The sequence below is a fragment of the Coprococcus sp. BIOML-A2 genome (assembly GCF_009875795.1).
Taxonomy (GTDB): domain Bacteria; phylum Bacillota; class Clostridia; order Lachnospirales; family Lachnospiraceae; genus Coprococcus; species Coprococcus aceti.
This window is the reverse complement of the sequence record NZ_WWSI01000002.1, coordinates 283975-514660: the sequence shown is the minus strand read 5'-3', so window position 1 is coordinate 514660 and position 230686 is coordinate 283975. Positions and strand designations below refer to the sequence as shown.

The window sequence follows — 230686 nt, the reverse complement described above, 5'->3', positions numbered from 1 at the left end:
ACGATATTTTTTCTCTGTATAGATTTCCTCGAAGATAACTGTAGAAGCCTCTCCGATGATTTCCCCCATCTCTACTGACTCATTGTTGATGGCATTATTGATTTCCTGCTCCTCATTTGTCAGGAAGATGTATATTTCACCATTCTTCTGTACAAGTGTCTCTTTAATCAGTTTCTTTAATGATTCTTCAATCTTAGAACGGACTTCAATCCTGTCATCATCAATATTGGAAATCATAAGTGTGGTAAGATTATCTACATTGGCCTTGATTTCCTTGACATATTTAATCATAAAGAGAACTTTCAAAAGCTCTACATCGAACTCATCAAGCTTACTATTATTCTCTGCATCTGAGATTACCTGACTGTGCTGGTGGTCAATAAACTTATGTAATGGATCATAGAAGAAACTAAACGGAACCAACACGCCATCTTCTTTATCCATCACTCTGATTGCCGACTCCTGAAACAGTGCAAGCATAGAACGTGACTGATCAGACAGATGCTTTCCACTAGCGCCATGTGTTCTGACGGCAGTAAGTACCTGTCCCAAAAGATTGAACTGATATGGTATGAATGGATAGCAGTCTGCAAAATCCGCCTTATCTGCATACAGCTTCTTATCTGCTGTATCCGCTGTAAATGTTATAAGATTCTTGATAATTGATTCTTTTTGCTCATAGAGAAGTCTGAGCGTCTGTGTTGCTGTATCATTTTTGGCAAGCACACGCTTACGGATTACTTCGTCAACATTGGATGCTGAAAGAGAAAGTCTCGTATCAAAACGTCCCTGAATCTTAGAGAAGTCATTTCCCTTTGTCTTTGTAATAGAATCAATATCCTCCTGGCTCGTTACGATAACCCATGCCTTACCTTTGCAGGCTGTTCCAAGGTCTTCCACAATTGTCTGGAGATTGAGCATAAGCTGTGTATCATCTGCAATATACTGACCGATTTCATCAACTAAGAAGATAACATGATGATTCGGTCCTTTCTTCGCACAATACTCCTGCACAAGTGATACAAACTTCTCGATACTGAGGTCATAGTTACCCTTTGCATTCTTGCACCAGTTACGGGCTGCCTCCTCACTCATGAAATTCATCTCGACTAATGTCTTTACTACTTTATCCTGAATAACTGCAAATGCCTGTCTCTTTTTCTCCCAAGGTGCACCTACATTTGCCTCGAAATTCTCTTTGAACTCTTCAAATCTGCCTTCGTTATCCAACTGACGTTCAAATTCTGCAAGATAAGGTATTGAACCACAATATCCCTGCATCTCATTGAACACCTTCATAAACACTTCAACGATAGCCTCCTTGCCGGAGCCTACCTTTGCAGAACCTTTTGAATCAATATTGAAAAGCATGACATCTGACTCAATTATTCCAGCCTTTGTCATCTCTGCAATAAGCATCGGATCTTCTATTTTTTTACCATCTGTAAAATACTCAATGGCTCTTTTACCTTCTACTGTGCTGTTTTTTAATAAATAAGACAATATTTTTAAGAAGTGAGATTTACCACTTCCAAAGAATCCGGAAATCCAGACACCCATCTTATCTGTATATCCATCTACACCCTTTTCATAATTGTTGAAGAAATCCCTGAAATGCTTCAGAAGCTCCTTAGTCACTACATATTCATCTAACTCCTGATATACATTCTCTTCATCCGACTGACCTACTTTAATAACGCCTTTGATGTCACGGTCAATCTGCTTTTCAAACATATTCTTTATCTGCATTGTTTTCCTCCCCTACACTAAACGAAATGCTCTGTAATAATTGCGTGAGTCCATAGTTCCAAATAGTTTTAAATCCTGCCCACTGTACTCTCCTGGATAGAAGAGCACAACTGGAACAGTATCAAGCACCTGATGCAGGTTATTCAAGATGTTGTGGCTTGCGATTATCGGATGGCACTTGCCTACTCCGGTAAGAAATACCACACTATCCGTCAAATCTTCCTGCAATATTTTCGAAACGATAAGATTCAATTCATTTGTTTCGTCCAGTCCCAAAGTTTCTACCAGGCTGTCTGCCATATCAAAGAATCCATTCTCCTTTTCCAAATCAAAGAATGCTTCCAGATACCCTTCTTCCTGCAATATCTGAATCATCAGATGAAACAGGTCAAACTCAACTATTCTGAAATCCTTGTTCCCGTTATTTATTCTATCCTTAAGATACGCTATATGATTTCTCACATACAGCTCTTCTCTTGGATCATAATCGAAAATATAATACCCGACTTCGTTGCCCAATCCTTTGTTTTCTCTGAAAGACTTCTCAGATATTTTTTCTTCTATCTGATTTAGCCTATCATCCAAACTTAACTTTGCCATGCTCAGACTCCTTTCACAGCTTTCATGTATTCTCCCAGTCCATTTGCAGTCAGCAATTCCTCTGTACGATAGTCAATGTGAATTGGCTTGATTGTTCTTGGTTTTGCACTACTTTCAAGCAATCCCGCCTCAAACATCATTCTAGTAAAGCACTGTTTCAGTTTCCGTACTGCTGTATCCGTCCATCCAGCTACCACATCACTCTGCAACGCTTTATCTGAAAAGAATACATTCAGATCCCGGTCTGTAATTTCTTTCTCTCCCAATCGAATCTTTTCATCATATACTTCATGAAGGAAGTCAAAAAATAATCTGCTATCCAATAATATCGCAATTAAATTTATAATCTTTGCTGTCTCTACATCACAAGTTATAAACACCTGTAATACCGCTTCAGGTAAGGCTGCAACTCGTCTATATGTACCATTTAATACTTCATACGCCCTATATTCAGCCTTTACTTGGTATATATTTTCCTGCCACGCAATTTTTTTTATATCTGATTTGCTATATCCATTCAAAATATATCCTGCGGTCTTCCTTGACTCCTGTAACCAGAATAATTTTGATGTAAGTCCTGCACTATATACTACATCTGCCATTTTGTTCTCCCAGCCAATTATTCTTTATTCTCTTTTACAAACTCACATATATCACTAATATCACAATCTAAGTATGTAGCTATCTTAAGGAGTACACTCATGGATACTTCCTCATCCTTACGCATTTTCGTCAAAGTATTTGGAGCTATCTCTATAGCCTTGCGAAGGTCAGCTTTGCTCATTTTTCTGTCTACCAATAACTTCCATAACTTGTTATAACTAACTTTCATCTCACACCTCGCGGATATATATATATAATATCTTCATGCTAAACATGGTTTAAAACCCATGGTAAAATTATATTATAATTTGTAGAATTCCACAACAAATACATCGCAATTTCTTGCGAACTTTATTCATGTTTATTTTTATGGAATGTCGTATTATTATATAATTATCGAGATACGAAATCTGAAAAACGAGGTGATAGAAATGCCCGAGAAAGCAATTGTTCACAAAGTTCCAGAAGAAATCAGAAAGCACAGTATAGAAACTTTAAAAATACGAAAACCCACGCTGGATTAATATCATATTTGTCATTGAGAACTAGAGCAGTTTAGTAACTAACCCCCACACAATGTTTAGTCACTAAACTGTTTTGATCCGCTAGTCTCCATAGAACTCTTTTATCCACACATCCCCTGCTGTCATCCTAGGGGATAATTAAATCAGTCATCAAGATACAACTCCATTGATTTATAAGCATTAAGTGTATTCGTATCAGCATCATTGAAAGAGCTTGAATACGTCTGTAAGCTGCCAGATGGATCTATAGCACAATTCGTGAGCGATATGTATGCTTCATAAAACACAGAAAGTGCATCATATGCCTCCTTATATTCGTCAGGTGGATTTTTTAGTTCCTTCATCAATCCGCCTACGGTATCTTGATTGTCCTTTATACTACTTATCTTCCTGCTGAAACTTTCATCCGAATACAAATTTCCTAATGCATCATTAAAATCAGATACAAAATATCCATCCGGTTTGGTATACTTATCTGTTTCATCATCTTGTTTCTCATAAATGGAGTTATACCAGACCTGTTTAATCAAGTTTGCACTTGATTCTGCATCGCCTGCACCAGACAACATGGTAAAAGTTGCAAGTTCTAGATTATCTGAGTATTTTTCAACTCTTTGTGCATATTCCTTGGTTTCTTTTTTCTTCTGATACTCTGTTATCGCAACTGCTGTTACACTGCCTATTATCAGTAAGGCTACTATAATTCCAATGACAGTCTTGAGCTTCTTAGTCACTTTTACCCCTGTTACCTCTACCTTTTGCGGCTTTTCATCTGCTTCCTGCCCTAGTGTATCATCTACCGGGCAGCCACAATTCGGACACTCTGTCACCCCCTCTTCGAGTTCAGCACCGCATTCCATGCAATGCTTCTTCTCTTCTGGTATCAATATTGCACCGCAATGCACACACTTTCTTGCTTTTTCTGATACCTGTTCTCCACAATTCGGACATACAATCATTGCCATAAAATTGTTCTCCCTTCTTACACACCTGATACCTGCAGGTGGTACTGCATAATTATTCTTTTTGCTACCATTGCATTTAGATCTTTATTAACTGCAACCGTATAAATACCGTTCGAATACATAAAATGTGAGCCTTTGCATCTTTGATATTCATATCCATTATTACGAAGTATCTTTTTCATTTCTCTTGCATCTACCATGAATATAACCTACCTTTTCCCTGCATTCTCATGATATTCTGCGATATCATCTGCCCAGGCATCATCAAGTTCTACACTACATGTTCTGCTTTTTGTAACGCCTCTCACTGCTCTGCCAACAGCCTCGTAATTGAGTGCTACTCCATCATGGTCATTCTCATATGTTACAGACCTGTTTCTTTCAATACCGATTTTTTCAGCTTCTTTGCCGGCATCAATATTAGCTCCGAGGAATAAGAACTCCCATCCACACTCTTTCTTTGCTTCAATCATTCGCTTAATATCATTGTAATTGAACTCTGTACTGGAATTTTCTAATCCATCTGTGGTAATTACAAACAATACTTTTCCGGCACGATGTTTCTCCGGCAAATGTTTCTGCACATGAATCAATTTTGACAAACATATTGTCTTTATAGTTCTTCCGTTCTTTTCCCATAAGCATCCGGAAGCTATTTACAAACATATCGTTAGAAGCTGTCATGCCCTCCGCAAATCCCTCGATTCTTGCCAAAGTCTCATTTGTCTCTGAAATACCACCTCTAATCTTGTCCCGGATATTTTCAAGTTTTTGCTTCACTCCCCAAAACTCTGTAACCTTACTTAAGACCTCTTTGCCTCTGCTTTTTATTTCATTCACTATCTCCGTAGCTTTATTCTTCATGCCTGTCCTATTTACTTGTCAATGGTACGTATCAAAGAGGTTTTCTCACTCCTTCATCTACGTAGCCGATGACAAGTGGCATCTCGCACCCCGAAAGCAAAAAAATAAGCCGGTGTATTGCAACATACATCAGCTTATTTTAATGAATTCAATCCCAATCTGTTTCACATAGTAATATTTTTTTAAATTTTTAAATTTTAAGAACGATTTTTTGACCCCATTTGCCCCCAATTCGCTCCGAAATCAGCCTAAATTATCAACTATATAGTGCTGTTCCCCAATTTTATATCTTATGTATTTTCCAACTAATTCCGTTTTAAAACCACCATCTTCATTTTGAAAAAACACCAATTAATCGCCACAAAGTCATTAAATTATAGAAAATCACATCATTTTGCATACATTTATCATTGATATGTAGCACCTTTTGCTTAAAACACATTTTTCTGTATAGGAGATCATCCAATATCTTAATCGTGACACGGGGACACTCCTCGTTACAAAAGGAACGTCCCCTATACTAACAACTGACCATATTCTATTATATAATATAAACTTATTTTTTAATTCAGCCAAATCTATAAAGTGTTTTCTTATATTTTTAAACTGCAATTATTTATTTTACTCTGAAATACAACATAAAATATACTACCAATCTCCATCTCCCTCTTCATAATCATCCTCTATAGCATCGTCCACACCATCAGCGTAATCCGAATCTCTGTTATATCTGTCATCATCATAATCCCCCTCCATGTACACGTCATCATATCCATCATCGTATGACTTGTATAGATTGCCAGATGTATTATTTTTATATGAATTGTTATCCTTCCAAGCTCTGGTAGTCGGTTCTTCCCTTGTAGTAGCACTGGTAGTTGCTCTCTCAGTTGTCTTTGTCGTAACTTCAGTCGTACTTTCTGTCGTAGCTCTTGTGGTGCTGCTATATGAATTCTTATACGATGAGTTTTCATATGGTTTATGTAAAATACAGTAAGCACTTCCTGATGACCGCTCATTATTGCATCCTGATTTAACGCACTTTGATTTGCTTGCATCCACTGAACTGCCGATGATATACAAGATACCTATTATAATCACAACAATTAAGATCTTTCCGCCAACTGAATTGTTCTTCATACAATCCACCTCTCTCTTTTATAATAGCCATCCAGGTATCTTTTTATTTACCGGCTAGTCCATCATCCGTCACTTCGCATATCGCACTGTCATCAAGTATAAATACTATCTTCGCCTTAGCCTTTTTGCCTATCTTATCATACAGTCTTCCGGCACTCATTGATTTTCCCTTGACTGTATATGAACTGTTTGCCACATAACCAACCTTGCCGAGGCCTTTGATTTTCACCTGTATTGCTTCCTGATCATATTCATTATCAGGTTCCTTAACAAGTTTCACCTTCATGCCCTTTTTCATATACTCATTTCCATAGTAGTGATTACATCCTGCAATCGTAAAATATTTCTTACTCATAACTTATGTCTCCTTTCAGATTTGGTAATTTATCACTTAACTGATTTCATTTCCCTGCTTCTGAACACAGATTATCATAAGCCATGTACGGAAATTCTCCCACCGCGCACTTTTGGGACGTTCCTTCTGTCTTGAAGAGTGTCCATCTGTCACAAGGAGTGTCACCTGTCTTAATCGTGACACGGGGACACTCCTCGTTACAAAAGGAACGTCCCCACTCCTACTCCTAAAACAAAGAGCTGCGCTTCTTTAATGAAACGCAGCTCTTATGCTTATATTTTTATTATAAAGACGAAATGCACTGTGAATATGCCCCAATATTTAGTCAACAACACATTCCACAACAGCACAAGGCGGAATATTCAGCTTTAAAACATTATCCTTGATGACTGCCGTATGCTCGGTAATGCTCACCCTGTCGGGACAGTCGAAGTCGTTATAGCTGTGCGCCTCGTTTGTAAGTATCCTGCACGAAACCGATGATGCTTTAAATCCGAAAATGCTGCATTCAACAGCAGCCTCTTCAGTAAGCGAACAGTTTGCGGCGGTAACGGTCATACTCTTTTCGTTCACCGATGCGGAAACCGAGATCATCGGAGCATTTTTGCCTTCCGACATATTTTCGTTCTGCGTATAGCAGTAAACTGCCTCGTTGTTTTGGTGTGTTTTAAAAAGGTCGAAAACGTGATATGTAGGCGTTTTTATCATCTTATCGTCCTCTGTAAGAATGACCGATTGGAGAACATTCACCGCCTGTGCAAGGTTTGCCATTACAACACGGTCGCTGTGTCTGTTAAAAACATTCAGCTCTATTGCAGCAACGATAGCATCACGCATAGTATTCTGCTGATATAAAAATCCCGGGTTCGTACCCTCTTCTACCTTATGCCAACAGCCCCACTCGCCTATTACAAGTCCTATTTTCTTTTCGGGATCATAGCGATTCATTATCTCCGAATGTCTTGTGATAAGCTCATCGGAAAAGTTCGCTGCAGCGATAGTTTTATAATAAAGCTCATCGTCAAAATCGGTGGCTGATTCCATTTCGGGCCATACGGGCATCGTATAATAATGCAGGTCGATAGCATCAACATTATTGCTGTCAAGATTTTTCATCATGACTTCTGTCCAGTTATAGTCGGCAGAGCTTGGACCGCAGGCTATTCTGTAAAGTCTGTTTCCCGAATAATTGTGGCAAAACGTCTGATACCTTTTATAAACGTCGGCGTAATATTCGGGACGCATATTTCCTCCGCAGCCCCAGTTTTCATTGCCGACACCGAGGTATTCGAGTTTCCACGGCTCGGCTCTGCCGTTCTTCTTTCTCTGCTCTGTGAGAGGCGATTCCGCATCTGAGGTCATATATTCTATCCATTCGGACATTTCACGAACACTGCCGCTGCCAACATTGACGTTTATATAAGGCTTGCAGCCAACAAGCTCACAGAAGCGCATAAATTCGTGTGTACCGAAAGAATTATCCTCCGTAACTCCGCCCCAGTTCGTGTTCACGATCTTTCGGCGCAAGGCTTTTTCACCGATACCGTCCTGCCAGTGATATTCTTCCGCAAAGCAGCCGCCAGGCCAGCGGAAAACGGGAGCTTTTATATTTCTGAACGCCTCGATGATATCATTCCTTATTCCGTCTGTATTCGGAATAGGTGAATTTTCACCCACATATATACCGTTGTAGATACATCTTCCGAGATGCTCGGAAAAATGTCCGTATATCTCGGGAGAGATATGTCCGAGCCTGTCGTCTGCATTTATTACTATTGATATTTTTTTCATATTATACCTCCGCTGCATACTGAATTATTATATTATCAGTGTAAGTCTTTGACTTTGGTATTGCAATGACTTATAATGTTATTATACTAACCATTCGTACTTTGAGGTGATGATATGATAAATATAAACACAGTCTGTCAGAACGTAAGACACAAAGGGAATTTTGAAATATGCAGACCGGATGGTTCGGGAGATGATCTTCTTGTTATCTTCAAGACCTCCGCTGTTCTGATACAAAACGGTGAAGAAATAACCGTTTCTCCCGACAGCCTCATTTTATACAGCAAGGGAACAATGCAGCATTACAAAACTCTGTGCGGAAGTTATGTTAATCACTTTGTCCATTTTGATACGGACGATACCGAGCTTATGAATGGGATAAAAACTGACACGCTTATCACCTCGGCGGATATTCCTGCAATTGAAGAGCTGCTTACGATATTATGCCGTGAAAATGTAGCCGATTCGACCAACAGGAAACAGTACGAAAATATGCTTATGCAGATGATACTTATGAAAATATCCGAAAGCAGCATAAATCCTGACAGCGATAAAAGCCGCATTTCCGCTCTTGAAATGCTCCGCACCGATATTTACAGCAATGCAGGGAGCTACAGCAATATATATCAGCTTGCTGAAAAAATGAATCTGAGTCCGTCATATCTTCAGGCAATATACAAACGGAAATTCGGGATAAGCTGCTATGAAGATATTTTATCCGCAAAGATCAAGACAGGACAATATTATCTTTCGACCACCGATATGACCGTTAAGGAAATATCCGACCTCTGCGGATACGGAAATGAGATATGCTTTATGAAGATATTCAAAAAAAGAACAGGGATCACACCAAGTGAGTACAGGAAAATTTCCAAGAATGATAATTTGAAAAGCAACTTTATATGGTAAGGAATAAACTTTTATGATGAATTTTTTTGAACATTGCGCGGATATTGCTTCGGTTGGCATAATTGTTGACTTTACGGAAGATACGGAAACATATATCGTCGGCTCTCCTGCAGATATTAAGACTTGGGCGTACAGCGGCTGTCCCCGAAAAGCTCCGACAGGAATTATGTGGCACAGCAACAAACTTGGCAATCTCGTCAAGGATATAATCATCCGGCAATGCAACATTTGCAAATTCATCAAGCATGAATGTCACATGAATCGGTAATCTGCCACCGCAATTGAAATCTGCCTGATAATATAACTCCTGGAATATCTGTGTATATAACATTCCGATAATGAAGTTATATTATTTATCACTATCTGGAATTACACAGAACAGAGCTGTCTTTGTTTCACCATCCCCATTTACTCCTATCCCTATTTCAGGCAGATTAAGATCATCCTTTGAAAGCAGCCTGAGTACCTGTTTATTTTCAAGAAATGCCAGTCTGGAATTTGCACTGATAATAATAGAACTAACGGTATCTCCGGCACCTCTCATACATTTGTTATACTGCTTTACCGCCGGATGATTAGCTCCAAGAGGATTGTTCTCCTGTAAAAACTTCATTCTTGTATCCAGTTTTGACGACTTACCCTGCTTTCTCCCAGAACGGATCAGATGGGGTGGCACCTTTAGGTGTCGTGTTGGCAATCAGGCAACATCTGCTTCCTGCAAAGCCATTGCTTCTCTTGCAATCAGAGCCTTTACAAGCTCCTCCTGCGTATGCTTTGCGTTCTCTGCGGGCATTGCGTTGACAACGAAAATGGTGCCGCCGATTCTCTCTACAAAGCCGGTTTTCATATCCTCCACGGTCATCACCTCCCTCCGTAAAAATAGGGGCGTCCGTTTCCGAACGCCCCGTTACCAGCCGAAAAAGGATTATTCCTTTTCATAGATTGCCTTGAGTGCTGCGTAAAGATTTCTGCCCTCGTCCTCCGTGAGCGTGATACCCTTCCCGCAGCGCTCGTGGTTCGGATGCTACTCTCGGATGTCCAGCTTGGCGGCATTGCCGTTCCCAATCATTTCTGCCCCGACGATGTTTGGATTGTTCTTTTCGGGCGGCTGCTCTGTCCTCCCGTTCCTTGCGCTCCTACGCTTCCTTGATACCGAAAAGCTCCTTGACCTTCTTCACAAAGACCTCCACCAGCTTTGGAAAGTGTTCCAGTGCCTGCAAAAACGGCTGGCCTTTTTCTTTGAGCCGGTCATACCGTTCCTGCAATCGTTCCACGGCAGAGGACGCATTGAAATACTGTCTTTGATAGTATGAAACGCTGCTTGCAGCTCCTTTCGCATTTCCTGCAAAGCTCGTTGTATTTCTTCCTGCCACGCTCATCAAGAAAGAACGCCAATTCTTCCTTGAGGTATTTCGGCATACGGGGCATAGCGAGCACCTCCTTTTCACTGCCGATTTGCTCCCGAAACGCAGAAATGCCCAAAACCTCTCCGAACTGTCATTTTTCTGGGCGATTTTGGGCGTTTTCTTTCGATATGAGCGGCTTTGTTTTAGCGGCGGTATCCTTTACCGCCAACCATTCAAAAGCCGCTGTTTGTCGCTTCCGGGTAACAAAAAAGCGCCGTATCGCTACGACGCTTTTGTCTTGCTCGGAAGATGGAGCAAGGGAACGCTATTCAATTATCTGTTGTACTTTTTCTTTCTTCTGACAACCGTTGTGCCAATGGCTGCACCGCCGCTGACAAACAGCAAGGCAATCCACAAAGCAAGGTTGCTTGTATCGCCGGTCTGCGGAGATTTGGAATCGTCCTTCAGCTTCGCCGTTACGGTGTCGGCTTTTTTGATTTCCTTTGTACCGTCCTTGTCGCTGTAATATTTACCACAGCCTTCGCAGTACCAGTACTCGATATTGCCCTCGGTGGTCTTGGTCGCCGCAGTTGCCGGGAAGTGCTTTAAGTTGGTGTGGTTCTTCGCATCAAGCTCACCGTATTCCGCACCGCAGACTTCGCACTTTGCCTTGTCCTTGCAGGTCGCTTTCCCGCCGGTGTGCTCAGTCAGCTTCTTGCCGCAATAATCACACTTGTGGTCTTTGTTATCGTCTGCACACTCGCTGATTATATAATCGCAGATATCACATTTGTGGTCTTTGTTTGCATCGATGCAATTCTCCGTTTGCGTGCCTGCAGAGCATCCGTCAACGGTGCAGGTGCGGGTATGGGCGCCGTCTTCGTTGGACGTCCAAGCGCCCCAGTTGTGGTCCAGCGCATTGCCGGAGAAGAAGGTCGCCTCATCCGCCGTACCCTCGGAGCTCAGACCGCAGACTGCGCAGGACTTGTAATAGATTGCCTTTTCGGTACAGGTTGCAGCAGACTTCAAATACTGCGCCTCTGCTTTTTCGGCAGTGAAGCTGTGTGCCGCCATCTCGCCGTATTCGCCGCCGCAGACCGTGCAGACAGCCTTGGCAGTGCAGGTCGCCGTGCCGCCATGGCAATTCTCGGTTTCCGTATGGCTGGTGTCACGCTTACAGATTCGGGTGTGGGTCTCTTCATCGCTGTTCTGCGTCCAATCGCCCCAGTTGTGGTCCAGTGCATTGCCGGAGAGGAAGGTCGCCTCATCCGCCGTGCCCTCGGAACTCAGACCGCAGACTGCGCAGGACTTGTAGTAGACCGCCTTTTCGGTACAGGTTGCAGCAGACTTCAAATACTGCGCCTCTGCTTTTTCGGCAGTGAAGCTGTGTGCCGCCATCTCGCCGTATTCGCCGCCGCAGACCGTGCAGACAGCCTTGGCGGTGCAGGTCGCCGTGCCGCCGTGGCAATTCTCGGTTTCCGTATGGCTGGTGTCACGCTTACAGATTCGGGTGTGGGTCTTTTCATCGCTGTTCTGCGTCCAAGCGCCCCAGTCGTGCCCAAGCGGTTCGGAAGATCCGCCGCAATCCGTGCATGTCCTTCCGCTTGTGCAAGTCGCCGTTCCGCTCCACATGTGTGACTCCCAGTAATCCCATGTATTATCACACACCGTGCATGTAAGAGCGGTTCGGTGCAATTTATCATTTGCGTATTGATAAGTCACCCTTACCGTTTGTATCTGGCCGCATTTACGACAAAGCGCAATATTCGCCGCATATGCCGTCATAGGCATAACAGCCAGCATCACGCACAGTATGAGCACAACGCTCAAAATTTTCTTATTCATATAGTCTCCTCTCCTTTGCTGTCCTTTGACAGCTTAAAGTCATATTTCATTTCCAACATGGCGAACAGCTTATACATTACCTCGGTGGCGATTGCCTTGATATCCAGTGATTGAATAAAGGCAAGCACCTTTGCCTGCTCTGCCTCCGGTACCCGATACACCCGCATAGCCGCCGTCAAAAAGCGGCTGAGCTTGCGTTCCAACGGAAAATGAATATCACATTTTCTCGCCATATAGCTGCGCATCAGTCCCGCCGTGCCGATTTCCATCTCGTAAAAGTCGCTCTCGGTATCATCGGGAAATTTTTCACCAAAAATCTGTTTCAGCTCTGCTGTGGTATGCAGGTAAATATATTCCGATGTTTCGGGCAGGGAGTAGGCTTCGATGTAGATTTCCCGCAGGTTCTCGTTCAACTCGGTCAGTGTCAGTTGAATCGCCGTTTCCACCGCATAAGCGTAAACCGGCGGCAGCTTGCTGTCTGCAATGCTTCTTGCCACGCCGAACTGTCCGCCGAACATCGTTTCGGTCAATTCCAGCAAAATTCTGTCCTTGGTAGGAAACAAATTCAAATAGCTTCCTCTTGCAACACCTGCTTCATCCACAATCTGACTGACAGAGGTGTTTTTATACCCCTGCTCCAAAAAGAGACGGACGCACACGGTCAGTATTTTCCTCTTTGTTTCACTGCTGTCTCTCCGCAAATATATCACCTCTATTTGAGCATCCTAGTACGCATACTAATAATATCATAACAAGTGCAAAAAGGCAAGTGGAATTTGAAACTTTACCTCCGTAAATTGTGACATTTCCGCAAACGCTGGCTTCTTCCATTACTCACGGAACTTTATGACTTATTGAATACTGCCTGAAAAGGAAAAGCCGCCATCTGTTGTTCATCCTCTGCACCCACAGCATTTGATTTTCCGCTTTGAGGGCTTCCGTTACGCCCTCTTTTTCGGAAAGCTGCTTTACCAGCCGAGAAAATATTGCTTCTCCGGCTTTCTGCACGGATTGCTTGCGGTGATAATAGAAGTTCTTTTCCAATTGTGCAAAGCACTTGACATTTCATTAAGGGATTTTTTTGATGATGATAATAAGGTTCTAATCAATGATCCACTGTCAACCAGAATATGTAGACTCAACTCTGTACAAAGAGAGGCATTACTCGCCTTTCTAAATACTATAGATTAAGAAATTACAACGAAAAACACAGCACCATATAGATAACTCCCACTCATCTACATAGTGCTGTGTTTTAATTTTATATTTAATATCTTCTGCCTAGCGCCGTTTAAAAAAACACCATCTGCATTTTGAAAAAACACCAATTAATCGCCACAAAGTCATAAAATTACAAAAAATCACATCATATTACATACATTTATGTCTTTATTGATATGTAACGCATTTGGCTTAAATTCTCAGGTTTTATGCGGTCTCACCAGCTCCTACTCCCACTTATAAGGTGTGAGCTGATAAACGTAATAATTGAGCCAATTCGCATACAAAGTATTCGCGTGGCATCTCCACTTCTTCACTGGTTTCTTTTCCGGGTCGTTGTCTGGATAATAGTTCACCGGAATCTGTGGATTCAGGCCCTTGCCGAGGTCTCTGTGGTACTCCTGGTCAAGGGTCAGCACGTCGTACTCAGGGTGTCCTGTGACAAATATGTTTTTGCCGCCGTCACCGATTATGAGGTACGGGCCAGCCACATCTGACTCGGCTACGATCTCAAGGTGATCATTGTTTACAATGTCCTCCTTGGACACACCGGTATATCTTGAGTGTGGCACATAGAATACATCGTCGAAACCGCGGACTAGCGGTGTTCTCTTGTGGAAGGTGTGATGTTCGTATATGCCTGACAGTTTCTGCGGAAGGTCGAACTTCTGCACACCGTATCTGTAGTAGAGTCCCGCCTGGGCGCCCCAGCAAATGTGCATGGTCGATGTGACATTTGTCTCGGACCAATCCATGATCTCGCGGAGTTCATCCCAGTAGTCAACATTCTCAAATTCCATCTTTTCAACAGGTGCTCCGGTTATGATGAAACCGTCCCATTTGCGGTTCTTTACGCTGTCAAAATCCTCGTAGAATCTGTCAAGGTGTCCCTTTGTCACGTTCTTGGACTCGTAGGACATGGTTCTAAGAAGCGTGATGTTCACCTGAAGTGGGGTGTTTGACAGGCTTCGCATGAGCTGCAGCTCTGTATCCTCCTTCAGCGGCATGAGGTTGAGTATCAGGATGTCAAGGGGTCTTATGTCCTGGCTGTGCGCCCTTCCTGTTCCCATGACAAATATGTTCTCGTCCTCCAATGTTTTCTTAACCGGCAGATCATCATCTATTCTTATCGGCATCTCTATTCATTCCTTTCCATTTACTACAGTTACTCCTACTGTCCAATCAATTCTAAGAAATCCTCCTCAGATATGATAGGCACATCAAGGCTTTTTGCCTTCTTGTTCTTGGATGATGTAGAATTCACATCGTTATTTATAAGATATGAGGTCTTGGCAGATACAGAACCTGTAACCTGACCTCCTCTGCTCTCTATCAGTCCCTTGAGCTGATTTCTGTTGTCAAAATGGGTGAGCGAACCGGTTATGACGAACACCTTGCCCGCCAGATCCTGCTCCGTATCAGAAACCTCATCCACAAACGTAAGCTCAGCCATCAACCTATCTATGATAGCACAATTCTTCTCATTTTCAAAGTATCTGACTATATCCTCTGCTATAACCTGACCGATTCCGTCTATCTCAACGTATGCTGACACATCTGCCTTCTTCATGGCATCCATATCATTTGCAAAATGCTTTGCCATGAGCTTGGCTGTCGCCTCTCCGACATTTGCAATGCCGAGACCATTGACAAGACGCCACATGTTCGTCTGTCTGGATGCGTCCACCGCAGCCACAAGCTTGTTGTACGACTTCTCGCCAAATCCCTCAAGTTCAACTATATGTTCTCTGTGAGCCGCAAGCTTATACAGATCAGGAAGCTCCTCGAGGATCTTCTCATCTATGAACTTCTCTATGGTCGCCTCTGAGAGTCCATCTATATTCAACGCATTTCTGGACACATAGTGTGAAAATGACTTAAGTTTCTTCGCAGGGCAGAACTGGTTTGTGCAGTACAGAGTCTCAACTCCTGACACTGCACCGCCTTCCTCCCTCACTATCTCAGTCTCTCCTCCGCATGCAGGACACGCAGCCGGTATGACCACGTTACCACTCATGGTTAGATTCCTTGCAATCTGCGGAATGATCATATTCGCCTTGTACACTGCAATCTCATCACCTTCGCCAAGCGCCAATGACTTAAGTATGCTGACGTTGTGTATGCTGGCACGGCTGACTGTTGTTCCCTCAAGCTCCACCGGGTCAAATACAGCAACCGGGTTGATGAGTCCAGTTCTTGATGGACTCCACTCCACATAGCGGAGGTGGGTTATCGCTTCCTCGTCCGCCCATTTGAACGCCATGGCATTTCTCGGGAACTTGGCTGTGGTTCCCAGGCTTCTTCCGTATGCCAGATCATCCAGCATGAGTACCAGACCATCCGATGGGAAGTCATTCTCCGTTATCTTCTCTGAAAATTCCCTCACCTTATCAGGAAGTGCCGCCGAGTCTGTCAGGTAGTGTTCTACCACGGTAAATCCCTGCTGCTCCAACCAGTCAAGCTGATATTTGAATGAATTGTGGAAGTCCACATCCTCACCGTCCACTAAATTAAAAGCGAAGAAATGTACATTTCTCTCTTTTGTTATCTTGTTATCGAGCTGTCTCACTGAGCCGCTGCACAGATTTCGCGGGTTCTTGTACTTAGATTCCGCATCCGTTATCTTCTCATTTATCGCATTGAAATCCGAGTATTTGATGACCGCCTCGCCTCTGATCGTCAGCTTGCCCTTGTACGGGATGTGATGAGGTACATTTGCAAATACCTTCGCATTGTTCGTGATGACCTCACCTATCTCACCATTTCCACGGGTAACCGCTTTTATCATCTCTCCGTTCTCATATGTGAGAACAACTGTGAGTCCGTCCATCTTCCAGGATATTACGCCCTTCTGACCGCCAAGCCATGACGCAAGAGCACCTACATCCTTTGTCTTGTCAAGAGAAAGCATTGGATGCTCGTGAGCCTCCTTCGGCAGCTCACTGACGACCTCATATCCTACCTTGACCGTCGGGCTGTTGCTCATGACCATCCCGGTCTCTTTCTCCAGGGCACTCAGCTCATCGTACAGAGCATCATATTCCAGATTGCTCATGATCTCTGTATCTTCCATATAATATTTCTTTGCAGCATCGTTGAGCTGCTTTACAAGTTCTTTAATTCTGGTTATCTTGCCATTATCGTTATTGCCGCTGATGTCATTATTTTCTTTAATATTTTCACTGGTATTTCTACTAATATCTTCCATACACACCCCACAAAAAATCCTATATACACTCTCTACTACATCCCCACTATCCGTCTCAGCTCTGCCTCTTCCTCGCGGCTGAGCTCCCTTAACTCTCCAGGTCTCATATTTCCAAGCTTCACGTTGCAGACCCTGACTCTCTTCAGGTTCACTACCCTGTAGCCCAATGCATCACACATTCGTCTGATCTGCCTGTTGAGGCCCTGTGTCAGCACTATCATGAATGACCTGTCATCTATCTTTCGCACCTTACATTTCTTTGTCACTGTATCAAGTATAGGCACTCCATCCGACATCTTCCTGATGAAGTCCTCTGTTATCTCACGGTTCACCCGCACTCTGTATTCCTTCTCGTGGTTGTTCACCGACTTCTGGATGGCATTTGACAGGTCACCATCATTTGTCAGAAGAAGCAGACCCTGGGAGTCCTTGTCCAGCCTTCCCACGTACTGAAGTCTGATCGGATAATCTATGTGATCAAATATATTGTCTGGATCAACCTTACTCGCTGTACAGGTAAGTCCTATCGGCTTATTATATGCCAGGATCACTGTCCTATCCTTCTGCTGAACCTTCCTGCCCATGAATGTCACCACATCCCCGGGCATGACCTTCTGACCCATGACTGCAGTCTCTCCGTTGATCGTAACCTTTCCATTCTCTATATGTGTATCCGCAGCGCGCCTTGAGCACACGCCCGCCTCACTGAGATATTTGTTAAGTCTTATTCCATCCGCCATAATCTTTCCTCTGTTATTATTTTCCTATATTGTTAATACATATCTCACATTCTAATTTCTGGTCAGCATACACCATGTATCAGCCAGACCAAGGCCAGTAAATTCTAACCAATATGCAGAACCATCATACCATTTATTTTTCATTTTGTGAACCATTCATCACACCATTTATAACCCACAGCAAAGATTCAGTTAAATTAATTTTGTAAAAGTCCTTGATTTTTTTTATCAATTAATGTATATTTAAACAAACGCAAAGGTGTGTTTCTTCGGAAACGCACCTTTTTTTATTTTAGGAAAAGGAAGTGCATATTATGGATAACATCGACAGAAAAATCATTCATCTTTTACAGGGCAACGCCAGAACGCCACTCAAGTATCTGGCCAGCAAAGTCTTCCTTTCTTCGCCGGCAGTTTCAGCAAGAATAGAGAGACTTGAGAAAGCAGGAATACTGACCGGATATCACGCAAGCATCAACCATGAGGCTCTCGGATATCACATCACAGCATTTATACACATGGCTCTTGATCCAAAACAGAAGCCAACCTTCTATCCATTTGTTGAAGCATGTCCAAATGTACTTGAATGCAACTGTGTGACCGGTGCGCACTCCATGCTCATGAAGGTTTGCTTTCCTAATACCATGGATCTCGACTCATTTATCGGACAGCTCCAGAGATTTGGCAGCACAGAGACACAGATAGTATTTTCCACACCGGTTCCTATCAGAGGGGTTTTGATCGACACAGATGATGTGAACTCTTCCGAGGCAATATAAGTCTCATACAGTGATAATATAAAACGCAGGCATAAAGCCTGCGTTTTCTTTAATTATACATATTCTGGAACTTTCTAAATGTCTCATCCGTTCTAAGCAGATAATCATTGTTTTCTTTTACATGTTCATATATCGCCTGTATATCACCAGATGAGTTGATGGTGTTGATATACGAGCTCTCCTTGTCAGACAAAGCCGAATTGTTGATCTTGTAGCTTCCATCTGACTGTTTCGTCACATATAACGACCTTATATCGAGCGGTTCCGAGTTGACATCCTTTATCATCAGATTGGATAATTCGTACACGATATACGAATCTGCGGTATATCCGTTGGCTATATAACAGGTGGTCTTGTTGTACGCTGTTATATACTCCGCTGCTATCTCAATGCTCTTCATGTCGTCAAATTCCGACGGATCTGTGACCAGTCTCTGAAGTGTCGTCTGATCTGCCTTTGTTCTCGCCAAAAGATAATTGTTCACTAGCTGATTTATCTCATCGATCGTACACAGCCTGTAATTTGCTCCGTCTGGTATCTCCAGTCTCACCGTGTTATCTCTTCCGGTTATGTTCTCTGTGAACAGCTTATCGTTTATAAAAAATACATACACATAGACTCCGACAAGTATCAGAAATACCGCCCACAGCAAGGCAAGAACGCCACCAGAGATCCCGCCATGTCTGGATCTTCTTCGGCCTTTCCGCGTCTTTGCCTTCTCTTCGGCAAAATAATCGTCATCGCCATACAGCTCTTCATCATCGAACATATCTCCGGTATCCGGTGCATCATCCATATCCTCAGGATCTTCTATGACATAATCCTCATACGGCCTTTTCTGTCTCGCCGGGGTCTCCTCAACCTCTGAAGCTCCGCCGGGCTCTGAGTTATCAGCCAGCTCCGAATCTTCACTGTCATCTAAGTCATCATCTAATCCCGAGTCTCCACTGTCATCCGATTCATCGTCTGACTCCGGATCTTCACCGTCATCTAAGTCATCATCTGTCTCTGAATCTCCACCGATCTCTGATTTCCCATCCAACTCCGGCTCTTCATTTTCTATATTCTGTTCTTCCGCTTCCAAATTCTTTTTCTTCTTCATCACTGCATATCATCCTTTTACGAAATAAATATCAGAGTATAAAAAAGCGTACCAGGGCGGAGTCGAACCGCCCGTCATGGCTCCGGAGGCCATTGCCGTATCCGATTGGCTACTGGTACACAGTTGGTATGATACTACAAAAAACTCACTTTGGCAAATAAAAAAACGTCCCCGCACTTATATGCGGGAACGCTTTGAATTCTCTTGTGTCACTAAATAATTACATAGTTACCGAAACGAATTTTACTATAAATAAGAGTGCAATAATCGTCACTACGATATCCTGCTTCTTATACTTGCCTGTGAACAGTGTGATAAGAACATATGTGATAGCGCCAAGACCGATACCATTTGAAATAGAGTATGTCAGTGGCATCATAAGGAATGTCACGAATGCAGGAACTGCTGAGCGCATATCCTCCATATCAACCTTTGCAAAGTTCTTAGCCATAAGTACACCTACGAAGATAAGTGCTGGTGCTGTTGCACATGATGGAATGATGTTGGCAACAGGGCTGAGGAACAGACATACTGCAAAGCAGATTGCTGTAACCAAACTTGTAAGACCTGTTCTACCACCTGCAGCGATACCTGAAGCTGACTCTACAAATGTTGTACATGTTGATGTACCGAGAATAGCTCCTGATACAGTACCTATAGAGTCACACATCATACACTCGTCAAGCTTCATTGGGTCACCCTTCTCGTCAAGCATATTAGCCTGGGAAGCTGCACCATAGAGAGTTCCGATGGTATCAAACATATCTACCAGACAGAAGCTGACAACAAGCATGATTGCTGAGAACACACCGCCGATATACTCAGCAGAGAATGCATCCTTCCATGCCTGTCCCTGGAACACTCCGAGGAATCCGACTGAACCGAAATCCTTGAATGACTGTCCGATCGATGAGAAATCAAAGTTAGGTGCCTGAAGCATCATAACATAATATAATACTGTAGATGCAAGGATACCTATGATAATGTTACCCTTTACATTAAGCTTTGCAAGGATCGCAATTATTATAAATCCTACAAATGCTACTATAGGAGGTGCGATCTGTGCAATAGCCTCCTTTGTGCTGCCAGCGCTTGTGATCACACCGTGAAAATCAAAGAACTGAACAAATGTATATGGGTTGTCCTGGATAAGTGTTGCATTCTTCAGTCCGATAAGAGCTATGAACAGACCGATACCTGCCGGAATTGACTTCTTAAGGCACTCAGGCATTGCAACTGCAATGTACTTTCTGAGTCCTGTCACTGAAAGAATCAGGAATACGAGACCTGATATCAATACTATTACCAGACCTGCCTGATAACCTCTGATAACACTCACACCTGCAAATGCTGCACCAGCTACGAAGATAGTACAGAAGAATGAGTTAAGTCCCATTCCGCAGGCCTGTGCAAATGGCATGTCCGCGAGGAACGCCATGAGAAGTGTTCCCACTATTGCAACAAGAATAGATGCGATGAATACAGCATTCCATACTGTACCAAGCTCACCAGCCATGTCTGGAACTGCCCCTGCCAGCCAGCCATTGCTGCCTTCTCCTGCAACCTGATTTGGATTGACCAGAACGATGTATGCCATGGCGAAGAATGTTGTAAGTCCTGCCATGATCTCGGTCTTGATTGTAGACCCACGCTCTGAGATTTTGAAGAATTTGTCCATGATTACTCTCCTTTTCTCGTTTTAGTATAATATAAACAAATACTTATCCATTCTATATCACTTAATGATACTTTTTCAACTACTTTCAAATAATTTCTTAATGTTCCTTACAAAAATTAAATAACATATAAACAAATAATAAAATAGTCCGGCCGGGTATTCCCCAATCGGACTATCGTATATATGTATTACTCTGTACTATTTTACTTTTTTGACAACAAGACCTCTCACTACTTTATATCTTGAACCTGATATCTTAACTATACCGGTAACTTCTGTGGCGATCTTGCCCTTCTTCACATAGTAGTTCTTGTGATTCTTAGGACTCTTTACTATTCCCGTCTTGCCTGACTGGAATACACCCTTGTAGATATAGCATTTAGCACCTGTTGTGGTACTCTTGAAGAAGCCTGTATAACCTGACTGGATTATACCTTTCTTTACATAGTAATACTTCTTATTCTTAGTGCTTCTGACAAGGGCTGTCTTGCTCTCTGCAAATTTGCCCTTTATTATGAGACACTGCTGTCCCTTTGAATTTCTGTAGAAACCTGTGTATGCTGTATAAATCTTGCCATTCTTTACAAGATATGTTTTTCCCGTCTTAGGGCTCCTTACAAGTCCCTTGTATCCTGTCTTTACCACGCCATTTACAACATAGTAGTTGACTCCGGCACTCCTGACAAATCCTGTGTAATTCTCCTGAACCACGCCCTTCTTATAGAAGTAGGTCTTTCCATTCTCCTTCACAAGACCATTCTTGCTTGTATCAATAGAAGGAGTTGGGTCTGGTGTTGGATCTGGATCCGGTGTTGGTATTGGATCTGGTGTTGGATCCGGGTCCGGTGTCGGATCTGGGTCTGGTGTTGGATCTGGGTCCGGTGTTGGATCTGGATCCGGTGTTGGATCTGGATTTGGATCTGGTGTCGGTGTGATATCCGCATCCTTGTAGAGATATGCGTCATCCCATGTTCCCCATGCCTTACCTGATGCGGTTGCTCTCATTCCGACAACAACCTCTGTTGTCTCTTCCACTGTAAATCTAATCTCAGGATGCTGCCAGATTTTCCAGCCCTGTGGGACTGCAGGTGCGGATGCGAGTTCTGTATCTCCAGCTTTTGCATACACCTCATACACATCGTTATCTCCATTTGCACCGCCCTGAAGATATGCGCTGAACACATACTCTCCCGGCTCAAGTGTGATGGTCTGATATACATCATATGCAAAATCTGATGAATTGTAGTAGTGACCACAATATGCACCGTTTCTAAAATCTTCCTTTGTCTTGATTGCAAATCCCTTGCTTGTATCAGCGATGGTCCATCCCTCGTTTCCTGACTCAAATCCAGGATTTACAAGGATGTTCTCCTTTAATATTGTTACATTGCACTGAACCTCGACAGTCTCATCATTTACTGTCACAGTTCCCTTTACAGTACATGTTCCTGCACCGTAGTTCTTTACCTTCTCAAGCGCTCCATCCTCCCAGGTGATGTCTGCGCTCTCTGAATTGCCATCATTGTAAGCTACTGTTGCTGCAGTCGGCAGAGCTACATTTGCAATATCTGTTATCTCGATCTCAACATCATCAACTGTTATTGAGACTACCTCTCTCTTTGTCTTTGTTCCTGTGTGAACATAGGCAAATGTCTTGAGTGACTCAAGTGGGTGTCCTGTGAAGTCAAACAGTGCCTGGTTGTCAACTGCTGAACCACCGTACCACTTTCCTGCATCAGCTGCGTCATACTCTCCTGCGTATGATGAAGCCCAGCCTGAACCGTACTTCTCCCATGCCTCCTTGTTGGCTGCAAGGACGTCTGCTGCATTCTCTGCAGATGAATCATACACATTTACAGGAAGCCATGCAGGCTCCCAGTAGAATACACCGATTCCTGAAGAACCTGTATTCTTTACTGCTTTTATAACGGAGCTTATCTCATTGGCCTGTCCCTGAACTGATAAATCATAAGTTGTAGAATCATCTTTACCTTTTCTGACAGTATTTTCATGTCCATCACCATCATCCAGTGTATATGCCCATGATGTCTCTGCCACCATGACAAGCTTGCCATATGTGTCTGCCACATTCTTGAGAACCGATGTGAGATTGTCTGTTGAGCCATGCCATACAGGATAGTATGATGATGCAAATACATCGTAGTCTACATTGTATGTATTAAGTCTCTTTGCAAAATTTGCGTAATTGCCACTTCTCTCAGGATTGGTGAAATGGATGGCAACAAGGATATTCTTGTCGATGGCTCTCACTGCCTCACTTCCGGCGCTGAAGATCTTTGCCATGTTTTCCCAGTTCTTTGAAGTCTCACCACATATTCCGTTGGTCGTCTCGTTACCGATCTGAACCATGCCGACATCAACGCCAGCATCGAGCAGAGTCTTAAGGCTCTCTGATGTGTATGACTTAACTGCAGCTACCTTCTCGTCAAGAGTGAAGTCAGCCCAAGCCTTAGGCACCTGCTGTTTGCCAGGATCAGCCCAGAAATCCGAATAATGGAAATCCACAAGAAGCTTTATTCCGGCTGCTGTTGCATACTGTCCGATCTTCTTGGCTGTCTCCAAATCATTGTTACCGCCGCCGTAACCGTTTTTGTCTGCATCATATGGATCATTCCATACACGGACACGCACATAATTTATTCCACATGAAGCAAGGAACTTGAAGTATCCGATATCATCCAGCTCGTTGCCATCGAAATCATAATACTTAACTCCACTGTTCTTCAGTGACACATAGGATGATACGTCTACGCCCTCGATAAATGACTGCTTCTCTCCGTTCAGATCTGTGTATGTGAGATCACGCACGCGGTCCACATATATTCCAGCCTCCACAGGCTCAACTACATCTTCCTCGTCTGTAAGCTTGCAGAGCTTTACATTGTCTATCTTGCCCCAATATCCCTTGGCAAGACTGCCCTTGAATGAAATGCTGACATCAGTTGTATCCTCAAGAACGAACTCTTCTGTCTCATTTGTCGCCCATGCATCCCAGCCGGTCGTGGCTCCAACAGCCTGTGACTTATCAGCGACAGATACTGTGAGTCCTGTATCCTGTGCATCGCCCTCGACATCATACTCTAGCTTGTATGTTCCTGCAGGAACAGCCTCTACAGTCTGTGTGATGCTGACATCAGCCGCATCTGAAGCCCAGATATTCAGATAATATGTGGCGTTTACATTACTTCCACCATTTTTTACAACAAGCTCAGCTCCCGATTCACTCTCTATAGTCCAGTTACTGCTGTCACCTGTTTCAAAATCGCCATTTGCAACCTTGAGTGTGTCCACCCAGCTCTCCGCAGCCTTCGCTGTTATCAGTGAAGCTCCAGATCCAAAGATCTGCCCTACCATAAGCGCTCCTGCAAGAACTGCACAGCCAATCTGCTTTACAATTCTCTTTCTTCTCATATATGCCCTCCTAATAAGTATTATTACGCAGACGCATCCCAATGCGCTCCGCGCGGCGTCTGCATTATCACAAGGATTCCTCCTTGCAATAATAATGTTGATCAACAGTTGCGCAACCGTTTGTCCTCATACTGATATATTAACATATTTGAGTTCTGGTTACCATGTCGCTTGTAGACAATGTTTTTAACAATTATTTGTATATTTTGTATATGTCAAGGCGCAACTTAAGCGCAATTTGTGTGCAATTTTTGTGCGCAACAGGATAATATTATGTTATGCATTTTCAAATATGCACAATAAATCCCAACGCTTACACAAAGAAAACGCCCTGTCCATGATATGTTATGTAAACTTCATATCATGAACAGAGCGTTTTAACGTATACACACTGTATTATTCTATAATGTAACTTGGAATGTGATGTATCCATCCCCGTCACATCTTGCTATTATCCTGCCCTTGTGAGACTCAACTATCGATTTGGCGAGAGAAAGTCCTATTCCCGAACCTCCGGTCTCCGAATTTCTTGAGCTGTCAGGTCTATAGAATCTCTCAAACAATATATCCTGAGAGCCCTCTTCCATGCCATCTGTGAGGTTTTTGAGAACAAACTTCACCTTTCTGCCATCACGCTTCAAGGATATACTTATATCCGCTGATTCAACAGCATACTTCATGGCGTTATCCACCAGTATGCTTATGAGCTGCCTGATGGAATTCTCATCTCCGACATACTTTATTCCATCTTCGATATCCGCGCTGATCTTCTTGCCTCGAACCTCCGACAGAGACGAGAAATGATCTATCACCTCATACGCCACATCAGACAGATCAAACTTTGCCTTCTCCTTCGGTTCAGGATTCTCATCCAGTCTGGAGAGAGCCACCATCTGATTTGTGAGCGCTGTCAGTCTCTTGACCTGATCCCTGGTGTTCTTCGTCCATTCACTCTCACCGTTCACCATCTCTATGACCTCGGTATTTGCATCTATGATGGTTAGGGGTGTCTTGATCTCATGGCTTGCATCGGTGATAAACCGCTTCTGCTTGGCATAACTCTCAGCCACCGGCTTGAATATCTTCTTTGACCAGAACAGCACCAGCATGAACACCGCAAGGAATCCAAGAAGTGACACTCCTACACTGTATACCAATGTATTTCTGAACGACTCCAGCTCCTGACGGCAGTCGACAAATATTATCCTGGTTCCATCCTCACAGTCCGCTACCCTGTATCTGTATATATCCGTAAATCCACTGTCTGAACCGTCCCCAAGTATCTTCAAAGCATACGACTCGGCTTCCGATTCATCAACAGCAGCTATATTGTCAAGGCTGTAGGACTCAACAGCCCCATCACTTACGACCACGGAGAAATATCTTGTCTGAAATGGTGTCTCCGGTGAGAACTTATCATTGCTCTTGCCATCAGGCTTATCAGGTGGCTGGGAATCCGCATTGGTCTTAACCTTCTCTTTCAGAAAATCCCTGCGGTCAAACTGTCCATTATTATCCACCAGTTCACTTAAGGTATCATCCGCCCTTGAAACCATGCGGGCATAATTTGCTATGTTGAGAATGCTCATTATGACAAACAGCACTCCAAATGTGGATGCCATTGCCGCAAATATAAATCTTTTTCTCAGATTCTTTATCATGTTCTATCCTCTTCCTTATACTCAAGTGTGTATCCCTGATTCCTTACTGCCTTAATGGACACCCCTGAGCCTATCTGACTGAGTTTCTTCCTGAGATACGAGATATTGACCCACACAACACTGATCTCCGTATCCGTGTCATAGCCCCATATCTTCTCCATCATAAGCTCTGCTGATATTATCGCATTCTGATTTGCCATCAGCAGTTCCATGATCTGATATTCCTTGTTCTGCAGCTTTACGCTTCCACCAGATGAACTGAGCTCATAATTCAGGCTGTTTAACGTGCAGTCGCCATACTTCATCTCCGTGCTGACCGCCTCACTCTTTCTTCTGGTTATCGCGCGTATCCTTGCCAGGAGTTCCTTTGTCTCAAATGGCTTTGCAAGATAATCGTCCGCCCCCAGATCAAGGCCATTGATCTTGTCATCAGTCTCAGCCTTGGCCGTGAGCATAATGACCGGAACATCGCAGCCCTCAGCCCTGATCTTTGACAGCACGGTAAAGCCATCCATCTTTGGCATCATGACATCAAGTATGACTCCGTCATACACCCCTGCCATAATGTAATCATAGGCATCCTGTCCGTTATACACAGCGTCCACTGAGTAATTGTTGTGCTTCAATATAACCTGAAGCGCGCTTGAAAGCGCTTTCTCATCCTCCGCAAGAAGCAATCTCATAATCTTATCTCCGTCTCATATTATTATGGTCTCCACCAGATATGACGCAAACCATCTATAATTCGTATTTTACCCCTCAAGCTTAAATAAAGCTTAAACCTTCATGACATCAACAATTGTCTGGACAAGTCTGTCTGTATCTATAGGCTTGGCAAGATGGGCATTCATACCCGCTTCCCTGCCTCCACACCGTCAAGCATAAGGTCGACCAAAAGCCCGGATGCCGATTCTATGTGTCCCTGCTCGTTACTCAGCTCGTTTGCGATCATCTGAACCGCAATTACATAGATTATATTTTATACAGTGCTGGATATCAACAGAAACAGACAATAAAAAAGCCCCACGGCCAGCTCAAAAGCCAACCGCAAGGCAATTATTCATATATTCAGATACGGGATATGATTAAACGTTCATCTGCTTAGCAACCTCGGCTGCGAAGTCCTCGTTCTTCTTCTCCATTCCCTCTCCAACCTCGAAACGAACGAAGCTGGCGATCTTGAGATCCTTGTTAACTGACTCAAGGTACTTGGCAACTGTCTGCTTGCCATCCTCAGCCTTAACGTATACCTGATCAAGAAGGCTGATCTCCTTAACCTGCTTTGAGATACGTCCCTCAACAAGGCCATTGAAGATCTTATCTGCAACGATAACATCCTTATCAGCGATAGCAAGCTCTGCAAGCTGTGCCTTTGCCTCCTTTGAAAGGAAGTTGAATAAGAAGTTCATGTTGCTCTTCTTCTCTTCGTAGATAGCTACATCCTCTGCGCTCCATACGCCGTCAACAGCCTTTGCGATAAGCTTGTTAAGGATTGGCTTTGGAAGTGTATCAGGTGCATTAAGTGCACTGTCAACTGTGATCTCCTTAAGCTTAGCCATAGCGTCTGCTGAGATATCAGCTCTGCTGATGTACTGTGGGTTCATAGCTGCGATCTGCATAGCTACGTTCTTGAGTGCTTCCTTAGCAGCGTCATCGCTTGCGCCGTTACCAGCTACGATAACACCGATTCTTCCATTGCCGTGTAAGTAGTCAACTACTACATCGCCTGAAAGCTTCTGGAATCTACGGAATGATAACTTCTCTCCGATTGTTGCTGTCTTGTCAACAAGGGCTTCCTTAAGACCATTCTCTCCGAGAAGTGCCTCAACATCCTCGCCATCCTTGCCACCAACAAGTGATGAAGCAAGTGCCTGATCAGCGATCTGCTGAACAAATGTCTGGAATATCTCGTTCTTAGCAACGAAGTCTGTCTCTGAGTTAACCTCTACAACAACACCTGTTGTACCATTAACTGCTGCACGGCAGATACCCTCTGCTGCGATTCTGCTTGCCTTCTTCTCAGCCTTAACTGCACCGCTCTTACGAAGTACATCTACTGCTGCTTCCATATTACCATCAGTCTCTGCAAGTGCCTTCTTGCAATCCATCATACCGGCACCTGTGAGCTCTCTTAACTCTTTAACCTGAGCTGCTGTGATTGCCATCTTATTTTACCTCCAAATTTGAATATTGACATATCATAATAATGGTTATGTCGTTTTATTAAAGCTTTTTCAGCCTGTATATGTCCCTTTAAAAGTCACGGGATAATACTTTTTATATTACCCCGTTACCTTTTATAATCATTTATTAATTATAATCAATGATGATCAATATCAACTACAGATTACTCCTCTGCAGCCTCCTCAGCCTCTGCCTCATCTACTGAATCAGCATCAACACCCTGCTGAGCCTCGATAACAGCGTCTGCCATCTTTGAAACGATAAGCTTTACAGCTCTGATAGCGTCGTCGTTACCAGGGATTACATAATCAAGCTCCTCTGGATCACAGTTTGTATCAGCGATACCAACAAGCTTAATTCCAAGTGACTGAGCCTCCTGGATACATATTCTCTCCTTCTTAGGATCAACAACGAAGATCATGTCTGGGATTCTCTTCATGTTCTTGATACCGCCAAGATTCTTCTCGAGCTTCTCCATCTCCTTCTTGATCTGGATAACTTCCTTCTTAGGAAGAACGTCAAATGTACCGTCCTGCTCCATCTCCTCGTACTTCTTAAGAGTAGCGATTCTTGTCTGGATTGTCTTGAAGTTTGTAAGCATACCTCCAAGCCATCTCTCATTTACATAGTACATACCGCAACGCTCTGCCTCGCTCTTGATTGAGTCCTGAGCCTGCTTCTTTGTACCAACGAAAAGGATTGTTCCACCGTTTGCAACACAATCACCGATTGCATTGTAAGCATCGTCAACCATTCCTACTGACTTCTGAAGATCGATGATGTAGATACCATTACGCTCTGTGTAGATGTATGGCTTCATCTTAGGGTTCCATCTTCTTGTCTGGTGTCCGAAATGTACACCTGCCTCTAATAACTGCTTCATTGAAATAACGCTCATTTTTTCTACCTCCATGGTTAAAATCTTCTGCCGGCATCAACTCTTTGGACCACCCGAGCACAGGCACCACGCCAACTATCAACCAGCATGTATATTTGTTATGCGCACTCACGCAATCGACATTGTAACACAAAAAAAAAGTGCATTCAAGCACTTTTTTCTGAAAATATATGTTTTATAAGAAGTATTCTGTCTGCCGGTCCGTGTTCTATTTTGCTCTTGTCCTGATGCTGTTTATTATATATGAAACACTGGCTACAACAAACAGAAGATAACCGACCGCAAGCTCACCCCAGAATGAACTCATAGTATCTGCAGCATCCAGCACATCATACATACTCTTATAACAGTCAAAGAAGCTCACATCATATCCATAATCACTAAATTCCTGATATAATTCCATGCTGACACTCAGTCTCTCTGAAATGTATATCATTCCTATACACAACACTACGCAGATTATTATGCCCTTCAGGTCAAGTTTCTTTCCAAACTTGTTGTACCCCATCATGGCACATATGACCATAACCGCTCCTGATATGCCTGCGATATAACCAAGCTTATACACAACAAGCCAGAGCACAACTCCGACCAGTGATCCAAGAAACGCTCCTACCAGTCCTGCCAGAACATTTGATCCGGAACTCTTTGCTTTTTTCCCCTGTGGATTCATAGTCTCCTGATCGTAGCCCTGGCCATATGGCTGACTCTGTCCATACATCTGGTTCTGTCCATACATCTGGTTCTGGCCATACTGTGGATTCTGACCATACATCTGGTTCTGGCCATACTGATGATTCTGACCGTACTGCTGTCCCGGATAATAGTTGTCCGTCTGTGAGGCAGCTCCACTATCCGGTTCAGCCGGATTGTTATACCGGTACATAGGACTGGTCTCACTGTGAGTTATTCCAAATTCATTCGGTACATACTGCAAGGCTGCCGGATTTGGCGCAAACGGATCCATACTACTACTACCACTACCCGCACTGAAACGCTGTCCCGGATATCCCATCTCCTCATTATTCATATTGTCTCCCATAATTGATTACTCCTCCCTTTTCTCGTATCTTTACTGATTACCTAATAGGATCCACACTATTCCGCCGTTTGTCTCATTTCCGGTAAATGTGTATGTTCCAGGTACAAGACTCTCAGAATATCCCGATCTGAGAAGCCAGTCGTAATACTCATCTGCATCCCTGATGCCTATCTGTCCAAGCAACTGGCATATCTCGTATGCTGATGTGCCGGCTCCAAATGTGATCTCTCCGCCGCCATTGTCATACTTGATGGCACTCGCTTTCACAGCCTCTGTCGCCGCCTCGGTAGTCTTATTTGTGCTGCTTCCTGAACCGGTCTGTGAATTCTTATCCTCTGTATAGCCGTTGTCCTTGGCAGATGGAACTCTCTCTGTCTTATCAGAAAGGCCTCCGTTGTTATCTGTTGTGCCGGTTCCATTTGACTTGTCGGAGCTTCCGGTCGTACCACTGTTGCTTCCACTGCCGCTCTCTGCATCGCTCTTGCCATTTTCTGACTTGCCTGTCTCTGTTGTAGTCTTATCGGCATTGGCATTCTTTTCCGTGGTTACTTTCTCTGTCGTTGTCTTTTCTGTCGTCTTATCCTCGGTCTTCTTCTCTGTTGTCGTCTCTGTGGAAGAATCCTCTGTGCTCTTATCCTGCTGCTGACTTACGACCGCCGTCTTGCCCTGACCTGAATCAGTTTTTCCGGCATTTCCAAAATTAAACGCAACAGTCATGGTAAGTGCTCCTATCACCAGCCCTGTACCAAGGCCTCTGAAATAACTTTTTTTATACATAGCTTACCTCCCGGACTGATTACTGTTTGTCAGCCTCATTGATCTTGTCTATCATAACCTTAGCCTCTCCAACTCCTATTCCAAGTTTGTTTGCGATCTCCATGATGCTGAGTCCCTTCTTGTGCAGATCTGCAACCTGTGACTCTACATCTGTGCCTTCATCCCATATATCAACAACCTTGTTCTGAGCGGCTTTCTTCTTTTTTCTCTTCTTTGAACGATTGTTTCTAGATCTGGCAGCATTGTTATTCTCAGCGATCGCTGCGGCTGCCTTCTCAGGATTTTCAGCCTCTACCACTGTAAATGCACTGTCTGTTACCGGTGCATCCTCCACACTGACTGCTTTCTCGGCAGCCTCTGCATCTGCAGCAGCCTCAGTGCTGCTCTCTGACTCGGTATTCTCTTTCTGCGCTTCACCCTCGGATGTCTCCGACTTATCATTGTCAGCGATACCGTCTGTCTTTACGTCATCTTCTGCTTCTGCTTCAGCATCAGCTTTAGTCTCAGCTCCATCTGCTGTCTCTGTCTTATCTGCTGCCTGAGAATCATTTTCTGACTGAGCTTTCTCTGCATCCGGCTCAGTCTTCTCTGATCCGTTATCTGCCTCCGCAGGCTCTGACTCGGAAGTATCTACAGTCTCAGGCTCATCGTATGTCACAGGCTCTTTCTCGCTGGTATCATCCGGATCATATGCCTCGTATGCATCCTTAAGGCTCTGGTTGATGTAATCTATCATCTGCTTCTTGGCCTTCTCTGACAACTGTTTCTCACAAGCCTCAAGCTCTGTCTGCATCTTCTTCTTTGCAGCCTCTATACCCTCCTCGTATGCCTTGACTGCATCATCTATCTTCTTCTGGGTATCAGCCTGGGCTGTCTCATTTGCCTTGACTGTGCCGGCTCTGAACTCATCCAGCTCCTTCCTTGTGCTGTCCATGAGCTCACTCATTTCCTTCTTTGAACTCTCTCTCATCTCAGCAAGCTCTTTTTTCGATGACTCCCTGACTTCATCAAGGCCCTTTTTCATGTCTGATTTCACAGCTTCGCCCTGTTTCTTCAGCTCATTCTTCTTCTTCTCTACAAGGCTGTCACAATACTCATCAAGCTTCTTCTCCAGATTCTCCCTGCTCTCATCCATCACAGAATTCTCTGTATTCTCTTTTGGACCGTCAGTGAGGAAAAAGCTTACTATCACTATCGCTACACCTACTATCAATGTCACTATTGCCGGTATCATATATTTCTCTCCTTTTCGATGTATTTATAATTCTGTTCTCAGGCATTCTTCAGTTCATCAAACACCACATCATTCAGCACTTTTATGTACGTGCCCTTCATTCCCGATGATCTCGCCTCGATAACACCTGCGCTCTCAAACTTTCTGAGTGCGTTCACTATAACCGATCTTGTTATGCCTACCCTGTCTGCGACCTTGCTTGCCACCAGTATTCCCTCTTCGCCGTCAAGCTCGGAAAAAATGTGTTTGATCGCCTGCAGCTCTGAAAACGACAGAGTGTTGATTGCTGATCTCACTATGGCCAGCTTGCGGTTCTCCTCAGCATTCTCCTCATTGAGCGCCCGCATCATCTCAAGTCCCACAACGGTGGTTCCATATTCGCCAAGAATGATGTCATCTATATCGTACTCAGTCTGAAGTCTGTACAGAAACAGAGTTCCAAGTCTCTCTCCTGCTATATCAATAGGAAGGAGCAGACCATGATACTTGTCTATATCCTTTCCATCAAATCCAAGTGTCGTCAGATTAACATTCTCCTTAGTGGACAGGACGAGAAGAAGACGCTCGTTGAGCATGTTGTCTATGAGACTTCCTACCTTACCCTCAATGAGCTCATGGATCTCCGGAATATCCTCTCTGTTCTTGAGTCCGAGTATCTTGCCCTTCTTGCTTATTACCATCACGTTTGAAGCAAGAATGTCGCTGAGCACATCACAAATGTCATTAAAAACAACCTTATGTGAATTGTTATTGTGCAATAACTTGTTGATTTTTCGTGTTTTATCTAACAATTGTACACTCATAAGTTATCCTCCATTTTTTTATGTAACAAAAAGTATCTTTTGCTCGAAATATTATGACTATTTGTGATTCTACCACAACAAGATTGACATAACAACCATATTTTATGTAAAGTTGTCCTAAAAACAAAGATTTAAGAAAGTGTTGATTTTACTGGATTTTTCAGCCACAACATATAGTGGTCAGTCTTTTTTTCGACACAATTTTAATAATTATGACAACCATACACTTCTTTTAATTTTTCTACAATTCAACAAAAAAACAGACAAATTCACTAATTGTCTCCAATTAGGAATCTGTCTGTCACATATCTTATATCTTAATTATTTATCAGCAGTCTCCGCCGCCTTGTTGTTGCAGGTATAACCACACTCCTGATCTGAGCATACCAGCTTATTGCCCTTTACTATCATGTACTTTCCACACTCAGGACATTTCTCATTGCTTGGCATTGCCCATGACATGAAATCACACTCAGGTGCATTGATACATCCATAGTATCTTCTGCCCTTTCTCGTCGTCTTGATGACCACGTCTCCGCCACACTTAGGACAGGTAACACCTATCTTCTCGTAGAACGGCTTTGTAAATCTGCACTCAGGGAATCCAGGACACGCCAGGAATTTGCCGTGAGGACCATACTTGATGACCATGTTTCGTCCGCACACGTCACACACTTCCTCGGACACCTCATCCTCTATCTTGATGGACTCAAGTTCTGCCTCCGCCTTCTTCACCGCCTCGTCGAGATCCGGATAGAAATTGCGGACAACCACTTTCCAGTCCACGGTTCCCTCTCCTATCTTATCGAGAAGAGACTCCATGTTAGCCGTGAAATTCACATCTATGATAACCGGGAACGCCTGCTCCATGCTCTGGTTAACCGCATCACCTATGGCTGTCACATATAACTTCTTCTGTTCCTTCGTTATATATCTTCTCGCAAGTATGGTCGATATGGTTGGAGCATAGGTACTTGGTCTTCCAATTCCAAGCTCCTCCAATGTCTTGACAAGCAATGCCTCTGTATATCTTGCAGGCGGCTGTGTAAAATGCTGTTTCTCCTCAAGGCCGTCAAGCTCCAGCACATCGCCCTCAGTAAGATTGTTGATTCCCGCAACTGTCTCTCCTCTGTCATTGTCCAGATTGTATACAGCAAGGAATCCGTCAAATGCTATCTTTGATGCGGATGTCTGGAATGTCGCATCGCCGCAGCTTACCTTTACACTCTTGACAGAATATACCGCCCCCGCCATCTGGCTTGCAAGGAAACGATTATATATGAGCTGATACAGTCTGAACTGATCCCTTGAGAGCTGTTCCTTTACCATGACCGGTGACAGAGTCACATCTGTAGGTCTGATAGCCTCATGAGCATCCTGTATCTTCTTGTCTGTCTTGGCGCGTCCATTTGAATCGCCAATATATATATCACCGAAATTGTCCGTTATATATTTGTCAGCAGCAGCAACTGCTTCCTCTGATATTCTAGTGGAATCTGTTCTCAGGTATGTTATGAGACCTATCGTTCCACGGCCCTTGATATCAACTCCCTCATAGAGCTGCTGTGCGATCCTCATCGTCTTGGATGTCGCAAAATTGAGCTTCGATGAAGCCTCCTGCTGCAGCGTACTTGTTGTAAATGGCAGCGGTGCCTTCTTGTTTCTCTCACTCTCTTTTATGGACTTTACAACGTACTCTCCATCTTGAAGACCGCTGAGTATCTCATCGAGTGCCGCTCTGCCTGATATCTCTTCCTTATTCTTACCATCTCCCGTAAACTTGAACGTGATAGGCTTCTTGAGCTTGCCGCCGGTAAGATTCGCGTCCAGTGTCCAGTATTCCTGCGGGATAAAATCATTTATCTCCTTCTCCCTGTCACACACGAGCTTGAGTGCAACAGACTGTACACGTCCGGCAGAAAGACCTCTCTTGATCTTTGCCCAGAGAACCGGGCTGATCTTGTAACCAACAAGTCTGTCGAGCACTCGTCTCGCCTGCTGGGCATCCACAAGGTTCATGTCTATGTCCCTTGCCTGCTTTATAGAATTCTTTACCGCATTCTTTGTAATCTCATTGAACGTAATTCTCTTGTAATCCTTATTCTCCAGCTTAAGTGCTTTCATCAAATGATAGGATATAGCCTCTCCCTCACGGTCCGGGTCAGTTGCGAGATAGATCTTGTCGGCCTTCTTAACCGCTTTTCTCAGAGCGGCAAGAATATCACCTTTACCCCTTATAGTGATATATTTGGGCTCGAAATCATTATCAACGTCTATTCCCATCTGACTCTTTGGCAGATCTCTCACATGGCCATTCGAAGCAATCACCTCATAGTTCGATCCAAGAAACTTTTTTATTGTCTTAGCTTTAGCTGGAGACTCAACAATAACAAGATTTTTTGCCATAGCTATCTGTCCTTTCTGTAGGTTTCCTGTAATTCTTATCATCCCAGAGCATCTTCCGGCAGTGTTCATTTTCATGGTCAGGCTCTGACATAATAATTTCTTACCAACTGTTTTATCAATCTTTTCTGTTCTAATTCATACAATATCTGAGTCACCTCAGACACTGAAATCCCAGTCTCGAAGCATATATCATCTATATGCCTTGATTCCAAACGTACACAACTATACACTTTTTTCTCTGCAGGCGCAAGTAAATTTTTGTTAAATGCCTTTGATTCAGCTCGGTTTATGCCCATTTCATCAAGTATACCCTCCACCTGTGTGACACACACCGCCCCCATTCTGATAAGTCCGTTACAGCCTCTGCTGCCCGAATCCGTGATCCTCCCGGGAACAGCATACACTTCCCGCCCCTGCTCCAGCGCCTGGTCCGCAGTGATCAGAGAACCGCTTTTTTCCCTCGCCTCAACGATGAGCACACCGGACGAAAGTCCACTGATTATCCTGTTCCTGTACGGAAATCTGAAAGCATCCGGTCTTATGTCAAGCCCACATTCCGACAGCACTACTCCGCCGCCATTTCTTATGTCGTGATATATATCATAGTTCTCCCTCGGATACGGAACATTTATACCACTTCCGAGCACAGCCACAGTCTTTCCTCCGGCCTTCATGGCAGCTCTGTGCGCAGCGCCATCTATTCCCAGTGCCATTCCACTGACTATAGTAACCCCTGATGCTGCAAGCTCCCCCGACAGCCTGTCGGCAGCTTCCCTTCCGTACACAGAGGCCTTTCTTGCCCCTACCACCGCAACCGCAGGGTCCAGATCCGCCAGCACATCCACATCCCCTGCTGCAAACAGAAGCATTGGGGGATCCGGTATATCATACAGCTTCCCGGGATACAGCTTATGTCCCGGATAAATATATGTAATGTCATTTCTTCGAAGCTCCTCTGCATATGCCGCAACTTTCCCGGCATCCCTGTGTTCAAGGAATCCGTCAGCCTGAGCCTGTGTGAGTTCATCCCGAAGCTGTTCCTCAGAAGTGTTCCACAGTCCTCTTATACCTCCGTATTTCATGGCAACGTTCATCTTCACAGTGTGAGTCATTCTGCTTATCATCCCAAACCAGAGATAAAGTAATTCCTCCGTCATGTCACACACCTCCCTGAATGTCCGCATTTCTGAAGAACACCGCTTCTCTCAGGTGTTTTATCCCGACCTCAGGATCTCCATCGAGATCCGCAATAGTCCTGGCTATCTTGAGTACCCTGTATGCTCCTCTCGCAGTCATATCCATATCGGCAAAACAGTCCTCCATGAAATTCTTTGCCTCGCCGTCAAGCACTACATATTTACTGCATAATGCCGAATCCATCTGGGAATTGAACCGTATATTTTCACCGCTGAACCTTTCACTCTGTATCCTCTGGGTCCTCAGCACACTCTCCCTCATTTCTGCTGAATTCTTCCCTGTCCGGCCACCAAATAACTGTCTGCAGTCCACCTTCCTAACATCCACATTTATATCTATCCTGTCAAGCAGAGGCTTGCTTATCCTGGCATTATAATTCCTGATCTGCCTGACCGTGCATGTACACCTGTTCATATCCGGGTACTGTCCGCAGGGGCATGGATTTCTCGCCGCAACCAGCATGAAGTCCGCAGGAAATCTGTATATTCCACCAAGCCTTGATATACTGACCTCACCGTCCTCAAGGGGCTGTCTCATGACCTCGAGCACGTTCCGGTTAAACTCCGGCAGCTCATCGAGAAACAGCACACCACCGTGTGCAAGACTTATCTCTCCTGGTCTCGGATTATGCCCGCCGCCGGACAGGGCATGCAGGGATATCGTATGATGAGGTGCCCGGAATGGACGGCGGTTTATTATATGACAGGATTCATCCAGAAGCCCCGCCACACTGTACACCTTCGTTATCTCTATACTCTCCTCAAGGCTGAGTCTCGGAAGTATCGTCGGGATACGTCTGGCTATCATGGATTTTCCTGCCCCGGCGGGGCCTGTCATGAGTATGTTGTGCATTCCCGCCGCGGCTATCTCCACTCCACGTTTAAGGGATTCATGCCCCATTACCTCAGAGAAATCCACTTCTGCTTCATCCCCTGACATATCCAGCATGGCTTCTACATCAACATATTCAGGCTCTATGGTCTGTATACCACTCAAGTGATCGACCAGCTCTCCTATACTTGTGACCGGTATAACAGTCATCCCACGTATAATGGCGGCCTCCCTGGAATTTCCCGCCGGCACTATACAGCTCCTCACTCCTTCGCTGTACGCAGAGTGAACTATGGACAGCACACCGCTCACCGTATTCACATGTCCGTCAAGCCCCAGCTCTCCAAGGATAAGTATGTTCTTTATATTGTCTGTTGGAATAACGCCCATGGACGCCAGCATACCCGCTGCGATGGGCAGATCGAAGGCAGTGCCTTCCTTTCTGATATCCGCCGGAAAGAGATTGATCGTTATTCTCTTCGGAGGAATGTTGAAACCGGAATTGCGCAGTGCAGTCCGGACCCGTTCTCCTGCTTCCTTCACGCAGGATGACAGGTATCCGACCATATTCATAACGGGAAGCCCATCGTGTATATCCGTCTCCACTGATATGAGCGTCCCGTCGATTCCCTGTACAAGTCCACTTAATACTTTACTATACATAAGCAAGTGCTCCTTCCTGCTCTGCCGAGCAGCCTCTCCACCGGAGCACATATTACACTAAAAAGGATATCCCATAATCAAACACAAGTCAAACTCCATTTTGTATACCTGTTTGGAATATCATATCCTTGACTTTTTCCTTTTTCTGCTGCCCTTAACCAGCTTCACCGAAGCCACCTTAAGTAGCACAAATGATGCTGCGAGATTCACACACACTGAGATCACGGCCATATGATCCACCACGAAATTCGTGTATTTACCGTATCCCGTCATGGTTTCCACCACAGATTCATCCCCGAGCAATCTGATGAAATTTTCTGCTATCCACATGGCAGGATTGACTGCATAGCACACTGCCTTTCCCATCATATAAGTAGCATAACTGCTTCTTGAACCGTCCGACATATACATCATGGATTCAAAAACTTTTCCTATCGCATATGATAAAAACACAACAACCGCTATAGTCACTATGGTTGATATGGCCGCCGACACAGAAGTTCTCTTCACGCAGGAGTAAAATATTCCGATACTACCAACGTATATATCTATAAAGAGAACCATTCCAAGATATTTGAACAGTTCGTCCCAGCCCATTCCTCCAACTATGAATGCAACCGCCATAAACGGAAGAGTTGCTATGACATACATTGCCGTGGTGGCAACTGCCGACAGGAGCTTTCCTGCAACTATCGATATAGGTCTTACCGGAGTCGTCAGCATGATCTCAAGCGTCTGTCTCTCCCTCTCACCGGATATCGAGGTGGATGTGATTATCGGAACTATGAGTCCTATTATGCACAGCTCACACACCGCAAGCACAGGAAACATCTGTGCAATATTTGAATAATATACCTGATATGCCGAGCCTCTGCTCGTCATGAAGAGCATTCCGACAACCAGCGCAAACAGGCAGTTGATGACTGTTATCGTCACGACCATTCTGGCACTTCTCGCATTTACCAGAATATCCTTCTTCAATATGGGATTAATAATTGTTCTTCGCGCCACGATTCTCACCTCCCGTAATCTTAAGGAACAGGGATTCCAGATCTTCCTTCTCCCTGAAAAACTGATGAACGTGCACACCGTTGTCCACAAGACTTCTGAGAAGCTCGGCGTCAGACTCCCTCGTGCCTGAATAATAGACAAGAATTTCTCCATCTTGTATACTTATGCGATCCACATTGAATCTTTCCTTCACAATGACAGATATCCTGTTGGCTGAGGCCTCCGCATCAAGTCCCAACATATATCCCTTTATCCTTACAGGAGGCATGTTCTTATCACCATTTACAATCTCATCCACGCTTCCGCTGGCCACTATCTTTCCGTTGTCTATGACACCTATACTCGTACACATCTCTGAAAGCTCCGGCAGAATATGCGAGCTTATCACGATGGTCTTGCCCATCTCCTTCAGATCACGCAGTATATTCTTCATATCATGTCTTGACCTTGGATCCAGACCCGAACTCGGCTCATCAAGCACCAGAAGCTCGGGATCATGTATGAGCGCTCTTGCTACACAGAGTCTCTGCTTCATACCTCTTGAAAGGCTGTCGACGAACTCGTCCTTTTTATCCTGAAGGGCGACAAGCTCCAGATATTTATCTGCGACCTTCTCCACTTCCCGCTTGCTCATACCGTACATGGAGCCATAAAAATCCATGTACTCCATGACCTTCAGATTGTCGTACACACCGAAAAAGTCAGGAACATATCCTATCTTCCGTTTCACATCCGCAGGTCTGCCAAGTGCGTCTACACCGTCTATGGTGACCTTTCCCGATGTGGCTTTAAGGAGTCCGCACATGATCCTCATGGTTGTCGTCTTACCGGCACCATTTGGTCCGACAAATCCGAATATCTCGCCCTTATCAATATGAAGATTCATATGATCGAGCGCAACAAACTTTCCATATCTCTTGGTGAGTTCTTCTATATCAACCATTACCGGACACCTCCCCTCGCACTGATATGTGGAAGGTAACTGTCCACATAATAATCTCCCTGCTGAGGAGATATAAATCTCATAGCCAAGCATCCGTCCGACATATATTTGTCAAGTTCCTGCCCCTTTATGATCGTTTGTCCATCGGCAAATACCGTGTCATATTCACCGGTCTCTCTGTTGAGCATCTGCACTACGACCTTGTTCTTGCCGCTTCCCGCCTGGGTCTTATCGTATATCAGTTCCGTTATATCATCATTCTTGCCAAATCTGATGTTAACGTCCACGGTTTCAGAATACATCAACAGATCGTCATCACCATAATCTGATCCGCCGATTCCATTCTCATCCCTGTCATAAATGCTGTAATAATAAACTCCATCCACATCCTCATATTTAAGGGTATCTATGTCGTATACCATATAGCTGCCATAATTTTCCGTATCGGCATCACTCATCATATCCGGATCCCGCTGTATGGTTCCCCACACAGCCACAACGCCGTCATCTGCAGCGAGTCTACTGTACTGGGCAAGTCGGAGCTGCATGTAATAATTTCTGGACCATTCCGCCGACGATTCATCATCTCCGAAATAATCCTCACCATACTTCTTCGTGTAATATGATCTCATTCCGTCAAGTATGGAGCCGCCGTCAAATTTGTGGGTATTCTTCCTGCTTATCCGTATGGTATCTCCCGCTCTCAGGACATCAGCAACGTAATAATATCCCTCGGACATGACCACAAGATTCTCCACATCGTACGAGGTGTCATTTGTCAATGTTCCCTCAAAGCCATCTGTATATAATGTCAAATTCTTCCGAATCCTTCCAATATCGTTGCTTCCAGCAAAGCTTGCATTAGCTGATATAGTGCCAAATGAACGATTGCTGTAATAATTCAGTGTAACGCCATCTTTTCCATCATTTTTTACCGCATTGAGATTGTCATAAAAGCTGGATTCCATGGAATCATCCATCTCGATGTTGGAATATTTGCTGTTGATGTCTATCTTGTATTGGCCTGATCTGCCGCCTATTATATATGAATATGCATCCTCCCGCTTGGTATCACCGCTTATATCCGCAGCCACAAATGTAAGTCCGATAGGCTTTGTAACTCTGTACTTGAGGCTTACCATATATATGGCACCTGTACCGATAATTGCACATACCGGGATAACTCCCCATATGAGCTCCTTCTTTTTGAGCCTGCTGAGGACGATGTACGCCACAGGACCACACACAATGATATATATGATCAGCACGAGCATAATGACAACAGGTGACGGGGTGCTTCTCTTGTTGGCTGCATTTGCCACATCATATCCATAATATGTGCCTCCATAATACCAGCCTCCATCAATCCAGTTATGTGTCATATCCGTAAAGCCCGCCTCCAGAGCAGCCTGCGCCTGGGCAGTCTTATCCTTCTCATTCGTCTGTGCAAGCGAATACGGGAGCACCACGATCCTGCCATATCCCATATTCAGATAGTACCCATCTGAGCCGTCCAGCTCATATACCTTCTGTGTGTCATTCACAGCGGAGACAAAATCGCCGTCAAAGCTGCTGAGTTCATTTTCATCTGACGACTTGGCCAGTATCATAGCTCCACCACTGTACACCCATTGTTTTATGGCAGCACTCTGCTTCTCTGACAATCCCGACAGATCATAATCATCCACCAACATGTACTCTATAGCCTCCAGTCCCTCCTCGGACTCAGGAATGTCTGAGGGTGATATTGCAACAGTCTCTACCTTTGCATTATCATACACATTGTCCATGGAGACATCCTCTATATAAGACATGGCATCCTGTCTGTCACTCATCACGCCCACCGCAACTACCATATCATTGCCCTCTATACTCAGTGAATCCCGCTCTGAGTACACCAGCTCTCCGTCACTGTCCTTGATCTCAACCTTTGCTATACCGGAGCCCATATTATCGACACAGAATTCCAGCTCTGTATTTTCTCCTGCCTTTAATTCCACATCTCTGGCATATGTCATATTCTTCGTGCCAAAGCCTTCGGAATAGCTCGTCTGTACAGACACATTTCCCGCAAAATCTGTGTCGCACACAATATCCAGCCTGATAACACTGCCTCTGTCATTTACCGCATATCCATTGAGTCCATACTTTAGCTGTATATCAAAATCAGGGTTATTTTCAATTATCCTCTGTTCAACCCGTCCATATGCACTATCTGTGTTCGTTTCCGCCATAGCTGGACAGATCATACCTCCAAGCAGCATAAGTGCAACCGCACCGCCACACGCAAGTTTCGCCGATCTGATCATAAGTCTTTCCTTCCAATTTGACTTTATTTTTTACACTAAACTTATAATAAATTCTGCCGGTAAATAACGCAACTTACACTTTCGTAAGGACACGTCAAAGCTCTTCCGGCATTCCCCGTCCGCGCAAAAAAAGCTCCCCGGATACATCAAATATCATGTATTCAGGGAGCTGCTCAACTCTTAACTGAAATATACTACCTCTTCATCAGGTGCACTTGTGAGTGTGACCTTCTCTGCTGTGAGAACAGGTCCTTCACCTTCAAAATCTGGGTAATACTCGTAGCCTATCTTGGCTGTGACATCAACCCACTGTCTGTCCACAAGATTCTTAGCACCCTGATAATAGCACTTGAATCCGACAAACTGGATATCCTCAACACAACATGTCATGGCGAATCTTCCAGGAACAAATGCATTGCTGCCGTACTGCTTTGGTCTAAATACCATGGCCTTGAAGTGGATCTTCTTGCCGTCGTATCTCTCTTTCATGTCAGATGCATCCACATACCAGATACCGAAATCGTCATCCGGCAGTTCTATCACATCTGCGCTCACATCGTATGGCAGATCCTCAGGTTCATTTGTCTCAGGTGCAATGGAGCCATCTTTCATCTCAAAGATGATCTGTGCTCTTCTGTTCACCGCCTTGATGGATCTTCTCCACTCAGGGATCTTGGAATTCTCATCACATCTGTTGAAGATGACCATGTCTGCACTGTTGAACTGCTCAACCATGGTTGCCTTCATGTTCTGTGAGTACACATCGTATGTCTCCGCATTCACAAATGAGATAACCTGGACAACCGTCCATCCCTTTGGAACCCTTATCTCAAATATCTTATCGAGCTTCCACATACCATTGTACTCGATCATGACCTGTTCCGGATTGTATTTGTCCTGAAGGTCAAGGAGATGGTCTGTGGTGAGCTGATCTTCCTCTATGAACTCTGTATATATATTAGCCTTCTTCAGAGCCTCAAGATCATACTCCTCCTCTCCGTCCTCACAGACGAGAAGAAGTGTCTTGGCTCCACCTGTAAAGCCTCTGTCCATCAGGGTCTCCTTGGCAAATGTTGTCTTACCGCTCTCAAGGAATCCCATGAACACATATACAGGTATCTCTTTATTCTGACGTCCCATCATATTAACTCCTTATCATAGAACAACCTGCTTAAACCTCGAACAGTTCTGCAAGGTCGTCCTCCTTAAGCTTGCTTCCTATTACGCAAAGCTTACCAGTGATGTCAGCCTTGCCCTTTCTGACCTCAAACTCGCCTGGTACAAGATCAAAGTACAGCCACTCACCTGCATCGCTAGGTACGATACCCTTTGCTCTGAGGATAACACCGTACTTCTCTGTGTCAGCCAGAGTGTTAAGGATCTCTCTGAGTTTGTCCTCATTGTACTTGTGTGGTGTCTCCTTGCCCCAGCTTGTAAATACCTCATCTGCATGATGATGGTGGTGATCATGGTCATGGCAGCCACATGTACACTCATCGCCATGGTCGTGATCATGATGATGATCGTGGTCATCGTGGTCGTGGTGATGCTCGTGCTCGTCGTGATCGTGGTGATGCTCGTGCTCATCGTGGTCGTGATGATGCTCATGGTCGTCATCATGGTCGTGATGATGGTCATGGTCGTGACAGCCACATGTGCACTCATCGCCGTGGTCGTGGTCATGATCATGTCCCTTCTTAGCCTCATCCATCATTGTCTCCTCAAGAGACTTGTAGTTCTGCATAGCCTCTCTGATGGCTGCTCCATCGATCTCATCCCATGGAGTTGTAATGATGGTTGCATGATCGTTCTTCTCTCTGATCATGGCTACAGCCTTCTCTATCTTGTCCTGTGTAGTAGTCTGTGTTCTGCTCAGGATGATAGTGTTAGCACTCTCGATCTGGTTGTTGAAGAACTCGCCAAAGTTCTTCATATAAATCTTAACCTTTGACACATCGGCAACTGTTGTGTAGCTGTCGAGCTCTACATCAAGATCTCCTGATACATCCTTTACTGCCTTGATAACGTCAGACAGCTTGCCAACTCCTGATGGCTCAATGATGATCCTGTCAGGTGTGTAATCTGTGATAACCTGCTTAAGTGCAGTACCGAAATCTCCGACCAGTGAACAACAGATACAACCTGAGTTCATCTCTGTGATCTGAACGCCGGCATCCTTCAGGAAACCGCCATCGATTCCTATCTCACCAAACTCGTTCTCTATAAGAACCAGCTTCTCTCCCTTAAATGCCTGCTCAATAAGTTTCTTGATCAACGTTGTCTTGCCAGCTCCAAGGAAGCCTGAGATAATATCAATCTTTGTCATATCAATCACTCCTTAAACAAATTTATATTAAGACCATGTATACTAAATACACGGTCTTTGATATCTACATCCACATGATTATACTCGATTGCTTTTATTTTTGCAAGAAATCAGACATCATATGTGGATTATTGAGTATTTATTTCATGTGTACATCCATCTGATTAAATGGAATCTCTATGTCATTCTCGTCAAATGCCTTTTTCAGCTTCCACATGGCATCCCACTTGGCATCAAAGAACTTCTCTATCGTCGCATAGAACTTCACATACATATTGATCCCACTGTCTGCAAATTCATCTATATAGAACAGAATCTGCTCATCCGGAAGATAACCATCCACATCCTTAATGGTCTCAATGGTAACCCTCTTGACCTTCTCCATATCAGAATCATACGCAACAGAAAATGGTATATCCACCCTCCTCATATCATGCTCTGTCACATTCACAAGGGATGTGTTGGATATGTTGCCATTCGGTATGACGACTGATTTGTTGTCGAAAGTTATCAGCCTTGTATAGAATATGTCTATGGACACGACTGTTCCTTCGCAGTGGGTATTGTTCTCCACAATATAGTCACCGACCCTGAATGGTTTTAATATGAGAATCAACAAGCCGCCCGCAAGATTCGACAGACTTCCCTGAAGTGCAAGTCCGAGGGTAACCCCCGCTGTGCCTAGTATAGTTATAAATGAAGTGATCTGAAATCCCACAATGCTCGCCGCAGTGAGCACGATCAACACATTCAGAACAATCTTGACCGCAGATATGAAAAAACCAGCAACGCTTGGATCCAGCTTTGACCTCTCAAAACTCTTCCTGAGTATCCTGAGCAGCAACTTCACCAGCTTGAAGCAGACGACCATGAATATGACAGCCACAACTATACTGCCAAGCTTGGACATACACCAGTCTGTAAGCTTCTGGATATACTGCCCTACGATACTTACCTGATCCGTGGCCTCCTTCACCGCATCCCCGACCACACTCTCTGTGGTCGCAGTATCAGCCGCCATGTTATACAGATCACCAATCAATAGCATAAATGTCTATTCCTCCTATTTTACATGGGCAAACACTGCAAATGACAGTGCAGGAGCACACACTTCTATCACGCCATCCGCAGCAGTCTTATATCCTTTGTTATTGTTGCCCTCGCCTCCGTATTTCAGGTTATCACTTGAGAAGATCTCTCTGTACTTTCCATCCGTCTCAACCGGAAGCTTATATCCTGTCACATTTTTAAGTCCGAAGTTGCAGACAATATACACATCATCTGCGACATCCAAACCATGTCTTACAAATGATATTACCTGTCCCTTCTCCTGTATATCAAGTGCACTGCCGGCAAGGTCCCTGCCATCACCGCACAGAGCATTCTTTGTATCGTATAATTTGTTGAGTTCCTTTATATATTTCTGAAAATAGCTGTTTGCATCGAACTCAAGAACCGACCAGTCGATCTGGGTTCTTCCGTCAAACCCGGCAAATCCGCCTAATTCCTGTCCCATAAACGTCAGCTTTCTTCCCGGTAGTGACATGGTGAGACCAAACAGAAGTCTGAGATCAGCATACTTGTCCTCATAGCCACCCGACATCTTGGATGCGTAACTTCCACGCTCATATGCAACCTCATCATGGCTGAGCGCCCATACGGTATCATCCTTCTCGTCAAATGGTATACCACATGTATAATCCATAAAGCTTCCTCTGTTCACTGGAGGTATCATCATGAAATCTGTCACTCTGGACACAGCTTCATTATTCCACCTGAGATCTGTCATGACAGCATCGCCTGCAGTGCCGAGGGTTGTTCTCAATGCTCTGATAAGTTCCTCGTCCTCCAGCCTTACTCCGTCCAGATGATATGTGTCTATCCAATATGCGATGCAATCCACATCCCTCACAGATACCATATCCATGATAACGCCTATTCCCTTGCTGTGGAAATGGTCGACCATAGCCATGAACTCCGTAGGTGTTCCAAATCTCGATGTCGGAGCGAACATTCCCACGGTATCATAACCCCAGCCATTGTCATCTCTATATTCCATAAGTGGCATAAACTGTATGTAGTTGTATCCCATATTCTTCACGTACATGGCAGCCTCTTTGCCAAATTCGAGATAGTTAAGAGGATATCCATCTGAGTTTCTCTTCCATGTCGGCATGTGGACCTCATATATATTTACCGGGGCAGATACACTGCCTCTCTTCTTCATATATGAAGAGTCTGACCAGCTATACTCAAGCTTTGCAAGTACCGACGCATTTCCCGGTGCCACCTCATAAACCTCAGCGTAAGGGTCTGCAAATATATCTGTATTTCCATCTCTGTATAATGCCTCGAATTTGTATCTGGTATTCATGAGATCGCCCGGAATGAACAGCTCAAACATATCAGTGTAGTCAATCCTTCTCATAGGATTCACGCGTCCATCCCATCCGTTGAAATCTCCGACCACACTGACCCTGGTTGCCCCCGGCATATTCATGCAGAACGATACACCCTGTACACCATCGAGCGTGATCTGTCTTGCTCCAAACAGATCCTTTACATGGAAATCCGACAATATTCCATCGTCTCCATTTACCACCTTCATGACATTGACCGGATCCACGCTGTATCCGAATGAATACGGATCATAGAATTCAGCCGCCTGCTCGCCTTCTGTTATGAGCTTATATGCAAATGCCCCGCTATCCTCGATCTTCACTGTAAAAAATCCCTGTGAACCTATCTCGGTCATAGGATATTTAAATATCGGCTCGCCCGTTTCTTCATTTATCCTGAGAACAAACGCAGCCGTAGCCCTCGGAAGGTATGCATTTACATAGCAGTCATTAAGACACTGGTGCATACCAAGAATATGATGAGGGTTGCCATGCGTACCCCTTGTTATCGCTGCAACCTCATCTGATTTCAATACAAATATCTCCATAAAACCCCTTCTCCTAATGTTAGTCTATCTTGTGTATAAATATTCCGCTTCTGAGCTTTGGCTCAAACCACGTTGACTTTGGAGGCATGAGAAGTCCCGCATCTGCAATGTCGAACAGTTCAGTGATGGATGTCGGATACATCGAGAATGCAACCGCCATTCCTCCATCCACCAGACGCTCAAGCTCTGCAAGTCCTCTGATTCCACCTACGAACATGATCCTCTGATCAGTTCTCGGATCCTGTATTCCAAGTATCGGTGCAAGCACATTGTCCTGAAGTACCGATACGTCAAGTCTGCCCACGACATCATCCGGAACAATACCTTCTCTAACATCCAGTCTGTACCAGCTTCCATCCATGTACATTCCCACCTGTCCTTTGACCTGTGGTTCCACCGGAACATCACTGGCTGTCACATCAAATACCTTTGAAACCTCATCCATGAATTCCTGCTTGTCATGTCCGTTGAGATCCTTTACCACTCTGTTGTACGGCATGATCATAAGCTGGTCATGAGGAAAAAGTACAGAGAGGAAATAATTGAATTCCTCATCCCCGGTATATCCCGGATTCTTCTCTCTCATATGGATTCCCGCCTTGACGGCCGATGCCGCCCTGTGGTGTCCATCCGCTATATAGATATCGTCCACTCCTTCAAATGCAGCTCTGATGGTGTCTATATCTTCCTGGCCATCTATTATCCATACGTTGTGAGTGATTCCGTCAGGTGATGTGAAGCCGTACAACTTATCACCCTTCTTCACTCTGTAGATGATCTCGTCAACCTTATCTATCGCTCTGTACGCAAGGAATATAGGTCCCGTCTGCGCTCCGCATGCCTCGACATGCTTTATTCTGTCTATCTCCTTGTCCTCTCTGGTATTCTCATGCTTCTTGATGACTCCATTCATATAGTCATCTATAGAAGAACATGCCACGAGTCCTGTCTGATGCCGGCCATCCATGATAAGCTCATAAATATAATAGACTGGTCTGCGCTCCATGATATATGTTCCATCATCTATCATGCCCTGAAGCAGCTGACCAGCCTTATCATATACACATGGAGCATATGTATCCACATCTGGTCCAAAGGATGTCTCTGCTCTGTCCACTTTCAAAAATGATAATGGTTCGCGCTTGACCTCTATCTCTGCTTCCTGACGGTTATACACATCGTATGGCAAGGCAGCTACTCTGCCTGCAACATCTGGTCTCGGTCTATAGGCTCTAAAACTTCTGATTGTTGCCATATTCTCTACTCCTGTCATAAATATTTTATTGTATGTGCCAATTAACCTCTTACAGCCTTGACAACCTTCTTGATCGAATCCTCATATTCCTCCTCTGATGAGTTCTCGAATATGAAGAGATCCTTGATGTTTGTAGGCGGATTGAAGTTCTGGCTGTTGATGTACTCATCCCAGTGCTCAAGCTTCCATGTATCCCTGTCTGAAGCTCTCTTGATCATTCTCTCATGACATACATCTTTTCTTGTATTTACCCAGATAACGAAGAGCTCTGCATCTTTCTCTGCAAGCTTAGCGCGAAGATTGTCAAGATACTCATCATCTCTGATCTCCTCTGTAAACGGAGCATTGATGAGAACTGTATCATTGTAATCCAATGCCTCAAATGCAAGATCCAGCACACAGTAATACTCGTAATCTCTGATCTCCTTCTGGAAGAAGTCTGATGAACGGTTGTACTCCTGTCCGGCAACTACAAATATCTGCTTTGAAAGTACGATAAGTGTATCCTTGTCAAGGTATACACAATTGTGAAGTGCCTTTGCAACCTGCTTTGAAATAAATGTCTTTCCACATGCTGGTGGTGATGTAACTAAAATAAGCTTCTTCATATCTATAAATGCCTCCATGTAAATGAAATCAATTTTTCTAATAGTTTATCACAATTGCTATTTGCTTACAACATTTTTTAACGTTAAATAAAAATAAAGAACAGCAAAGAACAATATACGTAAAAAACCGTCAGACCTGTTTTGCAGGCCTGACGGTTAAGATCATATCTCCCAACTGTATGTTGTTATATTTTTATTTTACTCTGATTGTACACTTTGCATACTTACCACTGCCATCCTTAGCCTTACATGTAATTACCGCACGCCCCTTCTTCTTACCTACTACTGTTCCTCTTGTTGTTACAGTAGCTATCTTCTTATTTGAGGAAACCCAGGTAACTGCCTTGTTGTTTGCAGTTGCAGGACCTACTGTTGCCCTGAGTGTTATCTTTCCCTTTCTCTTTATGGTTGCTGTCTTCTTGTTTAACTTGATCGAAGAAACCATAATAACTGAATTGATTGTACACTTGGCAGTAATATTGCTTCCGTCCTTTGATTTACATGTGATAACTGCCGAACCCTTTCCAACAGCCTTGACAACTCCTGTTGACGAAACTGTTGCAACCTTGGTGTTCGATGATGACCATGTAACCGCCTTATTGTTTGCCGCTGCAGGACCTACAGTTGCCTTGAGTGTGAATGTCGCACCCTTCTTGATAGTCTTGTTTGTTGCATTGAGCTTGATGGATGTTACAGGCTGTGAAACCGTAACAGTACACTTTGCAAGCTTGCCGCTTCCATCCTTAGCCTTACATGTGATAACTGCTGTTCCCTTTGATACTGCTGTGATAGTACCATTGTTTACAGTTGCTACCTTGCTGTTAGAAGTTGTCCACTCAACATTTCTGTTATTTGCGTTAGCAGGAGCTACAGTCGATGTTATTCTGCCCTGTTTACCCACAAACAGATTCAGTTTTGTCTGATTAAGTTTTATTCCTGTAACCGGCTGGTTAACTGTAAGTCTGAGAGCTGCCTTGGCCTTTCTTCCTTCAATGCCTTCGACAGCCTCGCATGTGATTGTCGCTGTACCTCGGGATTTTGCTGTTACCTCTCCATTCTGATCTACAGATGCTACTGCTTCACTCGAGCTTGTCCACTTCAGCTCTGTTTTTGAAGCATTCTCCGGATTGAGAGTCACATTCGGGGTAAACTTATCACCTACATTCACAGTCTTAGTGCTCTCACCCAATACTATTGATGATATCTGCTGGACTACTGTAACTTCACATGTTTTTGATACTCCACTGCCATCTCTAGCTGTACATGTTATGTTTGTTGTTCCGGCTTTAACACCTGTTATTGTTCCGTTTGATACTGTTGCAACACCCGGATCACTTGACTGCCATATAACATTTCTGTCATTTGCATCTTCTGGAAGTACGGTCTGCTTAACAGTTCCTCGTTCACCCACATACAGAGTGAGCTTATCCTTGTCAAGTGTTATAGCACTTACATACTTCTTTACTGTAAGAGTGAATGATGTTGTTTTCTCACTTCCATCAACTGCTGTAGCTGTGATAACTGTGGTTCCTCTGTCGAGGGCTGTTATCAAACCATCCTTGTCAATGCTTGCAACACTCTCGTCTGATGATGCCCAGATGACTTCCTGATTCGATGCAGTTGCAGGGGATGCAGTGCTTGTTACCTGCAGTGTATCACCAGCATATATTGTTGTCTTGTCTCTGTTTATTCTAAGGCTTGTAACTCTCTGCTTTACTGTAATGTTGCAATCCACATACTCATCATCTGAAATTGAAAATCTGATAACAGCAGTTCCTGCTGATCTGGCAGTAACTGTAGCCTTTGTCTTATCTGTTGAACTATATGACACCGAAGCAACGTTTGTATCTGACGATGTCCACTTCAAATTCTTGTAAATACTTGCATCATCCGCATCGATAGCAGCCTCAAGTGATACTGTTCTGCTTTCCGTATCTGCTCCGAGCAGCAATTCTGCACTGTTCATATTGAGAGTCAAACCTTTTACAGGCGGCTGTACAGTCACATGACACTTGCCGTACACCTGCTCAGTATCAACAGATGTACATATGATATCAGCTTCTCCCGGATTGACTGCCTTCACATTTCCCTCGGCATCGACCGTAGCAATGCTCTCATTTGATGATGACCATACAACGCTCTGCTCCACTGCAGTATTTGGAGAAACCGTAGCAACGAGATTACTGCTTCCACCTGCAATGATCGTCATTCTAGACTGTGAAAGTGTCACGCTGTTTACTCTCTGTTCAACATTTACCTGAATTACTGTCTCTACATCAGGATTATCAGTTGATGTAAAATGAAGGAATGCGATTCCTGCACCTCTTGTTGTTATAGTCTTACTTGATGTATTAAACGACAAAACCTTATTGTTTTCTTTGCCATACGCATCAGTCACCTTACAAGTGAATCCTGATATCTCTTTGGACGCAAGACCATCCTCGGTAACACACTTTACATCCAGCTTCTTAGAGCCATTTCTTGGATATGTTCCACAGTCCATGTTGATGACTGCGCCATTCTCGTATGTTATCTGGTTGCCTGCATCATCCTTCTCGTTCTGATCTACAAGATAAAGTCCGGTAACAGGCTTGTGACACTCCATATTCACATATCCTATAGCACGATCATTCAGCAGAATGTTAATCTGAGCTGTTCCCGCCGAAACACAGGTCAGTTCTCCTGTCTCCCTGTCTATCTGTGCAACTCTTTCATTTGACGAACTCCATGTTATGTTCTTGTGTGGATTCTTTTCGTCATCCGTAGCTGTAAGTGTAGTCGTATCACCAACTCTGAAGCTGAGTGTAGAACTGTCTGACTTTACAACATTTCCATCAGTTGTATACCATACTGTGACCTTGAGCGGGTTAAGAATGTTGAGTGTGAACTTGACCTTCCCCATTCCTGCTCCTGTATAGTAATTGTATGTAATCTTCTCCGCATCCGGCTCCGCTGTAAATATATATCCATCAAGCTGTCCTCCAGTCACGGATGACGCCTCATTGCTGGCATCTATGCCCTGTATTCCTGCGTATCCTGTAGTATTCCTGTTTCGTTTATGAATTTCAACCCCATTATCATCCGTTAAAGGCTTGCCGTTGTTATCTACAGCAACAGGAAGTTCATAGTCATACCACGCCTTATGCAAACCATAGACTTTTGAAAAATCGCTAAAATCATAATCATAGTTCGTAGTATCAAGTGTTATATCCCTGCTATTCCCACTGCAACTGAACACACCATCATCGCCATAAAGTTTAGGACACACTGATATATCTATGGCCACAAGATTGTTGTTGTCAATCTCAAGTTCTTTAAGGTCAGGATGACCATCAAGCTTTATACCCTGGATATTATTGTCTGAAATATAAAGCTTCTCCAATAAACTGTTTGATGCTATATCAAGCTCTGCAAGAGAATTTGATGATGCGTCAAGATTAACCAGATTGGTGAGAGTAGATACATCAAGCTTATTTATGCCAGTATCCTTGACATAAAGCTCTCTAAGTGCTGTATTCGCAGTAAAATCCACCGCACCCAGAACATTGCTGCTGACATCAAGGTAGCTAAGACTTGTGTTCTTTGACACATCTATTGATGTAAGTCTCGTGTTAGAACAATCAAGTGTTGTAAGCGCCGGGGTATTGTCTATGTTCAGCTCAGCCACATAGCTATTTGAACAATCAAGCGAACCAAGGACTATATCACCGGATACGTCAAGCTTGGTAATTGACGAACGAACAACAACTCCACTGTCGCTCTTTGCTCCAGCACAATAAAGATTCTTAAGCTTCTCATGACCTGACACATCAAGGACAGGCAGTGAACGCATGCTGTCACAATAAAGTGTTGTAAGCTCCATGTTTGAGCCAAGATCAAGTGTTGATATGGTGGTTCCACTTACGCCAAGCACCTTAAGCCCCTTCATATTGCTGACATCTATCGATGAAAGGTTTGTTGAATTGGCATTGAGCAGTACAAGATTATTGTAATCAGCCAGAGATGTAAGGCTTGTGATCTTGTTTCCACTTATATCAAGATATGTAAGTTTCTCTGCACTTACCGGCAATGTCAGACTGTCTATTCTGTTACTTGAGACATCTATATATTCAAGATTCTCAAGATTCTCTATATCAAGATTCCTTATAGACTGCTCATTACAATCCAGCTTTGACAGATTGGTGAACAATTCTACGCCATTCAAACTTGATATAGCAGGAGAACACTTCGAAACATCTATAGATGTTACATTCGAGATCTCCGCATCTGACAGATAACCATTACTGTCTGTATCGAAATTACTCGACACATAGCTTCTAAACGACGAATCCGTAAACGTGTCAGCTATGGATACGCCATCATCCGCTGCATAAACCGGGCCAACACTGGCCAATCATCGCTGCACTCACAGCCGCTGCCAGCCATCTCTTCCCTTTTCTCATAAAATACCTCCCTTAGTAATTCATGGTTTATTTACAATTAATCTAATTTTAGTATACCTGTTTGTGCAATGTCAACATAATGTTATCAATAATACTGCATAATATAACGCCATGCAAAACAAAAAAATTGCCGGAACATGTTCAATTCATAGCAGCAACATTATCCCGGCAAATCTTTATGATATTGTTAGCACAGACACTTCAAATATCCATATAATTTATTACTTCTTTGTGATATATCCCTTAGCCTTCAGAAGCTCTGCGCAGAGAACTGCACCACCTGCAGCACCTCTTACAGTGTTGTGTGAAAGGCCAACGAACTTCCAGTCATATACTGAATCCTCACGGAGACGTCCAACGCTGATACCCATACCATTCTCGAAGTCAACGTCCAGAGCAACCTGTGGTCTGTTGTCCTCCTCAAGGTACTGGATAAACTGCTTTGGTGCACTTGGAAGACCAAGCTCCTGAGGCGCGCCCTTGAAGCTTGTCATAGCCTCGATAAGCTGCTCCTTTGTAGGGTTCTTTCTGAACTTTACGAATACAGTTGCTGTATGTCCGTTGAGAACTGGGACTCTGATACACTGGCTTGTGATAGTGATTCCCTCTGCAGGAACGATCACACCATTCTCCTTGTCTACCTTACCCCAGATTCTGAGTGGCTCCTTCTCTGACTTCTCTTCCTCACCACCGATATATGGGATGATGTTGCCAAGCATCTCAGGCCAATCCTTGAATGTCTTACCTGCTCCTGAGATTGCCTGATATGTGCTTACGATAACCTCGTATGGCTCAAATGGCATCCATGCTGTAAGTACAGGTGCGTAACTCTGGATTGAGCAGTTAGGCTTAACTGCAACAAATCCTCTCTCTGTTCCAAGTCTCTTCTTCTGAAACTCGATAACCTCTGCATGGTCTGCATTGATCTCTGGAACCATCATAGGAACATCAGGAGTCCATCTGTGAGCTGAGTTGTTTGAAACTACAGGAGTCTCTGTCTTGGCATAAGCCTCCTCTATAGCCTTGATCTCATCCTTTGTCATATCTACTGCTGAGAATACAAAATCAACTGTGGCAGCAACCTTCTCTACCTCATTGACATTGTATACTACAAGCTTCTTAACTGCCTCTGGCATCGGTGTATCCATCTTCCATCTGTCACCAACTGCCTCTTCGTATGTCTTGCCTGCGCTTCTTGGGCTGGCTGCAACTGTAACGACCTCGAACCAAGGATGGTTCTCAAGAAGTGAGATAAATCTCTGACCTACCATACCTGTTGCGCCAAGGATACCTACCTTTAACTTGTCACTCATTTTTCTTCTCTCCTATTTATCTTTTATTACTTTATGACTCTTACCTTAACAACTCCCTCGATTGCTGAGAGTTCTGCGATGTCGTCTGCTGTTGGCTCTACACCGATATCAAGGATAGAATATGCGTAATCGCCCTTTGCCTTGCTGATCATTCCTGATACATTGCCGCCCTTCTTGGAGAATACTCCTGTGAACTGGGTGAGCATGTTAGGGATGTTCTTGTGGCAGATAGTAACTCTGGCTACATCACTGCACTGTCCCATGTTTACGTTTGGATAGTTTACAGAGTTCTTGATGTTTCCATCGTTGATGTATGCCTTGATCTCCTTACAAGCCATAACTGCACAATTGTCCTCTGACTCTGCTGTTGAAGCTCCAAGATGTGGGAATGCTACCACGTTCTTGTAACCTGCTATAGCTGGGTTAGGGAAGTCTGTCATATACTTTGCAACCTTGCCTGAGTCGAGTGCCGCCTTCATATCCTCATCGTTGACCAGTACGTCTCTTGCGAAGTTGAGGATCTTCACGCCGTCCTTCATCAGTGCAAATGCATCTGCATTGATCATTCCCTTTGTGCTGTCAAGAGCTGGAACATGAACTGTTATATAATCACAGTCTCTGTAGATATCCTCTACATTTGTGATGTGCTTTACATCCTTTGAAAGTCCCCATGCTGCATCTACTGACACATATGGATCATATCCGTATACCTGCATGCCGAGCTTAAGCGCAACATTTGCAACCTTTGCTCCAATGGCACCAAGTCCGATTACACCGAGCTTCTTGCCAAGGATCTCATTGCCTGCGTAGTTCTTCTTCTGCTTCTCCACCATCTTGGCGATATCTGCCTCAGCGGCATTGTCCTTGACCCAGTTGTAACCGCCAACGAGATCTCTTGAAGCCATGAGGAGCGCTGCTACTACAAGCTCCTTAACACCATTTGCATTTGCTCCTGGTGTGTTAAATACTACGATACCCTTCTCAGCGCACTTATCAAGTGGAATGTTGTTGACACCTGCACCTGCACGGGCTACTGCCAGAAGGTTGTCTGACAGCTCAAGATCATGCATGGATGCACTTCTGACCAGAACTGCATCTGCATCTGCGAAATTGTCTGTTACTTCATATGTATCAGGTAAAAGCTCCATACCGCACTTGGCGATAGGGTTTAAGCAATTAATCTTTACTGACATGTCTTTTTCTCCCTTTTCTGTTACAATATATTACTTGTTCTCTGCCTCGAACTTCTTCATGAACTCTACAAGCTTCTCAACACCCTCGATAGGCATTGCGTTGTAGATAGATGCTCTCATACCACCTACTGTTCTGTGACCCTTGAGGTTGACAAATCCAACCTCTGTAGCCTCCTTGACGAACTTTGCATCAAGGTCTGCGTCACCAGTTACAAATGGTACGTTCATGAGTGAACGGTCTTCCTTTACTACAGTTCCCTTGAAGAGCTCTGAGCTGTCGAGGAAATCATAGAGGATCTTGGCCTTTTTCTCGTTGTGAGCCTTCATAGCCTCAAGGCCGCCCATCTCCTTAACCCACTTGAATACCTTGCCACAGATATAGATGCCGTAGCATGGAGGTGTGTTGTAGAGTGAGTCTGCATCTGCCTGAGTCTTGTACTTGAGCATGGTTGGTGTAAATGGCATTACGTCATCTCTGATAAGATCCTCACGGATGATAGCCACTACTACGCCTGCAGGACCAACGTTCTTCTGAACTCCGAAGTAGATCATACCGTAATCCTCAACATTTACAGGCTGTGAGAGAATGTCTGATGACATATCTGCAACAAGTATCTTGCCCTTTGTGTTAGGAAGTGTGTGGTATGTTGTTCCATATATAGTGTTGTTATGACAAATGTATACATAATCAGCATCGTCATCTATTGGAAGATCTGAACAATCTGGGATATATGAGAAAGTCTTGTCTGCTGATGATGCAACTGCAACTGCCTTTCCATATTTCTTTGCTTCTTCGTATGCTTTCTTTGCCCACTGACCTGTGATGATGTAGTCAGCTACGCCATTCTTCATGAGATTCATTGGAATTGCTGCGAACTGCTGAGAAGCTCCTCCCTGAAGGAAAAGCACCTTGTAGTTGTCAGGTATGTTCATGAGATCTCTGAGATCCTTCTCTGCCTCTTTGATGATATTGTCGAAGGCTTTAGATCGATGGCTCATCTCCATTACGCTCATGCCTGTTCCCTTGTAATCAAGCATTTCTTCTGCTGCCTCTTTTAATACCACCTCAGGAAGAACTGAAGGGCCTGCTGAAAAGTTGTACACTCTTGCCATTTTTGTTATCTCTCCTTCTTTTTAGTTGTGACAATGATTTCGTTTTAATGTATGTAAGCCTGTGTTTCGCTGCCTATATCGTTCTGCGGAGCGCTCCCGCTCGTCTCCTCCTGCAGCGGTACTAAGGTGCCGCCTACAGCGCCACCTAAGGACCGGCGGAGGAGAATGTCCTTCGAACGATATAGGCAGCGAAACACAGGCTAATTTACTTTATTTACGAAATCATCTGTTTATGACCTAATAAAATGTGTGCGAGATATTTTACTTAATAAAAATGTCCTTCGTTCCCATTTATATGAAAATTCTGACTTATCTTTGTTCTTTTGGTGTATCTCGCTTGCGATTAACAAGTTATTTTTACTAAATTCTTATATTATCAAGTAAAACAACTTTATTATCGCTTATATCCCTGTACTATAGCACTCTTTTCGCCTGTCGGCAAGTAGGGATTATATATATAAGCACCATATCTATGTTTTGTACGCGCACAAATATGGTGCCTTTCCGAGCTTATATTGACATATATTACATATCGTCTTCTGAGAAACAGGTGTCGATGGCTGCTCCCGGAGCTACCATTGGCCATACCTTGTCGTCTCCCGCTATTGTTACATCTATTACCACAGGTCTGCCTGCTGTCAGGGCTGTCTTCATTGCTGCCTCGAACTCATCAAGTGTGTTGGCTCTGATTCCCATGGCACCAAGTCCCTCTGCTACCTTGACGAAATCTACCGAATCGTCAAGCACAGTGTTGGAATATCTGTGGTCATAGAACAGTGTCTGCCACTGTCTTACCATTCCAAGTACGTGGTTGTTCAGGACTACCTGGATGATAGGCACGTTGTATCTCGCAGCTGTTGCTATCTCGTTCAGATTCATTCTGAAGCATCCGTCACCGGCTATGTTGATGACTGTCTTATCAGGTCTGCCGTACTTTGCTCCGATAGCTGCACCAACACCGTAACCCATGGTTCCAAGTCCGCCTGATGACAGGAATGTCCTAGGCTCCTTGAATGTATAGTTCTGGGCTGCCCACATCTGATGCTGTCCGACATCTGTTGTGATGATCGCATCACCCTCTGTAAGCTCGTAGATTTTCTTGATAGCTGCAGGTCCGTTCAGTGTGTCAAAGCTGTACACGTCAGGATTCTGCTTCTTGAGGTCTTCGATCTCAGACATCCATGTCTTGTTGGACTGGGCGGCAAGCTTGCTGTTGAGGAGCTTCAGGACCTCCTTTGCGTCGCCGACTATGCTGGCATTTGTAGGGATGTTCTTGTCTATCTCAGCTGCATCTATATCTATATGTATGATCTTTGCATTTGGCGCGAACTTGGATGCATTTCCGATAACTCGGTCTGAGAATCTGGCACCAACAACGATCACAAGATCTGCCCTTGACACACCGAGGTTGGACACCTTTGTTCCGTGCATACCGATCATGCCTGTATATCTCTCGCTTCTTCCGTCAAATGCGCCCTTGCCCATAAGTGTATCGCACACTGGTGCATCCACCTTATCTGCAAATTCTGCAAGCTCTGCTGATGCGTCAGAGATGATACATCCGCCACCTGCCATGATAAATGGTCTTCTTGAAACCTTGATCATCTCAAGGACTTTGTTCACATCCTCCTCGCGGATGGTGTCTGTCTTTCTCTCGATGACCTCCGGTGTCTCTGGTATATACTCTGTCTCCGCTGCGGTTACATCCTTTGTTATATCCACAAGTACCGGGCCAGGTCTGCCGCTCTTTGCGATCTTGAACGCACGTCTGATGGTCGGTGCAAGATCATCTATGTGCTTCACGATAAAGCTGTGCTTGGTGATAGGCATAACAACACCTGCAATGTCTACCTCCTGGAAGCTGTCCTTACCGAGCATATTTACACCTACATTTGCTGTTATTGCCACAACAGGAATGGAATCCATGTATGCTGTAGCTATACCTGTTACAAGGTTGGTGGCACCCGGACCTGATGTGGCCATACATACGCCGACCTTGCCTGTAGCTCTGGCATATCCATCTGCCGCATGGGCAGCCCCCTGCTCATGTGATGTGAGCACATGGTTGATCTCATCCTGGTGCTTGTAGAGGGCATCATATACGTTGAGGATAGTTCCTCCCGGATAACCGAACACGGTGTCAACGCCCTGTTCTTTAAGGCACTCTATAACAATTTCAGAACCTGATATCTTTGACATCTTACTTTCTCCTTTTCCCTTAATTGTGATCAATTAATTCTTTGGCACCTCAAGAACAGCACCTCTGTTGCCTGATGTAACCATAGCTGCGTATCTTGCAAGATAGCCTGTTGTAACCTTTGGCTGTCTTGGCTTCCATGCAGCCTTTCTCTTTGCAAGCTCCTCGTCTGAGACATCGAGCTTGATGCTGAGGTTGTTGATATCGATCTCGATCATATCGCCTTCCTCAACAAGAGCGATAGGTCCGCCCACAGCAGCTTCAGGTGATACATGTCCGATGGACGCTCCACGGCTTGCTCCTGAGAATCTTCCGTCTGTGATAAGGGCAACTGATGAACCAAGTCCCATACCAGCGATGGCTGATGTAGGGTTGAGCATCTCTCTCATACCAGGGCCTCCCTTTGGTCCCTCGTATCTGATGACTACCACGTCACCCTCTACGATCTTGCCGCCCTTGATAGCTGCGATTGCGTCCTCCTCACAGTCAAATACCCTTGCAGGGCCCTTGTGAGCCAGCATCTCAGGCACAACTGCTGAACGCTTTACTACAGAGCCGTCTGGTGCAAGGTTACCCTTGAGTACAGCCAGACCACCTGTAACTGTATATGGATTGTCCATAGGTCTGATGACCTCAGGATTCTTGTTTACACTATTGGCAACAGCCTCTCCTATTGTCTTGCCTGTAACTGTCATGCAGTCCTTGTTGATGAGTCCTGCATCTGCAAGCTGCTTGATAACCGCATACACACCACCGGCCTCATTGAGATCCTCCATGTATGTGTGGCCTGCAGGAGCAAGGTGACACAGGTTAGGTGTCTTTGCGCTGATCTCATTTGCAAATGAGATATCAAAGTCGAAACCGATCTCATGTGCGATGGCTGGAAGGTGGAGCATAGAGTTGGTTGAACATCCAAGTGCCATATCAACTGTAAGAGCGTTGATGATTGACTCCTTTGTGATGATGTCTCTAGGCTTGATACCCTTTCTGTACATATCCATAACTGCCATTCCTGCATGCTTTGCAAGCTTAAGTCTCTCTGAATATACTGCAGGGATTGTTCCATTTCCAGGAAGTCCCATCCCAAGAGCCTCTGTCAGACAGTTCATAGAGTTTGCTGTGTACATACCTGAACATGATCCGCATGTAGGACATGTCTTGCACTCATACTCGTATACATCCTCCTCAGTCATGGTTCCGGCTGCGTATGAACCTACAGCCTCGAACATGCTTGAAAGACTTGTCTTATTTCCCTTTACGTGTCCGGCAAGCATAGGGCCGCCAGATACAAATACTGTTGGGACATTTACTCTGGCTGCTGCCATGAGAAGTCCTGGAACGTTCTTGTCACAGTTAGGGATCATGACGAGCGCGTCAAACTGATGTGCTATAGCCATAGCCTCTGTTGAGTCTGCGATCAGATCTCTTGTAACCAGTGAATACTTCATTCCGATGTGTCCCATTGCTATACCATCACACACAGCGATCGCCGGGAACATAACAGGTGTACCACCCGCCATGGCAACTCCCATCTTTACTGCCTGTGCTATCTTGTCCAGGTTCATGTGACCTGGAACTATCTCATTGTATGAACATACAATACCTACTAAAGGTCTCTCCATCTCTTCCTTTGTCATGCCCAGTGCGTTGAACAGAGATCTGTGTGGTGCCTGCTGCATTCCAACCCTAACATTATCACTCTTCATCTTATTCTCCTCCAATAATGGTCCTTTCTATATTCTCTCGCAGATAAGATCACCCATCTCGGAACAGCTTACGAGCTGTGTTCCCTCTGAGTGGATATCTATTGTTCTGTATCCGTCCTTGAGAACCGTCTTTACAGCGTTCTCAACTGCATCTGCCTCTTTGTCAAGGTCAAATGTGTATCTGAGCATCATTGCCGCAGACAGGATGGTTGCTATCGGATTCGCCTTGTTCTGGCCTGCTATGTCAGGTGCCGATCCGCCTGATGGCTCATACATACCGAACTTTGTCTCGTTAAGTGATGCAGATGAAAGCATTCCTATAGAACCTGAGATCATGGACGCCTCGTCTGAGAGGATGTCTCCGAACATGTTCTCTGTAAGAACCACATCGAACTGTGCAGGATCCTTCACAAGCTGCATTGCGCAGTTGTCTACGAGCATGTGCTCAAGCTCAACTTCTGGATAATCCTTTGCCACTTCCTCAACGACCTTTCTCCAGAGTCTTGATGAGTCAAGGACATTGGCCTTGTCTACGGATGTGACTTTCTTTCTTCTCTTCATAGCTATGTCAAATGCCTTGATGGCTATTCTTCTGATCTCGTTCTCATTGTATGTGAGGGTATCAACGGCTGTCATAACTCCGTCAACCTCCTCTGTGTGTCTCTCGCCGAAGTAGAGACCACCGGTGAGCTCTCTCATCATCATCATATCAAATCCGCGCTCTGCGATCTCAGCCTTTAGTGGACATGCCTCCTTCAGCTCATCATAGAGATTGGCTGGACGAAGGTTTGCGAAGAGGCCAAGCTCTTTTCTGATCTTCAGAAGTCCTGCCTCCGGGCGGAGATTTGGAGGGAGCTTGTACCATGGTGATGTGGATGTATTTCCTCCGATCGAACCGAGGAGAACAGCATCCTTTGACTTTGCAACTGCCACAGCCTCGTCTGTGAGAGGCACACCAGTTGCGTCTATTGAACATCCGCCCATGAGAATCTGCTCATAGTCAAATGTATGTCCGAACTTCTCTCCTACTGTGTCAAGTACCTTCATAGCCTCTGTAACTACCTCAGGGCCGATACCGTCACCTTTTATTACGGCTAAATTACACTGCATTTTTGTCTCCTTCCTGTTTTGCCTTTCATGATATATCTTCACTCTGGCCAAACATGCTCATACTCTATTTATTTTTATTATTGATATAGTTGATGAGTCCCTCGCTCTTGATGATCTCCTGCATGAATGGAGGGAATGCCTGTCCCTTAAATTCTGTTCCCTGGGTTCTGTCATAGATCATACCGCTGTCGAAATCGATCTCCACGTCATCGCCTGCCTGGATAGCCTCTGCTGCCTCAGGGCACTCGATGATCGGAAGTCCAATATTGATGGCATTCCTATAGAAGATTCTGGCAAATGTCTCTGCGATTACGCAGCTTATTCCTGAAGCCTTGATGGCTATAGGTGCATGCTCTCTTGAAGATCCACAGCCGAAGTTCTTTCTTGCCACCATGATATCGCCCGGCTTTACGCGCTTTACGAAATCCTTATCTATATCTTCCATACAGCTCTTTGCGAGCTCTGCAGGGTCTGATGAATTCAGGTATCTTGCAGGGATGATTACATCTGTATCTACGTTGTCACCGTATTTGTGTACTGTTCCATGTGCTTTCATAGTCTATCTCCTTTATCTCTTTTATAATCCAAGTTCGTCAGGACTGCTGATCTTACCTGTGATAGCTGAAGCTGCTGCAACAGCAGGACTGGCAAGATACACCTCTGAGTCTACATGACCCATACGTCCTACGAAGTTACGATTGGTTGTTGATACAGCTCTCTCTCCTGCTGCCATAACGCCCATATGTCCTCCAAGACATGGTCCGCATGTAGGAGTTGAAACCACTGCTCCGGCCTTGACAAATATAGTCATGAGGCCTTCCTCAATACACTGAAGGTAGATATCCTGTGTTCCAGGGATGACGATAACTCTGACACCGTCAGCAACCTTTCTTCCCTTGATGATATCTGCCGCAATTCTCATATCTGATATACGTCCATTTGTACATGAACCGATGACTACCTGATCGATCTTGATATCTCCGACCTCATCGATAGTCTTTGTATTCTCTGGGAGATGAGGGAAAGCAACTGTCGGCTTAAGCTGTGACAGGTCGATGGTGTACTCTGCATCGTATACAGCGTCCTCGTCTGCCTCATACTTTGTATATGACTTTGTGCTGTGCTCCTTCATGTACTCCTCTGTAAGCTCATCGACAGGGAAGATACCATTCTTGGCACCTGCCTCGATGGCCATGTTCGCAATTGTAAATCTATCGTCCATTGTGAGGTTCTTGATTCCCTCTCCAACAAACTCCATAGACTTATAAAGCGCACCGTCAACACCGATCATACCGATGATGTGAAGGATGACGTCCTTACCACTGATCCACTTTGCCTTCTCTCCAACGATGTTGAACTTGATGGCTGATGGAACCTTGAACCAGGCCTTGCCTGTCACCATTCCTGCTGCCATATCTGTACTTCCGACACCTGTTGAGAATGCACCGAGTGCTCCGTATGTACATGTATGTGAGTCTGCTCCGATACATGTCTCACCAGCCACGATAAGTCCTTTCTCCGGAAGGAGCGCATGCTCGATACCCATTGCTCCGACATCGAAATAGTTCTCGATCTCATTTGCCGCTGAGAACTGTCTTACACACTTACAGTGCTCTGCACTCTTGATATCCTTGTTAGGTGTGAAGTGATCCATGACAAGTGCTATCTTCTTCTTGTCAAATACTTCCTTCTTGTTGAACTTCTCCATCTCGTGAATTGCGACCGGAGTTGTTACGTCATTTCCTAATACTAAATCCAAATCTGCCTCGATAAGCTGTCCTGCTTCAACTGATGGCAGTCCTGCATGAGCAGCTAAAATCTTCTGAGTCATGGTCATACCCATATTTATAGTCCTCCTATCATTTGTTTCTAAATACAAATTCTTACTCTTGATAATATCACTCATCTAGGTATAATTACAATATATAAAAAGAATAGTTATTATAACCTGGAGGAATATCATGATAAGTAATCTGAACAATTACGTTATTTTTCATACAGTTGCCAAAGCCGGCAACATCAGCAAGGCCGCAAATCAGCTCTACATCAGTCAGCCCGCGATAAGCAAGGCTATTTCCAAACTTGAAGAAGAACTCGTCACTGCGCTTTTTAACAGAAGTTCCAGAGGGGTAACTCTGACTGAAGAGGGACAGGTTCTCTATGAATATGTTGAGAGGGCATTTGACTCTCTGAATATGGGTGAGGAAAATCTGAAGAATTACAAGGAGCTTGGAATCGGTCACATAAGAATCGGCGTGAGCACATCCCTGTGCAAGCACATACTCCTGGACTATCTGAAGGACTTCATCAGGGAGAATCCAAACATCAAGTTCAGCATAGACTGCCACTCAACCGTGAACACCATCAAGCTTCTCAGAAACGAAAATATAGATATAGGCCTGATTTGCAACACAGAGCTTCCAAAGGGGATAGTCTACTCTCCTGTCAAGGAGATACATGACGTATTTGTGGCAAGCCCTGAATATCTGGATAATTTCTACGAGCGCGCAAATGGCAGAGATCAATACAGCTTTACCGATGAGCTTTCAGGCAATATCAAGGGTAACATTATACCGCTGCTAAACTCAGGCTTAGCCTCTGCCACACACGGCGATGCAACAGATCAAGGTGCGGATAAAAAAAGCAGAGATAACGGACATTCATCCGGCGTCTCTGCTTCTACCACTATTCATAACTCAAGCAACTCAGGTATGTCCAATATATCAACAGTCGACATCCTTGAAGGCTCCAACCTCATGGTTCTGGAGGAGGCAAATGTAACCCGTACCCACGTGGACGAGTATCTCCGCTCACAGGGCATAAGCTGCAGCCAGGTACTTGAGATCAACAACATGGATCTTCTCATCGACTTCGCCGCCATCGGCATGGGCGTTGCCAGCGTGGTACGTGAATTCGCACATGAACAGCTCTCATCCGGTGTTATAACCGAACTTCCGCTTGACACTCCTATTCCGAGCAGGAGTGTCGGCTTCGCTTACTCAGGAATGAAGAATCAGAGCACGGCTATGAAGAAATTTATGGAGTGGGTAGGGGTGTGATTACATGCTTCTGTTTACTGTCCCACCTCAGCATAAATAGCATGATGCATATTCCAAACAGCGAAACCAGTGCGCCAGCCATAAGCCCAGGTGTTCTGTATGCAATTTCTATATCGTGACTGCCCGCATATATCCGGACACCCATATTGCCTCTACCAAGGCGAATTTTTTCTGCCGGCTCTCCATCCACATATATCTTAAACCCATCATTATATGGATATGCGATATACAGGATACCTGGATTTTTCACATCCACACTTCCATAGAAAGTATTTTTTACAAATCCTGTACACTCAAGCGGACTATCAAGTATCTTCTCTTCTGCTTTCTCAAATTCATCTGCATTGTAATTGTATACCTTTACAAATCGCTCTCCGACACTTCCTGTTTTAGAGCTGGTCGCACCTCCTATAGTTATCCTGACATGTTGTCCTTTCTTTACGAGGCCGACATGTGACAGCTGTTCTGTAACATATGACCCATTCGATACCCTGAGATCTCCGTCCACGATCATCTCCACATAGTGATCGCGGCTGTCCTTACTGTAGACATACATATCCATATCAGATTCAGCATCAAACTCATACCGGGTCATCGGCACAAATGCATTTGACGTTCTGTATATGCAATAACCCACTGATTCCTTAAGTGTGTCCTGATTGAGATAAGAAGTACTCCAATCCGATATATCAATCTCTGTAAATACATCTGACGACAGACCACAGCCACTCTTCATAAAATCATTCTGATTTTCAAGAGGTGTCCTGTCTGCTTTCCAGTCTACGATACCATCATCCAACATAAATCCCATCATCTCAGGAGTTTCTGCTTCATACAGATTGTATACGTCATTCTCAGCAACAAGGTTATATCCTGCGTAAGTACCATTCTCCGGACTCAGCACATATCTGACATTGTACATGAGCGCTGTAAGCGGTGTAGTTCCCGAATATATATATTCAACATTGTCAAAGTGGGCAAGTCCCATACTGGAAAACGCTCTGATCGTATTTCCATTTGCCATGGATGAATACCAGTTTGTCTGAGAATATGGCGCATAATTCTCATAAACCATAGCGCTCTTTCTGGTGCCATTTTCTGTATCCAGGGAATTGTATACTGATTCCCACTGATCTAGTCTTACAGCATCTGTCAGAAGACAGTCCTCCGTCTTGCCCGGCATTACATATAATGCATTTCCCATAATCTCAGCTATCCAGCAGCCACAGATAATGCACACAGCCACTCCCGGCTTTATGCTTCCTCTTCTGCAAAGCACGCACAGAATGGCTGCAAATGCCAGCATAAGCATAAATATAACATAGCCAAGCGGGGTACTCATCTCTCTGCTGTCAATAAGACTTGCCACAAATATTACGCCTGCCACCACAGTACTTACAGCAATATACCTCAGTCTCAGCTTACCAAGATTCATGAGAATTCGATATGCTGCAGCAATTAATATAAACGTTAATATAAATGCAAACCTGTTTCCAAGTCCATGTGTGATCGTCATGCCATGGAACACGTAATTGAGCGGAAGATAGTTCAGGGCAAGCACTAACAGGGCCATGGCTATACAGTATTTCACCCTCGTCTTCCAGTCGCACACATCAGACAGAATAAAAATGCAGGCAGCAAATATAACAATACTTCCACAATAACTGTTATTGCTGAACATAGATACACATTCCAGATCCTTCAGCGGATAGAATGAAGATATATACGCTCCAAACTGTCCCCACATCTGTGTTCCTTCAAGCCCCATATCAGTCACCGAAGACGCCGCTCTCATGACCACCAGTCCGGCAGGAACCAGAACCACTCCTGCGAGCAGAGCAGACAGCACCGAGCAGCCGGCAAACGAAAGTCCTCTGCGTAGGAAATCTTTGACACTTTCCCGTTTTTCCAGCAAGAAATATATCACGGCAAACACACATATATAGAATGAGAAATAGAAATTGCATATGATCGACACTGCCAAAGACAGCGTGTATAACATCCATCCTTTTCCATCTGATAGATGCTCTATGCCAAGTGCCACTATCGGAAGCAGAATAAGCCCATCAAGCCACATAATATTATGTCCATATGCAAGGACATACCCGGACAGTCCATATGCCATACTGCATGCCAGCTCTATGAACGTTGCAACTGTCTGGCTGTACCCATTCTCTGTATTTTTCTTATTGGTATGTCTGAAAAAGTAAAGCGCCGTGACCGGCAGGCAGGCGGATTTTATGATGATAAGCAATACCATGGAAAGTTCCAGCCTGCTCTCTCCCAACATCAGAACGATGATATTGAACGGGCTCAGGCAGTAATACAGTAACTCCTGTACAGCATCGATTCCCATTCCCATCGACCAGATAAAGCTTCCTTTGCTACCTCCCGAAATCCATTCAAATAACATATGAAACATATTCTTATACTGCACATATGCATCATACGTCAGAAAACTTTTATCTCCAAACGGGTATGCTTTCTGCAGGAGCAAAATTACTGTATATACCAGAACTGTAACTAAGAATACAGCAGCATACATAATCCCGCTCTTTTTATGTTTGTTTACTTCTCCTTGCTTTATACCCATATCAATCCCCACTTAATTTATTGCGCTATCTGTTCTATGCAGCCTGTACCTTCTTTTTCCTGCTGCGTCTAAGATTCACCATGTATAAGACAGCTATGAGCCATCCTGCTGCAGATAATATAAGACCAAGCTTGAATCCATATGTTACATACCTGAATTCTATTGTATGTGTTCCAGCAGTCAGCTCCAGACCCACAAGTGCACCATTTGCCAGTGTTGTTATATCAGTCTTCTTTCCATCAACATACGCTGTAAAGCCTCTGTAATAAGGAATTGATGTATACAATATACCATCCTCATTTGCTGTCACCGTACCCTTTACATATGTAGATGTCACTGTGTCAAGTGAAAGCGTCCTATCCTTAATTGATTCCTTGCATTCCTGCATCCTGTCATCATGATATTCATAGAAATCTATACACGTTACTCCCTTTTTTAGGACTGTGGACAGATTGACTGCCTGTATCTCGACCTTCTGCCCACTCTTCAGCTCACCGAGATCAAGTACATCTTTTGGCGAAGGATAAGCGTCATACTCGTTTATATCTGCTATCACGTTTCCATCTACAGTTACAATATTACACAGCTTATTTGCATCCTCAAGGCTCACATACAGATGCATATCCCTCGGAGCTGTAAACGTATAAATCTGTGAGGCATGGTAATCTTCATCAAGTGACACATTCATGTATGTATAAGCATTTTTATCAGTCTTTCTCTCCAAAGTTACTCCATCCGGCAAGATCTGTCTATCCGGAGCGCTTCCTCTGTATTTCACATCAAAATCAGTCAGTTCATCCGGTGAAACACGGGTGAACACTCCTTCAACTCCCGACACATCTTTCACGAATTCATTCTGCACCTCAAACGGAACTACATCTGACACATTCCAATCTTTTATGCTGCCATCTGTAGAAAAGCCCGCTCCCACAGCATAGTCTGTTGTATACCATGCAATCTCATCGTCTATATCATACACATCGTTCTTCAGATTATATCTTTGCTCCTTTGTATACCCACCATAATATGCATCTGCATCCGATAATACATTTCTTACATTGAACATAAGCGCAGTTACCGGTGTAGTATTTCTGTATGCATATGTAGCGCCGTGATCCTGATATACCATTCCAAGCGCATCAAAAAGCCATGTCACTTTTGTATTTATGATTGAAGAGAATATATTAGTGTCTGAATAGACTGTATTATTTTGTGACAAAATCCAGGATGTCTTTCTATTAAGATCACTGTTGTCCTTTTCATTATATATGGCTCTCCATCCGTCAGTCCCGCCTAGATGCTCCTTGCCCGTAGTATATGCATCCGTATTCACATATACGGCATTGGATATCAGTTCCACAAAAAGTATTACTATAAAATTCACAATCAGAGAATTTATCTTTATGCTGTTTCTGGCCTGTAATACAAATACCATAAACAAATATATAATAAGCAGAATCGTGACCATATAGCAGACTACATTTTGCACCTCATTGTTTGCCAGAAAAACACCCCCAAAGAAAACCAGAAATACAACTCCGGTCAGTATCCCTTCCCGAATCCCCGGCTTCGTCCAGTTCACAGCACACTCAAAAGCTGAAACAATAAGAAGTATGACAAGAATAAAAGCATATCTGTAAGAATATAGATGTGGATATGTGAACCCATGAAGAACATACAGTGCCCCTGTCAGATTCAGACAGGCAACAAGCAGCGCTATCTCCACCAGTCTCTTAACTCTTGCCCGAAGCTGTATATTCCTGTTAAACACATATACAACCGCAAGGAAAAGCAGAGACAGTCCCATATACATATTCCTTGCATACAGAGTTCTTCCAGCTATATCTATATCATGTCCCCAGAAAAAGCTCTGGAACAAATTTGCAAAATTACCAAACTTGCTAAATGGTATATCTTCTGTGAGTGAACTTGCACCTTCTCTTCCAACTATCGCAAGGAAACACGGCACAAGTACAACACATGCACTGAGTGCAGCCGTCATAGATGTGAGTGCAAACTTCACTCCACGCTTCCAAAACATTTTCCAGCTATCCTTTTTCACATCGATAAACCATATCACAGCTATCATAGCCACAAACCACGAAAAATAGAAGTTGAATACAAATGACATGAAAAGCATCACAAAATAAAGTCTCACATCACCGCCCTCAATAAGTCTCTCAACGCCAAGCATCATAACAGGCACGAGAAGAAGGCATATAAGCCAAATGAGATTATACTGATATGCAAGCATATAATCGCACATGGAATAAGCCATTCCCATCACAACACAGAGTATGTCATTCAGCCATCCGTGCTGCATTTTATTTCTGCTGGTATGCGATAAGAAATAGGTCATAGTAACTCCGCAAAGTCCAACCTGAATACACATACTGACGATCATTCCCAGCTCCATATGTGAACCGCCGAACAAAACTGCTATTAGATTGACAGGACTTGCCAGATAATAAAAGAAATTAGTATAGAAATCATATCCTAGTCCCATGTCCCAACTGAAAAAAATTGATTTTCCCTGTCTTATCCTGCCTGATAATTCCACAAAAAACGCATAATACTGGGTATTAGAATCTCCAAGCAGTATAGTATTCTTTCCAAATGGATAACAGTCCGTCATCATCATATGTATCACTATACATATGATAGGAATCAAAAATGCCATTCCATACTTAACAATTTTTCTTGACCTGATTTTCTTTTTTTCCATAATTACTCCATCACTCCATATAACTTTGTATTTTTCCTTTTTCGACAGCATGTTGCATTATAAGTATCAATAACATAAGCAAGACCGCTGATATACTTATTCTCCATGACCAATGCTGAATCTTTGTCCCCTTATATTTTACAACAACTTTACCCGCCTCTGGCGAAACTGATATTTCTACCAATCCATCATTTAGACATTTGCTTACCGTCAGTTTCCGTCCATCAGCCATTATTGCTTCATATCCCTTATAATAATACTTTGGAACTATGCACTCCCCCGCAGTTTTACCCGCATCAAACTCATAGCTTCCGTCTGATCCATAGCGCCCCCGTATGTAAGTATCTTCGCACTTTACCATCCCGCTGCTTTCTGCTCCGACAGATGTTGCAAGATCCCCTTCTGCTGGAAGCCACTCCCAGAACCCTATGCTGTCTGTACTTCCTGCATTATCCGCATAACCTTCCGGATAGTTCACATAGCCACCAAGTTCTATATTCCATACCATATTCAGGCTAAAAATACCGATAAGTATGCTTCCAGCCGCACATAAACACGCATTTCTTCTGTATGATGGCAACAGCTTTATTATATCCACTGACTGAAGTGCAAGACCAAGTGCCACAAAGAATTCTGTGAACATATTCAGTCTCCACGGAAACTGTATACTGACAAATGGAGTTCTGTCGATAAGTTTCCATGGAAAAATCTTTGTCTCGCATACAAGAAGCACCGCCGCTGTCACAAGGCACATCAAAGCCTTTTTATTATATACTTTTTTATATATACTGACAAATACCATAAGTGCCAGTATTCCAATCTCAATGAATGCAACCGAATACTTTCCACTCACTATCGCGAGCAGTGTCTGAGTCTCCTCATGTGTGTAAAATGCCGGTTCATTGCTTACATAGAACCTTCCATCTGCAAATTGTTCAAGTACAGGAAGCCAATAATAACATGTAAGTACTGCACACGCAAGAGCTTCCATACACACAGCCCCAATAAGTCTTCTGCAAGCCGCAATTCTTTTCCATCTCGCACACACCCAGATTATTCCCATTACTACACATAATACAAAGCTTATCGTGTGTGAAAGCATAAGACACGAATATGATACACATAAAAGGCCTTTTCTACTGTGTCCCATCTCAGTCAGGTCGTAAAGAGCAAGAAACGCCAGTGGAATAAATACCATGGCAGCAATTTCGCCAAGTGCAAATCTGGTATATACATCCTCAAGATGATAATGTCCCATTGTGTAAAGCACCATAGTGACAACACCCGCGCAACGGCTTCTGCCAATGCTCCGCCCTGTATAATACGCAGTAAGTCCCGTACATATCATCAGTACATATATATATATCTTCATTGCAATCTCCGGTGATGCCCCCAGAAGTCTGAAGAGAACGGCTGGCAGCAAGAACAAATCAGGGTAAAATATTCCCATACCGTAGCCATACCCTTCCAACATAGTCTGATATATATATACAGGGTATCCCTGCCCTGACTTTAGCGCTTTGAGGATACTCTCCACCCTGAGCATATGAACCTGCTGGTCATCACCGTATGGCAGGCCTGTCTTAAAACAAGGGATCATACATACACCACTTATCAGAAGCACCAGCATTGCAATTTCCAGAATCTCTATTCTGTTTTTCTTTTTTTCTCTCACGCAGAATCTCCTCCCGGTCGTCAAAGCTCTGCCACATCATCCCCGGCAGTCAGTACGCATAAATATAAAGACAAACGGGGACAGGTATGGAATCTACTCTCACCTGTCCCCGTATTCTCAGTCATCTAAAACTGTTTATGACTCCTGCACATCTGTGCTATTTTTATTGGTATATCACCGGATATAATCCGTGTGACATGATTTCATCTTACTTAAAATACTCCACACCACTCTCGAATATCTTCTGGTTCTGGTCGCCGTATACGTTTACAGCTACAGCCTGTCCGATACGCTCTGAGTGACCCATCTTACCAAGGACACGTCCGTCTGGGCTTGTGATACCCTCGATCGCATAGTATGAACCGTTGACGTTGTAGTACTCGTCCATGGTTGGGTTGCCGTTCATGTCGACATACTGTGTTGCAACCTGTCCATTTGCAAAGAGCTTCTCGCACCATTCCTTGCTTGCAACGAAACGTCCCTCACCGTGTGAGATAGGAATTGTGTATACTCCGCCGAGCTCTGCCTTCTTCAGCCATGGGCTCTTGTTTGTTACAACCTTGGTGTATACCATCTTGGACTGATGACGTCCGATACTGTTCATTGTCAGTGTAGGTGAATCATCTGTCTGTGGTCTGATCTCGCCGTAAGGCACAAGACCGAGCTTGATGAGTGCCTGGAATCCGTTACAGATACCAAGTGCAAGTCCGTCCCTCTCGTTCAGGAGCTTCATGACTTCCTCGGAGATCTTCGCATTACGGAACGCAGTTGCGATGAACTTACCTGATCCGTCTGGCTCATCACCGGCTGAGAATCCGCCTGGGAACATGATGATCTGTGAATCGCTGATTGCCTTTGCAAATGCGTCAACTGAATCTCTGATTCCCTGTGCTGTCATATTTCTGAATACTATCGTCTGTACGTCTGCGCCTGCTCTCTCAAATGCCTTTGCTGAGTCATACTCACAGTTTGTACCAGGGAATACAGGTATGAATACCTTTGGCTTGGCAACCTTGTTCCTTGATGTGTAAACTGTCTTGGCGTCGAAGAGTCCAGTCTTGATCTCTGTCTGTGGAACATTTGACTCTGTTGGGAATACCTTCTCAAGGGTCTTTGTCCATGCTGCAAGAGCCTCGTCCATAGTGATCGTGACATCCTTGTATGTAAATACAGGCTCCTTTGTAACCTTACCTATCTTCTTGACAGGAATTCCGAGCTGATCAAGATCTGCTGCCTTAACCTCAAGAATGATAGCGCCATAGTTCTTGGCAACAAGATCCTTCTTGCTGACTGTATCCTCAAGCTCAACACCGAGCTTATTTCCAAATGCCATCTTGCTGACAGCCTCTATTATACCGCCAAATCCAACTGCATATGCAGACTGGATCTTGCCCTCCTTGATCTTCTTGTTCAGGAGGTCATACATGTACAGAACATTCTCATATACAGGTATGTCGTTCTCGTCCTTCTCTATATCCATCTCCACAAGAACATTGCCTGCCTTCTTGAGCTCAGGTGTAACAACGTCCATGTAGCTTGCCACATCGACTGCAAATGATACAAGTGTTGGAGGTACATCTATATCATTGAAAGTTCCTGACATACTGTCCTTTCCACCGATAGATGGAAGTCCAAGTCCTATCTGAACATCATATGCTCCGAGGAGCGCTGCCAGTGGCTGTCCCCATCTGTATGGGTCTGTTCCAAGTCTCTTGAAATATTCCTGGAATGTAAGTCTGATCTTGCTTACATCTCCACCTGCTGCAGCTATCTTGGCTGCTGATGTAACAACCGCATATACTGAACCATGATATGGGCTCCAGCTTGACAGATATGGGTCAAATCCGTAGCTCATCATGGTAATAGTGTCTGTCTTACCCTTGAGTACAGGCAGCTTTGCGATCATTGTCTGTGTAGGTGTGAGCTGATACTTACCACCGTAAGGCATTGTGACTGTTCCTGCTCCGATAGAGCTGTCGAACATCTCCACAAGTCCTTTCTGTGAGCACACATTCAGATCTGACAGTGTATCGAGCCATGCCTTCTTGACATCCTCAGGCTCCTTAACTGAATCAAAGTAATTGTCAGCCTTGCTTGGAACTTCAACCTTGACCTGTGTCTCCTGATGAGCACCATTTGTGTTGAGGAATGCACGTGAGATATTCACGATGTCCTTGCCTCTCCACTTAAGGATAAGTCTAGGCTCCTCTGTAACCTTTGCAACTACTACAGCCTCGAGGTTCTCCTCCTCAGCGTATCCGAGCATAGTGTCAACATCCTTAGGATCGACAACTATAGCCATACGCTCCTGGGACTCTGATATTGCAAGCTCTGTACCGTCAAGACCTGCGTACTTCTTTGGCACCTTGTCAAGATCTACCACAAGTCCGTCTGCCAGCTCTCCGATGGCAACTGACACACCGCCGGCACCAAAATCGTTACACTTCTTTATAATAGATGAAACCTCTTCTCTTCTGAAGAGTCTCTGGATCTTTCTCTCTGTAGGTGGGTTACCCTTCTGAACCTCAGCACCACATGTCTCGAGTGAGTGTGATGTGTGAGCCTTGGATGAACCTGTTGCTCCACCACAGCCATCACGGCCTGTACGTCCACCGAGCAGGATGATTACATCTCCCGGATCAGATGTGAGACGCTTTACAGCACGTCTTGGAGCTGCACCCATAACTGCTCCGATCTCCATTCTCTTTGCAACATAATCTGGATGATATATCTCATTTACAAGGCCTGTTGCAAGACCGATCTGGTTACCATATGAGCTGTAACCATGGGCTGCTGTTGTCACGATCTTACGCTGTGGAAGCTTGCCCTCCATTGTGTCCTTGAGAGACTTTGTAGGATCAGCCGCACCGGTAACTCTCATAGCCTGGTATACGTAACCTCTTCCTGAGAGCGGATCTCTGATAGCACCGCCAAGACATGTAGCAGCACCACCGAATGGCTCGATCTCTGTAGGATGGTTGTGTGTCTCGTTCTTGAAGAATACGAGCCACTCTTCCTCTACTCCGTCCACAACTACAGGAACAACTATAGAGCAAGCATTGATCTCGTCTGACACTTCCATATCATCGAGCTTGCCTGCTGCCTTGAGCTGTTTCATACCCATAAGGGCTATATCCATGAGACATACAAACTTGTCATCTCTGTCCTTGTACATCTCCTTCATCTCTGCTCTGTATGCGTCAAATGTCTTCTCAAGAAGATCCTTGTAATCTCCATCGTCGAACTCTACATCTGTGAGCTCTGTTGAGAATGTTGTATGACGGCAGTGATCTGACCAGTATGTATCGAGAACTCTGATCTCGGTCATGGATGGATCTCTCTTCTCCTCACCCTTGAAATAGTTCTGGATGTGAAGGAAATCCTTGAATGTCATGGCAAGTCCAAGTGAGTCATAAAGCTCCTTAAGATCTGCCTCTGCCATGTCCTTGAATCCGTCAAATATATGAACATCGGCTGGCTCAGGGAACTCTGTAACCAGAGTCTCAGGAATCTCCATACCGCATATTCTTGAATCAACAGGGTTTACACAGTAGTCCATGACAGCCTTCATCTGCTCGTCTGTCACGTCGCCCGAAAGTACATATGTTGTGGCAGTCTTGATAACAGGCTCCTCATCCTCTGCAAGAAGCTTTACACACTGCTCTGCTGAATCGGCTCTCTGATCGAACTGACCTGGAAGCGCCTCTACTGAGAACACCTTATCTGTGGCAGCAAGCTCAGGCTCACCCTCATAGATCACATCTACAGGCGGCTCAGCAAATACTGTCTCAAGAGCCTTTGCATATGTCTCATCTGATATGTTCTCAATATCATACCTGACAAGCACTCTCACATACTCAGCCTTGATACCCAGATAGTTCTTAATCTCTTCGTGAAGTTCCTTCGCCTTGACCGCATAGTCAGGCTTTTTCTCAACATACACTCTCTTGACCTTACTCATGTCATACCTCCATAGTAAAAGCGTTTTTGTTATTTCAATTCTTTAATAATAGCATTTATCTTGTTTTTTTTGTAGTAGTTTTTATCTTTTTGCCGATTTTCAGCTTATTTAAGCATAAAATTGTATCTTAACCCTGCATTTTCACCAAATATGTCATAACTTTTCCATGCTAGTTATGCAGTCTTCGTATCATCTTAAATATCACCGAATTCTGGTATATCATAGGTGAATTCTGACAGTAGAATATGATTCCGTCCGTCGGTGCGTATATGTCCGTCGTATTCTCGCCCGTCATCGGATTGATGATATTTGCAATTATGTCGCCTCGTACAACCTCGTCTCCCGGCTGGACAAGCTTCTTGAAGAAGCCGGCGGCATGCTCGGACCTTATGCTGAGCAGATCCTCCTCGTCCATGATGGTGGAAATGTATCCCGCATGGCAGTTGTATCTTATAACGCCCATACGTGTCAGGAATCTGAGCACTGAGGACACCGCCTGATTGGCACTCTCACCATTGATGGTGTCGGTAACTCCCGAATATACCGAGAAAGCCTCCGTGCCACGCATCTGCCAGTTGTAGTTGAGCGTTGCCTTGTCATATGATCTAGGCTCCGCTGTCAATACATACGGCATACCGAACTGGCTGGCAAGGCTGTTGCTCTGCTTGCCTGTCTCTATCATCCTGACGTGTGGGATAAACTCACCATCCATATAGAAGCTTGCAAACTGTATTCCGTATGCGTAGCCGGTGACCTTCTCCATCACCGCCGCTGCAATACGGCTTGTCGCCTGACCTTCAGGATTGCCCGGGAATGATCTGTTTATATCTGAATTGTCTGTTATCCAGTATTTCTTGCCCACATTGAACGAGCTGTAATTGATTGATGGTATCAGAAGTATCTTCTTGCCCGACACCAGGGCGCCCCTCGCCTCCAGCTCCCCGAGCTTCTTTGCCAGAAGTGAGCTTATGTAGAGCTGCTGAAATTCATTTCCTCTCATGGCACCAACTATGCATGCAGCCTTGTCTCCGCTGCCATAGGAAAATCCCTGTATCTCGTACTCTCCTCTGTAGGCTGTATTCATGGAATATATGATCTCTTTATTCATGGCCACCTCCGAAAATTCTGGCCACAAGTGACCCCTCTTCTATAACCGGATATTCTCTGAGTGAGAACACAATGCCGCTTCTCGGCGACCTGATGGTCTCCTCCACCGAGCCCGTGAGCACATTTACGATTCTTCCTATGATCTCTCCCTGCTGTATATATTCCGAGTGCTTTGCCACAGGCAGAAAGATTCCGCTGCTCTCTGCATTTACAAATACGACATCCTTGTCTTTTGCAAATTTAGGCTTATGTGCCGTCTCGACTTCGCCCTGCCATATTCCCATTTTCTTCATGAGAGAGAACAATCCGTCCACTATCTGATTCGAGTAATCGTAATCTATCTTGAGAGCAACGCCGGACTCCACTACCATACTCTTGACTCCGATCTCGTTGAGGGCGTGCGCAAGACTTCCCTCCATGACCGTAGATGACGGATGTATCCATACAACATCCACATTCATGCACGCAACATACGGAGCAAGATCCGATGCCACGTCAGAATTAACCCTGACCTGTGGGATCTCCTTGATGTACACACTGCTGGAATGGACATCAACACAAATGTCCGCCCCCTCTATGTCCTTCATGACCTTTGCCGCTGTGTACTCTCCCACAGTTCCGTCCTTGGAACCCGGGAACAGAGTGTTCATATCAATGTCAAATACCGGCACATCCCTGTACTGCGCCTCAAGTCCCATCGGATTGATAAATGGATATACATCCACGATTCCAGTAAGCTTGTCAAAATCCTTCTTGATCCTTCTGATCAGTTCATAACATATGTACTGTCCGGCAACCTCATCCCCATGTATACCGGACACAATACACAGCCTCTTTTCATTTCCAGTTGGGAAATCCGGGGCCAGATGGTTCTTCTTCACCCTCATGACTTCCCCGATCAGCATGTTAGCTGATACTACAGTTTCTATCATATTTTGTCCACCTTGTATTATTTATTCGTTAGTAATTTTGCAAATTATCCCGGTACATAAAGAAAAGCAGGGTACTTGCCGTATCCTGCTTCTTGTACCTAAGTTATTATACATGATAACTGTCAGTTCTTCAAGGTATGTTGCCTACTCTGTGAGCCTGTTATGCCCTTTTCTTATACTCTATTCTGAGCTTGTCCGCTATGAGTGCGATAAACTCGGAATTTGTCGGTTTGCCTTTTCCCGCATTCACTGTATATCCAAACAAATCGTTGATGGTGTCTATCTGACCTCTGTTCCACGCCACCTCTATGGCATGCCTTATGGCTCTCTCCACGCTGGAGGATGTGGTCTTATATTTCTTCGCTATCGTCGGATAGAGAAGCTTTGTTATGTAGTTCAGCATGTTCACATCGTTGACCGCCATGATGATGCCCTCACGGATGTACTGGTAGCCCTTTATATTTGCAGGAATACCTATATCCCTGATGATATCCGTCACATCGCTCTCTATAGTATTCTCTATCTTGTGTGCCATACTCTTCTCTGTGAGACATGTAAGCTTGTCGTTCAGCCCTAACTCAAGCTCCTTCTTCTTCATATACATCTGTCTGAGTCTTGTCACAAGCTGCACCGGATTGTACGGCTTCAGGATATAATATGTCGCACCCATCTCAAATGCACATCTTATAAGTCTCTGTGATGACACCGATGTGAGTACCACAAATATCGTATTCTGATATTCAGGCAGTTCACTCATATGCTCCATCACTCCCAGGCCATCCATTCCCGAAAGGCAAATGTCCAGTATCACTATATCCGGCTTGTAGAGCTTTATTGATTCCACCGCTTCATCCCCGGTGCTGACCATATCAACTACTCTCATCTCGTCCTTTGATGCATATGTGGCGATCTGTTTTGCTATCTGTGTGCTGTCGCCATCAGCAATTACAATTTCGATCCCTTTGTTTCCCATAGTATCTCCCTTGTTATGTATAAATTTACAGGATTAAGCGCTTATCCCAACTGCTTTATAATAATATTAAATATGATATAATTTGTCAAGTGCTTTTAATATCGTTTTTAATATCACATATTATGACAACATTTTACTACAAATTACCCTGCATTTCTCATCTTCGCTTCCAGTCTTATCTTGTCGGCAATGAGAGCGACAAATTCTGAGTTCGTAGGCTTTCCTTTGCCCGCACTTATGGTGTAACCAAACAGTTCGTTGATAGTCTCTATCTTTCCTCTGCTCCAGGCCACCTCTATGGCATGTCTTATGGCTCTCTCCACCCTTGATGCAGTTGTGCCGTACATCTGGGCGATCGTCGGATAAAGCTGCTTTGTTATAGAATTCAAAATATCCATATCCCCCACAGCTATGACTATCGCGCTTCTGAGATACTGGTAGCCTTTGATGTGCGCCGGGACTCCTATCTCGTGGATTATCCTGGTCACCACCGCCTCCAGCTCGTCCGTCTTCTGCTCATTTTCATCCATCTTCAGAAGCTGGGTTGTATTGCTTCCGCGTCCTTTACATGCATCATCAAGCACACCTCTGACCTTTTTCTCATCGTATGGCTGTTCAAGCAGTCTCACCACTGCCTTGTCACCTATCGTCGAAAATACAAAGTCCAGATAATTTCTGTGCTGCTTCGATGAACAGAGCACAAATTTGACATTTCTCAGGTTCTTATTTCCAGATACGCCCTCGACCATATCCGTGATATCCGTACCGGGTATAACCTCGTCCGCGATCACTATGTCTGGCTTATCTTCTGCAATTTTCTTAACAGCTTCGTCACCCTTCTCACAACATCCAATGTACTCATAATCAGGCATATCCTCAAATACGTGCTTTAGCTGTTCAATTTCTCTTTTGTCATGTTTTACCATCATAACTTTAACATGACTCATGTTATACTCCTTCCCAAGTATAGTGACGGAATAACAATATTTACTTTTTTATTCCTGTTATTCCACTACGAACATTATATATAAATGTAGTTTTCTTGGGAATATATAGAACTTCGCAAGTTACGACAGCATCAGCTTCCGGAAAACATTTTTTCTACTGCGACTGACACCAGCAGACCACATACGCACATTTAATGAAAAAATGCGGCATATCTTCCCTTTTCGGGTCGATATGCCGCGCATGATCACTTCTCTTTTGTATGTTCTTTTTCTCTGAGTCTTATGATCGCATCATAGGCCGCCGGATTGTGCTCCTTCAGGTGCTCATCCATTCGTTTTCTTCTCGCCTTATATCTGTCGACAAATTCAGGATGCTCGCTCTCAAGCCTGTGAAGAAGCTGGCTCCGCCTGCGCTCGATACGCTCTGCAACAGAGTCCTCATCCTCGCCTGTGGCCCTCACGATCTCCTCTATGTGGGCCTCCATATGCTCAAGCCATTCTTCCTCATCCTGTATATCCATCTGCTTCCAGAAACCGGTCATGAGCTGTTCAACCCCGGTTCCGTTCTTCATACTGCCTATGGATTCACGGATGTGCTTCTCTATGACATCTTCCGCATCATCGCCAAATGCCCACACAAGCTCCTGAGCCATGTGCTCCGCTCTCTTTCTCCTGATGTCATGATAACTGTTATGTACACCAACCAATGGATATGGACTCTCAAGGCCGCAGTCTGACAGTGCTCTCTCTATGGTCTGTCTCACGCATCCTGCCTCTATCATGTCGCCAAGTCCAAGCTTTCTGAGCTGGACGTTGAGCTGGCCTATATGCTCCGTGATATAGAGCTTCACCCCCTTCTCTTTCAGCGTATCATACATGATCCTGAGGGTCTTGGCAGCCGTCACATCCACGCTTCCCATGGCGGACGCATCCACTATTACAGCCTTTGTGTCATCCTGCACCGCATCCATGATATCCTTCTGGAATATGGCTATATTTGCAAAAAACAGGTTACTGCTGAATCTGTAAATAACTATATTCTGTATCGGGTATGCATGCTTGAACCTCTCGAGCGCAAGGAATTCCTCATGTCCAGGTACCAGTCCAAGGAAGCTTCTCGGAGGGTCCGCAGCCTTCCTTATGACTGCGGCAAATGAGAGTATGATTCCTATAAGAACTCCATTTATCGTTCCAAGTATCAGCACACCTAGGAAAGCTCCGCAGAATATGTAGAATTCCACCTTACTCACCTTCCACAGCTTTGCCGCCAGATCAAATTCCAGAGCACTGTAGAGTGCGGAGATGACGATTGCCGTGAGCACCGGAACCGGCAGATAACCTATAAATCCCGTTCCACACACGAGGATCACGATCATCACTACTCCTGCAAATATTCCAGTGAGCTGTGTCCTGCCTCCATACTGCTCACTCATTGTGGTTCTGGACACGGAACCGTTTATCGGACAGCAGCCTGTGAATGCCGCTGCAAGATTTGCCATTCCAAATGCCAGAAGCTCCTGATTATCGTCTATCTTATATCTGTTCTTCTGGGCGAAATTGTTCTCAGCCAGAAGCGTCTCCGCCATGATTACTACTGCTATCGACAGACTGACCGTCATGATATTTGGAAGCATCCTCTCATCTATCTGTGGTACAACGATCTGTGGAAGTCCTCTGCTCACCTCCGACAGACATACTATTCCGTATTCATCCATATCTATCACGCAGGACAGCAACGCTCCCGCTGCCATGACGCATATCGCCATCGGAAACTTTGGTATGAATCTTCTTGAAACAAGCAGTACCGCAAGAGCCGTAAGTCCCATGATTATCGACGGCACATTTACATCTCCTATCGTCTCTGCTATGTGTTCCACAAGCTCGAACAGTTCTCCTGTTCCCGCTCCGGCTCCATAGAGCTTCGGCACCTGCATGAGTATGATGGTGGTGCATATTCCTGATATGAATCCGCCCATGACCGGAGTCGATATGTAATTTACAAGCTTGCCCGCCTTGAACAGGAAGAATACCAGCAGCCACAGCGCCGTAAAGAATGTTATCACAGGAACGACCTGCATCGCCTGCTCTGTTCCCGGCGTAACCCCCAGCGTCACCAGTGCCGCTCCGACCAGCGCCGCAGGCGCGGCATCCACACCGAACACGAACTGCCTCGACGTGGACAGCAATCCAAATATTATGATCGGGAACACCGACCCATACAATCCATATACCGCCGGCAGCCCGGCTATCTGTGCATACCCCATCGATATCGGTATGGACACCGCCGCTATGATAATTCCTGTCAAAAGATCAGAAAGCAAATTCTCTTTTTTATAATTCTTTAGTGTATGACATAATGAAATTTTTGAAACCTTGATTTTCTTGCCCTCCTGGGATGTTTGTGTGTGCCGGTCTGCCTTATGCTAAAGTCCGGCACTTCTGTTCTTAATTTTATCACTAAACAGGATTAATTTCACTCCTCCAGCATATTTTCAATAAAAATCCCATACCCCCTGGTTGGATCGTCTACGAATACGTGGGTGACGGCGCCGATTATCTTGCCATCCTGGATGATCGGGGAACCGGACATTCCCTGTACCACTCCGCCCGTCAGGTCTATGAGGGCATCATCGGTCACGTGGAATTCTATATTCTTGTCGGATGAATTCCTGTCCACATACTCTATGTCTATCTCATACTTCTCAAGCTCGCCGCTCATTCTGGAATATATATAAGCCTGCCCCTTGCGGACTTCATGACCTCTGGCTATATACATACGCTCCGCATCGCCGTATTTCGCCTGGCAATAGCTGGTGTCCAGATGTCCATATATTCCACTGGCACTGTTGCCATCAATAATACCGACCAAAGATCTTCTATATGCGATGCTTCCCTGAAGTCTTCCCGGTTCCGAGGAGTATGACTTGCTTATATTTGTAATATCCGTTGTGTACACTCCACCGGTGCTGCACCGCATCATAACTCCCGTATCTATATCCGACACACTGTGTCCAAGAGCCATGAAATTTGTTCCGTCGACAAATGTAACCGTGCCTATTCCCGACACATCATCCTTCACCCACGCGCCCAGCAGATAAGCGCCATTCTCGTTTTTTTCCGGCGTGATGCTACAGACCTTCTCCTCCCCATCCCTTATATATCTCACGGACAAGCTATCACCCTGGCTTTCAGCAACAATATCAAGCAGCTCCAACCTCTTAGATATCTCCATACCGTCTACACTCACAATATAATCCCCTGTACAGACCTTTCCATCAGCAGGGCAACAGGACTCGCCATTTTCATTTTTAAAGCTACACACATCCACCACCAAGACTCCCTCCGTCTTCATATAGATTCCCATCGCCTCGCCGGACGGAACTACAGGCCGGTCAAATATATCTCTTCCAAACTCCGCATCCTTCGTGGTCGCCCTTGACACTACCCCATCAAGTGTTGAGCTTGTCTTCTCTGACCTTCCAACATCCACTCGTCTGTCCACCAACACACATAAAACCAATAGTGCTGCAAGGAGCAACAGATCCGCCACAGCCACCCATATGATCACCTTCTTATATCGCCTCATAATCTATTCCTCCTACATATACTTAAAAACAACTAATAGCTTATAAAAAAAGAGTAACAGCCTTGGCTGTTACTCTTAGTATGTTGTGTTAGGAATAACTTTATATCAGTATTTTTTTGTCTTTTCTGCCATTTGTTTCATCTCGCGGGCATTGCTCATGACTGCCTCAGTTATGGTCACGCCGCCGAGAAGTCTTGCGATCTCCTCTGTTGATTCCTCGTCGTTCAGACGGACGATCCTTGTCACTGTCTTGCCCTCGTCGGCAGACTTTTCTATGAGATAATGACTGTCTGCCATCGCTGCGATCTGCGGAAGATGGGTTATGCTTATAACCTGATGGCTTCTGGAAATAACTGCCATTTTTTCAGCAACCTTCTGAGCTGCACGGCCGCTTATTCCCACATCGATCTCATCGAATACAAGAGTGCCGATATTGTCCTCGGACGCCATGCAGGATTTGATCGCCAGCATGATCCTTGAGAGCTCACCGCCTGAAGCCACGTCATATAACGGTCTCATCTTCTCGCCGACATTTGTCGAAATGACAAAATAGCAGTCATCGATTCCATTTGCCGTACACTCCGGAAGCCTGTCAAATACCATGTCGAACCGAACCTCCATGAAACTCAGATCAGCAAGTGCATCTCTGATGTCTCTGCACAGATTCTCAGCCTGCCTCTGTCTCTCAGCAGTAAGCGCATCTGCTGCCTTGAGCATGGCTTTCTCCACCTTTTTTATTTTGTCTGAAAGTCCTGCTATATATTCGTCATATTCAGACAGCCTTTCATATTCCTTCCTGCTGTCCTCCAGATATTTGAACACCTCTTCCACGGTGCTTCCATATTTTCCCTTTATATCATTGATGACGTCAAGCCTGGACTCAACACTTCTAAACTCAGAATCGTCAAAGTCCATGCTCTGCATGTAATCATTTAATTCAACGTTAAAATCATTCAGCAGCGCGTCAATATTTTCCAACTGGCTATACAGACCGTCTATCTCTCCGTCGAGATCCTTTATACCCTTCATCGATGCCAGAGCTCTGCCGATCTCATTTCCCGCAGATGAAGAAGATTCATAACCTGTAACGCTGTATACATCCGAAGCTGCCGCAACTATATCGCGTGAATTGACCATCCTGTTGTACTGATGCTCAACATCTTCGTCCTCACCAGTCTTTATATTTGCTGACTCGATCTCCGCGATCTGATACTTGAGGAATTCTACCTTTCTGCTCCGCTCCGCCTCATCCATCGAGAGCTCGTCCATCTCACGCCTGAGTGTGACGTACTCTCTGTGACACTCTGCAACCTTCTGCTTCAGGGGATCTATGGATGCTCTGCCATATTTATCCAGAAGCTTCATATGCTCCGCTTTCTTAAGGAGCGTCTGCTGCTGGTGCTGCGTGTGCATATCTATGAGAAGCGCAGATACCTCCCTGAGCTTTGCGGCGGTCACCGCCATATCATTTATAGTGTTGATGGTTCTGGAATTATTTATTCTCCGCGTGATGAGTATCTCGCCATCCTCCGATGGCTCCACTCCCAGATCTCTGATCTGCTCAATCACCTGGGGATCATCCACCAGGAAAAGCAGTTGACAGAAGCCCTCCTTGTCAGGCTCCCTGACTATATCCTTCGGAAGCTTATCTCCCATACCAATCTTCAGGGCTCCCATGATTATGGACTTACCCGCACCGGTCTCACCGGTAAGTATGTTGAGATTATCGGTAAAATTAACATTTGCATCGTCTATGAGTGCAATATTCTTGATATGTACATTAAGTAACATTTGTATCCTCCTGTTGACGCACAGACTTTATTACACATAACATATTACAGAGAGCTGTCATCTCTGCATCTTATCTATCGTCTTCATGACCGAATCGGTCATCTCCCGGCTTCTGACCGCCAGGAATATGGTGTCGTCCCCGGCTATACTTCCGAGGAGTCCACATATCTCCACATTGTCAAGTGCTGCGGCAACTGCCATAGCCATGCCCGACACTGTCTTGATCACTATCAGATTCTCCGCCGGCACCATGGATAATATGCCAGCCCCGAGAACCTTTCTGTACGACTCTATGGACTCATGTGTTGCCGACTTTCCCAGAGTGTACTTCTGCCTGCCACCCGCCACGGCAACCTTGGTGAGGTTAATCTCTCTTATATCTCTCGATATGGTGGCCTGGGTCGTATTGAAACCCGCCTCGGCCAGCTTCTCCAGCAGTTCATCTTGGGTCTCTATATCATATTGTTCGATTATCGACAAAATCATCGCCTGTCGCTTCTGTTTCATATCACTTTCCCCCAAGCTTGTTTCTAAGTATCTCGTAGAAATTCACGTCACTCGCCTTTACGAGCTGCGTGGTTCTCTGTGACACGCATATATCAAGGACATCGCCTGCTGCCAGTTCGAAATCATTTCCACCGTCAAATGAAACTATCGCCTCGGTGTCCTGCGTCTTCCTCTTCTTGGCGATCTCTATTGAAACCTTTGCGTCACTAGGAAGCACAATACTCTTCGAAGTCAGCGAATGTGGACATACCGGAGTGATGATCATCAGTCTTGCCATAGGATCCACGATCGGACCTCCGGCTGAGAGATTGTAACCCGTGGAGCCAGTAGGGGTCGATATGATGATTCCATCTCCCTCATAGGCATTCAGAAAGCTTCCATTTACATAGACATCAAGGCCTATAAGTCTTGAAAATCCTGCCCTGCTGATAACTATATCATTGAGTGCCCTCTTCCTGCACTCCTTGCCGTCTCCTGTTCTGACTGTTCCCCTGATCATCATTCTGTCCTGCATGGAATAATCATCCGCAAGCAGTCTGTCTATGATGGTCTGCCAGTTGGTGATCTCCCCCTCAGTGAGGAATCCCACCGTTCCAAGATTTATCCCGAACAGAGGAATCTCCACATGGCTGGCACTGGATGCCACATTGAGGAGTGTTCCATCCCCTCCAAGAACAAGTATACAGTCAAAGCTCTCAAGCTCATCCGTAACATGCTGCTTGTCACATGCACTGAAGCTGTAGCAGTCCATGGCTTTACACGCACCATTTTGCGATTCAATATACGCTGTGAGCTCCGACGTTATACGATTATCCTCATCCTTATCCGGGTTATATACTATATAAAAATTCTTCATATCGTATCCTCTATGACTTGTTCAGTTCGTTGTGGGACTCCTCCACCAGAGCCTTTATGTCGAATTCCTCATCCGTCTTCGACTCGTCCTTTGATATGTGGAGCAGATATTCTATGTTGCCCTCAGGTCCTTTTATAGGTGAATAGCTGAGGTGCAGTGTGCGGAATCCTATGCTTCTGGCATAACCGACTATCATCTCCACAACCTCAATATGGGTTGAAAGCTCTCTGACAACGCCCTTCTTGCCAACCTTCTCTCTTCCCGCCTCGAACTGCGGCTTGATAAGGCACACGATCTCTCCACTATCCGTAAGCAGCTCCTTTACCGCTGGAAGCACCTTTGTAAGAGATATAAATGACACATCTATCGAAGCAAATTCAATCTTATCGTCAATATCCTCAGGTGTGACATATCGTATATTTGTTTTCTCCATACAGACAACTCTCTCGTCATTTCTGAGCTTCCATGCAAGCTGTCCATGACCCACGTCAACGGAATACACCTTCACCGCACCATTCTGCAGCATACAGTCGGTAAAACCACCAGTGGAAGCACCTACATCCATGCACACCTTACCCGCAAGTTCCACGCCGAAATGATCCATAGCCTTCTCAAGCTTCAGGCCTCCACGGCTCACGTATTTGAGGGTGTTGCCCCTGACCTCTATCTTAGCAGTCTCGTCAAATGTCGTGCCGGCCTTATCCTCTTTGTTATTGTCAACATACACTATTCCTGACATGATGATGGCTTTCGCCTTCTCTCGTGAATCTGCCAGTCCCTGTTCTACAAGGAGAACATCAAGTCTCTTCTTCATCTGTCTTCCTCTTATTCTGTACAATCTGTCGATATTATATGTTTTATCCTGTCATACAGCGAATCCGCGTCAAGCTTCAGCATCCTCCTGAGCTCCTCCACGCTTCCATGCTGTACAAATGTATCCTCAATGGCACACACTGTCACATCCACATCAAGATGTCTGTCCATGACATACTCCTCGACCAGAGATCCGTATCCGCCATGCTTTATCTCTTCTTCAATAACCACTATATGTTTATGATCCTTGCTGAGCTCATCTATCATATCAGTATCTATCGGCTTCAGGAATCTTGCATTGACAAATGTGACATTTGTTCCATCGGCCAGCAGTCTGTCATACACCTTCTCGGCCTCCTGGACCATGTTTCCAACAGCCACTATGGCAAGCTTCTGTCCCCTGTGGATCATCTCGCTCCTGCCATACTCAATATCCACATTGTATTCCTTAAGTCCGTAATAAGCCTCTCCTCTGGAATACTTGAGCGCAACCGGACCATCGTAAGCAACAGCCCACTCCATCGCTCTGGTGAGCTCATATCTGTTCTTCGGCGCAATGATGGTCATGTTCGGAATATGTGACAGAAACGCAGTGTCAAATATGCCCTGATGTGTATCGCCATCTGCACCGACAAGCCCTGACCTGTCAATAGCAAATATGACATGCAGCTTCTGCAGGCACACATCGTGTAAGATCTGATCATATGCCCTCTGCAAAAATGACGAGTATATCGCAACCACAGGCACCAGTCCCGACGTAGCAAGTCCCGCGGCAAACGTCACCGCATGTTCCTCCGCAATGCCCACGTCAAAAGCCCTGTCCGGGAACTCCGCGGCAAATGCCGCCACTCCTGTTCCCTTGCCCATGGCAGCCGTTATGGCCGTTATCCTTGGATCAGCCTTACCAAGCTCCACCAGCTTTCTGGCAAACACTCCTGTGTTTGTCATGACCTTCCTGTCCTTCATGACCTTTCCTGTCTGTATATCAAACGGATCAATGCCGTGGAAATAGCTCGGGTGTCTCTCGGCATGGGTATAACCCTTGCCCTTCACAGTCTTCACATGCACAAGGATCGGTCTGTTGAGCTTAAGCGCTTTGCGGAAAGTGGCCTCCATCACATCTATATCGTGTCCGTCTATAGGTCCTATATATGTGACACCCAGCTCCTCGAAGAACATACCCGGCACAAATATCTGCTTGATGGAATCCTTTGACTTCTTCAGCCCTCTGGCAAGATGCTCTCCAGCCACAGGGATCTTCATGAGGATCTTCTCCACGTTACTCTTAAAATCATTGTACTGCTGCCCAACACGTATCTTGCTGAGATATGTGGACATGCCGCCAACATTCTGATCGATGGACATATTGTTATCGTTCAGCACAACAAGGCAACCGGTCTTGATATCCGCCATATTATTCATGGCCTCATATACCATACCACCTGTGAAGGAGCCATCTCCGATCACTGCGGCAATCTTCTCATTTGTACCCTTGATACTTCTGGCGCACGCCATTCCGAGCGCAGCAGAAATGGATGTTGAGCTGTGTCCTGTATTGAACGCATCGCACGGGCTCTCACTGGTCTTCGGGAAACCGCTCATTCCTCCAAACTGTCTGAGAGTGCCCATCTCATTCTTCCTGCCCGTCAGTATCTTGTGGACATAGGACTGATGTCCCACATCCCATATAAGCTTATCCTCAGGGAAATCCAGAACCATGTGAAGTGCCATGGTAAGTTCCACGCATCCAAGATTCGGAGCCAAATGTCCACCGGTCTCGCTCACATGCGACACCAGAAATTCTCTGATCTCATCCGCCAGCTCCGGCAGATCTTCCCTGTCTATATCCTTTATATCGTTTGGTTTATTTATTCTATCCAGTATATTCATATGCACACCACGAGAGGAGTCCTATTTATCCCTGTTTATCAGCCAGATGACCAATTCCTTCAGAAACTCATTGTCCCCGCCTATCTCTTCCAATTCTCTTACTGCTCTCTCCGACAGCTCAGTCACATAACGTCTGGATTCATCAATTCCATGTATCGTGACATATGTAACCTTGCCATTCTCCTCATCACTCAGCGTCGGCTTTCCAAGGAGCGCACTGTCTCCACAGACATCCAGAATATCGTCCTGGATCTGGAATGCCATGCCGACGTCCGATGCTATCTTGTGTACCGCCGCAACTTTAGCCTCGTCTGCCCCCGCAAGTATCGCGCCTATCATCATGGATGCCTCTATGAGGGCTCCGGTCTTGTTCTCATACACATATTCAAGCTGCTCCTTTGAGAGCTCCTTGCCGGTCATCTCCACATCGACGACCTGACCGCCTATCATGCCGTTTATACCCGGCTTCTGCGCAAGCACACACATCGCAGACGCCACAGCATGTATATCCTCACCCATGCCAAATGCCTTACATGCGGTCTCATATGCATAATTGAGCAGCGCATCCCCCGCAAGAATGGCCATCGCCTCGCCAAATACCACATGGGATGTCTTTCTTCCGCGCCTGTAATCGTCATTGTCCAGAGCCGGAAGATCGTCATGTATGAGTGAATATGTATGTATCATCTCTATCGCAGCCATGAACGGCTTTATAACCTCTGATTTGCCACCGAACAGCCTGTATGTCTCCTCCATGAGCATTGGACGAAGCCTCTTTCCACCCGCCTCTACCGAGTACGCCATGGCCTCACACACTGTCCTGTTAAATCCGTCTGCAGGTGGCAGATAGCTCTCAACTATATCGTTGATCCTTGCCGCCTTCTCCGCTATAAGTTTATCTATCATGCTTCCTCCTGACCCGAAAGTGTTATCATCTCTTTCTCAACATCGCACAGGTAATTCCTGCATCTGTTTATGAGCTGGACGCCCTCAGAATAAAGCTCCATGGACTCCTTGAGCCCCGTATCAGTATTCTCAAGCGCAGCCGCTATCTCATCAAGTCTGGCAAGAGCCTCCTCTATGGACACATCCTGAAGAGTGTCCGCTGTATCCATATTCTGTGTATCTTCTGCCATATCTATTCCTCCTGCCCGGTCACGTCAGTCACGACCGCCTGTATTCTTCCATCATGAAGAGTTATCTCTATATCATCCCCAGGTGTGATCCCTGCCACAGATCTGACAGGCTCACCATCCGATGAAATATATCCAAATCCATTTATGAGCTTAGCTGTAGGCGAAAGGCCATGTATCCTCTCCGTCATGACCGCAAGGACATTCCTTGTCATGTCGTACTTTCTGCCCATCGCGCTCTTCATCCTATCATGAAGTCTGTCACAGCGCACCGATCTGTCATCTATCTTATCCGCCATCAACTCATTTATCTGCTTCTCTATTCTGTCAAGCTGCTGCCTCTGACTGTCCATTCTTCCGGATGGACTTAAGAGTCTAAGCTGCCTGTCATATCCATCCAGACTCCTCGCAAGTCTGTCTATCCTGCCGGATATCAGCATGGTGAGCTGTTCAAGTCTCCTGTCAAATCCGGCAACTGTCTCTGCCACCACCGGAAGCGCATGCATGACAGCCGTGGACGGATTGGATTCTCTCCTGTCCGCAACCATGTCCGCAACTGTGGTGTCTATCTCATGCCCCGTAGCCGATATGATAGGCGTCTCCGCATTGAATATGGCCCATGCCACCTGCTCCTCATTGAACGCCCACAGATCCTCCTTGGAGCCTCCGCCTCTTCCGACGATTATGAGGTCGAGCCCCATGGAATCAAGTATCTCGATTCCTCTGGATATATCCGCCGCCGCATACTGTCCCTGCACGGTCGCAGGATAACAATAGAGCTGGGCATACGGATCCCTCCGTTTTGCCACTGCACGGATATCGCTTATCGCAGCCTTTGCCCCCGCTGTCACTATACCAATACGCCTCGGATAGGCGGGAATAGGCTTCTTGTATTCCTGCGAAAACAGCCCCATGCCGTCCAGTCTGGCTATGAGTCTCTCCAGCTTGGCATTCACCTCGCCGTCACCCACACGCACCAGCCTGTCTACATAGAGCTGATACTTTCCGTCTCTCACGAAGACATCAATATGACCAAATGCATGAACCTTGTCTCCGTTCTTCGGAGCAAACTTGAGTCCATATACCTGTTTTCCCGCAAACATAACAGCCGCCAGAACTCCGCTGGGATCCTTGAGACTGAAATACATATGACCTCTCTTGTCTGTTCCGAGTCCTGTGATCTCTCCCTCAACTCCCAGACTGCCAAGCCACGACTCGCCGCTGACCAACTCCTGTATCCTCTCATTGAGTTCCTTGACTGTATATATGTTATTCTGCTGTGGCATCTGCGCCACTCTCCTTCTTGTCCTTATCACCGGATACAAGCTTTGCAAGAAGTGCATTCACGAACTTGCTCGCCGATGCATCACAATACTTCTTTGCCAACTCAACCGCCTCATTGATGGCGACCTTCTCCGGTATGCTCTCATCGTACTTCACTTCATAGACACCAAGCCTTAATATAGCCAGCTCCTCCTTGCCTATACGAGGAAGCTTCCAGCCTTCTGATATCTGTGAAATGATCTCATCTATCTCTGCTTTCTTAGAGATGATATTCTTAACCTTGGTGGTTATATAATCTCTGTCCTCATTGCTGACTATTCCGTACAGAAGCGGATCGTCCTCCTCATCTCCCGGCATCTCAGGGTCAAATGCAAAATCAAGCTGATCCTGCATGCCCTCAGCGTCATTGAACTCCAGTGTAAATACTATCTTGAATATCCTGTCTCTTATATCTCTTCTAGTCATATCTTCCTCTCCACTATATAAAGCTTTATCTGTATCCTATCTGCCTTCTCCAACACGTACACCGGCTATCCTTATGTTGACTTCCTCAACGCTCAGTCCTGTCATGGTCTCTATAGCCTGCTTGACCTTATCCTGAACCTGACCTGATACTGATGGTATGCTGTACTCGTACAGAACCTCTATCGCAATATCAACCTTTACCTTGCCAGGAAGAAGCTCTACCTTAACGCCCTTTGCAGGGTTCTTCTTTCCGAACTTTGAGGCAAGCTCATTTGGAAGGTTGCCTGTAAGTCTGTATACACCTTCAACCTCTCCGGCTGCAAGCCCTGCTATGATAGCCACTACGTCATCCGCTATCTGAACTTTGCCCAGAGAATTGCTCTCTTCTATATTGTAAGAATTATCCTGAACCGCGCTGCCTTCAATCACGATATCATCATTCAACTTATCACTCATGGTCATACCTCCCGTTTCGTATGGGTTATTTGAATCTTATTATAATCTGAAGGCAGCTATTTTGCAAGTATATGCGATTCACGGCTTATCCTTCCGCTGTCTATTTGCCACCCATGACAGATATTGCAACACTGCTTATATCATACCCTGTTTTTCGGATAACTATGTCCTCTATCTGTGCTCTCTCGGTATCCGACAGCGATTCCACATTCAGCGACACGTCAACAGCCTCATCACTTATCGTCACTATGGCATCGCTATACCCCTTTGCCGCCAGAACTGTCTCGACATCTGTCTCCTTCTCTATGGTATCGTTCAGCTTTACATATGTATCTGTCGCCTCCTTCTTTGCCGAATCGCTGAGTGCCTCATCACCTATCACATCCATCAGAGCTTCCTTGCTCCTTGATCTGCTCTGCTCACGGTTCAACTTTGCCGCGGCCATATTGCTTGTCACCTGTGCACTGGTGAGTACAGCGTCACCGATCTCATCCTCCTGGCCATTGAGCTCCACATCCTCGGTCTGGCCATTCTCATCCTTCACCGCCTGTGAGTTCTCATTTTCCGCCATGGACGAGAGATCCTCATAGTTGATCACCTCCACCTGTTTTTTGTCAGTTTTTTCCTTCTTCTTGTCCTTTCCTGCATCCGCAAAGCTCATGTAACCGGCCACCCCTATCATAACTGCAAGTGCGATGACCGCCAGTCTGTTCTTTCCACTGAATTTCTTCATAGTCCCTCCACATTAATTTGCTTCTAATATCACAATCTTATGCGTCGGCACGTCAAATAATGCCTGCACTGCATTCGTTATCTTCAGCGTTGTATCGCCATTTTCCGCCCCCTTGCAAATGATAACCACACCCTCGGTCTCCGGCTCCCTGTACCTGACCACATACGGCGAGCTCCCACTGCCCTCACTCACCATGACCGTCTCCTCCGACACGCTTCTCTGGCTGCTGTCGCCGTTCTCACTGGAACTGCTTCCGGAGTCCTTGAGTGCTATGTTCTCACCGCTGTCCTTGACCGTTATCATCACTCTCACATCCGATATTCCGTCCACCTGCTCAAGCACTGATGTGAGTCTCTCCTCCATATACTCCACATAATCCGTAGTATCCCCTGACATATTCCGGTCATTTCCACCGGTCACATCCGCGTCTGTCTCATCGGACTGTCCGGTCCATCCGCTCTTTAGGTCATTTTTATCAGTCTTGCTGTTATTTGCCGGCCACACAACTATCATCAGACAAATCCCTGACAGCAAAATGAGCAGCAACTTGTATAATCTGTTGTTGCTGCTCTTCAATATATTCATGATTCCCGATATTCCCTTTTTCTTAGAATCCTCCACTACAGTCCCTCCTGCATATGATCTGTATTGCCCCTCCTGATGGTAATCCTGTTCTCATCAACGCCGTATTCCTCTGACACTGCGGATCTCAGTTCGTCTGTGTCTACTTTATCAAACTGTATGTATATCTCCATGCTGTCTATCCCAAGCTCCTCCCTGGTGACTATACGCACCACCGCATCGGCATTACAATTGTCAGATATAAACCGCTCCACTACCTCCTCCATGGCCCTGACATACATCTCATCATCGCCCTCGGCCACGTCCATTCCAAGCGATTCACTGTATGTATTGAACTCTATCCTGTCCGCATACCCAAGCCAGCCTATGACAGGATTTATCACGACCATCATCATGACAAATCCCACAGCCGCCTGGACATATCTGCGCATCTTCGGATCCGGGGCAATATACAGCACGACAGAAAAAAGTATACTGCACACAACTATATTTTTCAGCCACTCAGCAAGCATGCACATCCTCCATCCGTTCTATGATATGTTCACCGACATCAGGGCTATGCTTATGATGAACATCATCACGCTTATTCCGCACGCCCTCAGCATAAGCTCCACTGTCTCCGCCATGATGCCTGCTGCCTCGGCATATCTTTTGTCTCCGACCGGCTGCACCACCGCGGCGATGAACCTTAATATGAACATGATGACGATTATCTTGATCATTGGGACTGCGGCCAGTATGACTATCATGATCGTACACGCCATCCCCATACAGTTTCTGATAAACTCTCCTGTGCTCACCATCACACTGATGACAGCGCTCACCGTGGACATACCTGCACCTTTTCCCAATGTCCTGAGTATGCCATTTCTTGAAAGCCTGTCCATGGACGGTGCTATCATGCTCTTGACCACATTTATCCCGGTTACCACCGCAAACATTGTCCGCATTCCCCACACCGCCAGGCTCTTCATAAGCCCCGCCATCCGGGAGAAATAATCCTCGCTTCCAATATTATTTATGAGTGCTATGAGCCCGCCGCATTTGATGAGGGGGAGTATGAACCTTATTATCACATTCTGGCAAATGTATATCACCAGGATTATGACCGACTGTGAATATCCGGCACTCTCCGGACCGCTCACATATAACACAGACGAGGCATACATGGGATAGAACGCTTTCATGAACTCCGTGACATCTCCTATGGTGTCCTGCACGATGGACTGCACTAGAACGAAATCCCCCAGCAGCAGCGATAACAACACCATGTATGTAACCATGAAACCATGGGCGGATACATACTCGCCCATATTTCCCGCAAGCTGGGCAAATGTACTTCCGAGCACGATCACAGCCATGATCTGCAGCGCCAGCCCCCTGCTTGTCCTGACCTCGTATATGACACTGTCGGAAAACACTTTTAGTGCCATGTCTATGGTGGAATCCACGTCACCACTCTTTAGGGACTCGTATATGTCGTAGAATGTCACGTCGGATTTGTCTTTTGTAATCTCATTGAGGCTTCCGATGACGGAGTCGTCCTCGAATATGTCTGGGTTAATATCAGAGTCACTTTCCGTGGTATTTTCCTTTTCATTCTCAGCATAAAATTCTGGACAATATTTGATATCTGTATCATATGATTCAACTTTACTCTCATTACACACATTTGCCGCATCAGGCACTGACACCCCCATAAAGAGCATCAGCACCACCACTATCAAATTACCCCTCAACTATGGTCACCACCAGATCTATAACTCCCATGAGTATGGGCATACTGAGCAGAATAAGAGTTATCTTTCCCGCCATCTCCACCTGGGATGCCATGGCATTGCAGCCGGCATCTTTGCAGATATCTGATGAAAATCGGCATATATACGCTATACCTATCATTTTCAGGATCACGTCTATATATGAAATATTCACCGACACGTACGCAGTCAGCCTGTCTATGTACGAAGCTATAAGTCTGAACCTGCTCACAACAAAATACATGAGCATCACACACCCGGCTATGGACAACACGATCCCGTACCCGGAATCCAGTTCTTTTATCTTCACCGCTATCAGAACCACGATCACCGCAGCCAGAGAAACCGCCATGAGATTCATCATTTACCCCCACATCTACTCTCATTTATTGTCCTATATTTACAATATCCATGATCTCGTTGAACAGGTCACTTATGTACGGGATAACCCAGGAAAGCACAATGATGAGTCCCGCCAGATTGAGCAGATAGGCGTGCTCCTCCTTGCCTGAATGTTTTAGTATCTGGTTGAGCAGTGCCACCAGAATTCCCACTGCACCTATTTTTAGAAGTATCTGGATCGTCATCGTCTCTCCCTCTTAACCTACATGAGCAATATAACTATGAATACGCCTCCAAGCAGCCCAAGTGAATTGGCAAGCCTCTTTATCCCGGAACTTCTGGCGCGTTCCCGCTGGTATCTGTCCGTAATTATATCTTCCACAAGATTTATCCTTGAGAGCTGTGCCTCAACGTCCATATCTCCCATTATCTTTCCAAGCCTGTCCACATCCGCCAGCACCTCCAAGCTCAGGGCACTGTCCCGCCTCAGCATCGCCAGTGAGTCTGTCCACAATTCTGCAAATGGCCTGTCCCTGTTCTTCTCAGACATCTCCGCCAGACCGTTCACCCATTTACCAACATTTCCCTTGAGACGCTTTGCACTGTCGGCGAGTATCTCCGGGAGCTCCGATCCGGCATACATGATCTGCCCCTTGAACAGTTGTATGAAGAGCAGCATTTCCTCCATCTCCTTCACCATGCACCCATGCAACTGCCCTATGGCATGTCCCACCATAAATGAGGCATATACGATCAGACAGCCTCCTATCGCCTTAACCATGTCCTGCCTCCCATCTAATCGTACCAGCACAGCCGGTTGCCCTGGCCGTCAAATATATCAGAGATCTGTCCTGCCTTATCGCCTCCAAGCACAACATACCTCTCAAAAACCCTGTTCTCCACAAGACGCCTTATCCCTGCCCTGTCTCTCACATCATCCATGGAATAGCCATGTGCAGTTGCAAGCAGACGGCAGCCGCAGTTTATCACGCCGAAAATGGCATCGACATCCTGCTGCCCTCCTATCTCATCGACCGCTATGAGATCAGGCGCCATGGTTCGAACCAGCATCATCATTCCTGAAGCTTTTGGACAGCAGTCAAGAACATCAGTCCTCATTCCGACATCATTCTGCGGAACACCCTTGTAGCACGCCGCTATCTCCGATCTCTCATCAACCACACCAACTGTCATTCCTCCGTCAGACACTACTCTTATGATGTCCCTGAGCAGTGTGGTCTTGCCGTGACACGGAGCGGACACTATGAGCGTGTTCATCAGCTTGCCGTCACTGTATATGTATGGCAGGACATCACCGCTGCATCCCTTGATCTCATGTGCCACCCTGATATTAAGAAATGATATGTGTCTGATGCATTTGATCCTTGTTCCATCGAGTATGATCTTGCCCGCAACTCCTACCCTGTGTCCACCGCACACGGTGATAAAGCCCTGACGTATCTCATCCTCATAGGCATACAGGGAATGATTGCAGATACATTCCAGAGTGTCGTTCACATCCCTGGCAGTCACTATGTACGCATCCTTCATATTACAGGTTCTTGATCCGCAGGAATCAACATATATCTCCGAGTCCTCGTATCTAAGTATAAAGGGACTATTCACCCTCAGACGTATCTCCCACAGTCTCCCATAATCAAGCCTCAGCTTCTCAACCATGCACCTGATCCTGATGGGAAGCAGATGCAATATATCTTCTCCACACATATGTATCGTCCTTCTTCTATATAACACTGTCTGTACAGCTACATAAAAAGTATATTCAGAGGGTGGATAGGTTAGAACCTTTGGTTGCTTACAGCGCAAAAAAGTCCCGGCGATTCAAATATCCTGAATCACCGGGACTCTTATTCTTATTATATGTTATCGTAGGTAGTTATATCCTAATGCTGGTAACAATTATTATACTCTTGAAAGATACTCGCCAGTACGTGTATCGATCTTGATCGTGTCACCCTCGTTAACGAAGAGAGGTACTGATACCTGTGCGCCTGTCTCAACTGTACATGGCTTTGTTGCACCTGTAGCTGTATCACCCTTAACACCTGGCTCGCACTCTGTGATAACAAGCTCAACGAAGAGAGGTGGCTCTACAGCAAATACGTTGCCATTGTGTGAACAGATCTTACACATCTCGTTCTCCTTAACGAACTTAAGTGAATCACCTATAGCTGCTGAGCTGATAGGAATCTGATCATATGTCTCTGGATCCATGAAGTAATAAAGATCTCCGTCATTGTACAGATACTGCATGTCCTTTCTCTCGATGTGAGCCTTCTCACACTTCTCTGTTGGACGGAATGACTTCTCTACAACACCGCCACTCTTGATGTTCTTAAGCTTTGTTCTAACGAAAGCTGCACCCTTTCCTGGCTTAACGTGCTGGAACTCTATAATCTGATAAATATTTCCTTCGAATTCGATTGTAACGCCGTTTCTAAAATCGCCTGCTGAGATCATCTCTGCCATAACTATCTTATCCTCCTTAAAGATATAAACTTCTTGTCACATTTTATAATATATGAAATAAATTTTCAACTATTTTTTACCATACCATCAACCTTTATCAGGTAAGTCTACGTTTCTGCGCTTTCTACTGTCGTATATACACAGCAATACAAACGTACATACTCCTACGGCACTCACGATGGCTCCCGGTATAAGACCTGCGGTATAATACCTGAGTTCTATATCGTGATAGCCGCCACTACTAAATCTCTATCAACTTCTTCTCTGATCCTGTAAGATTCCTATAACCATCCTCCGTCACAGCAACCAGATCCTCAATCCTGACACCAAACTGTCCAGGAATATAGATTCCCGGTTCGACCGTTATGACCATGCCAGGTTTCAATATGTCATCACACTTAGGTGAAAATCTCGGATTCTCGTGTATAAACAATCCCACCGAATGTCCAAGTCCATGTCCAAAGCAATCTCCATATCCGGCATCGGCTATGATACGTCTAGCAACAGCATCAACATCGTTACATCTGACTCCTGGTTTTATCATGTTCATAGACTCCGTCTGAGCCTTGAGTACCGTATCATACACATATTTCATTGAATCAGATGCCTGCCCTATGGCTACGGTTCTGGTCATATCTGAACAATATCCCTCATATATACAGCCAAAATCCATAGTGAGAAAGTCACCCTTATTCAGAGTCTTATCCGTAGGAATAGCATGCGGCATAGATGAATTCATTCCAGATGCAGCTATGGTGTCAAAACTCAAGCCCTCCGCACCATTTTTCTTCATATGATACTCCAGTTCAAGCGCAACATCCTTCTCTGTAATGCCAGGTCTGAGATATTCCAGTATATGTGAAAATGCCTTGTCTCCTATTGACTCCGCTATATGGATATTCTCGATCTCCTCATCAGTTTTTATCTCTCTTAAGGAATCCAGCTTACCATCAAGGCTTATCCATTCCACACCGAATATTCCTGTCGAATATTCCGAATACTCTCTATAGCTGATGCTAAGATTCTCAAATCCAACTCTCAGATTCCCAGAATTTTTTCTCTGTCCATCAAGAATAGATGAAATACACGCAACATATCCTTTTCCAGCAATATCCGCACATTCATATCCTTCGCACTCGCGCTGGACCTGCTCCGTATATCTTGAATCCGTTATGACTGTCTTACCTGATCCTGCCAGAACTATAACGCCCTCGCCGCGGTACGATGCTATATATCTCATGTTGTACCTGTCAGTGATCAATATCGCATCAAGATTCATCTCATCTATTATCCTTCTGACCTTTTCATAAGCAATTGCTGTGTCCATAACCATCATCTCCCACCTTCTATATAAGAACTTATTTCCTGTACTATCTCATCTATTTCAATTCCTGTAACCGGAACTATAATATCAGCGGCAGCCTCATATACCGGTCCTCGCTGTTCCATAAGTTCTCTCACTCTCTGGTCAACATTTTCTCCCTGCAGAAGAGGTCTGGTCGTATCTCCCGCAAGTCGCCTTACTACCTCCTCAGGCTTAACATCCAGATATATGATCCTGCCCATTCGCCTGAGTTCATCCACATTCGCCTGTCTCATAGGAAGTCCACCTCCAGTGGATATAACCGTATGTGACAGCCGGCTGTTCAATTCCTTAAGAGTATCTGTCTCAAGCTGTCTGAAATACTCTTCCCCCTTGTCGGCAAATATCTGCTTTATGCTGCAACCAGCCTTGTCCTCTATATAAGAATCCACATCCAGCAGATCAAAGTTCAGCTTTCTCGCAAGAGCTTCCCCGACAGTTGTCTTACCACATCCCATAAATCCTATGAGGATCACATTTTCTCTGATTGACTGCAGCAACCTGTCGTACACAATATCAGCAACATCCTCTGATATAGATATATCATTCCAGAGCTCATATGCAATTATTCCCTGATAAAGGAGCATACGCAAACCATTGTACGCCAATGCTCCAGCCTGTCTGCAAAGCTTCATAAACTTTGTCTCAAACGGATTATATATGAGATCGATTCCCACACTGACTCTGTCGTAAAAATGTGGATCATCGATGACTACCGCCTCATTTTTCGGTGCCAGACCTATCGATGTGGACTGGAATACCACGAACTTATTATCTACATTTTCCTGCAGTAACTGTCCATAATCACCAAGTCTCATGGCAGTCATTGTCTCTCTGCAAAAATGACCATTCATGTCCTCTGCTATCGTCTGTGCCTTCTCGATCGTTCTGTTAAGGATATATACCTTATCCGCACCCTTATTCATGCACATATATGCCACAGCTCTCGCTGCACCGCCTGCGCCAAGTATGATAACCTTTTTACCGTCAAGTTCCACTCCGTAGGACTCCAGTTCTCTGGACAGCCCCATCATATCTGTGTTATATCCCTTATAACCGTTTGCAGTCCTGACAAGAGTGTTGATCGCACCTATTGCCGCTGCCCCCTCATCTATATCCACAAGTGAAGCCATTATCTCATTCTTGTGAGGTACAGTGGCGTTCATTCCCAATATATTCAGTTCAAACGCTCCCTTTACAGCATCCGCCAGCCCCTCCTTATGGGTGTGGAACGGCACATACACTTCATTGATTTCCAATATATCGCTGAGTGTGTTGTGTATAAGCGGTGACATGGTGTGCTGAACCGGATCACCAAGCAAACCTAATAATCTTGTCTTTCCATTTATCTCCATATGTATCTCCATCCTTCAGTCTCTTATTTTGAACAGAGTCAGTATAACACAAAAAGAAACCGGAGTATATAACCACCCCGGTTTCTATATTTATTGCTATTATTTATACTATATACGCATTATGCAAATACATTCTTCTTCTCGGCAATGAAATCTCCAAGTGCCGGAACGTCTATAGTATTGTCTGTCAGGTCGAACAATGGATCTGCGGCCTTAACCTTGATCATTGTATATACAGGAACTGTCTTGCCCTGGTAATATACCTCCACAACGATGTATGTGTAATTTCCACCATATGGTGCATAACACGAATCATCAGGTGTAAGGGCTGTACCATTGCCATTTCTCACAATATCCTTTATATCGCCTGCAATTGATGTTAACTTGGCTGTACCAATCTTATCGTATGACTTAATCATCTTATCAGTATTCTCTGTATAGCTTGGTCTGATTGAGTAATCGGAATCATCGTAATCCAGATCATAGTAAATGTTAACCTTTGTTACCTTTGTCTTCTCCGGAATTCCAATCTTATAATCAAACTCAGGATCATCTGTCTTTGAGTCAACCTCACTTACATATACAGTCTTTCCTGATGAAGCAAGTGCCTCTGCATCCTTTGGAAGCTCATCCTCTGCAGCCCATGTCTGCTTTGGATCGTAACACTTGATAGTTGGCATCTCTGGTACTGCTGATGCACTGTTTACAATAACGTTGATGAACAGCTTTCTCTCATCATTGTTTCTTGTACGTCTACCTGTAACTGATGAATGTCCGGCACCACAATATGTGATCGCACCACTGCCATAAGCTGTAGTGTAGATGAAGTAAGCCTCCATTGCATCTCCAGGATCCGCTGCATACTTTGATGAACGCATCTTACTGTTCGATGAGTTATTTGAACCTGCAAGAGTATACCATACTGTTATGTTGTCACTCTCAAGATCAAGTGCAAATGCCTGCTGATGTGTACCCGATATGTTCAGTGATGAACTTATGTTGTATGGATACAATGTTACAAGACCTGAGTTAAGCTGTGTAGCCTTAACTGTCTCAGCACAAGCTGACTGATCCTGGTTTGAAGCCTGTGACCAGGCTGTTGCTGCCTTATATGACTCCTGTGCATATACATATGGAAGTGTAGTTGTTGCACCAGCCATATTACCATTGTAGTAAAGTGCTGTCATTGCAAGTGCACTTACATATACCTTCTTATCTTTTCCAAGATATGGCTGCCAGTATGCGTTCTTCTCAACAAATACATCCATAATGTTAGAATTCATACTGTTCAGTAATCCTTCGCCTGCAGTAGGATTATTTGCATATGGTGTCAGGTAATACAAGCTGCTATCCGGTGATGTATATGTCACATCATCAACTGTTCCATCTGCTGTGTATGTAACTTCCAGTGTACTTGTATTAACAGAAGCCTTGCTGTAAGAAACACTCTTAACGTTATACTTACCAAGCTTAAGTGGATTGTCATACTTAACAACATTGTCTGTTATATCAACATGGAATCTGTTCATTCCTACTACTGATAAAAGTGACTTTGTAAGGTTAACTGCACCTGCATTTGCATATGGTGACATTGAATCATGGAAGAAGAATAAATCTCCTCCTGCTGATACATAGTCAAGTATGTACTGACATGTTTCCTTCTTGAAGTCAACCTTAAATCCACCAAATGAATCCGATGGTCCAAGAACAAGTATTGAGTACATGTTCTTCATAAAGCTCTTACCATATGAACGTCTGAGGTAAGTATTGTACTTATCCTTTGCCTCAAGTTCTGCGTTCTTTGCTGTCACATAATCTGAATAATACTTAGCAAAATCAGCTCCGAAATCATCTGACATCTTTCCTGCTTTGAAGTCACCCTCACAGTGATTCATTGTGTTGTACTTTGGCCAGAATATCAGATAATAATCGCCTGTATCCTGCATATACTGAAGGACTTTCTTTGTCTCTGCATTGCTTGTCCTGAAATTATTGATAAATGTACTGTAATTTGTAGTTCCTGTATATTTACCATCAATATAGTCTATTGCATTCTTGAGATAGTTATCAAGAATCTTCTTTGGCGTTGCAACCTTTGCTGACGCTGCTGAATATTCTGTAAGTGCAACAGCGGCAAGGCTCTCGTACTCTTCCTGACTATGTCCATCAACCTTCTCACCCTTGGCAAGCTTCTCAGCCTCTTCTACCATAGTATCAAGGCAATCATACTGAGCATCTACTCCATCTCCTGTCTTGAATGAAGCTCTATCACTTGAAGCAACCACAAGATCAAGATTTATGTCATAATCCTCTGAAAGCTCATCTGCAAGATTCGAATAATAATCATCCGCATCTGTGTTTGTATCAAACTCATATACGCCGAATCTGTTTTCATGTCTTCCAAGAACTGCATACTGAGTAGTTGAAGCGTTATCAAGCTCTGCCATGTTTGCAAATACATTGTACTTTGCAATCTTGTGAGCTGTCTGTGACTCAATATCAAAGTAAAGTGTATCAGTTGCTCCCCATGAGGTTGCCGTCTGTCCCTCTGCCATTGTCTGAACCTGAAGAACATTTATCTCACTCTTTGATACATTATTGTTTACTATCTTGCTGAGACCTGTAGAAGAAGCAACTATATTGCCATCCTCATCTGTTATCTCAAGATACCATGCTGCTGATCCAAAGAATTCTGAGTCAAGCGCTACTGTCAGTGATTTCTCCTGACCATTTGTGATCTTGTCCTCAAGACAATAATCACCGCCGCCCTTCTCGAACTTTGTATTCTTATCAACATCTACAAACAACTTGTAGTTATATACTGACTTGTCACCATCAACCTGGAATGTAAACTGTAGTCTGTTGGACTTGATATAAGTCTGCTGTATTCCCTGCTGATATGTAACTGGTTTTGTAGTGATAGTAAGTCTTGTTCTATGTGCACTTCCTGTCACCAGTCTGTTAAGAGATGCTGAAGTTGCATCATCATAGACTACCTTGTAATTATAATATACAGTATCTGTTCCCGGACGCTTATACCATGACTGATCCTGTACGTCTGAGTCCATATAATCAGTTTCCTTGAACTTACCTCCAGCAAGTGACTGAACACGCTTTGTCCATAAACTGTTACCGTATATTCCATCCTTATCACTTATATACTGTGTTGCATCCTTATCGAATCCCCACAGAATATTTGATCCATTTGCTCCTGTATGTCTTGCATAGAGAGTATCTACCAACTGATACATTCTTGATGATGGATCGAGATAATAATTCTTTCTCTCAAGCTTTCCATCTTTATACCAATATCCCTGAAGGAGCTCAGCCTGTGAAAGCTTATCACCATTTGCATTTGTACCCTGCATATTCTCATATACGCTGGTAAGCTCATCACTTATGATCATCGGTCTGCCTGATGCCATGTATGTGAGAAGCTCCTGATACTTTGTGTTTGTCAGGTCGTTACCATTCTCTGCAAGATATGTTGTTGTGTAATACTTGTCACCAACCTTTGGTGATGCAAGCATATTTGTTGATCCTGATATAGGTGCTGTATCTGGGCTATATGTAGATGCATTCATCAACTGACTGAGTGTACCTGTGTGGTAATACATGATGAATGTTGGGAATATCTGATATGTGTAACCCGGCGTAGCATTACCGATATCATTCTGTCCTTTGTACATCTCCGCTGGATTTCTATCCATAGCACTTATATCGCCACCGATATATACCAGATCGTATGTCGCTGCTATATCTTCCTTCATACCAATGAGCTGCTCGGTCGAAACCTGAGTGAGCTGAATATCTCCAATGGATATTCCATCGATAGCATACGCTATCTTCGCCTTGGTAAGATCAAAATCATAATACTCTGTTCTGGCCGCAAGCTCCTGTTTAGACTTACCACTTACTACATCAGATGGAACTGTATAATAGTTTCCTGTTATTTTAGTTGTTCCATCACTTCTTGTTGTATAAGCTGTACTTACGGTATCCTGAAGTGCTGCCACCTCAAGATCAATCGGATAATCCGGCTGAATCTCAAGTACCTTGAACTTGTTATCAGAACCATCGCGATACACACTGGCATTGATAACATCAGCCACTGCCTTTGCCGATGGTGAATCAACTACCGGAATGGTTGGATCTGAATCATCGCCACTGCCATCTCCTGAGCCCTTTCCGTCACCGGCCTTAGAAGAAACTATAAAATACTGTCCACTCTCGACTGCACTGCACAGATCCTTGAATACCGCTGTGCCTATCTCCTTGTTATATGTACCCTTGTCAATAAATACAAAGTCATACTCTGAGAGATCAAGCTTATCATAAGTACCATTCATGAATACTGCCTGGGTTTCGAGATATTTGTCATGCAGACCAGTAACATACGAAACAACCTTTGCCGCATCTGAGAAATCCAGATTAGTATATACAAGATCACTCTTATACTCATAATTGAGATCTGCATTACCAACATTCTCCTGGAAATCCTGATATGTAACTACAACATTCTCATCTTCTGTTCCTGCTGCGTCTATTCTGTATGTGTATCCTGATACATTGTCCTCGTCAACTGTCTTAATATTGAAATCATACTGATAATCAGTATCACTTCCGTCAACAAGACCGGAATTATCAGCTACTCCAACCACAAGATCATCATAAGAGAACTGGTCATCACTGACATCTCCTCCAACTACAACCTTGTAGCTATATTCAGGGCTGAGTCTGTCAAAGCTGTATGTGTATACAGTCTCCATAACTGTGTTGCCATCAGCATCCTTTATCTCCTGACCATTCTCGTCAAGTTTCGGAACCTCTTTCATCTCAAGAGGAGCCTTCATAAGAATATCTACTGATGTTCCTGCCAGATTAAGCTGTGTTCCATTTTCTACTACAAGATATGCATACATATCTGCTGCTGGATCCACTGCATCACCTGCATCATCAGTACATCTCACTGTACCGGAAACTGACTTTGTCTTGACATCCTTATAGTATGATGTTGCAAAGTTGACATTCTTAAATGCCTTACCGCCATTGGTCATCGCCTCTACAAGATCGGCACTGTCAATAAGGTAAACATCAGCACCACTTGGCACATATTTTGAAAGACCTGTACCACTGCTTGAAGTACCATTCGCATACATATGTCCTGTCAGATCGCTGTTTGGAGCCTTCTGTACAGATTCCCATGTATTTGTCTTCGCATTGAATGTGTAATCAGCAGAAGCCATGTCTCCACGTGTAGCACTGCTGTTCTTCTCTGTGATTTCACTGAACATTGCACTGCCGGCTCCGTCCTCTGAAATCACAAGTATCTTGGCATTATCAAAGTTCCACGACTTTCTGTCTCCTGTAAGACCTGATCTTGAACCAGCCTTATCATATGTGGAATCCTTGATATTATCCGGTATGTTACCATCAAGGAAATCAAGTATTGATACACCCTCATACCACTTATAGTATGTTCCATAGTTAAGGTAATCGCTACCACCCTCGCTGGCTTTTCTCTCTGCCTGAAGAATAAAGTCAGAGATCGTCTTTGTTGTCTTGTTTATATCAGGAGTCGTCTTGTTATCATCTGCCTCCTGATAAAGTGTCTTAAAGAAATCCGGCTCTGTAACAAGGACATTATCATATCTTGCCACAGCACCCTTAGTGATCAGCTTGTATGCAAGTGCACCCATTCTGTAATCATCATTATTTCCTGTTATAAGCTCTGGCTCTGATGTACACAGAGTTCCTGTACACAATGCTATAGGATGTGAGTTTGCTGTAGCATACGCATCCAACCAGTTATACAGATCCTCGCTTATATCATTTGCTTTGCTGGCATAATCGCTGGCACCATTCGCCCAAATATATATGAAATCCGCCTGATTGAGGATTCCCTGGGCTGTTGTATCCATGCTGTTCAGCTCGCTGACTGTACAAGTTGTAAGAGTCACCGCACCGGCAGCCATGTTATCGCTTATCGTCTTATATCCATTGAACACTGCAAGTCTAAAATACTCACCTGCATACACATATCTCCAGAGATATGTTGTTGAATCGTATCCTGTCAGCTTCTTCGCATCACCTGAAAACTTGCTATCAGTGACGGTTTCCTTCAGCTTCTCATCCATATCTGCATTACCACTATATGAATCAGGTACTATCTGGACGATTCTGAATTTGTCCTCTCCTGTCTGTTTCTTGCCAGCATCGTTGGAGTTCTTGACTGCCAGATCGATATTGGACAATCCTGTCAGACTTGTAGATTTGCTTCCGCTGCCGTTCGCATCACTCAGGGAAGCCTGAGAATCGGAGTTAGCCAGTGTATAATTCACAAATATAGAGCTGACTACAAGTGCGAATATAATAGCTATAGATGATAAGACTATTTTTTTATTCTTAAACACTGTATTTTCCTCCTCTATTAATCCCACTCATGCTTCTTGAGCACGAATGAATTTCTGAGTCCAACTACACTTGTTACTTTATATGTCTCTTTTGTTTTTGTGTCTTCAAATCCAATAATCACTGCAACACTATTGTCTGCAGGATTGACCTGAAGCTGAAAGCTTTTCACGTTGTTAGCAAGCACTGTACCTTTCTTGGAGCTTGCATCCACATACTTTGTACACGATGAAAGCACCGCCTGTGCCTGATTTACCTTTGCTGAATCGCTGCTCTTGAGATCCTGCTTTGCCTGATTAAGCGTTTCATCACTCATCTCCTGTCTGAAAACATACAATTTCTTGTCTGTCTTGCTGTAGGTAATCGTACAGAATGCAGTCTTATCTAGCTCAGATGAATACTGAACCCACAGATAATCAGCATCTATAAATGTGTGCACATCCTCTGAAGCACCAGCGCCGCCAAAAGGCTTAACATCCGCTATATCATAGCTATTGCTTTTTTTCTTTATCACACCGCTATCTGACACTATATCCTGGATTACATCAGCAACGCCTCCCTGCTTACGGAGTGTGCTTCCCGATCCTGCGGATTTCACATACGTATCCTCAGGAACAATAAAGCTTCCTGTAACCTGAGTGAATGATGTTCCAGTCTGTACGTAAGCAGTTCCATCAATCTTGATATCACTTGCCCCCATCAGTATGTCTGCTATCGCATCATATGTCTCAGTCGCCTGAGACTGAAGCTTCTGTCTGGACGACTGCTTCTTATGTGACGCAACAGTTGTAGATATAAGGGACATGACAGCAACCATGAATATTCCCAAGATTGCCATATACAGTATAAGCTCTATGAATGTGAAGCCCTTGTCTTTATTTCTACATATCATTCTTCACACCCCCTAATTCTTTCCATATGTATGACCGCCTGTATACTGGTTCAGGTTGACCCTTCCAACAGTATTGTTGCTGTTATACTTGCAGAAACGATACTCTCCATATCCAGTCAGCACCTGACTGTCAGATTTCCTGATAATAATAACCTGCTCTGAAAGAGGAGTAGTCACTGAATCTGCATCGTAATCGTCAGCATAATATATCGTAACTCTCTCCAGCACCTTGTCAGGTGCAGATGAATTAGCAGTAAATGACTCCGCCCTTCCATCAGCGCATATACCATAGAAAATATCGTAATTAGCACCATTCTGGACTATCCTTACCGCCTCTCCACTTTTTTGCGTCCTAGTTCTCATCTCAAGCGCCGACAATTCACTGTCAAACTTCTGCAGTGAAGCAGTTGCCTGAGACGCTCTTATTGATGATATAGTGAGAAAGCCCACGCCTGACATTACTGCAATTATAGCAATAACAATTATCATCTCTATAAGCGTGTATCCATTATTTGATTTTATACCATTCTTCATCAGCTACACCCCCTATTCAACATTCTTCTTCCAGTTCTGGAATACAAGAATATCTTCGTATGAGATGTCTGATATTGATGCTCCTGTTACCTCTGTGTTACCTTCGCTCTTGGATGATGTATAGTTCTTCAGCACCTTTGTTGTAAGCGTATTGAGCTTTTCGTCTGTGCTCTCTGAACACTGTTCAAGAAGATTTGCAACAAATGCAGCGTCTGCTGATATTGACATATTATGGTCAATTATAAGCTTTGATCCAGTGATTATCATACCTCGGAAGCTCTTAACATTCTCATCAAATCTTACATTACCACCGGCAATTATAATTCCCTGGAATGATCCATCTCCATTGTTTGGCTGGAGCTTAACATCACCAGAATTGATAACTATGGTTTTAGCCTCATTATCTGTTGCATTTCCAATTGTCTTCTCAATTGAAAGGTTTTTGCTGAACACATACGCCAAATCAACGTAGTGGTTTAAAGGAGTGATACTGTAATCATATGAATATGTATCTCTATCCTTATCATATGAGCTTAAATATCCTACCGATGAGGAAGTGTAATTAGCTATTTCCCACGCATTCTGTGTACGCTTTGTTTTATCATCCACATTGTTAAGAACCGACAGATGATCCTTCATATTAATATACATATATGAAAGGAATGTGCTTGTCTGTTCTTCGTCACTTGCAGTTCCTGAACCAGCAAGCTTAAGTGCATCCGCCTTGAGATCATTAAATGCCTTTTTATTGTTGTCTGTGCCCTTGTTTCCAAGAATATTAGTAAACACCTTGCCTGTTGAAACATTATCAAGAGCTGTAGCCACATCCATTGTGGTAGTTGTGGATGCTCTCAGGAACAGCGAATCATCGTTATTCTGATCTGTGACAGCACCACTTGCATTTATCTTGCCCTCTGCCGGAAGAACCAGCTTAACCTGGAACTGCTCGTACTTCTGTACATTATAAAGCTTGCTGCTTATCTCATCGCCATAATCCTGGAGAAGCTTATAATATTTCTCAGCAAATTTCTCTGCATTGCTTACATTGGATGAATCCTTTCCATCCTCAATATACAGATAATAATAATCATGTCCTGAAACAGTCTGCTTAATAGCTGTTACGCCCTTTTCTCCTTCTGTAGCAAGATCCTTGAGGAAATCATCATACAGATCAAGTATGTTCGCATCTGCCTCAAATGTCTTTGGGAACTGAAGTGTAACTGTAGTGATTCCTGTGTCAGGGTCAACCTTCTCAGTGTTGTTCACTACAGACCACTGGGTAAGGAACATAAGCTGATTTGTCTTCACATCAAGAGACTGTCCTGTAGAATAATCCTTCAGTGTTGTGAATGCGTAATCTGCATTCTCATCAACTGTTATATTCTCATCGTCCTCAGGAACACTTGAAGCAGCAATCTTTGAGAATTCGATATATGACTTACCTGCTATATACAGTGAATTAAGATCCTGTAAGTCAAGTGTTGAATTCTTACCATTTACAATAATTGCACTATCACTAAAGTGTGATCTGAGCTTATATCCTGTTGCAAGATATCCTTTTTGTCTGAGATAATTCAGACTTCTTGTATCCTGTGCATTGTAGCTATATCCAAAATAACTTCCCTGAGTAAATTTCAAGCTTGCTTTCTCTGCATTAAGCTCTGTATCATCAAAGATATACGCATCTGCAGAAGCTTTCAGTGAGCCTCCGTCTTTTCCTCCAATGACGATATTATCTGCCCAAAGCTCTGATAAAGTCTGTGTACGACCTGACAGATTTATCTCAGCTCCGTTATATGCGGCAAGAGAACCTGAACACACAACCACATCTGAGTTGAGTGTAAGTGTGGAATTCTTACCATTTACAAATATTCCTGAGTATGCACTGCTTTCCTTTGTACCCCACATTGTGGTAGGCTTACTCTCATATTTGTTCGTAACCTTTGTCTCGGCTACATCATTATAATCCTTATTGTAATAATCGCTTGCTGCGTAGATGTTACCCTTAACCTGTGCGTCGGTTGTCCGGTTGTCGTTGTCCTCTCCTACCTCGACACCCATATCCGCAAGTATCGCATATTCATACAATGTATTGTTTGATACACTGCTTGTATCAAATGAAACATTGTACTCAGGCTCCGTGAGAACAATGTCCGTAGTGATAGACTGCTCATAGGTTCCTGCTGTTGATCCCTGCAGATCCACACTTCTCTTAACACACACATTCTTGAATGTGACAGACTGAACCTTGTCATTTTCGTAACCCGACTGCTTCTCCGTCTTAATTCCTCCATTATTCTTATAATACTGAGTTGTTGTCTTGTTATTAACATCAGTATATATAAGCTTCATGTTCGATGTATCAAGTCTGACACCATCCGGATTGTCCACCGCATCATACTCATTAGATATGAAAGACTGAAGTGTATCTGTCACGTTCTTAAGGCTATTATAGTTTGTATCTGCAACAAAGCCTGTCATGAAAAGCTTTTTGAAAAGCTCATTTGCCGATTTATTGTCAAGGGTAGTATACGCCTGAGCCTTAGTATCATACACAACAACCAATTCAGCCGTAGTTGTATACGCTGAATAAAGGTGCTCATTGGTCGCTGCGCCTACCCCCGCATACATCTCATCAAGTGCAGTTTCTACCTCATAAAAGTTATTCAGGGAATTCAGCTTATAAAACTTGAGCTTGTATGTCATCATAGCTCCCATAAGTATCGCTGAAGCAAGAATGCACATAAATGTGGTTGCGACTATTACAAGGACGAAACTTGAACCGTGATCATCGTTATGCCTAAGCTTTCGCTTTAATCTCTCAATCATCTGTTACTTCCCCCTTGTTCCAGTAACCGTCGTCTTGTTTCCTTTACTATCTGTCAAAGTAACTGTTATATCGTACATATATACACTGTCACTCTGATCCTCTGTCAAACGAGCTACAGGATAGTCAGAATTAACATTGTCAAAATCAAAGTTGGCATATACATTAAGATCTGACGACTTTGCTCCCGCTGCCAGCTTAAGTCTCACCTTGACATCTGACATCTTGGTGTCCTTTCCTGCATTCGTATATGTAAGATCATCAACGTTCGCCACATTGAACTGCTCACGTATGATCTTCTTGTATGTATCGCTGAGCTCTGCTGTCGTCTCGAATACATACACATCCGCCTTCTCAGATATTCCTGAATTATCCACCGTTATGGTATCTGTCGTACAGTATGAACCATTGTATATCGCCGGAACATAGAGAAGATACACAGGTGGCAGACCATTCGTAAACTCCTGCTTGTATACTATTCCATCACCATATAAGGTGGTAGGCTTGTATACATTTTTGCCTGAGCTCTCATACTGTGATCTGATAACTGAGACCGTTGTATAATCTGTGTATTCCACATAACACTCAACTGTATATGTGGATCCCAGCTTTGATATCTTGATCTTGGTATTCTTCTGGAAATGATCCTCATCGAATGTTCCACCACCGGAAAGATAATGGTTGTACTGCACATCATACTTTCTCAGCACGTCAAGCTTCGCATCCAGGAAATACTGATATGCGAGATTATCAAGATTGTTGCCTGTTGCGGCTACATTATAGGTGGCACCTATAATGATAGCCGACTGTTTGCTGTCCAGATTTCTGATAGTTCCCGATTCCGTAGCATTAGTCTGTATGGCGCCACTTTCATCGCTCTTGAATGTCGCACCACCATCAAGACCTGCAAGCACATATCCATTCTTAAGAACCTGATATGCCGCATCATTCACATCCACCTGACAGGTGTAGGTCTCATAAGATTTTCCTATGGATACATCGTTGCAGGTATAGGTTGTGTCCGAATATTCCGCCGTTTTAGAATTCGGCAATGTAATAGACTTTCCCGATGGTGTTCCCTTTGTAAAGGAATATGTCTTTGTTCCATTGCCATCAGGAATATTCACATTTCCTGACAGATCAGCGGTCTTAAAGATCTCCATGATCTCCTCAGCCTTCTCGACTGCATACTGCTTCTTCGTCGATGTAGTACCCGTCTTCGTGGCTGTGATCAATGCATTGGTTATCGGATAGATCAGAATGGCAAATATGGCAGCAGCGATTATAATCTCTACTAAACTAAATCCTTTATTGTTTGATTTAACCATTTATTTGTTCACTCCATTTAAGTGTATGCATCTACTGGGCTGTTGTTGTGGTCGTAGTCGTAGTAGACTTTACTGTTGGGTTTCCAAAGATGTTGTTTGTACCTGTCTGTACATTCACATCTGCGTGATCTGTAGTTCTGTCATCACCGTTTACTGCATATGAGGTTATAGTCATATCTCCCTCATACTTTCCTGTCTGTTCGTTGAATGCTATAGTGACATCGTCAAGAGTCATTCTGTAATCACCATTCTTGATGTAGTCGATGACATCCTTGATATCCTTGTAGTCTCCCTCGTATGTGACAGGGAATGATGCTGAATAGCAGTTGTAACCTGATGCTGTAGCTGCTGACTCATCTATAGTCACGTCAGATGCTGCTGCATCTGTTGAAGCACTTGAATTATCAGCAACGGTAACGTCGCCCACAGCGCCTGCGCCAAGTGTATAGAAAAGTGTCTCCTCACCCATTGTTACACTAGGAAAGTTGAACTTATACTTATCCTTTACACCCTGTAAATACATGATCGTGTTATCCTGATACAGCTCTGATGGAAATTCTGCAAGAACAGCCTCATAGTCTGCCTTGTACTTCTCAGTGTCAGCTATGTACTGCTGTCTGTTCGCATCCTTCTCAAGCAGGCTGTTGTAATATGTCTGTCTCTCGTTGTACTGACTCTCAATACTCTTCTTGTCATCGAAATTGCCCATGGCAAGAAATCTTATAGGAAGCACTAAGATAGCAATTCCCAATAAGAATAATAATAGATTTCTCTGTCCCTTTGTGATTGAATCCATGATAGTCCCTCCTTAATTAACTGATACTTCATCTGTTGAAGTCTCGGTGTCATCTGCATTTACATCCTTGTAGATACATGTAACTGTAAAGTCGTATGTTGTATCCCCGCTCTGCTGATCCACATTCTCAGTGACAGACTGAACGAATGAATTGTCTATGCACTCTATATCCTTGAGGTTTATTGCAAATGCAGCTATATCCTCGTACGACTTCGTGTTACCTGTGAAACTAACCTCTGTTGAAGATGAATCAAACGCTGTAAGACTGATTCCCTTTGGCATCTTGTCCTCAAGCTCCGCAATAAGTGTTCCAACATTCTCATTGAGGTTCTCTGTGTAGCTGTACATATTCTGAGCATCCATGTATACAGACTCTGCATCCTCATAGTCCTGTACGATCTGCTCTATATCCTTGATAGAATCAATATCTCTGTTCACCTGGTCAAGCTTTGACTGAGCCTTGTTCTTCGCTATGAACGAGTACGCTGTAACACCACCTGCAACTATGACTGCTATGATGATAAATGCTATAACCAGTGGTGTTGTGTCAACACTGCTTGCACCGCCCTTGCTGCCAGTCTCACCAAGCTCGAAGCCCATAGGGTCAAAGGCAGCTCCGATAGGAACCATGAGATATACAGGATTATAAATCTTAAGATCAATCTTTGGGTCAAATTTGATGTTATACAATGTATCCATTACTCTGGTTGATACATTGAGCTGAACCTTGAACAAGCCGTCGATTCCCTTGATAAGGGCTCCATCACCTGTGAGGAATACATCGTCAATAGGCTTATCAGGATTCTTTGATGTGAAGAAGTCCATCACACGGCCGATATTGTTGATGAGATATCTGAATGCTCCTGTTATAGCATTGTCATCGAAATCAACTGTGAGAAGTCTCTCGTTCTGGAGAAGAGTCATAGCTGTAGTTGCATCCACGCCCTTCGCATCCATAACTTCGTTGACTACCACATTGGTACCGTACGGAACTGTTCTCTGAAGGAGAAGTGTATCTCCTTTTACGATGTTGAGCACTGTTGATTCACTGCCCAACTGGATTACCATAGTTGTCATTGCCTCTGTTGTCTGAGTCTTGATCAACTGAAGCATTGCATTACCAATATAATCAAGTGCTACTACTTTCAGTCCAGCCATAGCTGCGAGATCATAGTATGATCTTACCATGTTCTCTGGTGCAGCGACTGCAAGAACTCTGAGCTGCTTGTTATTCTCTTCATCAGTAACTGTCTCAAGCACTGTATGAGACACTACGTAATCCTCTATATTAACAGGGAAATACTCTGATGAGTTCGCATTAATAATTCCTTTGATTTTGTTCTCCTTAACGAAAGGTACAAGAACCTCTCTGTTAACGATCTTTGTAGAGGTAAGAACGAATATCGCGTTCTTGTTTGTTATTCCATTTGCTGAGAGCTGAGACTTGATCGCCTCTGCTATTCTCTCTTTGTCTCTGATCACGCCATCCTCATAGGCATCTTCCGGTGTCTCGAAGATGATAGCGTTGTGTATCGTTGACTGCTTCTTGTTTGAAGGTGTAACTTCAACGATAGTAATACTTTCATTTGTAATGTCGATTGTTAAGACTTTATTATTACTCGCCATTTTTATAGCCTCCCTCGCTAATCAGTAGTTTTGTATGGAAAATTCCACATTGCTTTGAGTACCAGCTTACCGCTGTTCACCCCATTCATATAATTGTTCCGGATAAGTGCTTTCCGGATAAAGGTCAACATTCTGTCACCCTTTTAATAGCTCATCTCATCCACATAATGACCCTTTTATATAGAAGAAACTCACTGAAAAATAAGTACCAGCTCTACCTAGGTAAGCCAGTTGCCGCCATAAGTCATGCTATGTGACATGTCACATATACAAAAAACCGCTGACTGCAAAGAAAGAGTGAGTATAAAGGATCAGACTATATAACACTCTATATAACATTCTTTCCTTCATATTCAGCTCTGTGTAAAGATATAGCAACCGGGGAAAATCCCCAGCTACTATAAATATAAATAGTAGATAATGTGTCAGCACCTGACGATGATCACACTCACTGCCTGTACGAGGTTGCAACAGGTATAATCACCGTCTGTGCTACACTTATGTAACATCAATCATGTTCTCATGAACAATCCGTAAGTTTACACAAGTCTGTCAGAATCTTACTTGTATTCTGCACATACGTCTGGGTAAAGCTCTGAACCATCAACTGTTACAGTGAAAGTAGACTTGTCTGAGCTAAGTGTAAACATAAATGACTGATTCTTATCATACTTTGGCTTGTATGCAGCTGAACCAAGCTGTGATACAACCTCGCTTGTAAATGCAGCGCCAGTTCCTGTTACTGCAACAGGCTTTGTTGTTGATAATGTATAATCACCAGCTTCTGCTGCATCGTAAGCTGCCTCTACTGAAAGTGCGTTTGTAACTGCTGTTGCGATTGTCTGTGCATTTGATACATCTGTTGATCTTCTTGACTTAGCGATGTACTTGATAAGTGCCGGTGCAAGAGCTCCAGCAAGGATTGCCATGATAGCAATAACGATAATTAACTCTACTAATGAGAAACCTTTGTTGTTTTTCTTCATAATTTTACTCTCCTTTTTAGTTGTTTATTGTGTGTTGTTATGTGCTTTGCACTATATCAAACCGGCATCCTCGTTCTACCGGGTTTAACCTTTTAGTTATCATGCAGGTCATACATGATATATCAAATAGCTACCAAACGTATGTTACTTGTAAGCATCACACACATCCGGATACAGCTCTGAGCTGTCCACCTTTACGGTGAATGTAGCCTTATCACTATTGACTGTGATAGTGAACTGCTTGTCCTTGTCATACTTTGGCTTGAATGTACTTGTCCCAAGCTGACTTGTGACTTCTGATGTGAACGCATTCGATGTGCCAAGCTGTGTGCCATCGGTATTCACCGGGTAATCACCAGGTGTGGCATCATCATATGCCTTCTCTACCGATAAGGCATTGGCGACTGCCGTCGCTATAGTCTGGGCGTTCGACACATCGGTCGATCTTCTTGACTTTGCTATGTACTTTATGAGCGCCGGTGCAAGTGCTCCGGCAAGAATAGCCATGATTGCTATGACTATGATAAGCTCCACCAGTGAAAAGCCTTTGTTTCTGTTCATCTAACTTCCCTCTTTTGTTTATACATTGTCCATAGCGTTGTACATACTCATGATAGGTCCATATACCGCTGCAACTATCATTCCTACAACGCCCGCAAGAAGTACCATGATCATAGGCTCCATAGCGGCTGTAAGTGCATTTGTAGCAGCCTCAACCTCTTCGTCGTAATAGTCAGCGACCTTGTTAAGCATCTCTTCTATATCACCTGTCTCCTCGCCAATCTTAGTCATGGCCGAGAGCATAGGCGGAAGCATCGTCATATCCTTGAGCGGTTTCGAGAGCGGAACACCCTTTGACACCTGAACTTTAGCATCTAATAATCCATCTCTGATGATCTTGTTGTCCATCATCTTAGCAACCTGCTCAACCGCATCTATCATGGATATACCTGAAGCCATCAATGTACTCATGGTTCTTGCAAATCTTGCACAGGCTGTCTTAACATTCAGATTTCCGAATATTGGAGCCTTAAGTCCTATGTTCGCAAAGAGCTGTTCACCAAAAGGTGTCTTCTTGAAGAACTTAACACCGAACACTATAGCTGCCACTATGATTATGAGCAGCCACCACTTATACATAACGAAATCTGCCGCCGCCATCATCATACGAGTTGCGAGTGGAAGCTGAGTTCCCATCTCCTCAAACATACTTGAGAAGTTTGGTATAACCGCTACCAACACTACTATGATAACTATAACCATAACACAGAGAACTACGATAGGATATGTCATGGCACCCTTGATCTTGGATGACAATGCATTGTCCTTCTCGAAATGCTCTACCAGTCTGTCCAAGCAAATCTCAAGATTACCAGACATCTCACCAGCCGCCACCATGTTGATCATGATAGGCGGGAATACATCCGGGTTAACTCTGAGCGCATCCGCCAGAGTTCCACCTTTCTCTACATATGTACGCGCATCTGCTATGGCCTTTCGCAGCGTCTTGTTCTCGATCTGATCTCCCATCAGCTCCAGTGCGGATATGATGGTAACACCGGCCTTGATGACCGCTGAGAACTGTTTACAGAATACACCCAGGTCTCTTGACTTGACCTTCTTCTTAAATCCTATACCCCCAAGCGGGCTGCTCTGCTCCGTCAGACTCATGATCGAGTAGCCTTCTGACTTCAGCTTCTTCTCAGCACCATCTCTGTTAGGGGCCTCGATGGTACCTTTTTTGTTCTTACCATCTCTGTCAACAACCTTGTAATTAAATACTGCCATTGTCTCTCCTCCGACCCAATCTTAATATTCTTACGTTTTCATGTATCTGCACTTTAAAAGCGCAATAATGCAACATAAATTATATGTAAAATATCTTACTATACCACACAGATTTAATCAACATTTAATTATTTGCACGTTATTTTTTAGACAATGTGCACAATGCGGCTTGGTTATTATACCACATTTTTCCATATGGCAATCGATTATTCCATATATCTTACTGTCCGTTGATCTTCTTTCTCAGGTACTGCTGATCCTGTGCGTATGTCATGGCAACCTCTCTTGTGACGGTCCCTGAAGCATACAGCTCATACAATGCATCGTCCATAGTGATCATACCTAAGGCTCTGCTTGTCTGGATAGTTGACTGGATCTGATGAGTCTTGGCTTCTCGTATCAGACTTCGTATAGCAGGTGATGCAAGCATTACCTCGAAGGCTGCAACTCGTCCGTTGCCGCTCGCTATAGGAAGAAGCGACTGTGAGATAACTCCCTCAAGAACCATCGCGAGCTGAACTCTTACCTGCTGCTGCTGGTTTGTAGGGAAGATATCTATGATACGATCGATGGTACTTGCCGCACCGATTGTATGCAGTGTGGAGAATACCAAGTGTCCTGTCTCGGCAGCGGTTATGGCTGTGGAGATAGTCTCAAGATCTCGCATCTCTCCTACGAGGATGATATCAGGATCCTCACGGAGTGCTGCACGAAGTGCATTTGCATAGCTGAGTGTATCCATACCAACCTCTCGCTGGTTAACTATTGCCTTATTGTGATGGTGAATGTACTCTATAGGATCCTCAAGTGTGATGATGTGATCCGTAAGGTTCTCATTCGCCTTGTTTATAATAGATGCAAGTGTGGTTGACTTACCAGAACCTGTAGGTCCTGTTACGAGAACCAGACCTCTCTTTCTCTTGTAGAGCTCAACAACCTCCCTTGGAATACCAAGCTGGTCAGGTCTTGGGATCTGTGTCTCAACTCGTCTGTACGCTGCTGCCATGTTTCCCTTGTCCATGAATACATTGACACGGAAACGTCCGGTCTCAGGTGAATCGAATGAGAAATCGACCTCTCCTCTGTCCTGAAGTATGGCCTTATGCCTGTCCTTCATAGTAGATCCAATTGCCTCTGCCGCATCAGCAGGTGACAGTGCCGGAACCTCAACCTCGGTGAGCTTACCGTTGATTCTGAGCTTAGGTGGTATACCTACAGCTATATGAACATCTGACGCCTTTGCTTCTACAGAGAAGGCAAGTAATTCCTTCATGTCTAACATAACTTGTCCCTTCCTTTCCCTTTTGCATTAATAATTACAATTTATATATAATCTCATTATATATCTCTTATATCTTACAGCTCTCCCATGTCCACTCCCTCGGCCACGGTCACTGTACTGTGAACAATCTTGTTCATCTCTGCTATGGATGTGATACCATCAAGAACGTGCTTGGCAGCTCCCATCTTCAGTGTGAGCATTCCTTCCTTGAGGGCCTGCTTCTCAATGACATCCGCTGTAGCTCCGGAAGCGATAACAGCCTGAAGCTCTCTTGATACAGGCATCATCTCGTATACACCGATTCGTCCTGAATAGCCTGTGTCGTTACACAGTGGGCATCCCTGTGGCTCGTAGATGATGACATCCTCCTCGTCAGCCGGAACACCGAGCTGAACTCTCTCATCATCCTCCACAAGTCTTGGCTGCTTACATGTGGTACAAAGTCTTCGCACAAGTCTCTGTGCAATAACTCCAACAACAGCATCACCGGCGATGTATGACTCAATACCCATATCGATAAGACGGGTGATGGTCGAAGCCGCTGAGTTAGTATGCAGTGTCGATACAACCAAATGTCCTGTGATAGCGGCCTGTACGGCGATTCCTGCTGTCTCACCGTCTCGGATCTCTCCTATCATGATGATATCCGGATCCTGACGAAGGATAGATCTGAGGGCTGCCGCGAAAGTCATGTCCGCTTTGTTATTAACCTGCACCTGATTGATACCGTTGATGTTCGCCTCGACAGGGTCCTCAACGGTGATGATATTAACATCCTCTGTGTTAAGCTCACTGAGTGATGTGTACAGTGTAGTTGATTTTCCTGATCCTGTAGGTCCCGTTACAAGGATGATACCATGTGGGTTGCTGAGGATATTATCGAAAACCTTCTCCTGCTCTGCATCGAAACCAAGGGCACTCTTCGGTTTTGTCAGACCGTCCTTGGATGTAAGTCTCATAACCGTCTTCTCTCCGAAAACTGTTGGAAGGATAGAAACACGGACATCAAACTCTCTTCTGTCAACCATGATGGTGATACGACCATCCTGTGGTTTTCTCTTCTCTGCTATATCCATACCGCCTATGATCTTGATACGGGCTGTGATACCTGCCAGTATGCTGAGGTCGTATGACATAACCTGCTTAAGTGCACCATCTATTCTGTATCTGACTCTGACGCTGTTCTCCAGAGCCTCTATATGTATATCTGACGCTCTCTGTCTTACTCCGCCTTCGATGATCTGCTTAACCAGAAGTACGATAGGGGAATTATCGATTTCTTCGTTGCCCTCTTCCTCGTCGCCTCCGCCGAGCACATTCTGCTGCTCCTGTCTGTAGGCCTCAGCAGCCTCCATAGCCTGAGCGCTTCCGTAATACTTGTCTATGGCATTCCTGATTCCCTCCTCAGATGCGAGCATCGGCTCTACCTGAAGATTTGTCACAAGACCAATATCGTCCATGGCCATGATATCCATTGGATCTGCCATGGCTACCTTGAGGATGTTCGGGTTATCAGGATCTATCTCTATAGGTATGGCCTGATACTTGGTGACCATGTTCTCAGGCACCATGTGTATAACCTTCTCCTCGATCTTAGCTCCCTTGAGCTCTATGTAGTCAATTCCCAACTGGGTTGTAAGTACCGTAATCAGCATGTCGTTACTTATAAATCCCAGATCAACCAGGGCGTTACCAAGCTTTCTGCCGGTCTCCTTCTGCTTTGCAAGTCCTTCCTGAAGCTGTTCCTCCGTGATAGCCCCCGCTGCTACAAGGACATCTCCAATTCTGATCTTCTTACGTCCCACGCTTAATCGCATTCTCTAAATACCCTCCTCACGTCTCTCGCAATTCTACGCACAGGCAGAATTATCCAAATACCTAAAGCGTATTATATCACAGTATTTTCACATTTTAAACATTTTGTACATATTTAGATACATTTTTTTGCACTTTTATCGGATTTTTGCTTTTTTACAGGGTGGATAGGCACTATTTCTGCACAATAAACATATTATATAAGCAAGCTGACTGTACTAATTGTAAAATAGCCCGTCCAGCAAATGTACAGCCGGTACAATCAATTTACGGGAGCAGTTCATATATGGAAGCGTTTAAAAACCCACTAACTCCCGAAGAAGAGAAAAAATATATTGCGCTGTGCCTGTCCGGCGACAAGGCTGCCCGCAGCATTCTGATAGAGTACAATCTCCGTCTGGTCGCCCACATATCCAGAAAGTACAATTCCGCCGTGAGGGATCCCGAGGATCTTCTGTCCATAGGCACGATAGGTCTCATCAAAGCCATAGACAGCTACAAGCCCGACAAAGGCTGTAAGCTGTCAGGTTATGCCGCCAAATGTATCGAAAACGAGCTTCTCATGACTCTCCGCCACGAGAAGAAGAAGGCGCGTGAGGTCTCGATCTACGATCCCATCGGCACTGATAAAGAGGGTAACGAGATCGTCATCCTTGACATCATAGGTTCGGAGAACGTCAACGTTCTGGACAAAATGATACAGGACGACCACCTGTGCCTGCTTCCCTCCTGCATATCATCGCTCCTCTCATCCAGGGAGAGGGAGATCATATGTATGCGCTACGGTCTTGACGGGCAGTCACCTCTCACCCAAAAGGAGGTAGCCAGGATGCTCGGAATCTCCAGGTCATATGTATCGCGCATAGAGAAAAAGGCTCTTGGCAAATTAAGAGGATGCCTGGATTGACATCCAGACATCCTTATGATCACTCTTTTCTTCTCAGTATAATACCGGTCTCAAGCTCCTTATCAAGCTTCACCCTCAATTTCTGCTTTGGATGTGGCGCAGAGTCCATGCTGTTTTCTTTCTCGTCGTATATCGCCTGAACCTCGCACTCTATATTTGTTCCATCAAAGCCCATGGCTTCAAGCTTCTCTCCCACCAGGAACTTATTCTTCTGCTCAAAGCATACACAGCCATCCGGGGTAACCTCTCTCACAGTTCCAATATACGTATAGTTTTTTACATATGTGTTGCTATCATATATCTGTGATTCTGAGTCTGTCTTCCCGAAATAAAATCCCGTTGTGAACTGCCTGTATGTGCATTTGGCTATCTCTCTCTTGTAGTATTCCATGTTTGCTCTGTACTTCTCTTCTGACTCCATATAATCATCTATGGCTTTTCTGTAGGTTCTGGCAACGGTCGCCACATACAGAGCCGTCTTCATACGTCCCTCTATCTTGAAGCTGTCTATTCCGGCTTCCATCATCTCCGGGATGTACTCTATCATGCACAGATCCTTGGAGTTAAATATATATGTTCCTCTGTCGTCCTCGTTGACAGTCATATACTCTCCCGGTCTGGTCTCCTCGACGATGGAATACTTCCATCTGCACGGATGGGTGCACGCACCATGATTCGCATCCCTGCCTGTGAAGTAGTTGCTGAGAAGGCATCTTCCTGAATATGATATGCACATAGCGCCATGGATAAATGACTCTATCTCCATATCGTCCGGTATGTTTGCTCTTATCTGTGATATCTCCGCAAGGGACAGTTCTCTGGCAGACACAACCCGCTTTATGCCGTGGTCATACCAGAACTTGTATGTCATGTAGTTCGTGTTGTTAGCCTGTGTGCTTATGTGTAATTCCATATCCGGCATAGTCTCCCGAGCTATGGTAAACACACCCGGATCGGATACAAGAACAGCGTCCACACCTGTATCTTTCAGCTCGCCAAAATAAGCTCTTATTCCATCCAGATCATAGTTGTGTGCAAATATATTGGCTGTCACATACACCTTAGCATTATGTGCATGGGCATATTCCACGCCCTGTTTCATCTCTTCTATGGAAAAGTTGTCTGCTTTCGCTCTGAGGCCAAATGCCTGTCCGCCTATATACACTGCGTCAGCTCCATAGTCCACGGCCACCTTGAGCGTGTCCAGTCCGCCCGCCGGGACAAGAAGCTCTGGTTTCTTATCTCTCATATCGTTTCCTCCAACCATTTTTCGTTTATTTCCTGATACTAAGGCTCATTCCATCCCCTATATTGAGTATGGCCGTCTCCAAATGTTCATTGTGGGTGAGCTCGTACAGGTATTCTCTCATCCTTGAATGTATCGTTCTGTTTCTTCTGGTAACTGCAAATCTGCTCTCAAGGACATCTCCGTCCTGAAGCACGTTGTCGCAGAGCAATACCCCCTTCGGAGCTAGCAGCCGTATAGCCTCCGTGAAAAAATTGCCATACTGACCCTTAGCTGCATCCATGAACACCATATCATAGTTTTCTGTCATACCCGGTAATATCTCCAGTGCATCGCCCTCAAGCAGAGTAATCTTGTCTGAAGCCCCGGCTCTGACTATATTCTTCTTCGCCTCTTCTATTCTCGGCTGATAATTCTCTATAGTTGTTATATGTGCGTCATCATCCAGAAATCTACTCATAAAAATGGCAGAAAAGCCAACGGCTGAACCTATCTCAAGAATCTTCTTCGGCCTGTTCATAAGAATCAACATCTTGATGAACTCTCCGGCCTCTCGTCTTATGATAGGTACCCTGTTCTCTTCTGCCTCTCTTCTGATCGAGGTCACAACCTCATCGTAGTCTGTATTGAAGGAATTGATAAATGACGCAAGTCTTTCATCACATACCATAATTATCCTCTCTGTCTATTCCTCGGCACTGTCCTCACCGGAGGAGTCATCACTGCTGTCTCCGCTGCTATCCCCCGAGGAACTCTTGCCATTTCCCGTTATGATCTCTATTATCTCCTGATTTGTATCGCTCGGTGCTATCTGATATGTACCAGGCTGGATATCATCTGCATATCCGCCTATTCTGACCTTCAGTATAAAAGCGTATTTGTCCTTGATGACCTCCGCCGTCTTAAGGGAATCCGCCACATCAAGAAGCGGCTCGTCCTGAGTTATCTGTATAGTTGCCTTACGGTTGCTGCCCGGATCCGCAGCCCTTGTGGCAAACACCTGATACGCAAAATCATACGAGTATGAGAAAGCCTTTACCAATATAAATAAAATACATACATTGATGAATAGTCCAAAAAGGAATCTCAGAATCTTCTTCATACTTCTAGCACTATCTAAAGCCATAATCGTTATTCTCCTTGTTCACAAATACATCTCAGCCAGCGCGAATCACCGGGCGTCCTCATCTATGATATCGAAATCAAGATCGTCCGCTATCTGTTCATATACAAGTTTCATCATTCTCACCAGCTTCTGCTCCGCCCTGATAAAGTCATTGACTATAGTATCATGGACTATGGAGTCATATTCCATGAATAGATTATTAACTTCATCATATGGATTGTCAAGCATTTCGTTATTCTGTATTTCATAATTTTTCTTACGAAATTCCATGAGCTGCTGAAGTTTTTCTGGTTTCTGTCTAAGTTTATCCTTGCAATACTGATAATTCTTGTAGACATCAGAATCCTTGATGCACGCATTCAATTGTCTGCTAAGTTCCAATGTATCTGTCATTTTCTCACCCTTCTACACCTCTGTGATTATAGGAAGGATCATAGGGCTTCTCTTTGTCCTCTTCCAGAGGAACTCTCCCATGTCATCCTTTATCACGGATTTGATCTTACCCCAGTCTGTCACGCCGCGGCTCAGGCATCTGTCGAGAGCCTCCTGACATGTGATCCTGCAGTCTTCCATAAGTGTCTCAGACTCCCTGACGTACACGAAGCCTCTTGACACTATATCCGGCCCTGCAACAAGCTGGTTGCTGTATCTGTCCAGGGTCACAACTATGATTATTAGGCCATTCTGTGACAGAAGCTGTCTGTCTCTGAGGACGATATTTCCAACATCTCCAACTCCAAGTCCATCCACAAATACTCCCTGTGCAGGAACCTTGCCGACAACGTCGAACTTCTCCTCACCGATCTCAAGAACATCGCCTGTGGTCATGATCTTGACATTCTCCTTAGGGATTCCCATCTCAACTGCAAGCTCTGCATGTCTCTTGAGGTGTCTATACTCACCGTGGACAGGTATTGCATATTTCGGTCTTGTGAGCGCATATATAAGCTTGAGCTCCTCACGGCAGGCATGGCCGGATACGTGTGTATCCTCAAATATAACGTGTGCACCCTTCGCCTCGAGCTCATTTATAACCTTGAATACCGCCTTTTCATTTCCCGGTATAGGATGTGAGCTGAAAATGACCACATCACCAGGCTTTATGGCTACTTTATTGTGTATGGATGCAGCTATACGTGACAGCGCAGCCATGTTCTCTCCCTGACTTCCCGTGGTGATGAGAACAACCTTCTCATCCGGGTAGTTCTTCATCTCGCTTATATCTATGAGTGTGTTATCCGGTATGTTGATATATCCAAGCTCGGACGCCGTGGTGATGATGTTCACCATGCTTCGTCCCTCTATGACAGCCTTTCTGCCATACTTGTAAGCTGAATTGATGATCTGCTGTACTCTGTCAACGTTGGATGCAAATGTCGCTATGATGATCCTGTGATCCTTGTTGTCGTTGAACAGGTTGTCAAATGTTCTTCCCACTGTCTTCTCTGACTGTGTGAAGCCCTCCTTCTCAGCATTTGTCGAGTCAGCCATGAGTGCAAGCACACCCTTCTTGCCGAGCTCAGCAAATCTCTGAAGATCTATGGTTCCACCAAATACCGGTGTGTAGTCTATCTTGAAATCTCCGGTGTGGACAATAAGTCCGGCCGGTGTGTATATGGCAAGGGCCGCCGAATCTGCTATGGAGTGGTTTGTTCTGATGAATTCCACTCTAAATGCCCCAAGATTTATATTCTGACCATACTTTACAACCTTTCTTCTGGTGTTGTTCATAAGGTTGTGTTCCTTCAGTTTGTTCTCTATAAGACCCATGGTCAGCTTGGTCGCATAGATCGGCATGTTTAATTCTTTCTCAATGTACGGTATGGCTCCTATGTGATCCTCATGTCCATGGGTAACCACGAGTCCCCTGACCTTGTCCGCGTTTTCCTTGAGATAGGTGACATCAGGAATTACCAGATCGATTCCTAACATGTCGTCCTCAGGGAATGCCAGTCCGCAGTCAATGACTATGATAGAGTCCTCATACTCTATCGCAGTGATATTCATTCCAATCTGTTCCAGACCGCCCAAAGGAATGATCTTCACTGTCTCTTTATTATTCTTATTCAATTTTCTTATACCTCCAAATTTACGTCCTCAAGCAGTTCGTCAAATATCTTGATGACCGCCTCTAATTCATTTTCATCTTCCACAATATCGTATGCTGCCATCTCTTCCGTATCAGCTCCGTTGTTCTCGCGAAGGATAAGGAATGATTCATCATCCGCCTTGTCTATAACGAACAGATAATTCACGCCGCCAAGTGTGGTCTGCTCCACAACCGAGAATTCCACTTCTGTTCCATCTTCTGCTTCAAATATGATACTGTTGTCCGTCTTCCTGTTCTCTGCCATATAAACCTCTTAATACTTCTTCAGGCGTACACAAAACAAAGGCAGAAGGTCTGTGTCTATCACAGACTGCTGCACTTCGCATCAAGATAGTTCTGCAGTATGACCGCAGCCGCCATCTTGTCTATGTACGTCTTCCTGTTCTCTCTTCTCACTCCGCTGTCCATAAGGATCCGCTCTGCCTCCACAGTGGTAAGGCGCTCATCCCACAGAACAACCTCAAGTCCTGTTCTGCGCTCAAGATCCTCCTTGAATGCCTGGGTGGCCTCGCATCTGTCTCCCTCTGAATTGTTCATGTTCTTCGGGTAGCCAAGCACTATCAGCTCTATGCGGTCGCGCTCTCCTGCCGCTCCATACTCTTCAAGTATGGCCTCTATGCGGGCAAGTGTCTGTCTCAGCTTGTTCGCCGACTTTCTCTCTATCGTCTCCAGCGGCTGGGCAGTCATCTTGAGCGGATCGCTCACGGCAACTCCCACCGTCTTGGTTCCATAGTCAAGTCCCAATATTCTCATACTATTCTTTTCCTTTACACGAGGTTATTCTTGATGTAGTCCTCAAGTAAAACCTCAATGATCTCGTCTCTCTCCACCTTCATGATCAGGCTTCGCGCGTTCTTGTAGCTTGTGATATATGTCGGGTCACCGCTCATTATGTACCCAACAACCTGGCTTACCGGATTATATCCTTTCTCGGTAAGTGCATCGTATACTTCTCCAATTATCTCGCGTACGTCCACTGTCGCGTCCTTGATTGGAACAATATTCTGTGTACTTTCGTTATTCATCAAATCACGTCCTCATCTTGTTATTATCTCATGAGCCAATTAACATTCCTATTCTAATATAAAAAACTACAAAAGTAAAGGAAGGTTTCCCCCATTTTGGGTATATGTCACATACACAAAGCTGTTCACAAAACTCTCCGGCATGGATATGTCGCCCACATCTATGAGTATATCCATGTATCTCTCCGTATGTCCTCTGAGATATGTCTTATTGTCCTTCTTTACAACCTCTTCCACCAGGACTTCAAGCTCACAGCCCTCAAACTGGGCTTCATATGCGGTCTTGTTGTCATGGGCAAGCTTAAGCAGCACATCGCTTCGCTCATTCTTTATCTCAGGGGCAACCTGCTCTTTCATGGCGGCAGCGACTGTTCCCTTTCTCGGAGAATACTTGAATATATGCATCTCATACAGATTGAGCTCCGTCAGATATCTGACAGTCTCTGCAAATTCTTCCTCAGTCTCTCCCGGGAAGCCCACTATCACATCCGTGGTGAGCGCAGGGGACTTATACGCCTTTCTCAGCATGTCACATTTTTCAAAGTATTGCTCGCAAGTATACTTTCTGTTCATTCTCTTGAGCACTGAATCACAGCCACTCTGCAGGCTCAGATGGAAGTGTGGACATACTTTCGAATTGGATGAAATTCTCTCCACAAACTCCTCTGTTATTATCCCCGGCTCAAGTGAACCAAGCCTTATTCTCTTGATTCCTTTGATTTTTGAGATAGCCTCTATAAGCTCTATAAGTGCTCCCTCATTATTCTTATCTTTGCCATATGACGATATGTGTATACCGGTAAGCACAACTTCTTTTATTCCTGCCTCCGCAAGCTCTGATACTTCTGCAAGGATCGCCTCCTGGCTTCTGCTTCTTATCCTTCCTCTTACATACGGGATTATGCAGTATGAGCAGAACTGATTGCAGCCGTCCTGGATCTTGACATATGCCCTTGTGTGTCCCACAGGGACATGGCCGCCCATCTCCTCGTACTCAGTCTCTCTGGATATATCCACGAAGTATTCCATGGCTTCATGATCTTTACCCGGGGCATTTTTTCCATTGTTTCTCACATTAATATAATCATTAACTATTTCTGTGATACTTTTCTTCTTATTGTTGCTTATTACTATATCTATAGCTTCATCCTGCTCGAGAATCTCTCTGGCTGACTGCACATAGCATCCTGCGGCTATCACTATTCCATCAGGATTCATCTTTCTGGCTCTGTGAAGCATCTGCCTTGATTTTTTGTCCGCAATATTGGTCACAGAACAGGTATTTACTATATATATATCTGCTTTTTCGTCAAATTCTACTATATTTGCACCGGCAGCCTTCAGCATGTCGAGCATGCTGTCAGTCTCCGCCTGATTGACTTTGCAGCCAAGTGTTGTGGCAGCCACAGACATTCCTTTTAGCATGTATTTTACACTCCTTATATTGACTTTTGTATTCTATAAAAATATAATAATGACAGTACATAAAAAACTTACAAGGGTTAGGAGGACTATTTATGACAGCAGTTAAGATTTCTTTAAACTCAATCGATAAGGTCAAGAGCTTTTGCAATGACATTGCGAAATTTGACGCAGAATTCGACCTCGTATCAGGACGTTACGTAATTGATGCAAAGTCAATCATGGGTATTTTCAGTCTTGATATCTCAAAGCCTATCGAACTTAACATTCATGCAGAGAGCGGTATCGATGAGATCATGGCTACTCTGAAGCCATACCTTGCAGAATAGTATTTATTCTGCCCCGTATGTTATATGGATTTGATAATCAAAGAGATGCTTATTATGAAGCATCTCTTTTTTGTTGTCTTTTATCACTGTTTTATATTGTTTTACTGCTTTGCGCGACACATAACGACCTCTGCCGTATCTACAGCCTTGCGGTACAATGGCTCGATGATTCCTGTGAGCTTTGCCTCCGACTTCTCTATCGCAGAGAGAACCGGATGTGTAACCGGATGCTTTGCAACAAATGTCGTACAGCAATCCTCGTATGGCAGTATAGATGTCTCGTATGTTCCGATCTTCTCTGATATGTCTACTATCTCCTGCTTATCCATACCTATACATGGTCTGAACACCGGCATGGTGCTGACCTGGTTGATAACGTTTAGGCTGAACACAGTCTGGCTTGAAACCTGGCCTATGCTCTCTCCTGTTATCGTACACTGACAGTCATTCTTCTCAGCCAGCTCCTCCGCTATCTTGATCATGTATCTCTTCATGATGATCGTGAGCTCCTCATGAGGACAGTTGTCGTATATTGCCATCTGTACATCGGCAAAGTTGACAACATGGAGTCTGATGGCTCCTGAGTAGTCGGCCACAAGACATGCCAGATCTATAACCTTCTGCTTTGCTCTCTCGCTTGTGAACGGAGGTGCATGGAAGTATACCGCCTCCACAACAACTCCTCTCTTGGCTATCATATATGCCGCAACAGGGCTGTCTATACCGCCTGACAGAAGTGCCATTCCTCTGCCGTTCGTTCCAACCGGCAGTCCTCCCGGGCCAGGTATGGTGATCGAATAGATATATGCTACCTTTCTGATCTCCACATTGATTATCTCCTGAGGTGAGTGCACATCCACTGTAAGATCAGGGAACGCCTCAAGGAGGAAATGTCCAAGCTCGGCGCTTACCTCCATGGAAGTCATAGTATATGTCTTGTCATTTCTTCTGGTGAACACCTTGAATGTGAAGTTCTTTCTGTCGTATGCCTTTTCAACATAATCTATTACCTTCTGCTTGAGGTTCTCAAACTCTGTGTTCTCCTCAACCACAACAGGGCATATTCCAACGATACCAAATACCTTTCCAAGGGCATTTACCACATCCTCATAGTCGTAATCCGACTTGCACTCAACGAATATTCTTCCCTGCTCCTTGCGGATATAGAAATCTCCGTAAGGCTTCAGCTTTCTGTTGATGTTCTTGCAGAGTATGTCTTCAAATATATATCTGTTCTTTCCCTTTGTGCCTATCTCGGCATACTTTATCATAAATGCCTTGTACTGCATATTTCCTCCTATTTCTTCCTCACATATCTTCTGAGTATCGGTAAAAGTTCCTTGCAGCACTCGACTGCATAATCTATCTGTTCCATTGTATTCTCCGGTGAAAAACTGAATCTCAGTGTGGACTCAAGCTTCTCAGGTGGCAGACCTATGGCCTTCAGCGTGCTGCTTGTGGAATGTTTATTCGACGAACATGCTGAACCGGATGAGACATATATGCCCTTCTCTTCCAGAGCATGAAGCATGACCTCACTTCGCACTCCCTTGAAGGTTATGCTGGCTATATGGGGCGCATCCCCGGAATTACTGTACACATCGTCTATCTGTGTGAGTTCATCTATAAGATGTTCCTTGAGTTCTCTCATGTGCGCTACATTTGCATCGAGATCTCTGTAGGTCATCTCGGCAGCCAGTGCCATTCCGGCTATTCCCGGTACATTCTCTGTTCCTGACCGCATTCCGCCCTGCTGGCCTCCACCGTATATCACAGGCTTGACCTTGACTCTGTCCTTTATGAACAGTGCTCCAACGCCCTTTGGTCCGTGGAATTTATGGCTGCTTATAGACATCATGTCTATTCCCATACGCTTCGGGTATATCACATATTTGCCAAATGCCTGTATGGCATCCACATGGAAGAGTACACTCGGATTCTTCTCCTTTATACGTCTGGCAATGTCTTCCACCGGCATGACAGCTCCTATCTCATTGTTGACGTACATGACTGACACTATGATCGTGTCGTCGTCGACCTCATCTACCAACCGGTCAACATCTACCACGCCATCACTTCCGGTCGGGATCCTAACAACATCAAAGCCCATATCCTCAAGGAATGTCAGCGGACTGCCGACTGACGCATGCTCGACTACAGTTGTGATGATCTTGTTGCCCGCTCTCCTGTTGGCAAGCGCTCCTCCTATCAGAGCCATGTTGTTGGATTCTGTTCCTCCCGATGTGAACACGATCTCCTTCGCCTGAACCTTGAGCAGCCTGGCTATCTTATCCCTGGCATCGCTCACGTATCTGGCCGCATCCACACCCTTCTGGTGCAGTGATGACGGATTGCCATAGTCCTGTTCCATTAACTTTACCACAAGATCTCTCACCTCCGGATAAACCGGGGTGGTCGCTGAATTGTCAAAATATGCTTCCATGTTGTCTTCCACCATTCCGAAACCGATATACGTCCGGCTTCAAGCTTCTTTCTTTCACTAATCTTTACAATATTGTTCTAATTGTCCCTGTCGGCACTGAACATGATGATCGACATAACCGCCAGTCCGGCCGTCTCAGTGCGCAGTATCCTGTGTCCAAGAGTTATACATTCCGCCCCGGCCGCCATTGCCTGTTCCACTTCTTCCCTGGCAAAGCCACCCTCCGGGCCTATGAATACCCCCAGACTTCTGCGGGCAGAGGACGGTGCTGTCACATCAGCGATGATCTGTCTGGACTTTGCAAGTCCCTCCGCCTCCTCATATGGAATTATATTCATATCAAGAGTCTTCGCCATCTCTATCGCCTGTGCAAATGTTACCGGCTCCGTGATCTCAGGGACGATTCCCCTTCCGGACTGTTTTGCAGCAGACTCCGCTATGATCCGGCATCTCTCAGTCTTCTTTGCAGCCTTCTTTGCATCAAGCTTCACTATGGTGCGCGCAGTGAATACCGGAACTATCCGGCAGACACCGAGCTCCACCATCTTCTGTACTATAAGATCCATCTTATCCGACTTTGGATATCCCTGAAACAGGGTAACCTCCACCGGAAGCTCTGCAAAGTTATCATTCACATCCTCGACGTGGCACAGAACCTCGTCTCTGCCAAGCTCCGATATACTGCACGTATAATCTCTTCCTCTGCCGTTACTGACAGTTATCTCCTGACCCACTTTAAGGCGGAGAACGTTCTTTATATGGTTAACGTCTCCGCCTGTTATGCTTATATCTGTTCCTATATCTCTGCCATCTACGTCTACAAAGAATCTGTTCATATTTGATTATTTCCTCTCACACGCTGGTTCATACATGCTTTTTTGCGACAAAGCTTACCCAGTCATTCATGTAGACAGTATCTACGATATCAAAGTTATTGTCAAGAAGAGCCTGTCTGACCTCATCCTCTTTTATGTTTATAATGCCCGATGATATAAAAATACCATCATCCTTCATAAACTTCTGAACTACAGCCGACATTGGAATTATAACGTCTGCAAGGATATTTGCAACTACTATATCATAATTTGCGCCTATTGACTCTACCAGTTTCTGGTCCTCAAGGACATTTCCGCACTTGAATTCCACAGCCTCGGCAGGAATATGGTTCACATCTCTGTTCTCTCCCGCCACATCAACAGCGATCGGATCTATGTCTATACCGAGAACATGCTTTGCACCTAGCTTATTGCAAACAAATGACAGGATACCGCTTCCGCTTCCGGCATCGAGTATCTCATCTCCATCCTTCATGTACTTCTTGAGCTGGCCTATGCACAGTCTCGTCGTCTCATGGGAACCTGTTCCAAATGCTGTTCCGGGATCTATCTCAATTACTATATCCTCATCCGTTGCATCCTCCGGCACTTCCTCCCAGGTTGGCTTGATGATGATATTGTCATACAGTCTGAATGGCTTGAAGTAGGCCTTCCAGTTGTCTCTCCAGTCCTCTTCCTTCGTCTCACTCTCGGTTATCTCACCTGTTCCGACAGGAAGAAACTCTGACAGCCTCCTGATCTCTGCAGCCACCTTATCCTTTATCTCCTGCACGTCAAATGTATCGTCAAGGAAACAGGACACCTTTGCAGTTCCATCATTTTCCGGCATATCATCCGGCAGGAGATCGACAAACATCGTCTCCATCTCCTCCTCAGTGAGGGGAATATTATCTTCTATCTGAACACCCAAAACGCCTTCCTCTTCGAGGAAGGCGCTTATGAGGTCTTCAGCTTCACATGTTGTATCTATTGTGAGCTTCGTCCATTTCATATATTTTATACCTACTTTTTCTTTCTTCTCTTGTGATCGCCAAATGTAAATGGTCCTGCTGAATCTGTTGCAGGTCTTGTCTCTACAAGTGTTGCCTGCTCATACTGATTTAGGATCTTCTTCTGCTCCTCTGTGAGCTTCTCCGGCACCTGTACAACAAGTGTTACATAGTGATCGCCTCGCTGAGTTGGGTTCTTGAGGTTAGGTACTCCTTTGCCCTTCAGCTTTATACGTGTATCTGTCTGTGTTCCTGGTGGTATGGTGTAATCAACCTCTCCTTCGATGGTGTTGATCTTGATAACTCCACCAAGTGCTGCCTGTGTAAATGTGATAGGCTCTGATGAATACAGATTGTACTCCTGTCTCTGGAAGTTTGGATGACGATCAACAAGTATGGTAACTGTAAGATCTCCTCTCTCACCACCGTTGATACCAGGCTCACCCTTTCCTTTGATTCGGATGTTAGTACCATTGTCTACTCCTGGTGGAATAGCTATCTGTATCTTCTTTCTGCTCTTTACATATCCTGTTCCTGCACAGTTGCTGCACTTGTATCTGATGATCTTACCAGATCCACTACAATCAGGACATGTCTGAACATTACGTACAACTCCAAAAAGTGACTGCTGTGTTGTCACTATCTGGCCCTTACCGCCGCACTTGCCGCAGACCTCCGGCTGGTGTCCCGGCTGTGAACCGGTTCCCTTACATACATCACACTCATCCTTCAGTGGGAGCTCAAGCTCCTTCTGGGTTCCGAATATAGCCTCCTCAAAGGCTACTCTGATGGTGGTCTTGATGTTTGCGCCCTTCATAGGGCCATTTGTATTTCTCTGACGGCTTGCGCCACCGAACATATCTCCGAATATATCTCCAAAGATATCTCCCATGTCTGCGAAGTCAAATCCACCAAATCCGTCGGCACCGCCGCCGTTCTGGTCGAATGCTGCATGGCCAAACTGATCATACTTTGCACGTTTCTCAGGGTCACTGAGGACTGAATAAGCTTCAGCTGCTTCTTTGAATTTCTCTGCAGCCTCTTCATCACCAGGGTTCATATCCGGGTGGTATTTTTTTGCTACCACTCGGTATGCCCTTTTGATCTCGGCTTCAGAGGCTCCCTTGGTTACACCAAGGACTTCATAATAATCGGTCTTTGTCTCTGCCATAGCCTTTACCTTTCATCCTCTATATATTAAACCTCTGTGAAATCTCCATCCACAACATCGCCATCTGAGTAATCAGGTGTGCCTGCACCTGTTCCTGCGTTTGCTCCAGGACCGTTCTGCTCATAGAGCTTTGAGAACAGGTTCTGTGCGCTCTCCATCAGCTTATCCTTTGCAGCCTTGATCTTATCTACATCTGCATCGCTCATATTCTCTGCATCTGTGCTGTCTATTGCTGCTCTTAAGGAGTCAAGATCTGCCTTTACGCCAGCCTTGTCAGAATCTGAAAGCTTATCTCCTACCTCGCCGAGTGCCTTCTCTGTCTGGAATGCAAGTGCATCTGCCTCATTTCTTGCCTCGATGCCTTCCTTACGCTTCTTATCCTGAGCCTCGTACTCTGCTGCTTCCTTAACTGCTCTATCGATATCATCATCTGAAAGTGATGTTCCTGATGTGATAGTAATGTGCTGCTCTCTTCCTGTTCCGAGATCCTTTGCTGATACATTTACGATACCATTTGCATCGATATCGAATGTAACCTCGATCTGTGGAACTCCACGTCTTGCTGGAGCGATACCATCAAGTCTGAATCTGCCAAGACTCTTGTTGTCCTTTGCGAACTGTCTCTCACCCTGTACTACGTTGATATCAACGGCATCCTGATTATCCTGTGCTGTTGAGAAGATCTGGCTCTTCTTTGTAGGGATTGTTGTATTTCTCTCGATAAGGTGAGTAGCTATACCACCCATTGTCTCGATTGAAAGTGTAAGTGGTGTAACATCCAGAAGAAGGATCTCGCCTGCACCGGCATCTCCGGCAAGCTTACCACCCTGGATACAAGCACCGATAGCAACACACTCATCAGGGTTGATTCCCTTGAATGGCTCCTTACCTGTAAGTCTCTTAACCTCTTCCTGTACTGCTATGATACGGGTTGAACCACCGACAAGAAGTACCTTGTCAAGGTCTGCTGCTGTAAGTCCTGCATCAGCAAGTGCTGTGTTAACAGGGCCCTTTGTTCTGTCTACAAGATCTGCTGTAAGCTCATCGAACTTAGCTCTTGTAAGGTTCATATCGAAATGCTTTGGTCCATCCTGGTTTGCTGTGATGAAAGGAAGGTTGATGTTGGTTGTTGTAGCTGATGACAGCTCCTTCTTTGCCTTCTCTGCTGCTTCCTTTAATCTCTGCATAGCCATCTTATCGCCTGAAAGGTCGATGCCCTCTGCCTTCTTGAATTCATCAAGCATATACTGTGTAATTGCGTTATCGAAGTCATCACCACCGAGCTTGTTATCGCCGGCTGTTGCAAGAACCTCGATGACACCCTCACCGATCTCAATGATAGATACATCGAATGTACCACCACCTAAATCGTAAACCATGATTCTCTGCTCCTGCTCGTTGTCAAGACCATATGAAAGAGCTGCTGCTGTAGGCTCGTTGATGATACGCTTTACATCAAGACCTGCGATCTTACCGGCATCCTTTGTTGCCTGTCTCTGTCCATCTGAGAAGTAAGCAGGAACTGTGATAACTGCCTCTGTAACCTTCTCTCCTAAGTATCCCTCTGCATCTGACTTCAGCTTCTGAAGGATCATTGCTGAAATCTCCTGTGGTGAATACTTCTTGCCATCTATCTCTACTCTGTAATCTGATCCCATGTGACGCTTGATAGATGAAATTGTCTTATCTGCGTTTGTAACTGCCTGACGCTTTGCAGGCTCACCTACTACTCTCTCTCCTGTCTTCAGGAAACCTACTACTGAAGGTGTTGTTCTCATACCCTCTGAGTTAGCTATAACTACAGGCTTACCACCTTCCATAACTGCTACACATGAATTTGTTGTACCTAAGTCAATACCTATAATCTTACCCATTGTCTTTTCCTCCTAGAAAAAAAATTTACAATATTAAGAAATCTCCCACTCCGTGGGTCCTTCTTATGAAGTTTAATTTGCTACCTTTACCATGCTAAATCTGAGCACCTGATCCTTGTACATGTAACCCTTCTGCATCTCTTCAACGATTACATTCTCTTCGTAGTTGTCATCCTCTACATGCATCACTGCATTGTGGAATGTAGGATCAAACTGTTCCCCGGCGCAATCCATAGGCTTTACACCTATGCTTTCCAATGACGTCATAAGCTGCTTATATATATTTGCAACTCCCGACTCGAATGGTCTGTCCTTATCCTCATCAGGAATGGCTGCCATTGCTCTCTCAAAATTGTCTACCACAGGAAGGAGCTTCTCAAGAACTCCCTTTGCACCTATGTCGTACAATTTGCCTGACTCTTTTTCATTTCTCTGGCGGATGTTCTCACACTCCGCAAGAAGTCTTGTGTACTTTGTCTCTGCATCCTTGCAGCGTTCCTTGAGCTTCTCGTTCTCCTCACGGAGAGCCTTGCCTCCACGTCTGTTCTCCTTTGCAACATGCTGTGGCTTTGCAGCCTCTGCCTGCTCCTCCGGAACGTCAACGGTCTCATCGACCTTGACTTCTGACTCAACGCCATCCTTTATCTCTGCTGAAGCATCTCCAACTATGGTCTCGGCTGCTGTCTGCTCTGTCTTAACCTTCTTGTCGGATGCAGTACTGTTATTGCTATCAGCCATTACATATCCTCCTATTCATCGTTATAATCTTATCTGTCTATCCATTGTTGTTAAATATGTCATCAAGCTCTCCGGTGAGTTCCTTGAGCATGCTCACAACTTTCTTGTAATCCATCCTCTTCGGTCCGATTATTCCTATCGTTCCTTTTGCACCCTCCGGCATCTTGTATGTTGCTGTTACAAGGGAGCAGTCCTTCAGGTTTTCATCGCTGTTCTCCTGTCCTATCAGGATCTGTATGTCGCTGTCCTGCTGGATCACATCCTCCACATGTTTTGCAAATTCTTCTTTGTCCTCTATGTCTTCCAGTGTTCCGAGCAGCTTCTCTGCGGATGACGTGTTCGCCAGCTCAGGGTACTTGAGTACATTCGTTGCTCCACTGGTATAAACCTTGAGATCATCGGCCTCATGGATCGCCTCCATGATTCCCTGGAATATCGTCTCAAGGATCTCTGCATATTCACCTGCCTGAACCTTCATGGTCTGTATAAGTTCAAGATTGATATCCTGAAGTGCCGCGCCCTGAAGGAAGGTATTTAGCAGAATATTAAATTTTAAAATATCTTCATTCTTCAGGCTGTACGTCGTCTTGATCAGCTTATTCTTGACTATATTGCCATCAACCATGATGACCGCCAGCAATGTGGTCTCATCAACCTGTGACAACTGGATGAACTTTACTGTGTTGTTGTACTGTGGCATCGTAACCAGTGTTGCGTACTGAGTGTTAGTCGCAAGCACCTTTGCCACCTGCTTGAGAAGCTTCTCGAGCTTATCAACTCTATTCAGCAGATTCTCTCGCTCTGTCTGATCCTCTGCTTTCTCTTCATCCCTGTCTGCCATGATGCTGTCAACATAAAACCTGTAACCTGCATCTGTTGGAACTCTTCCTGCCGATGCATGTGGCTGGCATATATAACCCATATCCTCAAGATCTGACATCTCATTTCTTATGGTAGCCGGGCTGACATTCATGTCGGCCAGCTTGGAAATGGTTCTCGATCCAACGGGCTCTCCAGTCTCCAGGTAATTCGAAACGATCGCTTTTAGAATTCTGACTTTTCTCTCGTCAAGTTCCATACTCTCATTCCTTTTTGCTTTTAGTCTTATTAGCACTCAACATATTCGAGTGCTAACCACTAAACATAATCTAACACTGCCGCCCCCTTTTGTCAACAAAATAACGAATGTTTTTGTGTTTTTTTTATGTTTTGAAGGACGGTCGTGCCAGTATTATTCTATTAAGAAGTCCGCCAGAATCGTGTTGCTTACGTCGATGCCTTTTTTTGTGAGGCGGATCAGTCCGTGGTCGTCTTCGAGGTGGCCGGTGGACTTGTATTTATCTATGACGGAGCCGTATATGTCGTAGATGGAGTGTCCAAAGTAGTCGTTGAATTTTTCTGCACTCACACCGGATATCATACGCAGGCCGAGGAACATATATTCCTCCATCAGCCTGTCTGCGTCAAGTTCTTCTTCCACATTGCGCATGTGTTCTATTATATCTCTTGCCTTACCCGAATTTGCGACGTGATCTCCGAATGTCATGAGCTCCCTGTGTCTTGCCATGCCGTCTATGTAGTCTTCCAGACTGGATGTGTTGGTGTAGCGTCTGCCGTACAGGAAGGACGCTGCTCCGATTCCGATTCCTATGTATTCCCCGAGGGTCCAGTAGACTATGTTATGTCTGCACTCGTAGCCAGCTTTGGCGTAATTGGATATCTCGTATCTGTGGTAGCCGCCGGTGCCTAAGAGCTTATTTGTTATGTCGTACATCTGCCTGTCCACGTCCTCATCCGGGATCTGTGACAGCAGGTTCTCATCTGCTGCCAGAGGCGTTCCGTCCTCCACTATGAGGCTATAGGACGATATGTGCTCCGGCTTACACCTTAATACCTTGTCAAGGGTGTCCAGATATGACCTCATGGTCTGTCCCGGTATGTCTGACATCAGGTCTATATTTATATTGCGAAATCCGGCCTCCCTAGCCATGTCAAATGCGGCGAGGAACTGGTCATAATTGTGTATCCTGCCCAGAGCTTCCAGCTCATTTTTCTGTGCGGACTGAAGGCCTATGCTCATCCTGTTTATGCCATTTACTATATACTCTGCTGCCTTACGGCTGGTCAGGGTGCCCGGATTTACCTCTATGCTTATCTCCGCATCCTCTGCGACATCGAACAGCTTCCTCACCGTCGTCATTACAAGTGTGATCTCGTCCGGCTCCAGTATGGATGGGGTTCCGCCTCCTATGTATATTGTCCTGACCTTGTGTGTCTCCGCCAGATACGAGTAGCTTTTCAGCTCCTCGCACAGGGCTTCGATGTATTTCTCACGGTACACTCCATATCCCGACATGCAGGCTGCCCCCACCGGAAATGACAGGAAGTCGCAGTATGCACATTTCTTCACACAGAATGGGATATGTATGTATATGCTGAGCGGCTTCTTCTCATATGACTCTAAAACTTCGTCATTATTTGCATCGCCGAAATCCCGATCTGAATTTTCGGTATTTATTATATCTATCATTAGTATCCTTCCTTTTTATTTTAAATATCGTCACCGCATGAAAAAAGCCGCTACTAAGAATGCTCCTGTCAGAATGCTCTCATTAACGGCTTTTCTACGATTCTATTATTTCTTATTTAATATAACCGTGTCACTGTGTTCCCGGTCTTTTCTATTCCTCATCAAGCTTCAAGACAGACATAAATGCCTTCTGTGGTATCTCCACATTGCCCACCTGTCTCATTCGCTTCTTTCCTTCCTTCTGCTTTTCAAGGAGCTTTCTCTTTCTGGATATATCTCCGCCGTAGCACTTGGCAAGGACATCCTTTCTCATGGCCTTGACTGTCTCGCGGGCTATTACCTTGCCGCCTATGGCCGCCTGGATCGGGATCTCGAACAGATGTCTCGGGATCTCGTCCTTGAGCTTCTCGCACATCTTTCTGCCCCTTTCATACGCTGTATCCTTGTGTATGATAAATGAGAGTGCATCGACCTCTTCCTTATTGATAAGGATGTCCAGCTTCACAAGCTCTGAGCGGACATAGCCCTTCATCTCATAGTCAAATGAGGCATAGCCCCTTGAACGCGACTTAAGTGCATCAAAGAAATCGTATATGATCTCGTTCAGTGGGAGGTCGTACTTGAGAAGCGCTCTTGTCTCCTCCATGTACTCCATGCTCTTGTACACGCCTCGTCTCTCCTGGCAGAGCTGCATGATGGCACCCACATACTCTGTTGTGACCATGATCTCCGCATCGACAAATGGCTCCTCCATGTACTCTATGGTGGATGGATCCGGCAGATTCGACGGATTGGTGAGCTCTATCACATTTCCATCTGTGGTATGTACCTTATATACAACGCCTGGCGCTGTGGTTACCAGATCAAGATTGAACTCCCTCTCCAGTCGCTCCTGAACTATCTCAAGGTGAAGCAGTCCAAGGAAACCACATCGGAAACCAAAGCCCAGTGCTATGGATGTCTCCGGCTCAAAGCTGAGCGCCGCATCATTTAACTGAAGTTTCTCAAGGGCATCCCTGAGATCCGGATACTTTGCTCCATCCGCAGGATAGAGTCCGCAGTATACCATAGGCTGTGCCTTCTTGTATCCAGGAAGTGCCTCGTCACATGGCCTGTCCGCCTGTGTGACTGTATCTCCAACTGTGGTATCCTGTACATTCTTAAGGCTGGCTGTTATGTAACCAACCATACCGGCTGACAGCTCATCACATGGTACAAATCTTCCCGCTCCGAATATTCCGACCTCAACCACCTCAGCCTCAGCTCCGGTGGCCATCATCCTTATGGTGGTTCCCTTCTTCACGCAGCCGTCAAATAATCGGCAGAATATGATAACTCCCTTGTAGGAGTCATACAGACTGTCGAATATAAGTGCCTTGAGTGGAGCCTCAGGGTCACCGTGCGGTGCCGGCACCTTCTTCACGATCTGTTCAAGCACTTCTTCTATATTAATTCCATTCTTTGCCGATATCCTTGGGGCATCCTGTGCCTCTATTCCAATGACATCCTCGATCTCGTTCACGACCCTCTCCGGATCTGCTGACGGAAGGTCTATCTTGTTGATGACCGGCATGACATCAAGGTCATGATCCAGCGCCAAGTATACATTCGCCAGGGTCTGCGCCTCTATGCCCTGTGCGGCATCAACCACAAGTATGGCTCCCTCACAGGCTGCCAGACTTCGAGATACCTCATAATTGAAATCCACATGTCCCGGAGTGTCTATGAGATTGAATATGTACTCCTGTCCATCATTGGCATTGTACACGATCCTGACACACTGTGCCTTGATGGTGATTCCACGCTCCCTCTCAAGATCCATATTGTCAAGAACCTGATTCTGCATCTCCCTGCTGGTCAGAGTTCCGGTCTTCTCTATGATCCTGTCGGCAAGTGTTGATTTACCGTGATCTATATGCGCTATTATACAGAAATTTCTTATCTTTGACTGGTCTAAATGCTCCATGTTTTCACATCCTTATCTATGTCCCGCGCCTTGTATGTGCAGGCTCTTTTATTCTTATACTTGTCTTACTCGCATTTGACGTTAATATAACATGTATGAGCATATAACTGCAAGTGCCAATATGCCACTTAATCCTCACTTCAGGAGCACCTTTGCAAGCATTGCGGCAAATGGTTCGATGGCGTTGTATTCCTCCTCCACCGTGTTAGTCTGTGCGCCTATCTCTGCCAGCATGGCGTGCGGCATGAGATCCATGTTGTACCGGCTCGTACTTATGTATATCTTGCGCATCATGTCGCCGTAATTTGCCCTGCCCGCCAGATAGGTCTGAAGTGCAAATGCCATGTTGTCGACCTTGTTGTCATTGCTCCAATAGTCCACATCGTTGCCATCCTCGTCACGGCACATGCCATTTAACAGCATGATCTGTGCTGTGGGCTTTCCATCCACATCTGTAACCAGATGTGTGTCATCCGGCACACCATCCCTGTGGAGATCTATGATGACCTCTATCTCAGGATTGTCCTTAAGTATCTGTGACACACCTTCCCTCGAATAATCATAGGAAGCGTTCCTGTCAAGAACCCCTGTCATCATGTCATATGCCGTGGTGTCGTGGTACACCGGTATGCCATATGTATCCGTGAGTATCTCCGCCAGGCGGTTGCCAAGTCCTATCACCGTGTCGTCCACCTCGCCCGGTCTTGAGTCCGCAAATGCCTCGGAGCTGTGGGTATGATATATCAGAACTTTGTATCCGCCCGTATCCATATCCAGCGACAGATCTTTGCCGAGCAGATTTTCCGCATCCAGCTCGTCTTTTTTTACGCACTTAGGGTATGTGGCGTTATAACAATATGAAAGGAGTGTATCTGCGTCCATACCTATATAAGAGCTCATTATATCCGCCATGGCCGACACAGTCCTGGCATCAGCGGATCTCTGCGCAGCTTCTGTGGTCTCAGTGCTGGCAGGCGCAGAAGTCTCTGAAGTCTCCGCCTGCGATGATGCCTCACCTTCGGAATCCGCATCCTCCGTCTGGTATGTCCTGCCCTCCTCGCACACCTCCCTGACCTGGGATTCCCAGTAATCCATGTAACAGTACACATCCGGCTCAGCCGCACCGGGGCTGTATATACTCTCGCCTGTTTCACCCGAAGAACTGCCATATATCCCGCTATACACCAGCTTCCACACATCATCAGTTATCCCGGTCTTTATCAATATCCCCGCGCACACCAGAATCACCCACGCAAGTATATACACAGTCTTCGTATGAAGCTTTCTGTCCGACATACATTTCCACCCCTTTTGAATATGCTATGGCCTCTGTTATCCATTATTCAAATATATGAGTGTACGTGCCAAATGATTCCCTGTATTTTTCTCTACATCGCTATGGCATTTATCGCCTCAGATATCGTAAAGCTGATGCGGCGCACTAGCTCGTCTATATTTTTCGGGGTCACGAACATATCCGCCATATCCTCGTCCAGAAGATTGCACGCTATCTGGTATCTCTGCTTCTCCGTGAACTCCCTCATGATCCTGCGCCCGTAGGTCTCGTTAAATGCATCAGCCACCTCATCCAGCGAATCGTCTATGATGGATGGAACGGAGATGACTGTCGGAACACCGACTGCGATCACGCGTCTGCCAAGGTTGTCTGAGCTCAGTGTCTTTCTGTTGTTGCCGACACCGGAGCCGGGGCTTATACCTGTATCCGTGAGCTGGATGGTGCATCCGAGTCTCTTGCTGCTTCTGGCCGCCAGGGCGTCTATTGCAACCACGATCTCCACGTCTATCTCATCGCATATTCCCCTGACTATATCCACAGTCTCTATTCCGGTCTGTGCCATGACTCCCGGACATATGGCACTCATGACCAGATCTGGCTTTCCCGGAGTGTCCAGGTGCCTTGTCACATACAGATTGTCTATGACCAGCGGGCCTATGGAATCCGGGGTGACCTGCCTGTTGCCAAGTCCGACCACCAGTATATTTCCCGCATGCCCCATGAGCTCCCTGAGTCTGCCCTCAAGCTCCGCCCTCAGAGGTTCATGTATGGACTCCTCATATTCCTTAAGCTTGGAACACTCTATCGTTATATATTGTCCCTTTGCCTTTCCCAGATTTTTCTCCCCTATCTCATCCAGCACCGTTATGGTGGTGGTCTTGATGCTCCTGTCCTCATTCACCACCGTCTTCACCTTGACCCCAGGCATATTTCTCCTGTCGGCTACATTTTCTCTGAGCTCTATCGCAAGATCCGTACGTATCTCCCTGTTCATATGCGTCCTCCTTACATAACCCATTACATGTATAATAAAATACCCCGGCGGATGCATTTTTATGTATCCGCCGGGGCATTCCACGGTAAATCTTACATTACCTTGCCAAGTATTCTGTTGATCACTTCAGGATATCCGCACACCCTGAGGACAGGTGGCTCCCACTCCAGGGATGCCGTCTGATAAAAGCATGTCGACACACCGACTTCTATTCCGCCCTCCATCTCTGATGATCTTACGATCCTTCCAAATTTCTTCTTGTCCTTAACAAGTCCCCAGGCGGCTTTGTTGATGGTAAATTCCACCACCGGGTAGCCTCCCACATATCCTGTCACCTTTGCGTCGTCCACATATGACAGCTCGTCCTTCCAGTATTCAACCGCTTCGTCTATTGATGCAAACATATATCTTCTCCTGTTTATTCTGCACTTTTTTATATTTATTATGCTTTTGAATCATACCGTTGTCAATTTACTCTTTCTGATTTTTTCGTTCACGTTTATTAATTTTTGTTTTGTTGCAATATTTTTTTCTTTATTATTATACTGTTATTTGATATACTAATTTGAAGTGTATATTAACGGCAGTAGTCTGCCCTTATTTAGAATTTACTTTTACAATTAAATAGCGGGGATCTATCCCCCAGGTTTTAAGGAGGTCTTTTTATGGATTTTACTAAGAAGGGAGCGGTGAAGGCTCAGAAGGAGCTGGTATCCAAGCTTCCAAGAAACCGGCGTAAGCTTAACATTTCTGTGTTTAAGATTATACTGGTGCTGGTGCTCGCCATTGTGATAGTCGGTGTCGGAGCCGGATTTGGAGCCCTCAAGGGTATTCTGGATGACACGCCGAACATCAACGCTGACGCTCTCATACCTAAGGGATACAAGACAACTCTTGTATACCAGAATGGAAAGGAGATCACGACACTTGCCAATTCCAACTCCAACCGAGAGTATGTGTATTACGACTCTATTCCTGAGGATCTTGTGAATGCATTTGTCGCTATAGAGGACAGACGTTTCTGGGAGCACAACGGAATCGATGTACAGGGTATCGCCAGAGCATTTATAAAGGGTCTCAAAAGCGGAGACTTCGATGAGGGTGCTTCCACTCTTACACAGCAGCTTATCAAGAACAACGTGTTCAACGTCGGACTGAATGAGTCAACCTTCCTTGATAAGCTCGAACGTAAGGTTCAGGAGCAGTATCTGGCTGTGGATATGGAGAAGAAGATCGACAAGAAGTCGATAGTCGAGTATTATCTGAACACCATATATCTCGGAGAGGGCTGCTACGGTGTTGAGACTGCTGCCAAGACTTACTTCGGCAAGGAGCTCAGCCAGTTATCGGTATCTGAGTGTGCCGTGCTCGCAGCAATTCCGCAGAACCCTACCAAATACGATCCTCTTCTGTCGCCTGATGACAACAAATCCAGAAGAACCCAGGTTTTGAAATATATGCTGGATCTGGAGTATATAACACAGGCACAGTATGACGAGGCAATAAACGATAATGTTTACAAGCGTATCGCTTCCGTATCTAAGAAGGAAGAAAAGGAGCAGAAGACAGAGGTCAACTCCTACTACACTGACGAGGTCATCAAGCAGCTTCAGAATGATCTGGTTGCCAAGGGCTACTCAGAGGACGAGGCAGAGTCACTGATCTGGTCAGGCGGACTCAAGGTCATCGTTTGTCAGGATCCTGAGATCCAGGAGATCGCTGACTCAGTTGTAAATGATACATCCTACTGGCCTGAGCCTGTATATCAGCTCAACTACGCTCTCACTCTTGCTGACAAGGAGACAAAGGTCCAGACAAACTACAGTGTAGAGAATCTCGAGAGCTGGTTTGCTGAACAGCAGGGCTACGATTATAGTGCAAGATATTACAGTGAGGATGAAGCCCGTGCAGCGGCTGACGAGTTCAGGGATGCCATGGTTGCCGAGACCGGCGACGAAGTCTTCATGGAGACATTCAAGCTTGTCATACAGCCACAGGTATCATTCACTCTCATGGACCAGAACACCGGTCAGGTCAAGGCACTTGTCGGAGGCCGTGGAGAGAAAACTGAGAACAGATCATTCAACCGTGCAACTGAGGCTACCAGACAGCCTGGTTCTTGCTTCAAGATAGTTGCCACATACCTTCCTGCACTGGACGCGTGCAACATGTCTCTTGCCACCGTATACGATGATGCACCTTACTACTATGAGAATGGTAATCAGGTATTTAACTGGTACGGCGGATACTGGGGACCTAAAACTATAAGATATGCTATCATGGAGTCTATGAATATCATAGCTGTAAAGTGTATCACAGACGTAACTCCACAGCTCGCATATGATTATCTGCTGAAGCTTGGATTTACAACTCTTGTTGAGAGAAAGACAGACAGCGATGGTCTCATCCTGTCAGATATCAACCAGTCACTTGCACTTGGTGGTCTGACAAATGGTATTACCAACCTAGAGATCACAGCTGCATATGCAACCATCGCCAACGGTGGTAATTATATAAAGCCTGTGTTCTACTCAGAGGTTTACGACCATGAAGGCAATCTTCTGATAGACAACAGGGAGCCTGAGAAGACACGTGTCATATCAGAGCAGACAGCATGGCTTCTCACAAGTGCCATGCACGACGTTGTAACAGGAGGTACCGGTTCAGGTGCCAACTCTTACACAGGTATGTATACAGCAGGTAAGACAGGTACCACATCAGGAGACTTTGATAACTGGTTCTGTGGTTATAACCCATACTACACAGCTTCTATATGGCTTGGAAATGATGAGAACATCACATACAGCCCTGGTTCTATCAAGTGCTATATGTGGAGAGATATCATGGATCAGGTCATTGAGAAGAAGGGACTTGATACATCGGCTACATTTGAGATGCCGGACGGAATCGTACAGGCCACTGTATGTTCGGATACAGGACTTCTTCCATCGAATGGATGTCCTACCGTAACAGATTACTTTGACGCATCCAAGATTCCTACAAAGTACTGTCCAGGTGTCAAGAAGGTTGTCGTATGTAACGAATCACACATGCTTGCCAACAAGGAATGTCCTGAGACTACAACCTTCATCTACAAGCTGAATGATGATGGTGAATATGTTCTTGAGGGTTACACATGGGATGAATCACTCCTCAAGGAGCACTGTAACATCCACGGCAAGAAGAAGGATACAAAGAAAACTACCAAGGCAACAACGACAACCGAGGATACATCGGAGGATACAACGGATGATACAACAACGGAGGAGCCTACAACGACTGAGGAACCTACAACCGAGGAACCTACGTCAGAGGAACCTACCTCTTCAACAGAGATAACCACAACCGAGGAACCAAGCTCGGATGATTCAACCGATACAACTCAATGACGGAAAGCCCCATCATACAATTCAATGTATGGTGGGGCTTTTTATATCTGCCTGTCTTCTATTTCTATTTTGTCATCTTCGGCTTGAATATCAGCGATGCCATATATCCGAATATCAGTGCAGCCGAACTTCCAACCGCAGCCATCTGGAAACCTCCGCGGAACAGTCCGATAAATCCATCCTTATCAACCGCCTCGGTTATACCCTTCCACAGATTATATCCAAATCCTGTGAGCGGCACCGACGCTCCGCACTGTGCAAATTCCAGAAGCGGCTTGTATATTCCAAGAGCTCCAAGCACAACTCCCGTACAGACGAGTATGACCATTATCCTTCCCGGAAGGAGCTTGGTCTTATCCATCAATATCTGGGCAAGGACACATATTATTCCGCCAACCACAAACGCTTTTACATAATCCATTTACATCTACTCTCCTTTCTTTTCGTGATGCTCTATCATGACCGCATGGGCTATCCCCGGTATGGTCTGCCCCTCGTTATAGCTCACGGTGGAAAGCAGTGCTCCAGTCGGAACAAACAACACTCTCTTCCACTCCCCGGAGCTCACCTTCTTCAATATATATCCGGCAAGAACAGTCGCCGAGCAGCCACAGCCCGATCCGCCCGAGTGGGTATCCTGTTCCTCGTTGTCAAATATCTCTATACCGCAGTCCATATGATTTGCCGATATATCCACATTGTTCATGCTCAGCAGATCCTCCAGTATCTTCTTGCCTACCTTGCCGAGATCACCGGTTATTATCCTGTCATAGTATGATGGCTTTATTCCAAAGTCCTGAAGATTCTGATATATGACAGCAGCCGCAGCGGGTGCCATACACGCTCCCATATTGAGAGAATCCTTCACTCCATAATCTACTATCTGCCCTGTGGTGACTCCATGAATACATACATCCGACTCTCTGTCCGACACCACAAAGGCACCACTTCCCGTGACCGTCCAGGTAGCTGACAGGGGACGCTGATTTCCATATTCCAAGGGAAAACGGAACTGCTTCTCCGCACTTCCATAGTGGCTTGACGCCTCCGCAATGACGTTGTCCGCATACCCCGCCGCCACAGTCATGGACGCAAGCGACAGTGCCTCCCCGCACGTCGAGCACGCACCATACAGACCGAACACCGGTATCTCCATATCCTTGATTCCAAATGTCGACGCTATGAGCTGTCCCAGCAGATCCCCGGCAAATATATACCTTATATCCTGCTTGACTATTCCCGCCTTCTGTATGGCAAGGGTCACCGCCTGACGCACCATCTCACTCTCGCCTTCCTCCCAGGAATCTTTGCCAAATGTTGCATCCTCGCTCACTCTGTCAAAATATCTCGCCATGGGGCCGTCTATCTCCTTCGGCCCCGCCACCGCTGCTGCCCCCAGTATATATGGGGGATTGCCAAATTTTATGCTCTGTTTTCCTTTTTTCTCATTCATATCATGCAACTCCCTTATATGGATAAATGTAACTGTTACTATAATTCCCTTATGCACTGCAGATTATAATGGTAGTTTTTGTTAATCTCAGCACTGGACAAATTCATTTATTTGCTTTAACATTACTAAAGTTGCTTTACAAAGAAAAAGGAATGGAGAATCGCCGTGGAATTTACAAAGGAATACTGGGTAAACTGTTTTAGCAGATGTGTCAGATATGCTACGACTTTTTTCAAATGGATAGTTTTTTCACTGATAATGGGAACGATATGCGGGCTTGTCGGAACAGCTTTTCATATATGCGTAGAGTACGCCACCGGCTTCCGTGAGAACAATCATATGATAATATATTTTCTGCCGCTTGCGGGAATCGTGATCGTATTTATATACAGGATCTGTGGAATAAGACATTCCAAGGGAACCAATCTTGTCATCGGTTCCATAAGAAGTGTGGAGGACGAGATTCCTTCCCGTATGGCTCCGCTGATCTTCATATCGACGGTCATTACACACCTCTTTGGAGGTTCATCCGGCCGGGAAGGTGCCGCCCTTCAGATAGGTGGAAGCATCGGTGTCTCTATAGGCAAGCTGTTCAAGCTGGATGACAGCGACAAGCACATACTCACACTGTGCGGTATGAGCGCTGTCTTTTCGGCACTGTTTGGAACGCCAATAACGGCTGCACTTTTCAGTATGGAGGTCATAAGTATCGGCATCCTCTACTACTGCGCATTTGTGCCTTGTCTGTTCTCGTCAGTCATCGCATACGCAATAACGAAAAAGCTTCACGTTGTACACGACCACTACAATATAGCCGGCATGCCGACATCCGTGGATGTGCCTTTGGTGATCAAGGTCATCGGTCTGGCTATCCTGTGCGCAGTGCTCAGCAGTCTATTCTGTATATTCATGAACATTGTGCACAAGCTTTTCCGCAAATATTTCAAGAACCAGTATGTGCGCGTATTCGCAGGAGGCGTGATGCTCGTCCTGCTCAACATAATACTCAACACCACCGACTACAACGGAACCGGTATGAACATCATCGCCCAGGCGCTCAACGGAGAGGCAAAACCAACGGCTTTCCTTCTCAAGGCGCTGTTTACCGCCATAACAATAGGCTGTGGATTCCGAGGCGGTGAGATCGTTCCATCGTTCTTCGTCGGTGCCACATTTGGATGCGTCATGGGTGGACTCATGGGACTCGACCCGGGCTTTGCCGCTGCCCTAGGAATGGTGTGCTTCTTCTGTGGCGTGGTAAACTGTCCTCTTACATCTCTGTTCCTGAGCATAGAGTTGTTCGGAGCGCACGGAATACTTCTGTTCACCATAGGATGTGCCGTCAGCTACATGCTGTCCGGCTATTACAGCCTGTACAACGAGCAGAAGATCATCTACTCAAAGCTCCGCCCTCACTATGTCAATCTCTACACCAACCAGGAGATAAAGACCAAGGAACCGGGATTCCTGGAAGGCCTTATAAGGATCAGAGAGGACGACTCAGACGACATTGAGGAGTAGCCGGCAGCTACTCTTCCTGAGTATCTGACTCAGACTCAGTCGTCTTCTTATCTGTGTCTGAGCTGTCACTCTTATCTTTGTTCTGATCCTTATCTTTGTCTTTATCCTTGTCCTTTGGAAGCTTTCCTACCTTGTACACTTCGTCACGCTTAGAGTACACGCTTGTCGCCTCAGGATTGTCCGATATGACATTTCCATCGCCGTCATACACTCTTCTGTAGGACTGCACTGTAAGGCCCTCTATTCCCACTGTGTCAAGCACCTGCTCATCCTTGCCAAGACTCTTGTCCAGCTCATACTTGGTCTCATATGGCTCTGTCTCAACGGTCTCCGTGTAGAGCTCCACGCTGAACGGCTCCGTGATGGTGCCCCATATCGTACATGATGTGGAATATCCATCGTAGCTTGTGCTTATCTTTATCGGGTAATCCGTGTCATTTGTAAATACAAAGTCACATCCGCCCCACGCCACAGTGGCGTCAAGTCCCGCAGGAACATACGATGAAGGGTATGGATGACAATGTCTCTCATCTATCTCGAGATTCGCATACAGGCACGCCATGTACATGGTGGATGACACCTGACATATTCCACCGCCCATGTCCATGACTGACTGTCCGTCAGCATATGATGGGCCCGGAAGGAAGCCTCTCTCCTCGGTGAGCTCTCCGACTCCGAGGTTATATGAAAATGACTCTCCCGGCATGAGTATGGTTCCATCGCAATACTGCGCCGCCAGCTTGACATTTGTCTTTCTGTTCTCTGAACCCTCAACCTCTGTGCTGTATGAACTCATCTCGTCTCTGAACAGCATCTTCCTGTATTCTTCCGTACTCATATCCGCCGGGGTGTATGTGAGCGGGATGCTCACATCCGTTCCCTTCTTGGCAGATTCAAGGCTCTTCTTTGCCGCCTCCAGATCAAAGTTCACACCGTCCTTGGCCTCAACTACCTCGTAGTTCTTGTCCGGGTCAAGCGTTGGATTCTGCGGCTCACAATGTACCTTTTTGTATACCTCGTCCAGATCCACGTCAGCAGACACGACAGGACATTCCACCACAGTGCCATAGTCTCCTTTTGCTATCTGCTTCTTTATGCGGGTTACCAGCTTGTCTGTGTCTATCCTGTAGCTGCCCTTTCCCTTTGTCACAATGAGGTTCTTGTCCTCTATCCTGTATCCATCCTCTATATCCAGATCGACCTTCATCATATCACTGCTCTCGATGGCGGTCGTTATGATGCCGCTGTCGCCTATATATGGATAAATATCATAGCTGCTTCCAAGTGTCCATGATTCCAGAAGCCCATAGCCTCTTCTCCAGAAGCTGTGTGAGTCATCCTGTATCTTCTGCACAGACTTCTCAGAATCCATATCCAGCGCCGCCGACACATCCAGGGTGTAAGTCTTGTCATCCAGCTTCACCTGTATGCCCACACTGCTGTAATCGCGTCTGAACTGGTCATTTATGCTCTTTGCCGCCTCCGCAGATTTCATTCCGCCAACGTCTAATCCGTTTATGGTGGTCTTTTTGTACAGCTTTCTGTTGCCCACACACGCACATATTAGCGCATAAAATATCACCATGAACACCGCCGTGAGTATCCAGCTTATCACTCTGTATCGCTGCTGTCTCTTCCTCCACTGCTCAGATGCACGCCGTCCTGAACGTCCTGAAGCTCTCTGCCTGTTCTGCGCAAGTCTATTTTCAGTTGTATGTCCGTTTCTTCTTTCGTCTGCCATCTACATTCCCCTCATCCTGTAGAATAGATATTCCTTTGCAAGCTCCGAGTAGAGCTGCTGTACAGTCCACTCCCTGTTGCTCCGTGTCACTACCGACTTCAGCCTTACTGCCGGAAGCCCGGTCTTCTTATACCTTTCAAGAAATATATCAAGTTCTTTGCTGCTCACTCCGTCAAATATGAGCATATCCATACTGAGATCTTCCGTCTGTCTGGTCTCATCTCCACAGCCAGATATGTCAGCCGTGTCGCACAGACTTCCGACCTTCATACCGTAATGCTTTCTCTGAATGTCAACGCACTCCGCACCTATGTCACTGCATATATCCTGTACTGCACTCTTCTGCTCAGGTGCCAGATTGACTGTCATAAGCCTCTTCATGTCAGCATTTCTCCTGTCTTTCTTCTTTTGTCCCAATCTATACCCATTATGTTATTTTTTCAAATATTGTCAACCGATGTGGGGAAAATATGTCGATTTTTAATTTAATAAACCCCATTTCACCATATTGAGACTATCCAATATATAACACCGAGCAGCCAGCTTGTAAATATACCGTACAGTATAACAGGCCCCGCTATGGTGAACGCCTTCACGCCCTTTCCGAACACTTCACCCTCAGTCTGGAATTCCACTATGGGCGCACACACACCATTTGCAAATCCTGTGATCGGCACAAGTGCTCCTGCTCCGCCGTACTTCGCTATCTTCTTGTATAGATTCAGACTTGTGAGGATGACACTTGCGAGGACGAGTATCAGCGATACATACGCATACGCCTCATCCTCCTTCACGTCAAAGTGTACCAGCAAGTCAAATATCCCCTGCCCTATCGTGCAGATCACGCCTCCCACAAGAAACGCCCACAGGCAGTTTCTCGGAACGCTTGATGTGGGTGTCACAAGCTCCACATATTCATTGTAATCACTCTCTGTAGGTTCAAACTTCATAACAAATACCTCCATTTCACACAAAATAATTTTGACTTTATCACATGCCCAGAACGACACTCAGCACCGAGCCCACCAGTTTTCCCGCGGCAAGGCCGTATATGACATAAGGGAAATTCCTTCTCACACTGAATCTTCTGGCTGCGATCGGAATGACATTCAGCACCTCCGTAAGCGCCCCCGCCAGGCATCCCACAAATATCCCTCCGAACAGACATATGATGGTATATCCCACCCATGTCACCGGAACCGATATTTTAAATACATATATCAGATTTGCCAGTGCCGCACCATATGCCAGCAGACACTCTATGAGCAGATAATGCCTTGCCCCCTTTACCTTCTCAAGAAGCTTTGGGAATATTCCTATCATGGATATAAATGCAAAATACCCGCCCGATATGGCCACACCGCTGGCAAAGCAGGCTATGGCAAGCATAGCGTATCTAATCAGCATCTCTCTCCGCCTTCTTTCTGGAGGCATCCGTTATGACTGTCTGGTTGACCTCCTGTTCATACTGTCTCATCTGAACCTGAAGCGGTGTAGGATCATCAGAGAATTTTTTCTTTGCACCGTGATTGAAAAATACGATTATACCGATGAAGAGCCCCAGGGAATATGCTATTCCCGCCACAGGATAGGCATCCCTGCCCTGCCCCACAAATATGTTGTGCATGACGTCAAGCTGTCCAACCATATTGACATCCGAGTTGTACGACATGATGGAAAAGCCTGCTCCGAAAAATGCGATGAAGCATATCATCAGGAATTTGAAGAACTGCTTTACTTTGTCGCTGGTGTCATATGTCCTGTAATACACAACCACGTCCGTTGCCCCTATGGTCTGTGTCTGGCAGTCCGGGTAGTGCTCCTGTATCACCTGCAGAATGTACATCACCGATATGACCTGCTGCTCCTTGCTTCCGGAAAAGCTCATGAGCTCCAGCTTCTCAACACCGTATTTTATATCGGGATTCGGGCTCAGCACCGTCGCCACATCTTTTATTTTGACTTTTCGCTTCTCCGCCAGACAGCTCTCCGACAGTTTCAAATACAAAAGTTCAGCCATATACATGTCCCCTGTTCTTATATTCTAAGAATAGTCTGTCCATGTATATGGCTGATATTACTCCAATATTTTCCATCTGAGTCTTCCGAGTATCTTTTTCTCAAGCCGGCTCACCTGCACCTGGCTCATGCCAAGGATCTGCCCTGTCTGTCCCTGCGTCTTGTCCTGAAAATACCTCAACACCACAAGTTTTCTCTCATCCGGCGTGAGCGTGTCCAGAAGCTGCGATACACACAGCCTGTCCACGATGCGGTCTCCATCTTCCGTGCCGCACATCTCCGCGTGAAGATCATCTATGCATGTCACATCCGATGCCGCGTCCATCGCCATCACAAGCTCTTCAGGAGTCGCTCCTATAGCCTCACATATCTCCTCCATTCCCGGCTCAGTCCCTCTGTTTTTTTCGACCTCGTGTCTGTATCTGTCTGCCCTGTAGTATATCGTTTTAAGATTTCTGCTGACCTTCACCATTCCGTCATCCCTGAGAAAGCGTCTAATCTCCCCCTGAATGAGTGGAACCGCATACGTGGACAGTTTTACCTCATAGTCCATATCAAACCTGTCTATGGCCTTTACAAGGCCTATAAGCCCTATCTGTATAAGATCCTCAAGTTCCTGTCCTCTCCCCACATATCTTCTGGCAACGCTGACCACCAGTCCCATATTGTCCGTCACAAGTTTATCTCTGGCATCTCTGTCTCCATCTTTTGCAAGTTCAAGCAAACGATGATTATCCGCCATCAATATATCTCCTGACTTTTTCCTATTATCTTCTTCATATTTACCACGGTTCCCTCACCCACGCGGGATTCTACCTTTAGCTCATCCATGAAAGCCTCCATAAATGAAAATCCCATGCCCGATCTGCTTCCGTCCGTGACAGTGGTGTAAAGCGGCTCCATTGCCCTGTCGACATTCTCTATGCCGCAGCCGTGATCTGTGATCGTTATGTACAGGGTGCGCTCCTCTATGTATGCCTCCAGGATTATGCTTCCCTCCCCGGATCCATATCCGTGTATTATCGAATTCGTGACAGCCTCCGACACCGCCGTCTTGACATCCTCCACCTCACTGAGTGTCGGATTTGTCCTCGTCAGCATAGCCGCCACCACGACTCTCGCCACAGCCTCATTCCGGGCATCACAGCCAAATTCCATGATCAATCTGTTCTTATCCATACCATTCTCCTCGTTATCTATATTTTATCTGTCCAATCCTCAGCCTCATCCCGGACACCGCTGTCCAGCCTTGTCGCGATCCTGTATATACCGGACATGAGCAGTATCCTGTCCATTCTCGCATTTACATTTATCACCCCAACGCTTCCCCCTCTGTCGTGGAGCTGTCTGTACCTTCTCGTTATAAGTCCTATCCCCGAGCTGTCCATGAACGTTGTCCTGCCAAAATCAAATATGGCATGTCTCACCACCTCCTCGGCAAATACTCCGTCTATCCCTGCGGTCACCTTCACCGCCGCATAATCATCCACCTCTCTGGGCATATATACGATTATAGTATCCCCCATTTTCTCGTAGATATTCATCTTCAATCCCCCTGTCACAAAATAAAAGGCACAAAAGAAACGGTTAATCCTTATCCGTCTCTTTTGTGCCTTCTATAAATTATAATCTTTTTATATGTCTTTCTGTCTTTCGTTACTGTCCGTCAGTTGTATCTGTTCCATCGCCTGTATACGAACTGTCGGTCGTGTCTGTTCCGTCACCTGTATACGTATTGTCGATGGTGCCTGTTCCATCATCCGTATACGTGTTGTCGGTCGTATCCGTTCCATCACCTGTATACGAGCTGTCGGTTGTATCTGTTCCGTCACCTGTGTCCGTGCTGTCGGTCGTACCTGTTTCGTCACCTGTGCTTGATCTGTCGGTTGTATCTGTTCCGTCGCCCGTGTTCGTGCTGGCTGTACTTGCAGAATTCTTCTTTTCAAGTCCCGCCTGTATGGCATCTTCATCCGCATAATCACACGCAACCGTGTAGTATACGGAGTTCGGACAGTTCTCAACAAGCTGGTTAAATACCAGTGTGGCATTGTTATCATCAGAAAGCTTCAGATAACACATCGCCTTGTAGAACAGTGCCACATCGCTGTTAGGTGTATCCTGAAGGACTCTGTTCAGATCATCTATGGCAGCCTCATATGTCATGGTCTCGTACTTATAGATCGCTGACTGTACCCTTGCCTTATTGTCATCCGACAGAACCTGTGAAGCGTAATCGCCATACTTATCTATCTGTGTCTGAAGGTTTTTCGCCTCAGTCTCAGCATTTGTGAGCTTGGTGGTCATGCTGTCCACCTGTGACTGGAGCTCCGATATGGCCACGTTCTTATCCGCTATCTCCTGACTGAATGTAACCTTCAGGTCTCTCTCTGAATTGTCAGCCGCCTTATCCCTGTGCGGGATGATGAGCGTCCACATGGCCGCAAGTCCCAGAACAACTCCCGCTATGATATAAGCGATGGAATATTTGTAGAAATTGATGTCCTTGTATCTTCCAACCGGAATCGGATCCCCATCAAAATCCACCTCGCTGTTGCCGGCTATGAGCTTCTTCTGGTCATCCACGAACAGAGAATCCACATCGTAGTCCTCCTGCGGATAATCCCTGAAGTTCATGATCTCCTCATCAGTGTGGCCCATCTCATTGAAATATCTGACCGCCACTGGATTTGTCCTGTCTATCTTGATGACACGCTTGAGTGCCTTGCGAGCCTTGTCATATCTTCCCTCGTCGATGAACAGAAGTGCAAGGAGCAGGTACCCCTGTATAAATCTGCTGTTGTCGGAAAGTACCTTTCTGAGCTGTATAAAGGCAAGATCCTTGCTGCCCTGCTTCGCATATACCAGCGCCTGATTATACTTTCTGGTTACATTGTTCACCGCCTCCAGCCTGTGTGGGTTGGATTTTATCTCCTTGATGTATCTCTTGGCGACATTCTTGCCGTCAAAATAATTCACACTCACTACCCAGTGGCTGAGCGCCTGAACTATCTCTCCGGTCTCATAGTACACCAGTCCAAGAAGGTTCCGGGCATCTATATTCATCTTGTCATACTTCAGAGACAGCTTGAGCGCCTCCTCCGCACCTGACATATCCCTGACCCTCGCCTTATCAAGCCCTATGTTGTAATAGTACTTTGACGAGTTGAGAGCCTTGTTCACGTAATCTATCTTCAGTCCGCACCTGGTACAGTAGCCTGTGACGGCTATCGCTCCACCGCAGTGCTTACAATTCAGTACATCTGCCATATCTTAATCTCCCGACCAATCTGTGTTCTTTACTTCTCTGCTTCCTTTGCAACTCTCATCATCTCCTGCATGACATCCATGATGTCCTTGAGATCATTGTTGTATATTGCATCCTCTGCCTGGTCAAGTTCAAGTGCCGGCTTAAACCTCTTTATCTCTTCATCAAAATTGATCATGTCTGTTCCTCCATCTCTTGACACCGCCCACCAGATACAGGGAACCAACGCAGTATATGTTGGTATTCTCTCTGTCTCCTCTGAGCTCCACTGCCATATCCATGGCATCGTCAATCTCATCGCTGACCATGACCGGAGTATCCGTACACGCCGAGAATATCTCCGCCAGCTTTGCGGAATCCGCCTTTCTGCTGCTGTCAACGCTTGTGACTATTATCCTGCCAAACGTAATATTTCCGGCAAGCAAATGTATCATGGAGTCATACTCCTTATCCTTCACCGCCGCAAATACCAGTATCTTGTCATATTCCCCATGAAGCCTGTTCATGGTCTCTATATATGCATTTACAGCCTCCACATTGTGGGCACCATCCACATATATATGGGGAGCTATCTTCTCCATCCTGCCCTCCCAGTAGAACTGCAGGAGTGCATTCCTCACGGTCTTCTCTATATCCTGTTCCGGTACATTCCGCCTCTTCATGAGCATCCTGAATGCTGTCACGGCAAGGCTGACATTCTCCACCTGGTACAGTGATGTCTTCTGTATCTGTAAATTGCAATAACTATAATACCGATTATGCAATGAAAAATCAATGGTTTTGTTCCCCAAATGATTTATTATATAATCTGATTTTTCGACCGGAATTATGTCCGCTCCACGCTCTTTGGCAGTATCTTCTATGACCCGCGCAGCCGCCTCATCCCGCCTGAAATATATCACCGGAACACCCGGCTTGATGATGCCTGCCTTCTCATAAGCTATCTTCTCTATCGTGTCGCCAAGATACTCCATGTGATCCATTCCCACCGACGTGATGATCGTAAGCTCCGGCGTCAGGACATTTGTCGCATCCAGTCTTCCGCCCATTCCTGTCTCGTATACGGCAAAGTCACACTTCTGCTGTCTGAAATACACCGCCGCCATGGCAAACATGACCTCGAAGAACGAAGGGTGCTCCATGAACTGCCCCTTTACGGTCTCAAATGCCGACACAAAATCGTCATCGGATATATTTGTACCATTTATCTGTATTCTCTCGTTTATGGACACGAGATGGGGTGATATGAACAATCCCACTCTGTATCCCCGGGCTGCAAGCATCTGCGCCAGAGCGCGGCATGTGCTACCCTTGCCGTTGGTTCCCGCCACATGTATCGCAGGAACAGCCTTCTCAGGGTTCCCCAAACGGCACAAAAGACTGGAAAGGTTCTCCTTGCCAATCTTCTGTGCAAAAAGCGGAATACCCAATATATAATCCACAGTCTCTCTGTAATCCGCCATTATGATTCTCCTATCCGTCCGTGCGTGCTGCTCAGACCCAATTATCTATTGTCAACTTTCTCAGGGTAGAGGTCGTGGTTTGCCAGACGGTTCCAGGCAACCTCCTCCCACTTTGTTCCCGGTCTGCCGTAATTGCAGTACGGGTCTATGGAGATTCCTCCCCTCGGTGTGAACTTACCCCACACCTCGATGTACTTTGGATCCATCAGTTTTATGAGATCCTTCATGATGATGTTCATACAGTCCTCATGGAAGTCTCCGTGATTTCTGAAGCTGAATAGATACAGTTTCAGCGACTTGCTCTCCACCATCTTCTCGCCTGGCACATATGATATGTACACCGTTGCGAAGTCAGGCTGTCCGGTGATCGGACAGAGGCTTGTGAACTCAGGACAGTTGAACTTTACAAAGTAGTCGTTGTCCGGATGCTTGTTGTCAAATGTCTGGAGCATCTCAGGTGCATAGTCCATGCTGTACTTTACGTCTTTATTTCCAAGGAGGGTCACACCCTCCATCTCTTCTTTACTTCTTCCCATTATGGTCTCCTATATTACTTTTATGATTCATGCTTATTCTGCTATATGATCACGCTGTATTACTGCTCCTGCAGTGCTTCTGTCACAGACTTGATGAGCAGCTTAACAGCCTCGTCACAGTGCTCCTTCTTAACGATAAGTGGAGGTGCGATCCTTATGATGCTGTCTCTTACCGCTGTTATGAGGAGCTTGTTCTCAAACGCTCTGTGCTTTACTTCAAATGCGATAGGCTTGTTGAACTCAACGCCTATAAGAAGACCACGTCCTCTGATCTCCTTGACACAAGGAAGTGCCTTGAGTTCCTCCATGAAGTATGCTCCTACTTCCTTTGCATTCTCGTAGAGCTTGTTATCCAGTATCTCATCTATCTCTGCAAGCGCCGCTGCACAGCACACAGGGTTGGCTGCGTATGTTGAACCGTGGGCACCAGGTGTAAATGCTGCTGCTATCTTGGTGCTTGTACACATCGCGCCTATAGGCATACCGCCCCCGATGGCCTTTGCCATGGATACCATGTCAGGCTTTACGCCATATGTCATATATGCCATGATGTCTCCGGTTCTTCCCCATCCGGTCTGAACCTCGTCGAACATGAGGAGCATGTTCTTCTCATCACAGAACTCACGAAGTCCTTTAAGGAACTCAGGGTCTGCAGGGTATACACCACCCTCGCCCTGTACAGGCTCTACCATGATTCCTATGGTGTTCTCATCGCATTTGCTCTTGAAGTCCTCAAGGTTGTTATACTCTGCATATGTGAATCCCGGAAGGAGTGGTGCAAATCCCTTGTGGCAGGCCGAATCAGGCTGGCCTGTTGCCGACAGTGCACCGTATGTTCTTCCGTGGAAGCTGTTCTTCGCTGTCACGATCTTATATCTGTCCGGTCCGTAATTGTCCACGCCGTACTTTCTAGCCATCTTGATCATGGCTTCATTTGCCTCTGTTCCTGAGTTCTGGAACACGATCTTCTCCATGCCTATGGTGTCGCACACCTTCTTTGCAAGGAGGATCATTGGAAGTGTATATGCATAGTTTGATGCATGTATTACATTTGCCGCCTGGTCAGCTATGGCCTTTGCAACCTTCTTGTTGGCATTTCCCGCGCTGCTTACCGCTATTCCTGCGAAGAAGTCGAGGTATCTGTCGCCGTTCTCAGCGTACACATACATGCCATCGCCCTTCTCCTCTATGAATTCCCATCTTCTGGACTGCTCTGCCAGATATGTATCTACTATCTCTAAAAGTTCTTCTCTTGTATAACCTGATTCACTAACCTTCATCTTTCTCTCCTTTTGTATACTCTCCGGTATATCTGCAAATATCCGCCCATATTATAACAGGCATTCCGCATACATTATATACACAAAGCCCGCCACTGGCAAGCGTTCGTGAAATATAACAGATAAATGCTTTAACCACCGTTAAAAAGGACTGTACCGTGAGGTATACCTCAAAGCACAGCCCTTTTATATTTATGCATTTCTCTGTATTATCTTGCAAACTGGGAATTGTACAGATTCGTGTAGAAGCCGCCCTTTGCAAGCAGTGTCTCGTGATTTCCCTGTTCGATGATGTGTCCGTCCTTCATGACGAGGATGACATCCGACTCCTTGATGGTTGACAGTCTGTGTGCAACCACGAAGCTTGTTCTGCCCTTCATCATCTTGGCAAACGCCCTCTGTATCCTTATCTCAGTTCTTGTATCTATGGATGATGTTGCCTCATCCAGTATGAGCATAGGTGGAAGATCAAGCATAACCCTTGTGATACATAGGAGCTGCTTCTGTCCCTGTGACAGATTGCCTCCATCCTCTGTTATATATGTGTTATAGCCATCAGGAAGTCTCTTGATAAAGCTGTGTGCATGTGACTGCTTTGCAGCCTCGACGATCTCCTCATCCGTTGCGTCCGGTCTTCCGTATGCTATATTGTCCCTTATCGTGCCACTCTTAAGCCAGGTCTCCTGGAGCACCATTCCGTAGTTGCCGCGGAGGCTCTTTCTTGTGACCTCTCGTATGTCATATCCATCCACGGATATGCTTCCCGCATCCACATCATAGAATCTCATGAGCAGGTTGATGACTGTACTCTTACCACAGCCTGTAGGTCCTACTATGGCTATCCTCTGTCCATCCTTCACATTCAGGTTGAGGTTCTTGATGAGCTCCACATCTTTGTTGTATGAGAAGTCAACATTCTTAAGGTCCACCTCACCGTGAACGTCTGTGAGCTCGTGTGCGCCAGCAGGCTCTGCAGCCTCTGGGTCCTCGTCTATAAGCTCAAACACTCTGGCAGCGGATGCCAGCGCGTTCTGAAGCTCTGTGACAACGCCTGATATCTCATTGAACGGCTTTGTATACTGATTTGCATAGCTCAGGAAACTTGTGAGCTGTCCAACTGATATAAAGCCCTTTATAGCTGTTATGGCACCTATGATTCCAACGCCTGTGTACACGAGGCTGTTGACAAATCTTGTACTAGGATTTGTTATCGATGAGAAGAATGTAGCCTGAAGTCCTGCCACATTAAGTCTTCCATTGACCTCCTGGAATCTGTCGCAGGTCTCATCCTCCATGGAGAATGCTGTGACTACCTTCTGGTTCTCAACCATCTCATTTACAAGGGATGTGAGCTCACCCTTGATCTCAGCCTGCTTCCTGAACATACTGTATGTTCTCTTTGCTATGAATGACGCAACAAAGAGTGATACCGGAGTGATACATACGACCACAATGGCTATGATCCAGTTGATCGACAGCATGAAGCACAGTGTTCCTACTATAGTCATAACTCCTGTAAATAGCTGTGTAAATCCCATCAGAAGTCCGTCTGAGAACTGGTCTACGTCAGCTATGATCCTGCTGACTATGTCTCCGTGTGTATGTGAATCCACATATGAGAGCGGCAGGCTGCCAAGCTTCTCATATGCCTTTGTTCTTACATCATTAACCACCCTGTATGTGATTATGTTGTTGAGGACGTTCATGATCCACTGTGCAACAGCCGTTATGATGACCACCACAACAAGCTTTGCAAGCATTCCCTTAAGTCCTGTGAAATCTACTTTTCCCGGTCCAACGACCCTGTCAACTGCATGTCCCATGATGATAGGTGCATACAGTGTGAGCACGACCGATATTGCTGCACATATGAGAGACAGAACCACGAGGAACCTGTATCTCTTGATATACTTCAGTATTCTGAGTATCGTCTTTTTATTTACTGATTTATTCCCTTTATCTTTACTCATGAGACAGTTCCTCCTCCGAAAGCTGTGACTGACATATCTCCCTGTATATCTCACAGTTAGAAAGCAGCTGCCGATGGGTTCCTATCCCGGCTATCTGACCATCATCCATGACGATGATCTTATCCGAATTCATGATGGTCGACGCTCTCTGTGACACAAGGAATACAGTCATGCCCTTTGTCTTCTCCCTGATTGCTTTTCTGAGAGCCGCATCAGTTGCAAAATCTAGCGCCGATGCGCTGTCATCCAGTATCAGTATCTCAGGCTTTCTGACGACCGCTCTGGCTATGGTAAGCCTCTGCTTCTGTCCACCCGACAGGTTCTTGCCCCCCTGGGTGATCTTGAAGTATATTCCATTCTCCTTGCCGTCTACAAACTCCTTGGCCTGGGCTATCTCAAGCGCCTCGTCTATCTCTGCTTCAGTCGCATCCTGCTTGCCCCACCTGATATTGTCTGCTATTGTTCCGGCAAACAATACAGCCTTCTGCGGTACCACTCCGACCTTATGCCTGAGCTCGTCCAGGGTGTAGTCCTTTACGTCAACTCCGTCTATGCACACGCTTCCCTGGCTGGCATCGTAAAATCTTGGGATCATGTTTACAAGAGAACTCTTTCCTGAACCCGTACCGCCTATGATTCCCACAGTCTCGCCCGGTGCCACGTCAAATGTTATATCTGACAGGGAATCTGCTCCGGCCCCAGCATATCTGAGATTTGCATCCCTGAAGCTTACCTTTACAGCATTTGCCGGTGATCCTGCTGCCTTGCCTGATCCATCCGTTATGGATGGCTGCTGATCCATGACCGCATTTATTCTCCTTGCGCAGGCAACAGCCTTGGTGATCGTCACGATAAGGTTTGCGAGCTTGATGAGCTCGACGAGTATCTGTGACATATAGTTGACAAGTGCGACGACCTTTCCCTGTGTGATGATTCCCGCATCTGTCTGTCCCGCTGCGATCCAGATTATAGCTGCGGTTGAGAGATTGATTATCACATAAGTGACAGGATTCATGAACGCTGATATACGTCCTGCAAGGAGCTGGAACTTCATCAGGTCATCCGTGGACTTGTCAAACTCCTCAAATTCCTTGTCCTGTCTGTTGAAGGCTCTGATAACTCTCGCGCCCTCAAGTCCCTCACGGGTGAGCAGTGTGACTCTGTCCAGTCTGTTCTGCACCTTCTTGAACAGAGGTATGCTGAGTGCCATAACACCGAACACAACAATTGAAAGTGCCGGTATGGTCACCACAAATGTCATGGCCGACTTCACGTCGATGGTGAATGACATGATCATGGCACCGAACACTATGAACGGTGAACGGAGGAACAGTCTGAGCACCATGTTGACTCCTGTCTGTACCTGGTTCGTGTCACTGGTCATTCTCGTGAGCAGTGTGGATGTTCCTATGCTGTCGATCTCTGTGTATGAAAGTGATGTAATATGCCTGAACAGATCATTTCGAAGTGCTGTTCCAAATCCTGTAGCAGCCTTTGCCGAAAAATACTGGGCGGTGATAGAACACACCAGACCGATAATTCCCAAAAGTATCATGACGAGACACATCTTCACAACGTAGCTTATGTCACGCCCTGCTATACCGACATCGATTACATTTGCCATGACGATCGGGATAAGCAATTCAAATGTTGCCTCCAACATCTTAAAAAGCGGGGCAAGTATGGACTCTTTCTTATAGCCCTTAAGATATCTAAGTATTCCCTTCATCTCTTCTCCTAACAATACTCATTCCGTATATAACAGACACAGATACCATCCATGTCGTCATTACTCAAATAGAACTTCCACACCATATATAAGGTGCGGAAGTTCTATTTCAAGCTATGCTGCAATGGCGCTGATTATCTGAGTAATTGTCTGTTACCAATGTTATCATATCCCTTGCAATTATATATCAGTCCTCATCGTCCTCTTCCGGAAGATTTGCATTGTGATATACTGCCTGAACGTCATCGTCCTCCTCAAGCATATCTATAATCCTTGTGAACTTCTTGACAACCTCAGGATCGTCTATATCAACATAGTTCTGAGGTATCATTGTGAGCTCAGCCTCAGCCATCTTTATGCCTTCCTTCTCAAGGCTCTCTCTTACCTGCGAGAAATCCTCAGGTGCTGTGATGATCTCGTAGCTGTCATCCTCGTCTGAGAAATCCTCAGCTCCTGCATCCAGTGCCATCATCATGAGGTCGTCTGCATCTATATCACAGTCTTCCTTTGCAATGATGATCTGTCCCTTGTGATCAAACATATATGATACACAGCCTGTTGTACCTACGTTACCGCCACCCTTTGTGAAGCAGTTACGCACATTGGCTGCTGTTCTGTTCTTATTGTCCGTAAGAGTGTCTACTATGATGGCGGTACCGTTAGGACCGTAGCCTTCATATGTATTCACTACATAGTTTACTGAGTTTGCATCTCCTGCCGCTCTCTCGATACCACGCTTGATAGTATCGTTAGGCATGTTGTTTGCCTTTGCCTTGGCGATTACATCACGAAGCTTACTGTTGTTCTCAGGATTTGCTCCGCCTTCCTTTACTGCTACCACGATCTCCTTACCAATGATTGTGAAGATCTTACCCTTTGCTGCATCGTTCTTTTCCTTCTTGTGCTTGATGTTCGCAAATTTTGAATGTCCTGACATCGTTAATTCTCCTCTTTCTCTTGATTACTAGTTACGTATATTAACACTATTGCGGTGTTTTTTCAACCTTTGTGATCTTTACCTCATCGATCATGTTGTTATTTACCGACAGGGAAGTGAATCTGTAGTTCTGATACACTATCTCTATCTCCTCATCCGCATATGGAAGTCTCCCCAGCTCATACAGCAGAAATCCGTTCAGCGTCTGGAAGTCCTCGTCCGGGAATTCTATCCCCAGAACGTCACTCAGCTCATCCAGTTCAGCCTTACCACTGACTATGTACATATCGCCACGCTTCTTGATATCCTCGCTGGCGTCATCGTACTCGTCAAGTATGTTGCCGACTATCTCTTCCAGAATATCCTCCATGGTCACGATTCCCTCTGTCTGACCATACTCATCCACAACTATGACCATATGTATCTTTGCCGTCTGCATCCTGCGGAACAATTTTGCTATGTTGTACGTAGGATGTACAAATGTAGCCTCAACCATGATCTCAGCCAGTGATTTCGTCTTATCGCGCAGATATTCCTTCACAAAATCCTTGAAATAGATTATTCCAACTATGTTGTCAAGATCACCGTCATACACCGGATATCTTGAATAGTTATTCTCTATCATTATCTCCATGACTTCGTCCAGATCAGAGTTCTTGTCTATAGCCATGACGTTCAATCTGGCCGTCATCACATCTCTGCTCTCCTTGTCAGTGAACTCAAATATGTTTGTAATAAACTGGGCCTCAGAGTCCTCTATAAGTCCCTGCTCATTTCCCTCGTTCACCATGGATATGATCTCTTCTTCTACCTTTTCCTCTTCTGATTTTTTGTTAAAAATCTTCATATAATAGTCTGTATCACCTCATATATTATTTTATGCCAGTTCAAGACTTATCTTCAGAGCTTCATCAACGCGCCTCAGCACATCAGCGTCAACGTGACACACCTTTTCTTTCAGGCGCTGTTTGTCTATAGTCCTGAGCTGTTCCAACAATATGACGGAATCCTTCGCTATATCACAGCTTGAAGAATCAAGCATGATATGTGTTGGAAGTTTTGGCCTCTTCATCTTGCTGGTTATCGCAGCTATTATGACCGTGGAACTGTGTCTGTTCCCAGCCTCATTCTGAACTACTATAACAGGTCGTATGCCTCCCTGCTCCGATCCAACCACCGGTCTTAGATCCGCGTAATAAATATCCCCACGTCTGATCACCAATTCTGTTCACCCCACAAATACTTTCATTGAATGTGGCTATATACTTATATAGTATGTATTCCACTCTAAAAAAAGTATTGCCCATGACAGTACCGGTTATTCGTTAATCCAGAAGATAGTTTACCTGTCCAAGCTCTCTGCCGTCCCTTATGTATGTTCTCGGAACTCGTCTTGATATGTTACATACCAGCTCGTAATTAAAGCTGTTGGCAGGCGCTGCCACCTCCTCGACAGTTACCTCTCTGTCTCCATCCTGTCCGATGAGAGTTACGTCATCTCTTACTTTTACACCATCAATGTGGCTCACGTCAACCATGAACTGATCCATGCACACCCTTCCGATGATCGGAGCATACTCTCCATGGATGATAACTCGGCCTATATTGGACTGTGCTCTTGGGTATCCATCGGCATATCCTGCCGACACCGTCGCAACCTTTATATCATGATCCGCTATATAGGACCATCCATATCCTATACCTGTTCCGGCTTTTACGTCCTTCACAAATATAACCTTGGACATAAGTCTCATAGCAGGTTTCAAAGCCGCTATATTCTTATCTACCTCATCTGATGGATAAAGTCCGTATGTGACTATTCCCGATCTGACCATATCAAAATCCGAATTGTCCATCTCCATGATACCCGCACTGTTAGATATATGCCTTACAGGTATGTGTATTCCAAGTGCCTCAAGCTGGCTGTTTATCCACCTGAACTTCTCAAGCTGACCATTTGCAGCGGTCTTGTCGAGTTCATCAGCCTTTGCGTAATGGGTAAATATCCCCTCTATCTCTATGCCCGGCATCTGACTGATCTTTTCTATGTTCTTCACGCCATCTTCATCACATGTGAATCCGATTCTTCCCATGCCTGTATCGACCTTGATATGGATCTTTGCCTTTGTATTCATGCTCACCGCCAGATCCGAGAGCTTCTGTGCATCGTCCACCTCATACATGGCAGGTCTAACATCATATCTGAGAATCAGTTCGTAATCCGAGGGATCTGTGTAGCCCAGTATCAATATGGGCTTATCTATATTTGCTCTTCTGAGCTCCAAAGCCTCATCGATGAATGCCACTGCAAAAAAATCCACCAGATCATCAAGTGCCTCTGCCACCTCGACAGCGCCGTGTCCATAGGCGTCTGCCTTTATGACCGCCAGCATCTTCTTATCACCGTCTATAAGCCTCTTCATAGCCGTGATATTATCCCTTATATTGTCAAGATTTATCACAGCCTGCACTCTGTTAAAGTTACTGTTGTCCATCATGTTCTGCTCCTTTTATAACCTCCGATATAGCGCTCACTATATCCCTGGCTATCATTGCATTTCTTCCTCTGTGCTCTGCCGCCATATCTCCTGCCAACCCATGTATATATACTCCCAGCTTCGCAGCCTCATACGCACCAAGTCCGGTGCAGACAAGCCCAGCTATTATCCCGGCAAGCACATCCCCTGCCCCCGCAGTTGACATACCGTTATTACCGGATGTGTTTATGTACACATCCCTGCCGTCACTTACGCATGTTCTGGCATCTTTCAGCGCACTTACAACATTATACTCCATCGAAAAGTCTTTGCACACCTCTAATATATTCTTTTTTATATCCGGTATGGCGACGCCTGTAAGTCTTGACATCTCTCCTATATGTGGCGTTACGATCACCGGTCCTCTGTGTCTTCCAAGAATATCGGGCTTTTCGGATATTATGTTCAAGGCATCCGCATCCGCGATCACGGTCTGCACGGCCTCGCACATAATATATTCCACCATGCTCCTTGCCGCATCGCCTTTTCCTATACCAGGACCGATCAGTATGGCATCCGACCACTCCACGGCATCCCTTGCACACTGCTCCGCTTCATCTTTGTTGCTATAGCACATAAGCACTGCCTCAGGAATTCTTACTCCTGCTATCTCCTTGTTGTCGATATGTGTGTATATCTTCACAAGCCCTGTTCCCATCCTGTATGCAGCCTCCGCCGCAAATGTCATGGCACCAGACATGTCTCTACTTCCAGCTATCACCGCAAGCTTTCCATATGTTCCCTTATTTGATGAATCACTCCGTCCCGGAAGCATGCACAGATCGTCTCTGTTGTAGGAATATGCCACCGGGTGTACTCTGTCCACTTCAGCCTGTGCAAATCCTATGTCTCTCACAACGACCTCTCCGCTTATCTCGCAGCCGGGATAAAATATCAGCCCTCTTTTATTCAGTCCAAATGTGACCGTCATACCTGCCTTGAATGCACATCCCATGATCTGCCCCGTGCTGGCATCCACACCTGACGGGGTATCTATGGCAACCTTAAAGCCGCCAAGTCCGTTCATCGTCTCTATGGTCTCTCTCCATATTCCCGCCACATCACGCTTGAGTCCGACGCCAAATATTCCGTCCACAACCACATCGTAATCACTGTCAATGATGTGATCCGTCACCTGTATGCCGATTTTTTTCGCTATTTCAAGCTGATATGAAAAGCTGTCGCTTACTCTCGATATTCCATTTATATAACAGACATGGACAATATCTCCCTGCTGGTACAGGAGTCTCGCAAGAGCCAGTCCGTCCCCGCCGTTATTGCCGCCTTCAACAACCACAAGGCACTTTAATTTTCTGTCCGCGTTTATAGACTTCAGTCTGGAATTTATCTCCTCCAGCACGGTGATCGCAGCTCTCTCCATAAGCAGGATCCCTGGCACACCCTTTTCCTCTATGGTCAGCCTGTCTATCTCCTGCATCTCTGTTCGGTCTGCAACATAAAACATATTTCTGCCTCCTTATTGAAGAAAACGGATAATTTCTCTCGAAATTACCCGTTTTATACTTACCTATAAAAATCTTCCGATCTCTTCCTTATCTCTTCTTGAGGAAATCAGGAATCTTGATACTCTCTGTCTTTGGTCTTGACACATGTGCCGGCTCAACTGGTGTTGATGTTACAGGTGTCTGCTGTGCTGGTGTCACAGGTGCTGTGTATGCTGGCTTTGCTGCCGGAGCAGTCTCAGTTGTCTGACCGCCGAGGAACGATGGTCTTGTGCTTGTCTGAGTGCTGTGTGTCCCAAGGCTCTGGCCTGCATATGTAGCAGTCTTTGGCTCTGCAGCAGGTGTTGTTGTAACTGCTGGCTTAGGTGTGGTCATTGTTCCCATAGGAGATGCAGTACCTGCATATCTTGCGGTGACATCGCTCTCGCCTGATCTCTCAAGACCTGTAGCAATGATCGTGATGCTTATATCCTCACCCATGTTGTCATTGTCAACTGTACCGAAGATGATGTTGACTCCATCTCCAGCCTGCTCTGTAAGATATGTAACAGCATCATAAGCCTCAACGATACCAATGTTACCTGAGAAGTTTACGATGATATCTGTTGCACCTGAAACGGTTGTCTCAAGAAGTGGTGAATCCATAGCCTCCTTGATGGCGTCAACAGCCTTGTTCTCTCCGCTTGCTGAACCTATACCGATATGAGCGATACCCTTATCTCTCATAACTGTCTGTATATCTGCAAAGTCAAGGTTGATAAGACCCGGCTTATTGATAAGGTCTGTAACACCCTGAACACCCTGCTGAAGTACCTGATCTGCCTTCTTCAGCGCATCAGGAATACTTGTTCTCTTATCACAGATCTGAAGGAGCTTGTCGTTAGGGATAACAATAAGTGTATCCACATTCTCCTTAAGTCTCTCTATACCTTCGATCGCGTTTCTCATACGAGGCTTACCCTCAAAACCAAATGGCTTTGTGACAACTCCGACTGTGAGGATACCAAGGTTACGTGCCATCTCTGCAACGACAGGGGCAGCGCCTGTTCCTGTTCCACCACCCATACCACATGTTACGAATACCATGTTGGCGTCCTTGATGATGTCTACGATCTCTTCTCTATTCTCCTCTACAGCGCTGGCACCGATCTCAGGCTTTGCACCAGCACCAAGACCCTTGGTAAGTTTCTCACCTATCTGGATCTTTGTTGTAGCTCTGCTGAGTGAAAGAGCCTGCTTATCTGTATTGATAGCGATAAGTTCCACTCCCTCAACATTCTCATCGATCATTCTGTTAACAGCATTGTTACCTGCACCGCCGACACCAATTACAAGAATCCTTGCCGGTGTTCTCTCGTCATTTGATTTTATCTCAAGCACGGTTGCATCCTCCTTATATACTTATTCTTTATCCATCAATCATTGTCATCTGCTCAAAAGCTGACCGTTTTATCGCATTAGTACCTATATAATACGATTTTTTATATCATTACGCAAGAAATTTTTTATTTATTTTCTTTAAAGATAACGTTCCTCTGCGATTCACTGTAATTCGACATATCAAGAGTTCCCTTTTTACCCTTCACGCTCTCAAGTATGCTCTCAAGATTCATGAATTTCGTCTCCAGGTTTTCACCGTCGCCGATCCTGATCTTTATTCCATCCTTGTGAAGTATGAGATTCTGATCTGTGTCATAAGTAATCTTGTCTATCTGTATTCCGCTCTTGTAAATGAGCTGTGTCATAGTCAGTATCTCCTGGAAGAATCCCGAATCGCCGACATCAAGCTTCTTTCCCTGCTCCACGCTGTCACTTGTAAGTCCCTCTATACAAGGAACATCATCAAGCTTTGCATCGGATATCTCGAGCACGATACCGTCGCCATCAAAATATGCATACTGATCGTTGTACTTTATGCAGCCCGCCATGGCCTTCTCGTACACCGTGATCTCTACTGAATTCCTGTTCACATATGTGACGTCTATCTTATCTATAAAGGTTACATCCTGGGCAGGATTCAGTCTGCTCTCAAGTATAAACAGCAGCGTATTGCCATAATTCTTACCGCCGGTCACGATATCGACCATCTGTTGGTCAGTGTAGTGATCAGTTCCGGTCACTTTTATGGACTTCAATTTATAACATGTACGTATGTATACAAACGCTATAGCACACAGCACCACCAGAATGAGAAGTATCTTGAGAACTATCTTGAATATCCTTGCTGCCTTCTCACGTCTCGCCTTTCTTCTGGCAAGTTTCTCCGCCTGCAGCTTCTTCTTTCTCTCTATCTCCTCCGGGGTAAGCTTTCTGCGCTCTTTTTTGCGTTTTTTCTTGTTCTTCTTTTTTGCAGCAACCGCCTGATCTTGCTTACGCCTGCGTCTCTCCTCGGATCTGCGTTTTTCTGCATCCTCTCTGCGCATCCGGTCATCCGGTCTGCGACGCTCTCCATCCTGTCTCCTGCGCACCTGCTCATCAGATCTGCGACGCTCTCCATCCTGTCTCCTGCGCACCTGCTCATCAGATCTGCGGTGCTCTCCATCTGGTCTCCTGCGCACCTGTTCGTCAGATCTGCGGCGCTCTCCGTCTGGTCTTCTGCGCACCCGCTCGTCAGATCTGCGACGCTCTGCGTCTGGTCTTCTGCGCGCCTGTTCGCCTGTTCTGCGGTGCTCCCCATCAGGCCTTCTGCGCGCCTGTTCGCCTGTTCTGCGGTGCTCCCCATCAGGCCTTCTTCGTGTCTGCTCATCCGTCCTGCGGCGCATATCTCCGTCTGCTCTCCGCTGTCCATTGCGGCTATCTGTCTGCTGTCTTCTCTTATCAACCGGAACCTTGACCCTTCCGTCGAGGCGTTTTCCGGTCATGACATCCACATAGCCGCTTTCACGTCTGGTCTGCGCAACATCAACATTTCTGCTCATTCTATTTTTATTAACATTTCGTCTATTGTTGTTTTCCATTCAAATCTTCCTTTAAAGGATCTGTCATATGTCTGTTTCGTCATACGAAATTCCTCTGGATACGGACATCACTATCCCCATCTCCATCAGAATGAAAATTATCGAACTTCCGCCATAACTGACAAATGGCATCGGCACACCTGTCGGCGGAATGGTATTCGTGACAACACTCACATTTATCAGCAGTTGGACCGCCACATGTGCCATCACTCCCGCTGTGAGCATGCTTCCAAATCTGTCTCTGGCATTCATGGCCGTCACAGCCATCCGCCTAAGTAATATAAGAAAAATGATAAGTATAAATGCCGCTCCGACAATTCCGAGCTCCTCACACACGACTGAGAATATCATATCATTATGTGACTCCGGAATAAACCCCATCTTTTGGACACTTCTCCCAAAGCCCACTCCAAACAGTCCACCGGAACCAACGGCATATAACGACTGAACCGTCTGATAGCCATCTGCGTAATTTTCAGGATCAAGCCATATCTTGACTCTGTTCGCCCTGTAGCCTGCGAACATTATGAAAAGCACACTCCCGACAACACCAAATATACCGATCAGAACAAAATGTCTGACCCTGGGGCTTCCCACAAACAATATTACAAAAAGGATTGCAAAACAGATTATAGCCGTGCTGAGATTCTCCACACCGATCAGGGCTATGGTGATCACGGGCAGGATCATTACCTTTATAAGGCAGCCCGGTCTGCACAGATTTTTGCTCTCCACGGCAGCCCTCGCCGAGGTGTAGATTATGATCGCCGTCTTGGCATATTCTGATGGCTGAAATCCTATAGGTCCAATATATATCCATCTTGCTGACCCATGGCTGGCCGTTCCTATTATCAGCACCACCACCTGAAGAACAAGTGATGACAGCAAAATGACCGCAGACAGCCTGAGCAGCCGCCTGTAGTCATATCTTGACACTATGTACATGGCGAGGATCGCCAGCAACATATAAAGTGCCTGTCTTTTAAAAAAGTACATCTGATCTCCGTACAGGTCGTACGCCCTGTAACTGCTCGTACTGTATATCATGGCAAGCCCAAATATCAGAATCATCCCCAGCGCCAGGAGCATGGTCACATCCACATATCCTCCCGGACACCGTTTTCGTGCATCTCTCACTCTATCTTCTGAAACCTCAGGACCTCCATGCAATCAGATCACTCCTTATAGCTTCTTACATACTCCTTGAACATATCGCCTCTCTGCTCGTAGTTGTCAAACTGTCCCCAGCTTGCACATGCAGGTGAGAGAAGCACCGCATCTCCGTCAACCGCATTCTCATGGCAATATGCTACCGCATCCTGAAGATTCTCCTCAAATATAATTGAGTTAAATCCATGTCTCTTGGCACAGTCAGCTATCTTCTGCGCAGTCTGGCCTATGAGAACGAGCCACTTTACCTTGCCGTCAAACGCCTCTATCCACTCGTCGTACTCAGAACCCTTGTCATAGCCTCCACCTATGAGGAATGTAGGAGCCACCATGGCCTGTATTCCCTTTATGGCTGCATCAGGGTTTGTTCCCTTTGAATCATTGTAGTATGCGACACCATCGATGGTGTCAACATATTCTATTCTATGAGCAACAGCCTTGAATGATGTTGCAACATCTCTGATAACATCAACAGGGACTCCCATATAATATGATATTCCAACTGCTGCCAGAACATTCTCAACATTGTGAGCTCCCATGAGCTTAAGATCCTTAATGGCAAGTACATTGATCTTCTTATCGCCATCCTCGAGGATGATATCCCCATCCTCTACATATACTCCACCGGCCGGCTTCTCCAGTCTGCTGAAATATACTACATGGCAATGATCCTTTGCCTTCTCTCCCATGGCGCGTGTATGCTCATCATCATAGTTGAGGACTGTCACATCATCCATGGTCTGATTCTTTGTTATTGAAAACTTTACATTTCCATAATTCTCAAATGTATAGTGCCTGTTCAGATGATCCGGAGTCAGGTTGAGTATTGCACTGACATTCGGATGAAAATCTATAACCGTCTCAAGCTGGAAACTGCTTATCTCTGCAACTGTATCTGAATCATCGTCTGTTGTGTCGCACAGCTCTGTGTAAGGTATTCCAATATTTCCCACAACGATGGTCTTGGCATTGTGTGCCTTGACTATCTCTCCCACAAGGGCTGTAGTTGTAGTCTTGCCGTTTGTTCCTGTTATGGCTGCTATCTTACCCTTACCATAATGGTATGCCAGCTCTATCTCACTCCAGATAGGTATTCCCGCATTTCTCACCACATCTGTAAATGGCGCATCAACAGGGATTCCCGGACTGATGACCATGAGCTGTGATGATGAGAGGGCATCCTCTCCAAGCTCACCGAGTTCTATCTGAACAAGCTCTGAATCGCCTGTCTTCTCCTTTATCGCCTCTATATCTCTGTCCTTGTTCTCATCGAACAGATAAACCTTTACTCCATGATTTACCAGAAGCTTGGTTGCACTGATTCCACTCTTTCCTGTTCCTGCTACTATCGCTGTATTGATCTCCATATCATTTCACCATGGTGCACCACTGCACCATTTTCTCCTTTCTACATTACAGAGCCAGTAAACCTACCACACAGAGGACTGCAGTCACTATAGAAAATATAGCAACGACCTTTGACTCAGGCCATCCCCCGAGCTCAAAATGATGATGTATAGGTGCCATTCTGAACACTCTCTTGCCTGTAAGCTTGAATGAAACAACCTGTATTATAACTGATAATACTTCAATGAAGTATATGAAAGCTATTATAACTATGAATATAGGCATCTTGAGCATATACGCTGTTGATGCAACAAATCCACCGAGTGCCAGAGAACCTGTATCTCCCATGAATACCTTTGCAGGGTACACATTGTACACAAGGAAGCCAAGAAGACATCCAACCGCTGCGCAGGCAACCGGAGCAACACCTGAGTCTGTTCCCACTGCTACAACCGCAAAGAATGTGGCTATGAGAACCGTGACTGATGACGCAAGTCCGTCAAGTCCATCTGTGAAGTTCGCACCATTAACTGTTCCAAGCACGATGAAGAACAACAGTATCACATAGAGTGTGCTGTTGAGCTGAACCGTCTTGCCAAGGAATGGTATTATAAGCTCATTGTTGATATCTGAATACTTCTCTACATAATATGCAAATACTCCCGTAACGACAATCTGTCCGAGCATCTTCTGCCATGCGTGAAGTCCCATTGATCTCTTCATAACAACTTTGATGTAATCATCGATAAATCCGATAAGTCCAAATCCAAGTGTCACAAAAAGCACCGGAAGGACATCCGGATATTTCTTCATATAGATAAGCGTCGTGATCGTAAGTGACAGAAGGATTATAAGTCCACCCATGGTTGGTGTTCCGGCCTTCTTCAAATGTGCCTGTGGGCCGTCATCCCTGACAAACTGACCGAACTTGAGCTTCTTCAGGAACGGTATAACTATAGGGCACAGCACCACGCTGATACAGAATGCTATCACTACCGGTAAAACAATCTTTAAATCTAAATTCATTTTGTACTCCTTACCTGCCCGCACACCGCGGACTATGTATTTCTTAAACTGTTTTCAGACTGAGATAAATTTAATACTCATTTGTGGCTTTGTCAATTCCCAAATAGGGAAGAATATTTAAAAAAATATCTCTCACAACAGGGGCCGCTATGGTTCCTCCATAATATGTGCCCTCGGGCTCATCTATTAGCACGACCGTCAGGACTTGAGGATCATCCGCCGGCGCAAATCCTATAAAAGAAGATATGTATCTGCCTGTTCCTCTGGGAAGTTTCTCACTCGTGGCGGTCTTTCCGCCTATCCTGCAGCCCTCTATGGCACACTTTGATCCGCCGCCCTCGGCAACGACTGCCTCAAGCATCTCCCGCATCTTCTGTGATGTCTCCTCATCTATAACCTGTCTCTGCTCGTCAAATTCAATGGCTGTAATAGTTTCTTTACTGCTGTCTATTATCCTTTTCCCCAAATGTGGAGTTACCGTATGCCCTCCATTCACAACCGTGCACACTGCAGATATGAACTGTATCGGAGTCACCTGGAATGACTGTCCAAACGACATGGTGGCAAGCTCTACCGGCCCTACATTTTCCTTCTTATGCATGATGGAGTTTGCCTCTCCGGGAAGGTCTATTCCGCTCTGACTGAACAATCCCAGCTTGTGATAATACTCGTACATGCCATCCACACCTGTTCTCTCTCCTATCTCCATAAACGCCGGATTGCAGGAATTCATGAGCGCCTCCTTAAGGCTCTGGCTTCCATGGCCTGTGGTCTTGCTACACCTTATCCTTCTGTCCTCAACTATCTTATATCCCGGGCAGAAAAAGTTTGAGTTGCTGTCGACCGCTCCCTTCTCGAGTGCTGCCGTCAGTGTTATTATCTTGGCGGTTGATCCCGGCTCATATGTGTCGCTTATCAGATAATTTCTCCACATATTGTTCAGCTCATCCATATTGCCGGCTGTAGGCAGCAACATGGATGTCCCGGATGCGCTGTTATTCCTCTCTGCATCTTCCCCTGTGTCTGTCTCTTCATCGTTCTCTGGCTTAACCAGTTTGAACGGTTCGTTCAGGTTGTATTCCGGCACATCCACCATGGCATATATCTCGCCATTTTGGGGATTGATCGTTATTGCACACACCCTATTTGCTTTTTTCTCGATCAGGACTTTCTCTGCAGCCTGTGTCACATATCTCTGTATATTGAGATCCAGTGTTGTCACGAGATCATTTCCGGGAATGGGCTCTGTCCTGGTTTCTGAATATTCCGCAAGCTCTATTCCCCTTGCATCCGTGACCGCATTTATGCTTCCATTTGTCCCTGTGAGCACACTGTCATATGTCACCTCAAGGCCCAGTATTCCCTGATTGTCAGCACCGGTGAAGCCTATAACCTTCGATGCAAGGGTATCATATGGATAGCTGCGCTTGTAATCCTCGTCCACCTTGATCCCCGGAACAGCAGCCGCCTTGATCTTTTTTCCGGTCTCCTTGTCTACATTTGACGCTATGAGCTCCCTTGAGGATACCTTCTCCACCTTCTTCCTGATGTCTGCCGGATCCTTATCCAGATATCTTGTAAGAAGCTCTGTGACCTCCGCCTCATCCTCTATCTGGCTGTGTATCACGGATATTGAACACACCGCCTTGTTGTCCGCTATGATATTGCCATTTCTGTCGTATATCCTTCCCCTGGGAGCTTTTATGCTTCTCTCCCTCTCATGCAGGGAATCTGCTTTCTCACTATAATATTCTCCCCTGTAGAGCATTATGTATGCAAGACGGCCAACTATAACTACCAGCGCTAGGGCCGCCATAACGAACACAAACTTTATCCTCCGCCTGTTATAACTGTATACCTTCAACTCTTGATCCCGGACTTTTTTATTATCATATTAGCCGGATGCCTCATGTATTCGCCTATTCGTGTACAAATCTATCTCTGCATTAAAAAAGCACCGGAGGTGTATCTGCACCTTCGATGCTTTGGTTTACTGTGTAAATTATCATTCGCCGGAATAGTCCTCGTCACCGCTCCACGTATCCGTGCCGTCGCCTGTTCCGCTGTCATCCTCCCATGTATCGTCCGCCGTATAACTGTCGTCTGCCGTATCGTCATACGACGTGTCATCCGCCGATGTGTCGTCGGTCGATGTATCTTCCGCTGATGTATCTTCCGCTGATGTGTCCTCAGCAGCCGCATCCTCTGTTGCCGCCTCTGTATCTGCAGTCTCTGTATCCGTGTCAAATGCTGATGAGAGCGGCTCCTCCGTTCCGTCATAAGCCACATCATCTCCGTTTGTTGAGTATACATTCAGGTATGGAAGGAGATCCTGCATAACCTGATTGAACAGCTTTGCTCCTGCTCCTGATCCTGACTGATCCTCAACATGAGGCTCATCAACTACAACGTAAAGCATTATCTGAGGATTCTCAACAGGGGTAAATCCTATGAATGACAGTACGTATTTTCCATTTCCTCGAGGAAGCTTCTCGGCTGTACCTGTCTTACCACCGATGGTGTAGCCCTCTATTCCAGCCGCATATCCTGTACCTTCCTCAACAACCGCCTGGAGGTATGTCTTCATGTAATCCGACACTTCCTTGGATATGGTCTTTCTGACAAGCACCGGATCCATATTCTCAACCACATTTCCGTCTGAATCCAGAAGTCTCTTGACAACATGTGGCACATAATAATTTCCGCCGTTTATTACAGAACAGAATCCCGCTGCCATCTGGATCATAGATGTTGTAACACCCTGTCCAAATGAAGATGTCGCAAGCTCTGTAGGATTAAGATTCTCCACATCGTACTTAATACCTGTCGTCTCACCTTCGAGATCTATTCCTGTCTTGGAACCAATGTTAAATATCATCTGATATTTGTCAAATGTCTCTGGTCCCTCCTTGTCCGCTATCTGCATCAACGCATCATTACATGAAACAGCCAGAGCTCTCTTGACGTCAACCATTCCGTGTCCTGCTCTGTAACTACAGTAAATAGGGCTCTCTCCCTCGACTACGACCTGTGAACCATCACAGAGAAATTCATCTCCGTCTGAGATCACTCCATCCTCCATGGCTCCCGCTATGGTAAATGCCTTGTATGTTGAACCCGGCTCAAACACATCACTTATACAGTAATTCTGCCATACATAGTTGAGTGCCTCATATAACTGGTCTGATGTAAATCCATCTATCGTGCTCTGGAACTCTTCATCCGACATCTTTGAGAAATCGTATTCCACTTCCTCAGTCTTTACATTCTTCTGTTCGGTGGTCGCTTCTGTGGATGATTCTGTGGTAGTGCCATCCTCGCTGCTCTCCGTTGTTGCTGTTGTATTTTTCTTTGCACTCTCAACGCTTATCAGGCTGTCCGCATTCTCATCTGCACCCTCGATCTCAACCTCCTGGGTGACGGTGACTGTCATGTTCCTGAGCGCCTGTGTGTTCATCGGGTCATTTGGATCGTAGGTACGTGAGCTTGCCATTCCAAGTATCTCGCCATTGTTTGGATCCATTGCTATGATACCTATCTGCTTAGCACCTGTATTCTGCATATACTCAGTGATGTTGTCCTCTATGATCTTCTGTATATTCATATCTATGGTGGATACTACTGTCTCACCATTCTGGGCTGCCACAGTCTCCGAGTCAACGCCGCCTGAGCCCGACATATATCTGTAAGTCTTGCCATCCACACCGTTTAAGTAGTCATTATAATAGCCCTCAATACCACCCTGTCCAACATTTCCGCTGGCGGTGTATCCGAGCAGGTGACACGCCAGAGATCCATTTGGGTAATTTCTCTTATACACCGTCTCGAATCTCACACCTATGACATCTGCGCCCTCATCGGTCTTACAGTAATCCTCAAATGCCTTAACCTTTGTATATGGAAGATCCTTGAGGACTACCTCATAATAAGAATCCTCATTTGCAATGTGCTTGTCAAAATCGTCTCCTGACACATCGAAATACTCCAGCACCGCAGCTCTTGTTGCCGCCTTTCCCTTCTCCGTGATCAGAATATTCACAGGCTCAAGTATCAGGCTGTAGGTCTTCTCACTGTTTGCAAGGACATTTCCATTTCTGTCCAGTATCTCGCCTCTCTCATACGGAATATCCGTGGAATTGTAGTCCATCTGCAGAACCACCGCCTCCGAATACTCCTTTCCATTTGCCACGTTGATGTACACAACTCTTATGGTGAGTGCCACCAGAACTCCCACCACCAGCAAATATGCGATCTTGGTCTTTCTTCTCATCCCTTTTAAAAATAGCTTTGATCTCTTTGACATTTTATCTTTCCACCTTAAAAATTAAATATCCCTAAGACTACTTGGCCTTAGGGACATCCTTGTACTGTACTACGTAATCATCATTATTCTGTGAATAGTATAATGTTTGTCCCGGCTGTGAGTATACCATGCCGAGCTTAGTAGTTGCAATATTATATATCTCATCCAGATCTGTCATGGAATCAAGTCCTGCGCTGTAGCTTGCATTCTCGTCAAGCTGTGTTGCCACCTGGCTCTTCAGCGTTGCCACTGACTCCTTCTGTGACTTGACATCTGATGTAAGTTTCAGAAGATAACAGCACAGCGCCACCGCAACGATTATCGCAGCAACCATGCCCGCCGTATATCTTATTTGTGCATTTGTAACTGCCTTTCTCTGTGCCTTTCTGGCTGCAAGCTCTCGTCTCTCTCTGTCAGTCAGATGAGATGATCCCTGTTTCTTTCTTCGCGCCGGCTGTGGAGCTCTCTCAGGTCTCACTGAAGGCTGTGGTCTTCTCGCCGGAGCGGCTGAGCCTCTGACTACAGCTTCGCGGGATCTGTTACGTCCAGCCCGGTCATCATAATTCAGTTGTCTTGCAGAACTACCCTCTGTGTAGTATCTTCTATCTGCCATCTATATCGCCTCTTTCATTTATATCTGTCAAATTGCCTCAAACACTCTGAGCTTTGAGCTCTTTGATCTGGAATTCTCCTCAAGCTCCCTTTCTCCCGGTATGATCGGTTTTCTCGTTATCACCTTGCCGAGAGGCTTTCTTCCGCATGTGCACACCGGAAAGTTCGGTGGACAAATGCATGGATTTTCATTTTTCCTGAATGCTAGCTTCACTATCCGGTCCTCAAGGGAATGAAATGTGATGATACACAATCTTCCTCCCGGATTCAGGCTTGCTATCATGCCGTCTATTGAATCCCTGAGCACATCAAGCTCTCTGTTAAGCTCTATCCTGATCGCCTGAAATGTCTGCTTGGACGGATGTCCCTGTCCATTCCTTGCCTTTGCCGGTATGGAGCCACGGATTATATCGTTGAGCTCTTCGGTGGTCTCTATCACCTTGTTCTCACGGTACTTGCAAATGTGGTATGCAATACTCTTTGCATATCTCTCCTCTCCGTAATCCTTAAGTATACGGAACAGCTCAGACTCGGAATAATCATTGACTATATCCTTTGCAGTCTTTGTCTGCCTGTTGTCCATCCTCATATCCAGTGGAGCATCAACCCGATATGTGAATCCTCTATCCGCATTATCGAGTTGATATGAAGACACTCCCAGATCAAGGAGTATCCCGTCCACCTTCTGTATGTTCAGTTCATCCAATATTCTTCTGAAATTCTGGTAATTATCCCTGACTATGGTCACCTTATCCCCATACGGCTCAAGTCTCTTCGACGCTGCAGCTATGGCATCCTCATCCTGGTCGATACCTATAAGCCTGCCGCCCTCACCAAGCCTCTTCACAATCTGCTCTGAGTGTCCGGCTCCCCCTAATGTGCCATCCACATAGATGCCATCCGGCTTGATATTCAGGTTGTCGATGGTCTCCTCAAGCAAGACCGACTTGTGCGCAAATTCCATAATCAATTACCATTCTCTTCTAAAAACTAAAATCAAGTGCATCAAGCTCATCTGCAAGCTCGTCCATGCTGGCCTGATTATCACTCATGTTCTCAGGGCCATCCCACTCTTCCTTGCTCCAGATCTCCGCTTTCTCACCGTTACCGATGACATACACATCCTTGTCTATATGAGCATATTCTCTCTGCTTCGGAGATAGAAGTATTCTTCCCTGTGCATCCGGCTCACACTTGACCGCTCCGGCAAGGAAACCTCTCTTGAAGGCTCTGGCCGTTCTGTTGGTCATAGGAAGCTTGTTCAGCTTCTCAACGAACTCCTCCCACTCTGTCATTCCATATACATAGAGACAGCAGTCGATTCCTTTGGTTACCATGAATGACTCCCCGAGTTCCGAACGAAGTTTTAATGGCATGATCAGTCTTCCTTTTGCATCAAGCTTATGTTCATATTCACCTGATAAGCATCTGGACATCCCGATCTCCTCCTTTCGTATAACTCCGGTTCAATCACCACTTTCCACCACTTAGTTGCACAGTAATGCCACTTGTAACCACTATTCTATACTATAGCCCCCCAAATTGCAACCCTGTTATATGAAAAAAGTGTGTGCATATATGCAAAAAAGCCTGTAGATCTGACAGTTTTCACTGTCAAACCTACAGGCTTTTTGTGGTGGGGACAAATCCCAGTTTTTTCCCATTTCGTGGGGGATATCTCCACCTTGTGGGTATTTATCTGTATTGTCTCCCTGTTATATTATTTTTATTGCCACTTTTTCTGCGCTGAAATGCTATTTTGTGGCATCTTTGTCATCTTTCTTTTTTTCTCCAGCGTCATCTGATCCACCACTGGTCTCCACTTCTGTATCCGCAGGATCACATTCGCCACTAATCTTCACTTCTGTGCCAGCGGCGTCTCCCATCACTGCAGCAGGCCAGCCACGCTTGGCACATCTTACATAATTTATGACAAGCAGTACCACGGCAGTTACAAAGCATACAAGTGCAAGCGCCTGGGATACCTTGATCCCTGTATTGCCGATCATCAGAGAATCACTTCTGAGACCTTCGACGATAAATCTTCCGAGTCCGTATCCTCCCACATATATGAGAGCGAACTCTCCTTTGAATTTCTTGTGCTTTCTATATATAAATAAGAACACAAGTAGCATAAGATTCCATAAGGACTCATACAGGAATGTCGGATGGACTGTTATGCAGTCCATTCCGTCTATATTCATCACATTGTCCAGCATCTTCTGTGTGATGACCCCGGTTCTCTCCAGATAGTCAAGATTGCCATCAGATCTGTAGTAATCAAGCGGAATCGCCATGGCCATCTTACTGTTCGTATATGCGCCAAATGCTTCTCTGTTGAAGAAGTTTCCAAATCTTCCAAGTATCTGTCCGATCAGTATTCCAAAAGTGGCTGTATCCGCCATGAGTACAAAGCTTACTTTTCTCACCTTGCAGAATATTACCGCCGTGATGACTCCCGCTATGATTCCACCATATATGGCAAGTCCGCCGCCTCTGATATTCAGCATGGCTTTGAGTGTAGCTCCCACATCGCCCTGCACTATATACTGGTCAAGTCTGAACAGGATATAGTAGAGTCTTGCTCCAAGTATGGCCGGGATGATAAGTATAAGTATGAAATCCAGATACATTTCAGGATTCTGTTTTGTTCTCTTTGCCTCGTTGGTGACAAGTACATATGCCAGCAGGAATCCTATCATGATGATGATCCCGTAGAACCTCACCTCAAAGCTTCCTATATTGATGTGGTCACCTATATTTCTGAGGGTTATCCCAAGATTCGGAAAGAATATGCTTCTAAAATATTCTGATATCTGAGACATATCGTTACATCCTCCTAGATTCATTTACACGTTGAACTTGAAGAGAATAACATCTCCATCCTCAACCACATATTCCTTGCCTTCCTGTCTTACAAGGCCCTTCTCCTTGGCAGCAAGCATGCTTCCGCAGTCCATGAGGTCCTTGTAGCTGACAACCTCCGCCTTGATAAATCCTCTCTCAAAGTCTGAGTGAATCTTGCCAGCAGCTCCAGGTGCCTTCGTTCCCTTCTTGATGGTCCATGCCCTTGACTCTGTCTCTCCGGCTGTAAGATAACTGATAAGACCAAGAAGTGAGTAGCTTGCCTTGATAAGCTTGTCAAGACCAGACTCTTTAACTCCAAGATCCTCGAGAAACATCTTCTTCTCCTCATCATCAAGCTCTGCCAGCTCCTGTTCTATCTGTGCACATACTACAAATACCTCTGCATCGAAGTCCTTTGCGTATTCCTTTACCTTCTGCACGTTCTCATTTGAAGCGCCATCGTCCGCAATGTCTTCCTCGCCTACATTTGCGGCAAATATTACAGGCTTCCATGTGAGAAGGTTATATTCCTCTATCCACGCCTGCTCGTCCTCATCTGCGACCTCTATGGTCTTTGCAAGCTTACCATCCTCAAGGTGAGCCTTGATCCTCTGCTGGAAGTCAAGCTCCTTCGCAAGCATCTTGTCATTTCTTGCACCTCTGATGGTCTTGGCGATCCTTCTGTCGAGCACCTCTATATCTGAGAATATCAGCTCCAGATTGATGGTCTCTATATCTCTGATCGGGTCTACGGAACCGTCAACGTGGATGACATTTGTATCCTCAAAACATCTTACAACGTGAACGATGGCATCAACCTCTCTGATGTTCGCAAGGAACTGGTTTCCAAGTCCTTCTCCCTTTGATGCGCCCTTTACAAGACCCGCGATATCTACAAATTCTATAACAGCAGGTGTTGTCTTGGCTGAGTTGTACATCTCTGTGAGCTTGTCCAGCCTCTCATCCGGCACTGCAACGATTCCTACGTTTGGATCTATTGTACAGAACGGATAGTTAGCTGATTCCGCGCCTGCCTTTGTAAGTGAATTGAAAAGTGTACTTTTTCCCACGTTTGGGAGTCCTACGATACCTAATTTCATTTTTTCTATTTTCCTTTCTTAAAGCCTTGATTTTGCTTGATATTCTGACTTTGCCGATTATATGGTGTACCATTTAGTGTACCATCTGTTTTCAGGGTGCAAAAAGCCCCCAATAGCACGGTAATTGTACTACACCCGTGGCTTAATTTCAATGTTTATAATTATTATCGGAATCCCATAACTATTTTTTACCCAGTGCCTCCTTCAAAACTACAACAGCCAGCCGGGGTTTACCCCCGGCTGGCTGTTACATTTTATCAGTTCAGATATTTCTCCATCACTGTGTTCAATTTTTCAAAATCAAGCGGTTTCGCTATGTGTTCATCCATCCCCGTGTTCTTTGCAAGCTGCACATTCTCAGCAAATGCATTTGCGGTCATGGCTATGATAGGAATCTGGCCTCTTCTTCCAGGCAGTGCTCTTATAGCGGCGGTGGCCTCATACCCATTCATGACCGGCATCTGAACATCCATAAACACTATGTCATACCAGTTCTCGGAGGCATTCTCTATCCTCTCCACAGCCTCCCTGCCATTCTCAACGATCTCCACACTGGCTCCCGTCATTCCTATGATCTCCGATGCGATCTCACTGTTCAGATCATTGTCCTCCACAAGAAGGACTCTCCTGTCCGAATAATCAGATCTTCTGATATTCTTCCAGTCGCTTTTAATAAATATAATTATACTCCTCATTGTACATACTAGTTCCAACAGGGAAATTATACTGCAACCGGCTGTCATAGTCCGAAACAGTTCTCTGTTTTCAGACCTTAGACCCATGTGGCTTTGTGTCACCGCTTTTCAACGGGTTTACTAAATATTTATTTTTCAAATTCTTTACATATAGATTACAATTCTCTGATTAAAGTATTATAATCATTTGTTTTATTTGTCAAGCATTTATTTAATTATTTTCAGGTCTTTTCCGTTTTCCACTTCTTTGACATAACGATATAGAATATGACGTTGAGCACGATGCCGACACATGTGGCTATAGGTGCTGCAAGTCCAATATTCGTAAGGCTTGCATCCGGCTGGATACTCATGTAATACGCCAGTGGAAGTCTCACAAGCAGAGTCTGTATAAGTCCCTGTATCATGACCCACAGTGACTTCTCATGTCCATTGAAATAGCCTATCATGCTGAACAGCACCGCGGTGAGTATAGTCTCAGGTGCAAAGCCCCTCAGGTACTCGAAGCCCCTCTTTATAACAGCCGAGTCAGTGGTAAAGATCGATGTCAGTTTGTCACCAAAGAACCACACGCCAATGAATACCACCACGCCGACAGAGAGTCCTATGCCCATACCGGTAAGCATCGCTTTTCTCGCTCTTCCCTCTTTTCCGGCTCCGACATTCTGCGATACAAATGAAGCCATAGACTGCATAAGCGAACTTGGTACCAGCATGGCAAAGCTGACTATCTTGCAGGCAACTCCGTATCCGGATGATGCCTCCAGGCCAAGTCTGTTGATAAATGCACACAGAGCAAGGAACGACATCTGTGTAAGGAACTCCTGCATCGCCAGCGGAAGCCCAACTGAGAGCAATCTTCTGCACTGTCTGTTTAATCTGAAATCTTTTCTTGATATCTTAAATGGAAGCTTTTTCTTCTTCAGCAGCACAAGCGCTAGGACAACACTAACCGCCTGGGCAACCACTGTTGCTATGGCTGCACCCGCAGCGTCAAGATGACATCCCGCAACCAGGATAAGGTCACCGATAACATTTACTATACATGCCACAAACACAAATATAAGAGGTGATTTGCTGTCTCCAAAACCTCTGAATATCGCGGTGAGCACATTGTAGGCCATAATGAAAAATATTCCGCCTCCGCATATCCTCACATACGACGATGTAAGAGTGACCGCCTCAGCCGGTGCCTGCATCAACACTGACAAAGGTCTTGCAAACGTCACCATGACAACTGCCAGCACCACCGCAAGTATTGCAAATATGGTCGTGGCACCTCCGAGAAGCTCTCCTATCTGATCCGTGTTCTTTTCGCCTATATATCTGGCAATAAGCACTGTGACCCCCATAGCAAGTGCTGTTATCACAAATGTAACCAGATTGAGCACCTGGCTGCCTGTTGATACGGCTGAAAGCCCCGCCGTCGAACCGAATCTTCCAACCACCAGCAGGTCAACCGCACCATATGCAGCCTGAAGTATCAGTGCTCCAAGAATCGGCCCCATGAATGGGAGCATTTTTCTAATTATACTTCCCTGTGTAAAATCTGTTTTATCCTGTACACTCATCTTATGTTCTGACTCCTTTTGCTCATTACATCATAAATTTTTTCAATGGTCGCTATCATAATATCTGCATCTTCATCTGTGATATCGACAAGAGACTCCCCCAGTCCTGTGAAATACTCATCAACATATTTGCAAACCAGATCTCTGCCAGCCTGAGTGCTCCTGATATACACAAAACGTCCATCCGCCTCTGAAGCCTTCTTTTCAACAAATCCCAAGCGTTCCATATCCTTTATCGTCTTTGTCACGCCCGGTCTTGGGAGCCCCAGCTCATCACTTATATCACTGACCTTTACCTCAGTCTCAGACCTCTCAAATCTCGTTATCACATCAAGATAATGTATATGAGTCGGTGTGACTCCATTTGGCAGCTTTGGCATCATATCTCTGACTCTCTTAGCTTGATAGCAGGCATCCATCACCTGTTTTATCTTTTCCTTTGTCATAGCATTCCTTCCTGTAAATTTATCAAATATTATTTTATTGTTATTTCGTATAATTACTTTAGGTAATTATCATTGGTAAGTATATTCATATTTTTCTTTTTGTCAAGGGGTATACAAACTCTTCATATGCCCGTTTAATACATTAACCACCATGCAAAAAAAATGCTCCACCTGATTCTCTCACAGATGAAGCATTTAATTATTCAATCCTTTTTACTAACTACCTTTACTATCCCTATAACCGATTCGATCAATACCACCGCCACAAATGGTATTCCCGCAAGCGTAATAGCAAACATCATATATTCGATTCCATTCAGCAGATGCTCCCATCCTCCTGTAGCCTGCGGCACTATCCACATTTCATTGATAACCAGAGCACCGATCAGGAATCCCAGTATCAATCCACTGATCATCCACGCCGCACAGATTATGGCGACATCTTTCAGCCGCACAATCTGATTATCGTATATCCATTTTCTGAATATAATATACAGAATTACGCATATCAGGGGTACAGCAAATACAACGACCAGATTATAACTATCGTTATATGTTTCTTCCATGTAATCAGACAGCGTCATCATGCCCCAGCATATGAACTGTACTACCAGACATATCAATATTTTCTTCTTCATATGCAAACTCCCCACCACATCTACTTTTTACATACTATAATAAAGTTCTTCACATTACAATTTAATTAAAATTATAATATGCTTTTACTCAGATCAGATATCTGCCAGCAAGCCCCACGATCACCTGCATCCCGCCGGAAAGCAGCATCACCCACACAGGATTCAGTTTGAATTTTCTAAGCAGAACAACACTTACCGCAAATATCACCACGAGATTCCACTTAGTTCCAGCGATACTTATCATGTCAATCCCAGACCAGACCGCCGTGACAAATATCGAAACTCCCGCTGATGCGATCATCGCCACAACCGCAGGTCTTATTCCTCCGAGCAGTTCCTGAAGGATGTCCTGTTTGCGGTATTTCAGATAAAGTCTTACTATGACTGTGACTATGATACATGAAGGAAGTATACATCCGAGCGTGGCAACCACCGCGCCGACATATCCAGCCACCCGGAGTCCCACAAATGTCGCCGAATTGACCGCTATAGGGCCTGGAGTCATCTGGGATATAGTGATCAAATCCGTGAACTCTGACATGGTCATCCACCCATGTATCTTCACTATCTGTCCCTGTATAAGCGGCATGGCGGCATAACCTCCGCCGAAACTGAAGAGTCCTATCTGGAAGAAACTTAGAAACAACTGCAAATAGATCATTATTCCATCCCCCCTTTGTCGGGATGGTTTTCAGGATTTCCGTCAGAAGTATCCTCTGTCTTTTTATGCCCATGCCCTCTTCTTTTCTCCAGCTGTCCTCTGCAAACGCCGACAAGTCCACAGACAATTACTATGAACACGACATTTATCTCCAATATGTAGGATGCAACAAATGCAGCTATCATAAACAATATCCCCAGATCATCCTTCTGCTTTACTATGTCTGCTCCCATATCATATGTCACTGATGCAATGACCGCAGCTACACCGGCCTGCATTCCCTCCAGCATCTCACTGATCACCCAGTTAGTCCTGAACGCGCTGTAACAGTAAGATATGATGGATATGATGACAAATGGCGGTATGATCGTTCCGATTATGGCCACCAGTGCCCCTGCCATGCCGCACAGTTTATAGCCCACCGCTATCGCTCCATTTACTGCGATAGGTCCCGGCGACGATTGGGATATAGCCACAAGATCCAGCATCTCGTCCTGCTCTATCCAATGGTTTTCATCCACAAACTTTTTCTTCATAAGTGAAACGATGACGTATCCACCCCCGAAGGTAAAGACGCTCAGATATAATGTTGTTATGAATATCTTCAGAAGAGTCTTACTCTTTTTTCCTCTTTCCATAATATACCTTTCTCGTGAAAACGTTTTCACGCTCCAAGTACAAGTATATGCCTATTCGAGAAATTTAGGAAACATTTTTTATACAAACATTTTATTTTATCAGTCTGAACTTCTTCGCAAACCTCACAATAAGACCTCCCTTAGGCATATTGAGAAGTTCCTCCTCCGTATATCCTCCGGCTTTGAGTATAGCCACCGCATAGAATATGATCGCCACAAATACTGCAACAAACATCGCGATCACCCAGTTGCCGAGAAGCTTCCTGCAGCCCTCATATACAATGATCGTAACAACACCCATGAAGATAGATGCTATAGTAGGTGCAACGTATATTCGCCTGTTGTCCATCTTGCCGGTCTTGTACTTTGTGAGCGAACGCTGGTTGAATATACATATGAGCAGTGAGTTCACTATCGAACCAAATACCAGTGCATAAAGTGCCCAGTCTGTGCAGTACAGCATAACCACAAGAACCACCACATGTATCACCAGTGCAAGGGTGGCATTGATAACCGGTGCCATCACCTTACCCATGGCCTGAAGCACACTGTTGGTTACAGTTGACTGTGCAAAGAACACTATGGATATGAATCCAAGATACATACATTTGGCTGCCATCGGATCCGCACCTGAGAACAGGAGCTGTATTATAGGCTTAGCCAGGACTCCCATTCCAACCGCACACGGTATGGTGACCAGCATGGACATGCTGAGCGCCTGATTCAGGAGTTTATTGGTTTTCTGCATGTCATTTCTTGCATACGCACCGGATATTCCCGGAATATATGCGATTCCAACTGAAGCTGCTATGGCAAGCGGAAGGTTCGTGAGAACTGTATACTGTCCTGAGTAAATTCCATACAGCTTTGCCATCTCCAGGGAATCCATGCCCTTCATCTTCATGACCACATAGAATACCTTCATGTCTATAGGTGTGAGCACGTTATACACCACTGCTGCCACCACGATAGGTGTGACTGTGGCAATGATTATTCTGAATAACTTTCCATAGGATTCGGTGTCTGGACTTGTATCGTTCTTCACAGACTCCATGATACCCTTTCTTCTTCTCGCATAAGCGAACAGTATGAATATCAATCCTCCAAGGACTCCGGCACCTGTACCCATGGCACTTCCGGCAGAACCATACTTTGCATGCTCGGTTGTTCCAGCGGCAAATGGCTTTGCAAGCATATACGCAGCGACGATACTGACTACTGCATTTGCAAGCTGCTCTATGATCTGTGATATAGATGTAGGCACCATCGTGTTGTATGCCTGCAGATATCCTCTGAATATTGCAAGAAAGCCCGATATAAATATAGTAGGGGCAAGTATCTTAAGACTTAAGACTGCATTTGGCTGGTCACTTACAAACCATTCGGCTCCAAAGTACGTGATCAGTGCCGCCACAGCACCCGCTATGACTACATATATAAATGTACAGTAGTATATACGTCTGGCACTCTTGTACTGTCCCATAGCTATCTTACCGGCAACAAGCTTCGACACTGCTGTAGGAATACTGTATGTGGCGATCATTATGACCATGGCGTATATTGCATACGCTGAACCATAATATCCATTTCCCTCATCTCCAAGTATCTGATACAGAGGTGATCTGTACAGAAGGCCGATGATCCTCGACACGATTCCGGCTCCCGCCAGGATTCCTGCCTGAAGCGCCAGATTACTTCCCTTTCCTGATAGCTTTCCTTTCTTTGCCGTACCGGTATTTGTACTCATATCTAACTCCTTATTGCCATTTCTAAATCACTGTTGTAAAATTCAATTTGTATCTTTGATATATATCACAAACTATATATATACCAATTTTATGCAGTTAATTCAACCATAATATTTATAAACACGATGCATATTATGACCCAATATACCACAAGGAGGAACTTTAACAATGGAATACTCTTCACTTCCAAAGGATCCTATGGTGCTTCTCAGCTTCATCAACACGAAGCTCAGAGATGACTATCCAAGTCTTGACGAGCTCTGCAGCTCACTATGTGTAAATGCAGATGATATCAAGAGTAAGCTCGCATCCATCGACTATTCATACGATGCAGAAAAGAACAGATTTGTGTAAAAGCAAATCTGTTCTTTTCTCTTTTGTCAGACAGGGACAGCATCTGCTTTCCCCGTGCTGATATTATGTTTTATTTATCCTGATTCCCGGAAATTTTTTTATCACTCTCCGGTTTTGCCTGACCATTTCCAACTTCTTCAGCGTCATCTTTGCTGTCAGCTTCCTTATCAGGCTCTGCATCACTTCCTACTATATTATTTGCAAGCTTTTCAGCGTCCGCCCTGCTGGCCACGCTCTTCATAACATGCATGAATTTATCAAATATACTGATAGGATCATCATCTGAATCATCGTCATCCTGAGACTGATCATCTGCATGCGCAGTGCCAGACTTCACATATTCATCATCTGGAAGATCTGATGGGTACTGAAGCATATGCTGCTTCTGCTTGAGCTTCCTTTTGTTCTCACGCTCCGCAAGCTTCTGCTCCGGCGTCTTCTTCTTGAACCTTATATCCTCTTCTTCCTCAGTTATATATATCGGCTCTCCCGTCTCCTCATCTATCCTGCGAATCTTCTCATACTCGGATGTCTTGAACGCAAGATTCTTCTCCTGCAGCTTTGCAGTGCATGTCCTGTTGATGTACATGTAACAGCAGGCAAATACAGGAACTCCGAGAAGCATTCCAAAGAATCCGAACAAACCGCCGCCAACTATGACCGCTGTGAGCACCCAGAAGCTTGAAAGTCCTGTGGTATCTCCGATGATCTTCGGTCCGAGGATATTTCCATCAAACTGCTGCAGTACAAGTATAACAATGAGCAGCACAAGACTCTTTATAGGATCTGCAATGAGCACGATGAAGAAACATGGCACAGCTCCTATGATAGGTCCGAAGAACGGTATGACATTTGTCACTCCAACGATAACACTTATCAGAACCGCATATGGCAGATTGAGTATCGTTGATACTATGAACATGATCATTCCTATAATAAGTGAATCAAGTATCTTTCCGTTTATAAACTGACCAAATATCCTGTTCATCTCTGAAAGTCCGTCAAGGATAGTATTTGCATTCTTCACCTTGAATACCGCATATATTATCTTCTTTCCCCTTGAAGCAAGATATTCCTTGTTTGCCATCACATATATCGAAGCAACAATGCCTATAAGGAAATTGTACAGGAACTTAAGTCCTGAGAACACTCCACTTCCTATGTTCACCACGATCTTGTCCACATTTGGCATGATCTTGGTATTCAGCATATCCTGAACCTTGAGATATGCATTGTTCATATACTTGTTGATCTGATCCTCAGGTATATTGAGCTTCTGGAACTTCTCATTTATATTCTCCACCATCGTCTGAAGGTTGGAATAATAGGTATCCATGTTGCCCACAAGCTGCTTGATACTGTCGTAGAGCTGAGGAACCACCAGCCACACTATTCCGGTTATGATTCCAAGGAACACTATGGTAGTTAAAATAACCGACAAAGTTCTCGAAACCTTGAACAATTTTTTCTTATCCGATATGATTCTCTCCTGGAATATCGTATGAAATAATCTGTCGAAAAAAACAAGTATCGGGTTCATGAGAAACGCAATGACTGCGCCCACTATGATCGGTGCAAATGCACTCGATATCTTGTCAAGTATCGCACGAAATCCCGACCATTGCTCCAGTATCTTATTAAAAAGGAGTCCGACAACGATTATTCCTATGACCGCCAGACTTATGTTGAGAATTCTTTTCTTCTTATTATTAACAGCCAACTTCTTCTCTCCCATTCTTTAGCATGTGTTTATTATATTAGTTTTTCCAAACCTGTTCAATACAGCTTACGCAAAATTAACCATACATTTATCACTTAATCTCATAAATTTTATAATTCGTGCATATAATGCACTTTAGGGGATAGTATGTTCAGAAAATTTATGTTGTTTACCCTACTGTTTTTTAGTAAAATGAGAACTAGCCAAGGGCAAATGCGAAAAGTATCGCATACCAGGATTTCCTAAACGAGGGAGGTGTTCTATATGAATTGGGAGATTGCAACCTGGCTTATCATATTTGCCGTATGTCTCATTGCTGAGATCATATCGCTTGGACTTACAACCATCTGGGCATGTGGAGGAGCCCTGGTGGCAATGATCATCGCTTTTTTCAGCGGATCGCTGCCACTACAGATCGTTGCATTTCTTGTTGTCACCACTATTCTTTTCTTCACGACAAGACCGATTGCCAAGAAGCATCTTGACAACCAACTGGTGAAGACAAACGTAGAAAGTCTTATCGGCAAACACGTTATCGTATCTGCTGACATAGACAATCTCAAGTCCACCGGTCAGGTCTTGATCAACGGAGTTGAGTGGACAGCAAGATCCAAACATGGCGATACCATTGAAACCGGAACCGAGGTCGTGATCGACGAGATATCCGGAGTCAAAGCAATCGTAGAAAAGGCAGGAAAGCCGGCAATATAAAGCTAAGGGCTTATCAGCTTAAGACACACACATTTTTAATTAAGGAGATTATTATGGACGGAGCAGGAATTTCACTTATTATCATTTTATGTCTGATCGTAATCGTTATTATTTGCAGTACGATCAAGATCGTGCCACAGGCACACGCTTATGTAATTGAGAGACTTGGAACATATCAGGCAACATGGTCTGTTGGACTTCACATGAAGATGCCTGTTATCGATAAGGTAGCCAAGAAGGTTACACTCAAGGAGCAGGTTGTTGACTTCGCTCCACAGCCGGTTATCACAAAGGATAACGTAACAATGAGGATCGACACAGTCGTATTCTTCCAGATCACAGATCCTAAGCTTTTCAGCTACGGAGTTGAGAATCCTATCATGGCCATCGAGAACCTGACAGCTACCACACTTCGTAACATCATCGGTGATCTCGAGCTTGACCAGACACTTACATCAAGAGAGACCATCAACACCAAGATGAGAGCAACACTTGACGAGGCTACTGATCCTTGGGGAATCAAGGTCAACAGAGTAGAGCTCAAGAACATCATCCCTCCTGCAGCTATTCAGGATGCCATGGAGAAGCAGATGAAGGCAGAGCGTGAGAGACGTGAGCAGATCCTCCGTGCTGAAGGTGAGAAGAAGTCAGCCATCCTCATCGCAGAAGGTAACAAGCAGTCAGTCATCCTTGAGGCCGAGGCTGAGAAAGCTTCTCAGATCCTCCGTGCTGAGGCTAAGAAGGAAGCAACTATCAAGGAAGCCGAAGGTCAGGCACAAGCTATCCTCGCTGTACAGCAGGCAAATGCAGATGGTATCAGAGCACTGAATGAGTCAATGCCTACAAATCAGGTCATCACTCTAAAGAGCCTGGAAGCATTTACAAAGGCTGCAGACGGCAAGGCTACCAAGATCATCATCCCATCAGAGATACAGGGAATCGCAGGTCTCACCTCTTCTATTGTAGAGGTTGCCAAGAGCACTGAAGCTGCTGCCATATCAAAGCAGTAACATATCAGACTATTACAAATAAATAAGACAGATATTAAAAGACGTGCATGAAAGTTCTTTTTGAAGAATCTTTCGTGCACGTCTTTGTAATTACTATTTGTATTTTTCTGTCATCATGATCACTGCGGAAGTTCTATCCACACAGATTTGATATTCTCTCCTGACTCAACATCATTCAACTGATATACGATCTGCACCTTTCCAGTCCTGCCCTTTTCTACCGATACGATCATATAGCTGTTCACCATAGACATTGGAGCCAGCGAGCCCTCGCAGTTTCCACCTTCTGTATGTACCCTCCATCCTCAACTGAATATACCTCATCAGTCATTCTTGCTCACATTGTTATACTGGAAGAAATCAATCCTGTGATCCTTGAAATAATATTTTGCATCACGCTCATTCACTTCCCTGAGTACCTTACACGGATTACCCACAGCTACAACATTCGATGGGATATCTGTGGCAACCATACTTCCAGCTCCTATGACGGTGTTATCACCTATAGTTACCCCCGGAAGTATCGTAACTCCTGCACCTATCCAGCAGTTCTTGCCTATTGTTATAGGTGCATTGTACTGATAGCCCTGTTTTCTGAGCTCAGGATTTATTGGATGTCCCGCTGTTGCCAGAGTTACATTTGGTCCAAACATGGTGTAGTCACCAACGTAAATATGTGTGTCATCCACCATTGTAAGGTTGAAATTCGCATATATATTGCTGCCCCAGTGAACAAATTTGCCGCCCCAGTTTGCATGGAGTGGTGGCTCTATATAGCAGTTGTCTCCTATCTCCTCAAACATCTCCTTGAGCATCTGCTGACGCTTGACCATCTCTGTTGGTCTGGTCATATTGAAGTCATATAATCTGTCCAGACACTTTATCTGCTCTCTGGCGATATCCTCATCGCCCGGAAGATAAAGCTCACATGTGTGCATCTTTTCCAGCTCTGATTTTCCCATTGTAAATACCTCCTGTATTTTATTTTTGTCTTCATAAACCCGCCATGTTGTAAATCCGTTTCTTTTTGACATCGTGGATTATCACATCATGATCACACTGGCTATATGAAAGCAACAGGCACCACCAAGCCGCACTAAAGCGCCCATGATGATGCCTGTTATATCGTCGTATATACATTATATTCAAATGTACATACATGGCGCACTCGGCACCATATATATCATTTAGTTGTACTTGTAGTAATTGATGAGGCAGCCATCTGTTATGATCTGTCTCTCATCGTCTGTGAGTTCTCCAAGTCTCAGCTCTATCTCAGCAAAATCCTTGTTCACAACATAAGCCTTGATGACCTCTGTCTTGTTCTTCACAGCATCCTTGATTCCTGGGATGAATACATAATCGTCATTGTCAAAGTCAAAATCCTTATCAATGACAAATGGAAGCATACCCCAGTTGATAAGGTTTGATCTGTATCTCTTTGTAGCGTACTCCTTTGCAATGTTTGCCCATCCACCAAGAACCTTCTGGCATGATGCAGCCTGCTCACGGGCTGAACCGTCACCTGGCTTAACAGCATAAATGGTACTTCCAACACCTGTGTTGCTTCCGCATACGTCCTCAAACTTCTCCTTGATGGCATGCATAACTTCCTTGACCTCTGGGAATGCCTTACCCATGCACTCACCTGCCTCACGAACCTTCTCTACAGCCTGGATAGCCTTCGCTCTTCCAACGTACTCAGGATCCTTTCTTGACAGAGTGAACTCTGCAAGTCCAAGAGGATTTGATCTGTATGATGAAGTCTCTCCTGATGGGATAAGCTCATCTGTTGTTGTTACAGGATCATGTATAACTGATGCCACCTTGAGGAGAAGGTTGTCTGTAAGAGGAACCATCTCAGGCCAGTCCTTGATGTTTGGACCAAACTTGATCTCAACCGAAGGATCAGCCTTTCCAACACCGTTGTAAACTCTTCTGTCGTATATAGCCTTGTCGAAGAAATACTTTGGATGTGTGTACTCTATATCTGCAAGGTCTGTTGCTGATGTCAGATAGCCCTTGTTGGCTGCAGTTGCTGCGATAGAACGCGCATCCATAAGCGCAACAGATGAGATCTGACCATTCTGTATCTTTGAACCCTCTCTGTTAGGGAAGTTTCTTGTTGAATGTCTGATGGAGAATGCATTGTTGGCAGGTGTATCACCGGCACCAAAGCAAGGTCCACAAAATGCTGTCTTAACGATAGAACCTGTCTCGATGAGATCAGCCAGGACACCGTTCTTTGCGAGCTGCATATATATAGGTGTACTTGCAGGATATACTGACAGTGTGAACTCGTCAGCGCCTATGCTCTTGCCTCTGAGGATATCAGCCGCATCGCAGATATTCTCATATCCACCACCGGCACATCCGGCGATGATTCCCTGCTCAACATACAGCTTGCCATCTCTTACCTTATCCTTGAGTGTGAAGTCGACCTTGCCGTCAAGGCTTACAAGTGCACGCTTCTCAACATCATCAAGGATATCCATGAGGTTGGCATTCAGCTCGTCGATGGTGTATGTGTTGCTTGGGTGGAATGGCATAGCTATCATTGGCTTAACTGTTGACAGATCTACATATACGACTCCGTCATAGTAAGCCACATCGCCAGGATTCATCTCCTTGTATGCCTCACTTCTTCCGTGAATGTCATACCAATCCTTTATCTTGTCATCTGTCTTCCATATTGATGACAGACATGTTGTCTCTGTTGTCATAACATCAATACCGATACGGAAATCTGCTGAGAGCTTGTCAACACCAGGACCAACGAACTCCATGACCTTATTCTTGACATATCCGCAGCCAAATGTTGCTCCGATGATGGCAAGTGCCACATCCTGAGGACCAACCCCCTTCTGTACCTCTCCGTCGAGATAGATTGCGATAACGCCCGGCTTTGCAACATCGTATGTCTTACACAGGAGCTGCTTTGCGAGCTCACCGCCGCCCTCTCCAATAGCCATAGTACCAAGAGCACCGTAACGTGTATGTGAGTCTGATCCAAGTATCATGGCGCCACACTCTGCCAGCATCTCTCTTGCAAACTGATGGATGACCGCCTGATGAGGTGGTACATACACGCCGCCATACTTCTTCGCACATGAGAGGCCAAACATATGGTCATCCTCATTGATGGTTCCACCTACGGCACACAGTGAGTTGTGACAGTTTGTAAGTACATATGGTATAGGGAACTCCTTAAGACCTGATGCTCTTGCTGTCTGGATGATTCCTACAAATGTTATATCATGTGAAGTCATCTTATCGAATTTGATCTTAAGATTCTCCATATTGTCAGATGTGTTATGCTTAGCCAATATTCCGTAAGCAAGTGTGTTCTTTGATGCCTCTTCCTTTGATGGAGCACTGCCAAGCTTTGATGCGAGAACCGCACCTGCCTCAGCATTATCCTCAACCAGCTCTGTACCATGTAACAGATAAGCACCGTTGTCAAATAATTTAATCATACTCTTCCTCCTGGTAATAGCTTTTTGTCATTTATGGAATTGCACACAGATGTATACAAAACCCCATGTTTCTCTACATCATACCATATTATTTTCAAATTTTAAATAGTATTATATTACAGCTTAACGCAAAAAATCTGCCATACATGCTCAGGCACATATGGCAGATCCTATGCATCAAATTGAATATACTGTACAGATACCCTTAACCGAAATACCTGTACCTGATACATCCTATCTGACACTATATAATCAATCTCCCCTCAGAGTTAATTATTCTCTGTTACATACACTATACTATTTGTATAATTTTTCCAATAGTTTTTACAAAAATCGACACAAACGACGCGTATAACAACCTGAACGACATAAATTTTCGTGTACAACACACATATACTTTAATTATACCTATTGTAGAAATTCCCATTTGTATGATAGAATGTTCCTGATATGTTAATAATTTAAGAGTTTTGTTTATCTATCAATTTTTCACAGGAGTGTTTGATTATGAATTTTCTGATTGTTGAGGATGACAATATCCAGCTTACCGGCTTAAAACATATAATTGAAGAAGAGTACGCAGACGCTGTTGTCAACACTGCATCAACTTACAACGATGCCATAACAATAATAGATTCATTTGATATTGATATCTTTTTACTGGACATTGATCTCGGTGGAGGAAAGACCGGATTGGATGTATGTGGTTATCTCCGAAGAATTCCCAAATACAATGACACACCTGTCATCTTCATCACCGATATCACCGTTCCAAACCTTGATGTCATCAACAAGTATCATTGCCAGTATTATTTCTCAAAGCCTTATGACAGAATCGATGTCGTAGGAGGGATCAACTCGGTGCTCACACAGCCTGACGACCAGACATCAAGGATCCGCGTAAAGGATATCCAGGGAATACTTTTCCATATAAGCATGGATGAAATAATTTATGTATGTGCATCCGGCCACCACAAGCACATTTTCACATCCGACGGTGATTTTATCGTCACCAACCCGACCTTCGAGTCAATTTTGCAGGCTGCTGGTGATGTACCTCTGGTCAGATGCCACAAAAGCTATTACTTCAATCCCGACTACATACAGAGCTACGACAGATCCAATTCACTTATAACGCTGAAACTGGCTCAGGAATCCATACCGGTCGGGCGCAAATACAAAACTATTATAGAAACTTACCAGGAGAACAGATAATGGCTGCATATTTTGATTTTCTTTCCAAGATACTGTTTGATACCTTTGTATTTTTAGTATTCTTGATGGCGATATATAATGTAAAATTTTCCCAGATAGCAAAGAGACTTCCACCTTTGCTTCTGCTGACTTTACCAGTCTCTCTGATTGCCACAGTTACAGACTCCATGTTAATATTCACACTGATAACATACATATACTGCTTTGTATTCTACTCTCTGGTATTCCGATATCCGCCGATGAAGATCATAACGGGATACGCAATTACACTTATCATCATGACTATACTGAACCTCATCCAGATGGTTGTCATCATGCAGTTTACGGACAATCCATTCACCAACACTTCAACATATATAACCGAAGCCATGGCTTTCATCATAGCTATACTTTTATACAAATTCGGACATATGGATAAGCTGTACGATGCTCTTATAGTGAAAAATCAGGTATCCAGGAATATAATACTCGCAGTATTTGCCCTCATGGTATCTATGGTTTTATACCAGCGTATATCCCCTAAGGACTTCATGAATATATTTATGACTTTCCTGTTTATAGTCATACTTATCCTCATTTTATACTCGGGAATGTACAAGAACTATATGAGCCTTAGAGAATCCCGGAAGCAACTACAGTCATATGAACAGTATCTTCCTATTATAGAGGATCTGATAGATCAGGTGCGCATGAGACAGCATGACTACAACAATGAGCTTCAGGCCATCAGCATGCTGCCGATCAGTTACACTGATTATGATTCCCTCGCTGCTGCCCTTTCAAATGAGCTGGATACCTCCTGCAATGACCATGTCATCAAGAATTCGTATCTTCTGAGGATCAACATGAAACTGATCGCAGGTTTTCTGTTCAGCAAGATGAACCTTGCGCAGGAGCATAATATTAATCTGGATATAGATGTCAAAAATTCCACACTCACATCCAAGGCAGCGGAATTTGAGCTTCTGGATGTCATGAGCATTCTGGTGGACAATGCATTTGACGCAACTGAGGACGGAGGTATGATAAAAGTCATCATAGACTCTGACGGCAAGACTACCACCGTTGAAACCTTCAATGCCGGATCGCAGCTCACCGCGGAAATGCGCAAGAACTTCTTCGCAAAGGGCTACTCGACCAAGCCTCTGAAGGATGGAGCTTATTCCAGAGGTATCGGACTTTACAAGCTGAAACAGCTCACATCCAAGTACCATGGTGAAATACTGCTGGACAATCAGACGGTGGATGGACAGAACTGTATCCACTTTGTCGTCAGCATATAATAAATTTTATGATCCCAAATGCTTTTTTATAGTTTTCAGATAACTTATCCCATCGTTAAATCCAACATTTTTAGGTATTTCTGTTATCCGCGTTAAATTTTTTTGTTTTTCGACTTATTTCCTTAATTTTATTCTTTACTTATTATCTATAAATGGTATAATCAAAAGGATTATTTTTCCTAATAAACGGAACTTAATGAGAAATTTTTGACAGGAGATGTGAAAGTGAAAGATACTATCGAAATCAGATGGCACGGACGTGGTGGTCAGGGTGCCAAGACTGCTGCCCTGCTCCTCGCAGATGTGGCATTCAAAACAGGTAAATATGTTCAAGGATTCCCTGAGTATGGTCCAGAGAGAATGGGCGCACCTATCACTGCCTACAACAGGATCAGCAGTGAGCCTATCAGAGTACATTCCAACATTTACGAGCCACAGTATGTGGTTGTAGTTGACGAATCTCTAATCGAACCTGTACATGTGACTGCAGGTCTCGCCGAGGATGGCGCCATCATTATAAATACACCTAAGACTCCGGACGAGGTCCGTCCACTGCTCAAGGGTTACAAGGGCAGGGTATACACACTTGATGCCAAGGAGATCTCCATGAAGACTCTCGGCAAGAATTTTCCTAACTCTCCTATGCTTGCAGCCATCGTTGCTGTCAGCGGAATCATGGAGGAGGGACCTTTCCTCGAAGATATGAGACAGTCATATCAGCACAAATTTGCCAAGAAACCAGAGGTTATCGAGGGCAACATGGAAGCATTAAAGCTCGCCTTCAGGGAGGTAATGAAGTAATGAGAACAGATATAAGCAAGATACATGACAATAGCAAATGGACAGAGCTCACACCTGGAAACCACGTATACGGCGGTGGCACATCCAAGGCATTTAACACAGGTGAGTGGAGGACTTCAACCCCTGTCCTAGACGAGAGCAAATGCGTACACTGTCTTCTGTGCGCACCTGTCTGTCCGGATTCATGCATTCCGGTCGTATCAGGCAAGCGTCTCGCATTTGACCTGGAGCACTGCAAGGGCTGCGGTATATGCGCATACCAGTGCAAATTCGGAGCAATCACTATGAAGGAGGGCAAATAAATGGCTATAAGAGAACGTCTTTCAGGAAATGAGGCTGTGGCACATGCTATAAAGCAGATCAATCCGGATGTTATGCCTGCATTTCCTATAACACCTTCAACTGAGATACCTCAGTTCGTTTCAACATTTATCTCCAATGGAGAGATCGATACAGAATTTATACCGGTAGAGAGTGAGCACAGTGCCATGAGTGCAGCGATCGGCGCAGAGGCTGCCGGCTGCCGTACACTCACAGCCACATCATCATGTGGTATGGCTCTCATGTGGGAGGAGCTCTACGTGGCAGCGTCCAATCGTCTTCCACTTGCCCTCGCACTTGTAAACAGAGCACTCTCCGGCCCTATCAACATCAACTGTGACCACTCAGACAGTATGGGCGCACGTGATACAGGCTGGCTTCAGATATACGCAGAGAACAACCAGGAGGCATATGACAACTTTGTTCAGGCATACAGAATATCTGAGCACAAAGATGTCAGACTTCCTATCATGATATGTCAGGATGGTTTCATCACAAGCCATGCCGTTGAAAACATCACCCTCATCGAAGATGATCTCGTAAAGAAGTTTGTAGGTGAATACACCCCTGAGCAGTATCTGTTAAATCCTGAGATGCCTATGGCTGTCGGTCCTTACGCCACATCTCCTTACTATATGGAGACTAAGATGGCTCAGAACACTGCCATGAAGAATGCAAAGCAGGTTATTCTTGACGTTGCAAAGGAATTCGAGGAGATGACAGGCCGTCACTACGGATTCTTTGAGGAGTACAGACTTGACGACGCTGACTACGCCATCGTTATGATCGGTTCTGCTGCCGGAACAACAAAGGAAGCTATAGATGAGCTGAGAAACGAAGGCAAGAAGGTCGGGCTTCTCAAGATCAGAGTGTTCAGACCATTCCCTGGCGAGGAGATTGCAAAGGCTCTCGCCCACACCAAGGCTGTGGCAATCCTTGACAGATCGGAAGGATTCAGAGCAGGCGGCGGTCCTCTCTCAGCAGAGGTCAAGGAGCACCTGTATGACATTCAGGCAACCACAAAGGCTGTCAGCTACATCTACGGTCTCGGCGGACGTGACTACACTGTGGACAGCGCCAAGGGCGTATTTGCACAGCTTGAAGACATGATAGAGAACGGTGCTGAGATTCCTCAGTATCAGTACATAGGACTTAGACAGTAGGAGGTAAGATGAAATGGCATATAATTTTAAAGAAGTAATGAACAAGCCTGAGCGTCTTGCTCCAGGTCATAGAATGTGTGCAGGCTGCGGTGGTACGATCACTGTCAGAACTGTACTCCGCGCCCTTCACGAGGGCGACAAGGCGGTCATCGGTAACGCCACAGGATGTCTTGAGGTTTCAACCTTCATGTATCCTTACACAGCTTACGAGGACAGCTACATACACAACGCATTTGAGAACGCAGGCGCAACCCTCTCAGGTGTTGAGACAGCCTACAACGTTCTGAAGAAAAAAGGCAAGATAGATGACACATACAAATTCATCACATTTGGCGGTGATGGCGGAACTTATGACATCGGACTTCAGTCACTGTCAGGTGCCATGGAGCGTGGACATGACATGGTATATGTGTGCTATGACAACGGAGCATACATGAACACCGGTATTCAGCGTTCATCAGCTACTCCTATGTATGCTGACACCACAACCACACCGGTAGGCTCACAGTCAAATGGTAAGATGCAGAACAGAAAAGATCTCGCACAGGTCATGGCTGCCCACGACATCCCATATGTCGGACAGTCTACTCTTCTCGGCAACATGCGTGATCTCTACGAGAAGGCTGAGAAGGCTATCTACACACCTGGCGCAGCTTTCCTCAACGTCATGTCACCATGTCCTAGAGGATGGAGATACCCTACAGAGAAGATCATGGACATCTGCAAGCTGGCAGTCGAGACATGTTACTGGCCTCTGTTCGAGGTTATTGAGGGCAAATGGATCCTCTCCTACTCTCCTAAGAAGAAGCTTCCTATCGAGGACTTCCTGAGAACGCAGGGCAGATTCAAGCACCTGTTCAAGCCTGAGAACGAGCACCTTCTCGTTCAGTATCAGCAGGAGGTTGACCGCCGTTGGGAGGATCTGCTGTATAGATGTTCTAAGAATTAAGTTGTATGACGGACGAAAATCCGTATAGTGCATATTGCAATATACGGATTTTCTGTTGTTATAGATAATTAAAACTAATTTCTTAGAACATCCTATCTTATTATTTTTTTTAGTTCTAAACTGCTTATTGTTGCATATTGCGCCATATGTATTTTCTGGTTGTATACACAAAAGGAAAATATCAGTTAAATGGCATCTCGTAGAAATCATTGAGAGTGTATTGCACATCCTCACCATCTTCGGTTGTTGTTTTCCAGAACAGCAGGCTGTCTACCTGGCTTACATCCAATATGCGGTCTGTGGTAAACAGAAGTTCATATTCGCCAGATGTGTTTGTATTTTCGTTTCCCGATTCAACAATATCTGTAAGCATTGTTCCGTCTTTCAGCTTTACACCGGAAAGGACCGCGTATTTTTTGTCTGAGGTCATATTTTTTGCACCGCTTATATCGAGCACTGCCCTGATGGATATCTGGGAAACCTCACATTTGGTGACTACAGCCCCTGTATCTTCAAGGACTGTATGTGTCTCTCTTGTCACGGAAGTGATATCTCCACCTAGCTCCCATTCAAATCTCCATGTGCCATCATTGTCAACTTTCACATCAAGATGGTCATCATAAACTCCAAGATCACCGAACTCGACCGACAGCTTCCTTTTGCACAGCGCTATCAGAAATGCTTCCTCGTCATCAACATACTCAATCCCCTTCTTTTGTATAGTCCTGAAATACTCCATATACATTTCCTGCAGCACATCATTTATATCATCAAATCCCTTGCACTTTGATATCAGATACAGGGTCACGCTACGTTTTGTCTTTTATAGACTTCTTCAAAATGTCTGTTTAAACCGTCATTCACATTGTTATTCTTTTGACCGGCCAACTCTCCTACCTCCTTAACTAATGTAGTGGGGGATTTTCCGCATTTGGTTTCTTTTAGATAAATATTTTTTATATCATACCATATACAGACTATCAGAAACACGATCCGCGGCTTTTCATATCTCTCTGGTGAATCCTGACTGATCCAATACATCATCACCTCCTTGACCTGCATATTAACAAACCGATATGACTTTCATATGTCCATTATAACAATTTACTACAAATATGTGCTATAGTGATATACATACATTACATGGAGGTAGAAAACCATTTGAATTGGACCGAAGGACTTATTAACGCAATTGATTATATTGAGACTCACCTTATTGACGGTGAAGTATTGGACCAAAATACAATAGCCAGGCAGGCTTACTCCTCTCCCGACAACTTCAGAAAAGTATTTCATCTAATCACGGGATATACTATAGGGGAATATATCAGAAACCGCCGGCTTTCCCTGGCTGGAGAAGAACTCATTTCATCCAACCGCACGGTGACTGATATTGCACTTGAATACGGATATGACACACCCGAAAGCTTCACGAAGGCTTTCACACGCTTTCATGGAAACTCTCCAACTTATGTTCGAAATAACAAGTCCGGTCTCCATAATTTCACCCGGATTGTATTAAGGGTCACAGCAGATGGGGGATCTATGCTCAACTACAGAATCGTTAAGATCAACAACATGTGTATTGCCGGTTATTCCAGGGTTTTCACAAGCCTCGATACCGCGAAAAATAATGTTCTGATTCCAAAATTTACAAGAGAATGTTGCAGTCAAAGCTGGGATAAACTAATGGAAATTAAATCCACTGATGAAAAACCAAATAACTGCTTATTCGGTTACAGATCAAATGATTTTATAAATATTGATAAGTTCAATAATGAAATTTCATGCTTTAATTACACATTTGGACGAATGATCACAAAACAAGAAATTTCCGGATTAAATATATCCGATTATTCGATAACAAGCATTCCTGACGGCGAATGGATCTGTTTTGACTGTTCAGATACTACTCCTGCCGGGCAGCAGTCACTTTGGTATAAAATTTACACAGAATTTCTACCATTTTCTCATTATAACATAGCGCCTGACATAACCTTAGAGTGTAGCAATGTATCATTAAAAAAGAAACAAAATTACCTTCTCCTGCAAATCCGCCCCGACAAGGTTTAACCATTGCTGACAGGTCATAATGCAACTCCTGTGATATTGTTTTTATAGTATTTCTCACTTATATGATAATTACTAAATACAATCAAAGGAGGCCTTTTATGAAAAAGGAATTAACAATTTTGACCACATTCAGCATAGCTATTATATTAGTTGTCACCGGGTGTCAGCACTCGTCAGCATCTAAGAATGACTCTACTGTCACCCAATCGGTCACCAGCTATTCTTCATCCGAAGATACGTCAATCAAAAAAGCAACAACAAGTGAAACCTCAGTCAAAGAAATCACAACTGAGGAGCTTACTACAGAAGCGCCAACTCCAACAGGTTTACTTCCAGAGGAACGTGCCAGCATAACCATGGGAAAACTCTCTCCCGAGCACATGTATTATAACGAGGTGACAACTCTTGATCCCGCCTGTGCAGACTATATCAACGAATTATCCATTTATGATGCTGAGATAGATGACACTTTTGTTGTCCATATATCTCTTCCACCTGATTATAACGAAGCAAGCTCATATCCAATGGTTGTTATGACCGATGGAGTCTGGAGACTCAGTGATCACCCTGAACTCAGACCTCTTATGACATCTGGCCAGATACAGGACGTTATCCTTGTCAGCATAGGATATCCAAACACTTACAATTATGATGTCATCAGAAAAAGAGATCTCCAGACTAACCCTGATTCATTCCTGCATTTTATTGTAGATAACCTGATTCCTTACCTGGAAGAAATATACTCTGTAAACCCTGAAAATATGACTCTCACAGGACATTCCCTAGGTGGATACTGGGCTTACTACGCTCTGTTCCATAATGACACTATAGGAAAAAATACATTTGCAAATTATTATATTGGCAGTCCTTCCATGTGGGCAAATACTGACGGCAAATTCATGTCTACGTACGAAGAAGAATATTACAATAGAACACAGACTCTAAATGCTAATGTCTATGTAACCGTAGGTGCAGATGAGGATAAAAACTTCATATCTTCTATCGAGGATTTCTACAATGATTTACAAGAGAGAAATTATTCTGGCTTAAACCTAACCTACGAAAAAATAGAAGGCTATGACCATAACACAGTCTTTAAGCCTTCTATCAAAAATACTCTTCTTATGTTCTATAAAAAAGATTCCGAATAACTATCTGTAGAACCACCAGCATCCATATCTAGGCATGACTGCTCCAAGCTCGCGGAGTGTCTTGCCTGATATGAGATCGGTATATATGTCAGCCTGATCCTCAGGCATAGTCCAGATGAGCTGATCCATGTTGCTGAAGTTGAAAAATGCCCTCAGCTCATGTCCCGCATATTCCCTCACTATTCCGAGGACGCTTGCACATCCTGTCTCTATGGTGTAGACATTTGCATTACATGAAAATACATCATGCGATGCTCTTATATCCTCCATGTGGCGCAGCGCGTCAAATATCTTCATGGCTACAGGATCTTTATTTTCAACCTTGTCCCATGGGAAGTTTCCTCTGTGCAGATATCTGCTGTCCGCACATTTGTCCGGATCATTCTTATAAGTATAATCGTTTGTCTGTCCTATCTCATCACCGCTGTACAGAACCGGGATTCCGCTCTGTGCCAGCAGGTATCCATGAAGCATGAGATCACAGGCAATGGCCTGTTCGATCTTGTCTGCATTTGCCTCGTACTGGCCGGCCTCAAGGCCTGACAGGGATGCTGTTGTTCCACACAGACGGGCATCTCCGAGTCTAGGATCATCGTTATAGAGCTCACCTCTGGAATCACTGTTGTATCCCTTTCCTGTGAAATAGTCATTCAGGAACTTCTTGTGTGCCACCTCATCTATGCCGAACTGTGCCAGCCAGTCATAGTCAAGTCCCCAGCCAATATCATCGTGGCATCTGAGGTAATTCAGGAACACATAATCCTTTGGAAGTGCACACACCTGATCCATCTGGCGCTTTAAGAGTCCTACATTCTTCGTGGCTATCGTATTCCACGTGGATGCCATGGTTGTCACGTTGTAGAGCATATGGCACTCTGGCTTGTCAACTGTTCCAAAGTATGGAACTACCTTGGAAGGCTCCATAACGACCTCTCCGAGAAGAAGGACTCCCGGACATACTATCTCACTGATTATCCTCATCATACGGACAAGAGTGTGAACCTGTGGAAGGTTACGGCAGTTTGTGCCTATCTGCTTCCATATATACGGAACAGCGTCGAGTCTGATGACATCTATACCTCGGTTTGCCATATAGAGCATGTTGCCGACCATGTCGTTGAACACCATAGGATTTGCATAGTTCAGATCCCACTGGTATGGGTAAAATGTAGTCATGACCACCTGATTACAGTCATTTATCCATGTGAAGTTACCAGGCGCCGTAGTTGGGAATACCTCAGGCACAGTCTCCTCATATATGTTAGGAACGAACCAATCATCATAGAAGAAATATCTGGATCTTGCAACAGGATCTCCATTTCTCGCTGCCCTTGCCCACTCATGATCCTCACTTGTATGGTTCATTACGAAATCCAGACAGCAGCTTATACCCTGTCTGTGACACTCTGCAGTGAGGTTCTCCAGATCCTCCATGGTTCCAAGCTCAGGCTTTACCTTTCTGAAATCCGCAACAGCATATCCGCCGTCATCTCTGCCCTTAGGGCTTTCCAGCAGCGGCATAAAATGAAGATAATTCACACCACATGACTTCACATATGGAAGCTTTTCTTTTACACCCTTCAGTGTTCCCGCGAATGCATTTGTGTACATCATCATACCTAACAGATCATTCTGCTTATACCAGTCCGGATTCTTGACACGGCTTCTGTCCAGCTTCTTGAGATCAGCATTTCTCTCCTGATAATAACCATACAGAGAATCGCACAGCCAGTCAAATGCCTCCATATTGTTGTTATAGAGCTCGCAGTAGAGCCACTTGAGCTCGTCATATCTCTCATCAAATCTCTTTGTATATTCTGCAGTCTTTTTCACTGTCTTTGAACCTGCCATTTATCTTCTCCTTTTCTGACTATAGTCAATTAACTTATCATTCTCATTTTATTTACATAATCTGTATCATTACCGTACACAACCTGTTTTAATCTGTTGCCGTATTTTTATCTATTACTGTCTCTCGGCAATGAGCTTCTCAACCTCGGATCTCTCCGGCATAACCTTGAGTGCTCCCTTGCGTGTTGTGATGATCGATGCAGCAGCATTTGCGAATACAAGCATCTCTGTAAGCTTATCAGTGTCAAGATCTTCAAGTCCATTATCAAGTACATAATTCAGCACGCATGCACAGAAAGTGTCCCCGGCGCCTGTGGTCTCTATAGTATTCTCCTGGATAAACGGCTTTGCCTCAGCGACTACATCCCCGTAGTATGCACTGCTTCCATCTCTTCCCATGGAGAGAAGTATCAAAGGTATATTGTATGTGTCCTGAAGTATCTTTATACCCTCGTCAAAATCCTCTCTTCCTGTGAACCACTGTATCTCATTATCTGATATCTTGAGCACATCACACTGTCTCATACCCCAGTCAATCTGATCATGGGCCTCGTCCAGCGTCTTCCACAGAGGCTCCCTGAGGTTCGGGTCAAATGTGACAATGCATCCAGACTCCTTTGCAGCAGCCACAGCCTTCTGTGTTGCAGCACGTGACACTTCATATGTCAGTGAGAGTGATCCGAAATGGAACAGCCTGGCATCCTTTATGATACTCTCATCCACCTCATCTGCGCTTAACATAATATCCGCTCCCGGATTCCTGTAAAATGAAAAGTCTCTGTCTCCGTCCTCGTATGTATGCACAAATGCAAGTGTTGTGTGTACATCCCTGTCAAACTTCAGATTGTCAGTGTTGATCCCGGCATCAGCCACAACACCGGCAAGCATTTTTCCAAGGAAATCATCCCCTACTTTTCCAACAAATGCAGTCTTCTTGCCAAGCTTCTGCAGCATAGCGAGAACATTACATGGTGCTCCGCCTGGATTGGCCTCCATCATCATATTGCCCTGGCCGCTGAGCCCGTTCTGTGTAAAGTCTATGAGCAGTTCTCCAAGTGCCACAACATCAAATCTCTTCATGGTACATATCCCCCTTATAATCTAAAATAAATACGTGCCTGTTTATTTAACTGTTTATCAGCAACAGCAAATGTATGAAACATGTTTCACCATATATGTGTATTCTACATTTTATCATCGCCAACCGTCAAGATGATTTTTAAATATGTGTTGTTTTTATTATATCAAACATACAATTTTAGCATATGGTGATATCTATAATATTCTTGTATTTATGTAACACGAGGCCTTGTAGATATTCATCTCAGTTCTACGCAATAGCATGCTCCGGTTCGTTGCTCATAAAAAACATCCCCTGATCATCTGTAATCATAACCCGGGGATGTTCTCCTAATTCAACATGTATTCGCTTTAAATATATGGCTGTTTTGACATATACCGCATTGTATTTACAGTTTTGTCACATTTGCCGCCTGTGGACCCTTTTCACCGTCCACAACCTCATACTCTACTGTATCTCCCTCTTCAAGAACCTTGAAGCCCTCCATATTCAGTGCTGAGAAATGTACAAATACATCTGCTCCATCCTCATCACATATAAAGCCGTAGCCTTTCTTTGCATTAAACCATTTTACTTTTCCTGTCTTCATACTGCTTCCTCCTTAAAAACTACCCGGATTCTTACGATCAGGAAGATCGTCACCCGCCTGATGTACAAAAAAGGGCACAGAACGATATCGTTCTGTGCCCCTTTGCACTTACATTGACATTATATGACCTGTTGTCTCATATTGCAAGTTTATTTTTTTCGTGAATTTATATCTTTCCGGATATCATCAGCAACAGCCGTCACTGACTTTTCTATATCAGCTATATCATCCTTGATCCCTTTTGATATCTCAGATGCTTCTTTCTTCAACTTAGCAGTCTTCTTCTCTGCATCATTCTTCAGCTCTGATGCCTTTTTCTCAGCGTCTTTCTTTATCTCCTCAGCCTTCTTCTGTGCCAATGCAGCCTTTTTCTTTGCAGCGTCCACACGTTTCTTTGCAGCAGCCTTGGCTGCCGCTTCCTTCTTCTCAAGCTCAGGCGACATATCCGTGTAATCGTACTCAAACACAACTGTTGAGAGTGGTGGAACCGTGATGTCTATACTGTAAGGAGTTCTGGCATTCTTCTTGTCCACTGCCTTGACCGGCTTGCCGTTGAGTCTGCCCTTTCCGCCAAACTGTACATCATCTGAGTTGAGTATCTCCTTGTATGTCGTGTAGCACGGAACCGGTATACTGTAATTATCTCTCTCAACCGGAGTGAAGTTGCATACGAAAAGCAGCTGCTTCTTCGGAGTTGAGCCTCGTCTTACAAATGAAAGTATGCTCATGTCTGGGTGATCGCAATCTGTCCACTCAAATCCCATTGGATCTGTGTCATTCGCATACATCGCATCATTGGTATTGTAAAGCTTGTTGAGCGCTTTGACATACCTCTCCATGCCCTGATTGAGCGGATTGTCTAAGACGAACCAGTCAAGGCTTCTCGCCTCACTCCACTCTCTAGGCTGTGCAAATTCCTGCCCCATAAAGAGCAGCTTCTTGCCCGGATGTCCATACATGAATCCGTACGCAGTTCTGAGATTTGCGAATTTGTCCTCCTCGCTGCCAGGCATCTTTTCTATCATTGAACGCTTAAGATGAACTACCTCGTCATGGGATATGACGAGAACATAGTTCTCAGCATACGCATACGAAAGACTGAAAGTCAGCATGTTCTGGTTGTTCTGTCTGAAATATGGATCCATCTGCATATACTCAAGGAAGTCATTCATCCATCCCATATTCCACTTGAACAGGAAACCAAGTCCGTCCATGGATGCCGGAGCAGTTACACCTGCCCACGCTGTTGACTCCTCTGCTATTAGATATGCCCCCGGATTTCTCTCCTCCATGATGCGGTTTATATTCTGCATGAGGGCTATCGCCTCAAGGTTCTCATTGCCACCATGCTCATTCGGAAGCCACTGTCCATCCTGCTTGCCATAGTCGAGATACAACATGGATGCCACAGCATCCACGCGGAGTCCGTCTATATGGAACTTCTCGACCCAGAACAGAGCATTTGCCGTGAGGAAGTTTGCCACCTCATTGCGGCCATAGTCAAATATATATGTGCCCCAGTCAGGATGCTCTCCTCTTCTTGGATCCGGATGCTCATAGAGAGGCATCCCATCAAAACGTCCAAGTCCGTGCGCATCCCTAGGAAAGTGTGCTGGCACCCAGTCGAGGATAACACTGATTCCCTTGCTGTGCATATAATCAACGAAATACATAAAATCTACTGCATCACCATACCTGCTGGTCGGTGCATAATAATTGGTAACCTGGTAGCCCCATGAGCCGTCAAATGGATACTCTGATATACCCATGAGCTCTACGTGCGTATATCCCATCTCATTGAGATAGTCTGCCACCATAGGAGCGAGCTCCCTGTATGTGTAGAAGCCTGCATCGTCATCCTCAACCTTCTTGTGCCATGAGCCGAGATGCATCTCGTATATGGACATAGGCATGCGCATTCTGTCAGTACGGCTGATCTTGCTTCTATCCTTCATCCATGATGTATCCTTCCACTTATAGCTGCTTATGTCTGCAACCACTGAGGCATTTTCCGGTCTCATCTGACACTGGTTGCCATATGGATCAGCTTTGTACAGTATCTCACCATATCTGGTCATGATCTGATACTTGTACACAGCGCCCGGCTCCACGCCCGGCAGGAACAGTTCGTATATTCCCTCATTCGCTGTGATCTGCATAGGATTTACATTACCATCCCAGAGATTGAAATCACCGACTACACTGACACGTCTTGCATGAGGAGCCCACACTGCAAAGTAGGTTCCACGTACACCGTCTATAGTCATAGGGTGTGCGCCAAGCTTCTCATATATATTGTAATGTCTGCCCTCCGCAAAAAGGTATGTGTCAAAATCCGTGATAAGCGATTCAAATGAATATGGATCTGCACTGTTTATAATGGTGCCATCCTCATATGTGGTGACAACATTGTACTTGTTGCCATCGTACTCCTTCTTATCAAAATAAATGGCGAACAGTCCTTCATTTGTCATCTGTTCCATGGTGTGTATCTTCTTACCTGTGCGCGATGTAACCTCTACCCTGATCGCCCCCGGCTTGTACACAACGATTATCTGACCTTCACCATAATCATGGATTCCCAGCAAATGCTTTGGCGCATTGATCTTGCTGGCAATGAGCTCATCATAGAGCACCCAGTTTATCCACTCCTCGATTCTTTTTCTCATAACTACCTCCCATTATGTAACCTTCTATCTGAATTTGTGTGGACGTGATTTCTTATAGCTTATAACCCTGACTATGATAGTAACCACAAGTCCAACAAATATCGTTCCAACATACACCCAAAGAACCTTCGTTCCCGTACCGGCCGGTATTATATCCGGCAGGACATCGTGTCCCGGAAAAAGCTCCGCATAGCTTTCTCCAAACACCATTCTTCTTATGCCATACATGATTCCGCTGCCAGATACCGCCATGGCTATGAAGCTGATTATTCCTATTATAACGCCTGCAGCGCCGCCCCATACAACACACTCATACAGTCTCCTTCTCCTTATGACTACAAAGCATGCCACCAGAAGCACAATGGATATGAACACACCATTGCTTGCCTTGGATTTGATGTCTGCAAGCTGTTCAAGCCTCATCACATTCTCAGTGGACAGATATACGTTGCCAAGCCTGTACTCCTGCTCGCTGTCCCCATCCAGAGCATCCAGCACGATACTGTATTCCACCCACGCATCAAATTCTGATAATTCCTCAGTCTGTCCGTTATTCATGACTGAACTTATCGTGCCGCTATTACTCGGCTTGTAGCTCTTCTCCGCAACCCTGCAAACGCTGAACGAACACATTATCGCCGTGGAGATGATCAGCAAGACCAGCGAAAGTGCCATTATCACCTGAAAAAATCTATATTTAAACATCTGTATATTTCTCTGCTTTTCCTGTATTATAATATGTATGGATCATTAAGACCCACTGCATATATGATACCATTTACCCCTTTTTATGTAAAGGAAAGTAACATGTTGTTTTACTTCATTTTTCTTAGGAAACAACATGAAAATAATCTGCGAAAATGCGCATTTTTTTGTTTTTTAGTCTTGACAACGAATTGCGTTTCATCTATTATATGTGAGTATGTTTACATTGAATTGTCCGTGTCCGGTTTTAATGTAAAACCTTATTATATTTAATTAGATTTTATGGAGGTAAGAATTTTGGCTAATATCAAATCTGCAAAGAAGAGAATCAATGTTATCGAGAAGAAGACACTTAGAAACAAGATGATCAGGTCTAAGGTTAAGACAGTTATCAAGAAGGTTGAGGCTGCTATCGCTGCTGGTGATAAGGCTGCTGCTCAGCAGGCACTTGTTGTTGCTACATCAGAGATCAACAAGGCTGCTTCAAAGGGCATCTACCACAAGAACAACGCTGCTCGTAAGGTATCACGTCTTGCAGTTGCAGTTAACAAGATGGCTTAAGCATCTGGCTGATAACTACATAACTTTGACACAAGGATTTGGATATATTAAACGGCTGCATATATTTGAACCAATCATAGTTATATAAAAAATAACCACTGTTTTCACAGTGGTTATTTTTTTGCCTCAATATCTAATATCATCACCAGTCTCCTACTGCATCTCACACAGCTCCACGATCATGACCTCCATCGCCGCGTTATCCATAACCTGTCCGGTCTTGAGCTTGTAGTCCATGTCCTGACAGTTCTCCACTATGTCTTTAAGCTGTGCCATGCTGTAGCCCCTGCACTGAGCCTTGTAATTCTTCACTGCCCACACCGGGCATCCTGCGATCTTCGCCAGGCTGGCGTCCTGCGCGCCATCTGATAATGCCATCTTTACCAGAAGGAGCTTGTTGAACTGTCTCATGATACATGCGTTTATCATGATCGCCGATTCCTTATTCTCAAGAAGATCGTGGTACATACTGCAAGCCTTCTCCTTCTGCTTTGCAATGATGAAGTCTATCATCTGATACACCTTGCTCTCCGCATCCTGACTGCACAGAAGATCCACATCATGCTCGCTGACCTGCTTCGTGTCTCCGGCGTAGCTTATCATCTTGTCAACCTCATTCTTGATACAGTTCATATCCATGTTAGCAGCTTCGATTATCTTGTATATCGCCGTGTCTGTGGTGGCAACACCATCGGCACGGAACAGTGACTTCACCCACGTGACCATCATCTTCTCATCAGGGGTCGCAAAATCCAGAGCCTCTCCATTCTTGTCCACAGCCTTGAACAGCTTATACCTGGTGTCCACATCCATCTCTACAAATATGGCAACTGATGTATCCTCTATCTCCACCAGCTTCTTTGCAAAATCCTCGTTGCTGCTCTTGAACAGACCACTGTTCTCCACAAGGACAACTCTTCTGTCCGCAAAAAATGGCATCTCGTTGCAGAATGCAAGAAGCTCAGATGTATCGATCCCATTTCCGGCAAATTTCATAAAATTCAGATTATCGTCCTTATCAGTCAGAGCCGACAGCAGCTTATCTCTGTACTGGTTCACGAGATACCTCTCCTCCCCATACAGAAGATATATCTTGGCAAACTCCCCCGTCTTTATATGTTGGTTTATGACCGCCATCGCGTTCTTTTTTTCCTTTTTCTTTGTTGCAGCCATTACGTTTCTCCTTCATCAAGCTTATGTCTCACAATATGATTTTCAAAATACAGTACCAGTTTCTACCATAATTATATCTTATGTGGCAAATCTGACCTGTTTTTCTATGTATTTTGATAATATCAGAGGTTATCTGACCTGTTTTTATAATCACATATTGATTATTTCTATAATGTCACTTTGGTTTTATAATCACCTACAGATTGTGAGTTTATGTACACTCACTCCAATAAACACAAATCTAATTATAACGGAGGTTCAACATGGAGACAACAGAAAGATATAAGTTAAATAAGGAACTTGCCCAGATGCTTAAGGGCGGAGTTATCATGGACGTTACAACACCTGAGCAGGCTAAGATCGCTGAGGCTGCCGGCGCTTGTGCAGTTATGGCACTTGAGAGAATCCCAGCAGATATCAGAGCTGCAGGTGGTGTATCACGTATGAGTGACCCACAGATGATCAAGGGAATCCAGAACGCTGTATCAATCCCTGTTATGGCTAAGTGCCGTATCGGACATTTCGCAGAGGCTCAGATCCTTCAGGCCATCGAGATCGATTACATCGACGAGAGCGAGGTTCTCTCACCAGCAGATGACGTATACCATATCGACAAGAGACAGTTCAAGGTTCCATTTGTATGTGGTGCCAAGGATCTCGGCGAGGCCCTCAGAAGAATCAACGAGGGTGCTTCAATGATCAGAACAAAGGGCGAGCCTGGTACAGGTGATATCGTTCAGGCCGTAAGACATATGAGAAAGATGAACAGCCAGATCGCTGAGATCGTCAGCATGAGAACAGATGAGCTGTATGAGGCAGCTAAGAAGCTTGAGGTTCCTTACGATCTCGTTCAGTACGTACATGAGAATCACCGTCTCCCAGTTGTAAACTTCGCAGCCGGCGGTGTTGCTACTCCTGCCGACGCAGCTCTCATGATGCAGCTCGGTGCTGAGGGTGTATTCGTAGGTTCAGGTATCTTCAAGTCAGGAGACCCTGCTAAGCGTGCTGCTGCCATCGTTCAGGCAACAACAAACTACAATGACGCTGATCTCGTTGCAAAGCTTTCAGAGGGACTTGGTGAAGCTATGGTTGGTATCAACGAGCAGGAGATCGCAATCCTCATGGCAGAAAGGGGTAAGTAATATGCAGGTTGGTGTATTGGCAGTACAGGGAGCTTTCGCAGAGCATGAGCATGTACTTTCCGAGCTCGGCGTACCATGCATAGAACTTAGAAATGCCGGAGATCTGAACAAGCCTTATGACGCCCTGATCCTTCCTGGCGGTGAGAGCACAGTCCAGGGAAAGCTTCTCAGAGACAGCGACATGTTCGACACTATAAAGTCTCAGATCGAGGGTGGCATACCGGTTCTTGCCACATGTGCAGGACTTATTCTTCTGGCACAGCACATCGAAGGTGATGACACTGTACACCTTGGCACTCTCCCTGTCACAGTAAAGAGAAATGCCTACGGAAGACAGCTTGGAAGCTTCCACACAGAGGCCGAGCTTAAAGGTATCGGTGAGGTTCCTATGACTTTCATCCGTGCACCTTATGTGGCTGAGGCTTCACCTGAGGTTGATGTCCTTGCAACAGTTGATGACAAGATCGTGGCGGTTAAGTACGGCAACCAGTTTGCCCTCTCCTTCCACCCTGAGCTTGACAGCGACTACAGGATCCACAAGGCATTTGTAGACAGTATCCAGTAATATATTGACTACAGTCTAAAACATATATCAATAAAGAAAGCCTGTGACATATACAGTAGTTATCTGCCGGTATATGTCACAGGCTTTTTCTAATCTATTTTTCCGGTATGCTCCAGGCCATCAAAGTCCGTCATACTCTCATGCTCAGGAAGATTTGTGAGCGGTTCTTCCTTCTCCTCTATCTTCTCAAGGATCTCCTTGTATTCATTATCCTTGATGTGGTTGCCGATGATCTCCGCCACATCCGTAACTGTGACAAATGCAGAAGAATCTATGGAATTGATGATGTTCTTCAGCTCACCGATCTCAAATCTCGTGATAACACAGTAGAGCACTGTCTTGTTGCCGCTTATCATTCCCTTGCCCTGCATGATGGTAACTGTTCTTCCAAGCTTCTTGTATATCTTGTCTGCCACCTCTCTGGCATCATCAGTTATGATCATGGCTGCCTTCGCCTGCTCAAGACCGGTCTCAACCATATCAAGCACCTTTGATGTTATAAAGTATGTAAGAAGACTGTACATCGCCCTGTCCAGACCAAAGAGCATTCCCGCAATAGAATATATGATCAGATTCATGCCCAGAACAACTCTTCCAACCGGCCAGTCTTTTTTCTTGTTCAGCATGATGGCCACGGTCTCCGTTCCATCCAAGCACCCGCCGAACTTGATGATGATACCAACTCCAAGTCCAAGTATCACACCGCCGAAGCACACCGCAAGTATGGTCTCTGAGGTTGCATTTTCAAGGGGTTTGAATATCTCCACAAATACTGAGAATACAGCCATGGAATAACCGGACTTCACCATGAACATCTTACCAAGCTGTCTTGAACCTATTATAAGAAACGGAACATTAAGAACGATCGTCAGAATACTCAGGGACACTTCTGTGAGATTATTGATCATGATACCTATACCGATGACGCCTCCGTCAAGTATGGTGTTCGGCACGAGAAATTCTTCGATAGCAAATGCAGCTATAACTGCGCCAAGTGTCAGCATTACAAATTCCAGCAGTAATTTTAGTTTTTTTGTCATACTCATCTTCCTTTCCACATCATAGTCGTTTCTTCCTTCCCCTGTTCTCCTTTCAGAATTCTTATTCTCATAACTCCCTGATCATCTGTATCCGGTTACCGAAATTCCACCATCCGTTATCTCTACACATATAGCTCCATGGTCTATGGTACTCATTACATCAGCTCCACAGGCATCCAAACGCTCCAGTGTCTCCCCGTGCGGATGACCATATCGGTTATTCTCCCCCGCCGATATGATCGCAAGATCCGGGTCGACTGCTCTCAGGAACTCCCCACTCGTAGAATATCTGCTGCCGTGATGTCCGACCTTCAACACATCAGCACTCAGATCACCGCCCTCCGAGATAAGCTCCCGTTCTCCATCTTCTCCCAGGTCTCCCGTAAATAAAACACTGTACCCTCGATACTCCAGACGGATAACCGCAGAAAGATCATTTGCATCTTTTATATCAGTTTTTTCGGACGGATGCAAGAAATTTAACCACACCTTAGCTGCATCCTTGCCACAGGACATTTGAGAACCGCCGTCCATATATATGATATTTACGCCTCTTTTCTCTGCCAGCTCAAGCAGTTCACCCATATTTTCAATATCACCATACATCGGAACCACAAGATTATCTATTCTGATACCGGAGTTCGTATCGCTTAGAAGATATTGGATACCGGACACATGATCCTTATCTCCGTGTGTCACAAATGCATAATCTACATGAGCTGCACCATAAAACTTTAGAACAGGCACCATCACGTACTCACCAACCTTATTGCTACTCGACGAGCCCCCATCTATCAATATATTTACTCCCATGCCAGCCCTTATAAGTATGCCGTCTCCCTGACCAACATCCATAAATACAACTCTGAACTCCCGGTCAAATGAAGCTGCTTCGTAACACACGCAGCACAAGGTCATGATCACAGCAGCGCACAGACAGACCATCCGCCTCCTCATCCTGGCGCAGTCTGCGCTCTTTGCTCTTACAAGCAGGATCAACACTCCAACCATAGCCATATAAAATACTACGATCATCATAACCGACACATGGCCTGTATTTATACTGTAAAATGGAATCTTCATCGCCCATTCGCAAAGCTGCCTGTATATTGCAAGTATCAGCTTCACAGGAAACGCTCCTATGCACACCGCCATCTCATTGCCCTGTAGTATCCCGGGAAAAATAAGCATAGCCGCAATCACGACGATACTCACGAATATTATCACAGAAACCAATGGCACTATGAGCAGATTCAGAAAGATCGAATACAGCGGAAACTGGTAATAATAGAATATAACAAGCGGTCCGGTGGCAAGTGTTATCGCCAGATTCATTACAAGTGTACTGACTACCTTATTCTTAGTTGGAATAAGCTTTTTCATAAGTGCTCCAGGCACCGCCATCCCCAGCACTGCGGCAAAAGACAACTGAAATCCGGCATCAAGGATGATACCCGGATCAATCAGCGCCTGTATGACTGACGCGGTTCCCGCGGATGTAAGCATATCAGGGCTTCGCCCCTTTACCTGACCGATCACAGATATCACCATCATTATCATGGCTCTTACAGTTGAACTCGCCATCCCAGTCATAACTCCGTAAAGTACGATCACAGATATAGCCATTATACCAGATGCCATATATGACCCTGTAAGCCTTCGCAGCACGCCGAATAATGTCATTCCTATTATTGCTATGTGCACACCCGTCTGGGGGTTTTTCCTGTCCAATATAGATGGCGTAACTTCTTATTATAAAGGGATAGTCAGCATACAATGCTAAGGGGGATAGCCCACTAGGGGATATACCCCCTTTGAACACCCCAGATTTGCTTATTCTTGAGATTTGTCTAATCACGCAAAACCATGTTTGCGGCTCTCTGTTATACGCATTGTATAACACCACTATATTTGTAACAAAAAATAGCGTGGCTGTCAAATCGTAGCCACACTATTTTTTGTGTTCCGTCTTACTGCTGATTCTGTTTTTCAGTAAAGAATGCCCCATAATTAAACATCTTCATGCTCTGGTATCTGCCCATGTCCAGCAGATTGTTTATTATGATTTCCACGTCCCTGTCCTCACCGGACGGCTCATGCAGTCTCTGGCATATCCTTCCATAGGCTGCAAGCATTTCACTGTAAAGTTTTTCACAGTATCTGCCTTCTGCAAATTCATTCTCTACCACACTGCTTTCCTCACAATCAAATTTATCCAGGTCATAATGTCCGTTCATCAGATCGTAGATCATTGTTTTGAATTCCTCATCCTGTACTCTCATATACATCCTCATCACTTTCCGTGCTCACCGGAATGCATAGAAAAAGGGAAGCCAGTCTTGTCAGATACAATCAAACTGCTTCCCCCTTACTTCTTCAGCGTCCTTACGAAGTTCATCAGTATTCTGCGTTCATCCGCATTTAAGTCATCCCATATCTCCAATAATTCACCTTGCTCATCCGTCAGGTCTGGCCGCATACCATCTCCGGCAAAGAACTGTGCGATTGAAATTCCGAATGCATCACAGATCCTTTCCAGGGTCGGTACTGTAGGTATGCTCTTCTTATTCATTATATTTGCCAACGCTGTCTGCGACATATCCGTGAGCTGTGCAAGTCTGTATTTGGAGACTTTATGCTTGCTGCATAATTCTTTTACCCTCTTTGGTATGTACTCCTCTGTACGCAAGTAAATTACACCTCTCTTCTATCTGTACGATATACATATTGTAACCGTTACGCAGAAGAATTATTAGAACCATATCTCTTTCGTAATTTACTCTAGTGTAGTGGAGTATCTGGGTAAAAAAATATGAACGGCAGATTTATGCAGTTCAGTTTTGTATCATGACAGAACCTTGATTTACCTTGTTTCCATCATTCTTATATCGTCTTGTTCCAGTTATAAGCATACCATCTGCATCAGTATCCTTCAATAAAAATCGTTCGACATATTTCGCACTTTCCCATCCCCCATGTTTTTCTTCTACTCCATTGCGCTTTATTAAATTACACAACTTTTTTGCACTCATTGATAGATAATTTACCTTGCGTAAGAAAAAGAAAACAGGAGGTACAATCTATGAATCAGACGCAGATATCTGTCAACCACAGGCAGATAGGATACCGTATCAAGGAAGTAAGGGAGCAGAATCATATTTCACAGGCGCAGCTTGCGGAAATGACCGACCTTTCCGTCTCCTACATAAGCCACATTGAAAATGCAAAAAGAAAAGCAAGCCTGGAATCTGTTATCCGTATCGTGAATGCCCTCGGCATTACCGTGGATGAACTGCTTGCCGGAGTGCAGGTGAACAATCCGGCTGCATACCAGACAGACATCGATATGCTTATGGAGGACTGCTCGGAAAATGAGAAAAGATTCATCTATGAACTTATAAAGGCAAGCCTTGAAACCATGCACAAAAACGGCTGGGAGCTTGCTTCCAGTGACAGGCACAGATAAAGGCACACTATTTTCACACAAATAAATTTTCTTTGAAATAGACTATAGGGATATGGCTGTCCGTATAGTCTATTTTATTTCAGCATGAAAATTTTATAATAAAATCCAGCACAGAAATAAAGGTGGTAAGTCATGAACGAAAACGAGCAGAAAGCCGGCTCAGTTGCCGACCAGAAAAGTAAGATAAGGGAACGTTATAAAGGTATCAACCCGGATGAGCTTGACGTGATCCCTGCCCTTCCGCAGGAAGATATATTTGCAGTGGAAAATGAACAGCGTGTTGCCGTATATGCAAGGGTGTCAACGGATGATCCGAGACAGACATCCTCATATGAACTGCAGAAGAACCATTACCATGATGTCATCAGTAAGAGTCCGAACTGGAAACTGGTGCAGATCTATGCGGATGAAGGCATCTCCGGCACTTCACTCCAGCACCGCGATCAGTTTAAACTGATGATCGAAGACTGCAAAAAAGGTCAGATAGATCTTATCGTGACCAAGAGTGTATCACGTTTTGCCAGGAATGTGGTGGACTGCATCGGCTATGTCAGGGAGCTTCTCGCACTCCCCCATCCTGTCGGTGTTTTCTTTGAAACAGAAAGGCTCAACACCTTTGACCCCAAAAGTGAGATGGTGCTTTCCTTCATGGCCACACTTGCACAGGAAGAAAGCCATACCAAGAGTGAGATCATGAATGCATCCATTGAGATGCGTTTCCGCAGGGGGATTTTCCTTACACCGATACTCCTCGGGTATGACCATGATGAAGACGGAAACCTTATCATTAATGAAGGGGAAGCAAAGATCGTAAAACTCATATTTATGATGTACTTAAACGGATGCACCTGTCAGGAGATTGCCGATACCCTGACGGAACTCGGCTGCGAGACCAAAAAGGGGAACACCGTATGGTCTCCCGGTTCCATCCTTCAGATACTGCAGAATGAAAGACACTGCGGTGATGTCCTTGCACATAAGACCTACACTCCGAACTACCTCAACCACAAATCAAAGAAGAATATGCAGAACCGTCCCCAGTACCGGAAGCGCGACCATCACGAAGCCATCGTATCAAGGGATGACTTTATTGCGGTCCAGAGACTGATCAGCAATGCCAAGTATGGGAACAAAGGGATCCTTCCGCAGCTGAAGGTCATTCCGGGAGGTGTCCTGAAAGGGTTTGTATCCATCAACCCCAGATGGGCGGGATTTAAGGAAACGGATTACATGAATGCATCTTCCAGTGTTTATGACGGCACGGAACAGTCCGGCCCGTCTTCCGGTCATGTGGAAGTAAAATCCGGTGAATTTGACCTGCGTGGATATGAGATCGCACGCTCACAGTTTTTTGACAGCACGGACCGTATAACCGTTACCTTCAGCCAGGGAGATATCCGATTTTCCGCTCCTGCCGTCCGCAAACTTGACAGCACGCTTGTGGAACTGCTCATACATCCAAAGAAACTGGTCTTTGCCGTAAGGAATGCGGGGAAAGACTGCCGGAATGCCATGCAGTGGTCTAAAAAGAAAGACGGCAAAAACTCTCCACGTGAGATCAGCGGGACTGCATTTCTTCCCACGCTCTATTCCCTCCTCGGCTGGAACGATGACTGCCGTTACCGCATCACGGGGGTAAAACGTGGCAGCGGGAATGATGCCGTACTGCTCTTCAACCTTTCCGAACCGGAGATATTCATCCCCAATGACATGGTCGGTGCACCGGATGCGGATCCGGCCGTAAAACCCTTTACGGACAACCAGCAGAGAAATGTCCGAGCCTATCCGCCTGACTGGGCAGACACATTCGGGAGCAATTATTACAGCCACGCACAGGCAGAGGAACTTGCCGGATTCACCGGACGTAAAGACCCGGATACCTCCCATGCCCCGGTAACATACAACGACACTGATATACAGGTCACCAGTAAAAATGACATCGAAAAGAATATTAAACAGATCATGTCAGATATGAAGGAGAACGCAGATGAACATACAGACAAACGATGAAAAGAATACCATTCCCGTGACCGAGGATGATGCTTTCAGCTATGACGGGTATCAGGTCGTCCGAGGCGAGTTCTTTGCCCATACCTATGAACCGTCCTTTACTTTTAATTCCAGCAAGGTATCCGTAAACACCGCCTGCATAAAAAAGCTCCCGGATACGGATTTCGTGCAGATACTCGTAAACCCGGATGAAAAGAAACTGGCGGTGCGTCCATGCCAGGAGGATGAGAAAGATTCCTTCCGGTGGTGTTCCGCAACGGCAAAACGCTCTCCTAGACAGATCACCTGCCGTATCTTTTTTGCCAAGGTCGTGTCGCTTATGGGATGGAATTCATCCTACCGCTATAAACTGCTTGGGAAGCTGATACGGTCAGACAATGAACTGCTCTTTGTCTTTGACCTCACCACGCCTGAGATCTTCGTGCGTGAGGAGAAGGAAGACGGAAAGATAAAAGCGTCCCGCACGCCAAGCTATCCGGAAGAATGGCAGAACCAGTTCGGTGTGCCTGTCGAGGAACACCAGAGCAGTTTACAGGTCAACATGTTTGACGGTTATGCGGTGTTCGGCATCTCCGAAAACAACACCGCTGAACCGGAAGAAGAAACAACAGAACATCCAGAAAAGGAGGAACAGCATTATGAACAGAGAAACCTCTTTGAAGCCGGTCCTATGCATTGACTTAAAGAAAAACAGGATACGCATACACAAGCTCACGCTCCATATGCTCGGTGACCCGGAGTATATCCAGCTGCTTGTAAACCCACAGGACAGCATGATTGCTATAAGGAAAAGTGTGCGTAAGGATTACCTTGCCCACCGTGTACGCTACAGTAAAGCCGACAGCCGTTACTGTTACGAATTATACAGTACGGAACTTTTACAGGCATTACGGCATACGGGCATATATCTGGAGGATAACCGCAGCTACCGTATCTACGGTGCACTGAATCCAAAAGAATGCCTTGCCAGCTTTTCCATGAATGAATGCGTGCTTGTAGATGATATGACCCGAACGGAGGAATCAGTATGAACAACAGACCAGTCCCGGAACTTCAGACGAATTCGGAATTTGATGAGCTGATACAGCCAAGGGAAGAAAAGTACCTGGAACAACTCGAAGAAAACATCTTTGACCACGGATGCCTGGAGCCTGTATGTGTATGGAACGGTATCATACTTGACGGCCGTCTGCGGTATAAGATCTGTACGAAATGGGATATCCATTTCAACATCCGGTGCATCACGTTTGAAAGCCGTGATAAGGCAGTCTCTTTTATCTGCCATGAACAGCTCAAACGTACAGACCTTACCGGGGAATACAAAAAATACCTGATAGGCAGACTGTTCCGTGCGGACATGAATACTGCCAGTGATGAATTCATGAAAAAACATCCTGACACGGAACTGAATGCAGACGGACAGGTGTCACAGAAATATGTCCATAAGACAGATATTGCCACCATCATAGGCAATGAATTTAATTTTGGTTTTTCCACCGTGACAAAATATGATATTTATGCCCGTGCGGTCGATGACCTGAAACGGAAAAGCCCGGAAATCGCAGAAAAGATATTAAACGGGAAACTCCGTGTATCCCATGAAAATATCATAGAACTCTCCCGTCTTCCCATTGAGGATATCAACGGACTGAAAAGGCTCTTGGACAGCGGATCTATAGACCGCATCGGATACTCCCAGCTCCGGCACGAACTCAGATGGCAGAGGCTTCCCACCGGAAAACCGGACTCAAGAAGGATAAAACGGGAAAAGGAAAGTGCCGAAGCCGGAATTAAGCAGATGCCCGCCACTGACCCGGATGCAGAACTCGAAAGCCTTAAATTTACGATACCTTCATGGTCAAAGACCATATCAAGGACCATGGAACTTACAGATTTTCCTTCCACCTCAGTTAATGCAAGGCGTGAAGTGAAGATGCAGCTGTTAAACCTAACAAGAAAAATAACCAGACTGCTTTCGCAGCTTGAGGAGGATGATCCAGATGACAGAAGAACAGACAGCCGGACAAACGCCACAGGCCATTGACCTGATGCAGTTCGTCCCAAAAGTACACTTTGAACAGATCCCTATCAGGAATCTCGTATCCAACCAGGAATACCAGCGCAACCTCTCACAGCACCATGTCCAGCGTGCTGCCGCCAACTTTGACCTGTACCAGATAAATCCCGTAAAGGTCAGCCGGAGGAACGGCATCAACTATGTATTCAACGGGCAGCACACCATTGAGATCGTTGCCCTCGTTTCAGGATCCAGGGAGACACCCGTGTGGTGCATGGTATACGATGACCTCGGATATGAACATGAAGCGGATATCTTTGCAAACCAGATGAAATATGTAAAGCCCCTGCTGCCTTATGAGATATTCATGGCAAACATAGAGGCCGGCAATGACAAACAGCTCATCATCCGTGACCTGGTGGAATCCTATGACCTTACCATCGCATCCACCACGACCCCAGGCGGTATCTGTGCTGTCGCAACCCTGGAAAACATCCACGACAAATACGGCTACCATATGCTCGACCATGTCATCCGTCTCATTGCAGCCACATGGGAAGGGGCATCCCAGTCCTTCAGCGCAAACATGATGAACGGACTGGCACGTTTCCTTAATGCTTATGGTGATGCCATAAAAGATGATGTATTTAAGGAAAAGCTCGGAAGGATATCCATCAAGGAACTCGCCCGCACTGCAAAGGACAGGCGTTCCGGCTCACTCGGATTTGCGGAAGCCATACTGATATACTACAACAAAAAAAGCCGGAATCCGCTTACCTGGGATAAACTTTATACTCATAAACTTCCGCATAAAAAGGACATGGAAGAAGAACCGTCCGACATTCCTGAGCCTGGGGATGCGGACGGTGAAAGCAGCCAGATGGAGCTGTTTGGACTTCATAACAGCGGGGTTTCCGGGTGATTTACACGGAAACCTTTACCCTGCTGCCTTCCAGAAAGAAGAACTCATATTTTTTCGCACCAAGCACCGTCACTTCGCAGAGGACAAGCTGTGCGATCTCCGGGACGAATCTGGTAAGCGGTTCATTTCCCACGGCTTCCATCATCTGCCCCGCCCTGATCTTTTCAAGCGGTGTCCCGTCCGACTTCATCTGCTGCCATCTTTCCATATGCTTATCCCTGTCCGTGACCAGTCTGTTGAATGCTTTTACAAATCCCTTTTCCAGGTCTGCATTATCCACATAGGCATTCGTGCATGCCACTTTCCCGTCTTTCCTGTGGTTCTTGCACTGCCACTGTACGATTCCCCTTGAGCTCCATGAATGTCTTGTGAACAGGCTTTTGCATTCCCCGCAGAACACCTTCTCACAGAACGGCATACAGTCCGCACCGTAACTGTACCTGTCCGTGCCGTGCGATTCCATGAACTTTTCCCTGCGGTCGAATTCTTCCTGTACCGCATTCCATGTCTGCTTATCTATGATCCCCTTATGGCTGTCCTTTACATAGACCTGTGCGATCTCACCGTTATTTCTGACCTGTCTCTTGGTAAGGAAGTCTGCCGTATAGGTCTTCTGCAGAAGTGCATCACCCATGTGCTTTTCCTGTTTTAGAATCCCTGTGACCGTGCTTGGATACCATTTTGTCTGCCCCAGACATCCCGGAACTTTCTCTTCCGTCAGTTCCTTTGCAATCTGTGCCGGATTGATTCCGATAAGGAAGTCCCTGTATATCCTTCTCACTGTCTTTGCCTGTTCCTTATTGATGACAAGCTTCCCGTTCTCATCCTTATCGTATCCGAGGAACTTGAATGTGTTGAGATGCATCTCACCGTTCTTGAATTTCGTGCGGATGCCCCATTTACAGTTTTCTGAAATGTTTCTCGATTCATCCTGTGCAAGGGAGCTTAAGATGGTGAACAGAAGCTCTCCCGTGGAATCCAGCGTGTTGATGTTTTCCTTCTCAAATATGATGCCGATCCCCAAGTTCTTTAATTTTCTGGAATATGCCAGGCAGTCCTGCGTGTTCCTTGCAAAACGACTGATGGATTTTGTTATGACAAGGTCTATCTTACCGTCCTCGCAGTCTGCGATCATCTTTTTGAACTGTTCCCTTTTCTTTGTATTCGTACCGGAAATTCCCTCATCTGCATAAATGCCGGCCATTTCATAATTCTCATGCTCGTTGATATATTTTGTATAATACTCGACCTGTGCCTCAAAACTATGGAGCTGGTCTTCCTGATCCGTTGACACACGGCAGTAGGCTGCCACCCTTATCTTCTTTTCCTGTACCGCCTTATGCCCTGTCCGCACCTTTTGGCTTCTTGCTGGTATAACTGTAACGCTTCTTGCCATTCTTATCATCCTTTCTCTGAATATAAATATCTTTTTTGATTTCTCCCCATCCCTTTATAATGGTATCCGGAACCCTTGTCCCATCACAGAAGTCTTTCCCCTTCCGCTTTCTCCCGTTGCATACCCATATGACCTTATGGTTTTTGGTGTTTACATGCCTCACGAGTCTGCTTCCGCATAATCCGCAGAAGATCTTCTCCCTGTACGGATACTCTGTTTCCGTATTTTCAGGAATCGGCTCCGGCTCTTTCTTCTTATGCCTTCTTTTCCATGAAGCTTCTTTCAGATAGGTAAATTCCTTTTTTCCCTTATCTGTCTGTTTTTCCCCTATATACATATTTTCATCAAAATGCCATGCCCCTCGCAAGACTCCGTCCGGAATGTTTATCCCCTCGCAGAAAGACTTCCCATACCGCTTTGTACCGCTGCATCCCCAGTTCAGCCTGTTGCCGTTACTGTAGATCCTTTTGTAAAGCGGGTGTCCGCATCTGGCACAATAGATCCTGTTCATGTATGGATAATTTTCT

At 45.0% G+C, this 230686-nt stretch carries 202 protein-coding genes, 1 tRNA gene, 1 pseudogene and 1 riboswitch (2 of these 205 running past the window's edge); of the genes and pseudogenes, 27 read left to right on the top strand and 177 right to left on the bottom strand.

The annotated features are described in order from the left end of the window. The 12 genes from brxC to GT575_RS06545 form a co-directional block, all read right to left on the bottom strand. A protein-coding gene (brxC, locus tag GT575_RS06595; RefSeq protein ID WP_161171751.1) for a BREX system P-loop protein BrxC crosses the window boundary here: on the bottom strand, window positions 1–1749 show its 5' portion. The gene continues 1842 nt to the left of window position 1, outside the view; the window shows 1749 of its 3591 coding nt (coding positions 1–1749); it begins with the start codon at window positions 1747–1749; its stop codon lies off the left edge, out of view. Between the two features lie 12 nt (window positions 1750–1761). Then, window positions 1762–2349 carry a DUF1788 domain-containing protein gene (locus tag GT575_RS06590; protein WP_161171750.1) on the bottom strand — a complete coding sequence of 196 codons (588 nt, stop codon included), beginning with the start codon at window positions 2347–2349 and terminating at the stop codon, window positions 1762–1764. Between the two features lie 2 nt (window positions 2350–2351). Next, the gene (locus GT575_RS06585; protein WP_161171749.1) at window positions 2352–2951 is read right to left on the bottom strand and encodes a DUF1819 family protein; all 600 of its coding nucleotides are present in this window, start codon (window positions 2949–2951) and stop codon (window positions 2352–2354) included. A gap of 17 nt (window positions 2952–2968) precedes the next feature. Continuing rightward, entirely contained in the window at window positions 2969–3181 is a 213-nt protein-coding gene (locus GT575_RS06580) for a helix-turn-helix domain-containing protein (protein ID WP_161171748.1), read from the bottom strand. 438 nt (window positions 3182–3619) lie between these two features. Further along, window positions 3620–4441 (bottom strand): zinc ribbon domain-containing protein, encoded by an 822-nt coding sequence (locus tag GT575_RS06575; RefSeq protein ID WP_161171747.1) that lies wholly within the window; start codon window positions 4439–4441, stop codon window positions 3620–3622. A gap of 17 nt (window positions 4442–4458) precedes the next feature. Next, window positions 4459–4623, bottom strand: a complete 165-nt coding sequence (locus GT575_RS15615) for a type II toxin-antitoxin system HicA family toxin (protein WP_442872221.1) — start codon at window positions 4621–4623, stop codon at window positions 4459–4461. A gap of 27 nt (window positions 4624–4650) precedes the next feature. Next, the gene (locus tag GT575_RS06565) at window positions 4651–4914 is read right to left on the bottom strand and encodes a hypothetical protein (protein WP_192934961.1); all 264 of its coding nucleotides are present in this window, start codon (window positions 4912–4914) and stop codon (window positions 4651–4653) included. 10 nt (window positions 4915–4924) lie between these two features. After that, window positions 4925–5305, bottom strand: a complete 381-nt coding sequence (locus GT575_RS14915; RefSeq protein ID WP_192934960.1) for a DUF6674 family protein — start codon at window positions 5303–5305, stop codon at window positions 4925–4927. Window positions 5306–5953: 648 nt separating this feature from the next. After that, window positions 5954–6445: a hypothetical protein gene (locus GT575_RS06560; protein ID WP_161171745.1), complete on the bottom strand. Its 492-nt coding sequence runs from the start codon at window positions 6443–6445 to the stop codon at window positions 5954–5956. A 43-nt stretch (window positions 6446–6488) separates the two neighbouring features. Continuing rightward, window positions 6489–6800: an HIRAN domain-containing protein gene (locus GT575_RS06555; RefSeq protein ID WP_161171744.1), complete on the bottom strand. Its 312-nt coding sequence runs from the start codon at window positions 6798–6800 to the stop codon at window positions 6489–6491. 36 nt (window positions 6801–6836) lie between these two features. Then, window positions 6837–6983, bottom strand: coding sequence for a hypothetical protein (locus GT575_RS06550; protein ID WP_161171743.1), 147 nt, complete (start codon window positions 6981–6983; stop codon window positions 6837–6839). A 138-nt stretch (window positions 6984–7121) separates the two neighbouring features. After that, window positions 7122–8591 (bottom strand): alpha-N-arabinofuranosidase, encoded by a 1470-nt coding sequence (locus GT575_RS06545; RefSeq protein WP_004853264.1) that lies wholly within the window; start codon window positions 8589–8591, stop codon window positions 7122–7124. A 114-nt stretch (window positions 8592–8705) separates the two neighbouring features. Here GT575_RS06545 and GT575_RS06540 point away from each other — a divergent pair, with 114 nt between their 5' ends. Beyond that, window positions 8706–9500, top strand: coding sequence for a helix-turn-helix domain-containing protein (locus GT575_RS06540; protein WP_161171742.1), 795 nt, complete (start codon window positions 8706–8708; stop codon window positions 9498–9500). Between the two features lie 205 nt (window positions 9501–9705). Here the strand turns inward: GT575_RS06540 and GT575_RS15535 are convergent. The 9 genes and pseudogenes from GT575_RS15535 to GT575_RS06500 all read right to left on the bottom strand — a co-directional run. Next, window positions 9706–10201 (bottom strand): annotated as a pseudogene (locus GT575_RS15535) (type IV secretory system conjugative DNA transfer family protein); the annotation flags it as partial. Beyond that, window positions 10198–10356, bottom strand: a complete 159-nt coding sequence (locus tag GT575_RS14910) for a hypothetical protein (protein WP_167530871.1) — start codon at window positions 10354–10356, stop codon at window positions 10198–10200. The pseudogene GT575_RS15535 and the gene GT575_RS14910, both read right to left, overlap by 4 nt. Window positions 10357–10636: 280 nt before the next feature. Continuing rightward, on the bottom strand, window positions 10637–10879 hold the full coding sequence (locus tag GT575_RS06530; RefSeq protein ID WP_161171741.1) for a hypothetical protein: 243 nt from the start codon (window positions 10877–10879) through the stop codon (window positions 10637–10639). A 300-nt stretch (window positions 10880–11179) separates the two neighbouring features. Next, on the bottom strand, window positions 11180–12691 hold the full coding sequence (locus GT575_RS06525; protein WP_161171740.1) for an LPXTG cell wall anchor domain-containing protein: 1512 nt from the start codon (window positions 12689–12691) through the stop codon (window positions 11180–11182). Then, window positions 12688–13401: a TetR/AcrR family transcriptional regulator gene (locus tag GT575_RS06520; RefSeq protein WP_082418028.1), complete on the bottom strand. Its 714-nt coding sequence runs from the start codon at window positions 13399–13401 to the stop codon at window positions 12688–12690. Before GT575_RS06520 ends, GT575_RS06525 begins: the two co-directional genes overlap by 4 nt. A gap of 124 nt (window positions 13402–13525) precedes the next feature. After that, window positions 13526–13699 carry a TnpV protein gene (locus GT575_RS06515; protein WP_330369936.1) on the bottom strand — a complete coding sequence of 58 codons (174 nt, stop codon included), beginning with the start codon at window positions 13697–13699 and terminating at the stop codon, window positions 13526–13528. Between the two features lie 440 nt (window positions 13700–14139). Continuing rightward, window positions 14140–15048, bottom strand: coding sequence for a homoserine O-acetyltransferase MetA (metA, locus tag GT575_RS06510; protein ID WP_055272755.1), 909 nt, complete (start codon window positions 15046–15048; stop codon window positions 14140–14142). Window positions 15049–15083: 35 nt separating this feature from the next. Continuing rightward, complete coding sequence (gene ligA, locus GT575_RS06505) at window positions 15084–17120, bottom strand: NAD-dependent DNA ligase LigA (RefSeq protein ID WP_161171738.1); 2037 nt, start codon at window positions 17118–17120, stop codon at window positions 15084–15086. A gap of 35 nt (window positions 17121–17155) precedes the next feature. Further along, the gene (locus GT575_RS06500) at window positions 17156–17860 is read right to left on the bottom strand and encodes a pseudouridine synthase (protein WP_161171737.1); all 705 of its coding nucleotides are present in this window, start codon (window positions 17858–17860) and stop codon (window positions 17156–17158) included. Between the two features lie 314 nt (window positions 17861–18174). On the opposite strand from GT575_RS06500, the gene GT575_RS06495 reads away from it, so the two are divergent. Then, entirely contained in the window at window positions 18175–18639 is a 465-nt protein-coding gene (locus GT575_RS06495; RefSeq protein WP_055272751.1) for an Lrp/AsnC family transcriptional regulator, read from the top strand. Between the two features lie 49 nt (window positions 18640–18688). Here GT575_RS06495 and GT575_RS06490 read toward each other — a convergent pair whose 3' ends face one another. The 33 genes from GT575_RS06490 to leuC all read right to left on the bottom strand — a co-directional run bounded on the left by GT575_RS06490 (window position 18689) and on the right by leuC (window position 64863). Then, a complete protein-coding gene (locus tag GT575_RS06490; RefSeq protein ID WP_055144109.1) occupies window positions 18689–19741 on the bottom strand; it encodes a hypothetical protein in 1053 nt (350 codons plus the stop codon). Window positions 19742–19788: 47 nt separating this feature from the next. Then, window positions 19789–19860, bottom strand: a tRNA-Arg gene (locus GT575_RS06485). A 101-nt stretch (window positions 19861–19961) separates the two neighbouring features. Continuing rightward, window positions 19962–21419: an NCS2 family permease gene (locus tag GT575_RS06480; RefSeq protein WP_055144107.1), complete on the bottom strand. Its 1458-nt coding sequence runs from the start codon at window positions 21417–21419 to the stop codon at window positions 19962–19964. Window positions 21420–21617: 198 nt separating this feature from the next. Next, on the bottom strand, window positions 21618–24851 hold the full coding sequence (locus GT575_RS15310) for a glycosyl hydrolase 53 family protein (protein ID WP_161171736.1): 3234 nt from the start codon (window positions 24849–24851) through the stop codon (window positions 21618–21620). Window positions 24852–25252: 401 nt separating this feature from the next. Then, on the bottom strand, window positions 25253–26512 hold the full coding sequence (locus GT575_RS06470) for a sensor histidine kinase (protein WP_161171735.1): 1260 nt from the start codon (window positions 26510–26512) through the stop codon (window positions 25253–25255). Further along, window positions 26509–27195 (bottom strand): response regulator transcription factor, encoded by a 687-nt coding sequence (locus GT575_RS06465; RefSeq protein ID WP_055272742.1) that lies wholly within the window; start codon window positions 27193–27195, stop codon window positions 26509–26511. Before GT575_RS06465 ends, GT575_RS06470 begins: the two co-directional genes overlap by 4 nt. A gap of 402 nt (window positions 27196–27597) precedes the next feature. Next, window positions 27598–28677, bottom strand: coding sequence for a translation elongation factor Ts (gene tsf, locus GT575_RS06460; protein WP_022216097.1), 1080 nt, complete (start codon window positions 28675–28677; stop codon window positions 27598–27600). A 182-nt stretch (window positions 28678–28859) separates the two neighbouring features. Next, window positions 28860–29594 carry a 30S ribosomal protein S2 gene (gene rpsB / locus GT575_RS06455; protein WP_015533520.1) on the bottom strand — a complete coding sequence of 245 codons (735 nt, stop codon included), beginning with the start codon at window positions 29592–29594 and terminating at the stop codon, window positions 28860–28862. Between the two features lie 208 nt (window positions 29595–29802). Next, entirely contained in the window at window positions 29803–30636 is an 834-nt protein-coding gene (locus tag GT575_RS06450; RefSeq protein ID WP_161171734.1) for a hypothetical protein, read from the bottom strand. A 30-nt stretch (window positions 30637–30666) separates the two neighbouring features. Continuing rightward, window positions 30667–31413, bottom strand: coding sequence for a hypothetical protein (locus tag GT575_RS06445; RefSeq protein WP_118757641.1), 747 nt, complete (start codon window positions 31411–31413; stop codon window positions 30667–30669). Window positions 31414–31432: 19 nt separating this feature from the next. Continuing rightward, window positions 31433–32647 (bottom strand): hypothetical protein, encoded by a 1215-nt coding sequence (locus tag GT575_RS06440; protein WP_161171733.1) that lies wholly within the window; start codon window positions 32645–32647, stop codon window positions 31433–31435. Between the two features lie 38 nt (window positions 32648–32685). Further along, complete coding sequence (gene codY, locus GT575_RS06435) at window positions 32686–33450, bottom strand: GTP-sensing pleiotropic transcriptional regulator CodY (protein WP_022216094.1); 765 nt, start codon at window positions 33448–33450, stop codon at window positions 32686–32688. Window positions 33451–33771: 321 nt separating this feature from the next. Beyond that, window positions 33772–35856 carry a type I DNA topoisomerase gene (gene topA, locus GT575_RS06430; protein WP_161171732.1) on the bottom strand — a complete coding sequence of 695 codons (2085 nt, stop codon included), beginning with the start codon at window positions 35854–35856 and terminating at the stop codon, window positions 33772–33774. A 77-nt stretch (window positions 35857–35933) separates the two neighbouring features. Further along, window positions 35934–37013 (bottom strand): DNA-processing protein DprA, encoded by a 1080-nt coding sequence (gene dprA, locus GT575_RS06425; protein WP_161171731.1) that lies wholly within the window; start codon window positions 37011–37013, stop codon window positions 35934–35936. 1 nt (window position 37014) lies between these two features. Next, on the bottom strand, window positions 37015–38547 hold the full coding sequence (locus tag GT575_RS06420; protein ID WP_161171730.1) for a YifB family Mg chelatase-like AAA ATPase: 1533 nt from the start codon (window positions 38545–38547) through the stop codon (window positions 37015–37017). Window positions 38548–38667: 120 nt separating this feature from the next. Beyond that, window positions 38668–39558 carry an ABC transporter permease gene (locus GT575_RS06415; RefSeq protein ID WP_055272732.1) on the bottom strand — a complete coding sequence of 297 codons (891 nt, stop codon included), beginning with the start codon at window positions 39556–39558 and terminating at the stop codon, window positions 38668–38670. Next, window positions 39536–40501, bottom strand: coding sequence for an ABC transporter ATP-binding protein (locus GT575_RS06410; protein WP_161171729.1), 966 nt, complete (start codon window positions 40499–40501; stop codon window positions 39536–39538). Before GT575_RS06410 ends, GT575_RS06415 begins: the two co-directional genes overlap by 23 nt. Then, window positions 40501–42810, bottom strand: coding sequence for a hypothetical protein (locus GT575_RS06405; RefSeq protein ID WP_161171728.1), 2310 nt, complete (start codon window positions 42808–42810; stop codon window positions 40501–40503). Before GT575_RS06405 ends, GT575_RS06410 begins: the two co-directional genes overlap by 1 nt. Window positions 42811–42990: 180 nt before the next feature. Further along, window positions 42991–43953, bottom strand: coding sequence for a TIGR03943 family putative permease subunit (locus tag GT575_RS06400; RefSeq protein ID WP_022216087.1), 963 nt, complete (start codon window positions 43951–43953; stop codon window positions 42991–42993). 28 nt (window positions 43954–43981) lie between these two features. Further along, window positions 43982–45136 (bottom strand): CobW family GTP-binding protein, encoded by a 1155-nt coding sequence (locus GT575_RS06395; RefSeq protein ID WP_161171727.1) that lies wholly within the window; start codon window positions 45134–45136, stop codon window positions 43982–43984. A gap of 139 nt (window positions 45137–45275) precedes the next feature. Next, complete coding sequence (locus GT575_RS06390; protein WP_015533533.1) at window positions 45276–46184, bottom strand: mechanosensitive ion channel family protein; 909 nt, start codon at window positions 46182–46184, stop codon at window positions 45276–45278. Window positions 46185–46199: 15 nt separating this feature from the next. Then, window positions 46200–48083, bottom strand: coding sequence for a GlgB N-terminal domain-containing protein (locus GT575_RS06385; protein WP_161171726.1), 1884 nt, complete (start codon window positions 48081–48083; stop codon window positions 46200–46202). Between the two features lie 19 nt (window positions 48084–48102). Further along, window positions 48103–49338, bottom strand: a complete 1236-nt coding sequence (locus GT575_RS06380; RefSeq protein WP_161171725.1) for a DUF1015 domain-containing protein — start codon at window positions 49336–49338, stop codon at window positions 48103–48105. A 41-nt stretch (window positions 49339–49379) separates the two neighbouring features. Continuing rightward, window positions 49380–49946: an AAA family ATPase gene (locus GT575_RS06375; protein WP_015533536.1), complete on the bottom strand. Its 567-nt coding sequence runs from the start codon at window positions 49944–49946 to the stop codon at window positions 49380–49382. A 193-nt stretch (window positions 49947–50139) separates the two neighbouring features. Continuing rightward, window positions 50140–54339, bottom strand: coding sequence for an Ig-like domain-containing protein (locus GT575_RS06370; RefSeq protein WP_161171724.1), 4200 nt, complete (start codon window positions 54337–54339; stop codon window positions 50140–50142). Between the two features lie 270 nt (window positions 54340–54609). Next, entirely contained in the window at window positions 54610–55701 is a 1092-nt protein-coding gene (gene asd / locus GT575_RS06365) for an aspartate-semialdehyde dehydrogenase (protein WP_022216083.1), read from the bottom strand. Between the two features lie 26 nt (window positions 55702–55727). Continuing rightward, window positions 55728–56894 (bottom strand): phosphoglycerate dehydrogenase, encoded by a 1167-nt coding sequence (locus GT575_RS06360; RefSeq protein WP_015533538.1) that lies wholly within the window; start codon window positions 56892–56894, stop codon window positions 55728–55730. 30 nt (window positions 56895–56924) lie between these two features. Beyond that, a complete protein-coding gene (serC, locus tag GT575_RS06355; protein ID WP_161171723.1) occupies window positions 56925–58007 on the bottom strand; it encodes a 3-phosphoserine/phosphohydroxythreonine transaminase in 1083 nt (360 codons plus the stop codon). Window positions 58008–58532: 525 nt separating this feature from the next. Next, on the bottom strand, window positions 58533–60206 hold the full coding sequence (ilvB, locus tag GT575_RS06350; RefSeq protein WP_022216081.1) for a biosynthetic-type acetolactate synthase large subunit: 1674 nt from the start codon (window positions 60204–60206) through the stop codon (window positions 58533–58535). Between the two features lie 33 nt (window positions 60207–60239). After that, window positions 60240–61910: a dihydroxy-acid dehydratase gene (gene ilvD, locus GT575_RS06345; RefSeq protein WP_015533540.1), complete on the bottom strand. Its 1671-nt coding sequence runs from the start codon at window positions 61908–61910 to the stop codon at window positions 60240–60242. Window positions 61911–61937: 27 nt separating this feature from the next. Continuing rightward, window positions 61938–63020 carry a 3-isopropylmalate dehydrogenase gene (leuB, locus tag GT575_RS06340; RefSeq protein WP_015533541.1) on the bottom strand — a complete coding sequence of 361 codons (1083 nt, stop codon included), beginning with the start codon at window positions 63018–63020 and terminating at the stop codon, window positions 61938–61940. Between the two features lie 64 nt (window positions 63021–63084). Next, complete coding sequence (gene leuD, locus GT575_RS06335) at window positions 63085–63576, bottom strand: 3-isopropylmalate dehydratase small subunit (RefSeq protein WP_022216080.1); 492 nt, start codon at window positions 63574–63576, stop codon at window positions 63085–63087. 21 nt (window positions 63577–63597) lie between these two features. Further along, window positions 63598–64863, bottom strand: coding sequence for a 3-isopropylmalate dehydratase large subunit (leuC, locus tag GT575_RS06330; protein ID WP_022216079.1), 1266 nt, complete (start codon window positions 64861–64863; stop codon window positions 63598–63600). A 118-nt stretch (window positions 64864–64981) separates the two neighbouring features. Here leuC and GT575_RS06325 point away from each other — a divergent pair, with 118 nt between their 5' ends. Further along, a complete protein-coding gene (locus tag GT575_RS06325) occupies window positions 64982–66079 on the top strand; it encodes a LysR family transcriptional regulator (RefSeq protein ID WP_161171722.1) in 1098 nt (365 codons plus the stop codon). On the opposite strand, the gene GT575_RS06320 is transcribed toward GT575_RS06325, so the two are convergent. The 43 genes from GT575_RS06320 to GT575_RS06110 all read right to left on the bottom strand — a co-directional run bounded on the left by GT575_RS06320 (window position 66057) and on the right by GT575_RS06110 (window position 122682). Next, a complete protein-coding gene (locus tag GT575_RS06320; RefSeq protein WP_161171721.1) occupies window positions 66057–68672 on the bottom strand; it encodes a YfhO family protein in 2616 nt (871 codons plus the stop codon). The genes GT575_RS06325 and GT575_RS06320 overlap by 23 nt on opposite strands. A 34-nt stretch (window positions 68673–68706) precedes the next feature. Then, a complete protein-coding gene (locus GT575_RS06315; protein ID WP_022216684.1) occupies window positions 68707–71397 on the bottom strand; it encodes a YfhO family protein in 2691 nt (896 codons plus the stop codon). A gap of 10 nt (window positions 71398–71407) precedes the next feature. Beyond that, window positions 71408–73072, bottom strand: coding sequence for a DUF6541 family protein (locus GT575_RS06310; protein WP_161171720.1), 1665 nt, complete (start codon window positions 73070–73072; stop codon window positions 71408–71410). Between the two features lie 208 nt (window positions 73073–73280). Next, window positions 73281–77033 carry a phosphoribosylformylglycinamidine synthase gene (locus GT575_RS06305; RefSeq protein ID WP_161171719.1) on the bottom strand — a complete coding sequence of 1251 codons (3753 nt, stop codon included), beginning with the start codon at window positions 77031–77033 and terminating at the stop codon, window positions 73281–73283. Between the two features lie 169 nt (window positions 77034–77202). Continuing rightward, window positions 77203–78141, bottom strand: a complete 939-nt coding sequence (locus GT575_RS06300) for a M14 family metallopeptidase (RefSeq protein WP_161171718.1) — start codon at window positions 78139–78141, stop codon at window positions 77203–77205. Beyond that, window positions 78134–79072 (bottom strand): M14 family metallopeptidase, encoded by a 939-nt coding sequence (locus GT575_RS06295; protein ID WP_022216686.1) that lies wholly within the window; start codon window positions 79070–79072, stop codon window positions 78134–78136. The genes GT575_RS06300 and GT575_RS06295 overlap by 8 nt, the downstream gene beginning before the upstream one ends. 160 nt (window positions 79073–79232) lie before the next feature. Beyond that, window positions 79233–80045, bottom strand: a complete 813-nt coding sequence (gene spo0A, locus GT575_RS06290) for a sporulation transcription factor Spo0A (protein ID WP_161171717.1) — start codon at window positions 80043–80045, stop codon at window positions 79233–79235. Between the two features lie 143 nt (window positions 80046–80188). Then, on the bottom strand, window positions 80189–80992 hold the full coding sequence (spo0A, locus tag GT575_RS06285; protein ID WP_015533551.1) for a sporulation transcription factor Spo0A: 804 nt from the start codon (window positions 80990–80992) through the stop codon (window positions 80189–80191). Between the two features lie 245 nt (window positions 80993–81237). Then, window positions 81238–83313, bottom strand: a complete 2076-nt coding sequence (locus GT575_RS06280; protein ID WP_192934959.1) for a SulP family inorganic anion transporter — start codon at window positions 83311–83313, stop codon at window positions 81238–81240. A 152-nt stretch (window positions 83314–83465) separates the two neighbouring features. Beyond that, a complete protein-coding gene (locus GT575_RS06275; RefSeq protein ID WP_022216688.1) occupies window positions 83466–84578 on the bottom strand; it encodes a SpoIVB peptidase S55 domain-containing protein in 1113 nt (370 codons plus the stop codon). A 105-nt stretch (window positions 84579–84683) separates the two neighbouring features. Beyond that, a complete protein-coding gene (gene recN, locus GT575_RS06270) occupies window positions 84684–86369 on the bottom strand; it encodes a DNA repair protein RecN (protein ID WP_055272711.1) in 1686 nt (561 codons plus the stop codon). 57 nt (window positions 86370–86426) lie between these two features. After that, the gene (locus GT575_RS06265) at window positions 86427–86876 is read right to left on the bottom strand and encodes an arginine repressor (RefSeq protein ID WP_055144062.1); all 450 of its coding nucleotides are present in this window, start codon (window positions 86874–86876) and stop codon (window positions 86427–86429) included. Window position 86877: 1 nt separating this feature from the next. Beyond that, on the bottom strand, window positions 86878–87732 hold the full coding sequence (locus GT575_RS06260) for an NAD(+)/NADH kinase (RefSeq protein WP_055144060.1): 855 nt from the start codon (window positions 87730–87732) through the stop codon (window positions 86878–86880). Window positions 87733–87742: 10 nt separating this feature from the next. Continuing rightward, window positions 87743–88546 (bottom strand): TlyA family RNA methyltransferase, encoded by an 804-nt coding sequence (locus GT575_RS06255; RefSeq protein ID WP_022216691.1) that lies wholly within the window; start codon window positions 88544–88546, stop codon window positions 87743–87745. Window positions 88547–88557: 11 nt separating this feature from the next. Next, window positions 88558–90435 (bottom strand): 1-deoxy-D-xylulose-5-phosphate synthase, encoded by a 1878-nt coding sequence (gene dxs, locus GT575_RS06250; RefSeq protein ID WP_161171716.1) that lies wholly within the window; start codon window positions 90433–90435, stop codon window positions 88558–88560. 21 nt (window positions 90436–90456) lie between these two features. Next, window positions 90457–91341 (bottom strand): polyprenyl synthetase family protein, encoded by an 885-nt coding sequence (locus GT575_RS06245; RefSeq protein ID WP_015533557.1) that lies wholly within the window; start codon window positions 91339–91341, stop codon window positions 90457–90459. Then, window positions 91338–91571: an exodeoxyribonuclease VII small subunit gene (xseB, locus tag GT575_RS06240; RefSeq protein WP_015533558.1), complete on the bottom strand. Its 234-nt coding sequence runs from the start codon at window positions 91569–91571 to the stop codon at window positions 91338–91340. The genes GT575_RS06245 and xseB overlap by 4 nt, the downstream gene beginning before the upstream one ends. A gap of 2 nt (window positions 91572–91573) precedes the next feature. Next, entirely contained in the window at window positions 91574–92854 is a 1281-nt protein-coding gene (gene xseA / locus GT575_RS06235; RefSeq protein ID WP_161171715.1) for an exodeoxyribonuclease VII large subunit, read from the bottom strand. Further along, a complete protein-coding gene (gene nusB / locus GT575_RS06230; protein WP_015533559.1) occupies window positions 92838–93317 on the bottom strand; it encodes a transcription antitermination factor NusB in 480 nt (159 codons plus the stop codon). Before nusB ends, xseA begins: the two co-directional genes overlap by 17 nt. 36 nt (window positions 93318–93353) lie before the next feature. After that, window positions 93354–93773, bottom strand: a complete 420-nt coding sequence (locus GT575_RS06225; RefSeq protein WP_161171714.1) for an Asp23/Gls24 family envelope stress response protein — start codon at window positions 93771–93773, stop codon at window positions 93354–93356. A gap of 100 nt (window positions 93774–93873) precedes the next feature. After that, complete coding sequence (locus GT575_RS06220; protein ID WP_015533561.1) at window positions 93874–94506, bottom strand: SpoIIIAH-like family protein; 633 nt, start codon at window positions 94504–94506, stop codon at window positions 93874–93876. Window positions 94507–94518: 12 nt separating this feature from the next. Further along, window positions 94519–95127 carry a stage III sporulation protein AG gene (locus tag GT575_RS06215; RefSeq protein ID WP_022216696.1) on the bottom strand — a complete coding sequence of 203 codons (609 nt, stop codon included), beginning with the start codon at window positions 95125–95127 and terminating at the stop codon, window positions 94519–94521. Further along, a complete protein-coding gene (locus tag GT575_RS06210; protein ID WP_161171713.1) occupies window positions 95127–95600 on the bottom strand; it encodes a stage III sporulation protein AF in 474 nt (157 codons plus the stop codon). The genes GT575_RS06215 and GT575_RS06210 overlap by 1 nt, the downstream gene beginning before the upstream one ends. Window positions 95601–95618: 18 nt before the next feature. Then, window positions 95619–96827, bottom strand: a complete 1209-nt coding sequence (locus tag GT575_RS06205; protein ID WP_161171712.1) for a stage III sporulation protein AE — start codon at window positions 96825–96827, stop codon at window positions 95619–95621. After that, window positions 96817–97206, bottom strand: a complete 390-nt coding sequence (gene spoIIIAD / locus GT575_RS06200) for a stage III sporulation protein AD (protein ID WP_022216698.1) — start codon at window positions 97204–97206, stop codon at window positions 96817–96819. Before spoIIIAD ends, GT575_RS06205 begins: the two co-directional genes overlap by 11 nt. A gap of 25 nt (window positions 97207–97231) precedes the next feature. Next, complete coding sequence (gene spoIIIAC / locus GT575_RS06195) at window positions 97232–97432, bottom strand: stage III sporulation protein AC (RefSeq protein ID WP_015533564.1); 201 nt, start codon at window positions 97430–97432, stop codon at window positions 97232–97234. Window positions 97433–97449: 17 nt separating this feature from the next. After that, on the bottom strand, window positions 97450–97968 hold the full coding sequence (locus GT575_RS06190) for a stage III sporulation protein AB (RefSeq protein ID WP_015533565.1): 519 nt from the start codon (window positions 97966–97968) through the stop codon (window positions 97450–97452). A 14-nt stretch (window positions 97969–97982) separates the two neighbouring features. Then, window positions 97983–98915, bottom strand: a complete 933-nt coding sequence (spoIIIAA, locus tag GT575_RS06185; protein WP_015533566.1) for a stage III sporulation protein AA — start codon at window positions 98913–98915, stop codon at window positions 97983–97985. Window positions 98916–99110: 195 nt separating this feature from the next. Then, the gene (gene efp / locus GT575_RS06180; RefSeq protein WP_055144922.1) at window positions 99111–99668 is read right to left on the bottom strand and encodes an elongation factor P; all 558 of its coding nucleotides are present in this window, start codon (window positions 99666–99668) and stop codon (window positions 99111–99113) included. 250 nt (window positions 99669–99918) lie between these two features. Continuing rightward, window positions 99919–101010, bottom strand: coding sequence for a M24 family metallopeptidase (locus tag GT575_RS06175; protein ID WP_055272699.1), 1092 nt, complete (start codon window positions 101008–101010; stop codon window positions 99919–99921). Continuing rightward, a complete protein-coding gene (locus tag GT575_RS06170; RefSeq protein WP_022216702.1) occupies window positions 101010–102395 on the bottom strand; it encodes a shikimate kinase in 1386 nt (461 codons plus the stop codon). Before GT575_RS06170 ends, GT575_RS06175 begins: the two co-directional genes overlap by 1 nt. Before the next feature lie 119 nt (window positions 102396–102514). Beyond that, window positions 102515–108808: a DUF5057 domain-containing protein gene (locus GT575_RS15410; RefSeq protein WP_161171711.1), complete on the bottom strand. Its 6294-nt coding sequence runs from the start codon at window positions 108806–108808 to the stop codon at window positions 102515–102517. Between the two features lie 17 nt (window positions 108809–108825). Continuing rightward, window positions 108826–109698, bottom strand: coding sequence for a prepilin-type N-terminal cleavage/methylation domain-containing protein (locus GT575_RS06160; RefSeq protein WP_022216704.1), 873 nt, complete (start codon window positions 109696–109698; stop codon window positions 108826–108828). A 12-nt stretch (window positions 109699–109710) separates the two neighbouring features. Then, window positions 109711–110232 carry a prepilin-type N-terminal cleavage/methylation domain-containing protein gene (locus GT575_RS06155; RefSeq protein WP_022216705.1) on the bottom strand — a complete coding sequence of 174 codons (522 nt, stop codon included), beginning with the start codon at window positions 110230–110232 and terminating at the stop codon, window positions 109711–109713. Window positions 110233–110244: 12 nt separating this feature from the next. Then, complete coding sequence (locus tag GT575_RS06150; protein ID WP_161171710.1) at window positions 110245–113061, bottom strand: hypothetical protein; 2817 nt, start codon at window positions 113059–113061, stop codon at window positions 110245–110247. A gap of 3 nt (window positions 113062–113064) precedes the next feature. Next, a complete protein-coding gene (locus GT575_RS06145) occupies window positions 113065–114387 on the bottom strand; it encodes a prepilin-type N-terminal cleavage/methylation domain-containing protein (RefSeq protein ID WP_161171709.1) in 1323 nt (440 codons plus the stop codon). A gap of 31 nt (window positions 114388–114418) precedes the next feature. Beyond that, a complete protein-coding gene (locus GT575_RS06140; RefSeq protein ID WP_117874719.1) occupies window positions 114419–115183 on the bottom strand; it encodes a hypothetical protein in 765 nt (254 codons plus the stop codon). 12 nt (window positions 115184–115195) lie between these two features. Beyond that, window positions 115196–116809, bottom strand: a complete 1614-nt coding sequence (gene pilM, locus GT575_RS06135) for a type IV pilus assembly protein PilM (RefSeq protein ID WP_022216709.1) — start codon at window positions 116807–116809, stop codon at window positions 115196–115198. Between the two features lie 560 nt (window positions 116810–117369). Then, window positions 117370–117795 carry a type II secretion system protein gene (locus GT575_RS06130; protein ID WP_022216710.1) on the bottom strand — a complete coding sequence of 142 codons (426 nt, stop codon included), beginning with the start codon at window positions 117793–117795 and terminating at the stop codon, window positions 117370–117372. Between the two features lie 144 nt (window positions 117796–117939). Next, window positions 117940–118356: a type II secretion system protein gene (locus GT575_RS06125; RefSeq protein ID WP_055144040.1), complete on the bottom strand. Its 417-nt coding sequence runs from the start codon at window positions 118354–118356 to the stop codon at window positions 117940–117942. Between the two features lie 18 nt (window positions 118357–118374). Continuing rightward, window positions 118375–119583, bottom strand: coding sequence for a type II secretion system F family protein (locus GT575_RS06120; RefSeq protein ID WP_161171708.1), 1209 nt, complete (start codon window positions 119581–119583; stop codon window positions 118375–118377). A gap of 220 nt (window positions 119584–119803) precedes the next feature. Beyond that, window positions 119804–120865, bottom strand: a complete 1062-nt coding sequence (locus tag GT575_RS06115) for a type IV pilus twitching motility protein PilT (protein ID WP_022217246.1) — start codon at window positions 120863–120865, stop codon at window positions 119804–119806. A 74-nt stretch (window positions 120866–120939) separates the two neighbouring features. Further along, window positions 120940–122682, bottom strand: a complete 1743-nt coding sequence (locus tag GT575_RS06110; protein WP_015533121.1) for a GspE/PulE family protein — start codon at window positions 122680–122682, stop codon at window positions 120940–120942. A 284-nt stretch (window positions 122683–122966) separates the two neighbouring features. Between GT575_RS06110 and sigK the strand changes: the two genes are divergently transcribed. Next, window positions 122967–123587, top strand: coding sequence for an RNA polymerase sporulation sigma factor SigK (gene sigK / locus GT575_RS06105; RefSeq protein ID WP_015533122.1), 621 nt, complete (start codon window positions 122967–122969; stop codon window positions 123585–123587). 19 nt (window positions 123588–123606) lie between these two features. On the opposite strand, the gene GT575_RS06100 is transcribed toward sigK, so the two are convergent. The 9 genes from GT575_RS06100 to mtaB all read right to left on the bottom strand — a co-directional run bounded on the left by GT575_RS06100 (window position 123607) and on the right by mtaB (window position 130519). After that, entirely contained in the window at window positions 123607–124836 is a 1230-nt protein-coding gene (locus GT575_RS06100) for a peptidase U32 family protein (protein ID WP_055144916.1), read from the bottom strand. Window positions 124837–124861: 25 nt separating this feature from the next. Beyond that, a complete protein-coding gene (locus tag GT575_RS06095; RefSeq protein ID WP_015533124.1) occupies window positions 124862–125503 on the bottom strand; it encodes an O-methyltransferase in 642 nt (213 codons plus the stop codon). 15 nt (window positions 125504–125518) lie between these two features. Further along, on the bottom strand, window positions 125519–125959 hold the full coding sequence (locus GT575_RS06090) for an endolytic transglycosylase MltG (protein ID WP_022217242.1): 441 nt from the start codon (window positions 125957–125959) through the stop codon (window positions 125519–125521). Window positions 125960–126004: 45 nt separating this feature from the next. After that, entirely contained in the window at window positions 126005–126352 is a 348-nt protein-coding gene (locus GT575_RS06085) for a YlbF family regulator (RefSeq protein WP_015533125.1), read from the bottom strand. A 12-nt stretch (window positions 126353–126364) separates the two neighbouring features. Then, window positions 126365–128029: a ribonuclease J gene (locus GT575_RS06080; protein ID WP_022217240.1), complete on the bottom strand. Its 1665-nt coding sequence runs from the start codon at window positions 128027–128029 to the stop codon at window positions 126365–126367. Between the two features lie 5 nt (window positions 128030–128034). Further along, window positions 128035–128313: a DUF1292 domain-containing protein gene (locus GT575_RS06075; protein WP_015533126.1), complete on the bottom strand. Its 279-nt coding sequence runs from the start codon at window positions 128311–128313 to the stop codon at window positions 128035–128037. A 59-nt stretch (window positions 128314–128372) separates the two neighbouring features. After that, a complete protein-coding gene (gene ruvX / locus GT575_RS06070; protein WP_015533127.1) occupies window positions 128373–128822 on the bottom strand; it encodes a Holliday junction resolvase RuvX in 450 nt (149 codons plus the stop codon). 14 nt (window positions 128823–128836) lie between these two features. Then, window positions 128837–129094, bottom strand: a complete 258-nt coding sequence (locus GT575_RS06065) for an IreB family regulatory phosphoprotein (RefSeq protein WP_022217238.1) — start codon at window positions 129092–129094, stop codon at window positions 128837–128839. Between the two features lie 66 nt (window positions 129095–129160). Beyond that, on the bottom strand, window positions 129161–130519 hold the full coding sequence (mtaB, locus tag GT575_RS06060; protein ID WP_161171707.1) for a tRNA (N(6)-L-threonylcarbamoyladenosine(37)-C(2))-methylthiotransferase MtaB: 1359 nt from the start codon (window positions 130517–130519) through the stop codon (window positions 129161–129163). Window positions 130520–130611: 92 nt separating this feature from the next. Between mtaB and GT575_RS06055 the strand changes: the two genes are divergently transcribed. Next, window positions 130612–130845 (top strand): HPr family phosphocarrier protein, encoded by a 234-nt coding sequence (locus GT575_RS06055; RefSeq protein ID WP_015533130.1) that lies wholly within the window; start codon window positions 130612–130614, stop codon window positions 130843–130845. A gap of 101 nt (window positions 130846–130946) precedes the next feature. Here GT575_RS06055 and thiI read toward each other — a convergent pair whose 3' ends face one another. The 13 genes from thiI to GT575_RS05990 form a co-directional block, all read right to left on the bottom strand. Further along, a complete protein-coding gene (gene thiI, locus GT575_RS06050) occupies window positions 130947–132134 on the bottom strand; it encodes a tRNA uracil 4-sulfurtransferase ThiI (RefSeq protein WP_161171706.1) in 1188 nt (395 codons plus the stop codon). Between the two features lie 8 nt (window positions 132135–132142). Further along, window positions 132143–133288 (bottom strand): cysteine desulfurase family protein, encoded by a 1146-nt coding sequence (locus GT575_RS06045; protein WP_118649244.1) that lies wholly within the window; start codon window positions 133286–133288, stop codon window positions 132143–132145. 77 nt (window positions 133289–133365) lie between these two features. Further along, on the bottom strand, window positions 133366–134124 hold the full coding sequence (locus GT575_RS06040) for a 16S rRNA (uracil(1498)-N(3))-methyltransferase (RefSeq protein WP_015533133.1): 759 nt from the start codon (window positions 134122–134124) through the stop codon (window positions 133366–133368). A gap of 28 nt (window positions 134125–134152) precedes the next feature. Next, window positions 134153–135115, bottom strand: a complete 963-nt coding sequence (prmA, locus tag GT575_RS06035; RefSeq protein WP_015533134.1) for a 50S ribosomal protein L11 methyltransferase — start codon at window positions 135113–135115, stop codon at window positions 134153–134155. 11 nt (window positions 135116–135126) lie between these two features. After that, window positions 135127–136284, bottom strand: coding sequence for a molecular chaperone DnaJ (gene dnaJ / locus GT575_RS06030; protein ID WP_022217232.1), 1158 nt, complete (start codon window positions 136282–136284; stop codon window positions 135127–135129). Between the two features lie 26 nt (window positions 136285–136310). Further along, entirely contained in the window at window positions 136311–138158 is a 1848-nt protein-coding gene (gene dnaK, locus GT575_RS06025; RefSeq protein WP_015533135.1) for a molecular chaperone DnaK, read from the bottom strand. 72 nt (window positions 138159–138230) lie between these two features. Then, on the bottom strand, window positions 138231–138896 hold the full coding sequence (gene grpE, locus GT575_RS06020; protein WP_015533136.1) for a nucleotide exchange factor GrpE: 666 nt from the start codon (window positions 138894–138896) through the stop codon (window positions 138231–138233). A 37-nt stretch (window positions 138897–138933) separates the two neighbouring features. Continuing rightward, window positions 138934–139974 (bottom strand): heat-inducible transcriptional repressor HrcA, encoded by a 1041-nt coding sequence (hrcA, locus tag GT575_RS06015; protein ID WP_118016685.1) that lies wholly within the window; start codon window positions 139972–139974, stop codon window positions 138934–138936. Window positions 139975–140127: 153 nt separating this feature from the next. Beyond that, window positions 140128–141426, bottom strand: a complete 1299-nt coding sequence (gene hemW / locus GT575_RS06010; RefSeq protein WP_161171705.1) for a radical SAM family heme chaperone HemW — start codon at window positions 141424–141426, stop codon at window positions 140128–140130. A 151-nt stretch (window positions 141427–141577) separates the two neighbouring features. Beyond that, window positions 141578–143392 carry a translation elongation factor 4 gene (lepA, locus tag GT575_RS06005; protein WP_022217229.1) on the bottom strand — a complete coding sequence of 605 codons (1815 nt, stop codon included), beginning with the start codon at window positions 143390–143392 and terminating at the stop codon, window positions 141578–141580. A 135-nt stretch (window positions 143393–143527) separates the two neighbouring features. Beyond that, a complete protein-coding gene (locus GT575_RS06000) occupies window positions 143528–144688 on the bottom strand; it encodes a stage II sporulation protein P (protein ID WP_015533140.1) in 1161 nt (386 codons plus the stop codon). A gap of 92 nt (window positions 144689–144780) precedes the next feature. Further along, window positions 144781–145683: a GPR endopeptidase gene (gpr, locus tag GT575_RS05995; protein ID WP_015533141.1), complete on the bottom strand. Its 903-nt coding sequence runs from the start codon at window positions 145681–145683 to the stop codon at window positions 144781–144783. Between the two features lie 92 nt (window positions 145684–145775). Next, window positions 145776–146087, bottom strand: a complete 312-nt coding sequence (locus GT575_RS05990) for a hypothetical protein (RefSeq protein WP_015533142.1) — start codon at window positions 146085–146087, stop codon at window positions 145776–145778. Window positions 146088–146348: 261 nt separating this feature from the next. Between GT575_RS05990 and GT575_RS05985 the strand changes: the two genes are divergently transcribed. Further along, window positions 146349–149072: a transglycosylase domain-containing protein gene (locus GT575_RS05985; RefSeq protein ID WP_055272692.1), complete on the top strand. Its 2724-nt coding sequence runs from the start codon at window positions 146349–146351 to the stop codon at window positions 149070–149072. A 64-nt stretch (window positions 149073–149136) separates the two neighbouring features. Here GT575_RS05985 and spoVAE read toward each other — a convergent pair whose 3' ends face one another. Continuing rightward, the gene (gene spoVAE, locus GT575_RS05980; protein WP_161171704.1) at window positions 149137–149493 is read right to left on the bottom strand and encodes a stage V sporulation protein AE; all 357 of its coding nucleotides are present in this window, start codon (window positions 149491–149493) and stop codon (window positions 149137–149139) included. 6 nt (window positions 149494–149499) lie between these two features. After that, entirely contained in the window at window positions 149500–150525 is a 1026-nt protein-coding gene (gene spoVAD, locus GT575_RS05975) for a stage V sporulation protein AD (RefSeq protein WP_161171703.1), read from the bottom strand. A gap of 165 nt (window positions 150526–150690) precedes the next feature. Between spoVAD and GT575_RS05970 the strand changes: the two genes are divergently transcribed. Further along, window positions 150691–152046: a chloride channel protein gene (locus GT575_RS05970; protein WP_330577031.1), complete on the top strand. Its 1356-nt coding sequence runs from the start codon at window positions 150691–150693 to the stop codon at window positions 152044–152046. Between the two features lie 7 nt (window positions 152047–152053). Here the strand turns inward: GT575_RS05970 and GT575_RS05965 are convergent, their stop codons facing one another. From GT575_RS05965 to GT575_RS05780, 39 genes are all read right to left on the bottom strand, one after another. After that, entirely contained in the window at window positions 152054–153787 is a 1734-nt protein-coding gene (locus GT575_RS05965; protein ID WP_161171702.1) for a VanW family protein, read from the bottom strand. Further along, window positions 153788–154168 carry a DUF3783 domain-containing protein gene (locus GT575_RS05960; RefSeq protein WP_161171701.1) on the bottom strand — a complete coding sequence of 127 codons (381 nt, stop codon included), beginning with the start codon at window positions 154166–154168 and terminating at the stop codon, window positions 153788–153790. 119 nt (window positions 154169–154287) lie between these two features. Then, entirely contained in the window at window positions 154288–154737 is a 450-nt protein-coding gene (locus GT575_RS05955; RefSeq protein WP_117548724.1) for a SpoVA/SpoVAEb family sporulation membrane protein, read from the bottom strand. Window positions 154738–154777: 40 nt separating this feature from the next. Next, a complete protein-coding gene (locus GT575_RS05950; protein WP_055223917.1) occupies window positions 154778–155194 on the bottom strand; it encodes a stage V sporulation protein AB in 417 nt (138 codons plus the stop codon). Further along, window positions 155184–155807, bottom strand: coding sequence for a stage V sporulation protein AA (locus GT575_RS05945; RefSeq protein WP_015533150.1), 624 nt, complete (start codon window positions 155805–155807; stop codon window positions 155184–155186). Before GT575_RS05945 ends, GT575_RS05950 begins: the two co-directional genes overlap by 11 nt. 57 nt (window positions 155808–155864) lie before the next feature. Continuing rightward, entirely contained in the window at window positions 155865–156548 is a 684-nt protein-coding gene (locus GT575_RS05940; RefSeq protein ID WP_055223915.1) for a sigma-70 family RNA polymerase sigma factor, read from the bottom strand. After that, window positions 156548–156985: an anti-sigma F factor gene (spoIIAB, locus tag GT575_RS05935; protein WP_015533153.1), complete on the bottom strand. Its 438-nt coding sequence runs from the start codon at window positions 156983–156985 to the stop codon at window positions 156548–156550. Before spoIIAB ends, GT575_RS05940 begins: the two co-directional genes overlap by 1 nt. A 17-nt stretch (window positions 156986–157002) precedes the next feature. After that, the gene (locus GT575_RS05930) at window positions 157003–157350 is read right to left on the bottom strand and encodes an anti-sigma factor antagonist (RefSeq protein WP_161171700.1); all 348 of its coding nucleotides are present in this window, start codon (window positions 157348–157350) and stop codon (window positions 157003–157005) included. 112 nt (window positions 157351–157462) lie between these two features. Then, the gene (locus tag GT575_RS05925; protein WP_015533155.1) at window positions 157463–159073 is read right to left on the bottom strand and encodes a tetratricopeptide repeat protein; all 1611 of its coding nucleotides are present in this window, start codon (window positions 159071–159073) and stop codon (window positions 157463–157465) included. Between the two features lie 29 nt (window positions 159074–159102). Continuing rightward, on the bottom strand, window positions 159103–159249 hold the full coding sequence (locus GT575_RS14905) for a hypothetical protein (protein WP_015533156.1): 147 nt from the start codon (window positions 159247–159249) through the stop codon (window positions 159103–159105). After that, window positions 159236–160534, bottom strand: coding sequence for a bifunctional folylpolyglutamate synthase/dihydrofolate synthase (locus tag GT575_RS05920; protein WP_161171699.1), 1299 nt, complete (start codon window positions 160532–160534; stop codon window positions 159236–159238). Before GT575_RS05920 ends, GT575_RS14905 begins: the two co-directional genes overlap by 14 nt. A gap of 41 nt (window positions 160535–160575) precedes the next feature. Next, complete coding sequence (gene queF / locus GT575_RS05915; RefSeq protein WP_015533158.1) at window positions 160576–161070, bottom strand: preQ(1) synthase; 495 nt, start codon at window positions 161068–161070, stop codon at window positions 160576–160578. 59 nt (window positions 161071–161129) lie between these two features. After that, window positions 161130–162350 (bottom strand): aspartate aminotransferase family protein, encoded by a 1221-nt coding sequence (locus GT575_RS05910; protein ID WP_015533159.1) that lies wholly within the window; start codon window positions 162348–162350, stop codon window positions 161130–161132. A 209-nt stretch (window positions 162351–162559) separates the two neighbouring features. Further along, window positions 162560–164320 carry an ABC transporter ATP-binding protein gene (locus tag GT575_RS05905; RefSeq protein WP_161171698.1) on the bottom strand — a complete coding sequence of 587 codons (1761 nt, stop codon included), beginning with the start codon at window positions 164318–164320 and terminating at the stop codon, window positions 162560–162562. Further along, entirely contained in the window at window positions 164313–166049 is a 1737-nt protein-coding gene (locus tag GT575_RS05900; RefSeq protein WP_161171697.1) for an ABC transporter ATP-binding protein, read from the bottom strand. Before GT575_RS05900 ends, GT575_RS05905 begins: the two co-directional genes overlap by 8 nt. Before the next feature lie 187 nt (window positions 166050–166236). Beyond that, window positions 166237–166986, bottom strand: coding sequence for a YebC/PmpR family DNA-binding transcriptional regulator (locus GT575_RS05895; protein ID WP_015533161.1), 750 nt, complete (start codon window positions 166984–166986; stop codon window positions 166237–166239). A 46-nt stretch (window positions 166987–167032) separates the two neighbouring features. Next, window positions 167033–167833: a hemolysin family protein gene (locus GT575_RS05890; protein ID WP_015533162.1), complete on the bottom strand. Its 801-nt coding sequence runs from the start codon at window positions 167831–167833 to the stop codon at window positions 167033–167035. A gap of 30 nt (window positions 167834–167863) precedes the next feature. After that, window positions 167864–168208, bottom strand: coding sequence for a type II toxin-antitoxin system PemK/MazF family toxin (locus GT575_RS05885; protein WP_055144003.1), 345 nt, complete (start codon window positions 168206–168208; stop codon window positions 167864–167866). Between the two features lie 103 nt (window positions 168209–168311). Then, entirely contained in the window at window positions 168312–169484 is a 1173-nt protein-coding gene (alr, locus tag GT575_RS05880; RefSeq protein WP_242849635.1) for an alanine racemase, read from the bottom strand. Next, window positions 169468–170988, bottom strand: coding sequence for an NAD(P)H-hydrate dehydratase (locus tag GT575_RS05875; RefSeq protein ID WP_161171696.1), 1521 nt, complete (start codon window positions 170986–170988; stop codon window positions 169468–169470). Before GT575_RS05875 ends, alr begins: the two co-directional genes overlap by 17 nt. Before the next feature lie 88 nt (window positions 170989–171076). Then, entirely contained in the window at window positions 171077–172366 is a 1290-nt protein-coding gene (gene ftsZ, locus GT575_RS05870; RefSeq protein ID WP_022217215.1) for a cell division protein FtsZ, read from the bottom strand. A gap of 125 nt (window positions 172367–172491) precedes the next feature. Continuing rightward, window positions 172492–173943: a cell division protein FtsQ/DivIB gene (locus tag GT575_RS05865; RefSeq protein WP_055279855.1), complete on the bottom strand. Its 1452-nt coding sequence runs from the start codon at window positions 173941–173943 to the stop codon at window positions 172492–172494. A gap of 24 nt (window positions 173944–173967) precedes the next feature. Then, the gene (locus tag GT575_RS05860; protein ID WP_022217213.1) at window positions 173968–175113 is read right to left on the bottom strand and encodes an FtsW/RodA/SpoVE family cell cycle protein; all 1146 of its coding nucleotides are present in this window, start codon (window positions 175111–175113) and stop codon (window positions 173968–173970) included. Between the two features lie 5 nt (window positions 175114–175118). Then, window positions 175119–176480, bottom strand: coding sequence for a UDP-N-acetylmuramoyl-L-alanine--D-glutamate ligase (gene murD, locus GT575_RS05855; protein ID WP_055223901.1), 1362 nt, complete (start codon window positions 176478–176480; stop codon window positions 175119–175121). 46 nt (window positions 176481–176526) lie between these two features. Then, window positions 176527–177486 (bottom strand): phospho-N-acetylmuramoyl-pentapeptide-transferase, encoded by a 960-nt coding sequence (gene mraY, locus GT575_RS05850; RefSeq protein WP_022217211.1) that lies wholly within the window; start codon window positions 177484–177486, stop codon window positions 176527–176529. A gap of 70 nt (window positions 177487–177556) precedes the next feature. Further along, on the bottom strand, window positions 177557–179302 hold the full coding sequence (locus tag GT575_RS05845; protein WP_161171779.1) for a peptidoglycan D,D-transpeptidase FtsI family protein: 1746 nt from the start codon (window positions 179300–179302) through the stop codon (window positions 177557–177559). A gap of 189 nt (window positions 179303–179491) precedes the next feature. Further along, entirely contained in the window at window positions 179492–181789 is a 2298-nt protein-coding gene (locus tag GT575_RS05840) for a peptidoglycan D,D-transpeptidase FtsI family protein (protein ID WP_022217209.1), read from the bottom strand. A 37-nt stretch (window positions 181790–181826) separates the two neighbouring features. Next, entirely contained in the window at window positions 181827–182402 is a 576-nt protein-coding gene (locus tag GT575_RS05835) for a hypothetical protein (RefSeq protein WP_015533169.1), read from the bottom strand. A gap of 27 nt (window positions 182403–182429) precedes the next feature. Beyond that, complete coding sequence (rsmH, locus tag GT575_RS05830; RefSeq protein ID WP_161171695.1) at window positions 182430–183365, bottom strand: 16S rRNA (cytosine(1402)-N(4))-methyltransferase RsmH; 936 nt, start codon at window positions 183363–183365, stop codon at window positions 182430–182432. Between the two features lie 19 nt (window positions 183366–183384). Then, window positions 183385–183837 carry a division/cell wall cluster transcriptional repressor MraZ gene (gene mraZ / locus GT575_RS05825; protein ID WP_015533171.1) on the bottom strand — a complete coding sequence of 151 codons (453 nt, stop codon included), beginning with the start codon at window positions 183835–183837 and terminating at the stop codon, window positions 183385–183387. Between the two features lie 318 nt (window positions 183838–184155). Next, entirely contained in the window at window positions 184156–185226 is a 1071-nt protein-coding gene (gene lgt / locus GT575_RS05820) for a prolipoprotein diacylglyceryl transferase (protein ID WP_055143989.1), read from the bottom strand. A gap of 24 nt (window positions 185227–185250) precedes the next feature. Further along, a complete protein-coding gene (gene ychF, locus GT575_RS05815; protein ID WP_055223899.1) occupies window positions 185251–186348 on the bottom strand; it encodes a redox-regulated ATPase YchF in 1098 nt (365 codons plus the stop codon). Window positions 186349–186605: 257 nt separating this feature from the next. After that, entirely contained in the window at window positions 186606–187043 is a 438-nt protein-coding gene (locus GT575_RS05810) for a response regulator (RefSeq protein ID WP_161171694.1), read from the bottom strand. Between the two features lie 29 nt (window positions 187044–187072). After that, a riboswitch (cyclic di-GMP riboswitch) is annotated at window positions 187073–187175 on the bottom strand. An 89-nt stretch (window positions 187176–187264) separates the two neighbouring features. Continuing rightward, window positions 187265–188614: an MATE family efflux transporter gene (locus GT575_RS05805; RefSeq protein WP_161171693.1), complete on the bottom strand. Its 1350-nt coding sequence runs from the start codon at window positions 188612–188614 to the stop codon at window positions 187265–187267. Continuing rightward, window positions 188611–189060 carry a MarR family winged helix-turn-helix transcriptional regulator gene (locus GT575_RS05800; RefSeq protein ID WP_161171692.1) on the bottom strand — a complete coding sequence of 150 codons (450 nt, stop codon included), beginning with the start codon at window positions 189058–189060 and terminating at the stop codon, window positions 188611–188613. The genes GT575_RS05805 and GT575_RS05800 overlap by 4 nt, the downstream gene beginning before the upstream one ends. Window positions 189061–189263: 203 nt before the next feature. Continuing rightward, window positions 189264–189698, bottom strand: coding sequence for a hypothetical protein (locus GT575_RS05795; RefSeq protein WP_015533177.1), 435 nt, complete (start codon window positions 189696–189698; stop codon window positions 189264–189266). Between the two features lie 88 nt (window positions 189699–189786). Further along, a complete protein-coding gene (locus GT575_RS05790) occupies window positions 189787–190359 on the bottom strand; it encodes a chromate transporter (protein ID WP_015533178.1) in 573 nt (190 codons plus the stop codon). Beyond that, complete coding sequence (locus GT575_RS05785; RefSeq protein WP_161171691.1) at window positions 190359–190997, bottom strand: chromate transporter; 639 nt, start codon at window positions 190995–190997, stop codon at window positions 190359–190361. Before GT575_RS05785 ends, GT575_RS05790 begins: the two co-directional genes overlap by 1 nt. A gap of 91 nt (window positions 190998–191088) precedes the next feature. Next, window positions 191089–192744: a putative polysaccharide biosynthesis protein gene (locus tag GT575_RS05780; RefSeq protein WP_055223825.1), complete on the bottom strand. Its 1656-nt coding sequence runs from the start codon at window positions 192742–192744 to the stop codon at window positions 191089–191091. A gap of 169 nt (window positions 192745–192913) precedes the next feature. Here GT575_RS05780 and GT575_RS05775 point away from each other — a divergent pair, with 169 nt between their 5' ends. Continuing rightward, a complete protein-coding gene (locus tag GT575_RS05775; protein WP_015533181.1) occupies window positions 192914–193099 on the top strand; it encodes a DUF4250 domain-containing protein in 186 nt (61 codons plus the stop codon). A gap of 70 nt (window positions 193100–193169) precedes the next feature. Here GT575_RS05775 and GT575_RS05770 read toward each other — a convergent pair whose 3' ends face one another. Beyond that, window positions 193170–194819, bottom strand: coding sequence for an AI-2E family transporter (locus GT575_RS05770; protein ID WP_238050437.1), 1650 nt, complete (start codon window positions 194817–194819; stop codon window positions 193170–193172). A gap of 264 nt (window positions 194820–195083) precedes the next feature. Between GT575_RS05770 and GT575_RS05765 the strand changes: the two genes are divergently transcribed. Further along, complete coding sequence (locus tag GT575_RS05765; RefSeq protein WP_015533182.1) at window positions 195084–195530, top strand: NfeD family protein; 447 nt, start codon at window positions 195084–195086, stop codon at window positions 195528–195530. A gap of 53 nt (window positions 195531–195583) precedes the next feature. Continuing rightward, window positions 195584–196540 carry an SPFH domain-containing protein gene (locus GT575_RS05760; RefSeq protein ID WP_022217199.1) on the top strand — a complete coding sequence of 319 codons (957 nt, stop codon included), beginning with the start codon at window positions 195584–195586 and terminating at the stop codon, window positions 196538–196540. Between the two features lie 323 nt (window positions 196541–196863). Here GT575_RS05760 and GT575_RS05755 read toward each other — a convergent pair whose 3' ends face one another. Both GT575_RS05755 and GT575_RS05750 read right to left on the bottom strand, forming a co-directional pair. Continuing rightward, window positions 196864–197502 (bottom strand): sugar O-acetyltransferase, encoded by a 639-nt coding sequence (locus tag GT575_RS05755; protein ID WP_022217198.1) that lies wholly within the window; start codon window positions 197500–197502, stop codon window positions 196864–196866. Between the two features lie 225 nt (window positions 197503–197727). Next, entirely contained in the window at window positions 197728–200016 is a 2289-nt protein-coding gene (locus GT575_RS05750; protein ID WP_022217197.1) for a hydratase, read from the bottom strand. Between the two features lie 507 nt (window positions 200017–200523). Here GT575_RS05750 and GT575_RS05745 point away from each other — a divergent pair. The 6 genes from GT575_RS05745 to GT575_RS05720 all read left to right on the top strand — a co-directional run bounded on the left by GT575_RS05745 (window position 200524) and on the right by GT575_RS05720 (window position 205748). After that, window positions 200524–201231: a LytR/AlgR family response regulator transcription factor gene (locus tag GT575_RS05745; RefSeq protein ID WP_022217196.1), complete on the top strand. Its 708-nt coding sequence runs from the start codon at window positions 200524–200526 to the stop codon at window positions 201229–201231. Beyond that, the gene (locus tag GT575_RS05740; RefSeq protein ID WP_238050442.1) at window positions 201231–202514 is read left to right on the top strand and encodes a sensor histidine kinase; all 1284 of its coding nucleotides are present in this window, start codon (window positions 201231–201233) and stop codon (window positions 202512–202514) included. Before GT575_RS05745 ends, GT575_RS05740 begins: the two co-directional genes overlap by 1 nt. Before the next feature lie 225 nt (window positions 202515–202739). Next, entirely contained in the window at window positions 202740–203315 is a 576-nt protein-coding gene (locus GT575_RS05735) for a 2-oxoacid:acceptor oxidoreductase family protein (RefSeq protein ID WP_022217194.1), read from the top strand. Then, on the top strand, window positions 203315–203617 hold the full coding sequence (locus GT575_RS05730; protein WP_004848700.1) for a 4Fe-4S binding protein: 303 nt from the start codon (window positions 203315–203317) through the stop codon (window positions 203615–203617). Before GT575_RS05735 ends, GT575_RS05730 begins: the two co-directional genes overlap by 1 nt. Beyond that, the gene (gene porA, locus GT575_RS05725; protein ID WP_015533185.1) at window positions 203618–204799 is read left to right on the top strand and encodes a pyruvate ferredoxin oxidoreductase, alpha subunit; all 1182 of its coding nucleotides are present in this window, start codon (window positions 203618–203620) and stop codon (window positions 204797–204799) included. 13 nt (window positions 204800–204812) lie between these two features. Further along, complete coding sequence (locus tag GT575_RS05720) at window positions 204813–205748, top strand: thiamine pyrophosphate-dependent enzyme (protein WP_004848697.1); 936 nt, start codon at window positions 204813–204815, stop codon at window positions 205746–205748. A gap of 181 nt (window positions 205749–205929) precedes the next feature. Here GT575_RS05720 and GT575_RS05715 read toward each other — a convergent pair whose 3' ends face one another. Next, window positions 205930–206487: a hypothetical protein gene (locus tag GT575_RS05715; RefSeq protein ID WP_156327919.1), complete on the bottom strand. Its 558-nt coding sequence runs from the start codon at window positions 206485–206487 to the stop codon at window positions 205930–205932. Window positions 206488–206552: 65 nt separating this feature from the next. Next, the gene (locus GT575_RS05710; protein WP_022217191.1) at window positions 206553–206789 is read right to left on the bottom strand and encodes a hypothetical protein; all 237 of its coding nucleotides are present in this window, start codon (window positions 206787–206789) and stop codon (window positions 206553–206555) included. Between the two features lie 120 nt (window positions 206790–206909). Here GT575_RS05710 and GT575_RS05705 point away from each other — a divergent pair, with 120 nt between their 5' ends. Next, window positions 206910–207821, top strand: a complete 912-nt coding sequence (locus GT575_RS05705) for an AraC family transcriptional regulator (protein WP_161171690.1) — start codon at window positions 206910–206912, stop codon at window positions 207819–207821. Between the two features lie 98 nt (window positions 207822–207919). Beyond that, the gene (locus tag GT575_RS05700) at window positions 207920–208972 is read left to right on the top strand and encodes an alpha/beta hydrolase (RefSeq protein WP_117874676.1); all 1053 of its coding nucleotides are present in this window, start codon (window positions 207920–207922) and stop codon (window positions 208970–208972) included. Here the strand turns inward: GT575_RS05700 and GT575_RS05695 are convergent, their stop codons facing one another. From GT575_RS05695 to GT575_RS05675, 5 genes are all read right to left on the bottom strand, one after another. Next, window positions 208973–210823 (bottom strand): alpha-amylase family protein, encoded by a 1851-nt coding sequence (locus GT575_RS05695; RefSeq protein ID WP_161171689.1) that lies wholly within the window; start codon window positions 210821–210823, stop codon window positions 208973–208975. A 114-nt stretch (window positions 210824–210937) separates the two neighbouring features. Further along, window positions 210938–211903 carry a PfkB family carbohydrate kinase gene (locus GT575_RS05690; protein WP_055223808.1) on the bottom strand — a complete coding sequence of 322 codons (966 nt, stop codon included), beginning with the start codon at window positions 211901–211903 and terminating at the stop codon, window positions 210938–210940. A gap of 389 nt (window positions 211904–212292) precedes the next feature. Then, window positions 212293–212493, bottom strand: a complete 201-nt coding sequence (locus GT575_RS05685; protein WP_015533189.1) for a cold-shock protein — start codon at window positions 212491–212493, stop codon at window positions 212293–212295. 149 nt (window positions 212494–212642) lie between these two features. After that, complete coding sequence (gene glgB / locus GT575_RS05680; protein WP_161171688.1) at window positions 212643–215162, bottom strand: 1,4-alpha-glucan branching protein GlgB; 2520 nt, start codon at window positions 215160–215162, stop codon at window positions 212643–212645. Between the two features lie 24 nt (window positions 215163–215186). Continuing rightward, window positions 215187–215867, bottom strand: coding sequence for a hypothetical protein (locus GT575_RS05675; RefSeq protein WP_015533191.1), 681 nt, complete (start codon window positions 215865–215867; stop codon window positions 215187–215189). 297 nt (window positions 215868–216164) lie between these two features. On the opposite strand from GT575_RS05675, the gene rpsT reads away from it, so the two are divergent. Continuing rightward, a complete protein-coding gene (gene rpsT, locus GT575_RS05670) occupies window positions 216165–216428 on the top strand; it encodes a 30S ribosomal protein S20 (protein WP_055143958.1) in 264 nt (87 codons plus the stop codon). A 153-nt stretch (window positions 216429–216581) separates the two neighbouring features. Here the strand turns inward: rpsT and holA are convergent, their stop codons facing one another. Beyond that, window positions 216582–217601: a DNA polymerase III subunit delta gene (holA, locus tag GT575_RS05665; protein ID WP_015533192.1), complete on the bottom strand. Its 1020-nt coding sequence runs from the start codon at window positions 217599–217601 to the stop codon at window positions 216582–216584. A 263-nt stretch (window positions 217602–217864) separates the two neighbouring features. Between holA and pdxS the strand changes: the two genes are divergently transcribed. Both pdxS and pdxT read left to right on the top strand, forming a co-directional pair. Further along, window positions 217865–218743 (top strand): pyridoxal 5'-phosphate synthase lyase subunit PdxS, encoded by an 879-nt coding sequence (gene pdxS, locus GT575_RS05660; protein WP_004848658.1) that lies wholly within the window; start codon window positions 217865–217867, stop codon window positions 218741–218743. A gap of 1 nt (window position 218744) precedes the next feature. Next, window positions 218745–219308 (top strand): pyridoxal 5'-phosphate synthase glutaminase subunit PdxT, encoded by a 564-nt coding sequence (gene pdxT / locus GT575_RS05655; protein ID WP_022217183.1) that lies wholly within the window; start codon window positions 218745–218747, stop codon window positions 219306–219308. A gap of 89 nt (window positions 219309–219397) precedes the next feature. Here pdxT and GT575_RS05650 read toward each other — a convergent pair whose 3' ends face one another. The 4 genes from GT575_RS05650 to GT575_RS05635 all read right to left on the bottom strand — a co-directional run bounded on the left by GT575_RS05650 (window position 219398) and on the right by GT575_RS05635 (window position 223037). Further along, window positions 219398–220348 (bottom strand): YitT family protein, encoded by a 951-nt coding sequence (locus GT575_RS05650; protein WP_119998943.1) that lies wholly within the window; start codon window positions 220346–220348, stop codon window positions 219398–219400. A gap of 81 nt (window positions 220349–220429) precedes the next feature. Then, window positions 220430–222052, bottom strand: a complete 1623-nt coding sequence (locus GT575_RS05645) for a DNA internalization-related competence protein ComEC/Rec2 (protein ID WP_330577035.1) — start codon at window positions 222050–222052, stop codon at window positions 220430–220432. A gap of 266 nt (window positions 222053–222318) precedes the next feature. Beyond that, the gene (locus tag GT575_RS05640; RefSeq protein ID WP_243142506.1) at window positions 222319–222630 is read right to left on the bottom strand and encodes a hypothetical protein; all 312 of its coding nucleotides are present in this window, start codon (window positions 222628–222630) and stop codon (window positions 222319–222321) included. 86 nt (window positions 222631–222716) lie between these two features. Continuing rightward, window positions 222717–223037 (bottom strand): helix-turn-helix domain-containing protein, encoded by a 321-nt coding sequence (locus GT575_RS05635; protein WP_008117812.1) that lies wholly within the window; start codon window positions 223035–223037, stop codon window positions 222717–222719. A gap of 393 nt (window positions 223038–223430) precedes the next feature. Between GT575_RS05635 and GT575_RS05630 the strand changes: the two genes are divergently transcribed. The 6 genes from GT575_RS05630 (at window position 223431) to GT575_RS05605 (ending at window position 228763) form a co-directional block, all read left to right on the top strand. Continuing rightward, a complete protein-coding gene (locus tag GT575_RS05630; RefSeq protein ID WP_155177381.1) occupies window positions 223431–223814 on the top strand; it encodes a helix-turn-helix domain-containing protein in 384 nt (127 codons plus the stop codon). A gap of 132 nt (window positions 223815–223946) precedes the next feature. Then, complete coding sequence (locus tag GT575_RS05625; RefSeq protein WP_155177379.1) at window positions 223947–225824, top strand: recombinase family protein; 1878 nt, start codon at window positions 223947–223949, stop codon at window positions 225822–225824. Further along, window positions 225802–226503, top strand: coding sequence for an integrase (locus GT575_RS05620; RefSeq protein ID WP_118524422.1), 702 nt, complete (start codon window positions 225802–225804; stop codon window positions 226501–226503). The genes GT575_RS05625 and GT575_RS05620 overlap by 23 nt, the downstream gene beginning before the upstream one ends. Next, window positions 226463–226855 carry a hypothetical protein gene (locus GT575_RS05615; protein ID WP_242859121.1) on the top strand — a complete coding sequence of 131 codons (393 nt, stop codon included), beginning with the start codon at window positions 226463–226465 and terminating at the stop codon, window positions 226853–226855. The genes GT575_RS05620 and GT575_RS05615 overlap by 41 nt, the downstream gene beginning before the upstream one ends. Then, on the top strand, window positions 226852–227868 hold the full coding sequence (locus GT575_RS05610; protein WP_155177377.1) for a hypothetical protein: 1017 nt from the start codon (window positions 226852–226854) through the stop codon (window positions 227866–227868). Before GT575_RS05615 ends, GT575_RS05610 begins: the two co-directional genes overlap by 4 nt. Next, on the top strand, window positions 227825–228763 hold the full coding sequence (locus tag GT575_RS05605; RefSeq protein ID WP_155177375.1) for a DUF6551 family protein: 939 nt from the start codon (window positions 227825–227827) through the stop codon (window positions 228761–228763). Before GT575_RS05610 ends, GT575_RS05605 begins: the two co-directional genes overlap by 44 nt. A gap of 1 nt (window position 228764) precedes the next feature. On the opposite strand, the gene GT575_RS05600 is transcribed toward GT575_RS05605, so the two are convergent. Together GT575_RS05600 and GT575_RS05595 are read right to left on the bottom strand one after the other, a co-directional pair. After that, a complete protein-coding gene (locus tag GT575_RS05600) occupies window positions 228765–230159 on the bottom strand; it encodes a recombinase family protein (RefSeq protein ID WP_155177373.1) in 1395 nt (464 codons plus the stop codon). Next, a protein-coding gene (locus GT575_RS05595) for a recombinase family protein (protein ID WP_155177371.1) crosses the window boundary here: on the bottom strand, window positions 230101–230686 show its 3' end. Its footprint extends 923 nt past the window's final position; 586 of the gene's 1509 nt are visible here — the last part of the coding sequence; its start codon lies beyond the right edge, outside the window — the gene reads right to left on this strand; it ends in the stop codon at window positions 230101–230103. The genes GT575_RS05600 and GT575_RS05595 overlap by 59 nt, the downstream gene beginning before the upstream one ends.

Excerpts from the sequence above, each read along its gene's own strand:
- GT575_RS06590 (WP_161171750.1), bottom strand. The coding sequence starts at position 2,349 with ATGGCAAAGTTAAGTTTGGATGATAGGCTAAATCAGATAGAAGAAAAA.
- GT575_RS06585 (WP_161171749.1), bottom strand. The coding sequence starts at position 2,951 with ATGGCAGATGTAGTATATAGTGCAGGACTTACATCAAAATTATTCTGG.
- GT575_RS06580 (WP_161171748.1), bottom strand. The coding sequence starts at position 3,181 with ATGAAAGTTAGTTATAACAAGTTATGGAAGTTATTGGTAGACAGAAAA.
- GT575_RS06575 (WP_161171747.1), bottom strand. The coding sequence starts at position 4,441 with ATGGCAATGATTGTATGTCCGAATTGTGGAGAACAGGTATCAGAAAAA.
- GT575_RS15615 (WP_442872221.1), bottom strand. The coding sequence starts at position 4,623 with ATGAAAAAGATACTTCGTAATAATGGATATGAATATCAAAGATGCAAA.
- GT575_RS06565 (WP_192934961.1), bottom strand. The coding sequence starts at position 4,914 with ATGATTGAAGCAAAGAAAGAGTGTGGATGGGAGTTCTTATTCCTCGGA.
- GT575_RS14915 (WP_192934960.1), bottom strand. The coding sequence starts at position 5,305 with ATGAAGAATAAAGCTACGGAGATAGTGAATGAAATAAAAAGCAGAGGC.
- GT575_RS06560 (WP_161171745.1), bottom strand. The coding sequence starts at position 6,445 with ATGAAGAACAATTCAGTTGGCGGAAAGATCTTAATTGTTGTGATTATA.
- GT575_RS06555 (WP_161171744.1), bottom strand. The coding sequence starts at position 6,800 with ATGAGTAAGAAATATTTTACGATTGCAGGATGTAATCACTACTATGGA.
- GT575_RS06545 (WP_004853264.1), bottom strand. The coding sequence starts at position 8,591 with ATGAAAAAAATATCAATAGTAATAAATGCAGACGACAGGCTCGGACAT.
- GT575_RS06540 (WP_161171742.1), top strand. The coding sequence starts at position 8,706 with ATGATAAATATAAACACAGTCTGTCAGAACGTAAGACACAAAGGGAAT.
- GT575_RS06530 (WP_161171741.1), bottom strand. The coding sequence starts at position 10,879 with ATGAGCGTGGCAGGAAGAAATACAACGAGCTTTGCAGGAAATGCGAAA.
- GT575_RS06525 (WP_161171740.1), bottom strand. The coding sequence starts at position 12,691 with ATGAATAAGAAAATTTTGAGCGTTGTGCTCATACTGTGCGTGATGCTG.
- metA (WP_055272755.1), bottom strand. The coding sequence starts at position 15,048 with ATGCCGATAAGAATAGATGATGATCTGCCGGTTAAGAAAACATTGGAG.
- ligA (WP_161171738.1), bottom strand. The coding sequence starts at position 17,120 with ATGGAAGATATTAGTAGAAATACCAGTGAAAATATTAAAGAAAATAAT.
- GT575_RS06500 (WP_161171737.1), bottom strand. The coding sequence starts at position 17,860 with ATGGCGGATGGAATAAGACTTAACAAATATCTCAGTGAGGCGGGCGTG.
- GT575_RS06495 (WP_055272751.1), top strand. The coding sequence starts at position 18,175 with ATGGATAACATCGACAGAAAAATCATTCATCTTTTACAGGGCAACGCC.
- GT575_RS06490 (WP_055144109.1), bottom strand. The coding sequence starts at position 19,741 with ATGAAGAAGAAAAAGAATTTGGAAGCGGAAGAACAGAATATAGAAAAT.
- GT575_RS06480 (WP_055144107.1), bottom strand. The coding sequence starts at position 21,419 with ATGGACAAATTCTTCAAAATCTCAGAGCGTGGGTCTACAATCAAGACC.
- GT575_RS15310 (WP_161171736.1), bottom strand. The coding sequence starts at position 24,851 with ATGAGAAGAAAGAGAATTGTAAAGCAGATTGGCTGTGCAGTTCTTGCA.
- GT575_RS06470 (WP_161171735.1), bottom strand. The coding sequence starts at position 26,512 with ATGATAAAGAATCTGAGAAAAAGATTTATATTTGCGGCAATGGCATCC.
- GT575_RS06465 (WP_055272742.1), bottom strand. The coding sequence starts at position 27,195 with ATGAGATTGCTTCTTGCGGAGGATGAGAAAGCGCTTTCAAGCGCGCTT.
- tsf (WP_022216097.1), bottom strand. The coding sequence starts at position 28,677 with ATGGCAATCACAGCAGCTCAGGTTAAAGAGTTAAGAGAGCTCACAGGT.
- rpsB (WP_015533520.1), bottom strand. The coding sequence starts at position 29,594 with ATGAGCGTTATTTCAATGAAGCAGTTATTAGAGGCAGGTGTACATTTC.
- GT575_RS06450 (WP_161171734.1), bottom strand. The coding sequence starts at position 30,636 with ATGGGAGACAATATGAATAATGAGGAGATGGGATATCCGGGACAGCGT.
- GT575_RS06445 (WP_118757641.1), bottom strand. The coding sequence starts at position 31,413 with ATGTATAAAAAAAGTTATTTCAGAGGCCTTGGTACAGGGCTGGTGATA.
- GT575_RS06440 (WP_161171733.1), bottom strand. The coding sequence starts at position 32,647 with ATGATACCGGCAATAGTGACATTGATAGTAGGTGTAGCGATAGTGATA.
- codY (WP_022216094.1), bottom strand. The coding sequence starts at position 33,450 with ATGAGTGTACAATTGTTAGATAAAACACGAAAAATCAACAAGTTATTG.
- topA (WP_161171732.1), bottom strand. The coding sequence starts at position 35,856 with ATGGCAAAAAATCTTGTTATTGTTGAGTCTCCAGCTAAAGCTAAGACA.
- dprA (WP_161171731.1), bottom strand. The coding sequence starts at position 37,013 with ATGACGGAGGAATTACTTTATCTCTGGTTTGGGATGATAAGCAGAATG.
- GT575_RS06420 (WP_161171730.1), bottom strand. The coding sequence starts at position 38,547 with ATGTATAGTAAAGTATTAAGTGGACTTGTACAGGGAATCGACGGGACG.
- GT575_RS06410 (WP_161171729.1), bottom strand. The coding sequence starts at position 40,501 with ATGGTTGATATAGAAGAACTCACCAAGAGATATGGAAAGTTTGTTGCG.
- GT575_RS06405 (WP_161171728.1), bottom strand. The coding sequence starts at position 42,810 with ATGATCAGATCGGCGAAACTTGCGTGTGGCGGTGCGGTTGCACTTATG.
- GT575_RS06400 (WP_022216087.1), bottom strand. The coding sequence starts at position 43,953 with ATGATGGGACGTCAGAATAAAGAGATACCTGTATATGTGTTCATGGGA.
- GT575_RS06395 (WP_161171727.1), bottom strand. The coding sequence starts at position 45,136 with ATGACAAAGATTGATATTATCTCAGGCTTCCTTGGAGCTGGCAAGACA.
- GT575_RS06390 (WP_015533533.1), bottom strand. The coding sequence starts at position 46,184 with ATGCTATTGATTGGTGATCTGTATAACATGGCGGCTGATACTGCGACC.
- GT575_RS06385 (WP_161171726.1), bottom strand. The coding sequence starts at position 48,083 with ATGGAGATATTTGTATTGAAATCAGATGAGGTTGCAGCGATAACAAGG.
- GT575_RS06380 (WP_161171725.1), bottom strand. The coding sequence starts at position 49,338 with ATGGCAACAATCAGAAGTTTTAGAGCCTATAGACCGAGACCAGATGTT.
- GT575_RS06375 (WP_015533536.1), bottom strand. The coding sequence starts at position 49,946 with ATGAAGAAGCTTATTTTAGTTACATCACCACCAGCATGTGGAAAGACA.
- asd (WP_022216083.1), bottom strand. The coding sequence starts at position 55,701 with ATGAGTGACAAGTTAAAGGTAGGTATCCTTGGCGCAACAGGTATGGTA.
- GT575_RS06360 (WP_015533538.1), bottom strand. The coding sequence starts at position 56,894 with ATGTCAGTAAAGATTAATTGCTTAAACCCTATCGCCAAGTGCGGTATG.
- serC (WP_161171723.1), bottom strand. The coding sequence starts at position 58,007 with ATGGCAAGAGTGTACAACTTTTCAGCAGGCCCTTCAGTTCTTCCTGAG.
- ilvB (WP_022216081.1), bottom strand. The coding sequence starts at position 60,206 with ATGTCAAAGATATCAGGTTCTGAAATTGTTATAGAGTGCCTTAAAGAA.
- ilvD (WP_015533540.1), bottom strand. The coding sequence starts at position 61,910 with ATGAAGAGTGATAATGTTAGGGTTGGAATGCAGCAGGCACCACACAGA.
- leuB (WP_015533541.1), bottom strand. The coding sequence starts at position 63,020 with ATGCAGTGTAATTTAGCCGTAATAAAAGGTGACGGTATCGGCCCTGAG.
- leuD (WP_022216080.1), bottom strand. The coding sequence starts at position 63,576 with ATGAAAGCACATGGAACAGTACACAAATACGGTGACAACGTAGATACA.
- leuC (WP_022216079.1), bottom strand. The coding sequence starts at position 64,863 with ATGGGTATGACCATGACTCAGAAGATTTTAGCTGCTCATGCAGGACTG.
- GT575_RS06325 (WP_161171722.1), top strand. The coding sequence starts at position 64,982 with ATGATAAGTAATCTGAACAATTACGTTATTTTTCATACAGTTGCCAAA.
- GT575_RS06320 (WP_161171721.1), bottom strand. The coding sequence starts at position 68,672 with ATGGGTATAAAGCAAGGAGAAGTAAACAAACATAAAAAGAGCGGGATT.
- GT575_RS06315 (WP_022216684.1), bottom strand. The coding sequence starts at position 71,397 with ATGGAAAAAAAGAAAATCAGGTCAAGAAAAATTGTTAAGTATGGAATG.
- GT575_RS06305 (WP_161171719.1), bottom strand. The coding sequence starts at position 77,033 with ATGAGTAAGGTCAAGAGAGTGTATGTTGAGAAAAAGCCTGACTATGCG.
- GT575_RS06300 (WP_161171718.1), bottom strand. The coding sequence starts at position 78,141 with ATGAATAAAGAGATCATATATTCCATGAATACAGCCTACAGAGGAGAG.
- GT575_RS06295 (WP_022216686.1), bottom strand. The coding sequence starts at position 79,072 with ATGATAGAAACTGTAGTATCAGCTAACATGCTGATCGGGGAAGTCATG.
- spo0A (WP_161171717.1), bottom strand. The coding sequence starts at position 80,045 with ATGGGAAACAAAGGGATCGAAATTGTAATTGCTGATGGCGACAGCACA.
- spo0A (WP_015533551.1), bottom strand. The coding sequence starts at position 80,992 with ATGAGTCATGTTAAAGTTATGATGGTAAAACATGACAAAAGAGAAATT.
- GT575_RS06275 (WP_022216688.1), bottom strand. The coding sequence starts at position 84,578 with ATGAGGCGATATAAGAAGGTGATCATATGGGTGGCTGTGGCGGATCTG.
- recN (WP_055272711.1), bottom strand. The coding sequence starts at position 86,369 with ATGTTACTTAATGTACATATCAAGAATATTGCACTCATAGACGATGCA.
- GT575_RS06265 (WP_055144062.1), bottom strand. The coding sequence starts at position 86,876 with ATGAAACAGAAGCGACAGGCGATGATTTTGTCGATAATCGAACAATAT.
- GT575_RS06260 (WP_055144060.1), bottom strand. The coding sequence starts at position 87,732 with ATGAAGAATTTTTATATAGTATATAACCCGGATAAGGATGAGGATAAT.
- GT575_RS06255 (WP_022216691.1), bottom strand. The coding sequence starts at position 88,546 with ATGAAGAAGAGACTTGATGTTCTCCTTGTAGAACAGGGACTGGCAGAT.
- dxs (WP_161171716.1), bottom strand. The coding sequence starts at position 90,435 with ATGAATATACTGGATAGAATAAATAAACCAAACGATATAAAGGATATA.
- GT575_RS06245 (WP_015533557.1), bottom strand. The coding sequence starts at position 91,341 with ATGATAGATAAACTTATAGCGGAGAAGGCGGCAAGGATCAACGATATA.
- xseB (WP_015533558.1), bottom strand. The coding sequence starts at position 91,571 with ATGGCAGAAGATACACAGAATATGGATACAGCGGACACTCTTCAGGAT.
- xseA (WP_161171715.1), bottom strand. The coding sequence starts at position 92,854 with ATGCCACAGCAGAATAACATATATACAGTCAAGGAACTCAATGAGAGG.
- nusB (WP_015533559.1), bottom strand. The coding sequence starts at position 93,317 with ATGACTAGAAGAGATATAAGAGACAGGATATTCAAGATAGTATTTACA.
- GT575_RS06225 (WP_161171714.1), bottom strand. The coding sequence starts at position 93,773 with ATGAGTGATAAGTTGAATGATGATATCGTGATTGAAGGCAGCGCGGTT.
- GT575_RS06220 (WP_015533561.1), bottom strand. The coding sequence starts at position 94,506 with ATGAAGAAATTCAGTGGAAAGAACAGACTGGCGGTCATCGCACTTGCA.
- GT575_RS06210 (WP_161171713.1), bottom strand. The coding sequence starts at position 95,600 with ATGCTTGCTGAGTGGCTGAAAAATATAGTTGTGTGCAGTATACTTTTT.
- spoIIIAD (WP_022216698.1), bottom strand. The coding sequence starts at position 97,206 with ATGAATCTCATGGCGGTTTCTCTGGCTGCGGTGATCGTGGTTCTGATA.
- spoIIIAC (WP_015533564.1), bottom strand. The coding sequence starts at position 97,432 with ATGACGATCCAGATACTTCTAAAAATAGGTGCAGTGGGAATTCTGGTG.
- GT575_RS06190 (WP_015533565.1), bottom strand. The coding sequence starts at position 97,968 with ATGGTTAAGGCGATAGGAGGCTGTCTGATCGTATATGCCTCATTTATG.
- spoIIIAA (WP_015533566.1), bottom strand. The coding sequence starts at position 98,915 with ATGTGTGGAGAAGATATATTGCATCTGCTTCCCATCAGGATCAGGTGC.
- efp (WP_055144922.1), bottom strand. The coding sequence starts at position 99,668 with ATGATCTCAGCAGGCGATTTTAGAAACGGCGTTACAATCGAATTCGAA.
- GT575_RS06175 (WP_055272699.1), bottom strand. The coding sequence starts at position 101,010 with ATGGTTATGGACACAGCAATTGCTTATGAAAAGGTCAGAAGGATAATA.
- GT575_RS06170 (WP_022216702.1), bottom strand. The coding sequence starts at position 102,395 with ATGGAGATAAATGGAAAGACAAGATTATTAGGTTTGCTTGGTGATCCG.
- GT575_RS06160 (WP_022216704.1), bottom strand. The coding sequence starts at position 109,698 with ATGATATGTAGAAATAAAGACAAGGGCTTCACATTCATAGAGCTTATA.
- GT575_RS06155 (WP_022216705.1), bottom strand. The coding sequence starts at position 110,232 with ATGAAGAATGGTATAAAATCAAATAATGGATACACGCTTATAGAGATG.
- GT575_RS06150 (WP_161171710.1), bottom strand. The coding sequence starts at position 113,061 with ATGATTGAGAGATTAAAGCGAAAGCTTAGGCATAACGATGATCACGGT.
- GT575_RS06145 (WP_161171709.1), bottom strand. The coding sequence starts at position 114,387 with ATGGTTAAATCAAACAATAAAGGATTTAGTTTAGTAGAGATTATAATC.
- GT575_RS06140 (WP_117874719.1), bottom strand. The coding sequence starts at position 115,183 with ATGGATTCAATCACAAAGGGACAGAGAAATCTATTATTATTCTTATTG.
- pilM (WP_022216709.1), bottom strand. The coding sequence starts at position 116,809 with ATGGCGAGTAATAATAAAGTCTTAACAATCGACATTACAAATGAAAGT.
- GT575_RS06130 (WP_022216710.1), bottom strand. The coding sequence starts at position 117,795 with ATGAAGAAAAACAACAAAGGTTTCTCATTAGTAGAGTTAATTATCGTT.
- GT575_RS06125 (WP_055144040.1), bottom strand. The coding sequence starts at position 118,356 with ATGAACAGAAACAAAGGCTTTTCACTGGTGGAGCTTATCATAGTCATA.
- GT575_RS06120 (WP_161171708.1), bottom strand. The coding sequence starts at position 119,583 with ATGGCAGTATTTAATTACAAGGTTGTTGACAGAGATGGTAAGAACAAA.
- GT575_RS06115 (WP_022217246.1), bottom strand. The coding sequence starts at position 120,865 with ATGTTAGACATGAAGGAATTACTTGCCTTCTCTGTAGAAGCAAAGGCG.
- GT575_RS06110 (WP_015533121.1), bottom strand. The coding sequence starts at position 122,682 with ATGCGATTAAGCGTGGGACGTAAGAAGATCAGAATTGGAGATGTCCTT.
- sigK (WP_015533122.1), top strand. The coding sequence starts at position 122,967 with ATGGAAGCGTTTAAAAACCCACTAACTCCCGAAGAAGAGAAAAAATAT.
- GT575_RS06100 (WP_055144916.1), bottom strand. The coding sequence starts at position 124,836 with ATGAGAGATAAGAAACCAGAGCTTCTTGTCCCGGCGGGCGGACTGGAC.
- GT575_RS06095 (WP_015533124.1), bottom strand. The coding sequence starts at position 125,503 with ATGGTATGTGATGAAAGACTTGCGTCATTTATCAATTCCTTCAATACA.
- GT575_RS06090 (WP_022217242.1), bottom strand. The coding sequence starts at position 125,959 with ATGGCTTTAGATAGTGCTAGAAGTATGAAGAAGATTCTGAGATTCCTT.
- GT575_RS06085 (WP_015533125.1), bottom strand. The coding sequence starts at position 126,352 with ATGACAGATACATTGGAACTTAGCAGACAATTGAATGCGTGCATCAAG.
- GT575_RS06075 (WP_015533126.1), bottom strand. The coding sequence starts at position 128,313 with ATGGCAGAGAACAGGAAGACGGACAACAGTATCATATTTGAAGCAGAA.
- ruvX (WP_015533127.1), bottom strand. The coding sequence starts at position 128,822 with ATGAGAATATTGGGACTTGACTATGGAACCAAGACGGTGGGAGTTGCC.
- GT575_RS06065 (WP_022217238.1), bottom strand. The coding sequence starts at position 129,094 with ATGAATAACGAAAGTACACAGAATATTGTTCCAATCAAGGACGCGACA.
- mtaB (WP_161171707.1), bottom strand. The coding sequence starts at position 130,519 with ATGCTAAAAGGAATGTCTGTGGCTGCCACAACACTTGGCTGCAAAGTC.
- GT575_RS06055 (WP_015533130.1), top strand. The coding sequence starts at position 130,612 with ATGACAGCAGTTAAGATTTCTTTAAACTCAATCGATAAGGTCAAGAGC.
- thiI (WP_161171706.1), bottom strand. The coding sequence starts at position 132,134 with ATGCAGTACAAGGCATTTATGATAAAGTATGCCGAGATAGGCACAAAG.
- GT575_RS06045 (WP_118649244.1), bottom strand. The coding sequence starts at position 133,288 with ATGGAAGCATATTTTGACAATTCAGCGACCACCCCGGTTTATCCGGAG.
- GT575_RS06040 (WP_015533133.1), bottom strand. The coding sequence starts at position 134,124 with ATGAACAGATTCTTTGTAGACGTAGATGGCAGAGATATAGGAACAGAT.
- prmA (WP_015533134.1), bottom strand. The coding sequence starts at position 135,115 with ATGAAATGGACGAAGCTCACAATAGATACAACATGTGAAGCTGAAGAC.
- dnaJ (WP_022217232.1), bottom strand. The coding sequence starts at position 136,284 with ATGGCAGAGACAAAGACCGATTATTATGAAGTCCTTGGTGTAACCAAG.
- dnaK (WP_015533135.1), bottom strand. The coding sequence starts at position 138,158 with ATGGGTAAGATTATAGGTATTGACTTAGGTACAACAAATTCATGTGTA.
- grpE (WP_015533136.1), bottom strand. The coding sequence starts at position 138,896 with ATGGCTGATAGCAATAACAGTACTGCATCCGACAAGAAGGTTAAGACA.
- hrcA (WP_118016685.1), bottom strand. The coding sequence starts at position 139,974 with ATGGAACTTGACGAGAGAAAAGTCAGAATTCTAAAAGCGATCGTTTCG.
- hemW (WP_161171705.1), bottom strand. The coding sequence starts at position 141,426 with ATGATAGATATAATAAATACCGAAAATTCAGATCGGGATTTCGGCGAT.
- lepA (WP_022217229.1), bottom strand. The coding sequence starts at position 143,392 with ATGGAGCATTTAGACCAGTCAAAGATAAGAAATTTCTGTATAATAGCG.
- GT575_RS06000 (WP_015533140.1), bottom strand. The coding sequence starts at position 144,688 with ATGTCGGACAGAAAGCTTCATACGAAGACTGTGTATATACTTGCGTGG.
- gpr (WP_015533141.1), bottom strand. The coding sequence starts at position 145,683 with ATGAACAGGGAGATACGTACGGATCTTGCGATAGAGCTCAGAGAAAAT.
- GT575_RS05990 (WP_015533142.1), bottom strand. The coding sequence starts at position 146,087 with ATGTTTGCATCAATAGACGAAGCGGTTGAATACTGGAAGGACGAGCTG.
- GT575_RS05985 (WP_055272692.1), top strand. The coding sequence starts at position 146,349 with ATGGATTTTACTAAGAAGGGAGCGGTGAAGGCTCAGAAGGAGCTGGTA.
- spoVAE (WP_161171704.1), bottom strand. The coding sequence starts at position 149,493 with ATGGATTATGTAAAAGCGTTTGTGGTTGGCGGAATAATATGTGTCCTT.
- spoVAD (WP_161171703.1), bottom strand. The coding sequence starts at position 150,525 with ATGAATGAGAAAAAAGGAAAACAGAGCATAAAATTTGGCAATCCCCCA.
- GT575_RS05965 (WP_161171702.1), bottom strand. The coding sequence starts at position 153,787 with ATGGCAGACGAAAGAAGAAACGGACATACAACTGAAAATAGACTTGCG.
- GT575_RS05960 (WP_161171701.1), bottom strand. The coding sequence starts at position 154,168 with ATGAAGAGGCTTATGACAGTCAATCTGGCACCTGAGCAGAAGAGTGCA.
- GT575_RS05955 (WP_117548724.1), bottom strand. The coding sequence starts at position 154,737 with ATGAAGTTTGAACCTACAGAGAGTGATTACAATGAATATGTGGAGCTT.
- GT575_RS05950 (WP_055223917.1), bottom strand. The coding sequence starts at position 155,194 with ATGCTGATTAGATACGCTATGCTTGCCATAGCCTGCTTTGCCAGCGGT.
- GT575_RS05945 (WP_015533150.1), bottom strand. The coding sequence starts at position 155,807 with ATGGCTGAACTTTTGTATTTGAAACTGTCGGAGAGCTGTCTGGCGGAG.
- GT575_RS05940 (WP_055223915.1), bottom strand. The coding sequence starts at position 156,548 with ATGGCGGATAATCATCGTTTGCTTGAACTTGCAAAAGATGGAGACAGA.
- spoIIAB (WP_015533153.1), bottom strand. The coding sequence starts at position 156,985 with ATGGATAAGAACAGATTGATCATGGAATTTGGCTGTGATGCCCGGAAT.
- GT575_RS05930 (WP_161171700.1), bottom strand. The coding sequence starts at position 157,350 with ATGAATATCTACGAGAAAATGGGGGATACTATAATCGTATATATGCCC.
- GT575_RS05925 (WP_015533155.1), bottom strand. The coding sequence starts at position 159,073 with ATGGCAGATGTACTGAATTGTAAGCACTGCGGTGGAGCGATAGCCGTC.
- GT575_RS14905 (WP_015533156.1), bottom strand. The coding sequence starts at position 159,249 with ATGATCAATTTTGATGAAGAGATAAAGAGGTTTAAGCCGGCACTTGAA.
- GT575_RS05920 (WP_161171699.1), bottom strand. The coding sequence starts at position 160,534 with ATGGCGGATTACAGAGAGACTGTGGATTATATATTGGGTATTCCGCTT.
- queF (WP_015533158.1), bottom strand. The coding sequence starts at position 161,070 with ATGGGAAGAAGTAAAGAAGAGATGGAGGGTGTGACCCTCCTTGGAAAT.
- GT575_RS05910 (WP_015533159.1), bottom strand. The coding sequence starts at position 162,350 with ATGAAGGTTAGTGAATCAGGTTATACAAGAGAAGAACTTTTAGAGATA.
- GT575_RS05905 (WP_161171698.1), bottom strand. The coding sequence starts at position 164,320 with ATGAGTAAAGATAAAGGGAATAAATCAGTAAATAAAAAGACGATACTC.
- GT575_RS05900 (WP_161171697.1), bottom strand. The coding sequence starts at position 166,049 with ATGAAGGGAATACTTAGATATCTTAAGGGCTATAAGAAAGAGTCCATA.
- GT575_RS05895 (WP_015533161.1), bottom strand. The coding sequence starts at position 166,986 with ATGTCAGGACATTCAAAATTTGCGAACATCAAGCACAAGAAGGAAAAG.
- GT575_RS05890 (WP_015533162.1), bottom strand. The coding sequence starts at position 167,833 with ATGAAGATTTTTAACAAAAAATCAGAAGAGGAAAAGGTAGAAGAAGAG.
- alr (WP_242849635.1), bottom strand. The coding sequence starts at position 169,484 with ATGATGGACAACAGTAACTTTAACAGAGTGCAGGCTGTGATAAATCTT.
- GT575_RS05875 (WP_161171696.1), bottom strand. The coding sequence starts at position 170,988 with ATGTTTTATGTTGCAGACCGAACAGAGATGCAGGAGATAGACAGGCTG.
- GT575_RS05865 (WP_055279855.1), bottom strand. The coding sequence starts at position 173,943 with ATGGAAAACAACAATAGACGAAATGTTAATAAAAATAGAATGAGCAGA.
- murD (WP_055223901.1), bottom strand. The coding sequence starts at position 176,480 with ATGGAGATCAATACAGCGATAGTAGCAGGAACAGGAAAGAGTGGAATC.
- mraY (WP_022217211.1), bottom strand. The coding sequence starts at position 177,486 with ATGAATTTAGATTTAAAGATTGTTTTACCGGTAGTGATAGCATTCTGT.
- GT575_RS05845 (WP_161171779.1), bottom strand. The coding sequence starts at position 179,302 with ATGGCGGCCCTAGCGCTGGTAGTTATAGTTGGCCGTCTTGCATACATA.
- GT575_RS05840 (WP_022217209.1), bottom strand. The coding sequence starts at position 181,789 with ATGTCAAAGAGATCAAAGCTATTTTTAAAAGGGATGAGAAGAAAGACC.
- GT575_RS05835 (WP_015533169.1), bottom strand. The coding sequence starts at position 182,402 with ATGGCAGATAGAAGATACTACACAGAGGGTAGTTCTGCAAGACAACTG.
- rsmH (WP_161171695.1), bottom strand. The coding sequence starts at position 183,365 with ATGGAATTTGCGCACAAGTCGGTCTTGCTTGAGGAGACCATCGACAAC.
- mraZ (WP_015533171.1), bottom strand. The coding sequence starts at position 183,837 with ATGTCCAGATGCTTATCAGGTGAATATGAACATAAGCTTGATGCAAAA.
- lgt (WP_055143989.1), bottom strand. The coding sequence starts at position 185,226 with ATGTCTCAGATATCAGAATATTTTAGAAGCATATTCTTTCCGAATCTT.
- ychF (WP_055223899.1), bottom strand. The coding sequence starts at position 186,348 with ATGAAATTAGGTATCGTAGGACTCCCAAACGTGGGAAAAAGTACACTT.
- GT575_RS05810 (WP_161171694.1), bottom strand. The coding sequence starts at position 187,043 with ATGAGGAGTATAATTATATTTATTAAAAGCGACTGGAAGAATATCAGA.
- GT575_RS05805 (WP_161171693.1), bottom strand. The coding sequence starts at position 188,614 with ATGAGTGTACAGGATAAAACAGATTTTACACAGGGAAGTATAATTAGA.
- GT575_RS05800 (WP_161171692.1), bottom strand. The coding sequence starts at position 189,060 with ATGACAAAGGAAAAGATAAAACAGGTGATGGATGCCTGCTATCAAGCT.
- GT575_RS05795 (WP_015533177.1), bottom strand. The coding sequence starts at position 189,698 with ATGAAGAAGAAAATATTGATATGTCTGGTAGTACAGTTCATATGCTGG.
- GT575_RS05790 (WP_015533178.1), bottom strand. The coding sequence starts at position 190,359 with ATGATCTATTTGCAGTTGTTTCTAAGTTTCTTCCAGATAGGACTCTTC.
- GT575_RS05785 (WP_161171691.1), bottom strand. The coding sequence starts at position 190,997 with ATGGAAAGAGGAAAAAAGAGTAAGACTCTTCTGAAGATATTCATAACA.
- GT575_RS05780 (WP_055223825.1), bottom strand. The coding sequence starts at position 192,744 with ATGAGTACAAATACCGGTACGGCAAAGAAAGGAAAGCTATCAGGAAAG.
- GT575_RS05775 (WP_015533181.1), top strand. The coding sequence starts at position 192,914 with ATGGAATACTCTTCACTTCCAAAGGATCCTATGGTGCTTCTCAGCTTC.
- GT575_RS05765 (WP_015533182.1), top strand. The coding sequence starts at position 195,084 with ATGAATTGGGAGATTGCAACCTGGCTTATCATATTTGCCGTATGTCTC.
- GT575_RS05760 (WP_022217199.1), top strand. The coding sequence starts at position 195,584 with ATGGACGGAGCAGGAATTTCACTTATTATCATTTTATGTCTGATCGTA.
- GT575_RS05755 (WP_022217198.1), bottom strand. The coding sequence starts at position 197,502 with ATGGGAAAATCAGAGCTGGAAAAGATGCACACATGTGAGCTTTATCTT.
- GT575_RS05750 (WP_022217197.1), bottom strand. The coding sequence starts at position 200,016 with ATGATTAAATTATTTGACAACGGTGCTTATCTGTTACATGGTACAGAG.
- GT575_RS05745 (WP_022217196.1), top strand. The coding sequence starts at position 200,524 with ATGAATTTTCTGATTGTTGAGGATGACAATATCCAGCTTACCGGCTTA.
- GT575_RS05740 (WP_238050442.1), top strand. The coding sequence starts at position 201,231 with ATGGCTGCATATTTTGATTTTCTTTCCAAGATACTGTTTGATACCTTT.
- GT575_RS05730 (WP_004848700.1), top strand. The coding sequence starts at position 203,315 with ATGAGAACAGATATAAGCAAGATACATGACAATAGCAAATGGACAGAG.
- porA (WP_015533185.1), top strand. The coding sequence starts at position 203,618 with ATGGCTATAAGAGAACGTCTTTCAGGAAATGAGGCTGTGGCACATGCT.
- GT575_RS05720 (WP_004848697.1), top strand. The coding sequence starts at position 204,813 with ATGGCATATAATTTTAAAGAAGTAATGAACAAGCCTGAGCGTCTTGCT.
- GT575_RS05715 (WP_156327919.1), bottom strand. The coding sequence starts at position 206,487 with ATGGAGTATTTCAGGACTATACAAAAGAAGGGGATTGAGTATGTTGAT.
- GT575_RS05710 (WP_022217191.1), bottom strand. The coding sequence starts at position 206,789 with ATGTATTGGATCAGTCAGGATTCACCAGAGAGATATGAAAAGCCGCGG.
- GT575_RS05700 (WP_117874676.1), top strand. The coding sequence starts at position 207,920 with ATGAAAAAGGAATTAACAATTTTGACCACATTCAGCATAGCTATTATA.
- GT575_RS05695 (WP_161171689.1), bottom strand. The coding sequence starts at position 210,823 with ATGGCAGGTTCAAAGACAGTGAAAAAGACTGCAGAATATACAAAGAGA.
- GT575_RS05690 (WP_055223808.1), bottom strand. The coding sequence starts at position 211,903 with ATGAAGAGATTTGATGTTGTGGCACTTGGAGAACTGCTCATAGACTTT.
- GT575_RS05685 (WP_015533189.1), bottom strand. The coding sequence starts at position 212,493 with ATGAAGACAGGAAAAGTAAAATGGTTTAATGCAAAGAAAGGCTACGGC.
- glgB (WP_161171688.1), bottom strand. The coding sequence starts at position 215,162 with ATGAGAAAAAGAATCGAGGAGTGGATAAACTGGGTGCTCTATGATGAG.
- GT575_RS05675 (WP_015533191.1), bottom strand. The coding sequence starts at position 215,867 with ATGTTTAAATATAGATTTTTTCAGGTGATAATGGCACTTTCGCTGGTC.
- holA (WP_015533192.1), bottom strand. The coding sequence starts at position 217,601 with ATGGCTGCAACAAAGAAAAAGGAAAAAAAGAACGCGATGGCGGTCATA.
- pdxS (WP_004848658.1), top strand. The coding sequence starts at position 217,865 with ATGGAGACAACAGAAAGATATAAGTTAAATAAGGAACTTGCCCAGATG.
- pdxT (WP_022217183.1), top strand. The coding sequence starts at position 218,745 with ATGCAGGTTGGTGTATTGGCAGTACAGGGAGCTTTCGCAGAGCATGAG.
- GT575_RS05650 (WP_119998943.1), bottom strand. The coding sequence starts at position 220,348 with ATGACAAAAAAACTAAAATTACTGCTGGAATTTGTAATGCTGACACTT.
- GT575_RS05640 (WP_243142506.1), bottom strand. The coding sequence starts at position 222,630 with ATGAGAGTACAGGATGAGGAATTCAAAACAATGATCTACGATCTGATG.
- GT575_RS05630 (WP_155177381.1), top strand. The coding sequence starts at position 223,431 with ATGAATCAGACGCAGATATCTGTCAACCACAGGCAGATAGGATACCGT.
- GT575_RS05625 (WP_155177379.1), top strand. The coding sequence starts at position 223,947 with ATGAACGAAAACGAGCAGAAAGCCGGCTCAGTTGCCGACCAGAAAAGT.
- GT575_RS05620 (WP_118524422.1), top strand. The coding sequence starts at position 225,802 with ATGAACATACAGACAAACGATGAAAAGAATACCATTCCCGTGACCGAG.
- GT575_RS05615 (WP_242859121.1), top strand. The coding sequence starts at position 226,463 with ATGAACAGAGAAACCTCTTTGAAGCCGGTCCTATGCATTGACTTAAAG.
- GT575_RS05610 (WP_155177377.1), top strand. The coding sequence starts at position 226,852 with ATGAACAACAGACCAGTCCCGGAACTTCAGACGAATTCGGAATTTGAT.
- GT575_RS05605 (WP_155177375.1), top strand. The coding sequence starts at position 227,825 with ATGACAGAAGAACAGACAGCCGGACAAACGCCACAGGCCATTGACCTG.
- GT575_RS05600 (WP_155177373.1), bottom strand. The coding sequence starts at position 230,159 with ATGGCAAGAAGCGTTACAGTTATACCAGCAAGAAGCCAAAAGGTGCGG.